The sequence below is a fragment of the Bradyrhizobium sp. AUGA SZCCT0158 genome, from assembly GCF_018130065.1.
Classification (GTDB): domain Bacteria; phylum Pseudomonadota; class Alphaproteobacteria; order Rhizobiales; family Xanthobacteraceae; genus Bradyrhizobium.
The window spans coordinates 115,344-307,026 of record NZ_JAFCME010000007.1 but is presented as its reverse complement, the minus strand read 5'-3'; the positions used below and the strand labels follow the sequence as shown (position 1 = coordinate 307,026).

Below are 191,683 nucleotides of genomic sequence, written 5' to 3'. Positions count from 1 at the left end.
TGGACGTAACAGTTGCGATTGACGGTCGCAGCTGAAGCGTACGGCGAAAGCGTGTGGTCCTGGCGCCCGTAACGGCGTCAAGTCCTGCGGGAGCTAACGCTTCCGAGGGGCGACGGTGGCAATAGAGGCCGTCTCACCGGGGAGAGCGCGTCATAAGCCGTAAAGCCATTGCGCAGGGAATGTCGGATGTTCTCCGCTGCCCTGTATGCTCGTGTGCAGCTTTCTTAGCACTATCGCACGCGAGACCGCGGGTGCAGCGCGCATCCGGCATTCCCTGCGCCCTCTGAATTGAGAGGGTGGAGAATTTTCAACAACTCGGGCGCAATGCGTCGCGAGAATGCGAACACATATTCAGTTGTCGTCACCCGCGAAAGCGGGTGACCCAGTATTCCAGAGACGCTGATGATGGAACCGAGAAGCCGCGGCGTACTGGATCCCCGTCTGCGCGGGGATGACAGCGTCGTGTGGGGCCGCACTATCCTCCGTCATTGCGAGCGCAGCGAAGCAATCCATGCATCTGTTATGCCGAGACGTGGATTGCTTCGCGGAGCCTGTCATCGGGCGCGCATTCGCGCGACCCGGTGGCTCGCAATGATGCGGATGGACCCCCGGCGGGTTGCGATGTCAGCCTTGACGCGCGCGCAACTTGCGCGACAAATGCATCTGTCATGAACGCATCTGAATTGCAGAAACTCAAGGACTGGCTGGTAGATGGCGCGCGGTCGGCGGCGAACCCGGCGCTGGCGATGGCGGAAGTTTGCGAAAGGCTGGTCAAGGCGGGCATCCCGCTGTGGCGCGCCGGTGTTTTCATCCGGACCCTGCATCCCGATATCTTCGGCCGCAATTTCATCTGGAAGGCCGGCGCCGAGGTCGAGGTCGGCACGGTCGATTTCGGCATCCAGGATACGCCGGGATTTCACACCAGCCCGCTGTCAATCGTGTTCACGCAAGGACGCGAGGTCAGGGCTCACACCAACGATCCGGAGGCCGCGGCGCGTTTTCCAATTGTCGAGGATATGCGAGCCGAAGGCGCCACCGACTATGTCGCCCTGCCGCTGCCGTTCACCGACGGCGCCATCAACGCCTCGAGCTGGACCACCAGGCAGCCGGGCGGCTTTACTGACGAACAATTGAACGCATTGCATTCGGTGCTCCCGCCGCTGACGCGTTACATCGAGATCATCAGCCTGCGCCGCACCGCCATGAGCCTGCTCGACACCTATGTCGGCAACCGCGCCGGCGAGCGGATCATGGCCGGGCAGATCCGCCGCGGCCATACCGAGTCGATGAATGCGGCGATCTGGCTGTCGGATCTGCGCGGCTTTACGGCGTTGTCCGACCGCCTGCCGTCGGAGACGGTCGTGGACATCCTCAACCAGTATTTCGACTGCCAGGTCGCCGCGATCCGCTCCCATGACGGCGAGGTCCTGAAGTATACGGGCGACGGATTGCTGGCCGTGTTTCCGATCGACGAATATGTCGGCGACGAGCAGCAGGTGTGTTCGAAGGTGCTCGAAGCCGCCCGTGAGTCCCGGGCCAGCGTGATGGCAATGCGGTATGCGATCGGGGACACGATCGAACGTTTTCGCTTCGGTCTCGCCCTGCATGTCGGACCAATTCTCTACGGCAATATCGGCGGCGGCAACCGGCTCGACTTCACCTGCATCGGTCCTGCCGTGAATCTGGCGGCGCGGCTGGAGAAGATCGCCAGCCGTCTGCAGCGCACGGTGGTGGCATCGGAAGGTTTCGCCGGCATCTGCCGGGGAGGGTGGAGCGATCTCGGCGAGTTTCCGATCGCCGGATTCTCGAAGGCGGAGCGCGTCTTTGGCCTGGCAGATGAAACGCCGGCGGCCTAGCCGCAGTCAACCTGTGCCGCTATTCCTCGGGCTCTGTGGTGAACAGCAGCGGATAGCCCTTGGCGCGGCCGGCGTCGGTGGCGCGGGTCGCCTTGGTCTCGGCGACGTCCTTGGTGAAGACGGCGACCACGCACACGCCGCGGCGGTGCGCGGTGATCATGACCTTGTGGGCCTGATCTTCGGTCATGCGGAATTCGGCCTTCAGCACCGTGACGACGAATTCGCGCGGGGTGTAATCGTCGTTGACGAGAATGACCTTGTGCAGGCGCGGCCGTTCGGTCTGGGTTTTGACCTTTGTCTTTGGCTTGGCGACGGTATCGATCATTCCTGTGGCGGCTCCAAGCAAAACAGCTCCGCGCCGTTGTCAGCCGGCGCGGCAATCCGCCAGGCGCTGCGTCATGCTCTGATCGCCGCGGCTGACGGCCGTCTCGATCAGTTTACAGGCTCCGGGCCGGTCCTGAAACTGGGCGTTCTGCGACAGTTTCAGGTCGATCAGCGCGGCCATCGCGCCGGGTTCGTCGAGTTCCGCGGCCTCGGTGGCGTAATAGAGCAGATGTCTGGGATTCTTGATCCGGACTTCGGGGTTGCCTGCGAGGATGCGCACCACGTCGATGCGCGCGTCGAGGTCCCAAACGCCGGCCTGGTCGAGCAGGTTCGCCGCCTGCTGGACGTCGCGGGGCACCACCTTGCCTTCGAGATAGAGCCGTCCCAGCACGCCCTTGACGCCTGTCGTGTCGGTGCGTGCCGTGAGCAAAGCAAGGGCGCGCCTGGGATCGGCGGGGCCGCCTTCACCGGCAATCAGCATTTCGGCCAGCGGTGGCGGCGCACCGCCGGGATCGGGCCGCAGCGACTCTTCGAGCAGCGTGCGCGCGCGAACCGGGTCGTCCTTGCGGATGGCGATCGCCAGCTCGCGCCTGGCGCCGAACGCGCCGGCCGCTGCCATTCGCTCGAGGATGTCGATGCCGCGGGCGCGTTCGTCCGGCCTGTCCGACGTCACCAGCAAGCGGCCGAGCAGCACCAGCAGGTCGGCCTTGCTCGCGTCTTTCGCCGGGTTGGCGACCGCACGCTCGGCCCAGTACCGCGCGGCAACCGGATCGCGTTTCACCGTAGAACCACGGTCCAGCAGGATCGCGAGCATCTGCGTGGAAAAGGCATGTCCGAGTTCGGCCGCCTTGCGCAGCGACTGATCGGCCTCGGCGCGCGTCACCATCGGCACCTTGTCGAGGTCGCCGCGGTCCCAGGATTTGTGATGCTCATAGAGTTCGTAATAGGCCTCGGCGTTGCCTTGTGCGGCGGCCTCGCGCAGCAGGGCCAGCGCCTCGACCTTCCTTGCGTAGGGCATCGACCGTGCCACCGCGACCTTGAAATGGGTATTTTCGGGCTCATTGACCAATGCCAGGGTGCAGCTCTCGCTCCGCAATGTCCAGCGGCGCAGCGCCTCGTCGCTCATGTAGCCCTTGGGATTTTCGGAAAGGCGCAGACAGAGCTCGCCGGCATTGGCCGAATTCAGCGCCGGTTCCGCTGGCGCAGCCTCGGGCTGCGCCGCGCCCGACAATTTCGGTGGCAACAACAGCGCCGCCGCGACGGCGAGCGTGGAAAACAGCAGGACCGACGGCACGACCGCGCGCGGCGACATTCGCCGACGCGCAATTTCGGGACGTTTCGGGGGTATGTCCATGTCCACGCCATCTGCGGCCTGGTCGCCGCACGCCCCTTCTGTCGCGGTGAATGCCGGATTTGTTCAATCGGAGATCACGGTATTGCTTCGCTCTGTGACTGATCCTCACCATCGCGAATCGAGGCGCGGCAACGCTTGCCTCGAATCGAGGCAGTGGAGAGCTAACCCAAATGTGAAGGACAGATGATATCTGCCCTTTGCGCGGCGCAATTTGCGTGTCACCATTGTCGCCAGTCGACGGGAGGGCAGCGATGCGCTGGTATGTCTCGATCGGAGCTGTGCTTGTGGCAGGCGTACTCGCCGGTGGCGATGTCGCGGGGGTCGCCGCGCCGGGCACAAGGAACCAACTTGGCCATCCGCCAGGCCTTCAATTGGCGGACAAAGCAGCCAACCCGACCGTCGATGTCGAACTGGTCCTCGCCGTCGACGTCTCCTATTCGATGGACATGGATGAGCTGGCGATCCAGCGCGAGGGGTACGCCCAGGCCATCGTCTCCAAGGAGTTCCTGCAAGCGCTGAAGACCGGCCCGCACGGCAAGATCGCGGTGACCTATTTCGAGTGGGCGGCTTCCACGGACCAGAAGATCATCATTCCGTGGCGATTGATCGATGGTCCGGAAACGGCGGATGCCGTTGCCAACGAGATCATGAAGACCCCGATCCGCCGGGCGTCGCGCACCTCGATATCGGGTGCGATCAATTTCGCCATGCCGCTGTTCGACGAGAATCCGCATCGCGGGTTGCGGCGCGTGATCGATATTTCCGGCGACGGTCCGAACAACAACGGTGGTCCGGTCGTCGTCGCCCGCGATGCCGCACTGGAGAAGGGGGTCGTCATCAATGGTCTGCCGATCATGGTGAAGGAGCCGTCCTATTCCACCATGGATATCGACAATCTCGATGCCTACTATGAGGATTGCGTGATCGGGGGGCCCGGCTCGTTCGTGGTGACGATCAAGGAGCGCGAGAAATTCAAGGAAGCGATCCGGACCAAATTATTGCTCGAAATCGCGGGCCGCACGCCGGAACGGCCGGTGGTGCCGGTTGCAGCCAAGGAGAAGGAGCCGCGGGTCAATTGCCTGATCGGTGAGAAGATCTGGCAGGACCGCTGGGGGCGGTGACGTCGTAGGATGGGTGGAGCGAAGCGATACCCATCATCGCTACTGCAACGGCGGTCGATGGGTTTTTCTTCGCTCAACCCATCCTACGATTTTTTCCGCACGAAGCGCGCCACCAGCTCGATATGCGGCGTGTGACGAAACTGGTCGACCGGCGTCACGCTCTCGATCGTGTAGCCGCCGTCGATCAGGATTCTGGCATCGCGCGCGAAGCTCGTGACGTTGCAGGACACCGCCACCACTGTCGGGATTTTGCTCGCCGCGAGCTGCGTCACCTGCGCCTGCGCGCCCTGCCGTGGCGGATCGAACACGATCGCATCGTAATCGCGCAGTTCCTGCGGCATCAGCGGCCGGCGGAACAGATCGCGCGCCTCGGCCTTGACCGGCTTCAGCCCCGACGTCGATGTCGCGGCCTTCTGCAAAGCTGCTACCGCATTTGCGTCGCTGTCGAAGGCGGTGATCCGCGATCTGGTGGCGAGGCGAAGCGCGAACGGGCCGACGCCGCAAAACAGGTCGGCGATATGCTTGGCGCGCTTGCAGTGGCCGGCGACCAATGCTGCGAGCGCTTCCTCGCCGGCCACGGTCGCCTGCAGGAACGACCCGGGCGGCAGGGCTAGCTGGGCGGCACCGATGCTGACGACCGGCGGCGTTCGCATCAGCACCAGTTCGCCATGGCGCGTCAACCGCGCCAGCTTGTGCCGCTCGGCGACATCAGACAATCTTGTGATCAGCGCTGTCGCAAGCGCGCCGGAGCCACGCACGTCGACATCGAGGCCGCTGCTGGTGGCCGTGATCTGAATGTCGAGCGGCTTTCCAACCGAGATCAGCGGTTCAGCGATCGCCCAGGCGGCCTCAAGCGCGCCGTCCAGATGCGGGTCGAGGATCGGGCAACGGTCGATCGGGATGATGTCGTGCGAACCGGCCGCCGCAAAGCCAACCTTGAGCACTTCATGCGTACCCATCCGCGCGTGCAAGGTGATGCGGCGTCGGCCAAGGCCATGGGCGTCGATCAGGGGGGCGACGTCGCAAGCAATCCCGGCTTGCGCCAGCGTCGTGACCACGATTTCCCGTTTCCAGGCGCGATAGGGCGCAGCGTCCCAATGCTGGATGGCGCAGCCGCCGCAGGCGCCGAAATGCGGACAGAAGGGTGCTATGCGCGCCGCGCTGGCGCGTTCGACCTTGATCAGGCGTCGGCGGTCCGGATGACCCGGCACGTGCTCGACCTCGACGGTTTCGGTGCCGAGCGCGTAGGGCACGTAGACGCTGATGCCGCCGGCCGTGACGACGCCGTCACCGCGGTGGCCGACATGGTCGATGACAAGTTGTTCGGCTTCAGCCACGGCGCGCACCGAGGAAGAATTCGAAGTTGCCGTCGCCGCCGGTGATCGAGGATGGAAATACCTGGATGTCGGTGCAGCCCTGCGAGGTCGCGAATGCCGCGATGTCGTCGCAAATTTCCTGATGCACCATCGCATTGCGGATGATACCGCGCTTGGAGTGCTTTCGTGCCGCCTCGAACTGCGGCTTGATCAGCGCCAGCAGATGCATGGGGGCGGCCGCCAGCGACAGCGCCACCGGCAGCACCGCCTTCAGCGAGATGAAGCTGACGTCGATCACGACGATGTCGGGTCGTGCGGGCAGGCGCTTGCCTTCGAAGGCGCGAATATCGGTCGCTTCCATCGAAACGATCCTGGGATGGCCCTGCAGCGAGGGATGCAGCTGGCCGTGGCCGACATCGATCGCGAACACGAGGCTGGCGCCGTTCGCGAGCAACACCTCGGTGAAGCCGCCGGTCGATGCGCCGACGTCGAGGCAGACATGGTCTTCGATTTCGATCGGATATTGTTCCAGCGCGCCCGCCAGCTTGACGCCGCCGCGCGAGACATAGGGATGCGCGGGTTGCCCGGCGAGATTGGCGTCGGCGGCGATCAGGTCGGACGCCTTCGCGACCGGTTTGCCGTCGGCCGTTACGCCGCCGGCCTCGATCGCGGCGCGGGCGCGAGCCCGGCTTTCGAACAGGCCGCGTTCGACCAGCAGCACGTCCGCGCGCTTGCGGGAAGCAGTCTTGTTGTCGTGCGTGTCAGCCAATTTTCAGCTCGATTTACCTTTGACGTGATCCACCGCCAATTCGACGCAGGCCTCGAACGCGGTGAGGTCGTGCCAGACATCCGCAGACAGCTGACGCGGTGTCACCAGCGGGCAACCGTGCAGATCGAGCGCATGAATCATCATGAGATTATCCGGCCAGCCGAAATCTTCCACCGTAAGCCCCTCCGGATCGACGAGCCGCCCGTCGGCAGATGTCGTCACGTCGCACATTCGCGCGACGCGATCGCGATAGACAGTCGGGTCGTTGCTGTAGGCGAGACAGAATTTGCCGCGACCCGCCGCATAGCCGAGTTCATAGACCGTACCGGCGTCGGCACTGGGGCCCCGAAATGGCGTCAAATTGGCAATAATGGCATCCGCCGCATCCATCATCGCTTCATTGGCCTTGAAGATCCTAAGCGAAGCGTCGCTGGCCGACAGGTCGACGAGATTATCGAGCGGATAAAGTCCGGTCAGGCCTTGGCGGGCGCAGATTTCGGCCTTGCGCCGTCCGATCTCGATCGCGTCTGGCAGGAATACATCGGGGCCTGCCAGATAGATCTTCATGGGATCACCGGGTATTTCAGACGCGTTTTCTTGACGCGAACCGGTTCCCACCCCGGATCAAATCCGGGGCAGGCCTTCGCCTGAAAACGCCATGCAATCTCAGGCGAGCTTGACCGTCTCGGCCTTGTAATCCTTGCCGAGCGCCTCGAACACCTTGGCCACGATGCCCTTGGCGTCGAGGCCGGCATAGGCATACATCGCGTTCGGCGAGTTATGGTCGATGAACTCGTCGGGCAGGATCATCGCGCGCATCCGCAGTCCACCGTCAAGCATACCGTTGTCGGACAACGTCTGCATGACGTGCGAGCCGAAGCCGCCGATCGAGCCTTCCTCGATCGTGAGCAGCACTTCGTGCTCGCGCGCCAGCTTCAGCACCAGATCGACATCCAGCGGCTTCATGAAGCGGGCGTCGGCAATCGTGGTGGAAAGGCCGTGCGCTGCGAGTTCGTCGGCGGCCTTTTCGCATTCGGCCATGCGCGTGCCGAACGACAACAGCGCGATCTTGCTGCCCTGGCGGACGATGCGGCCCTTGCCGATTTCGAGGGGAATGCCGACTTCGGGCATCTCGACGCCGCGGCCTTCGCCGCGCGGATAGCGCACCGCGCTCGGACGGTCATTGATCGCAACCTGCGTGGCGACCATGTGAACCAGTTCGGCTTCATCGGAAGCGGCCATGATCACGAAGTTCGGCAGACAGCCGAGATAGGCGTTGTCGAACGAGCCGGCATGGGTGGCGCCGTCGGCGCCAACGAGACCGGCGCGATCGATCGCGAAACGAACCGGCAGGCTCTGGATCGCCACGTCGTGGACCACCTGGTCATAGCCGCGCTGCAGGAACGTCGAGTAGATCGCACAGAACGGCTTGTAACCTTCGGTGGCGAGGCCGGCCGCGAACGTCACCGCGTGCTGCTCGGCGATACCGACGTCGAAAGTGCGGTTGGGGAAAGCCTTGTTGAAGATATCGACGCCGGTGCCCGACGGCATCGCCGCAGTGATAGCGACGATCTTGTCGTCCTTCTCGGCTTCCTTAACGAGGCTCTGGCCGAATACGTTCTGGTAGGCGGGCGCGTTCGGCTTGGCCTTGGCCTGCGCGCCGGTGGCAACGTCGAACTTGACGACGGCGTGGTATTTGTCGGCGGAGGCTTCGGCCGGGCCATAGCCCTTGCCTTTCTGCGTCACGACATGAACCAGGATCGGGCCGGTCTCCATGTCGCGGACGTTCTTCAGCACCGGCAGCAGATGGTCGAGGTTGTGACCGTCAATCGGACCGACATAGTAGAAGCCGAGTTCCTCGAACAGCGTGCCGCCGTCCATCATGAAGCCGCGGGAATATTCCTCGACGCGGTTGGCGCGGTTGGCGATGATCTTCGGCAGGCGCTTGTTGATCTGCTTTGCCGCCTCGCGCAGCGTGCGGTAGGTCTTGCCCGAGTAGAGTCGCGACAGATACGCGCTCATCGCCCCAACCGGGGGCGCAATCGACATGTCGTTGTCGTTGAGGATCACGATCAGGCGCGAGTTCATGGCGCCCGCATTGTTCATCGCCTCATAGGCCATGCCTGCTGACATCGAGCCGTCACCGATCACGGCGATAATGTTGTTCTTGCCGCCGGAGAGGTCGCGCGCCACGGCCATGCCAAGGCCGGCCGAAATCGAGGTCGAGGAGTGCGCGGCGCCGAATGGATCGTAGTCGCTCTCGCTGCGCTTGGTGAAGCCGGACAGACCGCCGGCGGTGCGCAGCGTGCGGATCCGATCACGGCGGCCGGTGAGGATCTTGTGCGGATAGGCCTGGTGGCCGACGTCCCAGATCAGGCGGTCACGGGGAGTATCGAAGACGTAATGGATGGCCGTGGTCAGTTCGACGACGCCGAGGCCGGCGCCGAAGTGCCCGCCGGTCACCGAAACCGCGTCGATGGTTTCCTGGCGGAGCTCGTCGGCAACCTGCTGGACCTGCTCGATCTTGAGCTTGCGAAGGTCATCGGGGGTGCGGATGGTATCGAGAAGGGGCGTCTTACTAAATTCGGTCACAGCGATATTCCAATTTTGCATGTCGGAGCGAATGGTCCGACGCGAGATGGATTGCGCGTTAACCGCGCAGCGAAAATCCAGAGCCCGGGTGCCATCTCGGCAGGCCGATTTCTGATTTGAAAGCCAAGATACACTCCGGATCGAGCCATGTGATCTACATCACGCTGGTCCGTTTAACCCTTCCCGGTCAGTTTCTTCAGCCATTTGAAGAACTTGCTTCCGTCGGAAATGACCGGCAGACCCGCTCTCCACAGCCCATAGAATTGCAAGCTTTACACCAAAGCGGCGGCCAAAGCCAACCCGCTGCTAGGTCAGGGTTCCCGGCCGTTCGGTTCAAAAACCTCGATTTTTTAACCGCTCCGGCGGGCGGAAGGTTCCATGCCGCCTAAATCGTTGGCATCCGGCGCGCCGGCCCTGGCGGTTTCGATCCGTTTCCAGGCCCATTCGCGCGCAGCCGGATCGCCGGTTGCAACCGCCAACGCGGCATCCGGAACGGCCATGCGCGCGCTCAGGGGGATCGGTCCGCAGACGATCATGAAGAAATCGTAGGCGTCGGGCTGTTCGTTGGCCATCACGAACTGGAAATGGACCCGGAAGAACTGCCAGCGGAAAGTCTCGTAATGGTCGGCCCGGACGATGTCGCGGAAACGCACCGCCACGATGGTGGGATTGCGCCTGATGGTGCCGACCTCGATGCCGTGGCTCTTGATCGGATCGAACTGGTAGAAGTTCATCACGTCCTTGCGTGCCTGGCAGTCGATCCAGTCGATCGACGGCTCGACGGCGAGCTGGCGCAGATGCTCGCGGAAATCCTTCGCCGCCGCGTGGAAGCCGATGATTGGTAAATTGCCGCCGATCGTCAGCAGTACGATGCGCGGACCGTGACGTCCCAGTGCGGGGTCGAGCTTGAGCGCGCGCGCCAGCATTTCGGTGCCCAGGAATGATCCGGAACTGTGGCCGACAACGACGATCTCTTCGGCGTCACTCGAATGCGCCACATTGACGAGGTGCTGCGCGAAGCGGTCGAGGCGCTGGTCCCAGTCGGGGCGGGCGCGGTGCGCAAAGTCCCAGGTCCAGATCCAGTCGGACAGCAGATAGAGCACGTAAGTGCTGTTTTCGGTGTATTTCAGCAGGATGCCAAGCAGTGCCACGAATATCGCGATCGAAGCGGCAATGCTGAAGGGCGCCGGGATACCCAGCGCATCGAGGCCCTTCATGAATACGAAGGCGATGCCGGCCGAGCCCAGGGCTTCCAGCAGCAGCACGAAATGCGGGTAGGTGATGAAGGCCGCGAAACGCCAGTTCGCACGTGTGAAGCGCGCGAGCGTGCCGTTGAACACCAGCCGCCAATAGATCCAGACCGCGTTGAGAACCGTGCGCCAGATCGGCGAGGCGAGGTCGCGCTGGATGAAGTCTTCGAAGCGCAGGAAGTCGTAGCTGGTACGGGTCTGCCAGTCGTCCGCCTTGGTCTCGATGGTCCAGGACGCCATCTCGTCGTCGGCTGCTACCTTGGGCCGGCTGATGGTGGCGGAAAGCTGGTACAGCCGGCCGAATTTCCGCAGTTCGGTACGGAACATGCGATAGTATTGCGCCAATCCGCGCGGATCGTACCCCTGTATGTAGATGATATGGCGGTGCTGAACGCGCACGAACTGTCCCCGGGTGCTGGCCGGACTATATCAGGCCGTTTTGCGCGCCAAGAACTAATTCGGCGGCTAATTGGGTAGCTAATTCGGCCGCTACTCGGCCCCTTGCGGGATGGCGGGTGTCACATTCGCCTAATGTTCCCGATTATTGCACGTCGAGCGGCTCGGTGCCGGTCACCTGTCCGCTGGCATCGGTGGTGATCTTGTCGACGCGGGCCTCGGCCTGCCGCAGCAACTCCTCGCAGCGCCGCTTCAGGGCCTCGCCGCGCTCGTAGATCGCAACCGATTCCTCAAGCGGGACCTTGCCGTCCTCGAGCCGCTTGACGATCGATTCAAGTTCCTCGATCGCGCGCTCGAAGCTCAGCTTTTTGACGTCCACTTGGGTGTTTTCGGCCATATTGTGTTCCCGGATGCGCAGATCAAATCGTGATGCGCAGAATCAAACGAAGTTTTTGCGGGCGTATTGTGGCGAGGTTTCAGGCGCCCATCAATGCGGTGACATGGGATGCGACCGACTCTTTCAGCCCCTGCAGATCGTAGCCGCCTTCCAGCACCGAGACCACCCGGCCACCGGCGCTTGCATCCGCGACATCCATCAGCTTGCGCGTCACCCAGCCGAAATCCTCCGCCTTCACGTTGAGCGAGGCCAGGGGATCGCGGAAATGCGCGTCGAAGCCGGCGGAGATGATGATGAGTTCGGGGCTGAATTTCTGCAGCTGCGGCAGGATCAGGTTTTCGAACGCCATGCGGAACTTGACGCTGCCGTCCTCCGACGCCAGCGGCGCGTTGACGATGGTGTCGTGCTCGCCGCGCTCGCCGGAGGCGCCGGTGCCGGGAAACAGCGGCATCTGGTGCGTCGAGCAATACATCACGGTCGGATCGGACCAGAAAATATCCTGCGTGCCGTTGCCGTGATGGACGTCGAAATCGACCACCGCCGCGCGCGCGATGCCGTATTTCCGCTGGGCATGGCGGGCGGCGATCGCGGCATTGTCGAAGAAGCAAAAGCCCATCGGCTTGCTCACTTCGGCATGATGGCCGGGCGGGCGGACCGCGACGAACGCGTTGTGATGGGCGCCGGACATGACCGCGTCGGTCGCGGCCACCGCACCGCCGACGCCGCGCATCACAGCTTCCCACGTCCCCGGCGACATCGAGGTGTCGCCGTCAATATAGATCAGGCCGCTGGTGGGCGCGATGTGGCGGAGTTCGCCGACATAATGCTCGCCATGGCACAGCGTCACGGAATCAAGACTGCCTTCCGGCGCTTCGCCGCGCACCAGCGCCTTGAAGCGGTCCTCGCCGAGCACCTCGGCGACCGCGCGCAGCCGGTCGGGACGCTCGGGATGTCCCGGCGGCGTCAGATGGTCGAGACAGGCGGAATGCGTCAGTAACAGCGTCATGCGAAATCCTGGCGTGCGGGCGGGCCGCGAACGCACAATCTAGGCGCTCGGCGGCCGCTCGGAAAGGGCCATGGTTCCTTCCCGCGGGGGAGGCGGACTGCACCTCAGTTGATCCGGGCGATGCGATTGACGGCACCGGGGGCGACCGGACTGTTGGCCAGGAAATAGCTGTTCAACGCGTCGATGTCGTAGACGCCGATTCGCGGGGCGGTTCCTTGGGTGAGGACCGTAAAGCCGTCGCCGCCGACCGCGAGGAAATTGTTGACAGTCACGCGATAGCTCCCGGCGGGGTCGATCGGCGCGCCGTTCAGCGCCATTCGCTCCGGGAGAATGCGCTCGCCGTCCGGCTTGCTGTTGTCCCAGGCGTAGCTGAAACCCTTCGAGACCTGCAGGATCCGCGGCCGTTTCGGATCGAACCATTGCTGCTCCAGCATGTCCTTGATCTGCTTTCCGGTCAGCGTCAGCGTCACCAGTTGGTTGCGGAACGGCTGGCTCGCGAACAGATCGGCATAGGTCACGGCGCCATCTTCCTTGCGCGTGATGTCGATGCGCACGCCGCCGGGATTGGTGAAGGCCATCACCGCGCCGCCGTTCGCAGGCGCACTGGTCGCGGCGAGCTGCGCGTCGGCGATGACGTCGCCGAGCGGGCTCTCGCCGGCATTGTTGGGCACGCGCGACAGCGTTTCCGTGATCGAGCCCGCCGGACGGTTGGCGATCGGCGCGGCAACCCTGTCATAGGCTTCGATCAGCGCGGTCTGCTCGGGATTCTTGGCGTAGGCCTCGGTGCGGACGATGGTGTTGTTGGCCCTGGCGCTGACGATGTCGCGGCTGGCCGGATCGAGCTTGACGTCGATGGCGGTAACGATGGTGCCGTATTTGTCGCCTGACGTGACCAGCCTGCCGTCGATCTCACAGACATAGGCCTGATGGGTGTGGCCGGAGACGACGATGTCGACCGCCTTGTCGAACTTCCTGACGATATCGACGATCGGGCCTGATATGCCCGGGCACTCATTGTAGTCGCCGGTCGGCAGGCCGCCTTCGTGAATCAGCACCACGATGGCCTCGACGCCGCGCGCCTTCAGTTCGGGGATCAGCGCGTTCACCGTCTCGGCCTCGTCGCGGAATTCGAGGCCGGCGGCGCTCTCCGGCGAGATGACGTTGGGCGTGCCCTTCAGGGTCAGGCCGATGAAGGCAACCGGAATGCCCTCGAAGGTTTTGATTTCATAGGCGGGAAGCACGGTCTTGCCGGTCGCCTTCTCGAAGGTGCTGGCGGCCAGATAGCGGAATTTCGCGCCGAGGAAGGGATGCGGCCCCTGACATTTGTCGACGGGATGGCAGCCGCCGTTCTGCATGCGCAGCAGTTCGGCCTTGCCTTCGTCGAACTCGTGATTGCCGACCGAGGAAATATCCAGTCCCATCATCGACAGCGCCTCGATGGTGGGCTCGTCGTGGAACATCGCCGACAGGAACGGGCTGGCGCCGATCAGATCGCCGGCAGCGACGAAGATCGAATTCTTGTGGCCGTCGCGAAGTTCCTTGACCAACGTTGCCATGTGCTCGGCGCCGCCGGCGGCGACGAACATCTTCTTGGTCTTGTCCTCGGGATCGGCGACCCGGATCCCGAACTGCGGCGGGCGGAGATAGCCGTGAAAATCATTGATCGCGAGAATGCGCAGATCGATGGGGGCGGGGGTTTGGGCGAGGGACGCGGCGGGAGCCAGCATGATCGCCGAAACAAGGATGTGACGAAGGAGAATTTTCATGGAGCTAACATGCGAGAGCGGTTTTCTGATTCCCCGTCATTGCGAGGAGCGTAGCGACGAAGCAATCCATTCTTCCTTTATGCGGCGCGATGGATTGCTTCGCTGCGCTCGCAATGACGGATGGGGAGGGAACGTCTTTCCCTCTACCCCTTCTTGCGGTCGAAGAATTTCTTGAACGCTGATATCGCTTCCTTGGAGCGCATCCGTTCGCCGAACAAATGGCCTTCCTGGTCGATCCGGCGGGTCATGTCCTCCGGCTGCAGTTTCAGCAGCTTGCGCGAGATCGCCACCGCTTCGGCCGGCAGCGCGCAGATTTCGCGCGCCACCTTGCGCGCTTCGGCCTCGGTATGCCCCGGCGCCACCACGACGTTGACGAAGCCGGCGGCGTGCGCATCGTCGGCGCTGAATTTGCGTCCCATCACCAGCATCGCGAACGCGCGCTGGTGTCCCATGGCGCGGGGCGCCAGCAGGCTGGAGGCGCCTTCCGGCACCAGCCCGAGATTGATGAATGGTGTCGAGAACGTCGCGGTATTGCTGGCCAGCACGTGGTCGCAATGGAACAGCATCGTGGTGCCGATGCCGATCGCGATGCCGTCGACGGCGGCGATGATCGGCTTGGTGTTGTGCGCCAGCGAATAGAGAAACTTTGCGGCGTTGGAGGCGCGGGGCAAATCGGGATTGGAGGTGCCGTCTTTGAGGAAATCCTCCAGATCGTTGCCGGCGGTGAACACGCCGGAGCCGCCGGTGATGATGAGGCAGCGGATGGCCGGATTGTCCTGCGCCTTGTTGATCGCATCGCTCATCGCGCGATACATGTCCTGGGTGATCGCGTTCTTCTTCTCGGGCCGCCGCATCGTGATCACGCGCGTTGCGTCTTCGTCGGACACTATGATGTGTTCGGTCATGAAGTTTGTCCCTGAACAGGCCGGCGACAGGGCCGCTGGCGAATAATCACACTATATCCTACATGATCATATCCTACATGATCCCGAAGACCCAAATCGCCGCGCTTGTTTTTCCTCGCGATAAGGATGATGCCATGCAGCTCACCGGAATTCACCACTTGACCGCGGTTTCGGCGAAGCCGCGCGAGAATCTGGCCTTCTACACCGGCCTGCTCGGCATGCGGCTGGTCAAGAAGACGGTCAACCAGGACGACGTCAGCGCCTACCATCTGTTCTATGCCGACGGCAAAGCCAATCCCGGCACCGACCTCACCTTCTTCGATTTTCCGGCGGCGCCGGAGCGGCGCGGCACCAATTCGATCTCGCGCACGGGCTTGCGGGTCGCGGGTGAAAAGACGCTCGGGTTCTGGCGCGACCGCCTCAAGGCGGCGGGCGGCGTGACTGGCGATGTCATCGAGGTCGACGGCCGGCTGACGCTGCCGTTCGAAGACGGCGAGGGGCAGCGCCTGGTGCTGGTCGATGACGGCGGGGCTGGCGCTTCCTCGCCCTGGGAGCGCAGTACGGTTCCGGCCGAGCATCAGATCCGCGGTCTCGGCCCGATCGTGCTCACCGTGCATGATTTGTCGCGTACCGCGTTGGTGCTGACCGAGGTCATGAACATGCGCCGCGTCCGCGACTATGCCGCGCACGGCGCGCAGATTCACGTGTTCGCGATGGGCGAGGCAAGGGACGAGAACAATCTCGCCGCCGAACTGCATGTGCTCGAGGACAAGGCATCGCCGATGGCGGGGCAGGGCGCCGGCGGCGTGCATCATGTCGCGTTCCGCACGCCCGACGAGGCGCAGTATCATGCCTGGACGCAGCGGCTGAACGAGCTGCGCGTTCGCAACAGCGGCGAGATCGACCGGTTTTACTTTCGCAGCCTCTATTTTCGCGAACCCAACGGCATCCTGTTCGAGATCGCAACCGACGGCCCCGGCTTTGCGACCGACGAGCCGATGGAAACGCTCGGCGAGAAACTGGCGCTGCCGCCGTTCCTGGAGCCGCGCCGCGCGGCGATCGAGGCGGGGCTGAAGCCGATCGGGTAAAGGCATGACCATCGCTCTTTCTGCGAATGAAGCGGCGACGTTCGCCGAGATCGGCGCGCTACGCATGCACGCGGCGCTCGGCGCGTCGGAATTGCGCGACCTTGAAGATTCGGTCGCCAATTTGCCCGCGGATCAGGCCGGCATCAGGCTTCACGGCAATGCCGAGGTGCGGCGATTTCTTGCGCCGCCGGGAGCCGTTTGGAAAGTCGCTGCCGCGGTCCTCGGTGAAAGCTGTCATCCCGTCAGAGCCATTCTTTTCGACAAGACAGTTTCGACCAACTGGGCGCTTGCCTGGCATCAGGATCGAACGATCGCCGTCGCTGGACGCGTCGAGGTCGCGGGCTTTGGTCCCTGGACCGTCAAAAGCGGATTGCTTCACGTCGCGCCGCCATTTGACCTGCTGGCCGGCATGGTGACGCTGCGCGTTCATCTCGACCCTGTACCGGCGACGAACGCGCCCCTTCTGATCGCGCCGGGATCGCACCGGCTGGGTCTGATCCCCGAACCCGAAGTAAAGAGCGTCGTTGAAAAATGCGGGGTCGCTGTTTGCCTGGCTGACGCCGGCGATATCTGGCTCTATGCGACGCCTATTTTGCACAGCTCGGAAGCGGCCAGCGATCCGGTTCATCGAAGGGTCCTGCAAGTTGATTTTGCCGTCGGCGATCTTCCGGGTGGCTTGAGCTGGCTCGGGGTGTGAAGAGCGCGTAGCCTGCTTCTTGCTCGGTGTCGTCCCGGCCTTGAGCCGGGACCCATACTCCGCGGCGGTTGTTGTTGCAGAAGGTCGCAAACGCCTGCGCTCTCACCGATGGGCCGCGGCGTATGGGTCCCGGGTCAAGCCCGGGACGACGGCTGTGTTTGTCGCTGCAGCATTATCCAAACACACCTTCGCATTCTCGCGGCCTGATAAGCCCGAGCTTTGCCAGAAATTCCTCGCCCTCTCCAATCAGAGGGCGCAGGGAATGCCGGATGCGCGCTGCACCCGCGGTCTCATGTGCGATTGTGCTAAGAAAGCTGCACATGAGCATACAGGGCAGCGGAGAACATCCGACATTCCCTGCGCAATGGCTTTACGACTTATAACGCGCTCTCCCCGGTGAGACGGCCTCTATTGCCACCGTCGCCCCTCGGAAGCGTTAGCTCCCGAAAGACTTGACGCCGTTACGGGCGCCAGGACCACACGCTTTCGCCGTACGCATCAGCCGCGACCGTCAATCGCAACGTCAGCGTCCACCGCAACCCGCCCCTCGTCGTGACGATGGCCAACGCCCCTTGTGTCCCGGGCGGTTGTTCCTGAGCAGCTCGTAGGATGGGTGGAGCGATAGCGATACCCATCAATTCCGGTTTGCGCTTGTGCGATGGGTTTCGCTTCGCTCTACCCATCCTACGCACTACGCTTACTGCGCTAACAGCCGCACGAAATCGATCACGCTGTACGCGGCCTCGCCAGAAAACGCGCGATGGCACGGCCGAGGTCGGCGCTGTCGAGGGGCTGCTCGAGCGAAGCCTTGGCCGCCGCGACCAACGGTTCGGGAGCGTTGTTCTGACCGGCTTTCTCGCAACAGAAATGCGCAAAGGCCGTGGTGAATTCGGGATGCGGCTGCACGGATAGCGTTACGCCGTTCGCATAGAGAAGGCCCGCGTGCGGCGTAAACGCCGAATGGAATATGGTTGTTGCCCCCGTGGGTGGCGCGATGACCTGGTCCTGATGCGAGGCGGGAATTGCGATTCTATCGCCCTCGATCACGCCGTTGCCGGGCGCGACGTCATAGACGTGACGCCCGATGCCCCAGCCCTTTTCCGATTTGCGCACCGTTCCGCCGAGCGCCTGCGCGATCAATTGATGGCCGAAGCAGATTCCGGCCATGGGAGTTTTTGCTTCATACGCCGCGCGGACAAAGCGCTCGAGAGGTGCGATCCAGTCGAGATCGTCGTAGACGCCGGCCGGCGATCCCGTGAGCAGAATGGCTTCGAGGCCGGCGGGATCGGGCAGCGCTTCGCCATCGGCAAGCCGGACCGTCGCAAAGCTCGCCGAGGCATCCGCCTCGCCAAGCAGCCGTTCGAACATCTGGGGGAAGGAGCCGTGCCGCGCGCGATTGGCAGGCGAAATGACGCCGGTTTCGATGATCGTGATTTTCGGCATGAAAGTTTTCCAGGGCACCAAAGCATAAAGGCACCACAACATGAAAGAGCCTCAGCTCCTTGGGGAAAGAGCTGAGGCCCGACGCGGCTTCTTGGGGTTCGCGGCCAGGATTTTGTCAGGGGGGCGATGTCCGGCAGCGTTTGAAAATGATGCCGAGATTTCGGGGTTTCCGCAACAGACATCGTGGAACGAACCCGCTTCTTTGGGGGTAGTCCGAATTGGCTTTCCCATCACATGCTTCAGCGCTTGACCAGGCAAAGATAAGGTTAATGCTTGGGGTGGGTTGCCACCGGATCCGCGCAACGCGCGGCCCGGTGATAAACTCCGCGTAACCCACCGCTGTTCGTATTCGCGTCGGCGGTGGGTTACGGCTTACGCCTTCTCTTTGCGAGCTATGGCGGACAAGTCACCTGACCCACCTACGTAGCGACGCAGCCGCCGTCAGCCGACGACGACTTCGCTGATCTGCATGACCGGCGCGATGTCGGTGTAGTTCTTGATGTCGCCCATGATCTCTTTGGCATGCGGCCCGAAGCCGGCCTGGAAGGACTCCACCGAGTCGGCGAAGATGTGACACATCCCGACATAGGTCGCAGGCGCACCGGGCGCGCCGCCGCCGAGGCCCTTGTCCACCGTGTAGGACTTGCAGGCATCGCCCATGCGCGCCTTGACCAGCGGCATGTGCTTGTCGCGATAATAATCGTGGTCGAAGCGCGCCCCCGGCGTGTTCGGATACATAACGCTTACCTTGATCATGGCGTGCTCCTCGTTTGATATTCGCCGGTTGATTTCCGGCACAGGTCCAAACTGTGCGTCAGTTTTACCGATCCCGCAACTCTGAAACACCGGGTTGCAGTTGCATCGGTCGCAAATTACTTCGGGGCGAAAATCTGGAGTATGGTACGAGCAGCCGGAGGAACAGCGATGCAATTGCGGGTTTTTGGGCGCACGGGAATGCAGCTCTCGGTGCTGGGCTTTGGGTGCGGCGCCGTAGGCGGCGTGATGGTGCGCGGCGATCCGGCCGATCAGGAGCGCGCCGTCGCGCGGGCGCTCGATGTCGGCGTGAATTATTTCGACACCGCGGTGCTGTACGGCGACGGCCAGTCGGAAAGGAACCTTGGCCGTGTCTTGCACAAGCTGAAGCCGGCCAACGCGATCGTCGGCACCAAGGTTCGAATAGCGCCCGATGCGTTCGGTCGCATTGCCGACGCCATTACCACGTCGCTCGAAGGCAGTCTGGCGCGACTGGGTCTTGAGCACGTCGACATCTTTCACCTGCACAATCCGATTACCGTTTCAGGCGGCGGATCGGCGCTGAGCGCGCGGCAGGTGCTGGACGAGGTGGTGCCGGCGTTCGAGCGGCTGCGTCAGCAGGGCAAGATTCGATATTTGGGGATTTCGGCGGTCGGCGACACCGGGGCGCTGCATCAGGTGGTCGATGCCGGCGTCTTCGACAGCGCGCAGATCGTCTACAACATGCTCAATCCATCCGCCGCCGAAGAACTGCCGAAAAATTATCCGGCGCAGGATTATGCGCGGTTGTTCGATCACACACGGGCGGCCGGCGTTGGCGTCGTCGGCATCCGCGTGCTGGCGGGCGGCGCCCTCTCGGGCTCGGCCGCGCGTCACCCGATTGCAAGCCCGGCGCCCGAGCCGATCGGCTCAGCCATGAGCTACGATGCCGATATCGAGCGCGCCCGCCGTCTGATGCCGCTGGTGGAGGAGGGGTCTGCTTCCAGCCTGACCGAAGCTGCGACGCGGTTTGCGCTGTCGCACCCGGCGATGGGCACCGTCCTGGTCGGCATGGCGACGCCGCAGGAGTTCGAGGGTGCATTCGCGGCGGTCGAAAAAGGGCCATTGCCGCAGGCGGCGCTCGACCGGCTGGCGACATTGCGGCAGGCGTTCTCCGGCGAGGCGCGGTGAATGGCGACGCGTAGGATGGGTAGAGCGCAAGCGAAACCCATCGCCTTTGTGCGTGGGTGCGATGGTGGGTTTCGCTTCGCTCTACCCACCCTACGCCACGCCGCTTGCTCACCGGCCCGGGCTGGAAATCAGCGGCGGTGCGGTTGAACCGGCGGCGAGCGAACGTTGCACCATGACGGTGTCGGCCCAGCGGCCGTAGCGGTAGGCGACGCCCGGCAGCAGGCCGGCGCGGGCAAAACCGAACCTTTCGTGCAGCGCGAGCGACGCCGTATTGTCGGAATCGATATAGCCGATCATCTGCCGGAACCCGGCTGCGGCGCAGACGTCGATCAGCTCCTGCAACAACCGCCGTCCGACGCCGCGTCCCTGATGCTCGCGATGCACATAGATCGAATGCTTGACCGCGTAGCGATAGGCCGGCCGCTTGCGAAACAGCACGACGTAAGCGTAGCCCACCACCTCGCCGCCGCAAACAGCCACCAGATGCGGCAGGCGCTGGCTGCGCAGGTTCTTGCGCCGGTCGCGCAGATCCTCGGGCTCCGGGGTGCCGCTGTCGTCGACGCTTTCCTCGACGCCGCGGCGGATATGATGCCGATAGATCGCCAGCATCGCCTCGACATCGCCGTCGCGCGAGGGTCGGACCAGCACCGGCGGCTGGTCGGTCACGGCCGGGTCTGTTGTTTCGACGGGCCGGTTCATTCGCAGACCACATAAGTATGCAGCCGGATGCGGCCGGACGGATCGACTTCCTTGTAGACGCCCTGAATCTCGACGTCGAAGCCGGGGAAGGTGTTGAAGCAGGTTTCGAACATTTTGAGGTAGTCGATCATCGGCTGCGCCCGTTCGGTCAATCGTTCGCCCGGCACGATGGTGGCGATGCCGGGGGGATAGACCACGAACGGCGTCGTGGCAATGCGGCCGGCGATGGCGTCGATCGGCAGGTAGTCGACGTCGTTGCGCACCAGATAGCGCGCGGCGTCGCGCGGCGACATTGCGATGTCGGGCAGATGCTCTGCGAGGAATTGCTTCGCCTGCAGCGCGCTGACGCCGGCTTCGCGGAAGAAGCCGTGCATGCCGGCGCAGAGATCGCGCAGGCGGACGCCGGCATAGCGCTTCGGCCGGCGCTGATGGAATTCCGGAATCACCTCTTCCAGCAGCGCGTTGTCGTCGTGCAGTTTCTTGAAGGCGACGAGGCCCGAGATCAAGGTGCCGGCCTTGCTGGCCTCGACGCCGGGGGTAAGCAGGAACAGCAGCGAATTGAGGTCGTTCTTTTCCGGCACGATGCGGTTCTCGCGCAAATATTGCGCGACGACGGGGGCGGGAATGCCGTGCTCGGCATAGCGGCCGGTGGCGTGGTCGAAGCCGGGCGTCAGAACCGTCAGCTTGTTCGGGTCGGTCATGGCAAAGCCCGCGGTCAGATCGGGAAAACCGTGCCAGCGGGCGTCCGGCGAAAGCTGCCAATAAACGGGGTCGGTGACCAGCATGTCGGTGGAGATGGTCTCCCAGGCCACATTGTGCACGGCGCCCGCGCGGGAGACGTCCGGGATTGCGACGCGGTCGGGCACGAACGGCTCGAAGAACCAGCGGCGTTCGGGCCGCGCCTCCTTTTCCTCGAATTCGCGGCGGACCGCGCGCATCTTCTTGCGCAGTTCGATGCCGAGCCGGATCGTGTCGTCCCACAGCACCTCGCCGGACCGGCCCTTCATCATCTGCGCGCCGACATCGAGGGAAGCGAAGATCGGATAGAACGGCGAGGTCGATGCGTGCTGCATGAAGCTTTCGTTGAAGCGGCGGTGTTCGATGCGGCGCTTCTGGCCGGTGATGTGGCGGTCCTTGATGTGGATTTGCGAGGCCTGCGAGAAGCTCGCCAGCTGCTTGTGGGTCGACTGGGTCGCGATAATGCCCGGCGCGTCGGGACCGAGACCGGACAGCCCCATTGCGAAACGGCCGGCATAGAGCGGATGAAATTTCATGAAGCCGGCCCAGGCCTCGTCGAACAGGATGTAGTCGCAGAGGTGGCCGATCGCTTTGAGGATCATCTCGGCGCTGTGGATGGTGCCGTCATAGGTGCACTGCTCGACCACGGCGACGCGGAACGGGCGCGGCTCGCGCCAGGCTTCCGGATCCTTGACCAGCGGATGGCTGCGGATGCGTTCGCGTAAGCTCGTCTCGTCGATGGCGTCCCAGCGCATCGGGCCGATCAGGCCCCAGGCATTGCGGACGGTGGGGATATAAACCGGAATGCCGCCGGCCATCATCAGCGCGCCATGATGCGCCGCCTTGTGGTTGTTGCGGTCGAACAGCACGAGATCGCCGTCGGTGACGAGCGCGCCCAGCACCACCTTGTTGGAGGTCGAGGTGCCGTTGAGCACGAAATAGGTCTTTTCGGCGCCGAAGATTTGCGCGGCTTCCTTTTGCGCCTTCAGCGCCGGGCCCTCGTGAGTAAGGAGATCGCCGAGGTCGAGCACGGAATTGTCGAGGTCGTCACGAAAGACAGCTTCGCCGAGATGTTCGACGAACACCCGGCCGATCGGGCTGCGGCTGTAAAACACGCCGCCATTGTGGCCCGGGCAGGTCCATAGCTGGTTGCCCTCTTCGGCATAGTCGACCAGCGCGCCGAAGAACGGCGTCTTCAGGGTTTCGGCATATTGCTTCAGCCGGCTGATCAGGTTCTTGGCGATGAAGGGCGGCGTTTCCTCGGACAGGAAGACATAGCCGTCGATGAAATCCAGCACCTCGACCGGCAGGTCCTCGAACCGCTTGCGGCGGATCAGGAGGATGATCGGAAAATCGAGGCCGCGCCGGCGCATCAGATTGATCAGGGCCATGGTCTTGCCCTCGAGGCCCTTTTTGCCCCAGTCGACCACCATGCAGCCGATCGCGGCATCGGTCTGGACCGCGATTTCCGCATCCTCCAGCCTGCGCGCCCGGACCACTTCGAAGCCGGAGCGCTCGATCTCGGTGATGATCTGATTGAAACGGAGGCCTTCGAGATCGTCGGTATCAAAGACCGGCGCGGCGAACAGAAAGGTGAAGCGTCGGAAATAGTCCATCGGGGTCCTCGAGTGTGTGTCCAGCAAGCTGTTGGCGCATTCGATGACATCTGGATGACGGATGGGTTCCGGCCCGGCCCCCAAGACTCTGCCGCTCGATCGAGGGGCTGCCCTTCAGCCCCGGTACCGCAGCGCTTCCACCAGCACCGTAAACGCCGGCGACTGCTGGCGGCGGCTCGGGTAATAGAGGTGATAGCCCGGAAACGGCGCGCACCAGTCGTCGAGCACGCGGACCAGCCGCCCGTCGGCAAGGTACGGCTGGACCTGGTCTTCCGGCAGATAGGCGAGACCGTGCCCTCCCAGCACCGCGTTCAATCGCAATGCGGTGTTGTTGAACACCAAGGGACCATCGACTCGCACCCTCAGTTCACGGCCGCGTTTCTCGAATTCCCAGGCGTAGATTCCGCCATAGGTCGGCAGGCGGATGTTGATGCAGTCGTGCGCGGTGAGATCCTGCGGTTTCTTCGGCACCGGCTTGCGTTCGAAATAGGCGGGTGCGCCGACCACCGCCATGCAGAAGTCCGGTCCGATCCGTACCGCGATCATGTCCTTGGCAACCTGCTCGCCGAGACGGACGCCGGCATCGTATCGCTCGGCGACGATATCGGTGAGGCCGTAGTCGATGATCAGTTCGACCTTGATGTCGGGATAATTCGGCAGCAGCGTCGTGAGCGCCGGCCAAAGAATGGCCTGCGCGGCATGTTCGCCGGCCGTGATCCGGATGGTGCCGGCGGGTTTTCCCCGCAATTCGGTCAACGCCGATAGTTCCGAGTCGATCTGCTCAAATTTTGGTCCGACGGTTCGGATCAGCCGCTCGCCGGCTTCGGTCGGCGCCACGCTGCGCGTGGTGCGGGTGAGCAAGCGCAAACCGAGCCGTTCCTCCAGGCCACGAATGGTGTGACTGAGCGCCGATTGCGAAACCCCGAGCTGTGCTGCCGCCCGCGTAAAACTGCGTTCTCGCGCAACCGCGAGGAACGCCATGAGATCGTGCGTGTTTTTCCCGAGCATTGTTGAGCCAGACTCATAAGTGTATGCGGATTAATAGGCCTAATCGAAACTCGCCGCACTTCCTAAATGCCCGAAGGCACGAGCTCGTTACCTGCCCGGGCGGGCGGCGCGCAACCCACGATCATGATCGGCGTTAGCAACCATGGATCATGGTCGGCGTTGGTGGGCGGGACGCAATCGAACGAAGCGGCAAAAAGGATTGATGGCATGCGAAGCCCCGGTGATTTCAGATTCTCTCGGCGCGACCTGTTGATCGTCGGCGCCGCGTCTCTCACGGCGCCGGCCCTCGGGGACACGACGTCGACCTTTGTGGCCAAGGCCGATGTCGCCCTGAAGCCTGCGGTTCCCGGAGCGCCCGTGATGTCCAAAGTTTCCTTCAATGTGAACGGCCAGGTGCGCGAGCTCGAGGTCGACACGCGGACCACGCTGCTCGATGCGTTGCGCGAGAATTTGCATTTCACCGGCACCAAGAAGGGCTGCGATCACGGCCAGTGCGGCGCGTGCACGGTGATCGTCGGCGGGCGCAGGATCAATTCATGCCTGACGCTGGCTGTGATGCACGAGGGCGAGAGCGTCACCACCATCGAGGGATTGGGTACGCCTGACAACATGCATCCGATGCAGGCGGCGTTCGTCAAGCATGACGGCTATCAATGCGGCTATTGCACGCCCGGGCAGATCTGCTCGGCGGTCGCCGTGCTCGACGAGATCAAGGCCGGCATTCCCAGCCATGTCAGCGCCGACCTGACGGCGGCGCCGCAATTTTCGGCCCTCGAGCTGCGCGAGCGGATGAGCGGTAATATCTGCCGTTGCGCGGCCTATTCCAACATCGTCGATGCGGTCACTGAAGTTGCCGGGAGCAAGGCATGAAATCCTTTACCTATCAACGCGTCACCTCGCCCACCGCGGCCGCCGCCGCTGCCGTGCACACTCCCCACGCCAAGTTCATCGCCGGCGGCACCAATCTGCTCGATCTGATGAAGCTCGAAATCGAGACGCCGTCGCATCTGATCGACGTCAACCGCCTTGGGCTCGACAAGGTCGAGCCGACGCCGGACGGCGGCCTGCGCATCGGCGCGGTGGTGCGCAACACCGATCTTGCCGCCGACGAGCGGGTACGGCGCGATTACGGTGTGCTCTCGCGCGCGTTGCTCGCCGGCGCCTCGGGCCAGCTGCGCAACAGGGCAACGACCGCGGGCAATCTGCTGCAGCGGACGCGCTGCCCCTATTTCTACGACACCAACCAGCCCTGCAACAAACGTCAGCCCGGCAGCGGCTGTTCGGCGATCGGCGGGTTCAGCCGTCAGCACGCCGTGATCGGCGCCAGCGACGCCTGCATCGCGACGCACCCGAGCGACATGGCGGTTGCGATGCGCGCGCTCGACGCCACCGTGGAAACGGTGCGTCCTGACGGCGCCGTGCGAACCATCCCGATCGCGGACTTCCACCGGCTGCCCGGCGATACGCCGCAAATCGAAACCGCACTGGCGCCGGGTGAGCTGATCACCGCCGTGACGTTGCCGAAACCGGTCGGCGGCAAGCAGATCTATCGCAAGGTGCGCGACCGCGCCTCCTATGCGTTCGCGCTGGTTTCGGTCGCCGCCATCGTGCAGCGCGACGGCTCGGGGCACGTCGCGCTCGGCGGCGTCGCGCACAAGCCATGGCGCGTCGAGGCGGCGGAAGCCGCGCTGCCGCGCGGGGCGCGGGCCACCGTTGCGCAATTGCTCGGCGACGCCAAGCCGACCCGTGAGAACGCATTCAAGCTGACGCTGGCCGAGCGCACGCTCGCCGCGGTGCTGGCAGAGGCGAGAGGCTGAGCCATGAAATTCGATTCCCCGGCCACATCAAATCCGATCGACCAGCTCAAGGTGATCGGCCAACCCGTCAGCCGTATCGACGGTCCACGCAAGACCACGGGAACCGCGACCTACGCCTATGAATGGCACGACGCGGCACCGAACCCGGCCTATGGCTACATCGTCGGTTCTGCGATCGCCAAGGGCCGCATCAAGTCGATTGATCTGACCGCGGCCAAGGCCGCGTCGGGTGTGCTCGCCATCGTCACGGCTGAGAATGCCGGCAAGCTCGAGAAGGGAAGTCTCAATACCGCTAAATTGCTGGGCGGGCCTGAGATTCAGCACTATCACCAGGCCATCGCGGTGGTGGTTGCGGAAACGTTTGAGCAGGCGCGCGCGGCCGCGCAACTGGTCCGCGTCGATTATATCAGCGACAAGGGTGCGTTCGACCTCTCGAAATTGATGGAATCAGCCAAGCCTGAGAAAATCACGGGCGGTCCCGCCGACACCGCGGTCGGCAATTTCGGCCCGGCCTTCGCTGCGGCGCCGGTCCAGCTCGACGCCACCTACACTACGCCAGACGAAGCGCATGCGATGATGGAGCCGCATGCCTCGATGGCCGCCTGGGACGGCGACAGGCTGACGCTCTGGACTTCGAACCAGATGATCGCCTGGAACGTGGCTGACATCGCCAAGACGCTCAACATCCCGAAAGAAAAGGTTCGCCTGATTTCGCCGTATATCGGCGGTGGCTTCGGCGGCAAGCTGTTTCCGCGCGCTGACGCGCTGCTCGCTGCGCTTGGTGCACGCGCGGCCGGCCGGCCCGTCAAGGTGGCGCTGCAGCGTCCCCTGATGTTCAACAACACCACGCACCGCCCTGCCACGATCCAGCGCATCCGAATTGGCGCGACCAGAGACGGCAAGATCACGGCGATCGGCCACGAGAGCTGGTCCGGCGATCTGCCCGGCGGCAAGGCCGACGGCGCGGTGAGCCAGACGCGGCTGCTCTATGCCGGCGCCGACCGTATGACCACGACGCGGCTGGCGGTACTCGATCTGCCGGAAGGCAATGCGATGCGCGCGCCGGGCGAGGCGACGGGCATGATGGCGCTGGAGATCGCCATCGACGAGCTGGCGGAGAAGCTCGGGCTCGATCCGGTCGAACTGCGCATTCTCAACGACACGCAGGTTGATCCGGAAAAGCCGGAGCGGCCGTTCTCGCAGCGCCGGCTCATCGAGTGCCTGCGCACTGGCGCCGAGCGCTTCGGCTGGAGCAAGCGCAGCGCGCAACCGGGCAGGGTGCGCGACGGCCGCTGGCTGGTTGGCACCGGTGTCGCCGCGGCGTTCCGCAACAACATGCTGACGAAATCGGCGGCGCGGGTCCGGCTCGACAACAGCGGCGTCGTCACGGTCGAGACCGACATGACCGATATCGGCACCGGCAGCTATACGATCATCGCGCAGACCGCCGCCGAGATGATGGGCGTTCCGATCGAGAAGGTGGCGGTGCATCTCGGCGATTCGAGCTTCCCGGTGTCGGCCGGGTCGGGCGGGCAATGGGGCGGCAACAATTCGACGGCCGGCGTCTATGCGGCGTGCATCAAGTTGCGCGAGGCCGTGGCGCAAAAGCTCGGCTTCAATTCCGCCGAAGCAGTATTTGCCGACGGCCAGGTCAAATCGGGCAATCGCAGCGTGCCGCTGGCGCAGGCCGTCGGTGGCGGCGCGCTCGCGGCCGAGGACGGTATCGAATATGATGGCGAGCTCGCCAAGAAGCATCAGCAATCGACCTTCGGCGCGCACTTCGTCGAGGTCGGCGTCGATACAGCGACTGCCGAGATTCGCGTGCGGCGCATGCTGGCGGTGTGCGCCGCCGGCCGCATCCTCAATCCGAAGACGGCGCGCAGCCAGGTAATCGGCGCGATGTCGATGGGAGTTGGTGCCGCGTTGATGGAAGAACTCGTGGTCGACAAGCGCCATGGCTTCTTTGTCAATCATGATCTCGCCGGCTATGAAGTGCCTGTTCATGCCGACATCCCGCACCAGGACGTGATTTTCCTCGACGAGACCGATCCGATGTCGTCGCCGATGAAGGCCAAGGGCATCGCCGAACTCGGCATTTGCGGCGTCGCCGCCGCCGTCGCCAACGCGATCTACAACGCGTCAGGCGTGCGGGTGCGTGACTATCCGATCACGCTCGACAAGCTGTTGCCGCGGCTGCCGGAAGTGGGATGAGCGTCAATCCCGCTCACAGCCTGCGATGATCACGCGCAGACATGTGCTTGCAGCCAGCAGTGGCGGCCTCGCCGTGCTGGCAGCGGGTGCTGCCGCCGCAACGACGGCAGCCACACCACGAAAGACCAGAACCATGGACATCAAACGAAGCGGCTCGCAGCCGTCCGGCAAGGGACCTCCAGATTATTTCACCGGCACCGTCCGGGTCGATCCGCTGTTCAAAGCGACCGAGCCGGCGCGCGTCGTTGGCGCCAGCGTCACCTTCGAGCCCGGCGCGCGTACCGCATGGCACACCCACCCGCTCGGACAGACCCTGATCGTCACGTCAGGCTTTGGCTTGGTGCAGCATTGGGGCGGGCGGACCGAGGAGATCCAGCCCGGCGACGTGGTCTGGTTTCCGCCCGGCGAGAAGCACTGGCACGGCGCGGGGCCCACGACAGCGATGACGCATCTGGCGATTCAGGAAGCGCTCGACGGCAAGACCGTCGACTGGATGGAAAAGGTCAGCGACGAACAGTACGCGCGATGATCTGCAGCTCCGACCGAGTTTTGCCCGTGCGCCCTGTCCGTGGAACCGCGTGGAGTTCCCGCGGCCGCAACCTCTCCACCGTGCTGCCTTGCTTTGGTCAAACCGGAATGAGGTAAGGGGAACGACGTGTGGGGAATTCTGGGGGCTGGAAGTCGTCGATCTCACGCAAATCCGCCGGTCGCTCTTGGGGAAATCTTGGGCAGGGTCTTAGGCAAAGTCTTAAGACAGGCACTTGGGGCGCAGGCGACATTGGATCGAGTACGGAGCGCCGATGCAATCGATGCAGAAACCGAAGCCAACCGACGATCCGCACGATATCCTTGTGGTCGCACCCGATGCCATCAGGGTCGCAGCCGATGCCGCCAGGGTCGTACCCGATCCCGTCAAGGTCGCACCCGATCACGTCAAAGTGGCGCCCGCGGAGGAAGAGTTTTCCAGCCTGGCGCCGGATGCCGTGCGCGCGCCTTCGGGTCCGCAGCCTCACATCGAACCGGTCTTCCCGGCCGGAGTAGCAGTGCCGCCGGTCGACGCCACGTTTCGCGCAACCGCCGTCGATGAAATCACGTTTCGCGCCGCCGCCGTCGAAGATGCGCTGATCAAGAGCCGCCGCCGGCCGAGGTCGTCGATGGCGAGGCGCGCGATGCGTGCCGTCACGGCGTTGCTGCTGGCGGGCTGTATCGGCGGCGCCGCCATGGCTTGGCATTACCATGCCGAGGCGGCTCAACGGATAATCGCGGAATGGGCGCCGCTGTTCGCGCAAAAATCATCGCCGGCGCCGGAAAAAACCGGGCTCACCGCGCAGCCGGTTCTGGCTGCCGCTGATGTCGATGCGTCGAATACTGCACCGGCTCAACCGGCGCCCCAGGCGCCAGCCGCAGCGCAAGCTGCTGCTGCGCCGGCTGCAGCGGAGGTTGCTGCGACAACAGCGCCGGCCGCTGCAGCCCCGCCGGCCGCCGCCGCGCCTGATGAGTCGCAATCGCTCGACACGATGGCGCGCGATCTGGCCAGCGCAAGCCGGGAGATCGAACAGCTCAAGGCCAGCATCGAACAGCTCAAGGCCAGCCAGCAGCAGCTCGTGGCGATGGTTGCGGAGAAATCTGCCGCGCAAAACGCGCCATCCAAAAAGCCGTCGCGGCCAGTCGCCGCGGTAGCGCCGGCGCGGACGCAGGCTCCGCCACCGGTGCCGCCACGGCCGGTCCGGCAGCAAGCCATGCCGTCGGCCGCCGCCGCGCCGTTGTCAGCGACTTCGGCACCTTACGTGCCGCGACAGCTTGAGGCGCAATCGCCAACCACCGCTGAAACGCTGAGCGATCCGGAGTTGGTGTCGGTGCCGCGGCCGCCGATGCCGCTGCGTTAGGACGGCTTCCGCAGCCTAAGCTCTGAGGTCTCGAAAGGCGTCGTCCAGCCGATCAAGCGCCTCGTTGAGAATCGGACGTGGCGTGGCAAAGTTGAAGCGCAGCCAGGTTTCACCGCCGGGCCCAAACTGCTCGCCGGGGCTGGCAAAAATGCGTGCCCGGTCCTTGACCCGCGCGGCCACGTCCGCAGCCGTCAATCCGGTTCCGGAGAAATCGACCCAAGCGAGATAGGTTGCATCGAGCCGCATCGAACGTGCGCCCGGCGCGGCATTTTCTATTCGTGCGGTGAGCGTATCGCGATTGCCGGCAAGATAGGGCAGCAGCGCATCGAGCCAGGCCTCGCCGGTTCGCCAGGCCGCCTCGGTCGCGATCATGCCGAAGGCGTTGTAGGAGGCGAGCCCGCTGGCCGCGATCCGCGCGTCGATCCGCGCCTTCAAAACCGGGTTCGACGTGACGCAGGCGCCGACATGGGCGCCGGCTAAATTGAAGGTCTTGGTCGCGGCGAGGCAGGTGATCAGGCGATCGGCGATCTCGGGTGCGGCTGACAGCGTCGGCGTGTGTTTGACGCCGCCCAGCAGCAGGTCGCAATGGATCTCGTCGGAAACCAGAATCAGATTGCGTTCGGCACAGAAGGCAGCGAGCCCCCGGATCTCCTCTGGCGACCACACGGTGCCGCCCGGATTGTGCGGGCTGCAGAAGAAGACAATCCTGGTTCGCGGCGTGAGTTGCTTTCCCAGCGCATCGAGGTCCATCTCGTAGCGGCCCTGGCGCTGGACCAGCTGCGCGTCGAGGATGCGTCGCTCATTGGCGAGAATGATCTTGCGGAAGGCATGATAGGCCGGTGGAAACACCACGACCTCATCACCCACTTCGGTGACGGCCTGCAGGATCAGACCGAGGCCCGAGACGACACCGGGCGTCGGGCTGACCCAGGCCGGGTCGATCGCGAGATCATGCCGGCGCGCCATCCATTCGGCGAGCGCTGCCGCCCAGCTGCCGGTGTCGGCATAATAGCCATGGACGCCGCGGGCAACGAGTGTGGACAGTGCTTCCGTGACGCCGGGAGGCGCCGCAAAATCCATGTCGGCGACCCACATCGGAATTCCGTCCGCTGCCGTGATCCCCGAATTCTTGGCCATCATGTCCCATTTCGACGCGTGCGTGCCGCGGCGATTAATAACGCGATCGAAATCAAACATCGGGACAGTGGCTCCTGCGTTGGTAGCTCTTGCGGCGCCTGATGCGCCTGGTTGGGTGGTGGGATGTGCTATGCCAGCAACACCGCATCTGCGCCGTTGACGGCGTCGGCGCTGTCGATGACGGTCTTCTCCAGCGAGGTGGCCTGCACCGAAATGTTTTCGGCAAAGAACCTCGCCAGCGTGACGTAGCGCTGCGGATCGCCGGCTTCGCCATTGCTCTTGGCGGCGAGCGCCTCGCCGGCCAGCATGCAGCCGCCGAGCGTCGAGCCGAACAGCCGCAAGTAGGGCGTCGCCCCCGCGAGCGCGTCGTTCGGCGCGGAGGCAACCTTCTCCAGCAACCATTTGCTGGAGCGTTCGAGCGAGCCGAGCGCGTCGCGCAATTTTGCCCCCGTGGTGCCGAAGGCCGGATCGTTCGATAGCTCGACCTGCCTGACGATCCCGGAGAGCTCGTCGATCAGGGCCCAGACCGAGGCGCCGCCATTGGCCGCGAGTTTGCGCGTCACGAGGTCGATCGACTGGATGCCGTTGGTGCCCTCATAGATCGAGGTGATGCGGGCGTCGCGATAGTGCTGGGCGGCGCCGGTCTCCTCGATGAAGCCCATGCCGCCATGAACCTGCACGCCGAGATAGGCCACCTCATTGCCGATATCGGTGGAGAAGGCTTTTGCAATCGGCGTCAGCAGCGCGCCGCGGGCGGCGGCGTCGCTGCGCACCTTGGCGTCCTTGGCGCGCACTGAGACATCGAGTGCGACCGCGGTGGCGTAGCAGATGGTGCGGGCGGCCGCCGTCATTGCGCGCATCTGCAGCAGCATGCGCTTGACGTCGGGATGCACGATGATCGTGTCCATCCCGTCGCCCTTGGAGTCGACGGCGCGGCCCTGGCGGCGCTCCTGCGCATAGGCCAGCGCCTGCTGATAGGCGCGGTCGGCGATGCCGACGCCCTCGAGGCCGACGCCGAGGCGGGCCTGGTTCATCATCGTAAACATGCAGAGCATGCCGCGGTTTTCTTCGCCGATCAAATAGCCGATCGCGCCGCCCTTGTCGCCCATCGTCATGGTGCAGGTTGGCGAAGCATGCATGCCGAGCTTGTGCTCGACGCCGCTCGGATAGATGTCGTTCTGCGCGCCGAGCGAGCCGTCGGCATTGACGAGGAATTTTGGAATCAGGAACAGGGAAATGCCCTTGGTGCCCGCGGGCGCATCGGGCAAACGGGCCAGCACGAAATGAACGATGTTATCGGTCATGTCGTGGTCGCCATAGGTGATGAAGATCTTCGTGCCCTTGATGCGATAGCTGCCGTCCGGGGCGCGCTCGGCGCGGGTGCGCAGCGCGCCGACGTCGGAGCCCGCTTGGGGTTCGGTTAGCTGCATGGTGCCGGTCCATTCACCCGACACCAGTTTTTCCAGGTAGATCTTTTTCAGCTCCTCGCTGCCATGGGCGTCGAGCGCCTCGATCGCCGACAGCGTCAGCAATGGGCAGAGGCCGAACGCGATGTTCGACGCGCTCCAGATTTCGGTGCAGGCGGCGTTGATCGCGAGCGGCAGGCCCTGGCCGCCGAACGCTTCCGGGCCCGACACCGCGTTCCATCCCGCCGCCGTCCAGCGCTGATAGGCGTCGGGCCAGCCGGGCGCGGTGGTCACCTTGTTGTCGGCGAGCTTGATGCCGTGTTCGTCGCCCACGGTGTTCAACGGCGCCAGCACGTCGGAAGCGAATTTGCCGGCTTCCTCCAGTACGGCCGCGGTAATATCGCCGTCGAAGTCGCCATAATGGCCGGCCTCTACGGCGGCCTTGAGGCCGGCGCCATGGTTGAGGGCAAGCAGGATGTCGTTGATCGGCGCGCGGTAGGTCATGTTACTCGCCTCAGTCGGGAAAGCGGGGGGCCGTCTTCCCACGAAACCGGCCTTCTCTCAACTCTCCGATAGGCGGGAGGGCCGGTCTGGCGAGGCGGGCGGTTTGAGGCCATCGCGAGCCCCCGGGGCGTCCACATCAGACGAACCGTCAGGCCCATTATAAAGGGTCGTGTTTCCGGAGCCGATTTAGGCCCGAATTCGAAGCCTATCCTTTTGTTTGAGCGTGATCTTTCCGGAAAACGGGTGCCCACCCGGCATCCGGTGCGGGGGATGCCCTTTCGGATCATGCTCTAGCCGGTTGAAATGGCTCACCTCTCCCTATAGACCCACGTTGCCGGAGGGAGTCCGCAGCAGGTTTCCTGCCGTGTTCCCTGCCTGTTGGGGCGTAGCCAAGCGGTAAGGCAGCGGATTTTGATTCCGCCATTCGGAGGTTCGATCCCTCCCGCCCCAGCCAGCCAGTCGTGCGTTCGGCCAGGCTCCCCAAGAGACGTCAGAATGGGCCGGAAATCCCGGCTGTTCGCGCATTCGCTTTCATCTCTGACTCCCGCTTTGTCGGACAAGAGGCGGAAATCGCCAAAAGTCTCCTTCCATTTCCGCGAATATTCCCGTTTTGGGGAGACTTTCGGCGGAGACGGGTTCGATCAGGACTGCCGCCCAACCACGGCACTCTGATTGGGCAAGTTTGCCTGCCCCCCACTACGCGGAAATGGGGATTTGTCGGCGGGATTCTGCACGAGGGCGACAGGTGCGATTAGATTTCGCCGCGCCGGACCCGGCGCTCATGCTTGGCCAGGTTCGACTAACGAAGAGTTATCCTGGCGGCGGCAGTGTGGGCCTCGGTCACGACCTGGCCCCGACTGCAAGGGAAACCTTTCGCCGGGACTGCCGCGTGATGAACGCAGCTGCGGACGCCTTCTTCATCTCGTTTCTTCGCCATAGCGGACCAGTTGTAAGGGGACCAAGCGGCTCTTCGGCCTTTATGTCCCTTCTTTCTTTGCTGCAATAGCCTTAGAGAACGCCCCTGGCCCAGCGAACTTATCGATTTGGGCATCCAGATAGTCGATGTGAGCAGAGTGTATGGCTTCCATCTCGTGCACCAGTGCCGCCAAATCTTTCGCCATATCTACGACGGATCTTCCAAAGTCCTGTATTTCGAGCAAGGTCAGCGGCTGATATTTCAGCGATTTAGCGCGCACGTCGTAGGGACTCGGCGCTAAGGACGGGACCTTGAATGCTGCAGCGGGGATGTCTGACTTGAACGCGCTGTGATGTGCGAGCCGGTCCCGAATTTCCTTGAGGGCCCGTAGCCTGTTTGTGAGTTTATCAAACCTAGGCTTCAAGTGAGTGTATAGCTCCTCGTGAGTAAGCAGCTCGGAGATGATGCTCAGCCAAGTACCGAAATTGATGATCGAGTACATCACCACGCCGGCCTTTTGGATCGAATTGCACATCAGCTTGGATGCGATGCAGACCATAATCTCTTCGAGCGAAGCCCAAGCCGAAAGAGCCTTCCCGACCTCTGTAAAGAGGCTCATCTCATGGATTGCGGCGGTGTTTTTCGTCGCTTCTAGATCCTCGGTCTCAAAACTGGCCTTCTCAGCAGGCTCCGCCCCATCCAGCATCTTCGTTCGAATGAACCGGAAGGTCCTGATGTAAGCGTTGAACTTCGATTCTTCGAGCTTAAGCAGTCTCAACAGAAGCTTACGTTTGATTTGTCGAAGATATGACATAGTGGTCACGTGAAATTCGCATCAATGGCGGTTTCGATCCTGCCGATAATTGCATCTTCGGCCACGAACATCAGCCCGCAGAAAATGAGGTGAAACTGCGCCGCATCAGACATGTCCTGGCCATCGTCGAACACAGCACGCTTATCGTCGAATGTATCGGCGAAATGAGAGAAGACCCCAAGCGAATTTGGGTGGCAGACTTCGGATAGCTGATCGTAAACAGCACGGATGTTGGGATGCTCCACGGTCATCTTGTCGATGGCTGTGAGGATATTGCGGGCCTTAATTTCTGCGCCAAAGAGTTCGATATCCTTCGGCCGTCGCGAGGCAAACACTTTCGGGAAGACAAGCGCATCGATTTTATCGACATCGCGAGCCTCCAGTAGCGGGAACACCGTTCGGTTAAAATCCCAGATGACCGCGGCGTCCTCTAGGAGAGCGCGAGAACACAGGGCGGCCACGAGAGGTCGCCCGTTCTTGATTTCGCGGTTACCACTTTCGAGCAGTGATAAGCCCCTTCGGATGTGTGCCTGCAGAAAGATGGTCACCCATCGGCAACAGTAACGGAGGTGCGTCGGCTCATCGTAGGGAATGATGTCGACCTTGCGCGCCGTAAGCTTTGCGACACCGCGATTGACGGCGTCCGCCCATTCTACAGGCGTATCCTTGGGTAGGTTCTCGACATCAAACATAGGCCGCATGATTCTCAACCCTGAAAAGGTGAATTATACTCCTGGTTGAGATGGCACGGAACAGCGGAGGATCTGCAGCAAGAAGAGCGGACGGTCTGCCTGTAGGGAATCCGTTTCAACCTGGGCAAAGAGGAAATCCTAGAGGGCGCGCGAAAGGATCGCTGGGTCTGAAGTCCGACCTGCGCCGTATCCTCGATACAAACCGGCCAAATGAACCAAAGGGCATGCCTTGCCGACTGAAGCAAATTACACAAAGCTTATCAGTCGGTCAGATTGTTCCATAACATTCGATGGACGAATGGTATGTCGTTGGCAAGTCGGCGTCAGGCGGTCTTTCAGAGAATCTGACTGTGAGGCCGCGCTGGTAGGGTAGGACTCGTTGCGGTCCGACCGATCTCGATGTCAACGGTCATATTACGACTCGAATCTCACATTGAAGAGCGGTTAGCACCGGGTCGAGCGCCGCCGTCCAGGGAAGCGTACAAAGTGGATAACTTGTATTTGCCGGCGATTTGCGGCACCTGAGTTGTCGAATGACGATGGAAGTTTCGTGAAGAAAAGCAGGAAGGTCAGCTCCCGCGGCGTGACCAGGAAAAGCGCGGCCAGGACAGGCGGACAATCCGCGGGTTCCGCCATCTCGACGTCCTCGCCCCTCGGCATGTTGGCGCTCCATCTTCGCGAGCAGTGGAAAAAGTCCGGTCGTGATGGGTTGGTGTTTCTCGCTGAAGACGAGAACAGGGCCGAGCGGCTCGGCGGCATCGTCCATGCACTCGATCCATCGCTCGATGTTCTCGTATTCCCCAGATTGAATACGTTGCCCTTCGATGGGCTGGAGCCATCGCGCGAGATCGCTGGCAGGCGGTGTTCGGTCTTGCGCCGTCTTGCCAGAAGAAAGAAGCCGATTCTGCTGGTCTCGACGGCAGAGGCAATCATGGAGCGGCTGCCTTTGCCGGCGAGTTGGTCGCGCATCAGCCTGAGCCTGAAAGTGCAAGCGTCGTATGCCGAGCGGGACCTCAAGGACCGCATGGAACAATTGGGCTACGATCTCGACGAAGAGGCAGAATATCCGGGCACCGTGCTGTTTCACGGCGCGACATTCGAGATCTTCCCGGCCGGTGCTCTCGGGCCGTACCGGATCGAGCATTCCGGCGGTGCGATTCGCAGAATTGTTGCCGTCGATCCGAATGAGCATGACGTCATATCCGATTTCAAGGAACTGATTATCGATCCGATGTCGGAACGCCTCGCGCTGGGCGGTAGCCGGGCGCTGCGGGCTACCTTCCCGGACTATTGCGATCGGGCACGATGGATCGTTGATGCAAAAGTACCTGTTCACGCTGACAGCTGGCTGAGTACGATCGAGGAGGCAGCTGGCCGCAGGGATTCGGAACGCGAGTATCTGGGGCGAGGGGATTGGAAGAAGCTGAAGAAGCGCATGAGTGTGCTTCCTGCTAAAAAGGCGTTTGTGGCCACGCCCGACTTCTCGAAAGTCGCGGCGCCGAGGAAAGCTCTTCGCGCGTTCGTGGCCAATGCGGAACGCGCCGGATCTCGTTTGCTCTTCGTCGCCGCGGTCGAAGACGATCTGCGCGCGATGGAGCGCATGAGTGGGGTCAGGGCGGACCGTTTCGCCAATTGGGACGAGGCGGCGGAGGCCAGAAGACGCGAGGGCGCGCTGTTGGCCGACTTCGACGCGGGTTTTTTCGCTCCCGGGAAAAAGCAGACCTTGGTTGTGACCGCGTCTGACGTGCTCGGTAGCCGTGCCCATCATCCGCAACCGATGGCCAAAGCCTGGACAGCCGCCTTCAATCACCCGGATATTCCCGAGCGCGGCGCGGCCGTCGTTCATCTCCAGCGTGGCTTGGCTTTACTTGATCGTTTGCAGACCATCGACATGGGCAACGGTACAAAGCGCGAGATGATCAGGCTCGAATTCGCCGGCGACGATGCTGCACTTGTTCCGCCTGCCGATCTCGCCTTGATCTGGCCGTACGCCGTAGAGCCCGGTAAGCTCACGTTAGACAAGGCCGATGGCAGCTCGTGGTGGAACAGACGTGGCGAGGCCGAGCAGGAAATCGAAGCAGCGGCCAAACAGCTTGCGAAACATATCGCCCAACGACGGCGCCGGCGTGCTCCCAAGCTGGTCGCTCCAGGGGCGGCCTATGAAAGATTCGTCGCGCGCTTTCCCTGGTTCACGACACCTGATCAGGCCAAGGCGATCCGGGACGTGCTGGACGATCTGGCGGCTGGTCACCCGATGGACCGGGTGGTCTGTGGTGATGTCGGCTTCGGCAAAACTGAGGTCGCCTTGCGGGCGGCGGCGGCTGTCGCGCTGTCAGGAAAACAGGTCGCTGTTGCGGTTCCGACCACCGTCCTCGCCAGACAGCATGTCGAGACGTTTCGCAAGCGGTTCGGTCCGCTCGGAATCGAAGTGGCGAATTTGTCGCGGGCAGCAACGGCAGCGGAGATACGAGATACGAAAGAAAAACTCCGCCGCGGCAAACTGAAAGTCGTTGTCGGCACACAGGCTCTCGCCTCGACCGACGTGAAATTTGCCGACCTCGGCCTCGTCATCATCGACGAGGAGCAGCATTTTGGTGCGGCGGAGAAGGCGAAACTTTCAGGCCTTGCGAAGGGCGTTCATGCCCTTTGGATGAGCGCCACGCCGATACCGCGCACGCTGGCGGCGGGTCTTGCAGGATTCCGGGACCTGAGCATTATTGCGACGCCGCCGGTTCACCGGCTGCCTATCGTCACCAGGGTTGCTCCGCTGTCGGACGCCGCGATCGCCGCGGCTTTGCTTCGTGAGCAGAGACGCCACGGGCAGAGTTTTCTGATTTGCCCCCGTATCCAGGATCTGGAGCCGATGCTGGCAAGGGTGAAGTTGACGGCTCCAGACCTTCGCATCGTATGTCTCCATGGCCGGTTGCCTGCCGAGGATATTGACGATCGAATGATGAGCTTCGTCGACGGTGAAGCGGACGTGCTCCTCGCGACCAATATCGTGGAGAGCGGCCTCGACATCCCCCGGGCGAACACCATCGTCATCTGCTGGCCGGAGAAGTTTGGTCTGTCGCAGCTTCATCAGCTAAGAGGCCGCGTCGGACGGGGCGGCACGCGTGCTTTCGCGTATTTGTTAAACGAGTCGAACTCCGAACAATCCGAGAAGCGTTTGGCCGTGCTGGAGCAGTTCAGCAAGCCCGGCGCCGGCTTTGCCATTAGCGAGCGTGATCTGGATCTGCGGGGCGCCGGAGACCTCTTCTCCGAACAGCAGTCTGGCCATCTGCAGGTATTCGGGCCAATGCTCTATAGCCATCTTCTCAAGCGGGCGTCGGAGAAGGGCGCCGACGGTGGCGCCGAACTGTGGGTGCCTGATCTGAACCTGCCGATCGCCGATATGCTGCCCACGGGCTACGTACAGTCGGACGCTGTTCGCCTGGAAATCTACGGCCGTATTGCCAGATGCCGCACCGAGGATGATCTCGACGATTTGGAGGACGAAACCGCACGTCGTTTCGGCAGGCTGCCGCCGGCCGCGCGCGAGTTTTTCGCTGCGGCGAGGCTCAGGCTAGATTGCAAGCGGCGCGGCATTATGAGGCTCGACGTCGGCCCCGAGGCTGTTGCGGCGACCTTCCTCCCTGGTCGGCTTCGCAAGTCGAGAGCGAAGTCACTGGAGCGCGATGGCGATCGCGTGATCTATATCGGCAATCGCAATGCGAAGCCGTTCGAACGAATAAGCGACTTCCTTGAGTTGCTGGACGAGTAGTTGGCTAGAACCGTTTCCATAGCATTCGATCGACGAATTCAGCCGATCACCTCCCGCTGTACGGCCCAAGGTAACGGCAGCGTTTTGGGAATGTCCTTTAGAGCCATTGTGGCCTCGCCATTCAGGACGCTCATGGTCAATTCTGGCGGCAGGAACGCTAATCGCAGGCCTTGCCGAACCACTTTTGGACTGATGTTGGCCGCCGCAGCAAGGTCTTCAACGCAGGCGTACCGACCCGCGGTTAGGTCTGCCAGCCACGCGTGAGCCCGGGCGACGGACTTCACAAGTTTTTCGTCGGTATGGCCCGGCGCGCGCGTGATGGTGGCAACGCCTTTTGGCTTAGGTGACCAAGGAATGTCGATGGTTCGCTGCTTTCGCTTGATATTTCCCGCATCCACACGGATGCAAGCTGCTGATACCATCACTTTTACGATTTGATCGATCGCTATCCCGCGCTCTTCGGCTGCCGCTTTTCGGACGCCCTGAGTTTGGCACTTTTCGGACATGGCTAATCTGGCGGGCGATGGCCGCTTCTGAGTGAAAAGCAGACATCGTTATTATTCGATTTGCGACTGGCCGCTCATGGCGCAAAGCGGCCGCTCGCAACGAGGCCTGGCCTAATCTACTAGTCTAATTAGTTGCTTCGCAACGGTTCCCAGGGCCAAGCGCAGAGGGGAAGTGATTTCAAAGGGGGCGGTGGATATCCAAGCGAGCGCAATTTCAACGGATGGCCCAGAAGGTGCGTCGGCGGGTCGGAGGCGGCGCCGATCGGCTCATCAAACAGTTCGAGCAGATTTCGCATGGCGTTTCACCAGATCATTCGAGACCGTGTCGATGATCTCATCCGATAGTGCGGGATCTGGCACCACGCGGGAGAGGACAATCGATCCGATCATCTCGGCGAGCGCCGCTATCGCCGCGCTCCGCTTCGCTTTTGCACTGCTTCCTGGCACGAGCTTGGTTAGAAGCCCGATATAGTTGCTGACGATGCTGCCGAAGCACTCCCGCAGCGCCGGATCGTCGTGACGTGCCGCGTCGGCAGCCATTGCTGCAAGGCCGCACCCTTGCCCCGGATCATCGCGGTGGTAGTCCGACACGTAATGACGCACGAGGGTCTCCAGCGGATCATCGCTCGCTGCGATACGGCCCGCGATATCCTCGCTCATATCCTCGTAGGCCCGCTTGACCGCCTGAACGATGAGGTCGTCCTTTGACTTGAACTGCCGGTAGAAGCCTCCGGGAGTGAGCCCGGCAGCCCTCGTCAAGTCGACAAGCCCGATACCGTCGATCCCACGTTCCCGGAACAGCCTTGCGGCGGTCGCGATCACCCGCTCGCGATTCTGCTCGACCGCTTCCTTGCTGACTTTCACGAGCCCTTTCCTTCCGATGGCGACGGCCGAGGCATAACGCCGGCATGACCTCTTTCAGCGGGGCCCGAACTGTCGTCCAAGAGGCCCTTGACAATGATTACATACATAATCATAAATAAGCGATGATTACGAACATAATCATTGGCGGCGCTGACAAGGGAATTCGAGATGGCACAGGCACAATCGCGCACAGCGGAAGAAAAGGTCGCTCTGATCACGGGCGCTTCCGGGGGCATCGGGCTTGCGGCCGGACTTGCCCTGATCCGCGCGGGATATCGGGTGTTCGGCACCAGTCGTCAGGCCGCGCCCGACGAGGTGCGGCAGGGCATTCATATGCTCCGCTGCGATGTCACCGATGATCAGTCGGTCAAGCAACTGATCAAGGATGTCGTTGGGCTTGCAGGCCGGATCGACGTGCTCGTGAACAATGCCGGCCGTAGCTTGATCGGCGCCGCCGAGGAATCATCTCTCGATCAAGCCCAGAGCCTGTTCGACATCAACGTCTTCGGCATCCTTCGCACCACCACTGAAGTGCTGCCCATCATGCGCAAGCAGGGCCGGGGCCGGATCATCAACATCAGTTCCGTGGCCGGCTTCCTGCCTGGACCATATACAGCGCTCTACAACGCCACCAAGCACGCCGTCGAAGGCTATTCCGAATCGCTCGATCACGAACTGCGAACATTCGGCATTCGTGTCTCGCTGGTCGAGCCAGTCTTCACCCGCACCGCGCTGGAAGAGAACGGCGACAAGCCCGATCGGATCATAAACGTCTACGACAAAGGACGCACGGCCATGAACGCGACCTGGCGCAACGGCATCGCGGCCGGCGATCCCGTGGAAGCCGTGGCGGACAAGGTAGTGCAGGCTGCCACCGAAAAACAGCCGAGCATTCGGTACACGCCCGGAAAAGTGGCGGGCCGTCTCCGCCTGATGCGGCGCTTTGTTCCCGAAAAGACTTTCGAGAAGAGTTTTCGCAAGCAGATGGGCGTGGCTGATTGATCCCTGAAATCGAGAGATCTCCAAGCAAGCAGACATGTCTCTTTCACCGAGGAGCGACCCATGAAGTACTATTTGTGCAAGTACATTCCGCCGCGCGCTGATTTTCTCGCGACCATGACCGCCGACGAGAAAGCATGGATGAAGCAGCACGGCGCGTTCCTGGATGACCTGCTCGAAAAGGGACAGATCGTCGCGCATGGCCCTGTCATGGACCCGAGTGGCGGTTACGGCGTGTCGCTCTATCAGATCGCCGATGACCAAGACATCAAGGCGATCACCTCGGAAGACCCCATCGTGAAGAACGGCGCCGGTCACTATGAGCATCACCCGATGCTTCATCTGAAGGCGCGCGGCTAACCGTGCCGCTCCGACGATTTGTCACCACCGATCCCCGGCAGGGCATCCCGATGCTCGAAATTCATTCAGGACAACATCCATGACCATCGCACTCGTTACCGGCGCTTCGAGCGGCATCGGCGTAGTTTACGCACGCCGCCTGGCCGCACGCGGCCACGATCTCGTGCTCGTCGCTCGCGCGACCGACAGGCTCAACGCCCTCGCCACCGAACTGCGCAATGCGCATGGCGTTGCGGTCGAAGTCATCACGGCCGACCTGATCGACGGCTCCCAACTCGAACCGGTTCTCCGGCGCCTCCGCTCCGACCCGCCCATCGACATCCTCGTCAACAATGCAGGCGCGGCGTTGATCGGTGATTTCGCGACCGCCGATCCAGTCAGGATGGACGATCTGCTACGGCTGAACGTGGTCGCGCCGACGTTGCTCGCGTCCGCCGTCGTCGGCGGCATGGTTGAACGCGGCAAGGGCGCGATCATCAACATCGCGTCGGTGCTGGCTCTGCTCCCCGAATACTCCCGGGGCATCTACCCGGCGACCAAGTCATACCTGATGACGCTGTCGCAAGGCCTTGCCGCCGAAGTCGCGTCGAAGGGCGTCTATGTGCAGGCCGTGCTGCCTGCGGCCACGCGCACCGAGATTTACGAACGAGCTGGTGGCGACGCCAGCAAGGTGCCCAATGTCATGGAGGTTGAAGATCTCGTGGATGCGGCCCTGGTCGGCTTCGATCGCAAGGAATTGGTGACAATTCCGCCGGTGCCCGATGTGGCGGCGTGGGACGCCTTTGAGAAGGCGCGCGGCGTTTTGGCGGCAGGCTTCGGCAACTCCAAGCCCGCCGCGCGTTATCGGGCCTGACGGCGAAGTTGGTCGTCGTCGCCCACTGATTGGCGCGAGCAAATCGGACATTTGCGCGATAAGAGTGGCCATTTCGGAGCGCGCCGCTGGAACACGAGTACTTCCCCCGCTATCCCGGGCCGATTTTGCACGACAACCAGCCTGGACGTGTTATGCGGCATCGGGTTCGGAGCTATCGGTTCTCTTTCATTGCCAACGTCGAAAGATGACGCTGGCGTTGACGCCTCCGAAGCCGAATCCATTCGAAATCGCATGCTCTATCGTCATGCGCCTGGCCTCATGGGCGACGAGGTCGACGCCTTCCGCGGCCGCGTCACCGTTTTCGAGATTGAGAGTGGGCGGCGCGACCTGGTCGCGTAACGCGAGGATCGTGAAGATCGCTTCCGCTCCCCCGGCTGCGCCGAGCAGATGACCAGTCGCCGATTTGGTAGCGCTCACGGCAATTTTACCGTCGCGGCCGAACACGGCTTTGATCGCTTCAAGTTCGGAAGCGTCGCCAACCGGCGTCGAAGTGGAATGGGCGTTGAGATGCTGGATATCACCGGGCTCGAGGCCGGCCTGCCGCAAGGCGCCTGCCATCGCACGTCGCGCGCCGTCGCCGTCCTCGGGCCCTGACGTGATGTGGTAGGCATCCGCAGTCGTGCCATAGCCGACGATTTCGGCGATCGGTTGGGCTCCGCGGCGGAGTGCGTGTTCCAGCTCTTCGATGACGAGGATACCGGCACCTTCACCCATGACGAAGCCGTCGCGGTCGCGGTCGAAGGGCCGGGACGCACACGCTGGGGTTTCGTTGAAGCCGGTCGAAAGGGCGCGGGCAGCGGCGAAGCCACCGAGGCTTACGAGATCGATGCAGGCCTCCGATCCGCCGCAAATCGCGATGTCCGCTTCGCCGGTTCGAATGAGGCGTGCGGCATCGCCGATCGCCTGCACGCTCGCGGCGCAAGCAGTAACGGGCGTACCGATGGGACCCTTGAAGCCGTAGCGGATGGAAATATGACCGGCCGCGAGGTTTGCGAGAAAGGACGGCACGGTGAAGGGCGAGAGACGCTTGATCCCGCGCTGATCGGTGGTGCGAACTGCCTCGACGATTGCCGGAAAGCCTCCGATACCCGACGCGATGATGGTCGCCGTGCGCTCGAGCGAGTGTGCGTCGGAAGGCGTCCATGCCGCTTGTGCAATGGCCTCGGCCGTGGCGACCAGTGCGAACAGGATGAAGCGATCCATCCTCCGCTGATCCTTGGGAGCAACGACCAGATCCGGATCGAAGCCGCCACCCGGATCGTCGGCTTTTATCGGCACGATTCCAGCGACCCGCGCGGGAAGGGTAGCCGCCCATTCGGGAAGGGTAGCCAGCCCTGAGCGGCCCGCAAGCAGGCGGGACCAACCCAACTCACTGCCGCAACCCAGCGGTGATACCAGTCCCAACCCCGTAACGACGACACGACGCATAATCAGTTACCTTCCAATCTTGGCCCATCGTCGCTGATGGCAGCTAAGCGGCCATTCGCAGCAGATCGATGATCTCGGCTTCGTTTCTGAAAGGCCGCGGATTGGCCTGTATGAAGCGATGATTGATTGCGATCTTGCTGATCTGATCGAATTTGTCTTCACCGATGCCGACGTCAGCGAGGCGGCCAGGTAGTCCAAGTGCTTTTGTGAATCCTGCAAATGCGTCTGCGGCGTCCCCACCCGGGGCGCCAAGAGCGGTCGCCAACCGCTTCTGCGCATCCTCGGTAAATGGTTTGTTGTAGCGGAGAAGGCTCGGCATGATGACAGGTGTGCAATAGTAGTGGGGAACGTCGAAGGTGCCTCCAAGCACATGGCCAATGCCGTGGCTTGCTCCCATAGGGACGCGTGCCTGTAGGCCGTAAGCCGCGAGCCATGAGCCATATTGAGATAGTCGACGAGCCTCCAGGTCATCAGGTTGCTGCAAAGTCTGGAGCATTCCCTCACGCAGAATGCGGATGCCCGCCAAGACGACTTCGTCAGCTAACGGGGTGCCGGCAGGTGAGCATAACGCTTCGATACCGTGATCCATCGAGCGTGTTCCCGATCCCATCCAAAGGTTCGATGGCGTTTGAAGGGTGAGGGCAGGGTCGAGGATAATCGCCAGTGGCATCATTTGGGGATGGAAGAATATCTGCTTCAACTTATGGCGCTCGTCCGTGACGAGTGCTGCTGCATTGTATTCGCCGCCATTCAGCGTGGACGGTATTGCGATCTGTCGGACTGTGGGCGAAAGGAACGGAGAGATGTTTACGCCCGGGCCCATGGGAAATGGATCGAAACCCGCTTCATCGCGGATATCATGTTCCATCGCCATGATGACTATCTTGGCGAGATCGATAGCAGAACCTCCCCCGACAGCCACGATTAGATCAGCTTCTGCGTCATTAGCTTGACGGGCCACCTCGGCAGCTTGCTTGCGCGTCGTATGCTGCGCAATTCCATCAAAGGTCGCCACATGTTTGTCGCCAAGAGCACGACGAATCTTCTCGATCTCATCGGTCTTGGTGTTCAAGGTTCGACTGACGATGAGGAAGATGCGCTTGGCATCCAGTCGCACCGCCTCGTCGTTCAAAGCGTCCGCCGCAGCTTTGCCATAAACGACACGATCGATTGCTGGAAAGGTGTGGATCCCGGATTTGCGCATTTCGTGTCCTCCATGAATTTACAGGATTAACTAGCTCTCAAGCGGCCGCGGTTTCGCGAACCTGTTTGGCCGCCGCCTTCAGAAGGGCCTGAGCCAGATCGGGGTCGTTGACGACGCGCGATAGCATCAGCGCACCGACCATCGTCGAGAGAATGGCCATCGCTTTGCCCTTGGGCTTCTCGCCGCTGGTTTCGGCAATCATTCGGCTGAGGATTTCGAGATGGTCTTTGATCCCGGTTTCGAATGACGCTTTCACGTCGCTGCCCTGTCTGGCGGCATCTGAGCCGAGCGCCACGATCGGGCAGCCGTCCATCTTTTCATCGCGATGGTCGGCGCTGAGGTAGAACGCAACCACTGCGCCGAGTGGATCCTTGGGTTTCGCCGCGGTCGCGGCCGACCATCGGAGAGTGGCGCTCTCCAACGCCCGCTTGGACGCCTGAGCCGCCAAGTCCTCCTTTGACGCGAACTGCTTGTAAAAGGCGCCTTGGGTCAGCCCGGCACCCTTCATCAGATCCTTGAGGCCGATGCCGTCAAAGCCGCACTCCCGAAAAAGGCGACTTGCGACATTGATTACAGTTTCGCGGTTTTCCGCGGCCTGGACGCGACTCACGCGCATTGCAAATCTCCAACTTTTTTAGATTGCGTTCGAAATCTATATCAGATATAGAGTTCGAGTGCAATCTATATTGGTGAGGCTGTGCCATGAAAAAAGGACCCATTATCGTGCTGGGAAGCATCCTGATCGCGGTGTTCGGGGTCGCCGGATTCGTTACGCTTTCCATCCGTACGCACGCAGCCTCTGCCGTGAGCGACCCGAGGCAGGACCCACCGATCGTCAGATTGGTGACGGCAGCACGGGTGACCGGATCCGAACGCGGCTTCACGGGCATCATAGCGGCGAGGGTGCAGAGCAACCTCGGTTTTCGCGTTGCCGGCAAGATCGTGGAACGGCTCGTGAATGCCGGTGAGCAAGTTAAGGCCGGTCAACCGCTGATGCGGATCGACGAAACCGACCTTCGCCTTGCGGTCACGGCGAAGCGCAACGCCGTTGCCGCAGCGCGCGCATCTTTCGTTCAGACCGAAGCGGATGAACAGCGATACGCCAGGTTGGTGAGCAGCGGATGGGCTTCCCGACAGCGCTACGAGCAAGCGAAGGCCGCGTTGGATACCGCCGCGGCCCAACTGGCCACCGCTGAAGCCGATGCGCGCGTCTCCGAGAATGAGGCGACCTACTCGATCCTGGTAGCGGACGCGGACGGAACGGTGGTCGATACGCTTGGCGAGCCCGGGCAGGTCGTCTCCGCCGGCCAGACAGTCGTTCGGATCGCGAAGGCCGGCCCCCGCGAAGCGGTGGTTGCGCTTCCCGAAACAATCCGGCCAGCGATCGGCTCCGTGGCGGAGGCCAGCGTGTATGGGGCCGACGGGCGGCGCGATATGGCGCATCTGCGGCAGTTGTCGGATGCCGCCGATGCTCAGACCCGCACCTATGAGGCCCGGTATGTGCTCGACGGTGAGGCTGCGGCAGCCTCTCTTGGCGCGACGGTGACCATTCGACTGGCAAGCCAGGCCAGCCAGCCGGAAGTTCAGGTGCCGCTGGGAGCCGTGCTCGACGACGGCCGGAAGACGGGTGTTTGGGTCCTGGACAGCGCCACATCAACCGTCCGCTTTCAGACCATCAAACTTGTTCGGCTGAGCGGCGAAAGCGCGGTGGTCTCTGGATTGAGTTCTGGTGATCCGATTGTTTCTCTCGGCGCTCACCTCCTGCAGGAGGGCGCTCGCGTTAGGACTGCGTCCAACTGATGAGCTTCAATCTTTCCGCGATCACCGTCGGAGACCAACAATGCTATACGGTTACATTGTCAAGAACGAAATCCGAAAGACCTTCGACCACGTCAACAACCACCGCTGGGATGAAGCGGTGAAAGCAGTCGCGCCGGATGTCCATCACCGCGTTTCCGGCGCCCACGCGCTTGGTGGTGAGCGCAACGACAAGAAAGCCATGCGCCGCTGGTTTGAGCGCCTCGGACGCGTCCTTCCCAATCTCCATCTCACAGTCAACAACATCTGGGTGAAGGGCTGGCCGTGGAATACCACCGTGTTTGTCCAGTGGGACGGCACCGCAACGCTGCCACACGGCAACGCGTCGTACGTCAACCGTGGTCTCCACGTGTTCACCCTGCGGTGGGGTAGGGTCCATGCACTCGAGGAATTTCAGGATTCACAGGAAGCGGCCCGTGGGCTTGCTGCCCAAGCGGCAGCTGGTCTCAAAGAAGCTGTCGCCGAACCCATTGTAAGTTAGCAGAAGCGCAGTCAGAGGCCCGCGCTTTTTGGGTTAGCGCGGTTCACTCGGCGCCCCACCTGCCGCAAGACGGCGAACGTCAGGACGTCGAGGAATAGGAGTCGGCAAATGCTGAATTTCAATCTTTCCGCGATCGCCGTTCGAGAACGGGCCGTAACCCTGTTTTTCATCCTCCTGATGGCGGCCGCAGGCGTCTATGCCTTCTTCATGCTCGGGCGGGCGGAGGACCCCTCCTTCACCATCAAGACGTTGACGGTCACGACGGTATGGCCAGGCGCGACGGCGCGCGAGATGCAGGACCAGGTCGCCGAACCCTTGGAAAAGCGGCTTCAGGAACTGACGTGGTACGACCGGGTGGAGACAACCACACGGCCAGGCTACGCGTACATGACGGTTACGCTGAAGGACAGCACACCGCCATCCAGCGTGCAGGAGGAGTTCTACCAGGCCCGCAAGAAGCTTGGGGATGAAGCGCGCAAGCTGCCGTCCGGTGTGCTCGGCCCCTTCGTCAACGACGAATATTCGGACGTGAGCTTCGCCCTTTATGCCCTCAAGGCGAAGGGCATGCCGATGCGGGAACTCGCCAGGCAAGCCGAAACCATTCGCCAGGACCTCCTGCACGTCTCCGGCGTCAAGAAGATCAACATCCTCGGCGAACGTCCCCAACAGATATTCATCGAGTTTTCCTACGCCAAACTGGCAACCCTCGGCGTATCGGCACAGGATATCGTTGCCGCCTTGCAGCGGCAGAACGTCGTCACACCCGCAGGCTCAATCGACACCAAGGGGCCGCAGGTTTTCATCCGGGTCGACGGCGCTTATGACAGCGTCCAGGCGATCGCCGACACCCCCATCGTCGCTGCGGGGCGGACGCTGAAGCTCGCCGACATCGCCGATGTCCGCCGCGGCTACGAGGACCCTCCCACCTACCTTATTCGACACCAGGGTGAGCCCTCCATCATGCTCGCGGCGGTTATGCAGGAGGGCTGGGATGGCCTCGCGCTCGGCAAGGCGCTTGAGCAGAGGTCCGCAGCTATCGCTCGGACGCTGCCACTCGGGATGAATCTAGCCAAGGTCAGCGACCAGGCCGTCAACATCGCCTCGGCGGTTGACGAATTCATGATGAAATTCGCGATGGCGCTCGGCGTGGTGCTGCTGGTGTGCCTGCTCAGCCTCGGCTGGCGCGTCGGCATCGTCGTGGCGGCTGTCGTCCCTCTGACGCTTGCCGTCGTGTTTCTCATCATGCTGGAAACCGGCCGGTTCTTCGACCGCATCACGCTCGGCGCCCTGATCCTGGCGCTTGGTCTTCTCGTGGACGACGCCATCATCGCCATCGAGGTGATGGTGGTGAAAATGGAAGAGGGCATGGACCGCATCAAGGCGGCGGCCTATGCGTGGAGCCACACTGCGGCGCCGATGCTGTCCGGTACACTCGTGACGGTCGCCGGATTCCTCCCGGTCGGCTTCGCGCGCTCGACGGCAGGCGAATACGCCGGCAACATCTTTTGGGTCGTGGGGTTCGCCCTCATTGTCTCCTGGATCGTCGCGGTGGTCTTCACGCCCTATCTTGGCGTCAAGATGCTTCCGACGATCAAACCGATCGAAGGCGGTCACCACGCGATCTACGGCACACCGAACTATCGACGCCTGCGAGGGATCATCACCTTCGCGGTGCGCCACAAGTTCGTTACCTGCAGCATCGTCGCTATCGCTTTCGCGCTTTCCGGCGTCGGCATGGGCGCCATCAAACAGCAGTTCTTCCCGACGTCCGACCGCCCCGAGGTGCTGGTGGAGGTTCGTTTACCAGAAGGCACCAGCATTGAGACGACGACCGCCGCAGTCGAAAAGCTCGAGCACTGGCTGGACCACCAGTCGGAGGCTAAGATCGTCACGAGCTATGTCGGCAGGGCGCTCCCCGGTTCTTCTTCGCGATGGCGCCTGAGCTGCCTGATCCGGCCTTCGCCAAGATCGTCGTGCTTACACCGGACGCGGACGCGCGCGAGGCTTTGAAGCATCGGCTCCGACAGGCGGTGTCAGATGGGCTTGCGCCTGAGGCTCGCGTGCGCGTCACTCAGCTTGTGTTCGGACCCTACACGCCGTTCCCGGTCGAGTTTCGCGTCATGGGGCCTGACCCCGCGCAATTATACGCCATCTCTGACAAAGCTCTCGATGTCATGCGTGGCGTTCCCGATGTGCGGCAAGCGAACCGCGATTGGGGTAATCGCACACCTGTGCTCCGCTTCATCCCGGATCAGGATCGACTGAACCTCATCGGCCTCTCCTCGGCGGAGGTGGGCCGGCAGCTGCAGCTCCTCCTCACTGGCATCGCTGTTACGCAGGTCCGCGAGGACATTCGCAATGTCCCCATCGTGGCACGCAGCGCCGGTGGCGAGCGGCTGGATCCAACGCGTCTGGCGAATTTCTCACTGATGAGCCGGGACGGCCGCCCGATTCCGCTCGACCAGATCGGCCATGCTCAGGTCCGTCTCGAAGAGCCGATTATGAAACGCCGCGATCGCACACCCGTCGTCACGATTCGCTCGGACATCAACGAGGCGACCCAGCCTCCAGAGGTCTCTAAGGAGATCAAGACGGCCCTTGAGCCGCTGATCGCATCCCTTCCGGCCGGATATCGCATCGAATTGGGCGGATCGATCGAAGAGGCGACCAAGGCCAATGACGCGTTGGCGACGGTCTTTCCCGCCATGATCGCCGCCATGCTGATCGTCACCATGCTTCAGGTGCGATCCTTCTCGACGATGGCGATGGTCATGCTGACGGCACCGCTTGGCCTCGTCGGCGTCGTACCGATGCTGCTCACCTTTAATCAGCCCTTCGGATTCAATGCCATTCTGGGCCTGATAGGACTGGCGGGCATCCTGATGCGCAATACCCTCATCCTGACCGAACAAATCAAGGAGAACCGGGCTGCCGGCCTTGATGACTATCACGCGGTCATCGAGGCCACGGTGCAACGTACGAGGCCCGTGATCCTGACCGCACTTGCCGCCGTGCTGGCCTTCATTCCCCTCACGCATTCCGTCTTCTGGGGGTCGATGGCCTATACGCTGATCGGCGGCACGGCGGTCGGCACGGTTCTGATCCTGCTGTTCCTTCCTGCGCTTTATGCCGCGTGGTTTCGGATCAAGCCGACTGCAAATGAGATCCATGAGGGTTCGACGGAGGAATCGGAATTGCGAACCGCAATGGCTGCCGAGTAGGGCGCTCTTGTCGGAGGAGATACTTCAAGCTCTCACCCGCGGGGTCGCTTTGATCATATGCAAGCCAGCTGCGCCATCTTACTGCTCACAGGCGATCCTCTAGATCGAGCTGCTTCTTGTCTCCAAACACATCAACGTTAGTTTTATAATGGAATTGATAAGCTGGCGCTGGAACAAGCAACGCGCGCCTTTCTCTCTTTGCTTGTATTCAGCGCGCGAGCGCGCGTGGCCCCCACGACCTAATCGCCTTCTAGGGCCGAATTGCTGTGACGGTTGAACTCGTTTCCGCTCGCGCCGCGAGGCTCGTCGCTGGCTGGCTGACCGGCGGGCGACAACGGAGATGCTTGACGAGTTCTAAAATAGAACTATAAGATGGCGCGAGCGACTTACCCCGAAGGGTGCGCGCTTGGGAGGATGATCAATGTTGACGAAATGGAAGGCTGTGGCGGCTCTGGCTTTACTGCTGAGCGGGCCTGCATTCGCGGCGGACGAGCCGGGAATCTCTGCTACCGAGATCAAGATCGGCGGCGTCTTTCCCTTCAGCGGACCGGCATCATCGATCGGTCTCGTGGGCAAGGGGGTTATCGCCTATATTCAGTCGGTCAACGATCGCGGCGGCATCAACGGACGCAAGATCAATTACATCGCGTATGACGATGCTTACAGCCCTCCCAAAGCCGTGGAGCATGTCCGCAAACTCGTTGAGAGCGACGAAGTGTCGTTCATGTTCGGCCAACTCGGCACTCCCGGTATCTCGGCTACGGCCAAATACCTGCGGTCGAAAGGAGTGCCCAGTGTCGCAATTATCAGCGGGTCCTCCAAGTTCACGGATGTCGCCAGTCATCCCCTGACCACGACAGGTCTTGTCAGCTATGACACCGAAGGAAAGATCTACGCCAAATATCTGACGAAGACATTGCCAAACGCCAAGTATGCCATCCTCTATCAGAACGACGATCTCGGCAAAGACTATGTCAGCGCCTTCAAGGCGTTTCTCGGAAAGGATTTCGACCGAAAGGTCGTGACCGCTTCCTATGAGGTCACCGAACCGACGGTTGATTCACAGGTGGTCAATCTGAAGAGCTCCGGTGCGGATGCCCTCGTGATCGCCGGCACACCGAAGTTCGCCGCTCAGGCCATCCGGCAGGCGTCGGTGATCGGCTGGAAGGCGACCGTCATCATCAATTTCCCATCCGGCTCTGTCGGAGGCACGCTCGCTCCCGCCGGTCTCGACAAATCGGTCGGCGTGATCGTCGGCACGACCAACAAGGATATCCTGGATCCGACATGGAAGGATGATCCGGGCATGCAGACCTACCGGGCATTTCTGGACAAGTATTTGCCGGGCGTCGATATCACCAATGGCAGTTACCTGACCGGCTACCAGCAAGGCGTCCTGCTCGAGCAGATTCTAAAGCAATGCGGCAATGATCTGTCCCGCAAGAATATTCTCGCGCAGGCCAAGAACCTCAGGGATTTCGTGGTGCCGACTGTGCTGCCTGGCGTCAAGGTCAACACCACCGACACGGTGAACATGATCTGGACACAGATGCGACTGCAGCGATGGACCGGTACTAGTTGGGAAGGCTTCGGGGAAGTGCTGGATGCCAAGTCCGAGTGAATTCACTGGGCGAGGCGACGGGGGCGGCAGTTGGCGGGCTGGTTGCCAACCGCCGGCTGGTCTGGCCCGAAAGCTCGATTGATCGTTCGCGCGATCCAGGCAGGTAGGTCCAGCGGACATGGCATCAGAAGCGACGAATCGTGCCCCGCGCGCTTGTCGACCATCACAGCGGTTCAGGAGATTGTTTCGATGTCGACGAAGCCACTGACGTTCGCGCCAAGGGAGCTTTCCATAGAGCGTCGAACCGACGGCACGCTCATATTGAGCTCGCCACTTGAGTTAGGAAAGTGCGACTGGCGTATAACGGATTTTCTTCCGAACTGGGCAAATTCTGTTCCCGATAGAATTTTTCTTGCGCAACGCAATGCGGAAGGGGGATGGGACGAGATCACCTATCGCGAGGCATGGTCGCAGGTTCAGGCGGTTGGCCAAAGCTTGATCGACATGGGCGCAAAGCCGGCCGACAAGCTGGCGATACTTTCAGGAAACTCGATCGAGAACGCGGTGATCTCGTTTGCCGCGATGTCGATAGGGGTAGTTCTGGCGCCGATATCCCCAAACTACACGCTGATGCCCGGCGGCCTGGCTCGGCTCAAGGATATAGCGGACGCGCTGCGCCCGAAATTTGTTTTTGTTCAGAGCGCGCGCGACTTTTCCGCGGGACGTTCTATTCCCGAACTGGCAGCATCGACCTGGATCAGTGTCGATGGGGCGCCGGATACCGTGCCTTTCGGTGCGCTGAAATCCCGAACGGGGAGCAAAGAATTCGCGGATGCATCACAGGCGGTTTCTTGCGACGCTGTCGCAAAGATTCTCTTCACATCCGGTTCGACAGGTTTTCCCAAAGGCGTGCTCAACACTCACCGCATGATGGCGAGCTCCTTGCAAATGGGGAGTCGGCTGGTGTCTCCTCCGGACGCGCCGGTGCAGGTCGAGTGGCTGCCATGGCACCATACGATGGGCAGCAACGTCATCCTTCACGGCATTCTCAAGAATGGCGGTACGCTCTACATCGACGATGGCCGGCCGCTGCCTCAGCTCTTCCACAAGACGGTCGCGAATCTCAGGGAGATTTCGCCCACCGCCATGTTCAACGTACCTGCGGGCTACAATCTCCTATGTGATGCTATCGAGAACGACCTCGAACTTGGCGCCAGCGTATTCAAGCGGATCGATAGATTGAGCTATGCCGGGGCTGCCATCTCGCAGGCCACGCTTGAGAAACTCTATCGGCTGACATCGTCGATCACTGGCCGGCGAATTCCGGTCATGTCGGGCTACGGCACCACCGAAACGGCCCCGACAATCAGTACGACCCATTGGGCGACCGACCAGCCGGGAGAGATCGGTCTTCCCGCGCCGGGTCTGCAGCTAAAACTGATCCCTGTTTCCGATACGTACGAGGCGAGGGTCAAGGGACCCAACGTTACGTCAGGTTATCTCGGAAGGCCGGATTTGACGGAACTGGCCTTCGATGAGGAAGGATTCTATCGCATCGGCGATACCGTCTCGTTTCTGGATCCTCAGAAGCCGGAGCTTGGGTTGCGCTTTACAGGCAGAATTTCCGAGAACTTCAAACTCGCGAACGGTACGTGGGTCTCGATCGGGAATATGCGAGCGGCAATTCTGGCTGCAACCCGGGGCGTATTGCTGGACCTTGTCGTCGCGGGAGAAAATCGTGAATCGTGCGCGCTGCTCTGCTGGTTGAATCCGGCCGAGGCAGCGCGAATCTCGAAGACGTCCGATTTGACCTGCGACCCTCTCGTAGTTCAATTCCTGAAAGACCGTTTTCGGGAATACAATGAAACCGTCGGAAGCAGCGAAAGAATTTGTTCGTTCTCACTGCTCAAGGATCCGCCGTCGATGGCGGCAGGCGAGATCACCGACAAGGCCTACGTCAATCAGCGGGCCGTGTTGAGCCACCGATCGTGGTGCGTCGAAAGGCTGTATGCAGAGCCGCCAAGCGAAGACGTGATAGTGATTTGAGCGTGAGCGCCCTGACGGGCAATCACGCCGCTTGTTTGCGGGTCTTTGGCTTTGCGGGCTTGTCGCGAGAAATCCGTTCTGAAGGGGCGCGGGCCCCGGGGCCGGGGTGGGTGTGTACCTCCTTGGCCAAAAGCGGCTCTCCGCATTCGGAGCACACCATGACCGGATCGAAGTTCTTGCCGCATTTGCGGTGCTGATGCAGCAACGGCCGCCCGCGTTCGTCGACCATGTGGGTGTCGCCCCAATGGACGAGCGCCATCATGATCGGATAGAGGTCGAGACCCTTCTGCGTCAGGATATACTCATGGCGCTTAGGTGACTCCTGGTATGGAACGCGGCGCAGCACGCCCTGCCGAACCAGCTTTTTCAGCCGCTCTGCGAGCAAATGGCGCGTGATTCCAAGCGCTGACTGAAAACCCTCGAAGCGGCGCGTACGCAGAAAGCATTCGCGGAGGATCAGAAGCGTCCAACGGTCACCGATCACACCGATGGTTCGAGCCATCGAACATGGCTCTTGCTCAAGTTCATCCCATTTCATTCCTGCTCTCCGGTCGGCAGGCGCCTGTTCCCCTCGAATCAATCCCGGGAACCGCAGCCGCCTCTTCCATTCTAGATAGGTACTAAATGCCAAACAATACCCCGCGACCAGTTAAAATCAGCAGAATTCAGCGCAGATTTGACAGTTCGATTTTAGAACTGTATGACCGAATGGTAGCCGGAGTTCGGCTGGACGATCACCAAACCTGACCATCACTGCGCTCTGCGGGAGGAACTGACATGCCCCTGAAAGTTGAATTCCTGTTCGATTTCGGCAGCCCGAACGCTTACCTCGCTGAACTGGTCCTGCCGGGAATTGAATGGCGCACCGGCGTGAAATTCGAATATGTCCCGGTTCTGCTCGGCGGCATCTTCAAGGGGACCGGCAACATGTCGCCGTTCGACTCGCTTCGCGGAATCAAGAACAAACCGGAATACCAGGCGCTTGAGACCCAGCGCTTTATCCGCCGCCATAACATCACGAAGTTTCGCCAGAATCCCTTCTTTCCGGTCAACACGCTGATGCTGATGCGCGGCGCCGTCGCGGCTCAGTTTGAAGGCGTGTTTGAGCCCTATTTTCGTGCGGCCTATCATCATATGTGGGAAGAGCCCAAGAAGATGGATGACCTCGAAACCTTCCGGAACGCCTTCATCTCCTCAGGCATCGATATCGACCGATTGATTGCGCGTGCGCAGCAGGATGACGTCAAGAAGGGGTTGATCGATCGGACGACCGACGCGGTTGGCCGTGGAGCATTCGGCTCACCGACTTTCTTCGTCGGAAAGGAAATGTTCTTCGGCAAGGACCAGCTCCGTGACGTCGAGGAGTCGATCGTCGAACAAACCAGTCAGCTGGTTTCGAAAACGGCCTAAGGTTGCGAATTGAGGCCTGCAGAGCCAGGCCGATGTTCCGGGCTTGCATGGGGAAAATTCAGTCGGCCCCACAACGAAGTAAACTCAGGGAGAATGCCCATGCCTGGCCCACTTAGCGGTGTTCGAGTCCTCGATTTGACAGGCGTGGTGTCCGGTCCCTACGCGACCATGTTTCTGGCGGATCAGGGCGCTGACGTCCTGAAGATCGAGCCGATTGGCGGTGATATCACGCGGCGCAGCCGCGCCACCATCGATAAGGATGGCGAGTTCTCCGCACTTTTTATCTCTTCGAACCGCGGCAAGCGCTCACTGTCGATCGACGTCAAGAGCGCGGCCGGTCGAGAGGTTCTCGCCAAGCTGGTCGCGCAGGCGGATGTCTTGGTGCAGAATTTCCGCCCCGGCACCATGGAGCGCCTCGGTCTCGGCGTCGATGAGTTGCGCCAACGCCATCCGCGCTTGATCTATGTCTCGATCAGCGGCGTCGGCGAGACCGGCCCGTATGTGAAGAAGCGCGTCTATGATCCGATCATTCAAGCGCTGTCGGGGTTTGCCGATATCCAGTCGCAGCCGGTAACCAACCGTCCGCAGATGATCCGCACGATCGTATGCGACAAGACTACCGCTGTGTTCACCGCGCAGGCGGTGGCAGCGGCGCTCTACGCCCGCGAGAAGACTGGGCAGGGCGATCATATTCAGGTCGCAATGCTGGATGCGATGATTTCATACCTGTGGCCTGAGGGCATGATGCAATACACGGTGGTAGGAGCCGAGACGACCGCCGCAGATCCCAACGACCGGCCGGATCTCGTGTTCAAGACCAGCGATGGCTACATCACGGCCGGTACCATTTCGGATTCCGAATGGCAGGGCTTTTGCCGGGCCTCCGGCGATCCCGAGCTTGCCAAGGATCCCCGCTTTGCGACTCCGGGCGCGCGCTCGGTCAATGCCACGGCCCGCATCAACAAGATGGCGGAGTATATCGGCCAGCACACCACTGCCGAATGGCTGGAGCGCCTGGACGCTGCCGACGTGCCTTGTGCGCCGATCCTGCGGCGAGGCGAAATCATTCACAATGAACAGGTAATCGCGCGCGGCATCATCGCGGAGTTCGATCAACCGAAGGTCGGACGGGTGCGGCAGCCGAAGCCGGCGGCCCGCTTTGAGATCAATGAGGCCGCGATTGGCGGGCCAGCTCCCCGCGTCGGCGAGCACTCCCGCGACGTGTTGCGCGAGCTGGGTTACGACGACGGCGCCATCGACAAGATGGTCGCCGAGCGTAGCGTGCGTGTGGCGATCTAACCTCGAACCCCTGCGCGAGGTGGTGGTCGGTCTTTAAACCTTCGCCGGCACCGGCGTGATTGGTGCCATCGGGACATTCGCCGCGACGGCTCGCTGGAAGGCCTCCCGTTTCTTGATGCGTTCGAGATAGGGCTGCGCATTGTCGCAAATGCCAACGCCATAGGCGACGGCCCACTCAAGGCAGGTCGTGAGCAGGATGTCGGCGCTGGTAAACCGGTCGCCCATCAGGAATTGCCGGCCGTCTGCAAGTGCTACTTCGACATGGCGCAACTGCTGGCGGAAATACTCGCCGGCCTGGGCAACGACCTCGGGCGCAATACCGTAGATTGGACCGAGCGCGTCGGCCCGATGGCGGCGCATCACGTAAAGGCTGGTTGAATCCAGCTCCGCGACGATAAAGAAACACCATTCCAGCCACGCGGCATACTCACGGGTGGTTTCAGGAATCAGCGAGCGCTCCGTCGTGGAGTACATTCGCGACAAGTAGGCAACGATCGCGGCGCTCTCGCCGATGGAGAAGTCGCCGTCCTGAAGCAGCGGAATTTTCTGGCGCGGATTGAGCTTGGTATATTCCGCGGTCTTGGTCTCGCCCGTCCGCGGCCCGATCGGCTTTGTCGTGTAAGCCAAGCCCAACTCGTGCATGGCCCAATGCGGACGGATGGTGCGGCTTGTCCCAACGCCCCACAGGGTCAGGTTTGGTGTAGCGCTCATGTTACCACTTCTCCACGGACGGACGGAGGTCGAGTTCGTGGGTCCAGCCATCCCTGCTTTGCTGGTGGGTGAACCAATAGGCCTCAGCAATGGAAGATGTCTTTGTCAGGCTATCTGGGGGAATTTCGCTTGCCTCGATCCCCTTCGCCGCTTTCATGCGCTGATGAATCGCCTCGCTGTCGACGCCAGCGTCGATCAGGAGATGCACGACATGAATGTTCTTCGGCCCCAACTCGCGCGCCATCGCCTGGGCCACGGCTCGAAGTCCGAACTTCGCTGATGAAAATGCCGCAAACCCCTGGCCGCCGCGCACGCTGGCCGTCGCACCCGTAAAGAAGATGGTGCCGTGTCCACGCGGAAGCATGACGCGCGCAGCCTCACGCCCGACCAGGAAGCCGCCATAGCAGGCCAGTTCCCATGCCTTGAAGAACAGCTTCTCTGTGGTGTCCAGCAAAGGCTTGTTGACGTTCGAACCGGCATTGTAGAGACAGACCTCGATCGGTCCGAGCTCTTTTTCGATCCGCGCGAATATGCCCTGGACCTCTGCTTCCTGACGGGCGTCGACGCTGAACGCGTGAATGTTATGTCCAGCTTCCCTCAGCTCGGCCACAAGTCCCTGCGATTTGGACGCATCACGCCTGCAGATGCAAACCGTATAGCCGCCCTTGGCAAAACGCCTCGCGACCGCCGCCCCGATCGCATCGCCTGCGCCCACAAGTATCGCTACGCCGCGGTTCGCCGTCATTCCGCTCCTCCCACAGAGTTCCTATTTGATACTTTTATCGTAACGGTCGGATGGCGCTCTGTAAAGGACGGCGTTCAACAATGATCCAATCATAATAGGGCAGCCTAGTTGCCCCTTCGAACCTCGTAAAGCCCGGACGATGATTTAATCATTGACGAGTTCTAAAAAAGAACGGTAGGTTCGGCCAAGCATCCGCGCGTTGCGCGAGCGGGCAATCGTTGATGGGGAGGTCAGTCGTGGCGGAGCTTTCAGAGGCGATCGATCTCAAGGAGATTGCTGTCGGCTTGCCGCGTCGCATCCATGAAGTGACGGCAAGACAGGTTGCCAAAGCCCCCGACCGGATCGCGCTGGTCGAAGACGGGGCATCCTGGAGCTACCGCGATCTGGATCAGCGTGTCAGCGAGATCGCCAGTGTCCTGTTGTCGCTGGGGATCAGAGCGGGCGACCGGATGATCATTGTCAGCGAAAACTGTATTGCGCTCGCCGCGTTGCTGCTGGCGACGAGCCGGCTCGATGCCTGGGCCATCGTCGCCAACCCGCGATTGTCCGCACGCGAACTCGATCAGATCCGCGGCCATAGCGGCGCCCGCCGGATGTTTTTCACATCAGGCATTTCGAAGGAGGCCGCGGCTCACGCTTCGCGCTATGGCGCCGAGAACGAGCGAATAGGCCCACTGCCGGAAGTTGGTGTTGGTCCGCTCAACGAAAGCGCCACCGTCGAGCCGGTGGAGGCCGATCCCGTAAAACAAGTCGCAGTGCTGATCTACACCTCGGGAACGACGGGGACCCCGAAAGGCGTGATGCTCTCCCATGACAACTTGCTGATCAGCGCAAAGACCACGGCGCATATTCGCAAAATGAACGAAGACGACAAGATCTATCTCGTCTTGCCGATCTCCCATATCGTCGGCATCTCGCTCCTGATCATGACATTGATGACCGGCGGCACGGTGCGGATGGTCAGCAAGTACGATCCTGCCGCGACCGCCAGGGCGATTGCGGAGGAGGGCGTTACCATCCTCAATGGGGTGCCGGCTACCTATCAACGGCTGCTGGAGTACAAGAGCGTGTCGGGTGTGGAGCAACTCGCCCGAGGCTCATTACGCCTGATCGGCGTCGCTGGCGCGCCCCTCGATCTGAATCTGAAGTTGCGTGTGGAAAAGGAGTTCGGCCTTCCGCTGCTTAACGGCTACGGGATCACCGAATGTTCGCCGGGGATATCGGGCGTGCGCTTCGATGCGCCACGCGCCGACCAGGCGGTAGGCACAGTACTGCCGGGAGTAGAGGCGAGGGTCAGAACGCTGGACGGAATTCCGACCGCAAGAGGTGAAGTCGGAGAGCTGCATGTCCGCGGGCGCAACGTGATGCTTGGCTACTATCGTGCCCCCGAGTTGACCGCCAAGGCAATCGACAGCGAGGGCTGGTTCAACACCGGCGATCTGGCGCGTTTCGACGGCGATTGTCTGTACATTGTCGGCCGCACCAAGGAAATGATCATCCGTTCGGGCTTCAACGTCTATCCCGCCGAGGTCGAAGCGGTCCTCAGTTCACACAAGGACGTCGTGCAATGCGCCGTGGTCGGCCGTGCTGTCGACGGCAATGAAGAGATTGTCGGGTTCGTGCAACTGCTGCCAGGGTCGCGGGCGACGCCGGAGGATCTGATGGGCTTTATCCGATTTCAGCTCACCTCATACAAGCGGCCGTCCAAGATCATCATCCTCGATGCTTTGCCGGCCACCTCAACCGGCAAGATACTCAAGCACAAGCTCGCGGAGTCCTTGCGTGGCCAAGGTGGCGAGACCCCTCCGGCGCAGACCGCCGAACCTCGCAGACAACATGTCTAACCTGACCGGGAGAATACCCTTGCAAAAGAGAAACGCGACCGTGGCCGTGATCGGTGCTGGCGACTTTATCGGCAGTGAAATTGCAAAGAAGTTCGCCTCGGAGGGCTTTACGGTGTTCGCCGGGCGCCGCAACGGCGCCAAGCTCGAACCGCTGGTCAAGGAGATCGAGAAGGCCGGCGGCGAAATTCACGCGCGCTCGCTCGACGCACGCAAGGAGGAGGAAATCATTTCCTTCCTCGGCGACGCAGACAAGCACGCACCGCTTGAGGTTTGCATCTTCAACATCGGCGCCAACGTCAACTATCCGATTCTGGATACGACCGAACGCGTATTCCGAAAGGTCTGGGAAATGGCCTGCTATTCCGGCTTTCTCGCCGGCCGCGAGGCAGCCCGCCTGATGCTTCCCCGTGGTAAAGGCAATATCTTCTTTACTGGCGCAACAGCGAGCCTTCGCGGTGGGACGGGATATGCGGCCTTCGCCAGCGCGAAGTTCGGCCTGCGGGCCGTTGCACAGGCGACCGCGCGCGAGTTGGGCCCAAAGAACATCCACGTGGCGCATCTCATTATCGACTCCGGTGTCGACACTGAGTGGGTGCGGCAGCGGCGGATCGAGGCACTTGGACCGAACGCGCTGGATGATCCTGATCTTCTAATGCCACCATCGTCGGTCGCGGAGTCCTACTGGCTGCTCTATCAGCAGCCAAAAAGCGCCTGGACTTTTGAACTGGAGATTCGCCCGTTCGGCGAGAAGTGGTAGCGGGAGCCTCTCACAATGGAACTCAATCTTTCCAGTGAGGAGGCTGCGTTTCGTGACGAGGTGCGCGCTTTCATCGCGGAGAACTATCCCGCGGAAATGCGCGTTCCCAATCCGGAAACCGACCTTTCCAAGGAGCAGATGCTGCTCTGGCACCGTATCCTCCACCGGAAGGGATGGATCGCGCCGCTATGGCCCAAGGAGCATGGCGGGCCGGGCTGGTCGATCACGCAGCGCTTTATCTTCGAGCAGGAAACGTCACGTGCCGGGACGCTGCCGCCACTCGCGTTCAGCGTGACCATGGTCGGGCCGGTCATCTACACGTTCGGCAACGACGCGCAGAAACAGAAGTATCTGCCGCGCATCCTGTCCGGTGAAGATTGGTGGTGCCAAGGTTATTCGGAGCCGGGATCCGGCTCCGACCTCGCGTCGGTCCGCACCAAGGCCGTGCGCGACGGCGATCACTACATCGTCAACGGCCACAAGACCTGGACGACGCTGGCCCAGCATGCCGACTGGATCTTCTGCCTGGTGCGGACCAATCCTTCGGCAAAACCTCAGGCCGGCATCTCCTTCCTGCTGATCGACATGAAATCGCCCGGCGTCACCGTGCGGCCGATCATCACCATCGACGGGTCGCATGAAGTGAATGACGTGTTCCTTGAGGACGTGCGCGTCCCCGCGGAAAATTTGATCGGCGAGGAAAACAAGGGTTGGACTTACGCAAAATTCCTGCTGGGCAACGAGCGTACCAGCATGGCCGGGATCGGCCGGTCGACGCGTTATCTGGGGCGTCTCAAGCACATCGTGAGAACCGAGGTCGGCGAGGATGATCCGACCTTCGGGGAATTCATCAAGGAAATCGCGCGCGTCGAGCTGGATGTACTCGCGTTGGAGGCAACGGAACTGCGAATCGTCGCGCAGATGTCGCGTGGCATCGATCCGGGGCCGGCTGCGTCGCTGTTCAAGATCAGGGGCACCGAAATATTCCAGCGCATCACGGATCTGACGCATCAGGCCATCGGTAACTACGGTCTGGCGATCCGCGAGCACCCGGTGAGTGCCAACCACTTCATGCCGGGGCCGGACTACGGGCACACCGCGACTGAGAAATATCTGAACTCCCGAAAACTCAGTATCTACGGGGGATCGAATGAAATCCAGCGCAACATCATCGCGAAAGCAGTTCTCGGTCTCTGACCACATCGCACGAGGCATCGGATGGATATCCAGTTGACGGAAGAACAGGAATTGCTCCGTTCCAGCATTCAACGCTTCCTGCGGGAGCAGTATGATTTCGACGAGCGTCGAAAAATTGTTGCGACGGATGAAGGCTGGAGCCGCAAGCACTGGAGCGCCTTTGCCGAGCTTGGGTTGTGCGCCGCACCGTTTCGGGAAAGCTCAGGTGGTCTCGGTGGCGGATCGCTTGCGACCATGATCGTGATGCAAGAGTTCGGACGTAGCCTGGTCGTCGAACCGTACCTTGAGACCGTTGTTCTCGCAGGCGGCCTGATCGAAGACGCCGGCTCGCCGGAGCAGCGCGAGGCGTTCTTGCCGAAGATCATGGATGGCAGCGCCATATGGACGCTGGCCTGGGCGGAAGGGCGATCACGCTACGATTTTGACAACGTCACGACAACGGCGCGACGTCAGGGGGACAACTTTGTCCTGAGCGGAACAAAGGCAGCGGTGATTGGTGCGCCGTGGGCCGACAAGCTAATCGTCTCGGCGCGAACGTCCGGTGGGCCCCGCGACCGTGCCGGCGTAAGCCTGTTCGTCGTTGATCGCCATTCTGCCAATCTCCACTTACAAAGCTTCAAAACCGTCGATGGTCGGCGCGCCGCCGAACTGACGCTGATGGACGTCCACGTTCCGGGCAGCCAGTTGCTTGGTGCCGAAGGCGAGGGCGTCGCCGCCCTCGAAGTGTGCCGTGACCGCGCTATCGCAGCACTCTGCGCGGAAGCCGTCGGGGCGATGTCGGTGCTGAATTCGGCGTCGCTTGAGTACAGCAAAGCGCGCAAGCAATTCGGGGCGGCAATTGGGACGTTTCAGGTGTTGCAGCACCGCATGGTCGACATGTTCATCGCGCTCGAAGAGTCGATTTCGCTCACACAGCATTTGAATCTCAGCCTTGCAGCCCGGGAGCCAAATGGATCGAAGCTGGCATCGGGCGCGAAGTCGAAGGTTGGCAACGCCGCCCGCTTCGTCGCAGAGCAGGCCGTGCAGCTACATGGCGGCATGGGCATGAGCGACGAATTGAACGTCGGGCATTACTTCAAGCGAATAAATTCCATCAACATCCAGTTTGGCGATCCCACCTACCATCTGATGCGGTACGCGCAGCAGAACTAATTGCCCCTTCCAACGCAGCAAATCGACTGCCGCACCCCGATCAGAGGTAAAGAATGACCGAAGCCGTAATCGTATCGACTGCTCGCACCCCCATTGGCAAGGCCTACAAGGGCGCCCTCAATAATACCGAAGGCGCGACGTTGCTGGGTCATGCTATTTCCGCTGCATTGTCACGGGCCAACGTCGAGGGTGCCGAAGTGGAGGACGTCGTGATGGGTTGCGCCATGCAACAGGGCACTACTGGCACCAATATCGCTCGAAAGGCGCTATTACGGGCCGGACTTCCAGTGAGCGTGGCCGGGACAACCATCGATCGCCAATGCGCGTCCGGCCTGCAGGCGATTGCCCTGGCTGCGCGGTCGGTGATTTTCGACGGCGTGGAAGTCGCTATCGGCGGCGGTGGTGAGTCGATTAGCCTGGTGCAAAACAACCAGATAAACACGTTTCATGCTGTCGACCCGGAACTGCTCGCTATGAAGGGAGACGCTTACATGGCGATGCTGGATACGGCCGAGATCGTGGCAAAGCGTTACGGCATCTCGCGCGAACGCCAGGATGAATATAGCTTGGAGAGCCAGCGCCGGACCGCGGCAGCGCAGCAGGGCGGCCGCTTCAACGACGAACTCGCACCGATCAAGACAACAATGGCAGTCGCCGACAAGGCGACCAGTGCGGTGTCATATCGGGAAGTGACTCTGTCGGCTGACGAGGGGCCGCGTCCTGATACCACCGCTGAGGCTCTCGCAGGCGTCAAGCCGGCCAAGGGACCGGGCTTCACCATCACCGGCGGCAATGCGAGCCAGCTCTCCGACGGCGCTAGTGCTGCCGTCATCATGAGCGACAAGCTGGCGGCGCAGAAGGGACTGAAGCCGCTCGGCATTTTCCGCGGGTTTGTCGCGGCAGGCTGCGAGCCGGACGAGATGGGAGTAGGGCCGGTCTACGCTGTGCCCCGGCTACTCAAGCGTCACGGTCTCAAAATCGACGATATCGATCTCTGGGAATTGAACGAGGCATTCGCGGTACAAGTAATCTATTGCCGCGACAAGCTCGGGATCGATCCGGAGAAGCTCAATGTCAATGGCGGCTCGATCGCGGTTGGCCACCCCTACGGCATGACCGGAGCCCGGCTGACCGGCCACGCCTTGATCGAGGGTCGCCGACGCAAGGCCAAATACGCCGTCGTTACGATGTGCGTGGGCGGCGGCATGGGCGCTGCGGGACTTCTCGAAATCGTTCATTGAGCAAAAAGCGCGATAGATAAACAGGAGCTCCTTGTGAAGACAGCAATTACTGAATTGTTCGGCATCGAACACCCCATCATCCAGGGCGGAATGCATTTTGTGGGCTTTGCTGAAATGGCAGCGGCCGTGTCCAATGCTGGCGGCCTCGGTCTCATCACTGGATTGACGCAAAGAACGCCTGAACTTCTCGCAAAGGAGATCGCTCGCTGTCACGAAATGACCGATAAGCCATTCGGGGTGAATCTGACCTTTCTGCCAACGTTCAGCGCACCTCCCTATCCGGAATACATTGCAGCCATCAGGGAAGGCGGCATCAGGATCGTCGAAACCGCAGGGCGTAGCCCCGAGCAGTACATGCCTGCCTTGAAGGCGGCAGGCATCAAGGTCATCCACAAATGCACTTCGGTTCGCCACTCGCTGAAAGCCGAGCAGATCGGCTGCGACGCCGTTAGCGTCGACGGGTTCGAATGTGGCGGCCATCCCGGCGAAGACGACATGCCCAACATGATCCTGCTGCCGCGTGCAGCCGAGGAACTGAAGATACCGTTCGTTGCCTCCGGCGGTATGGCGGACGCGCGCAGCCTGGTCGCGGCGCTGGCGATGGGCGCCGCCGGCATGAACATGGGAACGCGTTTTATCGCTACCAAGGAAGCGCCGGTACACCAGAACGTCAAGGATGCGCTGGTGAAGGCAACGGAACTCGACACCCGTCTGGTGATGCGCGGGCTCCGGAATACCGAGCGCGTTCTGAACAACAAGGGCGTTGAGCAGTTGCTCGAAATCGAACGAGCCAAGGGCAAGCAACTCAAGATCGAGGATATCCACGATCAGGTGGCGGGTGTTTATCCCAAGGTGATGATCGACGGCGACATGGACGCTGGCGCCTGGAGTTGCGGCATGGTCGCGGGCCTCATTCACGACATTCCCACGGTCAAAGAACTGATCGACCGCATCATGGTGGATGCCGAACGTATCATCCGTCAGCGTCTGACTGGCTTCCTCGATGATGCCGGGCAGAGGCCGGTTGCCGCTCGGGCGATCGCGTGAGCTTTCCGAGCAAAATATCACTGCCGGGGGAATTCATGCATCTGGCCGACTTCCACTACTACGAGCCTTCGAAGGGCCACGGGCTCCGACATAATCCATTCAACGCGATTGTCGCGCCGCGTCCGATTGGTTGGATTTCGTCACGCAATGCGGCTGGTCAACTGAACCTCGCTCCATACAGCTTCTTCAACGCGTTCCTCTACGACCCTCCGATAATCGGGTTCTCCTCAATTTCGTGGAAGGACACCGTCAAGAACATCAGCGAGACCCACGAATTTGTTTGGAATCTAGTTACGATGGATCTGGGCGAGCGCATGAACGTGACGGCGACGCCGCTCGATCACGGCGTGAGCGAGTTCGAAACAGCAGGGCTGACGCCAATCCCCGGGCGCCACGTAGCGGTGCCGCGGGTAGGCGAGAGCAGGGCCGCGATGGAATGCAAGGTCGTCGAGGTCTCTCAGTTGGCGAATGCGCGCGGTGAGAAGGTCGAAGGATGGTTCGTACTCGGCGAGGTCGTCGCAGTATACATCGACAAGTCTTTGATCGAGGACGGCGTCTACAACACTGCACTTGCGCGTCCCATACTGCGCGCCGGCCGTGGTGGTGATTACCTCGAGGTCAAGACGGAGAACATGTTTGAGATGCCGCGCCCGCCAGGCAGCAGCAAACCGGAGTTCCATGGCTCCTAATGGGGAGCAGGTGACCTCAGACCCCGCGCGTACAGACCAAGCGCCAGCAGTGAAAACCCGCTCAGCACGACGCCCAGCGCCAACATTGCTTCATGCGACACCGTGGCAGCAAGCCATACGCCGATTGCGGCGTTCATCATCTGCCAGAAGCCCAGCAGTGCCGAGGCCGCGCCGGCTTTCTCCCCGAATGGAGAGAGCGCGCGGGCGGTAGCCAGTGGACTGACAACGCCCATGCCGAGGAGGAAGACGCACATCGCGCCCAGAAACGGCAAGAAAGTCGGGCTGATCTTCGAGATGAGCAGGATCGCAACGCTGCTCGCGGCCGTCGCCCACAGTCCCGCCCGGATTGGGCGATCGAGCCCGTAGCGTGGCGCCAATTTCGTCGCCAGCATGCCCGCGGCGAATACGATAAAGACGGTGCCGGCGAAGAAGAGGCCGAGCTGGATAGGCGTGAAGTGCATCGCTTCAATGAACAGGCGCGGCGCAGCCGAAAACATGGAGAACAAACCGCCTAGGATCAGGCTCGAGGTTGCAGCCGGGATCGCGAAACGACGATCGCCAATCAGGCCAGCATAGGTCCTGGCGATTGCGACCAGGTTGAGCGGAGTGCGGATCGACTTGTGAGTTTCGCCGAGGACAATGCCGTAGGCAATCGCGCCAACTGCGGCAAAGGCAGCGACGAGAGCGAATTCGGAGCGCCAGCCAAAACTGTGATCGAGTGCGCCGCCAAGCAGAGGCGAGAATCCGGGGGCTGCGGACATCACGATCATGATCAGCGCCATCGCGCGCGCCAATGCCGGCCCACTGAACATGTCGCGGGCAATGGCGCGAGACAACACTGACGTCGCGCAAGCGCCAGCAGCCTGCACGATGCGGCCGGCCAGAAGATTAGGTAGATCTGTTGCCAGACCGCACCAGACGCTGCCCCCGAAGAACACGGCAAATCCGATCAGGACTGGCCAGCGTCTTCCGTAGCGATCCGAAAGCGGTCCGACCAGGAGCTGGCCTATCCCGAACACCGCAAGAAAGACGGTGATGGCGGATGTAACCGCTGCGCTGGTCACATTCAATGAGATCGCAATTTGTGGCAGCGACGGCAGCAAGATATTGGTCGCGAGCGTTCCCATGGCGGCCAGGACGGAAAGAACTGCGATCGCCAGGCCGCTGGAGACGGGAACGTCCCTCGGCACGCTTTTGGTCGTTTGGCACTGGCCAGCCATGGGAACTTTCGCGCTGATAGGGATAGGCAGGTCACAAGGCGGCGAGTGACGCGGTTCGCGCGCTCGCCGAGCCCTTTCTGGTCGGTTCGGCCGTGCTACCTGCGGACGACGCGCTCGATCGCGATGGCGGTGGCTTCACCGCCACCGATGCAAAGGGCTGCAACGCCGCGTTTGAGGTTCTGCGCCTCCAGCGCATGCAGCAGCGTCACGATCAGGCGCGCGCCGGTGGCACCGATCGGATGACCGAGCGCGCAGGCGCCGCCATTGACGTTCAGCTTCTCGCGGGGGATGCCGAGGTCCTTCTGCGCGGCCATCGCTACCACGGCGAAGGCTTCGTTGATCTCGAACAGATCGACATCGCCGACGCTCCACCCGACCTTGTCCAGCAGCTTGCGAATGGCCGGGATCGGCGCGGTGGTGAACCATTGCGGCTCCTGGCTGTGGGTGGCATGGCTCTTGATCTCGGCCAGTACGGGGAGGCCGTCGCGATCCGCGAGCGAGCGCTTTGCGAGAATGAGCGCCGCGGCGCCGTCGGCATTCGCCGAGGAGGCGGCCGGCGTGATGGTGCCGTTGGCGCGGAACGCGGCTTTCAGACCGGGGATCTTGGCGGGATCGACCTTGAGCGGGTGCTCGTCATTGGCGATGAGCCGCGGCCCGGTCTTTTCGGTCAGTGTGATCGGCGCGATCTCGGCTTTGAATGCGCCACCCTCGACCGCCTTGCGGGCGCGGGTCAAAGTCTCCATCGAGTAGGTGTCCTGATCCTTCCGGGTGAATTGATAGGCTTCCGCGGTGGCCTCACCGAAATCGCCCATCGAGCGGCCGGTCTCATAGGCGTCCTCCAGCCCGTCCATCATCATGTGATCGATGATCCGGTCATGGCCGGCGCGGTAACCGCCGCGTGCCTTGGCCAGCAGATAGGGCGCATTGCTCATGCTCTCCATGCCGCCCGACAGTACGATCGAGGCCGAGCCCGCATTGATGATGTCGTGAGCCAGCATGGTCGCCTTCATGCCGGAGCCGCAGACCTTGTTGACGGTGGTGGCGCCGGTGGCATCCGGCAGTTTGGCGCCGCGGGCGGCCTGGCGTGCCGGCGCCTGGCCTTGTCCGGCCGGCAAGACGTTGCCCATGAAAACCTCATCGATCCGCTCGGGCGCCAGCTTGGCCCGTTCCAGCGCCGCGCCGATCACGTGGGAGCCGAGCTTGTGGGCGCTGAGAGGCGACAACTCGCCCATGAAGCGGCCGAGCGGCGTGCGGGCGGCAGAAAGGATGACGACGGGGTCGGAAGCGGTGGCCATGGCGAACTCTCCTGTTGATAGGTGTTGTTATATGATGATAGTCATATAAGATAGCCAGCATTGCAATGAAATGTTGCCGTGAACTTCAAGGACGCGCGGTTCCAGAATTGCTTCGAGGGGATGGGGACGGGTTGTGCAGCCGATCACCTTAGGACCTTGCACGGAGTGGCGATGCGATACGTAGAAGACCACAGGCGTCAAACCCACGATCGAATCGTTGAAAATGCTTCCTACGGTTTGCGCCAAAAAGGCGCGGAAGGGCTCAGTGTTGTCGACTTGATGAAGCTCGCGGGTCTGACCCACGGCGGCTTCTATAACCATTTCGAGTCGCGTGCCGCGCTTGTCAGCGAGGCGATCGCCTTTGCGATGGACCAAACGACTGGACGATGGAGAAAACTGGCGAACGGGAAGGCCGACGGGGAACGTTTCGAGGCGTTGATCGCCGATTATCTTAGTCCCCGGCATCGCGACAATCCCAAACACGGTTGCGCGCTTCCAACCCTGGCCGTCGATGTCGCGCGATCGAGCCCGAGCGAGCAGCAGGCCCTGGCTTCCAAACTGGAGAGGATGATCGACGCCCTTGTCGAGTTGCTTCCCGGTGAGCCACCTGGACAGGCCCGCCAAATCGCGACAGGCGCTATCGCAACCATGGTGGGATCGATCGTGCTGTCGCGTGCCGTCGGCGCGGGGAAACTTTCCGACCGCATCCTCGATGCCGGACGCAAGACCGCAGGCGGCCGGACTCGGAAGCCGCAACGAAAAACAACAAAGGCGACGCGCTGCGAAAAATCATAACAAGGGAGGTCAAAATGACGGCCGGCAAATGGCTCAAGACGGCCTGCAACCTGTGTTACATCAATTGCGGGATCGAAGTCCTGGTCAACGAGGGGCGCCTCGAGAAAGTACGGGGCGACCGTTCGAGCCCGAAATCACAGGGCTACCTGTGCAACAAGGCGACCCGGATTCCATATTATGCGAATGACAAGGATCGGCTTACGACTCCGCTGCGTCGTCGCGCCGACGGCGGTTTCGATGCAATCGAGTGGGACGTGGCGATCGCAGAAATCGCAGATCGGCTGCGAGACATCGTCGACAGATATGGCGGCAAGACTATTGCCCTTTACGGCGGTGGCGGGCAGGGCAACCACGCCGGCGGCGCCTATGCCAGCGGATTGTTGCGCGCACTGGGTTCGCGCAGCGTCTTCAATGCCCTTTCGCAGGAAAAAACCGGCGACTTCTGGGTCAATGGCCACATGTTCGGCAGCCAGACGTGCCACACCGCCGAGGACGTCCATCATTGCGATCTCTTGCTTGTCATCGGTGCAAATCCCTGGATTGCGCACGGCTTCCCCAATGCGCGCGATCATCTCAATCAAATCCGCAAGGATCCCGCACGCAAGCTGATCGTCATTGATCCCAGGCGAACCGAAACCGCCGAAATGGCGGATCTGCATCTCGCGGTTCGTCCCGGCGCGGACTCGTTTCTCCTAGGCGCGCTGCTGGCCACGCTTGTCCGGTCCGACGGGATCGATCATGCCTTCATTGAGGAGCACACGATCGGATTCGCGGAAGTGAGGCAGGCGCTATTAGATATCCCCGTTGAAGAATGGGCTGCCGCTGCCGATATCTCGATCGCGGATCTGGAGCGCTGCGCCGCGATGATCGCAGCGGCGAGGGCCATGGTGGTGCGGGTCGAGCTCGGCATCCAGCAAGGCATCAACTCGACGCTCAACTCCTATCTCGAAAAGCTTCTGATCATGCTTTCCGGCAATTTCGGCCGTAAAGGTACTAACCAATTGCATAGCTGGCTTCAACCGCTATGGGGCAATTCTCCGAACCAGACATTCGCACCGACCGGCGACGCGATTATTGGGGGCCTGTTGCCGCCCAACATTTTCCCCGAAGCGGTGCTCACGGACCATCCCGACCGGTTGCGATGCGCCTGGATCGACAGTTCCAATCCCGCCAACACGGCCGCAAACACCCAGGCCGTGGAACGCGCGCTGCGCTCGCTGGACCTATGCGTTGTGGTCGACGTTGCGATGACCGAAACCGCACAGCTCGCGCATTACGTTCTCCCGGCGTCCTCACAGTTCGAGAAAACTGAATTCACCCTGTTCAACTTCGAATTTCCGACGAACTATTTTCATGTTCGTGCCGGTGTGTTGCCGCCGCTTGCAGGCACCCTGCCGGAGCCTGAGATCTACACGCGGCTTGCCATCGCCCTTGGGCTTCTACCAGGGGACAATGTGCTCGCGCCCCTGCGGGAGACGGCGCGGCGTTCGCGAGCAGAGTTCGCCGTCGCCTTTCGTGCTTTCATCGCGGAAAACCCCGGCGCAGTTCCTGCCCTGGTGCTCTACCATACGCTGGGACAGACGCTTCCGGACGGCACGGCGGCAGCGGCACCCTTGTGGGGGGCGGCGCTGGCTTGCGCGAAGCGATCGCCGCAAGCGGTGCGGCGGGCGATCGGCGCGTCGGACGAGGAGGCGGATCACCAGCTCGGCGATCTCCTGTTCGACACGATCGTTGCCACCCGGCAAGGCACGGCCGTTACCCGGCACGACTATGACGAGGTCTGGTCATTGATCAGCCATTCGGACCGCAAGGTTCGGCTGGTGGTCCCGCAGATGCTGGAATGGCTGGCGCGGCTCGATCCGCAAGCAGCGGGCGCGCCAAAGGAGTTTCCGTTCATGTTGGCGGCAGGTGGCCGCCGCATGTTCAATGCCAACCAGATCTTTCGCGATCCCGCGTGGCGGCGCGAGGATCCGGACGGCGCCATGTTGATCAATTCGAGCGACCTGAGCGAGTTGGGCGCAGAGGATGGTGACTGGATCGCCGTCGAGTCGGTGGTCGGACGGCTCGTTGTCCGCTGCAAGGTCGACGATGCCATGCGGAATGGCCAGCTGGCGCTGCCGCACGGTTACGGTCAGGCATACCCGACGTTGGACGGAGAGCGCCTGATCAACGGGCCACGCATCAATCTGCTCACGGAAAGCGGTAACCGCGATCCCATTGCGGGCACGCCCTACCACAAGAACGTAGCGGTCCGTCTGGCCCTGGTGTCCGCGCACGAGGCTGCCACCTATCAATCGCAATCCGAGCGAATTCACATGAGAGCGGCCGGACAATAGCTCGAAGGGAGCGCTAAAATGACCGATAAACCAGTCGCGATCGTGACCGGAGTAGGGCCGGGCACGGGAGCGGCCATCGTCAAGCGGTTCTCTGCAGGCGGATTTCGTATCATTGCGCTTGCCCGTTCAGCGGAACTCATCAACCGCCTTGCGCAAGAGCTTCCCGATGTGCACGCGGTAACCTGCGACGTGTCCGACGAGAGCCAGGTGCGGACCGTCGTTAATGACGTAAAGCGCCGTTTTGGAGCCGCCGAGGTTCTCATCCACAACGCGGTCGGAGGAGGCTGGGGAAGCTTTCGCGAGATCGATCCGAAGATGCTGAAGGGCAATTTCGAGGTCAACGTAATGGGCTTGTTGTACCTGGCCCGCGAAGTGGCTCCTGACATGATCGATCGCGGCAAGGGCGCGATCCTGGTGACCGGCAACACGTCTTCGATCCGGGGGAAGGCCAATTTCGCCGGCTTCGCTCCGACAAAGGCGGCGCAGCGTATATTGGCCGAGTCGATCGCACGTGACATGGGACCTCTCGGCGTCCACGTCGCCTATGTCCTCATCGACGCCGTGATCGATACGCCCCGGATGCGAGCGCGGATGAGCGACAAACCGGATGAATTCTTCATCAAGCCTGTCGCCATCGCCGACGAACTGTATCATCTCTACAGTCAGGACCGATCGGCCTGGTCATTCCTCGCGGAATTGCGGCCATTCCGCGAAAACTGGTGACAGAACGCGGTTACAGTCGAGTAACGCGCTTACTCATCTAAGAGCGCCGCAGACGCTGGACCTGAAAGGTCAGAACCATGACGGATGAGTCAATCTCGATTGATACAGGGACGGACGAACTGCTGTGCGCGATTCGGGATCGCGTTGCCGTAATCACCTTGAATCGGCCCGAGGCGCGAAATTCGCTGTCCGACCAGCTCACGCCGGCGTTGCGCCGAATGATCAAGCAGAATGGGGACGATCCGGACGTCGGCGCACTGCTGATTACTGGTGCAGGCACTGCTTTCTGTTCGGGTGGCGACGTCAAGGGGATGGGCGGTAGTTCGGCCGCACCGGCGATGTCAATCAGCGACAAGGTTGCGCGACTGAAGGAGCGTCAGCGGACATTGACCGGCGTGCTTGTCTCGGTGCGTAAACCCACCATCGCGGCCCTGCCGGGACCGGCGGCTGGCGCTGGGCTTGCGATCGCGCTCGCCTGCGACATTCGTATTGCAGCCGAATCCACCATCATGACGACTGGTTATGCCAGGATTGCGCTCACCGGTGATTACGGAATTTCGTGGCTATTGACCCGGGCGGCCGGGACGGCGCGTGCCCGCGAACTGATGTTTTTGTCCGAACGGATCGACGCACGCCGCTGCGAAGCGCTGGGGCTGGTAAATCGCGTGGTGCCTGATGTCAACCTGCAGAGCGAAGCATTTGAGATCGCGAGGACGTTGGCGAACGGTCCGGGGAGTGCGTTTGCCTCCATCAAGGATAATCTCGACCTTGCTTTGTCGGCTGACTTCCTGACGTCATTGGACCACGAGGCCGAGAAGATGATCCTCGCAGCGAGCACCGCGCAGCATGCCGAAGCCGTGCGGGCCTTCATCGAGAAACGCGCTCCTAATTTCAGGTGAGACCAAACGCTGAAGTCACCCCTCGGCCGATTTGTTTTCCGGGGATGGTCCGGCAATATCCGTCACCACGGCGGCCATCAGCGATTCCGCCAGAGGGGCATCCGCAATCACCCGAGACAATATGACAGCGCCGATCATTTCCGAGAGGATAGCCGCGGGATGTCTGCTGCCGATGGCCCTCGGGTTCGCGGACGACAGTTTCCCAATCTGTTCGAGATAGTTTTGAATCGCCGTGATGAAGACAGCGCGGAGCGCAGGGTCGTCGCTCCGCGCGGCGTCCACGGCCAATGCCGGCAGAATGCACCCGGACCCTGGATCGTCGCGATGGGCCGATGACACATAGCGTTCGATGAGTTCGCGAAACGGATCTTTGGGCTGTTGGGCCAGTCCATCCTTCAGCAACGCTGTCGTGTCCGCGATCGCACGTTCGCTGGCCTTGACCGCCAGATCATCCTTTGAAGCGAAGTTGCGATAGAAGCCGCCATGGGTCAGGCCGGCAGCTTTCATGATGTCGGCAACGCCGATCCCCTCGAAACCATGCTCGCGCAGCAGGCGCGCCGCAGTCCCGATGATGTGCTCGCGGTTCTCGAGCGCCTTCTCTCGCGACACCCTCATCGTTTTCTCACTCCGTTGGTCGCAGGACCTGCGCCTGTTGGTCCTGACCACGGCCGAGCGATCTCAGATTCGTAAAAACTCCGCTTGACTTTTTTCATGACGATCATCATCTAACACATAAGATGACGATCGTCATAAAAAAATGAGGAAAGTGGGCTGTTTTATAGCTGAGAGGTAAAATAATGCCGGGTTTGAGTGCGCCGGAGCGCAAGAAGACAACGGTCTTCGCCGGCTCGTCGTGTGGCAAGGCCGCGCGGCAGGTCGCCTACGCCGGGTGTCCTCGGGCCCTGTTCGACAAGATTCTGCGGTCGCAGTTCGGGCTGGCGTAATTCAGCACATGTACTGGCGCGCAAAGAGGGGAGTTGTGCCATCCGGCCGAATATCCCGTCCATCTTGGAATTTTCGGTCCGAGCCGGACACTGGAGAAAGCCATGGCTAGTTCTGTTACTAACATCGGACGGGGGACGCGCTACATAGATGCACCCACGCTCTCGATAAATGTCGGGGGGACATCTTTCGTCTACCGCGACATCGGCCCTCGGAGCGGCGTGCCGCTCATCCTTCTTAATCATTGGGGCGCTGTTCTGGACAATTTCGATCCGCGGATTGTCGATGGTCTCGCCAGCAAGCATCGCGTGATCGCGACCAATTACCGGGGTATCGGTGCATCGGGCGGAACAGCGCCTGTGACCATCGATGAAATGGCGCGGGATGCGATTGCCCTGATCCGCGCGCTGGGCTTCGAAAAAGTCGATCTGGTCGGCTTTTCCCTCGGCGGATTTGTGGCGCAGGATATCACGCTGAAGGCACCGGAGCTGGTGCGAAAGCTCATTCTGGCCGGCACGGGCCCGGCGGGCGGCACAGGTATCGACAAGGTGTGGCCGGTATCCTGGCCTTTGATGATCAAAGGATTTCTGACGCTGCGGGATCCAAAATTCTATCTGTTCTTCACGTCCACGACCAACGGCCGGCAAGCGGCGGCAGCCTTCCTGGAACGGCTGAAAGAGCGCAAGGCAGGCCGGGACAAAGGACCTACGCCCAGCGCTTTCTGGCGGCAGGTGAAGGCGATCACCGCTTGGGGCCGACAGGCGCCTCAGGATCTCGGCAGCATCCGCGTTCCGGTGCTGATCGCGAATGGCGAGAACGATATCATGGTGCCGACCGAAAACAGCATCGATATGGCGCGCCGTATCCCGGGCGCAGAACTGGTCATCTACGAAGATGCCGGGCATGGCGGGATTTTTCAGAACCACGCCGTTTTTGTGCCGAAGGCCCTGTCCTTCCTCGGCGCCTGACGCCGCGACATATTTCAGATTGGAGAAGACGCCATGAAGGCATTCGTTGTCGACAAGTACAAAAAGAAGGGCGCTCTGCGCTTGGCCAAAGTGCAAGAGCCGGAGGTGCGCGACGATGATGTCATGGTTCGAGTTCACGCAACCGGTGTGAACGTTCTGGACTCTAAGATCAGGGACGGAGAATTCAAAAGCTTCCTGTCGTATCGTCCGCCTTTCGTTCTCGGTCACGATGTGGCGGGGATCGTCACCAGGGTTGGTCCCAAGGTCAGGCGATTCAAGGCGGGCGACGAGGTCTATTCACGGCCGCGCGATCATCGGGTCGGAACATTCGCGGAATTCATTGCCATCAATGAAGCCGACGTGGCGCTGAAGCCCAAAAACATCAGCATGGAAGAAGCCGCGTCCATTCCGCTCGTGGGGCTGACCGCCTGGCAGGCTCTGGTAGAGGTGGCCAAGCTGAAGCCCGGGCAGAAGGTCTTCATTCAGGCCGGCTCCGGTGGTGTGGGGACTTTTGCCATCCAGCTTGCCAAGCATCTCGGCGCGATAGTTGCGACGACGACGAGCACGAAAAATGTCGAGCTGGTCAAGAGTCTCGGCGCGGACATTGTCATCGACTACAAGACGCAGGATTTCGAGAAGGTTTTGTCGGGCTACGATCTGGTCTTGCACAGCCAGGACGCCAAGACGCTCGAAAAATCCCTGCGCGTGCTCAAGCCGGGTGGCCTCCTCATTTCGATTTCGGGGCCGCCGGATCCCGAATTCGCCAAGGAGCTTGGGATGAACCTGTTCCTGAAGCTGGTGATACGCCTCCTGAGCCGTGGTGTGCGGAAGCACGCCAAAAGCCTGGGTGTGCGCTTCTCGTTCCTGCTCATGCGTGCGCAGGGACAGCAGCTGAGCGAAATCACGTCGCTGATCGAAGCCGGCGTGATCCGTCCGGTCGTGGATAAGGTCTTTCCGTTTGAGAAGACTGGAGATGCGCTGACCTACGTCGAGACCGGGCGCGCAAAGGGCAAGGTCGTCATTGCAGTGAAACAGTAGGTCCCCTAATGACGCGGCCTGAGTTGCGATGCCACGACGCTGGCCGTTCGCAAAACGCATCCGAGGAAGCATCATGACTGAATCCAAGCGCGACACCCAACCTTCCATACAGGACGTCGCACTCATTGTCGGCGGTGGCCCCGGCATCAGCTCGAGTTGCGCCCGGCTATTCGCGGAAAACGGCATGCGTGTCTGCGTCGCTGCCCGGAATCCGGACAAGGCGGTCCTTGAGACCCTTGAGAAGACGCATGGCGTGCGACGATATGCCAGCGATGCCAGTGAGCCGGCAGCCGTGGCGCAGCTGTTCGGAAATGTTGTTCGAGACGTCGGGACCCCAAGGCTAGTCGTGCACAACATCGATGGCCGGGTTCCCGGCATTTTTCGCAAGAGCGTTATCGAAGCCGACCCGGCCATGGCGCTCGAAACCCTTCGAAACTCGGCGTTTTCTGCGTTTCTGGTCGGTCAACAGGCAGCTCGGCTCATGCTCGGAAACGAACCCGACGCCAACGGCGCGAGAGGAACGATCGTCTTCACGAACGCCAGCGCGGCGCTCAAGGGCTTCCCGTCAAGTGGCGCCTTTGCAATGGCGTGTCACGCCAAGTCCGGACTCGCGCAAAGCATGGCAAGAGAACTGATGCCGCAGGGTATCCACGTCGCGAATGTGCCGATCGACGCCGCGATCGGCTGGACCCAGGAGGACGGGACCCGCGCTCACCGGCTGGCGGGAACAACGGTCGACGACAACATGGCCGACCCCGTCCATATCGCGAAAACCTATCTTCAGCTTCACCGGCAGCATCGGTCGACCTGGGCGTTCGAAGTCGTGCTCCGGCCGTGGGTCGAGAAATGGTGAACCGCACTTGCTTTGGTCCGGACCCTCGACGCGCGATTGACCATTGCCTTTCGAGTCGACGTGCTCTCGCCGACATCGACCGCAAAACAATGGTCTCCAGGAGGGTTTGCTGTCTTGTTGCCGCGCGGTCCGATTTTCGTCGATGCGTCGCCGAGCAAGTCCGGCCGCGACATAGCTAGGCATTGACGTCGACGACCGTGCGGCCCTGCACCTTCCCCGCGAACATTTGGCGCACGACATCGGGAACCTCCGCAAGGCCGACCACCTGCATCGTTCGGGCGAGCTTGCTCAGGTCCAGGTCGCGAGCCAAACGCGACCATGCCTCGAGTCGCGCCGCCTGAGGCGCATTCACCGAGTCGATGCCTGCCAGGGTGACATTGCGCAGGATGAACGGCAGAACCGTTCCGGGAAGATCCACACCCTGGGCCAGTCCGCAGGCCGTCACCACGCCGCGATACTGCGTCTGCGCCAGCACGTTCACCAGCGTATGACTGCCGACGGAGTCGACGGCGCCAGCCCAGCGCTCGCGCGCGATAGGCGCTCCAGGCTCCGAAAGCGTTCGTCGATCAATGACGTCGGCCGCGCCGAGACTTCGCAGATAATCGGCTTCCTCAAGCCGTCCAGTAGATGCAACGACGCGATAGCCGAGATCGGCGAGGAGGGCGATCGCGATTGACCCGACGCCGCCGTTGGCGCCGGTTACGAGGATGTCGCCACGCTGCGGTGTGATTCCGCCATGTTCGAGGGCGAGAACCGACAGCATCGCGGTGTAACCGGCTGTGCCGATCGCCATAGCGTCCTTTGTCGAAAATGGCGCCGGAATCTTGACCAACCATTCGCCTTTCAGCCGTGCCTTCTGGGCATATCCACCGTGATGGGTCTGACTTAACCCCCAGCTGTTGGCGACGACGCGGTCTCCGACTGCGATGCCGGGATAGGAGGATGCCTCCACTGTTCCAGCGAGATCGATACCGGGAATGAGGGGAAACTGGCGAATGACCTCCGTGCGCCCGCTAATGGCCAACGCATCCTTGTAGTTCACGGTCGAATAATCGACGGCGACCGTAACGTCGCCAGGCATGAGATCTTGCTCGTTCATTTCGACCACGTTGGTCGTAATCTTTCCGTCTGTCTTTCCTGCCAGCAGTGCCTTGAACGTCATCGCCATATCCTAGGTCGGTGTTGCGTTGTCCACGGACCTAGGGTCGCGCCTCTCTTTCGCAAGAAGGCACAATTAAAGCGGATACTATCATTTATGGACGTACCCGACGGCCAAAGCGGGGAGCCGGGCCTTGGCGGATATGACAGCGGGCCTGACATGGCGACGAGTGCCCCGAAGCGCGGGCAGGCTGCCGGCCATGCCGAGGCTTATCCGTGCCGTCGCACTGGCGCTCGCTGTCAGCGAGTTCCTTGCCGAGATCACGCTGCTGTCCTACGGGAGGCTGCGAGATCTATTGTATTAGGATCGTCATGTGATATAAACCTGACGTCGGTTCAATGGCATCGACGGCAACATCCAAAGACGTCAACCGAGCGAATGTGACCGGAGCCTAGGCTCGCCGATCCGAATTCGTGTCCTGCATGCCGCAGAACGCATAATAATGGCAGATGCGACCATTTTTGGAGGTGTCTATGCGTCCAAGGCGGTTTGACGCGAAAAGCGGATGTGCGGTCGGAGTGACACTGTCCGTCATTGGCGGCATGTGGAAGCCACTGATCCTGTTTCATCTCTTTGCTGGCAAGAAGCGGTTCATGGAACTGTCCCGAGCCATCCCCAACGTCACGCAGAGGATATTGACACTCCAGCTGCGCGAACTGGAGGCCGATGGCGTGATCGTGCGCCATGCCTATCCACAGATTCCTCCGAAGGTGGAATATGAAATCTCCCCCTTCGGGCAGAGCCTGGCGCCTGTACTGCTTTCGCTTCGGAGTTGGGGCAAGCAGCATGGAGGTTTAATCGAAGGCGTCTCTCAGCCTCACTACGCCGCTGAAGATCGTCAGCCAAACGCATGCTCCCTGTAACGTAGGTTGAGTGATGCGTGGGGACTTTGTGCTGTGGATGCCCGAGCAGCCGAGACGTTTCACCGTACGGCGCCCAATGAGCTGGCGTCGTACGACGAGTTGCCAGCTTCAGCCAGTGTTCACTTGGCGATCAATGCCGCAGTGGCATAGCAATGACGCGATGATTGCGAGTCGCTAGACAACGATGCCTGTGCCAAGCTTCTCCAACCTGCGCACGCGAAGCGAGCATTCGCGTGGGATTAGCTGACTCTGACGAGCGCTGATATCGCGACTGCGCGTGCCAACGGGCAACGCACTTCCCCGAGTTAGTCTTATCCCACTGATTTCTCCGAATAATCCGCGTCTCAACCGATCAATCCCAAATAGGAATTGAGCCCGTGAGATGGAAGCCGTCCTCACTTCCAGAATAGCGCTGCGCCATCCGCCTTGACAGTTCTATTTTAGAACTATTTACTTGCGGCGGCCGATGAAAGTGAAGGAGCGGACTTGCCCGTTTAAAGGGGAGGCCACGCAGCACTCTCGAAAACAAGGCGCGAGGAGGATGGCATGAGGAGCGTGGACGTTATCACTGCGGCCGAGCTGCTGGACGGCCTGCCGTCCAGGGTACACGAGGTCTACGCGCCGTTCGTGCAGGACATCCCGGATCATCCGGCCTTCGTTGAAGGGAGGCGTTCGTGGAGCTACCGACAGTTCTCGGAAGCTGTCGACGCAGCGGCGAAGGACCTTTCCAGTTTGGGGATCAGGCCCGGCGATCGCGTGATGATTGCGAGCGAGAACAGCGTGGCCCTGGGGGCGATGCTGTTCGCGGCGAGCAAGCTCGATGCTTGGGGCATTGCGGTTAATCCCCGCCTCTCAGCCAGGGAGATCGATCTGATCGGAACGCACAGCGGCGCAAGACGTGTGCTGTTCAACGCGGCGCTTTCGAAGGAAGCGGCCGATCACGCGAGCCGCGTCGGAGCTAGAATCAACGCTGTGGGGCCATTCGGTGGAATCGGGATTGGTCCGCTCAATGCGGATGCGCAAGCAGAGCCCGTCGAAAAGGATGGCGCCCGCCAGGTCGCGGGCCTTCTCTACACTTCGGGCACGACCGGTGCTCCGAAGGGAGTCATGCTGAGCCACCGCAACCTGCTCTTTACCGCAAGGACTTCAGGAGTTCTTCGCCAAAGCGGCCCCGCCGACCGCATCTACGGCGTGCTGCCGATGTCCCACATCGTCGGGTATTCGATCCTGCTGATCGCCACGCTGATGCACGGCGCTACCTTGTACGTTGTGGCCAAGGCCGATCCCGCCGCGCTGGCCCATTCCATAGCCGAGGAGGGAATTACGAGCCTGTTCGGTGTTCCCGCCACATATCAGCGTCTGCTCGAACACAAGGCGGTCAAGGGTATCCAGCGACTCGAGCGAGGCAAGCTGCGGACCATAGCCGTCGCCGGCGCGCCGCTCGACCTCGATCTGAAGAAGCGGATCGAGGACGAATTCGGAATCCCGCTATTGAACAATTACGGCATAACCGAATGTTCGCCGGGCCTGTCGGGTGTCCGTTCAGAACATCCCGTCTCGGACGAGTCGGTCGGCCCCTTTCTTCCCGGTATTGAGCACCGGATCGTGGACAGGCAGGGCAAGAAGGTGGCGACCGGCGAAGTGGGCGAGCTGCACGTCCGAGGTCCTAACGTGATGCTTGGCTACTATCGCTCTCCCGAGCAGACGGCCGCGGCGATCGATGACCAGGGATGGTTCAACACAGGGGATCTCGCCCGAGTGAACGGCGAGGGCCATCTCTACATCGCCGGCCGAACCAAAGAACTCATCATCCGCTCCGGCTTCAACGTTTATCCCGCCGAGGTGGAGGCGGTGCTGAACGCGCACGACCAAGTCGTCCAATCGGCTGTGGTGGGACGACCGGTTGATGGCAACGAGGAGGTCGTCGCGTTCGTTGCACTTCTCTCCGGCGCCAGTGTCAGCGCCGAAGACCTGAAGGCGTACGCAGCCCAACAGCTCACTTCGTACAAGCGTCCGACCGAATTGATCGTGCTCGACGCTCTGCCGTCAGCCTCCACTGGCAAGATACTCAAACACAAGCTGCGAGAGCTGGCGATCGAACGGGCGGCGCAGGCGTCCAGCGCCGCAGCCGCGGGCTGACCGATGCACTGCAAGGATTGGAACGAAGTCATACCAGGAGTCGGTCGCGAGGCCGCACGGAAATTCAACGAATGATGAGCGACGCCCGTCGCCGCACAAGGGAGAAGTCGATGTTCAGGAAGTCTATACTGGCGGCCGCGATCGGCGTGACGATTGTCGGCGCGCACGCGCGTGCGGAAACACCCGGCGTCACCAGCGCCGAAGTGAAGGTGGGAGCTACGTTTCCGTTCAGCGGTCCCGCGTCGCCGCTCAGCAATACCGGGAAGGGTCTGATCGCGTACGTCAATTCGATCAACGAGCGCGGTGGCATCAACGGCCGCAAGATCAATCTCATCACTTACGATGATGCTTACAGCCCTCCCAAAACGGTGGAGCAGACCAGGAAACTCGTCGAAAGCGATGAAGTGGCCCTCCTGTTCGGCCCGCTCGGTACGCCCGGCATCGGCGCCACCATCAAGTACGTCAACGCGAAGAAAGTGCCGCATCTGTTTGTCGTAAGCGGCGTCACCAAGTTCACGAATTTCGCTGAATTTCCGATGACCACCACGGGCCTGCCCAGCTATGACACGGAAGGGCGAATCTATGCGAAATACATCACCCAGGCCCGGCCGGACGCCAAGATTGCGATCCTGTATCAGAACGACGATTTGGGTAAGGACTTCCTCAATGCATTCAAAGGCTATCTGAAAGACGACTTCGACAAGAAAGTTGTATCGTCCTCCTATGAAGTGACCGAGCCGACGATCGATTCCCACGTGGTGAAGTTGAAATCGTCTGGCGCAGAGGCGTTCCTGGTTGCCGGCACGCCGAAGTTCGCGGCTCAGGCTATCAAGAAGGCCGATGAGGTTGGTTGGAAGCCTCTGTTCCTGATCAATTTCGTTTCGAGCTCGGTCTCTTCAACCATCGTTCCCGCGGGACCGGAAAAGGCTGTGGGCATCATCGCAGCAACGATCACCAAGGATCCGAACGACAAGAAGTGGGCCGACGACCCTGGCATCAAATGGTACCGTGAGCATTTCGCGAAATACCTGCCTGGCGCGGACATCGGTGATGCCAATTATGTGTTCGGGACGCAGCAGGGACAGATTCTGGAGCAGGTGCTCAAGCAGTGCGGTGACGATCTCTCGCGGGAGAATATCGTCAAGCAATCGCGGAGCATCCGCGGGCTGTCACTCCCCACGCTCATACCGGGTGTTACGGTCAACACCGGGCCGGAAAGCAGTATGGCGTACACGCAGCTGCAGCTGCAGCGCTGGAACGGCAGCACGTGGGATCAATTCGGGAAGGTTCTCAGCGCCGAGGAAAAGTGAGCTTGCCTTTTGAACCAGCGATGCGTGTGATCGGAGCCCGCAGAGCGACCAACTGACCAAGGAAGCGCGAATGTCCAGCGACGCACTTTTCCGGCCTTTCCAGCTGAAAGGGCTTAACTTGCCGAACCGGGTCGTAATGGCGCCGATGACGCGCTCATTCTCTCCGGGCGGAATTCCGACCGAAGACGTCGCGCGGTACTATCGGCGCCGTGCCGAAGGGGCGGTCGGGTTCATCATATCGGAGGGGACGGGCGTGGATCGTCCGGCATCCCTGAACGATCCGAATGTTCCCCGCTTTCATGGCGATAAGGAATTGGCAGCGTGGCGGCGTGTGGTTGACGAGGTGCACGCCGCGGGTGGCCTGATGGCGCCGCAGTTATGGCATGTCGGAGCCGTTCGCACGCGCGCCGAGAATTGGTCTCCTCCCGGCGCCTACGACAGTCCGTCCGGCCTGTCGCGACCGGAGAAGAAGTTCGGCGAGCCGATGAGCGAAGAGGCCATCGCTGACGTCATTCGCGCTTTTGCCGATGCGGCGCTTGCGGCGAAGCGCTTGGGATTCGATGCCGTCGAATTGCATGGCGCGCACGGCTATCTGATCGATCAGTTCTTCTGGGAGGGCACCAATCGCCGCGAGGATGCTTACGGTGGCAAGGACCTGCCCGGCCGGGCCAGGTTTGCCGCTGATATCGTCCACGCGGTGCGCAAGGCGGTCGGAACGGATTTTCCGATAGTGCTCCGCATCAGCCAATGGAAGCAGCAGAACTTTGAAGTGAAGCTGGCCGATACGCCTCGCGCATTGGAAGCCTGGCTCAAACCTCTGGTCGACGCGGGAGTCGACATTCTGCATTGCTCGCAACGGCGCTTCTGGGAGCCGGAGTTCGAGGGCTCCGATTTGAATTTCGCCGGATGGGCCAAGAAGGTGACGGGCGTGCCGACGATTTCGGTCGGGTCGGTCGGTCTGACCGGCGAATTCATCGCCGCATACGGCGGCGAGAGTTCCCGTCCGGCGTCCCTCGACGAGTTGATCCGCCGCCTCGATCGCGAGGAGTTCGATCTCGTCGCGGTGGGCCGGGCGCTGCTTCAGGATCCGCAGTGGCTACTAAAGGTGCGTGACGGCCGGACGGAAGAACTGATGGCTTTCGAGCGGACCGCGTTCGCGGCGCTGAGCTGAGTAGAGCGATGAAAGGTTCGAAGCAGGGCGCATCGCCACTGAATAAGGTCTAATCCAAATTTTCTGTAGCCAGTGCTTCGGCGACCGTTCCAAGCTGGCTGGCAGGGAATAATTAGCTGCACGCCAGTCGATCGGAGCCTGCGTGTCGTTGCACAGTCCCCTGGAAACAATTCGGAGGCAACAAATGAACGACACTAGAACCCATGTCGGCCAGATCCGCACCGAGGTGCACGGGCATGTCTTCAAGATCATCATCGACAATGTGGCGAAGAAGAACTCCTTCAGTCCGCAGATGATGGCCCAGATGTCGGACGCGATGACGCTTCTCGACCGAACGGACGATTACTGGGTCGGGGTACTCTGCGCCGAAGGCCCTGATTTCACAGCCGGGCTGGATATGCCGAAATTCTTTGGACCCAAGGCCGAGAATACCGAGATCAAGCCCGGAAACGTCGACGCGTTCGCGCTGAAAAGCCGTTGTCGCAAGCCGATTGTGACGGCAGTGCAGGGGATCTGTTTTACGATCGGCATCGAAATGATGCTGGCTGGCGACATCGTCGTCGCGGCCGACGACGCACGGTTCTGCCAGATGGAATCCAAGCGCGGGATCGCGCCCCTTGGTGGTGCGCACTTCCGGTATTTGACGCGGGCTGGCTGGGGAGATGCGATGTATCATTTTTTCCTGTGCGACGAGTTCAACGCAGCGCGGGCTTACAAGATCGGATTTGTTCAGGAAGTCGTCGCTCCCGGCCAGCAGCGCCATCGACTACGTAAACGTAGACCGAGGCTCCGATCGGCATCAGATCGAGTTTTGGCTGGTTGCGCTGATGCGCATATGCCGACAGCTTACCGGCAGTCGAGTAGCCGCGCGTAGACTGAAAGTCAGGCATGCCAGGTCCGGCTCGCCGGCGGCGTTCAAGGCCTTCTTTGGAACCGAGGTGGAATTTGACGCCGATGCGGATGAGATAATGCTTCCGGCGCTGGCCGCTTCAATGCCGATCGTCGGGCGCGACCCTCATCTGAACGACTTGCTGCGACGATATGCAGAAGAGGCGCTTGCTCACCGACCGGGATTACGCGGGAGCAATCATTCGCGCGTGGAGGGATTAATGCCGCAGCTGCTTCCGCATGGGCGCGTTGAACTTTCGGAAGTCGCCCGCCAGCTCGGCATGAGTTCGCGTACGTTATCGAGGAAGCTTCGAGACGAGGGTGTAACCTTCGCCGAAGTACTCGACAGGCTGAGATCAGCTCTTGCCCAGCGCTATCTCAGTGATCGCGAACTGCCTATCACTCAAATAGCGTGGCTGTTGGGCTATCAGGAAGTCAGCTCCTTCACCCACGCATTCAAGCGATGGACAGGAACCACGCCAAGAGAATTCCGGCTGTCCAATTGCGTTCCAGCGAGAGGCGCGCCGATAGCGTTGGAAGCTCGTGACAAGGCCGACGACGAGCGACAGGGCGGCACCTAGGGTCGGGCAGTCCAGACCGTTAACTCAAAGCCATGGGCATGGTCGAAAAGGCATCCTTGCGAGATTTTCGGCGCGGAATCCCAAATTCTTGGCGCGCGATAACAAGATTTTCATGGCAGCGCTCCGGTATATGCGCACAGGCGCCGCACCAGGCTGGAATTGCCGGAAGCTTCATGTCACGCGACGATGCATTGTTCTGGCTTTCAATTGTTTGGCTTTCTGGCCTATGCAGCGCGGCTGCATGGGTACTTCTTGCGTTTTGACCGCGAAATCTCCGACAGCAGGAAGCTGTCATCGAATTCGAGCACGATCTATCGTGCGGACAGATCGGGCGCGTTCCCGATCTTCTGGACGGCGACGTTGACCGTCATGCCCAGGTAGTCGTTCGCTTCACCAAACCACGACCCTGCCAGCGGGATTGCTTGCGCCGGATGTCGGGCTACCGCCACCGGAATCAAATCAAAACCGGCACTGATCTGGTTGGTCGGGTCGTAGTCCAGCCAGCCGGCACCTGGGAGAAAGACCTGCAGCCACGCGTGGGTGGCGCCGGATCCGCTCACGCCGACCGCGCCGCCATCCAGCGCCGCATCGTAAAGATAACCGGTGACGAAGCGCGACGCGAACCCGAGCCGGCGCAATGCCTCGATCATGAGCCAGGCATAGTCCCGGCAAGTGCCGGATTTGGCGCGCAGGGTTTCACCGGGCGACTGGGTTCCTTCGGCGTCCCTCGGACGATAGGTGAACGTGTCGCGAAAAATGTGCAGCATCCGGTGCAAGACATCGGTGGTTCGATCCTGGTCGTCGGCAACGAAACTCTTGGTCCATGCGGCCAGGCTCGCGTCTTGATCCTCGGCATGAGGGCGTAGGTAACCGGCCAGGTCGGTCCATTCGTCGGGGGTGTACTGCACCGGAATTTCTTCGGCCCGGGATTCCAGCGGAAACGCCTCGACTCCTTTAACGCCGTAATACACGCCGCGAGCCTCAAAAATGATGGTCAGCTCACTGGCAGGTTCACTGAATTCCATCACCGTTACCGTGTTGGAGCGGGCATCGGTGGTCCAGTGCATTTTGCAGGAACGCTGCTTGTTGCGGACCAGCTGACGAGACGCGCCGATGCGCCGCGCCTTGGCAAGAACATGGCGCGGTGCGTACCGAAAATAACAGGCTTTGCATACCGGTAAGTGGTGGTGTGGCTTATCTTCCCGAGAACCGCCATTGTTCGTCCTGCTGTACAACCGGTGATTCAGGGCGCGTTTGCCACAAGCGCTTGGTTGCTGGTTTACGACGCTCTCTAACATCGCGGCGGCCGGCCTTGATCTAGATCAAGTGTCGGCTTTCTCACGACCAGCGGTCTGGCTTCGATGCACATTTGATCGCGGTCAGGGGTTCTTCGGTACGACCGGGCGCGGCACATTCGAAGACCGTTCGGCGGCTTTGTTTTTCCCCTGTTTCGTCCGAGAGGTTCCCTGTTACCGGGAAATATTTCCTTGTGAACTGAAGGGGGAATTGGCCCTGAGGCGGCTGCAATGCAGCCAGCTACTGGGCTACTCTCATGTTCTCGCTGGCCCCCAAAATCGTCCGTTTCCCTGTAAAATACCCTGTCAGGAGGGAATTTGCCTGGAGACGGGTGCGATCGGCACTGCGTCGCCAGCCAGCAACAGGTGAGGGCTTTCGGCCGTGAGGACGCATCCAGCGACGACACGCTCCATTCCCTGCTTTCTGGCGGCAATCGCGGCAGTAGTGCTGCTTGCGCTCCCCGCCGTCGCCGCCGAACCCACGCCACGGCAACCGGGGCTCGCCGACGCGGTAAACGCCATTCCACCGGCAGAACTCTATCGCGGGCAAACCATCGTGACGGGGCAGGGCGAGGCAAACCGTATCCTCGGCTTCGCATCGTGCCTGGAAGACGTTCTCGTCAAGGTAAGCGGCATGCTGCGGCTCGCAGGCGATCCGCGTCTCGACCCATACAAGGCCGATGCTGCGAAACTGGTTCGGGACTTTTCCTACCGCGATGAAAAGGGCGGCAAGCCGAAGAACGACGAGCAGGGCACCCGTGATCGCTCCTTCATTCTGACGGCCGAGTTCGACGAGGCCGCCATCAACGGCATGCTTGCCGAGCTGGGCGTCAAGCCATGGCTTACCCGCCGCCCGGTGCTTGGCGTCTTCGTGGAGATGCAGCCGGGCGCGCGACGATACGTGGTTGCAGGGGATTCGAAAGAGACGGAACTGCAGCGGGCTGCCCTCCTGGCGGCCGCGGCCAAGCGGGGAATGCCCGTCGTGCTGCCCGATGCCGCAGCGCTGGCTGGCGTCGGCACCAATGAGCTTGCGCTTGCGAGCATCGCGCCCGCGAAGATCGCCGAAGCCGTGGCCGGGCGGGGCGGAGAGGTCGTGCTGATCGCCCGCCTCGTGTGGGACGATCAAAAGCTGCGGTGGAACTCGAACTGGCAGCTCGATTGGCAGGGCAGGTCGCAGCAATGGCAGCTTGCGGCTGTCACGTTCGACGAGGCCTTCCGGCAAGGCATCGGCGCTGCCGCGCAAATCATTGCCGGGCACCAATAACGAACCGGAATTCGGCCGGGCAGCGGTGTGGTGACTCGGATCGATGCGCGATAACGGATGCTGTCGACCGAGACGGTTAAACCACCCACGCCGACGACGTCGTGAGTCAGGGCGCTGTCAGCCGATGCGCCCCACCGAACGAAGCCAATCAGCGCGACGAGAACACATTCTTCAACTGCACCAGGAATGTCACCAGCCATGCGCAGGCAAACATGCCCGCGAGACCCAGCGCCGTTCTGCGATCAGTCAAAGACAGGTTTGTCCACCACCATATCCGGTAAAGCCATAACCCTGTCGTGGCGATGCCAAGCAAGCAGACCAGCATCTTGAGAAAGGACGAGTTCGCGACACCTAAAGCGCCAAACAAGAGCGTTGCTGGAATGAGAAACATCGTGCAGGCGGATATCAAGGTCTCGTTCATGGGTCCTCAAGACATCTACGAATCGCGAGATTACAGATGCAGTTTGCAGCAACCGGCATCCTTCTGGAAGTGACACCAAGCGACTGATGATTGGCTTTGCCCGCCTACGATGCAAAGCGGACATTGGCAGACGAGGGCAGCCAAGGACCACAGGAGTGCTCCACTCAGCCAACCGCGGAAACGCCCGTTTTGAGGAGACTTTCAACGGAGACAAATTTCGATCCCGCTGAGCGGTGGGCCGGCAGTGGAATCTGGCCGAAGAATTCCCCGATCATGTGACGCCTCTCAATTCGTCCTCGACCGCTGCTCAATGGACCGAGGCAATCTTCTCTTACTCACATCCGGATTCGACGCTTACCTGATCACGTGTTGCCGTCGCCTCGCATGTCCGCTGGTGAGGTCGAAGCAGACTTGCTCGTAGATTAACCGGAACGTCTGCTGGTGACCCGAGCCGACATCGGTCAGACGCGCGCGCCTGCTCACGCGCTCACCAAGTGCCTCTATTCAGTCATGCTGATGACGCAATTTCTTTCTTAGTCGGTGGGAAAGACACCTGTGGAAGGACCACCCTGGTTCCCACAACGGTTCCGTCGCCAGTGTCGGCACGAACCCGCAAAAATCGGCACAAGCTCGTCAACGCATCCGCGTTCGCTTGACCATTTTCTGCGGGATCGGGAATCGAACGATCCAGAAAATCAATCGAGGAGTTATGATGTTGTTTCGCTCGGGCGCCGCAATTTGCGGTGTCGTAGTGCTGCTTGCCATTTCTGTTACCGTTGCTCGAAGTGAAATGGCTGCAGTTCATTCAAGCGCGGTCGTCAATGCCGCTTCGGGGGACGCGATTGTTGGCGCAGCATCCACGTACAATCCGTTCCGGCCCGGATGGCGGGAGGGCGGTCCGAACACAGCTTCAGGCGAGCGCTATGAGCCCTCTGTCTGGGCAGCTGCCATCAAGACGAGTCTGCGCCAGAAATTTGGTGGGGTCCGATATGGCGCGAGGCCGAAATATGCCCTCGTTGAGGCTGTAGGCAAGAAGGTCATCGTCAAGATAAATGACGTGGGGCCACTAACGCCTGGCCGCATCATTGACCTCAATGAGCGGACGATGCGCCATTTCGATCCAAGCCTGCAGCTCGGGGTAATTTATGGCGTAAGCGTCAGGCCGCTTTTCGGCGACTATTGGATTCCCGGACCGGTTGGCTGATCATCGCAAGGCGCTGGCACGGCGCAATTTGCGTCGCTGCCGTCCTGGTCCGATCCTCAGGTTTCGATGCCCAGTACGGGGCCACCGAATTGCGCTCCGTGAGCGCCGATCGGCGACCTGTGCGGTTCGTCGGCAGAGGGCGCGCCGTCAACCAGAACGTCAATTCTTTGCCGCAGATGACCAACCAGCTGTTCAGCGCCGACAGTCAGGCAGCCATGATGTCCCCATGGTACCTCGACGACGTCGAGTTGAGAACTGAGATGCCGCCACGCCCGGCCGTCGTGTTCGGCCGCGTAGAAAGTCACAGGGACCTCAAGCGGTGCCGGAAGATATTGCGCCATGGCGGCTGAATAAGCGTGCCACAACGCCGGCGGAATCTCGAGCTCGGCGGTCGTAATCGGCGTACTCGTCGACGCCTTGAAGCGACGCTCCAGCTCCGCCATTTTTTCAAATGCCCGGCGTAGAAGGTAAAGCGGAAGCAGCGGCTTCATCAGCCCGATGATCGCCCGCGGTACCGGACGCGCACTGATGGTCGGCGGGTCGACCATCGCAACCATATCAACCTTGTGGCCGGCGGCCATCAGCAGGCGGGCTGTTTCAAACGCCACCATGGCGCCGTTGCATTTGCCACCCAGGAGGAAAGGACCGCTGCTCTGCCTCTCCAGAACAAGCGGCAGGCGGTCGGCGGCCATCTCTTCGATCGACGGCGGAATCCTTTCCCCACGAAGACCATGGGGATCGATCGAAATGATCCGGTAGTCGGGCCCGAAAAGCTCGACCATCCGCCGCATACCCGAGTGGCCGCTGACAATGTCCCCATTGAAGAAGAACAGGGGAGACCGATCGCCGCCGGCACCGAACTGGAGGAACGGCGTCGCCGGGGTGCCTGTCTGCATGGCGATTTTTGGGGCAAGTTGGCGGATCGTTTCCGCCCCGTACAGAATCGTTCCCGGTAGGCGTTGGCCGATCAGCCGCTCGATTTCGATGAGCATTTCCATCGCTAGAAGGGAGTCACCACCGCTGGCGAAAAAATCATCTTCGACCGTCACAGCCTCGGACTTCAGCAGCCTCCGCCACAGGGTCAGCAATTCAGCTTCCAGATCCAATGGCCCTTTGTTCACAACAGGCACGGGCATCGCGCCCTGATCGCCCATCAACCCGTCGAACGACTCGCGCAGCCGTCGGCGCTGCACTTTTCCCGTCGCCCCTTTTGGCAGTTGGTCGAGGATCAGAATGCGCCGCGGAATCTTGAACGAGGCCAACGCGCGTTGCAGGAACTGGCGAAGCTCCGCAGGTGTCGCCTGCGCACCAGGATGGGGAACGATGGCGGCTGCGACGTCCTCGCCAAGGCGTGGATGGGGGATTGCGAAAGCAGCGGCCTCGGCTATGGCGGGATGGCGTAGTAGGGCGGATTCAACCTCAGCAGGGGCGATCTTCTCACCGCCGCGGTTGATCAGTTCGCTCAGGCGCCCGTGCAGCGACAGGAAGCCGTCCTTGTCGAGGCTGCCGATATCGCCCGTGCGCAACCAACCCTCTTTGAAAGCAGCTTGATTGAGTTCCGGCGCATCGAGATAGCCAGAGATCACGGTGGGGCCACGAACCCAGACCTCGCCCCGCTCGCCAGCTGGTAAGGCATGTCCATCCTCACCAACAATGGCCACGGTATCGGGCCACGGTTGCCCGCAAGTCCCTGGCCGGTTTGGACCAGGCGGCGGCAGGTTGGTGGCGATTTGCGCGGCTTCGCTGGAGCCATAATGTTCCAGCACCGGCACGCCTAAAATGCGCTGCAGGTCGTTCTGCACCTCCTTCGGGAGTGGCGCGCCGCCCGATACAACGAACCGCAGAGTGTGCGCCGCCTGTGCATCCTCAAGGCTTTTTGCCTTGTCGAGCACGGCAGTGTGGAGCGTGGGACCCGCCGAGTACCAGGTCGGCCGCAGGACATCGAGCCATTCATCGAGCGCCACGACGGCAAAGTTCGCCGGCACAGCAATGCTGCCGCCCGTCAGCAGTGGTGTGAAGACCGTTACTTTGAGCCCATGGGAGTAGTGAGGCGACGACGCGCTCAGGCAGCGGTCCTCAGGCGTGAGGCCGAACCAGGCCTGAAGCCGTGCGGCCGCCGCCAGCATATTGCCATGACTGAACGGAATGAGCTTTGGCTGCGCGGTCGTGCCCGACGTCTGCAGGATGAAGGCAGGCGAGCCCGGATCGGGCTCAGCGTCGATCGCAGGGGAGTTGGAGGCCTGCACGTCGATATTTAGTCCAAGCTGACCGTGTCCGATCGGAGCGGCTTCGATCACGGCAATCCTTCTCTGCTCAGCGGCCTGACACGCTTCAGAGGCCCTGCCTTGCGGCACGAGAAGCGCGTTCAGGTGCAGCATGTCGAGACGTTGATCGAATTCCGCCTCGGACAGTCGCGGATCAAGAGGAACCGCGATGCTGCAGCAGGCCACTGCCACGATGGCGAGAGCCGCCTCCGCGCCGTTCGGCATGAGTACCCCGATCCGGGCGTTGCAATCGAATCCAGCCAAACGAAGCTGCCGGCGGATGCCGTCCAGCTGGCGCTGAAGGTCGCGGTACGTCAGCGGCGCAAAATTGGTGGAGACAATCGCAGGCTGGTCCGGGAACCGGCTGGCAGTCCGACCGATGACCTGGCCCAGCGTGCCTTGGACCTCGAGCTCTGCGCCGTCGCGGACGGACGAGGCTCCCTCGGACAAGATCACGCAAGCCGAATTCGCGTTCCCCAGGAGCAAATTCGTCACACAAGCCTCCCGTGACCACAACAATGTGACCGCTGTGTGCCGCCGCCGCTACACCAAGCCACTGCAATCGCCAGTGGCAAGATTACACCCACCTCCCCACTGACTGGACAACTGGCAATGATGGGTACCTCGGATGGGTAGGGGAATTCTGCCTATGGAATTCTGTATCCATTGGCAGCGTATCGGGCAGCCGATAGAGCTCTGGACGGCGCATGGCCTTACCTACGAAAATGGTCGCAGGCAGGCGATGCTCGTCTGTAACAGGGGGACGCCCGCCTTGTTCGCTCGCGTGCGGCGGCCAGGGTCCGATGGGCGCGGATGATTGCTATGTCTTTATTCCGGTTTCACCCGCCACCAGCAATTCGCAAGCGAGGCCTGCGAAGCGCAATACTAGCGGGTCTGGGCCGCGGCACGCATAGCTGGCCAGCCCTTCTTGTGTTGAAGGGGCTCAATGCCGCACTCACGGCGGTATCGAATTTCGTCCTGGCGTACGTGCTGGTTCGAACAGTTGGCCTGGAGTCGTATGCTTTTATTGCGGGCTTGCTGGCGGTCGCTGCTCTTGTGGTGCAATGCGATCTTGGAATTACCGTTCTGACATTTTCCGAACTGCGGTCCCACTACCTGAGTGAGGCCGACAGACGTAAGGCGAACCAGGACGACCACGACCTGGTGCGAGCAACCGTGACGATCTACACCGCGATCGCTGCCATCGCCGTCGCAATTCTGGGTGTGGCGTTCGTTTCCGGCATTATTCCTGTCGCACATCATGGCATCGGGTATTTCCTGATTTTCGCCGGGGCTGTCTGTCCTTTGCCGCGCATGCCGCTTCGCGCGGCCATCAACGCCAGGGATGGCTTTGTTTGGACTGAGGGCGTTGATCTGGTTAGACGTGTCGCGATCCTGGCGGTGACGATCGCGATGCTTTTCGGCCTTTCGTTTGTCGCATATGGCGCACTGAGCTTGTGCATATGGGTGACGTCGATATCAGCTCTGGTCTGGCTCGCCCGCCCACACGGCTTTGCATTGCAGAGTGGAGTGTTTCTCAAGGGTCTGCTTTTTCTGAGGCGCAAGTTTCGGAAGGCGAGCGCGACGGTCGTGTTGTCGTCGGCCGAGTTTGTGATCAGCATTTTTCCGTACTACCTGCTGGCTGCGACAGGGGATGGAGCGGCAATTGTCGCGTTCGATATGTTCTATAAGGTGTCGCGCTTCGCGATGGTGACCTACCTGATTGGCGCAGAGACGGCCCTCCCTCATCAAACGCGCGCGCTACATAACGCAAATGCGTTCGGATTGGGCAGAGCAACCGCGGCCGGATTCCTGTTGGGTTTATTGCCGATGACCCTGGGCATTGTCGCGGTCTCCATGTTCGGCGAAAGGATATTTGGTACTATTTTGAACGATAGCGGAATAGTCTCGCCGACTATGCGCGCGGCACTTTGTGCAATGCTCGTGTTCATGCTGATACAGACAACGTGCGCATTCGTGCTGGTCGGCGCGGGAAGATTTGAGGCGCTTGCCCGTCGCGCCAGCATCACCCTTGCGGGGATGGCGCTGATCAGCGCTCTTACGTTTCTGTTTCATTGGAGCATCGACACGTTTATCGTCGCCTATGTATGTGTCTATGGAGGAGGCGCTTTGCTTTACGCGGCGTGTCTGTATTCGCTAAGCAGATCCTTGTGGGAAAAGAGCTCTCACGCCTTCAAAATGGGAACGTAAATCGGCGATGGAAATGCGCCAATCTGCGGGCGCCGGCGGCTTCTCAAGAAAGCAGGGAGAGAAAAATTCCCGAACGCCATTGCCGGCAGCGCTCATTAGCGTCGGCGCAGCGGACGTTCGTAGGCGACGATCGCCACATCAGGAAATGTGGTCTCGATTTCAAGGATCTCATCAAGGGCGGCAGGATCCAGACGCGCCGGGACGATCCGATTGCAAAGACCCCGACCGACCTCCGCCTCTTGCCGGGTGCGATAGGCCATCAGATAGACGCCAAGCCGATCTCCGGCCTGCGCCAGGAGGCGACCCTCTTCTGCGCTTGGCACGTACCACTCCGACGCATCGATTTCGGCGAGTTCGCAATCCTCGAATTGATCGAGAATCGGCAATCGCCCGCAAGGACGCCCGACGGGATTGTCGCGCTTATCCGGCCAGGCTTCGATCACGTCACGGGTCTCCTGCGGTTTTGCGTTGACATCAAACTGTGATGCATTGGACCATGGCGCAAGCCTTCATCGCACCCGGTCGCAAACCCGGAATAACAAGAAGTTGGAACTGATGATCCTTTATTCCGCAGCGCTTAGCATGTTTGGTGCCAAGGTCCAGATCGCCCTGATCGAGAAGGCAATCGATTTCCAGCTGGTCATGGTGCCATACGATCGCGATCGCGGCTACGAGCCGAAACATCCCGAGGTGCTACGGGTCAATCCGAAGCGGCAGGTGCCGGTGCTGATCGACGGTGACGTGGAGATTTTCGACTCGACACAGATCTTCGAGTATCTGGAGGACGTGCAACCGGCGCCGCCGCTGTGGCCCCGAAAGCCCGCAGCGCGGGCCGCCGCACGCCTGCTCGAGATGAAGTCCGATGAAGTTTATTTCCCGCACGTCATCAGGTTGATGGGATTGCAGGACGAGCCTGACGACCCGGCCGCGGTCGCAGCACGTGACCGTGCGTCACGCCATTACCTGGAGATGGATGCGCTTCTGGCTGATCGCGAATGGCTCGCCGGCGATTACACCTTTGCAGACATTGCGTTCTACATGGCCGCTTTGTTCGGCGAACGCATGGGAGCGGTGCTGGGGCAGGAGACACCGAGGCTGCTTGCGTGGCGCGAGCGCATGACCTTGCGGCCCGCCGTGATGCCGGTTGTCACCGCACTCGCGCGTTACCTATCGAGCCAAGGACGACCGGTGCCGGGATGGCTCGATGCAGCCGTGAGATAGCCGGCAGGCGTTCACCCGAGGCGCCAACACGCATCATGAGCCGCGATACGGTCCAGGCGCGTTGTCGATCATCTACATCCATTCCGCCCCCTTCCTGCGGCCTGGATTGAGCGGTATCAAGGAGTCGCTCGGGCGGTGTTGCCCCCGACGCCAGCAGGGGTCGTTAAATGGCATTTGAACTGTTCCAACTGACCGGCCAACGGGCGCTCATTACCGGCTCGTCGCAGGGCATCGGCTTTGCGCTGGCGCAGGGCCTTGCCGAACACGGCGCCGAGATCGTCCTCAACGGCCGCGACGCCGGCAAGCTGGAGGCGGCCGCGGCGAAACTCAAGTCCGCCGGACACAGGGTATCGGTGGCCGGCTTCGACGTCACGAACGCGCAAGCCGCCAGGGATGGCGTCGGGGCGATCGAGCAGAACACCGGGCCGATCGATATCCTGATCAATAACGCCGGCATGCAGTTCCGCTCGCCGCTCGAAGACTTTCCCGTCGAGAGATGGGAGCAATTGCTCGCCACCAACATTTCGAGCGCGTTCTATGTCGGCCAGGCCGTCGCCCGTCACATGATCCCGCGTGGTCGGGGCAAGATCATCAACATCGCCTCGGTGCAGAGCGAACTCGCGCGCCCGGGCATTGCGCCCTACACCGCAACCAAGGGGGCGATCAAGAACCTGACCCGCGGCATGTGTACCGACTGGGCCAAATACGGCCTGCAGATCAACGCGCTGGCGCCGGGTTATTTCAAGACCCCGCTCAACCAGGCGCTAGTGGACAATCCGGAATTCTCGGGCTGGCTCGAAAAGCGAACCCCTGCCGGACGCTGGGGCAATGTCGAGGAGCTGGTCGGCGCCGCCGTGTTCCTGTCCGGAAGGGCGTCGTCCTTTGTCAACGGGCACACGCTCTATGTCGATGGCGGGATCACCACCAGTCTGTAAGCTTCGCGCCGCGGGAGTTCCACATGAAAGCCGTCGTCATCCATGCCGCCCGCGATCTGCGGGTCGAGGAACGTGAAGCCGAGGCCGCCGGCGCGGGACAGGTCGAGATCGCCGTCGAGGCCGGCGGCATCTGCGGCTCGGATCTGCATTATTTCAACCATGGCGGCTTCGGCACGGTGCGGGTGCGCGAGCCGATGATCCTCGGTCACGAAGTGGCCGGGACCATCAAGGCGCTGGGGGCGTCGGTATACGGGCTCGCGATCGGCGACCGCGTCGCCGTTTCGCCGAGCCGGCCCTGCAATGCCTGCGACTATTGTCTGAAGGGCCAGCAGAACCAGTGCCTCAACATGCGCTTCTACGGCAGCGCGATGCCGATGCCGCATATCCAGGGTGCGTTTCGCCAGCGCCTCGTCGCGGAAGCCTGGCAATGCCACAGGGTTGCCGACGGTGTCTCGATCAACGAGGCGGCCTTTGCGGAGCCGTTCGCCGTTGTCCTGCATGCGGTCAACCGCGCCGGATCGCTGCTCGGCAAGCGGGTGCTGGTGACGGGATGCGGCCCGATCGGCGCCCTGGCGATCGTGGCGGCGCGTCGGCACGGTGCGCGGGAGATCGTTGCGACCGACGTAATGGCCGCGGTTCTCCAGAAAGCGCTTGGGCTCGGCGCCGACCGGGTGATCAATGTCGCTGAAGCCCCCGATCAGCTCGGCGCCTATTCGGCCAACAAGGGCTATTTCGATGTCCAGTTCGAGGCGTCCGGCAACGAACGAGCGGTCCGCTCGGGGCTGGAGGTGCTCAAGCCGCGCGGCGTCCTGGTTCAGCTCGGCCTCGGCGGCGACGTTTCGATCCCGCAAAACATGGTGGTGGCCAAGGAGATCGAAATGCGCGGCACCTTCCGCTTCCATGAAGAATTCGGCCTCGCCGTCGACCTCATCAACCGGAAACGGGTGGATCTGGCGCCGCTGCTGACCGGGGTTTTTGGACTGGAAGAGGCGATACACGCCTTCGAGGTTGCGGGAGATCGCAGCCGATCCATGAAGGTTCAGCTAAGCTTCTGAAGATACCGGAAGATAACAGGGGGAGAAAAAAATGAAACTCGTACGTCTGTTGGGTGCGGTGGCGTGCCTGATCCTGTTTCAGGCCTCGGCAATGGCGCAGGAAGTGTCGCTGCGTCTCGTGTCGGCCTTTCCGGAAAACAGCTTTTACGTTTCCCATCTTTTGAAGTGGGTGAAATCGGTAAACGAGCGCGGCAAAGGGGTCCTGCAGATAAACTTCATCGGTGGCCCCCGTGCCATTCCCACATTTGAAGTTGGCAATGCGGTGAAGACGGGGGTCGTCGATATCGCCATGTCGACCGGGGCTTTTTACACCAACGTCATGCCCGAATCCGACATGCTGAAGCTCGCTGAAAAGCCGGTCGCCGAGCAACGAAAGAACGGAGCCTTCGACTACATCAACAAGGTGTGGAACGAGAAAGCCAACATGCAGTACCTGGCGCGGATGGTGGAGAGCCAGCCGTTCCATCTCTATCTTAACAAGAAGATCGACAAGCCGGACCTTACCGGCCTCAAGATCCGGATCACGCCGGTTTATCGCGAGTTCTTTCAGGCGCTCAATGCGAATGTCGTCACGACTGCTCCAGGTGAAGTCTATACGGCGCTGGAGCGAGGGGTTGTTGATGGCTATGGCTGGCCGATCGGTGGGTTGTTCGACCTGAACTGGCAGCAGCACACCAAATTTCGCGTCGATCCGGGCTTTTACGATGCGGAGGTTTCCATCATCGTCAATTTGGACAAATGGAAGAGCCTTACCGAGAAGCAGCGTGACTTCCTGAACAGCATGGCGTTGGAGCTGGAGGCCGGCAACAGCTTCTGGAAGCAGTATGCCGTCGATGAGGAAAAGCGGCAGGCGGATGCCGGCATCCAGACGATCAAGCTGGATGGCGACAAAGCGAAGGTCTTCGTCGATACCGCCTATAGCGTCGCTTGGGCGGCTGCGATCAAGGCGAGCCCGGCGCATGCGGAAAAGCTGAAAGCATTGTTCGGGAATCGCTGATAACTGCGACGTCCGCCAGTGGCGAGAGAGTGTGCTCTATGGATGTGCTGGATCGGTCGATTGGCAAGCTTTGCCTCGCGTTGGTATCCCTGGCATGTGCGTTGCTGTTCGGGATGATGCTGGTCATTTGCGTTGACGTATTCCTTCGCAACGTGACCGTGCCTGGGATGCCCCGCGGGTTTGCCTTGGCCAGCGACCTGTCTGAGTCTGCGATCTATCTGATGACCTTGCTGGTGGCGCCGTATCTGTTGCGAAGCGGTCGCCATATCCGGATTGATCTCCTGCTCCACATGGTGCCGGCGCGGATCGGCTGGCTGATGGAGTTGCTTGCCGCCTGCGCGATGCTCGTTTGTTGCCTGGCGATTGTCTGGTACGGCTTCATTGTTACCGCGCGCAGTGCGGGCGGCAACGCCATGCTCATCAAGACCGTCGTCTATCCGGAGTGGTGGATTCTGGTGCCGCTGCCGTGTGTGTTCGTGCTGTTGTCGCTCGAGGCAATCTTCCGGCTGCGAAGCCTCATTGACGGGCCACGGCAGCCGCGCCACGAGCAGGTGTCGGTGTCATGATGAGTTGGGAAGCTGCCGCCTGGTTACTGCTCGGCGGATCAACCGTTCTGATGTTCGCCGGATTGCCGGTCGGATTCGCGTTTCTCCTCATCAATCTGATCGGAGCCTACCTTTTTATGGCCGGTGAAGCCGGCCTGTCCCAGCTCGTGCGCAGCTCGGTCTCCTCGATCACCACGTTCTCCCTGACGCCGATTCCGCTCTTTGTCCTGATGGGCGAAGTGCTTTTTCACACCGGTTTGGCGGTCAAGGTCATCGACGGCATTGAGAGGGTTATCAAGCACGTCCCGGGCAGACTTGCGGTGGTCGCGGTCGTGGCCGGAACCGTGTTCAGCGCGATTTCGGGATCGACGATCGCAACGACGGCGATGCTCGGCAGCCTGATGGTGCCGATCATGCTGTCGAGGGGCTATCATCCCACGATGGCAACGGGCCCCATCATGGCGATCGGCGCGGTTGATATGCTGATTCCGCCGAGCGCCCTTGCCGTTTTGTTGGGAAGCCTCTCCGGCATTTCGATCTCCAAGCTCCTCATCGGGGGAGTTATGCCGGGCATCATTCTTTCGGTTCTCTTCGTGGGGTGGATTATCCTGCGCACGCTATCCAAGCCGGAATTGGCGCCCGATAGCGAATTCAAGGAATACAGCGGATGGGCGAGGTTCAGTCCGCTGGTACTCTATGTGGTGCCGCTGGTTTCGATCTTCGGGCTTGTCGTCGGTGCGATGGTGGCCGGCTGGGCAACACCGACAGAGTCTGCCGCGATCGGCGCTTTCGCGACGATCGTGCTCGCGGCAGTCTACCGAGCGTTGACGCCGAAAGTTCTGTGGCAATCCCTGCACGGCACGGTGCTTATTTCCGGGATGATTCTCTTCATCATCATTGGAGCAACGACCTTTTCTCAAATATTGTCGTTTTCCGGCTCCACGAATGGAATCGTGAACATCATCACGCAAAGCGGGCTGTCGGCCAACGCCCTGGTCATCGTCATGTTGTTGATCCTGATCGCGCTCGGCGTCTTCATCGATCAGGTCAGCATGATGCTGATCACGCTTCCCATCTTCATGCCGCTGGTGAACTCACTTGCGATCGACCCGGTGTGGTTTGGGGTGCTGTTCCTGATCTGCATGCAACTGGGAATGCTGCTGCCGCCCCACGGCCTGTTGCTGATGACGATGAAGGGGGTGACGCCGCCTCAGGTATCGATGGGGCATATCTTCCAGGCGGTCGTTCCATACCTCGTCATCAGCATTGCAGTTCTCGCGCTGGTCTATCTGGTGCCTGGAGTGGCGACCTGGATGACGAAAGCGCTGTAGCGCGGACCTGGCATGATGCTGGCAAGGGATCGTCCTGGCCGCATAGCCAGGCTCCCGGTTGAAGCGAAACGCAATATGACGGACTGGGTACTCAGGAAGGATTACTGAGCTCCCTCGATTTCGGCGGTGTGATTGTTGAGGACGGCAATGGTCCCGCTATAGCTCAGCGCCGGACAGCGGTTTCCATGAACTCCTGCACCGAGAGCGGCACCTCATCGAATTCAGGAAAGCGCCGACGCAACTCGTCGGCAATATCCACCGTGACATCGCGCGACCAGCCCTCGGCAGTATTGAAGGCGACGATCCGCACTGGATGGCTAAACTGGTCTTCCAGGAGGCGGCGGATCAAACTCTCGCGGTCGGTGCCTTCCTCGTCTGCCTCGCACCAGGCGCGTCCGAGCCTGCCAAAATCGTTTAGCACCAGATAGATGTCGTGATCGCCACGATGCGGCACGATGGACGGGGAGCGAGGCATACGGAATAATTCCCGCGCGAAAACAGGTATGGAACCTTACTCTGTTGCAATTCTTTGTGTTTGGAAAATCCGAGGTAAATCAAACGGATGATAGATGAGGGCGCGATCGGGGCCTATGCTCACGCCGCTGGGCTTTCAGCGCATCTGGTCCAGCAAGCCTTGGCCTCAGCTCGCAAGCCTCCGAGCTGGGGCTTTTTCCTTCTGCGAACAGTGGCGCCGCCCCGAGCGTTTTAGGGCCTGAGGTTCCAAACTATCTCAGTGGCTGAAGTCCTGGTGACGACAACCTCGCATCGCGATCAGCGGTGGTGTCGGCTGCCTGATCTGTTTCGGTGGTCTTCGCAGCAGAGGCCGGCATCGTCGCGGCCTGGGCCTCTAGCCGTGCCCGCTCGGCTTCGATGTTTTTTCCCGATCATCGCCATCGCAAGGCGCACAGCACTGCAAACGACGCATTGCAGTGCTTCCATTTTATGAGGGAAGAGCCGCTCCTTGTGCCTTTCGCGTAACACTCGCCCGGAAAGAAGTCTGAAGACACTTGTGCAGGGTGTCCGTTGCTCGATCGTTACCTAAATCTGCGACCTAAGATTCGAACGGTTGCGGAGCCGGGCCTGGTGAGGGCCACTCCGAAAGAGCAGGCAAGCAGATCATGAAGATATTCAACAGCACGGTTCTTGGCACGGCAGCATGTCTTGTCGCCTTGAGCGGAGCCCACGCGGCGGATCTTCCAGTCAAGGCCAAGGCGGTCGAATATGTCAGGATCTGCTCCCTTTATGGAAACGGCTTCTACTTCATCCCGGGTACCGACACCTGTATCAAGCTCGGCGGTTACATGCGCGCCGATGTCACCTTCAACGGCGGCGGTATTCAGGGCACCCCGGCGTGGAGTGGCCTGGCGGGTCAGAAAAGTCGGCTGAGCAACTATTATTTCGCTCGCGCCCGCGAAAACCTCAACGTCGACACCCGCACCGCGACCGAATACGGCGTGGTCCGTACTTACTTCGATGCGAATTTTTCCTGGACCACGGGTACCTATGCCGCTGCCGCCGCTGGTGGCGTCGGTGGCACCGCGTACTCTGCGTCGCCGCTTAACCAAGCCGACGGCGCTACCTCAGGCGGCGGGTTCGCCGTCAACTTCGCATTCATCCAGTTCGCCGGCTTCACGATCGGCAGGGCTGTATCGATGTTCGACGCCCCCTTCGCCGGCTATCCCGCCAACATCACTGACGCGCTCCTCGGCGGCCACTCCGATCAAACCGGCGTGAACCAGTTTTCCTATACGGCCGATTTCGGTCAGGGCATCAGCGGTACGGTCTCGCTGCAGGATCAGGTCACCTATTACCAGACCAATTTGTGGAACGCATCGGGCCTCACCGCAGCCGGCTTCGCGGCCGGCGCCTACGGCACCAATAATTTCGGCGGCACGCGGTCTCCCGACATCGTCGGCATGCTTCGCGTCGATCAGGCCTGGGGCATGTTCCAGGCCTCGGTAGCCGCGCACAACATCCACGCGGGCTACTACGGCGCGGCTGAAACCTCAGGTCATCCAAGCGACAAGTGGGGCTGGGCTGGTCAGCTGGCCATGACGATCAAGAACCTGCCGACTGGCAAGGGCGACGACATCGATATTTCATTCGGCTATTCGGACGGTGCCAGCCGTTACGTCTGGCAGAGCCTGGTCGCACCCACCGTCGCCATGTATGGCAGCAGCGCTCTAGCTGGCGTTTACCAGGGCCTGAGTATTGGGGGCGTTTCTGACGGCATTTTCACGACCGGCAATGGGATCGAGACGACCAAACTGTGGGGCTTTCGTACCGGTTATACGCACAACTGGAACAGCCAGTGGAATTCAGCGCTGTTCGGCTCCTACACGTCGGTCAGCTACAATGCCACGGCAAGGGGTTATATCTGCGCCACCGTCACCACCTTCCTGACGCCAGGCTCGACCTGCAATCCGAACTTCAACGTCGCGCAGATCGGCACCAACACGCGCTGGTCCCCCGTGAAGAACCTCACTTTCACGGGTGAGCTGATGTACACGCATGTGGATCAGCAATATTCCGGCGTCGCCGCCTTGCCGGCGGTCAGTGTCAAGCCGGCAGCCCTGTACGAACTCAAGGACCAGGGCACATTGTCACTCGCCTTCCGCGCCCAGCGTAACTGGTAAGACGAGCCTATGCTTGCGGCGGGTTGCTCATCGTGCTGAGCGCCTGCCGCACGGCTTCCACCAGGTCCAGGGCCACCGGCGAGGGACTGCGCTGCGGCGGAAACACGGCAGCGAATTCGAAATCGATCCGCGGCAGGAAAGGCCGCGCCACGACGCCCCGGTTCTCGAACTCCTGCGCTGTGAACGGGTCGCAGATCGCGACGCCAAGTCCGGATGACACCAGCCCGCACATGATTTCCGAGAGGCTGGTCTCGACCCGGAGAACCCGGCGGACATCGTCGCGATTGAAGGCCTGGTCGATCAGATGCCGGCCGGTGGATCCCGACGTCAGCGACACGAAGGTCTCGCCTTCGAAATCGCGCGGCTGCAACGTCGCCTTGGCCGCGAGCCGGTGTCCGGTTGGCAGCACGGCGACGCGGGCCGGCGCCGGCAACCGCACGCTCGATAATCCCGCGTGGGCGATCGGCACTTCGGCGAAGCCGATGTCACATTGGTTGTTCAACACCCAGTCGACCACAATCGGTGAGATCACGCCGAAGAACGACAGATTGAGGTTCGGCCGCTCCATCAGGAATCGCCCGGAGAGCCTCGGCAAATAGCCGTTGGACAGCGCTGGCAGCGCCGCGATCCGCAGCGTGCCGGTCCGGCGGCTGCGGATTTCTTCGGCTGCCGCCGTGATCCGTTCGAGACCGACAAAGGACCGTTCGACCTCCATGTAGAGCGCCGTCGCGGCAGCCCTCGGCACCAGCCCGGTGCCGCGCTTGTCGAACAGCTCCATTTTCAGCAGCGCCTGGAAGTCGCGCAGCAACCGGCTGACGGCTGGCTGCGTCACAGCCATCAGCTTTGCCGCTTCCGTCACGCTGCCCGTCAGCATCATCGCGCGGAAGGCTTCGACCTGCCGCGAATTGATTCGAGCCATCTTCTCTCTATCCATAATATTTCGGCATGAAGAGGGTGCCATTATTAATTGGACGACGAAAGCGTGGGTTGCGATCTTTTTCATCAAGGCTGGAGATAGCTGATTTTTTGGGCGACGCCGGTCGGGAGCGGACCGGTGATGGCCAAATCTCCACGCGGATCCGACATAGCGTCGTACCGCGATACCGAGAGCCGGACAGAACAAGGATGCGCTCGTGATGTTACCCAGCAAACGGACTATTGGAGATCGATCGATATGAAGCATCTCGCCTTTGTCGGAGCCGTCAGCATTGCCGCGATCGCCCTAGCCCCGTCGGCGGGTTTGGCGCAGCAGAAGACACTCTATGTCGCCGGTTACGGCGGCTCGTTTGAGAAGACGATCCGCGACGAAGTCATCCCGGCGTTCGAAAAGGCGAACGGCGTCAAGGTCGAATATGTCGCCGGCAACTCGACCGACACGCTTGCCAAGCTGCAAGCCCAGAAGGGCAACCAGCAGATCGATGTGGCGATCGTCGATGACGGTCCGATGTACCAGGCCATCCAGCTCGGCTTCTGCGGCAAGCTCGAAGGCCTTCCCGCCGATATTTACGAGGCCGCACGCTTCAAGGACGACCGCGCGGTTGGCATTGGTCTGGTCGCAACCGGCCTGATGTACAACACTAAAATCTTCGCGGACAAGGGCTGGGCGCCGCCGACCTCCTGGAACGATCTCAAGGATCCAAAGTACCAGAAGCAGCTCGTCATTCCGCCGATCAATAACACCTATGGCCTGCACACCTTGCTGATGCTCGCCCGGATGAACGGTGGCAGCGAGGTCAATGTCGACGCCGGCTTCAAGATCATCAAGGCCGACGTCAATCCCAACGTGCTGGCCTATGAGCCTTCGCCGGGCAAGATGACCGAGCTGTTCCAGTCCGGCCAGGCCGTGTTGGCCGTGTGGGGCACGGCCCGGGTCCAGAGCTTCGCCAACACCGGCTTCCCCGTCGACTTCGTCTATCCGAAGGAAGGTGCGGCCACGTTGCTGACGACCGCTTGTCCGATCACCAAGCCAAACGCATCGCCGCTTGCATCGGCATTCGTCAAGACGCTGCTCGAGCCGAAAGTACAGCTCGTGCTGCTGAAGGACTACGGCTACGGCCCGGTATTGAAATCGGTCGTGGTCCCGCCGGAACTCGGCAAGATGGCGCCGATCGGCGAGCGCGCCGCGAAACTCTATACGCCCGACTGGACCGTCATCAACGACAAGCGCGAGGAATGGACCAAGCGCTGGAATCGCGAGGTCGAGCGCTGAGCCGACTGCTGAGTCAAGGCTCGGCGCAGGCGGACACAATTTCGGCGATGGTCCGCGCGACGCCGCAGGCCATCGTCGCGCTTTGCCACAGCAGCACCCGGAAGCATCCATGTCCTTTCTTGAGCTCGACCGTGTCGCAAAACAGTTCGGCGCGCAGACTGTGGTCGATGACTTCAGTCTGACTGTCGGCAAGGGCGAGTTCGTCTCCTTCCTCGGCCCGTCGGGCTGTGGCAAGACCACGACGCTGCAGATGATCGCGGGTTTCCTCGATCCCTCGCGCGGCGCGATCCGGCTCGAAGGACGCGACCTGACCGCGGTGCAGCCGGCGAAGCGCGGGCTCGGCATCGTCTTTCAGAGCTACGCGCTGTTCCCGCACATGACGGCGGCCGAGAACGTCGCCTTTGGCCTCGAGATGCGGCGCGTGCCGCGGTCCGAGTGCCGCGAGCGCGTCCGCGCCACGCTCGCGATGGTCGGGCTCGCCGGCTACGAGGAACGCTATCCGCGGCGGATGTCCGGCGGTCAGCAGCAACGCGTCGCGCTTGCCCGCGCGCTCGTGATCCGGCCGAGCGTGCTGCTGCTCGACGAGCCGCTGTCGAACCTTGACGCCAAGCTGCGCGAGGAAATGCAGATCGAGCTGCGCCAGATCCAGCGAAATCTCGGCACCACCACGATTCTCGTCACCCACGACCAGAACGAGGCGATGTCGCTGTCCGACCGGATCGTGGTGATGAGCCAGGGCCGCATCGAGCAGATCGGAACGCCGCAGGAAACCTACGAGCGGCCGGCGTCCGCTTTCGTGTCCCAGTTCCTCGGCAAGACCAATGATTTCGCCGCGACCATCGACCGGACCGCCACGCCGGGACGGCTGATCGCGGGATCCTGGAGCGCGCCGGCACCGGCCGGACTCGCGGGCCCGGTGACGGTCAGCATCCGACCCGAACGGATCGGGTTCGGCGACGCCGGGCTCGCGGCGAAGATCGTCACCCGCATCTTCCAGGGCAATCACTGGCTGTTCCAGTGCGAGAGCGAATGCGGCGCGGTGATCGTGATCCGCCAGAACGACGGCCAGCCGCAGCCCGCGGAGGGCGAGGCCGTCCGGCTCGCCTGGCGGCCGGAAGACATGAGCCTGCGGCGCGCCGGAGCTGCCGCATGAGCGCGGTCGTCGATGCGGCTCCGCCGAGCGCGAAACCTGCGACGGACGGGCGCGATGCGCGCACGGCGTGGCTGCTGACCGCGCCCGCGCTGATGCTGTTCGTCGGCGTGCTGGTGATTCCGCTTGCCATGACGGTGATGCTCTCGTTCCACGACTGGGGCCAGTACAAGGGCATCGAGCCGGTCTTCATCCTGAAGAACTGGCACGAGGTCGCGACCGATCCCTATTTTGCCGAGATGTTCTGGCGGACGTTTCGCATCGCGCTGCTGACGACGCTGATCACCGCCGTGCTCGGTGCGCCGGAGGCCTACATTCTCAACCGCATGAGCGGACGCTGGAAGAGCTTCTTCCTGCTGGTGATCCTTGGCCCGTTGCTGATCTCCGTGGTGGCGCGCACGCTCGGCTGGGCGCTGCTGTTCGGCGGCAGTAACGGCCTCGTCAACAAGCTGCTGATGTCGCTCGGGCTGATCGGCTCGCCGCTGCCCTTCATGTTCACCGAGACCGGTATCGTCATCGCACTTGCGCATGTGATGATGCCGTTCATGGTGTTGTCGGTCTGGGCCGCGCTGCAGCGCGTCGACCCGCAGATCGAGAACGCCGCGCTGTCGCTCGGCGCCGGCCCGTTCACCATCATCCGCCGCATCGTGCTGCCGCAGATCATGCCGGGCGTGTTGTCGGGCGCGATCATCGTGTTCTCGCTGTCGGCCAGCGCTTTCGCGACGCCCGCCATCATCGGTGGCCGCCGGCTCAAGGTCGCGGCGACGCTCGCCTATGACGAGTTTCTCAACACGCTGAACTGGCCGCTCGGTGCGGCGGTCGCGGTGCTGCTGCTGGTGGCGCTGGTGCTGATCGTCGTCGGCAGCAATGCGCTGATCGAGCGGCGCTACGCCGAGGTGTTCCGATGAGGACCAACGGCCCGCTCGCGCTCACCTTCCATACGATCTTTGTCGTCATCATGCTGGCGCCGATCCTGGTGGTCTGCCTCGTCGCCTTCACGCCCGAGGGCTATTTGTCGCTGCCGACCCACAGTTTCTCGCTGCGCTGGTTCAGGGCGATCGCGAATTATCCCGAGTTCGTCCATGCGTTCTGGGTGAGCCTCGGGTTGGGTGCGCTGTCATCGCTGGTGGCGGTGCTGTTCGCGGTGCCGGCGGCGCTGGCCATCGCCCGTTACAGTTTTCGCGGCCGCGACACGCTCGCAGCGTTGTTCCTGTCGCCGCTGATGATCCCGCATGTCGTGCTCGGCATCGCCTTCCTGCGCTTCTTCACGGCGATCGGCATTGGCGGCAGTTTCGCAGGATTGCTGGTCGCGCATGTGGTGGTGGTATTCCCGTTCGCGTTGCGGCTGACGCTGGCCGCGGCGACCGGCATGGACCGCTCGATCGAGATGGCCGCGGTCTCGCTCGGCGCCGGCGACTGGACGCTGTTCCGCCGCGTGACGCTGCCGCTGATCCTGCCGGGCGTCATCAGCGGCTGGGCGCTGGCCTTCATTCAGTCCTTTGACGATCTGACCATGACCGTCTTCCTGGCGACGCCCGGCACCGAGACGTTGCCGGTTCGCATGTTCCTTTACATCCAGGACAACATCGATCCGCTGGTGACGTCAGTCTCAGCCAGCGTGATCGCGATCACCATGACCGCCCTGATCCTGCTCGACCGCTTCTACGGGCTCGACCGCGTGCTGGCCGGCAAGAACGACCCGGGGCGCTAGGAGTACCCATGTTGAAGGACTATGACGTCGCTGTCGTGGGCGGCGGACTGCTCGGCTCCGCTATCGCCTGGGGTCTTGGCCGGCTCGGCAAGAAGGTCGTTGTCCTCGACGAGGGCGACATCGCCAAGCGCGCGTCGCGGGCCAACTTCGCGCTGGTCTGGGTGCAGAGCAAGGGCCTCGGCATGCCGGCCTACACCGGCTGGACCATGCGGGCGTCCGAAACCTGGGGCAGGCTCGCCGCCGAACTAAAGGATCAGACCGGGCTCGACGTCGCCCTGCAGCAGAACGGCGGTTTCCACCTGACCCTCGGCGAGAACGAGTTTGCGCAGCGCGCGCAGCTTGTGACGCGGATGCACAACCAAGTCGGCGCGGCTGATTACCGGATGGAGATGCTGTCGGCTTCCGAGGTCAAGAAGATGCTGCCGCTGATCGGTCCGGAGGTCTCCGGCGGCAGCTTCTGCCCATGGGACGGGCATGTGAATTCGCTGCGCACCTTCCGCGCCTTCCACACCGGCCTGAAATTGTTCGGCATCGAGTACTTTCCCGAGCGGCCGGTCTCGGCGATCGCGCGGCGCGGCGGCGAATTCCAGCTCTCGACAGCGCAGGGCGAGATCCACGCCGGCAAGGTCGTGCTCTCCGCCGGCAACGCCAACCAGTCGCTCGCGCCGATGGTCGGCCTGTCGGCGCCGATGGGCCCGACCCGCGGCCAGATCGTGGTGACCGAGCGCACCATGCCGTTCCTGCCGCATCCCCTGACCACCATTCGCCAGACCGACGAAGGCACGGTGATGATCGGCGACAGCAAGGAAGATCAGCTCGACGATCGCACGCTGAACCATGCGGTCAGCGCCGTGATGGCGGATCGGGCGCAGCGCACGTTTCCGCATCTGGCGCGCCTGAACGTCGTGCGCACCTGGTCCGGCATCCGCGTGATGCCGCAGGATGGTTTCCCGATTTACGATCAGTCGGAGAGCGCGCCGGGCGCGTTCGTCACCTGCTGTCATTCCGGCGTGACGCTGGCCTCCAATCACGCCTTCGAGATTGCGCGGATGGTGGCGGCGGGCGCGCTCGAACCGGAACTGGTCGGGGCGTTCTCGGCCCGCCGCTTCGACGCCAACCATGCCGCGACCGGCAGCGGCTATTACTGACATCGACACGACCCGAAGGGGCGAAGAGGCAGCCAATGTTCAAACGATCCGATCAGGACAGCAGACGATCCGTGCACATCGTCGTGGACGGGGCCGCCGTCGCGGCGCGCGAGGGCGATACGGTGTCCGCAGCATTGCTCGCCTCCGGCCGTGACGTGCGCCGCGCGACTGCCGTGAGCGGCGCACCGCGTCTGCCCTATTGCATGATGGGCGTGTGCTTCGACTGCCTCGTCACCATCGACGGCGTCGGCAATCGGCAAGGCTGCCTGGTGCCCGTTGCCGAGGGCATGCAGATCGAGATCCAGAAGGGCAAGCGGGAGATCGGCCGATGAACACGACTGCCAGGCGCGACAGCTATGACGTCGTGGTGATCGGGGCAGGGCCTGCCGGACTCGCCGCCGCTGCGACCGCGGCCGAGGCTGGCCTGTCGACGCTGCTGCTCGACGAGAATGCCGGCCCTGGCGGTCAGGTCTGGCGCGCCATCGCCTCGACCCCGGTGACGAAACGCGACCACCTCGGCGCCGACTATTGGGCGGGCGCGGAACTGGTCGAGGCGGTGCGATCGAGCGGCGCCGAGATCATTCAGCGCGCGACCGTGTGGAGCCTCGACAAGCATCTCGAGATCGGCGTGTCGGTCGGCGGCGCGTCGTTCTTCGTCAAGGCGCGTCGTGTAATTCTGGCGACGGGCGCGCTGGAGCGGCCGTTTCCGATTCCCGGCTGGACCCTTCCGGGCGTGATGACCGCAGGCGCGGCGCAGACCATGCTGAAATCATCGGGCCTCGTGCCGGACGGGCCGACGGTGATCGCGGGCCAGGGGCCGCTGCTTTGGCTGCTCGCCGCGCAGATCCTGCGCCTCGGCGGCCGCATCGACCGCATCCTCGATACCACCGAGCGTCGAAATTATCTTGCCGCGCTGCCTCACGCCTTCGCCTTCATGACGTCGCCCTATTTCGCAAAGGGTTTTGCGTTGATGAGGCAGGTGCGCGCGAAAGTGCCTGTGGTGTCTGGCGTCACCGAACTCGCTGCCGCCGGTGACGGCGAGCTCGCAACCGTAACCTATCTGTCCGGCAGCCGGCGCGAGACTGTTCCGGCCGAGTTGCTGCTGCTGCACCAGGGCGTAGTGCCCAACGTCAACCTGGCGATGGCGGTCGGGATCGAGCATCGCTGGGATGAGCTGCAATTGTGCTGGTCGCCGGTGCTCGATCGCGATTGCAATACGTCGGTCGAAGGCATCGCGATCGCCGGCGACGGTGCCGGGATCGGCGGCGCGGAAGCCGCCATTGTCCGCGGCCGTATCGCTGCGCGCGCCGCGGTCGAGGCGCTGGCGCCTGCGGCTGCTTTCAAGCTCGCGCCGATGGCGACCTTCAGGGCATCGCTGGTAAAGGCCGAGCGCGGCCGCATTTTCCTCGACACGCTGTTCCGTCCGGCCCCGCAATTTCGCATCCCCTCTGACGACACCATCGTCTGTCGCTGCGAGGAGGTATCGGCCAAGGACATTCTCGACGCCGTCGCGATCGGTGCGACCGGTCCGAACCAGCTCAAGGCCTATCGCCGCACCGGCATGGGTCCCTGCCAGGGCCGGCTCTGCGGCCTGACGGTCACCGAGCTGATGGCGCAGGCCCGTGGCAAGACGCCCCAGGAGATCGGCTACTATCGGCTGCGTGCACCGGTGAAGCCGATCACGCTGGCGGAACTGGCGGCGGTGCCGAAGACAGACGCCGACGTCAATGCGGTGGTGCGCGGATGACGAAGCTTGCGGATGCCATCATCGTCGGTGGCGGCATCCACGGATGCTCGACCGCGCTTCACCTGTGCCTCGCCGGCATGAAGCCGGTGCTGGTCGAGAAGGACTATGCCGGCCGCCACGCCTCGGGCGTCAATGCCGGCGGCGTCCGCCAGCTTGCACGGCATGTCGCCGAGATCCCGCTCTCGATCCGCTCGATGGGAATTTGGGAGCGGATCGAAGCGCTGGTCGACGACAGCTGCGGCTTCGAAAGCCACGGCCAGGTGCTGGTCGCCGAGAACGACACCGAATTTGATGCCTGTCGCGCGCGTGTCGCCGAGCTGAACGCGCTCGGCTTCACCCACGAGGAACTGATCGATGGGCCGGAGCTGCGGCGGCTGGTGCCGGCGGTGGCCGACAGCTGCCCCGGCGGGGTGGTGTCGCGGCGCGACGGCGCGGCCGAACCGGCCCGAACCACCACCGCGATCCGCCGCAAGGCCGAAGCGCTCGGCGCCACCGTCGTTGAGGGCGTCGCCGCGACCAACATTCGAAAGCAGGATGGGCTGTGGCGGGTCGATGTCGGTGCCGATAGCTATGCGGCGCCGGTGCTCGTCAATGCCGCCGGTGCCTGGGCCGGTCGCATCGCTGCTGATCTCGGCGAGCCGGTGCCGGTCGAGACCGTGGCGCCGATGCTGATGATCACGTCCCGCGTGCCGCATTTCATCGATCCCGTCGTGATCCTGCGCGGGCGCAAGCTGTCCTTCAAACAGTTCGCCAACGGCACGGTGCTGATCGGCGGCGGGCATCTGGCGACGCCGGATCAGGATCGCAACGAGACGGTGCTGGACTGGCGCAGCCTCGCCATCAGCGCCCGCACCGTGTTCGAACTATTTCCCGTGATGCGCAGCGCCACCATCGTGCGGGCGTGGGCCGGCATCGAGGCTCGCACAAAAGACGAACTGCCCGTCTTCGGCCCGAGCGCCCGCCACGTGGGGCTCTATCACCAGTTCGGCTTTTCGCTGCACGGCTTCCAGCTCGGTCCCGGCGCCGGCGCCGTGATGACGGAGCTGATCGTGAGCGGCGGCACCCAGACCCGGATCGGCGATCTCGGCATCGACCGCTTTCATTCTTCCCCACCCTGAAACCAAGATGAGGACATCATGAACATCATCCGCAACATCCGTACCCCGATTATGCACCGCGCCGTCGAAGCCAACAGTTTCGTCTTTGTCGGCGGCACGATCGCCGACGACACCAGCGTCTCGATGGGCGACCAGACCCGCGACATCCTCGGCAAGATCGCGGGCTATCTGAAGGAGGCGGGCACGGATCGATCGCGCGTCGTCAGCGCCTCGATCTTTGTCACGGATCTCTCGAAGAAAAAGGAGATGGACGCGGCCTGGACCGAATTCTTCGGTGACAATTTGCCGGCGCGCGCCACCGTCGGTGTGGCCGATCTCGGTGGCGGCGCCTTGATTGAGGTCGTGGTCACCGCGCTCAAAGGCTGAGGCGCGCATTTCCCTCTCGTTTCACCGGCTGACCGGTGAAACGAAGGGGACCGTGCGCGGTGCGGTCATTCTTCCGCTGGGCCGGCAAGGCTGCGACGGAGGCGCTGGGTTTCGCGCCACGTCTCACGAGCCTGTTTGCCAAAACGAGCGAGTCTGGTTGCGACCTGCATGATGATGAGTGTGACCATGGCTATCGGCCCGCTCTGGAGAACAAGCGATCGATTTGTCGCTCGGCATCATCTGACAGTTTTTGCAGCCCGTGGTCGGTAATGTACGTCTCAACGGCGCGGGCAGCCCGTCGCTCATTGGATTCGATACGAGCGCGCAACAATCTTGCAAAAAATGAAATCTTTTCGATCGGGGCAGAAAGCCAGGCCCCAGTGGTTAATACGTTCGCCATTAGATGGCTCCTTTTCGGAGTTGTCCTTGGGGCGAATTTCCTACCTGAGCCAGAGATAAGGGTTGCTGCGTGCAATGCGAGATCAAATTGCGCGCATCATGCATGAATTTTTGCCGCATCAGCGAGTGATGACGCGGTCACGGCTGACGACGCCAATCCGGTCAGCGGCAAAGGTTAACGGCGGGCTAAATTCCGGCGGCCATGCCCAATCGGCCGATGCCCGGAAATTTCAGCGCCGGCCGGCGAATATCCACTCCCAGCACCGCGCCGAGGAAATTGATTTCGAGGCCTTCGACCCATCCGACGGTGAGGCCGAGATAACCTCCAAGCGACGCAAAAACGCCGGTGCCGGAAGCCGTCAGTCCGAATGACTTGCCCTCGTAGGGATAGTCTTTTCCGATCGCGGTGGGCGGCAGCACAGCCATCAGTTCGGGGACCGCGTTGAGGACGGCCTGCACGAAGGTGTTGGAGTTCGGACCCGGCCACGGGCTGTAGTCGCCATAGGCCCGGAATCGATAATTTTCGACGACGTGACGGATCTTAGGAATGAGGCGGCTTGCTTCCTCGCCATCGACCGCGACGATGGTTTCGGGGGACGCGCCGAACCAGCGCGCATCGGCCGCGAAGCCGTTGGTCCGAATCGGCTCGCCCCAGGCGGTGTAGTCATAGCGGGTGTAGGTCGCGGCGTTCTGCTCCTTGATAACGATCCAGGTGTGGATCGCGAAGATCGCCTTCCAACGCAGCGTGCGCGCGCCATAAATGCGAATGACCGCCTCGGGGTGACGAGACGCCTCGGGCAAAAGCCCGGCGCTGGAGCGGTCCGCTGTCTGCCAGCTTCCACGCGGGTCATCGGACCAATAGCGGGCCGCCGATACACCGATCGGGAAAAAAACCAACGACAGAAAGATGATGACTAGTTTGATCAAGGGGGCGACGGGAGTGATTGATATGGAAACAACGATCCCTGATATAGTTCGGCTTTCTGTTTGCGCCAGTTTGGTGCCGAGTCTTTATGAAGGGGGCGCCACTCGCAAGGCAGACTGGCGCGATCCATCGGGAGACATCAGCCAGCGCACCGATGATCCGGCGCGCTGGCTTGAGCGCTGCACTCCGCGGCTGCTACCCGAGCTTGGTCGACGAGCGCGACAGCAGTTTCCAGTCCGACCCCTGCTTTAGCCACGTCATCAGGATGTGGAGGTTGGTGGAGGTCTTCTTGCCGTCGGCGACGGCCTCCTGCTCACCGAGCCAGTTGAACCGGACGGTCGCGACCGGGCCGACGACGCGGATCGCGGGGTCCTTATAGACCAGCGACAGCCACTTCGATTTTCCGCTGGTCGCGCCGGCGAGGAAGGCCGCTTTGTCCTCGACGCGGCCATCCGAGTGGCTGTAGCTGAGTTCGGCTGCGCAAAGCGACGCCAGCCCCTCGGCGTTGGCGGCGGCCTGCGCGGTGCGGAAGGCCTCGAGGTTCTTGGCGACCGCATCTTCATCGGCGCCGGCGAAGGCTGGCATCACGCCGAGAAGTCCGATGGCGAGTACCGGTAACGCAAGCTGACGACGATCGATGTCCATGGATTTCCTCCGTTGTTATGGTTTTGAGACCGTGCGTTGTTTTTGCTGGCCGGGATTCGCGATCGGGACAGGAGCCGGCCTGCGCACGCACGCGGTTGCGGCTTCCGCAGGACCGATTGAAACACAGGGTTGTGTCTTCTGAAAGTATTATCAGCGGTGTGCGCTGCGAGAGAAAGCGAGGTCGCTCGCGCAGGCGCGTCAGGTTTGCAATTTTTCTGCTTGTAATCTGGCTAGCGTCAGCTTCAGGCGAGCAGAGGCTCTGGAGCAGCCGCGTGGGCGTTAAATGCTGCCGCCATGCAGATCCGAATCAGACCAGCGCCGTCGGCTTTGGCGGATGGGCGGTCCGGGGATGATGATCGTGCAGGTAGGTTGCGAGCGTATTTGCAATGACGCCGTCATCGACGGCAGCCGCAAACAACATTTCCTGGGCGTCGCGCGACAGCTCTGGCCACACCTTCAGTGCTGCGTGACCGAGCAGCGCAGCGAACTTGCTTTCGTCCATCTCAAACCTCACGCGGTGCCGGAAGCCGGGCGCGCCGAAGGCCGCAGATTTCTCTGCGGCCTCGACTTGCGAAATTGAAATCCTAGTAGCGCGGTCCGACGCCAAATCCAACACCGACGCCGCCCGGTCCGACGCCGATACCGACGCTCGGGCCGTCATTGTAATAGCCGCGGCGTTCAATGTATCGCTCGCGCGGAGCGTAATAATTGTAGCTGTCGCCGTATTCCCGCTCAACGACGACGCGACGGCCGCCACGGGTACGGTAGCATTGGCCAAATTCGTCGCAGACCATTCTGACATGTTCGATGCCGTTATCCGGCATCACGGTAATGCCATTCGAGAGCGGTGCGGCCGTTGCGCCGGTAGCGAACAGGGTGCCGGCGCCAATCGCGAGCACTACGATCAATTTCTTCATGACTGAACTCCTTCAGGTCGATGATCACCAACCCCATCACTTACCGAATGTTCCCGGTTCCTCAATATTTGGCGCTGCGGAAATCGGAACCCGGCAGCCTCGGGCTCGTTCATCCCGAACGCAACAGGAGGAGTTCCAAATGAAAACACGTCTTCTTTTAACCACCGCCGTTGGTGTTGTCTTCGCCACCGCGGCATTTGCGCAGTCGCCAAAGGAGCCGTCGACCTCGCCGAGCCCGCAAACCCAAACGCCGCAGAAGGCACCTGACAGGTCAAGCGGCCAGACGCCGTCTTCGTCGCAGGCGCAGACGACGCCTTCCACTTCTTCCCAGTCTGGTGGAACGTCTGCTCCGGCTCAGGCGCAAACCAATGCTCCGTCGCCGTCCAACAACCAGGCCCAGCAGACGCCTGCAACCGGCAGCTCGAGCAATCAGGCGCAGCAGGCGCCGGCAAGCTCCAACACAACAGCGCAGCAGCCGCCGCAGAACACAACAGCGCAACAACCGTCACAGAACACCACCGCGCAGCAGCCCTCGCAGAGCACCACTGCGCAGCAGCCTGCCCAGTCGACCAACCCGCCTTCGAATACGGCGCAATCCTCGTCGACCAACGTGAATGCGTCGGTCAATATCAACGATCAGCAGCGAACGCGGGTCACGCAATCGATCTCGCGGCTGAACGTGCAGCCGCTCACCAACGTCAACTTCTCGCTCTCGGTCGGCACAGCCGTTCCGCGTGACGTGCGGCTGCAGACACTCCCTGCGGACGTCGTGGAAATCGTTCCGCAGTATCGCGGATACAGCTTCTTTGTGGTGCGCGACGAAATCGTGATCGTCGAACCGTCCACCTACCAGATCGTGACGGTTCTGCCGCGTTCGGGCGGCTCGACGGCCGCCGCTCCGGCGCGCTCGCAGTCGAAGGCCGCGTTTACCGACAAGGATCGCGACGCGGTCCGCAAGCACGTCAAGACCAGAACTGAACGTACCGAACGTCAGGCCACCGGCAGCACGGCGCAAACCACCGGCAGTAGCGCAAGGATGGTGATCCGTCGTGGCGAGCGTTTGCCGGAAGCCGTCGAAGTGGACGAGTTTCCCGAGACGGTGTATCGGGACGCGCCCGCGCTGCGCGAGTATCGGTACATTCATCGCGAAAACCGGACCTATCTCGTCGATCCGGGCGAGCGAATGGTGATCGAGGAAATCGACTGACGGCATTCGGATTGAAAGGCGGCCTTCGGGCCGCCTTTCTCACGTCGGTGCGCTCGCCGGTCAGTCTATGCCGGCGCCCAGGCCTGCACCGCCCGACGGGCGCCCAATTCGTAGAGCTGCGCCAGGGCGCGCGTCACGGCGTCGCGCAGGCGGGGGTCGTTTCCAAATTCGCCGAAGATCGAACCAATGTCGAGCAACGCAGGCGCGAGCCGATCTGCGACGGGGCCGGCTTTCTTGGCGATCGCCGCCAGTTCCGCCGCGAGGGGATCGCGCACGTCGATCGTTTGTCCTTTCTCGTCGCTCGCCGTGACGTAGCGCATCCAGCCTGCGACCGCGAGCGCGTGCGTATTGATCGGCACGCCCTGCCGCAGCCGGTCCTGCATCGTGCCGAGCAGCCGCTGTGGCAATTTCTGCGATCCGTCCATCGCGATCTGCCAGGTGCGGTGACGCAGGGCAGGGTTGGTAAAGCGCTCGAGAAGCGAGGCGCTGTATCCCGCCAGATCGGTCCCCTCCGGCATCGAAAGCGTCACGGCGGATTCTTGCATCACACCGTGGGCGAACGCCGCAAAGCGATCGTCGGTCATGGCAGCGGCAATGGTCTCATGGCCCGCGAGATAGCCGAGATAGGCCAGCGCCGAGTGGCTGGCGTTGAGCAGCCGCAGCTTCATGTGTTCGAACGGTGTCACATCAGTGACGAGCTGCACGCCGGCGCGTGCGAAATCGGGCCGGCCGGCCGGAAAATTGTCTTCGACGATCCATTGCGTGAACGGCTCTGATATCACGGGCCATGCGTCGGTCATGCCGAGTTCGGACGAGACCGCCGCGCGATCGGCGTCGGTGGTCTCGGGGACGATGCGATCGACCATCGTCGACGGGCAGGCGACGTGATCGGCGATCCACTTTCCGAGCTCCGGCGATCGCAGGTGAGCGAACTCAGTCAGGATCCGTTTCACGGTATGGCCGTTGGCCGAAAGATTGTCGCAGGAGAGAACGGTGAAGGGCGCGATATCAGCCGCGCGGCGGCGCGCCAGCGCGGCCACGATGAATCCCGGGGCCGATCGCGGTGCATCGGGGTTTGCAAGGTCGTGGACGATATCGGGATGGTCAGCGTTAAGTTCGCCGGTCTGCGGCGTGTGGCAATAGCCCTTTTCAGTGATCGTCAGCGAGACGATGCGCGTGGCGGGATCAGCCATGCGCGCGATCAATTGCGCGGGGTTGTTCCTGGCGACCTGCGTCTGCAGCACCGAGCCGATGATCCGGTGTTCAGTGCCCGCGCCGGAGCGAACGGCAAGCGCATAGAGACAATCCTGCGGGGCGAGGGCGTCGTAGGTGTCCGAACTTCGAAGGCTGGCGCCGATGATTCCCCAGTCCGTCGCGCCGTTTGCGAGCAGGTCGTCGATCACGACCGCTTGGTGCGCACGGTGAAAGGCGCCGATTCCGAGATGGACGATGCCTGATGTGACGCCTGCCCGGTCGTAACCGGGGCGTCCGATATGGCTGGGGAGCCGGGCGAGGCTGGCGTTCGAGAGGCGCAAATCGGCCTCCTTTGGGTTGGAATGGCGGAATTTTCGCCATTCGCCTTGACATGGCGTACCCGTAAGGTCAATGTTTGGTCAATTGGTAAGGCCAATTTACCGATTGGCGGTTGGCTCAAGGCCAGCCGATTGGCCAAAGCCAGCCAGAAAAAGAACCGATCCGCGGGATCATTCGGGGGAAGCAGCGTGCCGTTAGAGGCAGTGGAAGCGCGACGCCTATACCGCCAGGTTGCCGATCAGCTGCGCGCCTTGATCGACAGCGGCGAATACGCCGTCGGCTCCAGGCTCCCCACCGAACGCGATATCGCCGAGCAATTGAAGGTCTCCCGTCCCACCGTGCGCGAAGCACTGATCGCGCTCGAAGTCGAAGGACGTGTTCGCATTCGTGTCGGCTCCGGAATCTATGTCAGCGACCCGGCCGCGCTGGCCGCGCCTTTGCCGGCCTCCGCAATGATCGAAGGGCCGTTCGAATTGCTGCGCGCCCGCGAATTCATCGAAGGCGCCATCGCCGAGCAAGCGGCGAGGGTGGCGAAGCCGGAAGATATCGCGCGCATCGACGCCTCGCTGCTGGCGATGGCAAACACCCAGCATCCCGGCGACGCCTCGATGATCCACGACCGCGCGTTCCATGTTGCGGTGGCGGGATGTCTGGATAACGCCGTGCTGGTTCGCGTCGTCGGCGAACTCTTTGACCAGCGGCTCAATCCCTATTTCGCCAAGCTCGCGCATTATTTCGAGAACCCGGAGTCCTGGGGCGCCGCGCTCGCCGAGCATCAGGCGATCCGCGACGCCATCGCCGCCCGCGATCCCGACGCTGCCCGCACCGCCATGCGCGAGCATCTGGCGCGTTCGCAGGAACGCTTTGCACAAAACTTTGGAGCCGAAGCCGCATCGCCTCACACAGAGGCAAGGAGCGGCTGATCACGCATTCGAACGGTTCGGCCAAAAAGGCTGAATCGGTTGAGTAACAAAAGCAAATGTAACAACGGAGGAGATTTCAATGTTGAAGAAATTGACGATTGTCATAGCGGCTTCCGCTGCTGCCTTGATTGGCGCCACCAGCGCCGGCATGGCGCAGACCAAGCTCAAATGGGCGCACGTCTATGAGACGTCAGAGCCGTTCCACACTGCATCGGTGTGGGCCGCACAGGAGATCGGCAAGCGCACCAACGGCCGCTATGCGATCGACGTCTATCCGGCCTCGCAGCTCGGCAAGGAGGCCGATATCAACCAGGGCCTCTCGCTGGGCTCGGTCGACATCATCATCTCCGGCTCGAGCTTCGCCGCCAAGAGCTTCCCGCCGATCGGCGTGACCTATTACCCCTACACCTTCCGCGATGCCGATCACCTTTTGGCCTACACCAAGAGCGATGTCTTCAAGGATCTCACCAAGGGCTATGAAGACAAGACCGGCCACCGTATCGTGGCGGTGACCTATTACGGCGTGCGTCACACCTCGTCGAACCGCCCGATCAAGGCCTGCGCGGACATGAAGGGCCTCAAGATCCGCGTGCCCGACGTGCCGGCCTATCTGGCGATGCCGCGCGCCTGCGGCGCCAACACCGCGCCGATCGCCTTCGCCGAGGTTTACCTGGCGCTTCAGAACGGCACCGTCGAAGCCCAGGAAAATCCGCTCACCACCATCGAGGCGAAGAAGTTCTACGAGGTACAGAAGCACATCGTGCTGACCGGTCACATCGTCGACCACCTCAACACGATCATCTCGGGCGGGCTCTGGAAGAAGCTCAGCGAAGAGGATCGCAAGATCTTCACCGACGTCGCCCAGGAAGCCGCCGCCAAGGCCACGGGCGAGATCAAGGTCAACGAGGCCAAGCTGGTCGATTTCTTCAAGCAGAAGGGTCTTACCGTCACCGAGGTCGACAAGGCCGCGTTCCGCGACACCGTGATCAAGACCACGAGCTTTGAAAGCTTCGACTACCGCAAGGCCGACTGGGAGCGCATCCAGGCGGTGAAGTAAACCGACGGGCTTTGCCCCTGCCTGCCGCGTCCTTCGGCGGGCAGGGGCAAGCTATCTCGAGCGCATTTGGAAAGAGACGCCGATGTCGGCTGAAGTGCACAAGCAGATCACGGCGGAAGAGATCGCCCATACGTTCGAGGACGAGGCGCCGAAGGGCGCCGACCTCAGTCCGTATGCGTTCGAGGACTGGCTGGCGCTGGTGATCTTCTGGATCATGGCGCTGTGCGTTTTCCTGCAGTTCTTCACCCGCTACGTCCTCAACGACAGCTACGCCTGGACCGAGGAGATCGCGACCTATTGCCTGATCGGCGTGGTGTTCATCGGCTCGTCGATGTGCGTGCGGCTGTCGCGGCACATCCAGGTCGACCTGGTGTTCCGTTATCTGCCGCATGCGGTGGGGCGCGCGCTCTCGACCGTGATCGATCTGATCCGGATCGCCTTCTTCGGCTATGCGATCAAGCTGGTCTGGGTCTACATCCAGATCATCGGCGAAGAGCGGATGACGACGATCAAGATTGAAAAAGGTTTTGTCTATTACGGCGTCCTGCTCGGCTTCGTGCTGATGTTCGGCCGTTCGATCCAGATCGCGATCGAAAACTGGCGGCGCGGCTATTCGATACTGGAGCGCCCCGGCGCCTTCGACGGAACGGAAGGGTAGGGCGATGCTGCTGCTGCTTGGGGCATTTCTGCTGTTGATGCTGGTCGGCCTTCCCGTTGCGCTCGCGATGGCGGTGTCGTCGCTGTTGTATATTCTCGTCACCGGCGTCACGCCCGACGTGACGCTGGCGCAGCGTATGATCGCGGGCGTCGAGAGTTTTCCGCTGCTCGCGGTTCCCTTCTTCATCCTCGCCGGCAATCTGATGAACATCGCCGGCGTCACCGGGCGCATCTACAGCTTTGCGGTAGCATTGGTGGGCTGGATGCGCGGCGGCCTCGGCCACGTCAACATCGTCGGCTCGGTGATCTTTTCCGGCATGTCCGGCACCGCGATCGCGGACGCCGCAGGCCTCGGCACCATCGAAATCAAGGCGATGAAGGACCACGGCTATTCGACCGAGTTTTCGGTCGGCGTGACCGCGGCGTCCGCGACGCTTGGCCCGATCATCCCGCCGTCGCTGCCGTTCGTGATCTACGGCATGATGGCGAACGTCTCGATCGGCGCGCTGTTCCTCGGCGGCCTCATTCCGGGCGTCGTCATGACCTTGATGATGATGGCGACCGTGGCCTATTTCGCCCACAAGAACGGCTGGGGCAGCGATACGCCGTTCTCCTGGCGGCAGATCGGCTCGGCCGGGCTCGAGATCGTGGTCGTGCTGTGCTTTCCGCTCGCGGTCTGGCTGCTGGTGCTCGCCGGGCTCTCGGTCAACATGGCTGTTGGCATCGGGCTCGTGGCGCTGCTGGCGCTCGACTGGTATTTCGATTTCTCCGCCGTGATGGCGCTGATGGCGCCGGTCATCCTGATCGGCGGCATGACGCTGGGCTGGTTCACGCCGACGGAGGCTGCGGTCGCCGCCGTGATCTGGTCGCTGTTCCTGGGGCTGGTGCGCTATCGCTCGATGACGTTGCAGACGGTGGCGAAGGCGACGTTCGACACCATCGAGACCACGGCATCGGTGCTGTTCATCGTGACGGCGGCCTCGATCTTCGCCTGGCTCTTGACGGTGTCGCAGGCGGCGCAGATCCTCACCGACGCGATACTCGGGATCACCCAGAACAAATGGGTGTTCCTGCTGCTGGCGAACATCCTGATCCTGTTTGTCGGCTGCTTCATCGACACCATCGCCGCGATCACCATCCTGGTGCCGATCCTGCTGCCGATCGTTCTGAAGCTGGGCATCGACCCGATCCATTTCGGGCTGATCATGACGCTCAACCTGATGATCGGCCTGTTGCACCCGCCGCTTGGCATGGTGCTGTTCGTGCTCGCCCGCGTCGCAAAGCTCTCGGTCGAGCGCACGACGATGGCGATCCTCCCCTGGCTGGTGCCGCTGCTGCTGGCGCTCGTCGCCATCACCTACATCCCGGAGCTGACGCTCTGGCTGCCGAAATATATGGGACTTGCTAAGTGATAGGACTCGCAAAATGACATCGAAGGCTTTGGCTGCAACACTGTTTGGCCCCGAGGATTTGCGCATGGTCGAGCGGCCGCTCGATCCGTTGGCGTCAGGCATGGTGCGGATCCGTTTCGGCGCCGGCGGCATTTGCGGCTCGGACATGCATTACTACCGCCATGCCCGCACCGGTGATTTCGTCGTCACCTCGCCATTGGTGCTCGGCCATGAGATCGCGGGCGAGGTCGTCGAGATCTCGGGCAGCGCGCCCGGCCTGAAGACCGGCGATCGCGTCGCCGTCAATCCATCGCGCTGGTGCGGCCATTGCACACCGTGCCGCGAGGGCCGTCTGAACCTGTGCGAGAACATCTTCTTCATGGGCTCGGCTTCCAAGACGCCGCACATGCAGGGCGGATTTTCCAGCCTGTTCGACGCCGTTCCCGCGCAGTGCGTCAAAATTCCGGACCATGTGACGTACCAGGCGGCGGCGCTGGCCGAGCCGCTCGCAGTCTGCCTGCACGCGGTCGCCCGCGCCGGCGACGTCAAGGGAAAACGCGCGGTGCTGTTCGGCTCGGGCCCCATTGGCCTGCTGACGATGCTGGCCGCGCGTCGCGCCGGCATTGCCGAAGTGACCGTCGTCGATATCGCCGCCGCGCCGTTGGCGTTTGCCACGCGGCTCGGCGCCAACCATGTCATCGACATCTCCAAAGGCGATGAAGCCCTGAAGGCTGTCGCGCCCTACGACGTCGCATTTGAAGTTTCCGGCACGGCGGCCGGCCTTGCCAGCGCGATCGGCGCGGTCAGGCGCGGCGGCGTCGTCGTCCAGATCGGCAATCTGCCGGGCGGGCAATTTCCAACGCCGGCGAACGCTGTCATGGCCAAGGAGATCGATCTGCGCGGCTCGTTCCGCTTCGGGCCGGAATTCATGACCGCGGTCGAACTGATTTCCGACGGCAGCGTCGATGTGCTGTCGCTGGTGACCGCCGAGCGTCCGCTCTCGGTCGCACCCGATGCGGTTCGTCTCGCGCTGGACCGCTCGCAAAGCGTCAAGGTCGTGCTGACGGCGCAGTGACCGGAAGATATTCAGGAGATTTTCATGATGCTGCAGGGATGGCGGTGGTACGGGCCTGATGATCCGGTGTCGCTCGACGATATCCGCCAGGCCGGCGCCACCGATGTGGTCACCGCGCTGCATCAGGTGCCGATCGGCGAAGCCTGGACGCGATCAGGCGTCCAGGAACGCAAGCACATCATCGAGAAAAGCCAGCCCGGCCGTTCGCAGCTGACCTGGTCGGTGGTGGAATCGATTCCGATCCCCGACGACGTCAAGCGCCTCGGCGGCAAGGCGACACGCTCGATCGAGGCCTGGATCGCCAGCCTGGAGGCGGTGGCATCGGCCGGCATCAAGATCATCTGCTACAATTTCATGCCTGTCGTGGACTGGTGCCGCACCGATCTGGAATGGGAGCTGCCGAACGGCGCCAAGGCGATGCGCTTCGACCAGGAGCGGTTCGCGGCGTTCGATCTGCACATTTTGCAGCGCCCGGAAGCGGCGGCGGAATATTCGGAAGCCGCCCGCGCCCGTGCCAAGCAGCTTCACGCCGGGATGACGCAGGCCGATATCGACGTCCTCGTCACCAACATCGCCAGCGCCTTGCCGGGGTCGACCACCGATCCCCTGACCATTCCGCAGTTCCGCGACCGCCTGCAGCAATATAGTGGCATCAATTCCGCCGTCCTGCGCCAGCATCTGATCGAGTTTCTCGCGCGCGTCACGCCCGTTGCCGAGCAGCTCGGCGTGACGCTGACGCTGCATCCCGACGATCCGCCGCGGCCGCTGTTCGGCCTGCCGCGCATCGCCTCGTCGGCGGAAGACTACCAGGTGCTGTTCGACGCGGTGCCGTCCAAGGCGAACGGCATCTGCTTCTGCACCGGCTCGCTCGGCGTACGTGCGCAGAACGATCTGCCGGCGATCGCAAAGCAATTCGCGCCGCGGATCGGCTTTGCGCATCTGCGCGCGACCAAGCGCGAAGCCGACGGCCTGTCGTTCTTCGAATCCGATCATCTCGACGGCGACGTCGATATGATCGCGGTTCTCAAGGCGCTGCTGACCGAAAACCGCAAACGTTCGGCAGGTGAAAAAATCATATTCCGGCCGGACCACGGCCATCGCATGCTCGACGATCTCGCCGAGACCAAGCGCACCAATCCCGGCTACACCGCGATCGGCCGGCTGCGTGGGCTGGCGGAACTGCGCGGCGCCATCCGCGCCATCGAGCACGCCGGCTGATCGCCCGGAATCATCGCGCGATCAAGCGGTTCCCGCCTGACCGATCTCAACTCCTGATTGGCCTGACACAAACCCTCTATCCCGGCTCGACGGTTGCGGCGATCGTTCTCCGCAAGCCGTGGCCTGCTTTTGGCCGGCGTACGGGCTGGCGCCGTGCGACGGGTCAGGCCATGTTAGGCGGGATGGACCGGAGCGCGTGACGGGGATGGAAGCTTTGCGGTGCGGTAGCCTGTATGCTCGGCCCGCCATCGGGCGTGGCAGATGAAGGGCGCTGGCAAAACCAAAATCGGCCTGCGCAAGGCCGCTGCGGCGACGCAGTTCGATTGCGCGACGGCGTTCCAGAAAATCGCACAGGACTGTGTCGGCAAGGTCAGGCTGCATCACAGCAGCGCCTGCGCAGGCGATGCCGAAGCCGTGCATCAGATTCGTGTCGCCATTACCCAGCTGCGGTCCGCCGTGTTCTTCTTTGCTTCGATTGTGGTCGATGCGGAATGGCGGCGCCTGAAGAAGGAGCTTGCATGGCTGAACGGCTCGCTCGGCGCCGCGCGCGACAGCGACGTGGTCGTGGAATATGCACGCCGCAAACGGTACCGGGACTGGGCGCAACGCATGATCGGCGAGGATCTCGAGGCGCATCAGACGCGCGATCATCGCCGGATGGTTCACTGCCTGCGTTCGGCGCGATTTCATGACCTGATCGAGGCGATGTCCAGCTGGATCGGGAGTGGGTCATGGCTGCCGCGTTGGGAGCGGATGCTGCGCCGCAAGTCCGCAAGGCCGCTGAAGGCCTATTGCAAGCGCGAGCTCAATCGCTGGCGCCGGCAACTGATCCGAAAAGGCCGGCGGCTCAAAGCCCTCGGCGCATCGGCTCGTCACCGGCTGCGGATCAGGGCGAAGCGCTTTCGCTACATGCTGGAGGCGCTGACGGGCATAGTCCCGGTGTTCGGCCATGGCGAATTCCGTCACGTCCACAAGCCGGCGAAACAGCTGCAACGCACGCTCGGCGATCTTCGCGATCTCAAGCGCTTCGCCAGGCCCGGACTGTCGGCTGAAGGCGATAATCCAGGCCAACGCCGGCCACCGGGCTATCGCCGGCAACGGCAAAAGTTGCGAAGCGCCGCGATATCGGCCTATCGCGGTCTCAAGGAAGCAGGGGCATGCTGACGCACGCTTGATCGTCGGCTATGATGCCTTAAGTCCCAATCGGTTTACCCGCGATGCCCGACGGCTCCGCCTCCGCTCATCTTTATCGTCCGAAACTCGCTACCGTGCTGGCCGAGGGATACCATCTTGGCCACTTCCGCCGGGATATGCTGGCGGCGCTGACGGTTGCGATCGTGGCGCTGCCGCTGTCGATGGCGATCGCCGTCGCCTCGGGGGTTTCGCCCGAGCGGGGATTATATGCCGCCGTCATCGGCGGCTTTCTAGTCTCGGCGCTGGGGGGCAGCCGCTTTCAGATTGGCGGCCCGGCCGGCGCGTTCATCGTGCTGGTCGCGGCCACCGTCAGCAAATTCGGCCTGGAAGGCCTGTTGCTGACCGTCTTCCTCTCCGGGTTCATGCTGACCCTGATCGGCCTGCTGCGGCTTGGCGTGCTCATTCGCTACATTCCGCACGCCGTGACCGTCGGCTTCACCTGCGGCATCGCGGTGACGATCTTTGCCAGCCAGCTGCTCGATCTCGGCGGCCTGAAATTAGCCGGTGTAGAACCCGGACCGTTGCTGCCCAAGCTTGCGGCACTGGGTCAGGCGCTGCCGACCATCAGCCCGGCCGCACTTGCGGTCGGCATCGGCTCGATCGCCTTGATTTTCCTGCTGCGGCTGATAGCGCCGAACTGGCCGGGCATGCTGATCGCGGTGACGCTGGCCTCGGTGGCGGCATGGCTGTTCGGCTTGCCGGTCGAGACCATCGGCAGCCGCTTTGGCCAACTGCCGGACGGATTGCCGGGACCCCGGTTGCCATCGATCTCGTATGCGTCCGTGGTCGAGGTGTTGCCGGCCGCGCTCTCCTTCACGCTGCTCGGCGCGGTCGAGAGCCTGCTCTCGGCCAAGGTCGCCGATGGCATGACGGGGCGCAAGCACCGCTACAATATGGAAGTCGTGGCACAGGGTGTCGCCAACGTCGCCTCCGCACTGTTCGGCGGCATCAGCGTCACCGGGACGATCGCGCGCACGGCCACCAATATTCGCGCCGGTGCGGTCAGCCCGGTGTCCGGCATGATGCATGCGCTGTTCGTGCTTGTGTTCATGGTGGTCGCGGCGCCGCTGGCCAGCTTCATCCCGCTGTCGGCGCTGGCGGGCGTGCTTGTCGTGGTGTGCTGGAACATGGCGGAGAAGGAAGAATTCCTTGATCTGCTGCACGACTGGCGCGGCGCCGGCGTGCTGCTCGCCACTTTCGGACTCACGCTGATCGAGGATCTTACGGTCGGCATCATCGCCGGCTGTGCGCTGGCGGCGGCGTTCGCCATTTTCGACCGCGCCAGGCGGCAAGACCCGTCCTCCTGAGTAAAGCAAGGAAGCTGCCGTGCACATCCTTCGTCCAATGTTTGCCTGGGACCGCGACGGCGCGCTGGAGTTTGCCGCCTCGCGTGGATTTGGTGCGATGGTTGCGAGCGGCGGCGCCGGCCCGATCAGTTCGCATGTGCCGTTCAGGATCGACCGGACGGGCGATGCCGTGACGGTGCAGTTTCACCTCACCGCACGAAACAAGCTGGCCGAACTCGCCGATGGAAAGACCCCGTTCCTTCTGATTGTCTGGGGCCCGGACGCCTATGTTTCCAACGACTGGTATGCGGCGCCGGATCACGTCTCGACCTGGCTCTATGAGGCCGTGCATCTTTCCGGTCCGGTGCGTCGGCTTTCGATGGAAAGCAATCGCGGCCATGGCGACGTGCTACTGTCGACCTTCGAGGAGCGGTTGACACCGAAGCAGCCATGGTCGCTGTCGACCATGGAGGCGACCAAGCGCGAGTCCATGCTGCAATCGATCGTCGTGCTCGAAATGGACGTGAAGCAGGTGGAAGGGCAGCGCAAGCTGAACCAGCACAAGTCAGATGAGGACTACGCCTCGATCACGCGGCATCTTTCGCAGTCGGAGGACGCCGACGCCCGCGAACTTGCGGCCAAGCTGAAGGCGCTTCGTCCCCATCTCGAATATTAGCCGTCCGGCCACGGCTGGCGGCTGCGCTGGATCGGCGTTAATGTCTCCCGAGAAAAAAGGGAGCAGGCCGATGTGGCAGCGGGCGTTCTATCACGAGGGCATGAGCGAACTGCAGGACCGGTTCGACGGGCGGCGTGTGGCCGAGGCGATCGAGCGGCACCGCAAGCATTACGAATTCTGGGACGACGAGAAGGCGCTGATCGAGAGTTCGCCGTTCTTCTTCATCGGCACTTCCTTTGCGGATTATGTCGACTGCAGCATCAAGTCGGGCGATCCCGGCTTCGTGAAAGTCGTTGGCCCGAACATCATCGAATACCCGGAGTATGACGGCAATTCGATGTACCGCACGCTCGGCAACCTGTCGAAGAATCCGAATGTCGGGCTGTTGTTCGTGCGCTTCGACGGCAAGAGCCGGCGCATGCGCATCAACGGCCGCGCCGAGATCCTCGATGACGCGGCGGCGATCGGCCGGCATTACGGCGCGCAGCTCGTGGTGCGGATCGAGTGCGAGATCTATCCGAACTGCCCGCGCTATGTGCCCGACCTCGCCGGCGCCAGTCCGTCGCCCGGCAATACGTCGCCCTATGTTCCCCGCGAAGGCGAGGGGCCACCGCCGCCGCCGGAGTGGAAGGGCCGCGATTACATCCGCGACATCCTGCCCGCCGGCGATCCGCATGCGGAGGTCGTCAAGACGGGTCCGCGTGAGAGCTGAACGTTTGCCCTAAGGCCGCGGCTGGTCGGCGGCCGACACCGTCACGTCAGGGCCAGGCTTGATGGGCCCGCTGATATACTTGTGGGAGTCGAGCGGATCGCACGTGACCGTGCGTGTCTTGTCGATTTCCTCGCCGACTGTTTTCGTCATCGGCGCGAAGCTGCCGTCTTCTGTCTTCAGGATGATCGGTTCCCCCTGCAGGCAGAAATCGGGGAATGCAATGCCGTGTCCGTCCTGACCTGCGAATTTTCCGACCAGTAGTTGGGATGCCTGCATTCTGGCGGCCGCCGATGCCCGCATCGGGCGTTTCGGATCGAACGGGCGATAGCAGGGGTAATCAGGAAGCGATTGGAACTTGTACTTTACCGTGCAGGCCGCCCCGCCGGTCTTCACGAATGGCGCGTCGGAGGGGCCGTCCGCAGCGCGCTCGAATACCAGCGTTTCCAGACTCAATGATTCGGCATTGGGACTGGCAGATTCGCCCGCAATTTCTGCTCGCGAAAAAACAAGTTGGGTTTTTGGGAGCCCCTCGCGCGTTTCGAGCACTAGGACAGGTCGCGAGGCCCAGGACCGGTGCAGGTTTACGTCACTTCCATTCATCATGAGCTTCACATCGCCGACGGCAGGGCTTTCTTTCTCAAAATCAATCATGCGGACACCGACCCCTTCCATCGAAGACTCCAGACTGAGGAAGCGGAGATCGTCTCGTTTACGCGTGATCGGCATCATCGGATCAAAACGGTCGTCGATGTCAAACTTCACCGTCTTCCTGATTCTTGATCCCGAAGCCTTTTTTTCCTGGGAGTGCGCGGTGACATCGATTACCAGCATGGTTCCTTTAGACGAGTATTTGACGCCCAGTGCATTCTGGAGAAGCCTGACCGGCAGCAATGCCGGTGATGGTGCAATATCACGCGCGAACAGGATTTGCTGCCCTGGACGGATGACTGCAAAGTTCTGAAAGGCGCCGAGGCCGGCGCCGCCGGAAACTTCCGGTCCGGAGAGGAGAATGCAATCGGCCTGGTCGTCGTTCTTTACCGTTTCTCGCTCGACCTTCCTGGACGCGGACCGCAGACAGAAGCTCAGGCTGCGATCATCTTCCCGCTTCGCGCTGATTGCGGCTGCAAAAATGCCATTTGCACTTGGTATCTCCATTGGAAGTGGTGAGCTCGCATACATATCGACCTCAACCATGGTAAGTTGGGAACCCGCCTCCTCGGAGCAGAGGTCACGCTTTGGCAATGTGTGGGTCAACAACTTCGCGGCATCCGCCAGGACCAGGCAGGAGATGGTGTCTCCCGGATTGTTCCGCGTCACCCAGATGAGATGATTCTTGCCCGCACCATCGACCAGCAGATGCGGTGCGGCGTGATGACGTCGCGGCGGCAGCCAAACCGGATTGGTGTTGGATAGGATTTGATCTTCGCGCTTGAGCAAGGCGTCGGGAAGCCGCTCGATCCCGACCGATCGGAGTTCCGCGCTGACGTCGCTGCGTCGTTCGGTGGTTTGAAAGACCGGTACGTCCTTGCAGGTGACGCAGGTCACCGTAAGGTTTGATCGCTTGTTCTCGAATGTCAGAATGACTTGATCGGGCTCGTCGTGGTACTTCTCCCGATCGATGGATTTAAAGGGATGATCGACCACCCGGCTGACCAGGAATCCGCTGGACCGCCAGGGATCCGAATCGAATTCGAAGTAGGTCGACCGGTCCCAGGCGCGATAGGCGTCGGCGCCGCCAATGCTCACGCCCGCCAGAACCATTTTTGAATCGGTCTCGCAGCGTGCCGCCTGATCCGCATCGTCGCCGTTCCGGATATAGAGGCAGAGCCGGAAAGCCGCATTCTGCATGATGCGATCGCAGTCGTTCTGGTTATAGCCGTAGGTAGCCAGGCCATGGCGATAGCAAAGATCGTGAAACACGCACGCCTGCCGGAACCGTTGCAACACGAGATGGCGTCTGCCTTTATCGTCTGCGCGATGGTCGAAGAAAATGTTGGTCAGGGCAGGGAGGCTGCAGTTCAATCCTTCGCCGCTGCCGCCGATGGTGCTGACGACGTCAGGGCCGGATTGGAAGGAAGCAACGGTGGGTGGCATCTCGCTGTCGGAAACGTCATCGACGTTCTTGTAGATGGAGTTGACCATCGTCTGGTGAAGGAAAATCATGTCAACGAGGACGACCAGCACCGGAAGCAGAAGTGCCGCAACGCAGGCGAGCAATAATCCAACTCCAAAACGCTTCGACACAAAACGCTTCGACATGAGATCCCCCGCGCGCAAGGAGCGAGAAACGGCCGGACAGGCGTTTGGCTTCAAGCGCGATGTCCGTTCAGAACGCCGTTCGCGACTTCGCAAAATAAGAGACGTATATCGGTGGAGAGATGACAACCATAGGTTAGTGGATTGTCAAGCGCGTGGCTTCACAAGGTATCGCAGCCCGGCGGTTGCAATTTCGTGATCAGGGCCCGCGCTGGATCGTTGCGCCCTAGAGCTTTGGTTCTGATTGAATCAGAACCAAAGCTCTAGATTCTTGTCTTGACGCGTTTTCTTCACGCGAACCGGTATCCACTGCGCTTGAAAACGCTCTAATCCCGCGCGGCCGGCTTGGTCGCAAATTGAGGAAACTTGTCGGCGACGATGGGGCCGTCGGTGCGCCAGGAATAGCAGCCGCCGATGAAGAACGGCCGCTTGCCGGAGTTCTGCTGGGTTTCCAGCGAGCCGCGCCCTTCCGGAGCGTCGCCGTGCGACATGGTCTGAAACAGCGTGGTCACCGCCGGGCCCAATAGCTCCGACAGATGGGTGCAGCCCTCGAGCCGGCCGATCTTGCGGCGGACCAGCTCGCGCCAGCCCTTGCCGATGCTCTCGCCGACCAGCCGCTGCAGGATCGGCTCGACGTCGATGCAGGTGGGATAGGGTGTCGCCTGCATGGTGGCTTCGGCCTCGTGGATTCTCATGGTGTCGTCGATCGCCAGCCGCAGGCGGATATCGTGCACGGGATCGCCGGGCTTCAGTTCCTCGCGATAGCGGTCGGCCGCTTGCGTGAACGGCTTTGTGTCGACCAGCCGCGCCTCGACTTCCCAGAGCCCGTCGTCCCTGATGTAGCCGTTGCATTCGACCGTTCGCGTATGCATCAGGCGACGCCCGGTTCCGTCGGCGGCCTTGTCTTGGGGCATGTTGCTGTCCTCAGGCGAATTTGACGATCATCTTACCGAGTGCGGATCGCGACTGCATGGTCTTGAACGCCTCGCGGAAATTCTCGAACGGCACGACCTTGCCGACCACGGGGCTCAATTGGCCCGAGGCGAGCCAGTCGAACAACTGCGCGATCAGGCGGGTATGCGTTTCCGGCTCGCGCTTCTGGATCTGCGCGAGGTCGACGCCGAGCAGGGCGCCGCCCTTGAGCAGCGGAAGGTTGAAGGCCAGCGCCGGAATGGTGCCGGAGGCGAACCCGACCACGAGGTGCCGCCCGCGCCAGGCGATCGAGCGAAACGCCTGCAGCGCCACCTCGCCTCCAACCGGGTCGAAAATAACATCCGGGCCGTTGCCGCCGGTCAGCGTCTTCAGGGTCTCGCGCCAGTCCGCCTTGGTGTAGTCGATGGTTTCATCGGCGCCGTAACCTTTGGCGAATTGGCGTTTCTCCGGTGTCGAGGCCGCGGCGATGACCTTCGCGCCCATCAGCTTGCCGAGTTGTACCGCCGCGATGCCGACGCCGCCCGCGGCGCCCAGCACCAGCAGCGTTTCGCCCTTGCGCAGTTCGGCGCGCGCATCCAGCGCGTAAAGTCCGGTCAGGTAATTCGCCTGAAAAGACGCTCCGGCCTCGAAGGCAATTTTTGGCGGCAAATGCTTCAGCGCCGCTGACGGCACGCAGATGTATTCGGCGAGCGCGCCGGATCTGACCATGCCGACCACGGGCATGCCCGGCTTGAACGCGGCGACGTCGCCTGCGGCACCATCGACCACACCGGCGAATTCCGTGCCCGGCACGAACGGCAGCGGGTCCTTGGTCTGATACAGCCCTTGCACCTTCAAGCCGTCGACGAAGCCGATGGCGGCCGCGCCGATCCTGACGCGGACACCGCCGGGCGGGATATCCGGCATCGCCATCTCCTTGATGGAGATGCCGTCAATCGAATCGTAATTCTCGACCACCACGGCTTTCATGCAATTGGTCCCAAGGTCTTTCCTGGCGCCGTGCTGTGACCCGGCCTGTTGATGTGTTTGCAGATTCTGGGGGCCAACGCTACTCGGCCGCCTCGGCCTGCCGGTCGATCGCTTCTGAACCGGCCTTGATCAATGGAATGAGGTCGCGGCCGATCGCCATCGTGTCGTGCGGATTTTCGAATCCGCGCAGCAGGAACGAATGGATGCCGAGCCGGTAATATTCCAGCACCGCAGCCGCGATCTGTTCCGGCGTTCCCACCAGGCAGGACGTATTGCCGGGCGCACCGGTGGCGCGCGCGATCCCCATCCATAACCGTTCGTCATGAACGTCGGCCCGTGCGGCGTAGCCCAGCAAGCGTTCGGCGGAATGGTTGGTTGCTTGCGGCGCTTCGCCGGTCTTGCGCTCGACGTCCGCCAGCAGCGCGTGCGCCTTGTCCCAGGCTGCGCCCTCGGTGTCCGCCATGATCGGACGCAACGACATGTTGAAGCCGACCCGGCGCCCGAACGCGGCGGCGCGACGGCGGAAATCGTCGACGCGGGCGCGGGTCTCGGCGAGCGGCTCGCCGAAGATCGCGAACACGTCGCAATGTTCGGCGCCCATTTTCAGCGCGCCGTCGGACGAGCCGCCGAAGAATAGCTGCGGGTAGGGCTGCTGAAACGGTTTGATGTCGCTGAACGCGCCCTCGACCCGATAGAACTCGCCCTTGTGGTCGAGCGGGCTGTCGCTGGTCCAGATCCGGCGCATCACATCGAGATATTCGCCGGCGCGGCGGTAGCGGTCGTTCTTGGGCAGGAAGTCGCCCTCGCTGGCCTGGTCCTGGTCGCTGGTGCCGGCGATGACGTGCAGCGACATCCGTCCCTGCGTCAGCTGGTCGAAGGTCGCGATCTGCCGTGCCGCCAGCGCCGGTGCCACCGAACCCGGGCGATGCGCGATCAGGAATTTTATTCGCTCGGTATGATCAGCGGCATACAGCGCGATTGCAAAACCTTCGGCGGCCGAGGCGTAATATCCGACCAGCACGGAATCATAGTTCCACTGCTCATGCAGGCGGGTGAAATCGATCACCCATTGGCGCGATATCTGGCCCTTGATCAGGTGAACTGCGACGCCCTCCTGCTGGGTGCCGATCATACCGATGATTTTTGCTGGCATGGTTGTTTCCCCGGGGTATTCGTTCGTTGTCTGAATGAAACGCGCAACAACAGGGGAAATCAAGCGCTTCACAGGCCGGAAGCTGTGTCAGCCTTGCAACCATGCCATCAGGAAATGACGCCGCCAGGGCATCTCCGTTGCTGGGGGCAATGCCATGACTTATGAGAGGGGCAGGGGCACTTCGCGTGGTGAAGTATGAGCATGGACAAGCATACGCTTCGCTGCGGCGCGATTGAGGCGACCATCAAGGCCGATGGCGCTGAATTGTGCTCGCTCCGAAATGAAGGGATCGAGCTGCTTTGGCAGGCGGGGCCGGCATGGCCGCGCCACTCGCCGTTGCTGTTTCCGATCGTCGGCCGCCTCAAGAGCGATCAACTGCGCCACCGTGGCAAAACCTATCCGATGACCCAGCATGGCTTTGCGCGGGATGTCAGGTTCGGGTGGCTGGAACAGGGGGCCTCGTCGTGCAGGCTGGTGCTTGTCGATAGCGAGGCGACGCGCGCCCGCTATCCCTTTGCGTTCCGGCTCGAGGTTACCTACAGCGTTGAAAATGCCGGCCTGAAAGTGGCGTTCGACATCATCAATACCGGCGACGAGACCTTGCCGGCTTCGATCGGCGCGCATCCGGCGTTCAACTGGCCGTTGCTGCCGGGGCTGGAAAAGGAAGCCTACGCGCTCACCTTCTCGGACGAAGAGCCGGCGCCGATCCGCAGGCTGGCAGGTGGCCTGATGCGCGCCGAGTCGGAGCCGTCGCCGGTTCGCGGCAACAGCCTCTCCCTCTCGGAGCGGCTGTTCGAAGACGATGCGGTTATCATCGATCGGCTCGCGAGCAGTTCGGTTCGCTATGCAGCCGATCGTGGGCCTTCGATCGAGATGTCCTGGGAAGGATTTTCCGAACTCGGCGTCTGGTCGAAACCATCAGGCGCGGCGTTTCTCTGCATCGAGCCCTGGCATGGATTCGCCAGCCCGTCGGAGTTCGACGGCGAATTCACCGGCAAGCCCGGATTGATGCAGATTGCGCCGGGCGAGAAGCGGAGCCTTTGCTATCGGATACGCGCGGGTTGAGGACGGCATTTTCGGCTGATTTTGTCGGCAGGCGCCCCACAAACCGCATTTTCTGGCTTGAATGGTCCTTGCTTCCGCTTTTGGCGGCTGCAATGGATATGGCTGAACCCTCCTAGCCACCCAAGAGAAGAGATCGATGAGCCAACTAATTGTCCGCGCCGGCGACTTCACCTTTGAGGCCCGTTTTGAAGAGCAACTGGCGCCCAAGACGGTTGCCGCCTTTCGCAAGGCGATGCCGTTCGAGAGCCAGGCGATCCATGTCCGCTGGAGCGGCGAGGGGGTCTGGATGCCGCTCGGCGATCTCGATTTCGGCGTTTCCTACGAGAACCACACCAGCTATCCCGCGCCGGGCCAGATCATCCTCTATCCCGGCGGCATCAGCGAGACCGAAATCCTGCTCGCCTATGGCGGCGTGCATTTCGCCAGCAAGATGGGCCAGCTCGCCGGCAACCACTTCATCACCCTGACCTCGGGGCTGGAGAACCTCACCGCGTTCGGCAAGACCGTGCTGTGGAAGGGCGCACAGAAGATCCGCTTCGAGGAAATCTAGGTGACGGGCTACCCCCGCGACCTCCGCGGCTATGGCCGCAATCCGCCCGATCCGCGCTGGCCGGGCAATGCGCGCCTCGCCGTGCAGTTCGTGGTGAATTTCGAAGAGGGCGGCGAGAACAACATCCTGCACGGCGACCGCGCCTCCGAGGCGTTCCTGTCGGATGTGCTGGGCGCGCAGCCCTGGCCCGGCAAACGCCACGCCAACATCGAATCAATGTTCGAATATGGCTCGCGCGCCGGCTTCTGGCGGCTGTGGCGGATGTTCACCGAGCGCAAGATGCCGGCCACCGTGTTCGGCGTCGCGACTGCGCTAAAGCGCAATCCCGACGTGGTCGCTGCCATGAAGGAGGCCGGCTGGGACATCGCCAGCCACAGCCTGAAATGGATCGATCACAAGGACATGTCGGAGGCCGAAGAGCGGGCCGAGATTGCCGAGGCGATCCGCGTTCATACCGAGGCGACGGGAGAACGTCCGCTCGGCTGGTACACCGGGCGTTCCTCGATCAATACGCTGCGGCTTCTGATGGAGGCTGGCGGCCTGCTCTACCTCAGCGATTCCTATGCCGATGACCTGCCATACTGGATCAAGGCAGGCGGATTGCAGCCGCATCTGGTGATCCCCTACACGCTCGACGCCAACGACATGCGCTTTGTGAACCCGCAAGGCTTTGGCGGCGGCGATGAATTCTTCACCTACCTGAAGGACAGTTTCGACGTGCTCTATGCCGAGGGCGCGACCTCGCCGAAGATGATGTCGGTCGGCCTGCATTGCCGTGTCGTCGGCCGCCCCGGCCGCGCCGCATCGCTGATGCGCTTTCTCGATTACGTCATGAAGCATGACGCCGTCTGGGTGCCGACGCGGTTGCAGATCGCGCAGCATTTTCACGCCAATCTCAGTCATCTCGCCGAAAGCGCAGCTGATATCGGATAGGCCAGCGGTCCTGGCCGCGACCGGCAGTCGCATATGGGATATGCCGTCTTCAATCGCGTCGCGCGCGAATGTGAATTGACTGCCGGCGGTATGGCTTGTCTGGTTCGACGGGTTGATGCTGTGACGTCAATCCCGAAGGAGGTCCCGATGCGCACTCCGGCTTTGATGATATTGACGGTGGTCACCGTTTTGACGTCTGCGCCGGCTTCGGCCCAGACCTATGGCGGCAATTATCCGGTCTGCATCCAGAACTACCGCTGGGGAGGAAGCGACATCGATTGCCGCTTTACCTCGATGGGGCAGTGCGCCGCGTCGGCATCGGGCCGCGCCGCCCAGTGCCTCGTCAATCCATATTATGCGAATGCGCAAATGCCCCGTGGGTCGTCGCGTCGCGCGTATTGATTGATCGCGCCGCTGTTTACTGCAACGGACGGCGCCGATTGCTTTGGGCGCTGGCTGAAGGCACGGCGCCTCCCAGTCCGGCGTTGGCCCTGTTTATCGCATAGAGCGCGGCGGCAGCGTCGCCGGGCTGCTCCCGCGCCAGTCTGCCTGCAGGCGTGAGCACGCCGCCATTCAGCACATCCCGGTCCGGATTCTGTGCAGCATAAGCCGCCGGCTCCTGCGCAAGCGCGGACGTGGCAAGTATGGCCGAGACCAGCACGCTCGCGACGAGCGCCTTGAGCCGTGTCATGATCGTTCTCCTGCGGAGTTGCCTTCGCGGCGCTCTCTTCCGGACTTTTCCGGGTAAGGCCCATCTAGGCATTGCCGCGGGGAATGCGTGGTGCAGGTAGATCACACTTCCGCGAATGCGGTCGGGCGGTTAATGCCCAGCCATATGCCGCCCGATCTCGGTGAGATCGGCCTCGCTGGCGCGGGCTTCATGGACGAACTGGCCGTGGAACATCACCACCAGACGATCCGACAGTTCCAAGAGTTCGTCGAGGTCCTCGCTGACCAGGAGCACCGCGGCGCCGCGGTTACGCGCCGCCATGATCTCGGCATGGATCTGGGCGACCGCGGCGAAATCGAGCCCGAAGCAGGGATTGGCGGCGATCAGCACCTCGACCTCGCCGCCGAGTTCGCGCGCCAGCACCGCGCGCTGCACATTGCCGCCCGACAGCGCCGAAATCGGCGTATCCGGCGAGCGGGTCTTGATCTTGTAGAGCCCGATCTTGCGCTCGGCATCCTTGCGGAACGCGGAGCGATTGAGCCACCAGCCTTTGCTGGCGAACGGCGCGCGGTCGAATTCGCGGAACGCGAGGTTGTCGGCGACGCTCATGCCGCCGACGCAGGCGTTCCTCAAGGGCTCTTCCGGGAGCAGTGACATCTTGTGCCGGCGCATCTCCTCGCGGCTCGCCGAATAGAGATCGCCGCGAACGCGAACCTCGCCGCTTTCCGCCTCGCGCTGGCCGGCCAGCACCTCGACCAGCTGCCGCTGGCCGTTACCGGAGACGCCGGCGATGCCGACGATCTCGCCGCCGCGCACGGTGAGCGAGACATTTTCGACCGCGACCGCGCCGGCATCGTCGATCGCACAAAGCTTGCTCAGTTCCAGCCGTGCCTCGCCCAATTGTCCGACGCGCGGCGGCTGCACCGTCAGTTCTTCGGCGCCGATCATCATCCGCGCCATGCTATCAGGCGTGAGATCGGCGACCTTGCCGTTGCCGGCGAGCTTGCCGCGGCGCAGGATCGTGACCTCGTCGGCGAACGCCATCACCTCGCGGAATTTATGCGTGATCATCAGGATGGTCAGGCCGCCATTCACGACCATGTCGCGCAGCATGCCCAGCACCTCGTCGGCCTCGCCCGGCGTCAGCACCGAGGTCGGCTCGTCGAGAATGAGAAAGCGGCGCCTCAGATAAAGCTGTTTCAGGATCTCGCATTTCTGCCGTTCGCCCGCGGAAATGTCGGAAACCCTGGCGTTAAGCGGCACCTTGAACGGCATCCGCGCCAGAAACGCTTCCAGCTCCTGCTTTTCCTTCGCCCAGTTGACGATGGCCGGAACGTCATCGCGCGCCAGCACGAGGTTTTCCGCCACCGTCATCGCCGGCACCAGCGTAAAGTGCTGGTAGACCATGCCGAGCCCGAGCGCATGCGCATCCTTCGGGTTGGCGATCGCCTGTTCGCGGCCGCCGACCATGATGTCGCCTTCGGTCGCGTGATAGTAACCCATGATGCATTTCACGAGCGTGCTTTTTCCTGCGCCGTTCTCGCCGAGCAGCGCGTGGAACGAGCCCGGCCGCACCTTGAGTGCGACATTGTCGAGCGCAAGAAAGTCGCCGAACTTCATCGTCACCGCGACCGCGTCGACGCCGAGCGGGCCTTCGGGAAGCGGCGTTTCGCCGATGATCATGAGACGGCCTTGATGAACGCGCCCGAGGTCGCGACCGCGCCGAACACGCCGCCCTGCATCTTGATCATCTTCAGCGCGTGGTCGTGGTTGCTCTTGTCGGTGGCCGCGCAGCAATCCTCGATCAGCACGCATTCGAAACCGCGGTCGTTGGCTTCGCGCATCGTGGTGTGGACGCAGACGTCGGTGGTGATGCCTGTCAGCACGAGGTTCTCGATGCCGCGCAGCCGCAGCATCAGCTCGAGATCGGTGGCGCAGAACGAACCCTTGCCGGGCTTGTCGATGATCGGCTCGCCAGGCAGCGGCGCCAGATCGGGAATGATCTCCCAGCCAGCCTCGCCGCGCACCAGCACGCGGCCGCACGGGCCGGGATCGCCGATCCCGGCGCCGATCTGCCGCGAGCGCCACTGCTTGTTGGCGGGCAGGTCGGTCAGGTCAGGGCGGTGGCCCTCGCGGGTATGGATGATGTGAAAGCCCTGCGCGCGCATCACGGCGAGCAGCTTCTTGATCGGCTCGATCGGCGCGCGGGTCAGCGAGAGATCATAGCCCATCTTGTCGACATAGCCGCCGACGCCGCAGAAATCGGTCTGCATGTCGATGATGACGAGCGCGGTGTTTTGCGGGCGCAGGTCGCCATTATAGGGCCACGCATAGGGTTCGGATGAGATATAGCGCTCGGGCATGGCACGTTCTCGCTTATCGGGTGATGGACAATTCGGCCGGCGCGCCGGTCAGCGTGCGCTTCGGCGAGCAGGTGATGATCATGATCGCGAGCGTCAGGATGTAGGGCGCTGCGTTGAACAGATGATAGCCCGAGGTGACGCCGACCGATTGCAGCGCCGGTCCGAGCGCCGCGGCGCCGCCGAACGCGAGCGACGCCCACAGGCACAGCATCGGATCCCAGCGCGCGAAGATCACCAGCGCCACGGCCGTGATGCCCTGGCCGGAGGACAGGCCCTCGTTCCAGCTGCCGGGATAGAACAGCGACAGGAACGAGCCGCCGATCCCGGACAGAAAGCCGCCGACCATCGTGGCGCGCAGCCGGATCGCCAGCACTGAATAGCCCATGGCGCGGGCGGCGTCCGAACTCTCGCCGGCGGTGCGGATGAGCAAGCCCCAGCGCGTGGTCTTGAAGGCCCAGTATAATATCGGCGCCAGCGCAAGGCCGATCAGGAACAGCACGTTGATCCGCAGTGCGGCGCGCACCTGCGGAACGTCGCTCCACCAACCGAAATCGATCGCCGGTAATCGTGCCGCGGTCGGTTCGATCAGCGGCTTGCCGAGATAGAACGCCAGCCCCGTTCCGAACAGCATCAGCGCGATGCCGACCGCGATGTCGTTGACCCGCGGCAGCGAGCAGATGCCGGCATGCAGCGCGCCCAGCATCGCGCCGGCGATGCCGGCGGCGAGCACGCCGAGCCAGGGCGAGCCTGAGAGATAGGAAATGCCGTAAGCGCTCATCGCGCCCATGACCAGCGTGCCTTCGAGGCCGAGGTTGATACGGCCGGAACGCTCGGTGATGCATTCGCCAAGACTCACGAACAGAAACGGCGTCGAGACGCGGATGGCGCCGCCGAACACGGCGAGCGGAACGGTCCAGAGTCCGAGCGATCCGTCCGACATGTCAGGATTTTCCTTTCAGGAAGCCGATCCGTCCGTACAGCGCGTCACTCGCCAGCACGAAGACGAAGATGATGCCTTGCAGAACCAGCACCGAGGCATCAGGCAATCCGAGCCGCCGCTGTAATAGCCCGCCGCTGGCGCTGATGCCGCCGAGCAGGATCGCCACGGGAATGATCGCCAGCGGATTATGCCGCGCCAGGAAGGCGACGAGGATGCCGGTGAAGCCGTAGCCGGCGGCGAGATTGGCGTTGGTGCGGCCCTGCACGGCGGCGACTTCGACCATGCCGGCAATGCCGGCGGCGCCGCCGGCGAGAAAGCAGATCATCAGGATCAGTTTGTTGACGCCGAGGCCTACGATTTTTGCCGCGCGGATGTTGCCGCCGGCCACCCGCGCCGAGAAGCCGAATACGGTATGATAGATCAGGATGTAGGACGCGAACGCCGCGACCAGGCCGAACGCCAGCCCCCAATGCACGTCGGTGCCGGGAATGCTGCCGATCATGTTGGCCGCGCCGATTTCGCGGGTCGAGGGCTTGTTGAGGCTGGCGGGATCGCGCATCGCGCCTTCGACCAGATGGTTGAGCACCGCAAGCCCGATATAGACCAGCAGCAAACTCGAGATCGTCTCGTTGACGCCACGGTATTGCCGGAGCGCGCCCGCCAGCGTGATCCAGAGACCGCCGCCGATCACGCCGGCGCACACCATCGCGGTCTGCACCACCAGCGGCGAGGCCCACGGCATCGCCAGCGCGACCGAGGTCGCCGACAGCGCGCCAATGAGCAGCGCGCCTTCGCCGCCGATAATGACCATACCCAGTTGCGCCGGCAGCGCCGTGCACAACGCGGTCAGGATCAGCGGCGCGGCACGCGTCAGCGTGTTCTGCCAGGAGAACCAGGTGCCGAACGCGCCCTGGTACATGTAGAAATAGAGATCGAGCGGGTTCTTGCCGAACAGCGCCACGAACAGCCCGAAGGTTGCGAGCGCGCCGACCAGCGCCGCGCCCGGGATCAGGATGTATTCGATGGTGGCGCCGTAGCGTTGGAGGAAGCCGGGATCAGCGGCCGGCGCAACGCCGACCGCCTCCACCGGATCCGCCGAACCTGTTGTCACGAAGTCGCTCCGAGCACGCCTTCCACCAGATAGTTCATCTTCTCGAGCTCGGGATCGGTCTGGCCCCGATCGGTGCCTGCGGTAATGACCGCGTTGCCCTTGTTGTCCATGATCGGGCCCTTGAAGATGGTGTAGGTGCCGGCGACCAGCTTGGCCTTGATGTCGTCGGCGTGCTTGCGCGCCTCGGCCGAGACCGCCTCGCCATAGGGCGAGCATTTGACGATCTCTTCCTTGAGGCCGCCGCGATAGAAGTTCGGAATGGATTCGCCGGCCGCGATCATCTTGACGAATTTCGGGTAGAGCGCTTCCCAGTTCCACTCCGCGCCGGTGAGATACGCCTTCGGCGCCAGCGGCGACTGGTTGACGTGATAGCCGCACACCATCGCACCGCGGCGCGCGGCGTTCTCGACCATGGTCTTGGGACCGTCGACGTGACAGGTGAGGACGTCGACGCCCTGGTCGATCAGGCTGTTGGTGGCCTCGGCTTCCTTGACCGGCATCGACCAGTCACCGGTGAAGATCACCTGCGTGGTTGCCTTCGGGTTGGCAAGCTTGGCGCCGAGCGTGAAGGCGTTGATGTTGCGCAGCACCTGCGGGATCGGTTTCGCCGCGACGAACCCGAGCTTGCCGCTCTTGGTCGAGTAGCCGGCGACGATGCCGGAAATGTACTGCGCCTCGTCGATATAGCCGAAATAGCTGCCGGCATTGGTCGGGTCTTTCTCGCTCCACAGGCCGCCGCAATGCTCGAAGCGCAGTTTTGGAAATTTCTTCGCCATCTTGATGACGTGCGGGTTGTAGTAGCCGAACGAGGTCGGAAACAGCAGGGACGCGCCGTCGAGGTTGATCATGGACTCGATGGTCTTTTCGACCGCATCGGTCTCAGGCACCTTTTCTTCCTCGATCACCTTGAGGCCGGGCATCTTCTTCAGCGCCGCGGCGCCCTGCGCGTGCGCCTGATTGTAACCGTAGTCGTCGCGCGACCCGACATAGACGAAGCCGATGGTGGTGCCGGCCGCGCGCGCGGCGCCCGCGCCGAAAGCGGTGCCGAGTGTCAGCGCCGCACCGCCCTGCAACAGATGCCGTCGTGAAATCCTGCCAAATTCCATGTGCCTGCTCCCTCTGGCGGCTGGACCGCCCCCTATTTCGTGGGCCGCGCCGGTGCGGCGGGCTCGGGGAGGGATGTCGCAATCTTCATGCCAGAGCGCGAGTGGCGGGCAGCCATCAGTAAGCCAATGAGTACATTGAGGTATCCCGTTGGCTTGCCTGCTCGGGGAAAATTGTGTGCGGCAGAATTGACTAATTTTTAGGCGGCATTCCACGATTGTATGCAAGGTCGTTAAGCAGTTGTTAGATCCTGCAGAACCGTCGGCGGGCCAAATTGGCGGCGGATTTCTTGCGAGGCCGGCTGGTCAGGTGAATTGAGCCTGCTACCAGTCAGGGGTCCGCGGCAGCGTGGGTCGAAACCGCCGGCATTGAACCTATCGATCGGCCGGCGCTGCGGCGCCGTACAGGAAAAGCATGAGCAAGACAGAAATGGCCAGCAGCGGATCGAGCCGGGCGACGCTCGGCGATGAGATCGTCAGCCGGATCAACCAGCTCGCGGCGATCTCCGAGACGCCGGAGCATCTGGCGCGAATCTTCCTTTCGCCCGAGCATCGCGCCGCTGCCGATCTCATTCTTTCCTGGATGCGCGAGGCCGGCATGACCGCGCATCTCGACGCCATCGGGAATGTCTGCGGCCGCTATGAAGGCGACCGGCCGGGCCTGCCGTGCCTGATGCTAGGCTCGCATTACGACACCGTACGCGACGCCGGCAAATGGGACGGCCCGCTCGGCTTGATCACGGCAATCTCCTGCGTCGCCGATCTGAACCGGCGCGGGCGGCGGCTGCCGTTCGCGGTCGAAGTCGTCGGATTTGCGGACGAGGAGGGCGTGCGGTTTGCGTCCACGCTGCTCGGCAGCCGCGCGGTCGCGGGCACCTTTGTCGAGAGCGCGCTCAATTCACGCGACCATGCCGGGATTTCGATGCGCGATGCGATGGTCACATTCGGCCTCGACCCCGAGCACATCGGCGCGGCCGCGCGCACCCGCCGCGAACTCCACGCCTATGTCGAGCTGCACATCGAGCAGGGCCCGGTGCTGGAAGAGAACAATCTGCCGGTCGGCGTCGTCACCGCGATCGCGGGCGCGACGCGGCTGGCGGCAAAACTGACCGGCATGGCGGGTCATGCCGGCACGGTGCCGATGGCGTTCCGGCGCGACGCGCTGGCGGGCGCCGCCGAATGCATCTGCATGGTGGAGGAGTTCTGCAAGACCGATGCGGCCGGCCTCGTCGGCACCGTCGGCTATATCGACGCGATGCCCGGCGCCACCAACGTGATCCCCGGCCTGGTGTCGTTCACACTCGACATCCGCGCACCATCAGATCCGCACCGCAAGATGGCGGTCGCCGACATCGTGCGGCGCATCGAAGCCATCGCCAAACGCCGCAATCTCGTCCTGCAGCTCGACGTCACCCACGAAAACCGCACCGTGCCCTGCGCGCCGTGGCTGAAGGCGCAGGTCGCGGACGCCGTCGCCGCCGAAGGTTTTGGTGTGTTCGACCTGCCGAGCGGGGCAGGGCATGACGGCATGGCGATGATCGATATATCAGACGTCGCCATGCTCTTCGTCCGCTGCCGCGGCGGCATCAGCCACAATCCGGCGGAGCATGTCGAGCTTGCGGATGCCGATGCCGGAGCGCGGGTATTGTTGCGGCTGGTGGAGAATTTCAGGCCGAACACGTAGGTTCGTAGGATGGGTTGAGCCCTTGCGAAACCCATCAGCTCCGTCGCTTTCATCGATGGGTTTCGCGAAGAGCTCAACCCATCCTACGCCTACATGACAATTCGATGACATCTTTCCCCACGCTGTTGCGGAGAGACGAATCAATGATGTCTGGAGTACCAACGCGTGATACCAGACACGCCGGACATTGCTCTCATCCTTGCCTATGAACAGCCAGATCACATTTTCATCGCATCGCGAATACCGCTTTCATCAGGGCATGTTGTCCAGCCTTGTCGCCAACGGCATTCAGGCCGTCAATTTTCTCGGTGATCGTTTCCTGCGAAGATATCATTTGTCGGCAGGCATCGAGGAGCTGTACCGGCATTCGATGAATGCGGCGTTTGCCGAGAAGGAAGCCTTTCTCGTTACCGGGGCGCCGCACGCCTCCGCCTATTATCCGCGCGACTTTGCCTGGTTCTATCCTGATGTCCTCGATCCCGAGACCATCATGGATGCGCAGGATGCCGTGCGCAGGGTTCGGCTGCTGGAGAAAAGCGTCCGCCTGATGCTTGAAGCCGTTCGCGCCGGCGTCGTCACCACGACGATCGTGCCTGCGGGGCGCAACCGCTACATCGGCATCAACTATTTTTCGAGGCCGTCGGACACGCTGCTGGGCATCCTCGCAGGCCTTGAGCAACTGCTCTCCGCCGAGCAAAGGTCGGCTTCGTATTTGGCGATGTCGCAAGGTGCGCATGCCGGCCGCCTGTTGCTGTCCGAATATCGCGAGAACCTGAAGCGGGAGATAGTTGAGCTCGCCAGGGCGTTGCAACGGTTCGATGACAACGGGCTTTCGGCGCTTTTGTGCGACGTCAGCGCGCCCCGTTCTGCGGCGACCGATACCCGTGCCGAACGCCGGCGGTTCGTCACCAATGCCTGCGTCTACGCGACGTTCCTGCGCGGTATCAAGCTTGGTGTCATCGAGCGGACTGAGCTGGAGCAGCTGCTTGGACGCGCGCTTTCACAGTACAAGCAGGAGCTGCTGCTGCTGTTCGGCAGGCACGGCTATATCAGCCATTCCCTGGACTCCCGGCAGCAGGCGCCGGTCTATTCCATCGCGCTCGATTTCGTGAACGTGCATCAGGGCTTTTGGGATTTGAACGACGCGGAAGAACGCGCGCTGTTCGCGGCCACGACCGACTTCATCCTTGCCGAGCCGCGGTTTCGGGTCCCGGATACATCGCACTTCCTGGTGTCGGCGGATAATCCGCTGAACAAGCTCATTCACAAGATCGCGGCGCCGGCCTATCAGGGCCGTTCGTCCTGGCCGACGTTCAACGTCGAATTCGCCGATCGCATGCTGGACTACGATGAATGCTCCGGCACCGAGACCTATCGGGCCCATGCCTGCGCTATCTTGCGCGATATCCGTACCGTGACCGAAACCCACGGCGGATATCAGGAACTGATTTCCGAAAAAGGCCTCAAATATCGCACCTGGGCCTATCAGAGCGCCGTCGCGCACTCCTGGTTTCCGCGCTTCCTGACGGTCTGGCGGCGGGCATTCGGGACGTCGCTGCTGGGGAGCCTGTAGACCGTAGGATGGGTAGAGCGCAGCGAAACCCATCGCCAGCGGATGGTGGGTTTCGCTGCGCTCTACCCACCCTACGGACCTCCTCGTCATTGCGAGCGGAGCGAAGCAATCCATGTTGCTCCAAGCCGTGCCATGGATTGCTTCGCGGAGCCTGTCATCGGGCGCGCATTCGCGCGACCCGTTGGCTCGCAATGACGGTTAGGTGCGACAAATCAACCCGACGGGCAAATCAGTTCGGAGTTTCAGAAATCGTGTCAAGTAGAAAATTTCCGTAAATCAAAAATATTTCTGTTGTCGGCCGACCCAAATCAGTGCGCATCTATCGCCATCCCGTCCTACTCAGAAGGGCGTCGGCCGTCGTCACGGACGTTGGGCGGGTTGCGGTGGACGCTGGTTTGCGCTGAGACGACGGCGTGGACTCAAGCGTACGGCAAAACCGTGTGGTCCTGGCGCCCGTTGCAGGCGTCAAGCTGTCGGAGAAGCGCAAGCGGGAACGGCAGCGACGGAGTCAACTAAGAACTCGTCTCCGGGGAGAGCACGGCATAAGCCGTAAAGCCATTGCGCAGGGAAGGCCGGGTGTTCTCCGCTGCCCTGTATGCTCGTGTGCAACTTTTTCAGTGCTAACCGCACACGAGACCGCGGGTGCAGCGCGCACCCGGTCTTCCCTGCGCCCTCTTGATGAGAGGGCGGGAAGTTTTTGGCAAACCTCGGGCGCAATGCGTCGCGAGAATGTCGAAGTGTGTGTCACACCCACAATTGTCGTCCCCGCGAAGGCGGGGACCCAGTATCCCAGAGACGCCAATGCCAGAACCGAGAGGCCGCGGCGTACTGGATCCCCGCATGCGCGGGGATGACAACCGGAAAGATTGGCGCGACGCGCTACTCCGCCGCCTTCGCCGTTTTCCCGAACATCCGTGTCGGCGCCGGAAAACCGCACGACGTTCCGTCCGTCACCTTGACCTGATCCTCCCACGGCAGCCGGAACGTGCCCGCCACCATGTCCTGCATGAACGTATACGGGCAATCCATCGCGCCGCCTTTCACCGCGACGTAGCCGCGGTGCCAGAGCTGGTAGATGTTGTTCTCGACGCCCCAGTGGATCCGCGCCTCACGCACCAGGTCAGGGCGGACTTCGGCGGTGATGATTTCGTCGGCGCGGCCGGTGGTGCCGTGGGCGATGATGCTACCATCGAAATTCACGATCATGCCTTCGCCCATGGAATCGAACGAACCGTCGGAGCCGCACATGCAGACATTCGCGGTCACCATCAAATTCTGGAACGCGTTCGCTTGATTTGTAAAACGCCAGCTTTCGCGGATCGGCGCGGTGTAGCCGGCCGTGCGGATCATAATCTCGGCGCCCTTGTAGGCGCATTCGCGCGCCATCTCCGGGAACATGCCGTCATGGCAGATGATCAGCGCGAGCTTGGCGCCTTTCGGTCCCTCGATCACGGGAATGCCGATATCGCCGGGCTCCCACGGCTCGACCGGAATCCACGGATGGAATTTCCGGTAATAGAGCTTGATCTCGCCGTTGTTATCGATGATCAGGCCGGAATTGTAGGGATTGCCGTTCGGGTTGAACTCCATGATGGAGAAGCAGCCCCAGATCTTGTGGTCGATGCAGGCCTGCTTGAAGGCGGCGACCTCAGGGCCGTCGAGCCGGCACATGATCTCCGGGTTGGTGTCCATCGACAGGCCATGCAGCGAATATTCCGGAAATACGACGAGATCCATGGTGCCGAGATTGCGCCGCGCCTTGCCGACCATGGTGACGATGCGCTCGGTCTGCCGCGCGAGGTCCGCCTTGGTCACGACAACAGGCAATTGCAGCTGAACCAGCCCGATCACGACGCCCTCCGGCGATTTGTTGAGGCCTCCGAGTCCGTTCATGTGTTCCTCCCGAATTTGTGGCGCTGCGCCAGACCGCCAGCGGTCGACGTTGCGATACCGCGATATTTTGCAACAAGCGTGCCAACTCATTCCCGGCTTGCGCAAGAATTGTACAATGGCATGCGCCTTGCTTAATCTCTTCGAAAATTACTCTCGGTCGGGCGCTTGCATCATGACGAACTCAAAGAGGCCATCCATCGGCAAGGTCGCCGCCGAGCCGGAGCCGATCGCGCTTGAGTGGGCGGCCACCGCGCTCCTCATCATCGACATGCAGCGCGACTTCATGGAACCCGGCGGCTTCGGCGAGACGCTGGGCAATGACGTGTCGCAGCTGGCGCGCGCGGTGAAGCCGATCGCTTCGGTGCTGTCAGCGGCGCGCGAAACCGGCATGCTGGTCATCCACACCCGCGAGGGACATCTGCCCGACCTGTCCGACGCGCCGCCGGCCAAGGTCGAACGCGGCGCGCCCTCCTTGCGGATCGGCGATCCCGGACCGATGGGGCGCATTCTCATTCGCGGCGAGGCCGGCCACGACATCATTTCCGAACTCTATCCGCTCGACTCCGAGATCGTGATCGACAAGCCGGGCAAGGGCGCGTTCTACGCCACCGAGCTTGGCGATGTGCTGGAAAAATATGGCATCGAGAATCTGCTGGTATGCGGCGTCACCACCGAAGTCTGCGTCAACACGACCGTGCGCGAGGCCAACGACCGCGGTTATCGCTGCGTGGTGCTGGCCGATGGTTGCGCATCCTATTTTCCCGAATTTCACGAGATGGGCCTCAAGATGATCAAGGCCCAGGGCGGAATCTTCGGCTGGGTCACGGACTCAGCCGCGGTATTGGAGGCGCTTGCACCGGAGATTTTAGCTAACCGCCCTTGACGGCGCCTGCGGTCAGTCCGGCCACGATCTGCCGCTGCGCAAGCACCGTCAGCAACAGAACGGGGAAGGTCACGATGAGCGCGGCCGCCGCAAGCGGTCCCCAGCTCAGCTGGTCGAACGAAATCATGTTGTAGACGGCGACGGGCAAAGTGCGCGTCTCCCGTCCCGCCAGCACGATGCCGAACACGAAATTGTTCCAGGAGAAGATCACCGCGAGAATGAAGGCCACCGCAAGCCCCGGACGCGCAATCGGCAGCGCCACGTGAAGGAACACCTGCCAGCGCGTGGCGCCGTCGATCAAAGCGGCTTCCTCGAGCTCCAGCGGCGTGGTCTCGAAATAGCCGATCATGATCCAGATCACGATCGGCACCGTCACCACGAGGTGGATGATGATCTGCGGCACCAGCGTGCCGAGCAATCCGAGCCACTGGAACAGCAGGAACAGCGGGATGAGATACGACAATCCCGGCGTGATGCGGGCGATCAGGATCACGATCGCGGATTTATGCGCGGCCATCCGCGCGATGCCGTAGCCGGCGGGCACGCCGACCAGCATGGCAAGGCCGGTCGCGGTGCCGGTCACCACGAGGCTGTTGATGAAGTAGGTCAGGAAGCGGTTGGAGGCGAGCACGTCGGCATAATTCTTCCAGGCAAAACGCTCGGGGAAAAACACCGGCGGGTAGGCCGCGTTGTCGACCTCGAACTTGACCGACAGCGAGGCCATCCAGAGAAAGAACAGGATCGCGGGTGACACGACCACGAAGACCGCAAACCACAGCCCGATCTTGCCGAGGATCTGACGCAGACTCATGCGCCGCTCCCGATCTCGGTCCACATCGTGCGCTGGCGCAGATGCAGCATCAGCGCCGCCATGGCGACGATCAAGAGGAAGAAGATCACCGCGATCGCCGAACCATAGCCGAGGTCGTAATAGATGAAGGCGACGCTGTAGAGATAGAGGTTGATGGTCTCGGACGCCGAGCCGGGCCCGCCTTGCGTGATGGCGAAGATGATGTCGAAGCTCTTGACGGCATCGATCATGCGGATCATGCCGGCGATAAACAGGAACGGCGTGATCAGCGGCAGCGTGATGTAGCGGAACACCTGCCAGACGCTGGCGCCGTCGATCTGCGCACTCTCATAGGGCTCGGTCGGGATCGCGGCGAGGCCGCCGAGCACGATCAGCATCACCAAGGGGGTCCATTGCCAGGTCTCGACCAGCACCAGCGAGGGGATCACGGTGCCGGGATGGAACACCCACAATTGCGGCGGCAGGCCGACCAGCGAGAGCAGGTAATTCAAAATGCCGAGCTGCGGGTGGAACATCATGGTCCAGACCAACGCGATCGCCACCGGCGTCGCCATCATCGGCATGATGAAGACCCCGCGCAGAAAACCGCGGCCGGGAAATTTGGCGTGAAACACCACGGCGGCAAAGGTGCCGAGGATCAGCGGCAGCAGCACCGACAAGGCGGTGTAAAGCAGGGTGTGTCCGACCGCTTCGACGAAGCGTGGATCGTTCGGCATTCGAAGATAATTGGCGAAGCCGACAAAGGTGGTCGGCGAGCCGACCTTCCACTCGTTGAGGCTCATCCAGATCGTGAACACCCATGGGAACACGATTACGGCGAGCACGACGACCAGCGCCGGCACCACGAACGGCCAGTAGGACGGCGGCCGCCATTCCTGCTCCGGCGCGGCATCAGCCGCGGCCGGAGTGACTTCTGCTATGGCCTTCACGCTTTTTCGCTGCGCTCCAGGATCGGGCGGAACTGCTCATGAGCCTTCTTCAGCTCCGTTGCCGGATCAGCGCCCGCAAGGGTGGAGGTGAGGGCCGCACCGACGAGATCGCGGAATTCGGCGACCGGAATGATCACGGGCAGGCCGAGCTTGCTGATCTTGGCGGAATCGATCACCGACTGCAGCCATTCCTTCGGCATCTTTACGCCGGCCTGGATCTCCGGGTCGTTGAGCACGGAGTTGCGGAACGGCACGCCGCCGCCGGCCTGCAGCAGCCGCGCGCCTTGCTTCTTCGAGACCGCCCATTGGCAGAGCAGATAGGCGGCTTCCTTGTTCTTGCTGGCGGCCGCGATGCCGATGCCGTCGCCATAGGTTGCCGAATATTGTCCCTTGGATCCCTTGGGCACGACGGTGTAGCCGACCTTGCCGACGACGCGCGAGGCGGCCGGGTCTTCCAGCGGGGGGGCCCAGCCGACGCCGTCGATCCACATCGCCGAACGGCCTTGGGTGAACGAGGCCATCGACTCCATCCAGTTGAAGCCGGCGACGCCGGGAGGCGCGACCTTGGTCAGCAGCGTCTGGTAAAGCTTGGTGGCTTCGATCGCCTCCGGGCCGTCGGTCAGGATGCCGCCCTTGGCATCAAGGAATTCGCCGCCGGCGTTAAGGAAGAAGTTGGTCCACAGCGTCATGTTGGCGTTGCGCAGGCCGCGCCCGACGAAGCCGAAGGTGCCTTCCTTGGCGTCGGTGAGCTTTTCGGCCGCGGCGACCATCTCGTCGAAGGTCTTCGGCACCGCGACGCCCTTCTTCTGGAACAGCTCCTTGTTGTAATAGAGGATGAAATAGTCGACCGACCACGGCAGGGAGTGCATCTGCCCCTTGTCGTTCTTGGCGTATTGCAGGCCGCCGGCCGAGAAATCGCTTTCGACGAGGTCGGGCGCGGTGAGGTTCGGGTCCTTCATGTAGCCGGAGATGTCGGCGAGCCAGCCGGCCTTCTCGAACTGGCGCTTCTGCACGTGGTAGCTCAGATGAACCACGTCGAAGCTCGGCTTGCCCGAAGCGAGTTCGATCACGGCCTTCTGGCGCTGTTGCTGTTCGGGGATCTGCTCCGACTCGACCTGGATGCCGGTGAGTTCGGTAAATTCCTTGATGTTCTTTTGAAAATTGTCGCCGCGCGGACCCTTGGCGAGGATCACCTCAAGCTTGGTGCCGGCGTACTTCTTCCACTGCGGTTCGGCCGCGCGGGCCGGGAAGCCGGTCAGGCTCAGCGCCCCTGCGGCGGCGGTGCCGGCCAGAACGGAACGGCGCGAGATCAGATGATTCTTCATTATTTTTCTCTCCCTGGGTCGGCTTGTTTTGCGGCGATAGTAACGTCCGTGCGTGGCCTGCCTAGCCCCCTTCGTGCGGTATTATGGCGGAGCGCAGGCGATGCCATTGGTTGATCGCGCTTGCAATCGAACTAATATAGTGTACAAACAGTACAATTAATGTCGGAGCCGGGCGAATGACGACGAGCGGCGACTATCAGGTCTTCGAGGCGGGCGACGTTCCGCTTCAGTCGGGCGTCATGTTCCCTTCCATGCGTCTCGCCTACAAGACCTATGGCAGCCTGAATGCGCGGAAGGACAATGTGATTGTCTATCCGACATCGTTCAGCGCGCAGCACTTCGACACCGAGTGGCTGATCCAGCCCGGCGGCATTCTCGATCCCGAGCGCTACTTCATCATCATTCCGAATCTGTTCGGCAACGGCCTGTCTTCCTCGCCGTCGAATTCCGGGATCACACCGTTTCCGGCGATCAGCTATCACGACGCGGTCGCGGTGCAGCGCCGCCTGCTGGTAGAGCAATTCGGCATAGCGAAGATCGCGCTGGTCTATGGCTGGTCGATGGGCGGCATGCAGGCCTATCACTGGGCGGCCTGCCATCCTGACATGGTGGAGCGCGCCGCCATCGTCTGCGGCAGCGCGCGGTGCTCGCCCTACAACCACGTATTCCTGGAGGGCGTGAAGGCGGCGCTGACCACGGATCCGAATTTCCGGGATGGCCGCTTCATCGCCAAACCTTCCGCCGGCCTTCGCGCCATGGGTCGCATCTATGCGGGATGGGCGATGTCGCACGCCTTCTACCGGGATGAGGTCTGGCGCGAGGCAGGATTCAAATCGCTGGAAGACTATCTGGCAGGCTCGTGGGATGTCGCCTTCGCACGGCGCGACGCCAACGATCTGCTGGCGCAGATCGGCATCTGGCAGCGTGGCGACATCAGCCAGTGCCCGGAATTTGGCGGCGACATTACCCGCGCGCTCACGGCGATCAGGGCGCATGTGGTGCTGATGCCGGGGCAGACCGACCGTTACTTCGACGTGTGCGACAACGAGGCCGAGATCGGCAAGCTCGTCAATGCGAAGTCGGCCGAGCTCCATCCGATTCCGTCGATCCACGGTCACCGCGCCGGAAATCCGATCAACTATCCCGCGGATCGCGCATTCATCAACGCCGAGATATCGGCCCTTCTGCAGCGTTGAAAATCATCCTGGAGGCAGTGCGACCATGAGCACAGCGATTACCGCAACAGGAGAGAAGCTCTTAAGTTCGGCTGATCTCCGCAAGCTATCGGTGCGATCGAACCTTCCGGGCATCATCCGCGCGGTCAGTCACTACGGCGCTATCGTCGTTTTCGGCACGCTGATCTGGCAGGTCGCCTCGATCCATGGCCTACTCTGGGCGATACCGCTGATCGTTGCGCAGGGGTACTTCGTTGCCTTCCTGTTCATGGTGGTGCACGAGACCGCTCACAAGACGGCGTTCCGGAGCCGCGCACTCAATCTCGTGTTCGGCCATCTGTCTTCGTTCGCGATCGGGCTGCCTTACGAATATTATTGCCTGTTCCACTGGGACCACCATCGCTACACGCAGGATCCGGCGAGGGATCCCGAACTGCTGGTCGGCCCGATGCCCGCTACCGATACGCAGCTTGCAATCGCCTATAGCGGTCTTCGGCAGGTCGGCTTCCGGCTAGGTCTGATGCTTCGCCATGGCCTGACGGGCAACGCCTCCGCGCCCTGGATACCGGAAGCCAAGCGCCACATCGTGGTGAGGGAGGCGCGCCTCTATTTGCTCGGCTATGCGGTGCTGCTGCTCGCCTCACTCGCATCGCAGACCACGATCCTGCTCTGGGTATGGGTCGCGCCGCTGGTGGTAGGGCAGCTATTCCTGCGTCCTTATCTCTATGCCGAACATACCGGCTGCGATCGGACGCGCAGCGCTTTCCAGAACACCCGTACGACCTATACCGGCATATTCACGAAGTGGTTTGCCTGGAATATGCCCTACCATGTCGAGCACCATGCCTATCCTTCGATTCCGTTTCATGCGCTGCCGAAGCTGAACGGTATCGTCGACGAACAGATCGTATACCGGGGCCGGGGTTATCTCGCGGTGACGCGGGAAACGTGGAACTGGTTCCGACGCGAGCGACGTAAGGGAGCCGTCACCGAACCTTGATCATCAGCAGCGTGTCGACGAGGTTACGCGCTTGCGCCGGCGAGATCGGCTTGATGCCGAAGATGTAGCGATAGAACAGGCTGCCGTAGATCGCGTCATAGAGGTCTTCGGGCGTCCCGGCGGCGCCAACGCTGCCGTCCTGCTGGCCGGCCGCAATCAGTTCGACCAGCGCTGTCCTTCGATACCGGAGATAGCGCTCGTAGAAAATCTCCGCGGAACCGGTGTTCGAAATGCATTCGGAGATCACGGCGAGCTGCACCTTGCCGAACTCACCCTGCAGCGCCTTCGCATAGGCGGCCGCGTGGCTTCTCAGGCGGTCTGCCGGCGTGCCGGTGCTCGGCAGCGGCAGCATCAACGAAGCATGGTGCAGGAACGCATCGATCAGCAGCGCCTCGCGCGACGGCCACCATTTGTAGATGGTCATCTTCGAGACGTTCGAATCCCGCGCCACCGCATCGATGCTGGTGGCGGCAAGGCCCGTGGTGGCCATCAGGGTGTAGGCGCTCTGCAGAATGGCGTTGGTCGTCTCGGCGGAACGGGGACGACCACGGCGGGTCGTTGCCGTGTCGCCGTCCGGTTCGATCTTGCCCTTCGCCATGATCCGGCTGTCCCTCGATACAGCGACAAGCGCGGTCGGCTACGCCTTGACGAAGGCGAGCAGGGTGCCGTTGCCTGCTGCCGGTGGCACGATCACGCCGCCACCGCTGTGAACACCAGTGCCACCGAGCGCCTTCTCGGCTGCAGCGACGTCGGCCTCAATCACCAATCCCGCGCCGCCACGCTCGGGCAGACCGGTCAGCGATACCTCGGGATAGCGCTTGCTCAGTTGATCCCTGGTCAGGAACATGAAGTCGGCGCGATCGGAGCCCGAGGGCACGGCGATGGCGCCGTCCTGCTCGCTCCTCACGTCGCGATCGATCATGCGCGACATATGCGCGGCGTCGTTGGCGGGCTCGGGCGAAACGATCAGCACCTGCCGCAGGCGCTTGGCGCCATTGGCGTGCTTCATCAGTTCGGGAATCCATACCGTCTCGCGGGTCTTGTGCTGGCAGGCGAAGATGCGCACGCCGCCCGGCGCTTCCGCGGTCGGCCACTGGAACGTTCGGAATTTTGCTGCCGAGACGGTGCCATCGGGCATCGTCACCGGTCGTTCGAAATCGGTCGGTCCAACCGGCGGATAGCCGCGCGCGCGAATCTCTTCGGCGCCGTCGGCGGAATCCACTGCAGTGAAGGCGATGCGCTCGATGCCTTCGCCGCGCTTCTCCAGAAACGCCCGCGCCGGAGCATTATGTTCTGTCGGCGTCAGCACGCCGAGCAATTCCATATAGTCAGGGTCGAACATGATGGTGTAATTGCCCGACCCCATATGCGCGCTATGGGTGCCTCGCGGCGACACAGTAAAGCCGAGCCGCCTGTAATTTTCAGCTGATTTGTCGAGGTCCTTCACCATGACCACGGCGTGATCTATTCCGACGACGTTCTCGAGTGCCACTCTGCTATTTCCCCGGGCTGATGATGCGTACTAAGCTAACCATTCGATCTGCCGCCCGCAAGAAAGGATCATGATGAATAGCGCTGAAGTCCGCTGGCCGCCTTCGCTGTGGGCCGCGGTGACGCCATCAGGGCCTGAGCTTCCGGAATTGATCGGGACGCAGCAGGCCGATGTGATCGTGATCGGTGCGGGCTTTACGGGACTATCGACGGCGCTGCATCTGCGCGAGGCCGGCGTCGATGTCGCGATCGTGGAAGCCGCGGAGCCTGGGTGGGGCGCGTCGGGTCGTAACAACGGCCAGGTCATTCCGACCCTGTCGCGGCCCGATCCGGAGGACATCATTGCCAAACACGGCGCGGTGGGCGAGCGCTTCGTCGGCATGCTGCGCGACAGCGCCTCCACGCTGTTCGAGGTGGCGCGGCGCTACAAGATCGAGGCCGAGCAGGAGCAGACCGGATGGGTGCAGCCGGTACATTCGCCTGGCCGCATCAAGGTCGCGGAAAGGCGTGTGAGCCAATGGTCGAAGTTCGGCGCGCCGGTTGAACTGCTGTCGCGCGAACAGACGCGCGACATGACCGGGTCGGATGCCTGGTACGGCGGCTTCTGGAACAAAACCGGCGGCCACGTCAATCCGCTGGCGCTGGCGCGCGGGCTGGCGCACACCGTGCTCGGCCTTGGCGCACGCATCTACGCCCGTTCGCCGGCAATCAGTTTCGAGCGTCGCGGCGATCGCTGGGTGGTGAAGGCCGAAAAGGGCGCGATCAGCGGCCGTGCGCTGGTGGTTGCGAGCAACGCCTATAGCGGCGAATTTTCGAAATCGCTGGTGCCTGATATCGCACACGAGGTGATGCCGGTGCTGTCTTGGCAGATGTCGACGCAGCCGCTGTCCGACAACGTGCGCAAGACCATCATCCCCGGTCGCCAGGCGCTGTCCGATACCCATGGCGAACTGTATTTTGCGCGTTACGACGTGCGCAATCGGCTGGTCACCGGCGGTGCGGTGCTCGGCCCCGGCAACAAGGTCGAACGGATCAAGGCTGTCGTGACGGAGCGCTTGCAGCGGCTGTGGCCACAGATCGGCGAGGTCTCGTTCGACTATGTCTGGAACGGCTATGTCGGGATGACGGCGGACTTCTTGCCGCGCATCCACAAACTCGGGCCCAACGCTTATGGCTGGACCGGCTGCAACGGCCGCGCGGTCGCGCTGACGATCCCGCTTGGCAACGAACTGGCGAAAGCGGTCCGCGGCGTGCCCGAAAGCGAACTGGCGTTGCCGTTTACCGAACCTGTGCCGTTCGTGGCGCACGGATTGCTGCGCAAGATCGCGCCCTGGATGCTGCTGCTCTATCGGCGCCGCGATGCGCGGGAACTGATCAAGGGCGACCGTTTCGAGTTGCTGCGATGGGCGGAGTATTTTCTCGCCTCGCGGCGTCCGCAGTGATATCGCCACACAGATTCTCTACGGCGCGCGAACTCTCGGCGAGTACGCCGACGGGCCTGCCGTTGGCGTCGAGGTCAACCAGAATTTCCTGAATCTTGCCGCTGATGATGTAGACGCCGGTGGACGCATGAAGGCTTGGATTGAGCTGGCGCTGCTCGGCGCCGTATGAACGTTGAGCATGCCGCCCTTCTTCGGGGGGCCTGCGCGAAGGCCCGCATCGGAACTGGAGTCATTTTCTAATCGCCGCCCGGTTCGGAAAATCCTTCCGAAAATCCGGACATGCGCATCAGCGTTGCGATCGCCGCCGTTTTATTCGGCATCGCTCGCCATGGCGCGATCAGGCGCGGGGAGTGGTCGGAGATCGTCGAAAAAGGCTGTCTGGCAAGGCATTTCGCCGCATTCAGCTGGTTTAATGCACCGCCAAAGCCTTAAAAACTAGCCTATTTCCCGCGAATCAGTGCAAGTCAAATAGCGATATAGTTGTGCAGAATGTCGAAAAGCCTGTTTTTTTAGGCAATTTCCGCCATATCGTGCCTCTTCCAGAATCAAATGGAGCAACCATGGCTACCCAAATGTCTAAGTCGCAGCTGATCGAGAAGATCGCGACGTCCACCGAAGTTTCGAAGAAGGAAGTCAAGGGCGTGATGGACGCGCTCGTTGACGTTGGTCACAAGGAGCTGAAGAAGAACGGGGTGTTCCTCGTCCCCGGCTTCGCCAAGTTCGTCGTGGTCAAGAAGCCCGCGACCAAGGCTCGCAAGGGCACCAACCCCTTCACGGGCGAAGAAATGATGTTCAAGGCCAAGCCGGCGCGCAAGATCGTCCGCGCCCGCCCGGTCAAGGCCGCCAAAGACGCGGTGTGATAGCGAAAAGGCCTCCGGCGACGGAGGCCTTTTTTGCCCGGGGCCATGGCGCTTTCGAGCGAAGTGGTCACCGGTTCGCGCAAGCGAAACGCGAAGGATAAAGCGGGTTCCGGTTCTGAGCCCATCAGAGCCGGGGTGCCGCTAGACCACCGGCGACCGGCCGCCATCGACATTGATGGCTGTCCCGGTGATGTAAGAGCCCTGCTCCGAGGCGAGGAAGCAGGCGAGGTTGGCGAATTCCTCCGCCGTGCCCATCCGCCCGAGCGGGACGCCCTTGGCGAGGTCGCGGGTAAAATCGTCGAAATCCGTATCCGGCGCCTTCTCGGCGTGCCGCTTGACCCATTGATCGCTCACGATCAGCCCGACCAGCATCGCATTGACCAGGACGTTGTGCGGGCCGCCTTCGTTCGCCATGGCCTTGGTCAGCGCCATGCCGGCTGCCCGGGAGACCGAGGTCGGGGTTGACGCGGCAGCCGGCGCCTTGGCTCCGATGTTCAGCACGTTGATGATGCGGCCCCATTTGCGCGCCTTCATGCCCGGCCAGACCAGCCGGCTGAAACGGATCGCGGCGAACAGTTTCAGGTCAAGGTCGTCCTGCCACATTTCGTCGGTCACGGTCTCGAACGCCATCGCGCGCGAGGTGCCGGCATTGTTGACGAGGACGTCGACCGGGCCGAGATCGGCGGCGATCGACTCATGCGCCTTGGCGATATCCGCCGCCTTCGAGACGTCGCAGACATAGTCGCGGACCTCGACGCCTTCCTTGGCGAGTGCCTCGCGCGCGGCCTGCAAGTCCTGTGCGCCGCGCGCCAGGATCGCGACCTTGGCGCCTGACTCGGCAAAGCGCCGCGCGACGGCAAGCCCGATGCCCTTGCTGCCGCCGGTGACGGCGGCAACGCGGCCCTTCATGGTGACGTTCATTTTTTCCTCCCTGGGTGCGGCGGTTCTGCGACCGTTCAGTGCTGTAACGCTGGACGGGCGGGGAGAGTAGATCAAGCCGGACATGGCAAGGCGTGCGTTTTGCGGGCTAACGAACCCGTGAAGTGCAGAAATATCCATCCGGGAGAACCGGTGCGCGCGACAAGGATCTTTCCCGCACCGCACCTGCGGGAACGGCAATTTTGCTATTTCCAATGCGGTCTTGTGGGGGAGGGCCGGCCTGCCAAAATCAAATCGAACCAACAATAGAGTCCAGGAGAATGCCATGGGCCTGCAACAAGCAAAACTCGAGTCGCTCCCCTTCGTCACCGGCGAGCTCAACTACCTCGCGCCCACCCCCGGAAAGCCGCGCACCTACGCCTTCGATCCGCCGCCGGGCGAGCCCAGATCGACGGCGCTGCCCGAACCCCATCAAGTTCCGATCTTCGACGCCCGCCTGATCGCTGGCAGTCTTTCGCTGGACCGCGAGGGTTTTGCCCTGGTCCGCCACCCGACCAGCGTCCGGAATTTCTACGACGATAAGGAGGTGCGGAACGTCTACTATCCCGCCGCCGAAGCTTTTCTCCGCGCTACGCTGAAAGCCGATCGCGTCGTGATATTCGACCATACCGTTCGCAAGCGCGTCGACGGTGCGGCCGATGTGCGGGGCGCCGGCCCGCGCCAGCCGGCCACGCGGGTCCATGTCGACCAGACCGATCTATCAGGCGCCAATCGCGTTCGTGAGCATCTGCCTGACGAAGCGGACGAACTGCTGAAGGGGCGGGTCCAGGTGATCAATCTGTGGCGGCCGATTCGCGGACCGCTGCGCGATACGCCGCTCGCGATGCTGGACGGCCAAACCGTCGCGCCCGGCGATCTCATAGCCTCCGACCTGATCTATCCGAACCGGCAGGGCGAAACCTATTCCGTGAAGTACAACGCCGACCATCGCTGGTACTACATTCCGGAGATGACCGCGGACGAGGCGCTGCTGCTGAAGTGCTACGATTCAGCCACCGACGGCCGCACGCGATTCGGGCCGCACACCGCCTTCATCGATCCAACGACGCCGGCTGATGCGCCCCCGCGCGAAAGCATCGAGTTGCGGACGCTGGTGTTCCACAAGCACTGATCGCGTCGCCGGGAATACCATTTGGTATTCCCGGCGTATTGGTGTTACCCCGGCTGCAACAAGGCCGGGAAGAAACGAAACATGGACGGCGGCAAGGCCGACGACGCGGATGTCAACATTCGCGCACTGATTTTTGCGCTTCTGGCGCTGGCCTGCGGTCACATGCTGTCGACCTTGCTGCGCACGATCCCGGCCGTCAGCCTCGACGTGATGGCCGCCGATTTCAAGACGTCGCCGCAGGCGCTGGCGAGCCTGACCTCGATCTATCATTTTTCGTTCGCGGCATCGCAGATACCGGTCGGCGCCGCGATGGATCGTTTCGGCGTGCGGCCGGTTTCGCTTAGTCTGCTGATTGGAACGATTGTCGGCGCGTTGGCGTCCGGCCTGGCAACCGGGCCGGAGAGTTTTCTGTTCGGACAATTCCTGCTCGGGGTTGCGAACTCGGGCATGTTGATGTGCCCGATGACGCTGGCCGCAAAGCAATTATCTCCGGCGCGGTTCGGCCTGTGGTCCGGACTGATCCTGTCGATCGGCAATATCGGTATGCTGCTGTCGTCGAGCCCGCTCGCCTTCGTCGTCGAACTCTGGGGATGGCGGGTAGGGTTTTGGATTTCCGCCGGCTTCGGCCTGATGGTTGCACTGGCCGTCTACGCCCTGGTGCCGAACCAGCGGGCTGAACATGCCGATCGCTCGTCGCCGCTGTCGCAGATGGCAAGCGTCCTGCGCATCGGCGTGTCGTATCGGCTGCGCGGCCTGATTGCCATTGCGCTGGTCTCGCTGGCGGCCGTGCTGGTGCTTCGGGGATTGTGGGGCGGGCCGTGGCTGATGGAGGTCAAGGGGCTCAGCCGGATCGGCGCCGGCAACGCGCTCGGCCTGTTCACGATCGCGCTGATCGTTGGGCCGGCTCTGATCGGTCTTTTCGACCGAAGCTTTGGTCATCGCCGCGAGGTGCTCGCGGCCACGCATTTCCTGGCGGCGCTGCTGCTCGCCTTGATGGCGGCGGGCGCGTCTCATTTTCCGGTCTCGGACCTGTTCGGCGTAGCGGCGATGCCGGCTCAGTATGACATTGTCCTGCTGGTGTTGATCGGTTTTGCCATGTCGGCCCAGCCACTGGTGTTCGGCATGACGCGGCAACTGGTGGACCAGCAGAACACCGGCAAGGCGCTGTCAGCGGTCAATCTGGCGTTCTTCCTGGGAGCGGCGCTGATGCAATCGGCAACCGGCGTGGTCGCGGCGCTCCTCGGTTTGCCGGCGGTATTGCTGTTCATGGCCGCGGCGCTGATCATCGGGACAATCGTATTTTTGCTGTATACCTAGATCAGGTTGAGTTCGAGCACTGGTGGAAGATCGCATGTATCCGGATCCAAATTCCTCGTCGCAAAAAATGTACAACCGCGCACTGGCGAGTCTACCCGGTGGCAATACGCGCACCACCGTCTTCATGAAACCGTATCCGATCTACGCCGCGCGCGGCGAGGGATGTCGGGTGTGGGACCTCGATGGCAACGAGTACATCGATTGCATCAACAATTTCACCTCGCAGATTCACGGCCATGCACACCCGGTGTTGATCAAGGCCGCGACCGCGCAACTTGCGCTGGGATCGGCATTCGGGATGCCGACCGAATCCGAGGTCGACCTTGCCGAACTGCTCGCTGCGCGATTGCCGTCGGTCGACCAGGTGCGCTTTTGCAATTCGGGTACTGAAGCTGTCATGATGGCGTTGAAGGCCGCCCGCGCCCATACCGGCCGCCCCAAAATTGCAAAGTGCGAGGGCGCGTATCATGGCTCCTATGACTACGCCGAGGTCAGCCTCGATCCGACGCCGGAAGCCTGGGGCCGCAACGCACCGGTGTCCGTCGCTTACGCCAAAGGCACGCCCGACAATGTGCTGGCCGATGTCCTGACCATTCCGTTCAACGACACCGAGGCCGCGGTCAGCCTGATCCGCGAGCACGGTCCCGAACTCGCCTGCGTCCTGGTCGATCCCATGCCCAATCGCGCCGGTCTGGCGCCGGCCGATCAGGCCTATCTGGAGGCGCTGCGCAAGGTGACGCGCGAGGTCGGCGCGCTGCTCGTGTTCGATGAAGTGATCACGTTCCGGCTCGGCTATCGCGGCGCGCAGGGTCTGTTCAATATCGACCCCGATCTGACCACGCTCGCAAAAATCATCGGCGGCGGGTTTCCGGTTGGCGCGGTGTGCGGTCACAAGGAATTCATGGCGGTGTTCGACCCCCGGCCGGGCAAGCCTGCGCTGCCGCATGGCGGCACGTTCTCCGCCAATCCGGTGACGATGCGCGCCGGTATCGCCGCGATGGAACTGCTGGACGAGGCGGCGTTCGCGCGGCTCGATGCGATGGGGGAGGCGGTCCGATCAGGGATCGACGCAGCGTTCCGCCGCCACAATGTTCCCGGCCGCACGGTCGGGCTCGGGTCGCTGCTGAAGATACATCTCGTCGATCGTCCGGTGCGCGACTATCGCTCGGCCTATCCGACCGAAGCGGAAGCCAGGCGTCAGGTGGTTTTCAATCAGGCGCTGCTCAATCGTGGCGTGCTGGCGGCGGGCAATGGATTGATGGCATTGTCGACCCCGATGACGGATGCCGATATTCATGCGATCATCGATGCCGTATCGGCCGCGATATCGGAAGTGTCGGCCTCGCTCTAGGTTCAAGAACAACAAGGCAAGCAAGAACAACAAGGCAAGAATGTCCGCCAAGATCGATCCCATCACACGGTCCGTCGTCCAGCATCGGCTCAGTTCGATCGTAAAAGAGATGGGCGAGGCCATGCTTCGCACCTCCTATTCGCAGATCCTCAATTCCAGCCGCGATTTTTCGTTAGGGATTTGCGATACGCAGGCCCGCCTGATCGCCCAGGCCGATCATCTGCCGGTGCATGTCGGCGCGTTGCCATGGGCGACGATCGCGGTGGAGGAGCGCTTCAAGGACGTCAAGCCGGGCGACGTCTTCCTGCTCAACGATCCCTATTATGGCGGCAGCCACCTGCCTGATCTCACCGTCTTCGTGCCGGTGTTCGACGGCGACAAGCGGTTGCTCTGGACCATCGTGCGCGCCCACCAAAGCGATATCGGCGGCGCCACGCATGGCGCCTACAATCCCGGGGCAACGGAAATCTGGCAGGAGGGCCTGCGCATTCCGCCGATCAGACTGTCCGAGGCGGGGCGGCCGCGCGAAGACCTGCTCGAGATGCTGGCGCTGAATGTGCGAAACCCGCGCGAGTTTCGCGGCGACCTTGCTGCGATGCTGGGCGCGGCGCATCTCGGCGAACGTCGCGTCGCAAAACTGTTCAGCGAATTCGGCGCGCCGGTCGTCGAAGCGGCGATCGAAGCGATCCTGGATGCAACTGAACAGCAGACCCGCGCCGTGGTCTCGACCTGGAAGGACGGCGTCTTCCGCGGCGAGGCGTTTCTCGACGATGACGGCCATGGCCGCACGGATATCAGGATCGCGGCCAAGGTTACCAAGAAGGGCAGCGATGTCGAGGTCGATCTGACGCAGTCCGATCCGCAGTCGACCAGCTTTGTGAATTCCTCGCATGCCAACATGCAGGCCGCGGTCGCGATGGCCTTTGCCTATCTGATCGACGCTGACATCCCCAAGAACACCGGCGCGCTGCGCCCGTTAAAGGTGATCGCCAAGCAGGGGACGATCGTCTGGGCCGATCCGGGCCGGCCGGTGACGTTGTGCACCAGCCATCCCTCCAACGAGATCGTTGAAGCGATCGTGAAGGCCATGTCCGCCTCCTGTCCGCAGCGCGCGATGGCCGGATGGAGCCGCAGATTCCGGATCGCGATTCAGGGCGAGGATCCGCGCACCGGAAAGCAGTTCATCTGGCATTTGTTTCAGGCTCGACCGGGCGGCGGTGCTTCGTCCGGCGGCGATGGTTACTCGTCGATCGGCGAATGGCACAGCGTCGGTGGATTGAAGTTCGGAAGTATCGAGGTCGCCGAGGCGCGCTTTCCGTTGCACTTCCGCCAGCATGAATTCCGACCGGGCTCCGGCGGCGACGGCCAGTTCCGCGGCGGTCTCGGCGTTGCCCTCGATCTGGTGCTGGAAACCGAAAAGCCGTCGCGCGGCAACACCGCGGGCGATGGCGCACGCCATGGTCCCTGCGGCATGCTCGGCGGCGAGGACGGCGAACCGCATCATTATCGCCTGCTGTCCGAAGGCCGCGAGCCGCGCGTGTTGCGCACCAAGGAAGTCGGCATCGAACTCCATCCCGGCGATTGCCTCGAGATCCGCTCATCCGGCGGCGGTGGCTGGGGGCCACCGTCGAAGCGATCGGCGGAGGCGCGGCGGCGCGATGCCGAGCAGGGATTGACCAGTGTTTCCGCGGAGCGACGTGGCTGACGATGTACACAATCGGGGTTGACGTCGGCGGAACCTATACCGACCTGGTGGCCACGGATGCGTCCGGGCGCACGATGTTCGCAAAATCACCATCCACGCCGGCCGACCAGTCGATCGGCGTCATGACCGGGCTGGAAGAACTGGCGCGGCGATTGAACACGACGCGTGCGGATATGCTAGCCGCCACAGATCGGCTGGTGCACGGAACCACGGTTGCGACCAACGCGTTGCTGGAGCGCAAGGGCGCCAAGGTCGCGCTCTTGACCACCGAGGGCCATCGCGACGTCATCGAAATGCGCGAAGGCCTCAAGCCCGATCGCTACGATCTGCGCTCGCCGCCGCCGGAGCCCCTGGTGCCGCGCGAACTGCGTTTTGGCGTTCGCGAGCGGCTCAAGGCGAATGGCGAGGTCTTGATTGCACTGGACCAGCCCTCGCTTGATGAGGCCATCGCTGGCATCCGGAAATCCGGTGCAACTTCGGTCGCGATCTGCTTCCTGCATTCCTATCTCAACCCGGTCCATGAACTCGCCGTGGTCGAACGGCTCGCCAGGGAACTGCCTGACGTCAGCGTGTCGCGCTCCAGCGACGTGCTGCCGCAGATCAAGGAATATGAGCGCGTCTCGACCACGATCGTGAACGCCTATGTCGAACCGATCGTGCGGCGTTATCTCACCAATCTCGAACGGCGGCTGAAGGAGGCCGGCCTCAAGGGCAGCCTGTTCGTCATCCTGTCGCATGGCGGCATGGCGCCGGTCGAGGAAGCCTCACGCCTCGCCGCGGGCACGGTGCTGTCAGGGCCGGCGGGCGGGATGTCAGGCGGCCGACGCTGTGCTGAGCTGCTCGGCATTCCCGATCTGGTGCCGTTCGACATGGGCGGAACCAGCACGGACATCTCTCTCATTTCGGACGGGCAGGCCTCGCTCTCCGCTGATGGCCTGCTCGCGGGTCAGCGCATTGCGTTGCGCAGCCTCGACATTGCGAGCATTGCGGCTGGCGGGGGCTCGATCGCCAGCGTCGATGGCAGCCGCACGCTGCGGGTTGGTCCGGAAAGCGCCGGCTCGATTCCGGGCCCAGCCTGTTACGGCAATGGCGGGCAGGCGGCTGCTGTCACCGACGCCAATGTCATGCTCGGCTATCTCGATGCGGCGGCCTTCATGGGCGGGCAGCGCCCACTCGACCGCGCGGCGTCGGAAGCGGCTGTCGATCGTGTCGCCGCAGCCATGGAGCTCTCGCGCGTCGAGGCCGCGGCCGGCATTTACCGCATGATCAATTTGAACATGGCCGACGGCATCCGGTTGATGACGTTGCGCCGCGGCGTCGATCCCAGGAAATTCGCGCTGCTGAGTTTCGGCGGCGCGGCGGGTCTGCACGCGGCCGAAGTCGCGCGCGAACTGGAGATCAAGCGCATCATCGTGCCGACGGTAGCCTCCGTGCTGTCGGCATGGGGAATGCTGACCAGCGATCTGCGCTATGAGATGAGCCGCACGCATTATGGCAAGGCAGCGCGCATTTCAGCCGGCGAAGTGCGTGAGCTGTTCGCCGAACTGGAACAATCGGCTACCGGTCGGCTGCGCTCATGGTTCAACGGTCCGCTGTCGATCGAACGCTCCGCTGAAATGCGTTACGGCGAGCAGATTTTCGAGATCGACGTATCGCTGGACGGTCTCGACTGGAATGCGCCCGATCTCGTCGACCGGATCGAGCAGCGCTTCCATCGCAAGCACGAGGAACTCTATACCTACGCATCGCCCGGCCAGGAGGTCGTGTTCGTCAATGCGCGGGTCGCGGCGGTCGGTGCGGTGGCGCCGAACGATCAGAACACGCGGCCGGCGGCGTCCGCCAGCGCTTGCGTGCCACGCGGCAAACGTCAGGCGTTCTTTGGCGGCTGGCGCGAGGTGCCGGTCTACGCGCTCGATGCGCTGCAGCCCGGGCATTCGCTGACCGGCCCTGCCATTATTGAGGCGGAAACCACCACAGTGCTGGTCGATACCGGCGACCGTGTCAGCGTCAATGCGCTGGGGTGGCTGGATATTACGCTGCGCTGAACACAAAAATTGATTTCAACAGCGCCGGACTGGGCAGTATGGTCGCAAGCGCTGGGTTAGGCGTCACAAGCTTGAGTTAGCGTGAGGCCATGCTGATGAAAACAATAAATGCAACTGGAACTATCCTGGCCCTGTTAGCCGCCGCGCTGTTTGCCGGCATGCCGATATCAGCGCGGCAAGCCCATGGCGGCGGCGTCACCGATACCGAAATCCGCATCGGCAACATCATGCCCTATAGCGGGCCGCTGGCTGCATTCGCGGCGATCGGCAGAGCCGAAGCCGCCTATTTCGACATGATCAACGACCGCGGCGGCATCAACGGCCGCAAGATCAAATTCATCTCCCGCGACGACAGTTCCAATCCAAGGATGGCAGCCGAGCATACAAGTCAACTGGTGGAGCAGGAGAACGTGTTGCTGATGTTCGGCTCGTTCGGGACGCCGGGCAATCTGGCGACGCGGACCTATCTCAACGAGAAGAAGGTGCCGCAACTCTTTGTCGCGTCCGGCGACGAGGAGTGGGCGCATCCCAAGCGATTTCCTTGGTCCATGGGCTGGCAGCCGACGTTTCGCGCCGAGGGACGGATCTACGCCAACTACATTCAGGCCTCCTATCCGGATCGCAAGATCGCGGTGCTCTGGCAGAACGATCAGTTCGGACGCGATCTGTTCAGGGGATTGCAGGAAGGGCTCGGCGTCACGGCCCGCATGATCGTGGCTGATATCGCCATCGAGGCCGATATGTCGATCGATGCCCAGGTCGACATTCTCAAGAATTCCGGGGCTGAAGTGCTCGTGCTCAATTGCGCGCCGCCAATCTCGGCGCGTGCCATCCGAAGAGCGGCCGAACTGGGTTGGTATCCGGTGGTGGTGCTGGTCAATGCGGCGGCTTCGATCGCGAATGCACTGAGACCTGCCGGGCTTGCGAACGCCACGGGCGTGATCTCGACCTCGTTCCTCAAGGACGCTGGCGACACCACCTGGACGGAAGATCCTTCGATCAAGGCGTGGCTGTCATTCATGGACAAGTATTATCCCGACGGCGACAGGGAGGACAGTTACGCCATCTTCGGCTATGCCGTGGCCGAAACCCTGGTCCAGGTATTGACCCAGTGCGGCGACGACCTGTCACGCGAGAACATCATGCGGCAGGCCGCGTCGCTGAAGAATTATCAGAGCCCGATCATTCTGCCGGGCATTGCCATCAACACGGGACCTGCGGATTTTCACCCCATCAAGCAGATGCGGCTGGTGCAATTCGACGGCAACGCCTGGCAGCCGATCGGCGACGTGATCGAGAGCGCGTTTGCGAGCAAGCCGGGCGATAATTGAACTATCCCTCCGTCGTCCCGGCGAACGCCGGGACCCATACCGCGTGATCTCTCGATGAAGCGATATGGTCGATGCCTTCCGCAAAATGAAGGCCGGTGGTTATGGGTCCCGGCTCAAGGCCGGGACGACGTAAGCTAAGGCTGCCGCTACCCATCCTACACCAGCGCCTACTTCTTCTGCCCGTAACTCAACAGCCCGCCCTTGCTCTTTGCCGGATGGGCGCGCAGGCCTTCCTCGTTGGGTTCGGTGCCCCAGCCCGGCCGGTCCGAAATCACGAGGTGGCCGTCGACGATCTCGGGCAGATGGGTGAACAGTTCGTGGTCCCACGCCAGCCGGTCGATATCGGTTTCCATGATCCGCAAATTCGGCACCGCGGCGCAGAAGTGCGCGTTCATCATGGTGCAGAGATGGCCGTAGAAATTATGCGGGGCGACGTTGACCTCGAAATGCTCGGCGGCGGCCGCAATCTTCATCGACTGCCACACCCCGTTCCAGGGCGTGTCGATGATCGCGACATCCATGGCCTGTTCGTTGAAGTAGGGCAGGAATTCGCGGAGGCCCAGCAGCGTCTCGCAGGATGAGATCGGGTGCGGGCTCTGGCGGCGGATATAGCCCAGCGCCTGCGGATTGAAGGTGTCGATCTCGACCCAGAACATGTCCATATCCTTGATCGCGCGCAGGATCTTCAGATAGCCCTCGGTCTTGGCGTTGAAGTTGAGGTCGAGCAGCAGGTCGACATCGGGCCCGGCGCCGTCTCTGATAGCCTCGAGATGCATACAGAGATTGCGGATCACTGTGCGATCGACGTTGATCTCGGGCTCGAACGGCGAGCCGAAGCCGGGCCGCCAGCCCTGCGGCTTGCCGTCGGTGTAGACGAAGATGTTGGTCTTCATCGCGGTGAAGCGCTTTTCGCGGACTTCGCGGCCCATCGACTTGACGCCGTCGAGATCTGATATCGCCGGCTTGTACCAGTCCGGATGATTGATGCGCCAGGTCGCGCAATGCGACCAGTAGACCCGGACGCGGTCGCGGATCTTTCCTCCCAGCAGCTCATAGCAGGGCACGCCGAGCGCCTTCGCCTTGACGTCGAGCAGCGCGTTCTCGATGGCGCCAAGCGCCAGCGCCACCACGCCGCCGGCGGCCGGCCGCGTTGCGGCAAACAGCTCTGCGTAAATCCGCTCATGCTGAAAGGCATTCTTGCCGACCACCCGCGCCGACAGCCGTTCGATTGCCGCCGTGACGCCGGGCGCGCCAAAACCCTCGTCGTACTCGCTCCAGCCGACGATGCCGTCTTCGGTCATGATCTTGACGAAGTGATAGTTGCGCCAACCGGCGTCGCAGGAGAGCGTTTCAACGCTTCTGATCTTGGATGATTTAGTCATAATTTCCTGCCCGGCTGTTGTTTTCGTTGACCGATAACAACAACGGATTGGCAGGGGCGTCAATCGCGCGTAGCGCGATGCCCGTATGCGGCGGATGCGCTGCCTAAGCCTGCGGTGGAAACAGCGTCGGTTGGCGTCGCTCGAATACCTGACGCCCGTTCTTGAAGCCCATCAGCACATCGGGCAGTTCCGCGATCGCGTTCGGGCCGGTGTCGGTGTCGAGGATGACAAGATCGGCGGGATTGCCCGGCGCGATGCCGTAATCCCGCAGGTTCATCAGGCGCGCCGGCAAGTCCGTCACCAGATCGAGGCAGGCGTTGAATTCGCTGATCCCGGCGTGGGCGACATTGGCGTAGAAATTGGCCATGCGAAGCAGCGACGCATCGCCGAACGGCGTGAAGGGATTGAGCACGTTGTTGGTTGCGACCGAACACAGCACGCCGTTTTCCACCAGCCGATGCGCCGCGGTGAGGCCGCGTGGTGCATTGTGAGTGGCGTCGCGCCCCATCAAATAGAGATCGGTTGCCGGCAGCACGGTGACGGCGACGCCAGCCTTCGCCAGCCGTTCGGTCGCGGCTTTCAGACGATCCGGCGGCAACGCCGAGAGTTTGGTGGCGTGCCCGATCGCGACACGGCCGTGATAGTTGCGCCGCTCGGTTTGCCGGCAGACTTCCTCCAGATGCCACCAGGACGGATCGAGATCGAAGTCGAGATGCAGGTCGACATCGACGTCGAATTCCTGGGCGAGATCGAACAGTCTTTCGAGGTGCGCGTTCGGGTCGGTGTCCATATAGGGACAGCCGCCGATCGCTTCGCCGCCGTCGCGCAGCGCCGCGACCAGGAGTTCATCTGCGCCGGGATCGTTGGTCAGGCCTTCTTGCGGGAACACGCAGATCGACAGATCGATCGCCCAGGCATAGTCGCGCTTCAGCGCCTTGATCGCCTCGAAACCGCGCAGCGCGATGCGCGGGTCGATCTCGACATGCGTACGCATCCGCGTGGTGCCGTGCACGATGGCGCGCTCGAGCACCCGCGCACCGCGGGCATAGACGTCCTCGACGGTGAAATCCCGTTTCATGGCGGCGACCGCAGCGATGGCCTCGCTGACGGTGGCATGGTCGTGCCCGCAGCGGCCGAGGAGGCAGGCCTTGTCGAGATGGATGTGGGTGTCGACGAAGCCGGCGAGGGCGAGCTTGCCGCCGACATCGATCTCGGGCGCGTTGCAGGCAAGCCGCGGCTCGATGGCGGCGATCCGCCCCTCGGATACGCCGATATCGACCGGGAGGGCCGAGGCCCGGGTCCGGGCGTTGCGGAAGATCAGGTCGAAGGCGGCGCGCGCGGTCATCAGGACTTTAGGTGTTTCTTGGCTGGTTCGAGGTGAGGGAGCCTAGCGGAAGAGAGGTTTAGAGGCAGCTCCAGATTGTGTGCAGTTTATAGACCAAACTGTTCAAAATATGTGCATGCAATTCGGGGCCCCGATTGTAGTATTCCGGGGATCAGGAGCAGCCAGCCATGACCATTGCCGCCAAAGCCGAAAGCAAACCGATGTCGGACGCCGAGGTGGTCGAAGCCTATCTCACGGCCTCGATGATCCCGGATCCGGATGCGGCGGCGGCGTATATGAGGCCGGGCACCATCATTACCTTCACCGGCGGGCGCGAGTTCGATCATCCGCGCGGACCGACCGGCTTCAACGCCGCGCGCTATCGCTGGGTCAAGAAGAAGATGGATCGCTTCGACGTCTGTCCGGGGGCCGACGAGACCGTGGTCTACAGCATCGGCACGCTGTACGGCGAATGGATCGACGGCACGCCGTTCGAGGGCAACCGCTACGTCGATCGCTTCGTCGTCCAGAGCGGCCAGATCGTGAAGATGGACGTCTGGAACGACAGCGCCGAGAGAATTCTGGTGCAGCGGGGGATCGAGGCGTGAGGTCGTCATTGCGAGGAGCGAAGCAACGAAGCAATCCATCTATCCGTTATGCCGCGCTATGGATTGCTTCGATGCGCTCGCAATGACGGTCATAGACCGCGCTACCTAACCCTCACCACCTTCGGCATTTTCACCACGCGGTCGCTCTCGCCCTCATCGGCATAGGGTGCCAGAATATCCAGCAAATCGCGGCCGCGTTGCGGGGCCGGCGCGACCAAAGCCCGGTTCGCCACGGAATCCAGATGGCTGTGCATCAGGCTCATCACCTTGGCCTCGTCGCCCTTGACCAAGGCTGCGATAATTCCGCGGTGCTCATTGATGGCGCATTCCGACGAATGCGGGCGGCTGTACAGAGATAGCGTCAGACAGCAGCGATAGGCGACTTCGCTGACGTAACGCACCAGGATCGGGCTGTTCGTCATGTGCGCGAGCAGGATGTGGAACTCGGTCGCAAGACGAATGGATACCGCATCGGTGCCGTCGCGCGCACCATCCTCGGCGTCGACGTGGGCGTTCAGCGTCGCGATTTGGGCTTTGGTCAGTTTGCCGGCGAGCTGGCGCACCACGAGGCGTTCGAGTTCGATCCGGATATCAAAGGCGTCGCGGGCTTCCTGCCAGCTTGGCGTTGCCACGACAGCGATGCGGTTGCGGCGAAGTTCGACGAGGCCTTCCGCAGCGAGTTGTCCCAGCGCGTGGCGCGCAATGGTGCGGCTGACGCCGAAGCGCTCGCCCAAGGAATCCTCCGGCAGTTTCGCGCCGGGCTCCAGCGCCTGCTCGATGATGGCGCGGCGCAGCGCGCGGCAGATCACCCCGACCTTGTCGGATGATTCCGCATTCTTGCCGGCCGAACGAGGCGCCATGGACGAATCCTGAAGGAGTGCTTCGAATGCGCCCTCATAGCACAAATGGACGACAATTGAGCGCCTGAATTGCATGCAGTTTGGCGGCCGGATTGCCTAAAAGGAATCCGCTGGTTTGGGCGGCCTTTGCGATGCCATTGATTTCAAACGCGAGTTCTGCTGGCATCCGGCTTGCATGCACTTGTAGCCATGATGCGCATGCAACCACATTCCGAATTCTCCGGCGCGCCGGTTTCGGCCTCCGCCGCCCCCGCCGCCCCCATCGCCATTGAGCTCTCTGACGCCTCCGTCACCTTCGGCCGCGGCGAGCGGGCGGTGCCGGCGCTGTCGAAAACCACGCTTCGGATTGCCGACGGCGAGTTCGTCGCGCTGGTCGGCCCGTCCGGCTGCGGCAAGTCCACTATCCTGCGCCTGGCCAGCGGGCTCGTCCAGCCGACCACCGGCGTCGTGATCGTCGGCGGCCGGGAAGTCGCGGCGCGGGCGCTGCGCGTCGGCATGGCGTTCCAGAATCCGACCATGCTGCCCTGGATGACGATCGAGCGGAACATCATGCTGCCGCTCAAGATCGTCGAGCCGTTTCGCTCGCAATTCCGCAAGCTTCGCAAGACCGAATTCCGGGACAAGGCCAACGCGCTGCTGGAGCAGGTCGGCCTCAAGGGCTTTGGCAGCCGTTATCCCTGGCAGCTCTCCGGCGGCATGCTTCAGCGCGCCAATCTGTGCCGCGCGCTGATCCACGAGCCGCGCATGCTGCTGCTCGACGAGCCCTTCGGCGCGCTGGACCAGTTCACCCGCGAGGAACTTTGGTCGATCCTGCAGGACCTCTGGATGACCCACAAGGCGACCGTGCTGCTGGTGACGCATGATCTGCGTGAAGCCGCTTTTCTCGCCAGCCGCATCTGCGTGATGAGCGCGCGCCCCGGCCGCATCGTCGATGACAGCCCGGTCACCTTCAGCCGCCCGCGCACGGTGGCGATGACGTTCGAGCCCGATTTCGTAGCCCTGAACCAGAAGCTGCGCACCTTCATCGTCGATGCGCGCAGCGCGCCAGCCGAGGGAGCGGCATCATGACCGCAAGGGATATCAGACAAAAGGCCTGGTCGGCGGCACTGATCGTGCTGTTCTTTGTCGCCTGGGAACTGTTTTGCGTGATGACCGGGATGTCCGACCTGGTGCTGCCGCGGCCGTCGGAAGTCTTCGTGACGCTGTACCAGAAATTCCCGCTGCTGTGGCCGCATATCCTGCAGACGCTGGCGACGACGATGATCGGCTTCGTTCTCGGTGTCGGTCTTGGCGTCGTGCTCGGCGCGGTCATCGGCGTTTCCAAGACGGCTTACGACACGGCGTATCCGCTGCTGGTCGGATTCTCCTCGATCCCGAAAGTCGCTGTCGTTCCGATCTTCGTGCTGTGGTTTGGCTCCGGCTCGGTGCCGGCGGTGCTGACCGCGCTGTCGATCTGCTTCTTTCCGATCGTCGTCAACATCGCGACGGGGCTTGCGACCACCGAACCCGAACTCGAAGACGTGTTGAAAGCGCTCGGGGCCAGCAAGCTCGACATCCTCTGGAATGTCGGCCTGCCCCGCACCATGCCGTTCTTCTTCGCGTCATTGAAGGTTGCGATCAGCTACGCCTTTGTCGGCGCCGTTCTCTCCGAAACCGTGGCGTCGAACCGCGGCATCGGCAACGTGATGATGACCGCGTCCTCGAATTTCAACGTGCCGCTGGTGTTCGCCGGCCTGTTCGTGCTCGCCGGTCTCGGCGTCGCGCTCTACGTGATCTTCTCGCTGATCGAGGGCCGCGTCACCGGCTGGGCCACCCGAAAGAACGACATGATCGCGACATGACGATTTCACCAAACGCCATCCAACCCAGTCGAGGAGGTTCATGATGTTAACGAGAATAAGCGCCGCGCTGTTGGGACTATCTTTGTTCGCGGGTGCCGCGAACGCCCAGGAAACCACCATCAAGCTGACGCTGGGCTGGAAAACCCAGGGCAGCGACGCTGCGTTCTTCTATGCCAAGGACAATGGCTACTTCAAGGAAGAGGGTCTCAACGTCGTGATCGACCAGGGCGAGGGCTCCGGCGCGACGGTGACGCGGATCATGTCGGGCGCCTATGACGCCGGTTTCGGCGACGTCAACGCCATCATCCAGAACGCCTCGACCAAGCCGCAGGACGCGCCTGTGATGGTCTACCAGATCTGGAACCAGCCGCCCTTTGCGATCGTGACGAAGAAGACCAGCGGCATCAACACCATCAAGGATTTCGAAGGCCGCACCCTCGGCGGCGCGCAGGGCACGCCAACCACGCGGCTGCTGCCGGTGTTCGCGCAGAAGAACAAGCTCGAGGGCGAGAAGATCAAGATCTCCAACATGGCGCCGAACCTGCAGGAGCCGATGCTGATCAAGGGCGATATCGATGCTGCCCTGGTGTTCAACATCACCAGCTATTTCAACCTGGTGCTGAACCGCCAGGATCCCGACAAGGACTATAAGTGGTTCTCGTTCGGTGATTACGGCCTCGATCTCTATTCCAACGGCCTGATGGTCTCCCGGAAGCTGATCGCGTCCAATCCAAAGGCGGTCGCCGGGCTCGTTCGCGCCGTCAACAAGGGCATGATCGCGGTCGCAAAAGACCAGAACGCCGGCATGAAGGCCGCGCTCAACTACGACAATCTGATCAATGTCGACGTCGAAAAGCGCCGGCTGCAATATTCCTTCGACAAGCTGATCGTCTCGGCCGAGATGAAGGAAATCGGCGTCGGCGACGTCAAGGACGACCGCATGACCCGCGCCATCGGCATCATCGTCGAAGGCTATCAGCTTGCCCGGGCGCCGGCGGCATCGGAAATATTCTCGCGCGAATTCCTGCCGCCACGCGCGGAACGTGAATTGAAGTATACCGCGAACTAACCACGTCATTGCGAGCGCAGCGAAGCAATCCATGCTACCACGCGGAGAAAGATGGATTGCTTCGTCGCTTCGCTCCTTTGCACAAACGCCTTGCGTTTGTTGCAGGCAATGACGGAGTGCTATAATGCCAATAGCCGTTGCCGCACACAGCCTATTCTCTGGCCCTGACGCCGGTCTAATCGAAAACGCCGTGCTGCGGCACGATGATGGCCTGATCACATCCATCACCGAGGGCGCGCCGCCCGCCGCCGGCCCGCGCTCCCTCATCCTTCCCGCCTTCGTCAACGCGCACGACCACGCACGGCCGACCGCGTCGTCTTTCGGCGCGATCGGGATGCCACTGGAAAGCTGGATCCTGCGATCCGCGCTCGGCACGCCGGTCGATCCCTATCTCACCGCGGCCTCCGCGCTGGCGCGTTCGGCGCGGGCGGGGTGCGCCTCGATGATGGTGCATTACACGCGGCCGAGCGGGACCATGCCGCTGGTCGACGAAGCCAAGGCGATCGCGCGAGCGGCCTCCGATGTCGGCATCCGCATCGCGTTCGCCCTTGCGGTGCGCAACCAGAATCCAATCGTCTATGGCGATAGTGAATCGGTGCTGTCAGAGTTACCCGGTGATGACCGGAAGACGATCGAGGAACTGTTCGTTCGTGCGCCGATGTCGCCCAAAGCCTTTATCGAACTGACCGACGCGATTGCGGCAGCAATTGCGAGTCCCAAGGTCGATGTGCAGCTGGGTCCCGCAGGCGTGCAGTGGTGTTCGAAGCCGCTGCTTGAGGCGGTGGCGGAGAATTCCGCGCTGACCGGCCGCCGGATCCACATGCACCTGCTGGAAACGGTCTATCAACGCGCCTGGGCGGATGAGCATTTCCCTGATGGTATCGTTCGCTACCTCCGCGACATCGGCTTCCTGTCGGAGCGGCTGACACTGGCGCACTGCATTCATGCGCGGCCGAATGAAATCGAGATGATCGCCGCGTCAGGAACACGCATCGTGACCAATTTCAGTTCCAACATGCATTTGCGCTCGGGCCTAGCGCCGATCGCGGCCGCGCATCAATGCGGCTGCGCCATCGCCGTCGGCGTCGACGGTCTGGCGCTGGACGAGGATGACGATGTGCTGCGCGAGATGCGGCTGGTGCAGATGTTCCACGGCGGTCTCGGCTTCAAGCGAACCTGGACGCCCGCGGAGTTTTTCGGTCTTGCCGTCGCCAATGGCCGCAAGGCGACCGGCGCGCCGGGTACGGGCGCGTTGACGCCCGGCGCGCCGGCAGACTTTGTGACGATCGATCTCGATCGCCTCGATCGCGACGAGATCATGCCGGTCGATCCGATTGAACTGCTGTTCGCGAGAGGCAACGCGTCGCTGTTGCGCGAGGTGGTTGTCGACGGACGCACGATCGTCAGCGAAGGCCGTTGCACCGGCGTCGATCTTCCCGCGATCGAGAAGGAGTTGCGCGGCATCTACCGGGTCAATGCCGGCAAACTCGGAAATTTCCAGCGCGCGTGGCCGCTGCTTTCGACTTCGCTTCAAAACTGGTTCGAAGCGCAACTGGATTGCAGTTAAGCGCATCGCATCGTTCGCCAATTCCGTATCACGGAAGAAAATTCCGCTTGCATCGACAGGCGGGCAAGGTTTCATGGTCAGCAACAAAAAACTGAACCGGCGCGCGCATGACGTCGGTCGTTTGACCATGAGGAAGCGTGATGGGCGCGTTGGCGCATCTGCGGATTGTCGAGATCGGAAGCGCTGCGGCGACGAGCTATTGCGCGCGGCTGTTCGCCGATTTCGGTGCGACCGTGCAGAAGATCGAACCGCCCACGGGTGATCCGCTTCGCCGCGCCGCGCCGTTGACGCCAAAAGGTCACAGTGCCTGGTTTGCGTTTCTTAATTTCAACAAGTCGAGCGTGGCGCTCGATTCCAGCAACGTCGACGCTTCATCGCGCCTGACCGAACTGATCGCGGCGTGCGACATTTTGCTCGATGGCCGCGACATCGATGTGGCGGATTGTCCGGCCTTCGATCTTGCGGCGATCAAGCAGCGCAATCCCGGCCTCATTCATCTCGACGTAAGCTGGTTCGGCCGTGAGGGGCCGTATGCAGAATTCGAAGCGACGGACTCGACGATACGTGCACTAACCGGACTGGTAAAATTGGTCGGGCCGGTTGAGGGACCGCCGATGCATGCGCCGGACTTCCAGACGGGCATCTTCGCCGGCCTCTGGGGGTTCATCGCGGCGGCTTCCTCGGTGCTGGGCCGGATGCAGGACGGTCGGGGACGGTCGAACTCCCTGAGCATTTTCGAATCCAGTATCGCGGTGACCGAATACATCATGTTCGAATCGTTCGTGCGCGGCGACATCATGCGGCGCATCGGCGTCAACCGCTTCTGGCCGACGTTCCCGGTCGGCATCTACGAGACGAGGCAAGGCTGGCTCGGCGTTACCACGGTGACACCGGCGCAATGGCGCGCCTTCTGCGACATGCTGGGGCTGCCGGAATTGCGCGACGATGCGGCGCTGTTCATGGGCGTCGATCGCCTGCAGCATATCGACTTGATCGAGGGCAAGATCATTCCGAGACTGAAACAGCGCACCGCGCAGGAGTGGTTTGCCGAGGGCATGCAGCGCAAAATACCGATCGTGCCGGTGCCCGACATCCGCGACCTCATCGCCGACGAGGAGAAGAAGGCGCGTGGCGCGATCGTGCCGGTTATGATCGGCAGCGAAACCGGCTTTACGGCAGGCTCGATGCATCGCTTGACCGGAACACCGCCACGCCGCGGCGGCGCGGTTCCCGATATCGGCGAGCAAATGCTCGGCTGCGCGCATGTCAGCGAGGCCGCGAAACGGGTGCCGGTGCCTGCAGAGCAGGGATCAGGCCGCCTGCCGCTGGAAGGCATCCGCGTGATCGATTTCTCGATGGGCTGGGCCGGGCCGATCTGCACGCGCACGCTGGCCGATCTCGGCGCCGACGTCATCAAGATCGAGGCCACGCAATATCCGGATTGGTGGCGCGGGGTGGACCGGCGGCCGGCCTATGTTCTCGAACAGATGTACGAGAAATCGGTGCGCTACTGCATCATGAACCGCAACAAGCGCGGCATCACGCTCGACCTGACTCGCCAGCAGGGCCTCAATCTCGCAAAACGACTGTTGGCGGATGCCGACGTCGTCGTCGACAATTACTCCGTCGAGGTATTGCCGAAGCTCGGGCTCGGCTATGAGGTGCTGAGCAAGCTCAATCCCAAGCTGGTCATGATGTCGATGTCGGCGTTCGGCGCCGGCAGCGTGCACCGCGATTGCCGCGCCTATGGCTCGACGCTCGAGCAAGGCTCGGGCCTGCCGAGCGTGGTCGGCGATCCCGATGGCCCGCCTGTAATGAGCCACACCGCGTTCGGCGATGCCGTCGGCGGCTTGAATGGCTGCGCCGCGGTGCTCACGGCACTGATCCACGCCAAGCTCACCGGCAAGGGGCAGTTCATCGATCTGGCGCAGATCGAATGCATGATGCCGTTTGCAGCGCCCTGGATCGTGGCGCATTCGATCGACGGCAAAGAACCGGTCAGATACGGCAACCGCCATCCGGATTTCGTGCCGCATGGCTGCTTTCCCTGCGCCGGCGTCGATAACTGGATCCTAGTCGCGGTTTCCAGCGACGCGATGTGGCCAAGGCTTGCAAAATTGCTCGGCCGGGCCGATTGGGCCACTGACGCCTGGCTGAAGAGGGCGGTGGGACGGCGCGCCATCGAGCGTGAGATCGAGGCCGCTATCACCGCATGGACGTCAACGCGCGACCCCGAAGAGGCGATGAACGCATTGCAAGCCGCGGGCATCGCATCAGGCGTGGCGCGATTGCCGATCGAACTGTTGCAGGATCCGCAACTGCATGCGCGCGGCTTCATTCAGGAGGTCGACCGCGCCTTTATCGGAAAACATCCGCAACCCTCGATGCCGTTCCGTGAGGGCGCAAAGCCGTTTCCGATCCGAACTGCGCCGCCGACGCTCGGCGAACACAATCAGGAAATTCTCGGCGCGCTGCTCGGGCTTTCCGATGCCGAGATCGATCAGCTGGTCCGCGATGGCATCATCGGAACCGAGATGCTGATGGAGGAACAGCTTGTGAAGAAGCGGGCGGCGGGTTGATGGCAACGGCTCAGCCGGCACAGCGCGGATCGGAAGCGGTTGCGGGCGGCCCGCAGGCGCTGATGTCGGTGCGCGGCCTCGGCATCCGCTTCAAGACCTCGCTCGGTGTCTGGCAGGCGACCCGCAAGATCGATTTCGACATCGCCCCTGGCGAGCGCGTCGGCATTGTCGGCGAAAGCGGCTGCGGCAAGACCATCACCGGGCTGTCGATCCTGCGGTTGTTGCCGAACAATCTGGCCGGGCTCGACGGCTCGATCCATTTCGATGGCACCGATCTGGCGTCCTGCAGCACACGGGAGATGCGTGCGATCCGCGGTCGGCGCATCGCGATGATCTTTCAGGAGCCGATGAGCGCGCTCGATCCGGTATTCACGGTCGGCCATCAGATCGCCGAGACGCTACGCGTTCATACCAACGTCACCAGGGAAGAGGCGAGGGAGCGCACGCTCGAGATGCTGCGCCGAGTCGGCATCGCCTCGCCGGAGCGCCGCATCGACGATTATCCACACCAGCTTTCCGGTGGCATGCGCCAGCGCGTGATGATCGCAGCAAGTCTGATCTGCGGACCGCAGCTGTTGATCGCGGACGAGCCGACCACGGCGCTCGACGTCACGGTGCAGGCCCAGATCCTGGAATTGCTGCGCGACCTCAGCGAAACCTCCAATACGGCGCTGATGCTGATCACGCATGATCTCGGCGTCGTCGCCGAGACCTGCACGCGCATGATCACGATGTATGCGGGCGAGGTGATCGAGGACGCCGCTGTCGATGACGCGCTGGTGCGGCCGCTGCATCCCTACACGTCCGGCCTGCTGCGCTCGCTGCCGCATCTGAGCCCGCGGCACGGCAAGCTGCCGTCGATCCCGGGCCGGGTACCGTCGATCATGGACATGCCCAACGGCTGCCGCTTCAAGGCGCGCTGCGCGCATGCGGTCGCCGGCTGCGAGAAAGAGCAAGCGCTGCTCGATGCCGGCAACGGCCGCAAGGTGCGTTGCTGGCGTTTTCGCGAGCTCGAGCTGCCCGGCGCCTTGCAGCACGCAGCGACGTCGCCAATCGCGGCGATGGTGGCCAGCCCATGACGCCGCAGACCGCCGATAATGCCATCGTCTCGGTGCGCGATCTGCAGGTGGGCTTTCAAACCACCGATCGCCGCGCCGTCGTGAAGGCGGTGGACGGCGTGAGCTTCGACGTTCGCCGCGGCGAAACCTTCGGCATCATCGGCGAGTCCGGATCGGGCAAGACCACGATCGGCCGCGCGCTGGTGTTTCTGCTGAAACCGAGCGGCGGCGCGATCCTGCATAATGGCGTCGATCCGCTGGCGATGCCGCGGCAACAGTTCCAGAACCATCGCCGCGACTACCAGATCATCTTCCAGGATCCGAATGCCGCGCTAAATCCGCGCATGACGATCCTCTCGTCGGTGCTGGAGCCGCTCGAGCTGGCGCGCGCCGGATCGAAGGCCGAGCGGCTGCAGCGGGCGCATGAGGCGATGGATCGGGTCGGGTTGCCGCTGGACCTTGGCGAGCGCTATCCGCACCAGTTGTCCGGCGGCCAGAAGCAGCGCGTGGTGATCGCCCGGGCGCTCACGCTACGCCCGAAGATGATCGTTTGCGACGAGGTAGTGGCGGCGCTCGATATGTCGATCCGCGGCGACGTGCTCAATCTGTTCGCCGAACTGCAGCGCGACCTCGGTCTCACTTACGTCTTCATCACCCACGATCTCGCCGTGGTATCCCACATCAGTGAACGCATCGCCGTGATGTATCTCGGCCGCTTTGTCGAATTGGGACCGACGGAGAAAGTCTCGGAACATCCGCTGCATCCCTATACCCGGGCGCTGCTGTCGGCCGAGCCACGGCCGCTGCCGTCGACCATGCGCGGCAACAATCGCATCGTCCTGCAGGGCGAAATCCCAAGCCCGATCGATCCGCCGTCGGGATGCCGCTTCCGCACCCGCTGCCAGTATGCGCAAGCCGTCTGCGCCGAAAAGACGCCGGACTGGCGCGAGCTGATGCCCGATCACTGGGTCGCCTGCCATTTCGCCCACCGCCCGAATTTTTCACCGAACTAACAAAAACCGCCGGAGGAATTGCCATGACACAGACGACGCGACGCGAGGTAATGGCGCTGATATCGGGCGCGCTGGCCGGTGCAACCCTCGGCGGCCCTGCATTTGCGCAAGGCGCGCCGAAGCGCGGCGGTATCCTGCGCATTTCGGCGCCGGCGAACCCATCGAGCCTTGACCCCGCGACCGGCGGCGCCGGTTCGGACCATGCCTTCCTGTTCACGATGTACGACACGCTGACCGAATGGGATTTCGAGACGCTCAAGCCCAAGCCCGGCCTCGCCGAGAGCTGGAGCTTTTCGGACCCGACCACCCTGGTGCTCAACATCCGCTCCGGCGTGACCTTCCACGACGGCACGCCGCTCGATGCCGAGGCCGTCAAGTTCAACCTGGAACGCAACAAAAGCGATCCGAAATCCAACATCAAGGCTGATCTCGCCGCGATGGAATCGGCTGCGGTGACCGGTCCGTTGCAGGTCACGGTGAAGCTGAGCACACCCGACGCAGCATTGCCCGGCATTCTCTCCGACCGGGCCGGCATGATGGTGTCGCCGGCCGCGGTCAAGGCCAGTGCGGCCGGCAATGTCGCGCGCACGCCGGTCGGCGCCGGCGCCTATACCTTCGTCAGCTGGGCGGACGGCGAGAAGATCGTCATCAAGCGCAACGAGAAATACTGGAAGCCGAACCGTCCCTATCCAGATGGAATCGAGTTCTCGATCATTCCGGAATTGACGACCGGATCACGCTCGGTGACCGCCGGCCAGAACGATCTTATGTATCAGCTGCCGCCGCGGCAGAAGGCGATCGTGGAGCGCGCCAGCAACATCAAGATCTTCAACGGCCCGACGCTCTACGTGTTCCAGATTTTCCTGAACTGGGCAAAACCGCCGTTCGACAACATCAAGGTGCGTCAGGCCTTCAATTTTGCGATCGATCGCGAAACCTTCGTCAAGGCGGCGCTCGCAAGCCTTGCCGAGCCGGCCTACATGAACCTGCCGAAAGCGCATTGGGCCTACGACAAGTCGGTCGCCGGGCTTTATCCTCACGATCCCGACAAGGCGAAGAAGCTGCTTGCCGAGGCCGGATTCAAGGACGGCTTGCCGATCGAACTGGTCGGCTATCCCGATCAGGATTCGGTGCAGCGCCAGGAAATCCTGATCGAACAGTTCCGCAAAGCCGGCATGAATGTGCGGTTCCTGAATGCGCCGATCGCGGAAGCCTCTGCTGCGTTCTTCGGCGCCGAGAAGCGTGGCTCCGGCATTCTCGCGGCATGGACCGGGCGGCCCGATCCGAGCCTGACCTATTCGCTGATGTTCACCAAGGACGCCTATTACAATGGCGGCCGGGGCGCGGTTCCGCCGGAGCTCGAAGCCGCGATCAAGGAATCGCGCGCGTCGGAAGACATCGAGCTGCGGCGCAAGGCGTTCGCGACCGTGCAGCGGCTGGTGATGGAAAACGCTCTTGTGGCGCCGCTCGCGTTCCAGTTCGAACTGGTCGCCATGAACAAGAAAGTGCAGGGCTACAGGCCGAACCTGCTGGGCAAGCCGAAATACGACGACGTCTGGCTGGAGAGCTGACCGAATGGCGCGACGAAGTCCGACAAGGGTCATCGGCGGCCGCCTGCTGCAGGCGCTGCCCGTGATCCTGCTCGCGACCTTCATGGTGTTCGCGCTGCTCAAACTGGTGCCCGGCGACATCGCGGTGACGCTGGCCGGCGACAACGCCACCGACGCGCGCATTACCGAAATCCGGAAGATCTACGGCCTCGATCGGCCGTTCCTGGTGCAGTACGGCGCGTGGCTGGCGAATGTCGTGCAAGGCGATCTGTCGCAATCGCTGCTGACGGGCGAGAAGGTCGCGACCTCGATCTCGCGGGCCTTTCCCAATACGCTCTTGATCGTGGCGATCGCGCTGGTGCTGGCGCTGGTCACGGGAATTCCAATGGGGGTGATCGCCGCGATCAAACCCGATGGCTGGGTCGACAAGACCGTGAGCCTGATCGCGTCGCTCGGTGTCGCTATACCCGGCTTTTGGCTGGCGATGATTCTGGTCGCCGAAATTTCCCTCAAGCTGAACTGGCTGCCGGCGACCGGTGCGAAATCCTTCAGCGTTTCGCCCATCGAGGCGATCCGGCATGCGCTGCTGCCGGGCATTGCGATTGCCGCCTACGGCATGGCCGAGGTGGCGCGGCAGTTGCGGGGATCGCTGCTGGAAGTGCTGTCGTCGCAATATGTGCGCACCCTGCACGCCAAGGGCCTCTCGATGACGCGCATCCTGTGGCAGCACGGGCTGAAGAATGTCAGCGTCAATCTGTTCACGATCATCAGCATCCTGGTCAACCGCATGCTGGCGGCGACCGTCGTGATCGAAGCCGTATTTGCGATTCCCGGCCTCGGTAGCCTGATCGTGCGCGGCGCCATCCAGCGTGATTTTCCGATCGTGCAGGGCGTGGTCTTTACGATGGTGATCGTAGTCATTCTGGTGAACCTGATCGCGGATTTGCTGTGCGCGGCCGTTGATCCCCGGATCGAACAATGACCGACATGGCGCTCGAAACCCCCAAGCGACTGGTCCAGCCGAGCCGGCTGCGGCGGTTTTTCCGCTGGCTGGCGGGCGATCTGCGCGCCGCGCTGGCGATCCTGGTGCTGCTGGTGCTGGTGGTTGTCGCGATCGGCGCGCCCTGGATCGCGCCCTATCTGCCGACCGCGCAGGACGCCAACAACATGCTGGCGGCGCCGGGCCCCGGGCATCTGCTCGGCACCGACGATCTCGGCCGCGACATCTTCAGCCGGCTGATCTATGGCGCGCCGGCAACTGTCTATGCCAGCCTGCTCGCGGTCAGCGTCGCGGTTGCGATCGGCCTGCCGGTCGGCCTGGCCGCCGGGTTCTTCGGCGGCTGGACCGACGACATCATCAGCCGTGTCATCGACACGTTCCTGTCGTTCCCGGCGATCGTGCTGGCGATCGCGGTCACCGGCGCGCTCGGCATCGGCCTCACCAACGGCATGATCGCGGTCGGGATCGTGATGTTTCCGGCGCTGGCGCGAATCGTCCGGGCGCGGACGCTGATCGTGCGGCAGGAGCTCTACGTCGACGCCTCCAGGTGCTTTGGGGCGCCGGCCTGGCATATCCTGTGGAAACACGTGCTGCCGAACGCCCTGCAGCCTGTGATCGTGCAGGTCACGCTGCTGCTGGCGGCAGCCCTGCTGGCGGAGGCCAGCCTCAGCTTCCTCGGGCTCGGCATCCAGCCGCCAAACCCGAGCTGGGGGGCGATGCTGGCCCGTGCCTACCAGTATATGGAGATCGCGCCGGAGCAGATGTATGCCCCGGGGCTTGCCATTCTGGTGGTCTCGTTGGCATTCAATGCGCTGGGAGAGTCCTTGCGTATCGTGCTCGATCCGACCATGAAGGATCGATAGGGCATGACCCGGAAAAGTGGGCACCGGTTTTCCGATAAGGTCATGCTCAAATGAAAAGTCTTTTGCGGAAGTTCTTATGCCTTTCAATAGACTCCTGATCGCCAACCGCGGCGAGATTGCCATTCGAATCGCGCGGGCTGCGGGCGAGACCGGCCTTGCCACCGTTGCGATCTATCCCGCCGATGACGCCCTGTCGCTGCACGTTCGCTCCGCCGACGTGGCGCATGAAATCCCGGGGCGGGGCGCACGCGCCTATCTCGACATCGAAGCCGTCGTCGCCACCGCCAAGGCCACCGGCTGCGATGCACTGCATCCCGGTTACGGTTTTCTCAGCGAAAACACCCTGCTGGCCCGGCGTTGCGCGGAAGAGGGCATCACCTTCGTCGGCCCGTCGCCGGAGGCGCTGGATCTGTTCGGCGACAAGGCCAAGGCCAAGGCGCTGGCAAAAGAGACTGGCGTGCCCATCATCGAGGGCACCAGCGGCCCGACCTCGCTCGACCAGGCCAGGGATTTCTTCGCGTCGCTCGGCGCCGGCGCCGCCGTCATGATCAAGGCCATCGCCGGCGGCGGCGGCCGCGGCATGCGGATCGTGGACGATGCGGCAAAGCTGGAAGAGGCCTATGCGCGCTGCCAGTCCGAGGCCAAGGCGGCCTTCGGCAGCGACGGCGTCTATGTCGAGCGCCTGATCCGAAACGCCCGCCACATCGAAGTGCAGATCATCGGCGACCACCATGGCGCGATCAGCCATTTGTGGGAACGCGAATGCACGATCCAGCGCCGGAACCAGAAGCTGATCGAGGTGGCGCCAAGCCCGTCGCTGAGCAACAGTCTGCGCACGCGGATCATTGACGCCGCCCGGGAACTCGCGGGCGCCGCAAACTACGACAATCTCGGCACCTTCGAATTCCTTGTCGATGGCGATGCCAAAGGCGATGCGCAGGCCTTCGCCTTCATCGAGGCCAATCCGCGGCTGCAGGTCGAGCACACCGTGACCGAGGAGGTGCTCGGCGTCGATCTGGTGCAGGCGCAGCTCGCCGTCGCCGGCGGCGCCACGCTGGGCTCGCTCGGCCTCGCACAGGCCTACATCCCAAGACCGCGCGGCTACGCGATGCAGCTCCGCGTCAACATGGAGGTGATGGACGAGCACGGCGTCACCAAGCCGACCGGCGGCACGCTCTCCATGTTCGATCTGCCGGCCGGCCCCGGTGTCCGCGTCGATACGTTCGGCTATTCCGGCTACAGGACCAGCGCCGCCTTTGACTCGCTGCTCGCCAAGGTCATCGTGCACGCGACCGGCCCGAACTGGGCCGATGTGGTGCAGAAGGCCACCCGCACGTTGCGCGAATTCCGCATCGGCGGCGTCGCTACCAATATTCCGTTCCTCGGGGCGGTGCTGGCGCATCCGGATTTCGTCGCCAACCGGATCAATACCGGCTTTATCGATACCCATGTCGCTGCATTGGTGCACGCGGCGAACGATCTTTCGGCGCCCGAGCTGCTGGAAGCGGGCGCGGCCGTGTCGATTCCCGAGGCCCCCGAAGCCTCGGCCGGGTCGGCCGGTCCGGCCGGCTCCGTCCCGGTACCGGCGCCGCTGCAGGGTACGATCGTTGCGATCGAGGTGCGGGAAGGCGATCTCGTCCGGCCCGGCCAGCAGATTGCGGTGCTCGAATCCATGAAGATGGAGCATCTGGTGACCGCGCCGCATGGCGGCAAGGTGACGAAGATTGCTGCCGACGCCGGCGTCACCCTGATGCAGGACGAAGCCATCCTGTTTCTCGAACCGGCCGAGATCGATGCCCACAATGTGGCGGAGGAAGAGGATGTCGATCTCGACCACATCCGCCCTGACCTCGCCGAACTGATCGCGCGTCACGCCATCACGCTGGACGAGAACCGGCCGGCCTCGGTCGAGCGCCGTCGCAAGACCAACCAGCGCACGGCGCGCGAAAACCTCGCGCAGCTCGTCGATGAAGGATCGTTCGTCGAATATGGCTCGCTGGCGATCGCGGCGCAGCGGCGGCGGCGCAAGGTCGACGACCTCATTCAGAACACGCCGGCTGACGGCCTGATCTCCGGCGTCGCCACCGTGAATGCGGAAAAATTCGGCGCGGAAGGCGCGCGCTGCATGGTGATCTCCTATGACTACACCGTGCTGGCGGGCACCCAGGGTCATATGAACCACAAGAAGATCGACCGCATGCTGGGGCTCGCCGAACAATGGCGGATGCCGCTGGTGTTTTATGCCGAGGGCGGCGGCGGCCGTCCCGGCGATACCGACCGGCTCGGCATGACCGGCCTCGACGGGCCGTCCTTTGTGCAATTTGCAAAACTGTCGGGGTTGGTGCCTGTCATCGGCGTCGTCTCCGGCTATTGCTTCGCCGGCAATGCCGCGATGCTCGGCTGCTGCGACGTGATCATTGCCACCAAAAATGCGTCGATCGGCATGGGCGGTCCGGCCATGATCGAGGGTGGCGGTCTTGGCGTCTATCATCCGGCCGAAGTCGGCCCGGTGTCGTTTCAGTCGCCGAACGGCGTCATTGACATCCTGGTCGAGGACGAAGCGGAAGCAACCTCCGCCGCGCAAAAATATCTGTCGTATTTCCAGGGCACAGTGACGGATTGGAAGGCGCCGGACCAGCGGCTGCTGCGGCGCGCGATCCCGGAGAATCGCTTGCGGGTCTATGACATCCGGGCCGTGATCGACCTTATCGCCGACGAGGGATCGGTGCTGGAAATTCGCCGCGATTTCGGCGTCGGCATGATTACGGCGTTCATCCGCATCGAGGGAAAACCGTTCGGGCTGATCGCCAACAATCCAAAACACCTTGGCGGCGCGATCGATGCCGCGGCCGGCGACAAGGCCGCGCGCTTCCTGCAGCTCTGCGATGCCTTCGACATTCCGATCGTGTCGCTGTGCGATACGCCGGGCTTCATGGTCGGGCCCGAAGCGGAAAAGACCGCCATTGTGCGCCACGTGGCGCGGATGTTCGTGACCGGCGCCAGCCTCACGGTGCCGTTGTTCGGCATCGTGCTGCGCAAGGGCTATGGCCTCGGCGCGCAAGCCATGATCGGCGGCGGCTTTCATGCCTCGTTCTTCACGGTGGCGTGGCCGACCGGCGAATTCGGCGGCATGGGCCTGGAAGGCTATGTCCGGCTCGGCTTCCGCAAGGAAATGGAAGCGATCGCCGATCCCGAGGAGCGCGAGAAATACTACAAGGCCAAGGTCGCCGAACTCTATGCCAACGGCAAGGCGGTCTCGATCGCTTCGGTGCTGGAGATCGACGAGGTCATCGATCCCGCTGATACCAGACATTGGATCATGTCGGGGCTGCGCTCGGTGCCGAAGCCGGAGCCGCGGAATGGACGGAAGCGGCCGTGTATTGATGCGTGGTGAGAGAGCCGAAAATCCGTCCACGTCGTCCCGGCCTTGAGCCGGGACCCATAACCCCGGTCATCTATTGTTAGGCAAGGCGTCTGCCACATCGCGATCTCGATAGATCACGCGGTATGGGTCCCGGCTCAAGGCCGGGACGACATTAGAAAGCTACCCCAATTGCAACTCATCATACCCCTTCGCCGCGACCTCATCGCATCGCGCGCGATAGGCCGGGGCGCTGCCGCTGTAGCGGGCGATGATGCGGGTCTGCTTGCCTTCGACGTTGGAGTTGATGCCGGTCATCCAGGAATCGATCTCGTTGGACAACAGCCCGACGCCGAGCGCCTTGACGTGATCGGTCCATGACTGCACACCGGCGGTGGTCGCTTCCAGTCGTGTCAGTTTGTTGTCGTACGCAAAGCGCACCAGCCCGGTCACCCAATCGACGCTGTATTCGATGCTGCGCGGAATGTTGCCGAGCGCGGTGTGCGGCCCCATCAGCATCATCATGTTGGGGAATTCGTGGACCATGATGCCCAAGTAGGTCTGCGGCCCGTGCTTCCATTTCTCCTTCAGCCGCGCGTCATTGACGCCGCGGAAGTCGATCTTGTCGAAGCTGCCGGTGAGCGCGTCGAACCCGGTCGCATAGATGATGATGTCGAACTCGAATTCCCTTGCGCTGGTCTTGATGCCCTTGGTTGTGATCCGCTCGATCGGCGTCTCCTTGATGTCGACCAGCTCGACATTGTCCTGGTTGTAGACCTCGAAGTAAAACGTCTCCAGCGGCAGCCGCCGCGTGCCGAATCCGTGGTTCTTCGGGATCAGTTTCTCGGCGACCTCGGGGTTTTTAACCCGCTGGCGGATTTTCCGCGCGACGAAATCGCTGATCGTCGCATTGGCTTTGCGGTCGATCAGGATGTCCTTGAAATTGCCTTGCCAGATGCCAAAACCACGCTCGCCGTAGAGCCGCTCGTAATTGGCTTCGCGCTCCTCGTCGGATACCTCGAAGGCGCCGCGCGTATCAGGCGTGTGAACGAAGCAGGCAAATGTCTCCTGGCAGCGGGCAAATATCTCGGGATAGCCGGCCTTGATTTTCTTCTGCGTCTCGGCGTCGATCTTGCCGTTGTGCAGCGGCGCTGCCCAATTCGCCGTTCGCTGGAACACCGTCAGATGTCCGACCTCTTTGGCGATGGTCTGGATGGTCTGGATGCCGGTTGCACCGGTGCCGATGACCGCGACGCGCTTGCCGGTAAAATCCACCGGCTCCTTGGGCCAGCGGGCGGTGTGGAACGATGCGCCCTTGAAATCGCCAAGACCTTCGATTCGCGGCAGCGTGGGCGTCGAGAGCGGCCCGATCGCCGTAATCAGGAAGCGGGCGTTGAAGCGGCTGCCGTCTTCCAGCGTAATCGTCCAGCTCCGGCTTTCTTCCTCGTAATGGGCGGCCTTGACGCGGCTTTCAAACTGGATGTCCCGGCGCAGATCGAACTTGTCAGCGACGTAGTTGCAGTAGCGCAATGTTTCCGGCTGGCCTGCAAAATGCTCGGACCAGTCCCACTCCTGCAGCAACTCCTTGGAGAAAGAATAGCCATAGGAATAACTCTCTGAATCGAAGCGGGCGCCGGGATAGCGATTCCAGTACCAGGTACCGCCGACATCGGTGCCCGCCTCGAATACGCGCACGCGCAAACCCAGTTCACGCAGCCGGTAGAGTTGGTACATGCCGGAAAGGCCGGCGCCGATGATGATGACGTCAAGATTCGGAATCGGCGTTGCTCCCAAGTATGCACTTTATGTATGTCCTTGGACCTAAAACTATCCGTTCTTGCGCCGGTGGACAAACCCCGCCTGGACGCGTGGCAGGGTTGCAGGTTTGCCGCCGGGCGGCCTCTCGCGCCTTTACTCCTGGCCATATCTGCCCCTATCGTCGGAGGCAGGAGCGCCCGGCAAGCGGCGACGGAAACAGGGGGACACGATGGTGCAGGCGCTGCGCAAGCTGGCCTCGATCGACGTCAGCGATCCCCATTTGTACCAGGACGACAATTGGCGACCGCTGTTCGCGCGGCTGCGCCGCGACGATCCCGTGCATTATTGCGAGGCCTCGCCGTTCGGGCCGTTTTGGTCGGTAACGCGCTACGACGATATTTTTACCGTCGAGCTCGACCACGAGAATTATTCGTCGAGTTCTGAACTCGGCGGTATCCAGATCACCGACCAGCCCCTCGGCCAGGAGTTTGCCAACTTCATCCGGATGGACCCGCCGGGCCATACCGCGCATCGACGCACCGTCGCGCCCATCGTTGCGCCGTCGAACCTCGCCAACCTTGAGGCGCTGATCCGCAAGCGGACGTCGGAAGTGCTGGACGCGCTTCCGCGCAACGAGACGTTCGATTGGGTCGCACGGGTCTCGACCGATCTCACCAACATGATGCTGGCGACGCTGTTCGACTTTCCCTGGGCCGATCGCGAGAAACTGACCTGGTGGTCCGATGTGGCGATCGCCAATATCGAAGCGCCCGACGCCGTCGTGCATTCGGCGGAAGAACGTATCGCCGAACTCACCAAAATGGGTGAATATTTCCGAAGGTTGTGGGATGCCCGCGCGAATGCCGCGCCAACCGTCGATTTGATCTCGATGCTGGCGCATTCGGAAGCGACGCGTAATCTGCAGGCGCGCGAATTCATCGGAACGATCGCGCTTTTGATCGTCGGCGGCAACGATACCACGCGCAATTCCATGACCGGCGGGCTGATGGCACTGGTCGAAAACCCCGAGCAGTTCGAACTGGTGCGCAGCAGGCGCGAGTTGGTTCCAAATCTCGTTTCCGAAACCATCCGCTACCACACGCCGGTGCTGCATATGCGCCGCACTGCGCGCAACGATGTCGAATTGGCCGGGCGCCGAATCGCAAAGGGTGACAAGGTCGTGATGTGGTACATCTCCGGCAATCGCGACGAGGATAAGATCGATCGCGCCGACGAGTTCATCGTCGGTCGCGCCAAACCCCGGCAGCATCTCGCCTTCGGCGCCGGCATCCATCGCTGCGTCGGCGACCGGCTCGCCGAACAGCAAATCCGCATTCTCTGGGAGGAAGTGTTGGCAAGGGAGCTTCGTTTTGAGATGGTCGGTCCGCCGCAGCGGCTCTATTCGAATTTCATACGCGGCGTTCGTTCGCTACCGGTAAGGATTGTGAGTTAAGCCGTCATTGCGAGCGCAGCGACTTGTCCGCCGTAGCTCAACGAGCGAAGGCGGAAGCAACCATCCTACCGCGCAAAAAGTATGGATTGCTATGCTGCGCTCGCAATGACGAAAGAGAGACCTTCAAGGAAATAGAATGAAGAACGATCCCGTTGACGTCCTGATCATTGGCGCCGGTGCTTCCGGTGCAGCCGTGGCCTGGAGCCTTGCCGATACCAAGATGCATATTCTCTGCCTCGACCAGGGCGGCTGGATGAATTCGTCGGAATATCCGAGCACCGGGCGTGACTGGGAAGCAAAATTCTACGGCGACTGGTCGACCAGCCCGAATATCCGTGGCCGGCCCCAGGACTACCCGATCAACGACGACAACTCGCCGATCAAGGTTGTGAACTTCAACGGCGTCGGTGGCTCGACGGTCATGTACACGGCGCATTGGCCGCGGCTGCATCCGTCGGATTTCAAGGTGAAGACACTCGACGGCGTCGCTGATGACTGGCCAATCGATTACGACACGCTGACGCCGTTCTTCGAAGAGAACGACCGGATGATGGGCGTCTCGGGCCTATCGGGCGACCCGCGTTCGCCGCTGACGCGCCCGCCGATGCCGCCGCAGCCGCTTGGGCTCTCCGGCCCGCTGATCGGCAAGGCCATGAACAAGCTTGGCTGGCACTGGTGGCCGTCGGACACCACGGTCGCGACGATGGACTATGAGGGCAGAGCGCGCTGCATCAATCTCGGCCATTGCACGCCGGCCTGCGCGCAAGGTGCCAAGGCTTCGACCGACATCACCTATTGG

At 62.3% G+C, this 191,683-nt stretch carries 168 protein-coding genes, 1 tRNA gene and 4 pseudogenes (1 of these 173 running past the window's edge); 106 read left to right on the top strand and 67 right to left on the bottom strand.

Translation table 11 applies throughout. The features are described from left to right. Nucleotides 1-668: 668 nt before the first annotated feature. Entirely contained in the window at nucleotides 669-1,856 is a 1,188-nt protein-coding gene (locus JQ574_RS13080) for an adenylate/guanylate cyclase domain-containing protein (RefSeq protein ID WP_212208997.1), read from the top strand. 19 nt (nucleotides 1,857-1,875) lie between these two features. Here the strand turns inward: JQ574_RS13080 and clpS are convergent, their stop codons facing one another. Both clpS and JQ574_RS13070 read right to left on the bottom strand, forming a co-directional pair. Next, the gene (gene clpS / locus JQ574_RS13075; RefSeq protein WP_212208998.1) at nucleotides 1,876-2,181 is read right to left on the bottom strand and encodes an ATP-dependent Clp protease adapter ClpS; all 306 of its coding nucleotides are present in this window, start codon (nucleotides 2,179-2,181) and stop codon (nucleotides 1,876-1,878) included. A gap of 39 nt (nucleotides 2,182-2,220) precedes the next feature. Next, on the bottom strand, nucleotides 2,221-3,492 hold the full coding sequence (locus JQ574_RS13070) for an SEL1-like repeat protein (protein WP_212208999.1): 1,272 nt from the start codon (nucleotides 3,490-3,492) through the stop codon (nucleotides 2,221-2,223). A gap of 293 nt (nucleotides 3,493-3,785) precedes the next feature. Here JQ574_RS13070 and JQ574_RS13065 point away from each other — a divergent pair, with 293 nt between their 5' ends. Continuing rightward, nucleotides 3,786-4,655, top strand: coding sequence for a DUF1194 domain-containing protein (locus JQ574_RS13065; RefSeq protein WP_212209000.1), 870 nt, complete (start codon nucleotides 3,786-3,788; stop codon nucleotides 4,653-4,655). An 83-nt stretch (nucleotides 4,656-4,738) separates the two neighbouring features. Here the strand turns inward: JQ574_RS13065 and JQ574_RS13060 are convergent, their stop codons facing one another. From JQ574_RS13060 to JQ574_RS13020, 9 genes are all read right to left on the bottom strand, one after another. After that, a complete protein-coding gene (locus tag JQ574_RS13060; RefSeq protein ID WP_212383575.1) occupies nucleotides 4,739-5,992 on the bottom strand; it encodes a methyltransferase in 1,254 nt (417 codons plus the stop codon). Next, nucleotides 5,985-6,740: a TlyA family RNA methyltransferase gene (locus JQ574_RS13055; protein ID WP_212209002.1), complete on the bottom strand. Its 756-nt coding sequence runs from the start codon at nucleotides 6,738-6,740 to the stop codon at nucleotides 5,985-5,987. The genes JQ574_RS13060 and JQ574_RS13055 overlap by 8 nt, the downstream gene beginning before the upstream one ends. A gap of 3 nt (nucleotides 6,741-6,743) precedes the next feature. Next, a complete protein-coding gene (locus tag JQ574_RS13050) occupies nucleotides 6,744-7,307 on the bottom strand; it encodes a nucleoside 2-deoxyribosyltransferase (RefSeq protein WP_212383573.1) in 564 nt (187 codons plus the stop codon). Between the two features lie 99 nt (nucleotides 7,308-7,406). Further along, nucleotides 7,407-9,353 carry a 1-deoxy-D-xylulose-5-phosphate synthase gene (gene dxs / locus JQ574_RS13045; RefSeq protein ID WP_212209004.1) on the bottom strand — a complete coding sequence of 649 codons (1,947 nt, stop codon included), beginning with the start codon at nucleotides 9,351-9,353 and terminating at the stop codon, nucleotides 7,407-7,409. Between the two features lie 329 nt (nucleotides 9,354-9,682). Continuing rightward, complete coding sequence (locus JQ574_RS13040; RefSeq protein WP_212209005.1) at nucleotides 9,683-10,981, bottom strand: hypothetical protein; 1,299 nt, start codon at nucleotides 10,979-10,981, stop codon at nucleotides 9,683-9,685. Nucleotides 10,982-11,123: 142 nt separating this feature from the next. Continuing rightward, nucleotides 11,124-11,375, bottom strand: coding sequence for an exodeoxyribonuclease VII small subunit (locus tag JQ574_RS13035; protein WP_065730974.1), 252 nt, complete (start codon nucleotides 11,373-11,375; stop codon nucleotides 11,124-11,126). 79 nt (nucleotides 11,376-11,454) lie between these two features. Further along, on the bottom strand, nucleotides 11,455-12,381 hold the full coding sequence (locus JQ574_RS13030; RefSeq protein ID WP_212209006.1) for a histone deacetylase family protein: 927 nt from the start codon (nucleotides 12,379-12,381) through the stop codon (nucleotides 11,455-11,457). A 104-nt stretch (nucleotides 12,382-12,485) separates the two neighbouring features. Beyond that, the gene (locus JQ574_RS13025; protein ID WP_212209007.1) at nucleotides 12,486-14,147 is read right to left on the bottom strand and encodes a bifunctional UDP-sugar hydrolase/5'-nucleotidase; all 1,662 of its coding nucleotides are present in this window, start codon (nucleotides 14,145-14,147) and stop codon (nucleotides 12,486-12,488) included. 143 nt (nucleotides 14,148-14,290) lie between these two features. Next, nucleotides 14,291-15,052: a crotonase/enoyl-CoA hydratase family protein gene (locus tag JQ574_RS13020; RefSeq protein ID WP_212209008.1), complete on the bottom strand. Its 762-nt coding sequence runs from the start codon at nucleotides 15,050-15,052 to the stop codon at nucleotides 14,291-14,293. Nucleotides 15,053-15,186: 134 nt separating this feature from the next. On the opposite strand from JQ574_RS13020, the gene JQ574_RS13015 reads away from it, so the two are divergent. Both JQ574_RS13015 and JQ574_RS13010 read left to right on the top strand, forming a co-directional pair. Further along, nucleotides 15,187-16,140 carry a ring-cleaving dioxygenase gene (locus tag JQ574_RS13015; RefSeq protein WP_212209009.1) on the top strand — a complete coding sequence of 318 codons (954 nt, stop codon included), beginning with the start codon at nucleotides 15,187-15,189 and terminating at the stop codon, nucleotides 16,138-16,140. Nucleotides 16,141-16,144: 4 nt separating this feature from the next. After that, nucleotides 16,145-16,837, top strand: a complete 693-nt coding sequence (locus JQ574_RS13010) for a phytanoyl-CoA dioxygenase family protein (protein WP_212209010.1) — start codon at nucleotides 16,145-16,147, stop codon at nucleotides 16,835-16,837. Nucleotides 16,838-17,563: 726 nt separating this feature from the next. On the opposite strand, the gene JQ574_RS13005 is transcribed toward JQ574_RS13010, so the two are convergent. Together JQ574_RS13005 and JQ574_RS13000 are read right to left on the bottom strand one after the other, a co-directional pair. Then, the gene (locus JQ574_RS13005; protein WP_212209011.1) at nucleotides 17,564-18,280 is read right to left on the bottom strand and encodes a type 1 glutamine amidotransferase; all 717 of its coding nucleotides are present in this window, start codon (nucleotides 18,278-18,280) and stop codon (nucleotides 17,564-17,566) included. Nucleotides 18,281-18,721: 441 nt separating this feature from the next. Beyond that, on the bottom strand, nucleotides 18,722-19,036 hold the full coding sequence (locus tag JQ574_RS13000) for an EthD family reductase (protein WP_212209012.1): 315 nt from the start codon (nucleotides 19,034-19,036) through the stop codon (nucleotides 18,722-18,724). 168 nt (nucleotides 19,037-19,204) lie between these two features. On the opposite strand from JQ574_RS13000, the gene JQ574_RS12995 reads away from it, so the two are divergent. Continuing rightward, a complete protein-coding gene (locus JQ574_RS12995) occupies nucleotides 19,205-20,203 on the top strand; it encodes an aldo/keto reductase (RefSeq protein ID WP_212209013.1) in 999 nt (332 codons plus the stop codon). A 108-nt stretch (nucleotides 20,204-20,311) separates the two neighbouring features. On the opposite strand, the gene JQ574_RS12990 is transcribed toward JQ574_RS12995, so the two are convergent. The 3 genes from JQ574_RS12990 to JQ574_RS12980 all read right to left on the bottom strand — a co-directional run bounded on the left by JQ574_RS12990 (nucleotide 20,312) and on the right by JQ574_RS12980 (nucleotide 24,264). After that, the gene (locus JQ574_RS12990) at nucleotides 20,312-20,902 is read right to left on the bottom strand and encodes a GNAT family N-acetyltransferase (RefSeq protein WP_212209014.1); all 591 of its coding nucleotides are present in this window, start codon (nucleotides 20,900-20,902) and stop codon (nucleotides 20,312-20,314) included. Further along, nucleotides 20,899-23,256, bottom strand: a complete 2,358-nt coding sequence (locus JQ574_RS12985) for an Orn/Lys/Arg decarboxylase N-terminal domain-containing protein (RefSeq protein ID WP_212209015.1) — start codon at nucleotides 23,254-23,256, stop codon at nucleotides 20,899-20,901. The genes JQ574_RS12990 and JQ574_RS12985 overlap by 4 nt, the downstream gene beginning before the upstream one ends. A 114-nt stretch (nucleotides 23,257-23,370) precedes the next feature. Next, nucleotides 23,371-24,264: a LysR family transcriptional regulator gene (locus JQ574_RS12980; protein ID WP_212209016.1), complete on the bottom strand. Its 894-nt coding sequence runs from the start codon at nucleotides 24,262-24,264 to the stop codon at nucleotides 23,371-23,373. 207 nt (nucleotides 24,265-24,471) lie between these two features. On the opposite strand from JQ574_RS12980, the gene paoA reads away from it, so the two are divergent. The 5 genes from paoA to JQ574_RS12955 all read left to right on the top strand — a co-directional run bounded on the left by paoA (nucleotide 24,472) and on the right by JQ574_RS12955 (nucleotide 30,178). Further along, nucleotides 24,472-25,134 (top strand): aldehyde dehydrogenase iron-sulfur subunit PaoA, encoded by a 663-nt coding sequence (gene paoA / locus JQ574_RS12975; protein WP_212383571.1) that lies wholly within the window; start codon nucleotides 24,472-24,474, stop codon nucleotides 25,132-25,134. Continuing rightward, on the top strand, nucleotides 25,131-26,081 hold the full coding sequence (locus tag JQ574_RS12970; protein WP_212209018.1) for a xanthine dehydrogenase family protein subunit M: 951 nt from the start codon (nucleotides 25,131-25,133) through the stop codon (nucleotides 26,079-26,081). The genes paoA and JQ574_RS12970 overlap by 4 nt, the downstream gene beginning before the upstream one ends. 3 nt (nucleotides 26,082-26,084) lie before the next feature. Then, entirely contained in the window at nucleotides 26,085-28,292 is a 2,208-nt protein-coding gene (paoC, locus tag JQ574_RS12965; RefSeq protein ID WP_212209019.1) for an aldehyde oxidoreductase molybdenum-binding subunit PaoC, read from the top strand. A 133-nt stretch (nucleotides 28,293-28,425) separates the two neighbouring features. Beyond that, nucleotides 28,426-28,821, top strand: coding sequence for a cupin domain-containing protein (locus tag JQ574_RS12960; RefSeq protein ID WP_212383584.1), 396 nt, complete (start codon nucleotides 28,426-28,428; stop codon nucleotides 28,819-28,821). Between the two features lie 271 nt (nucleotides 28,822-29,092). Then, on the top strand, nucleotides 29,093-30,178 hold the full coding sequence (locus tag JQ574_RS12955; RefSeq protein ID WP_212209020.1) for a hypothetical protein: 1,086 nt from the start codon (nucleotides 29,093-29,095) through the stop codon (nucleotides 30,176-30,178). A gap of 15 nt (nucleotides 30,179-30,193) precedes the next feature. On the opposite strand, the gene JQ574_RS12950 is transcribed toward JQ574_RS12955, so the two are convergent. After that, the gene (locus JQ574_RS12950) at nucleotides 30,194-31,375 is read right to left on the bottom strand and encodes a MalY/PatB family protein (RefSeq protein ID WP_212209021.1); all 1,182 of its coding nucleotides are present in this window, start codon (nucleotides 31,373-31,375) and stop codon (nucleotides 30,194-30,196) included. Nucleotides 31,376-31,443: 68 nt separating this feature from the next. Next, on the bottom strand, nucleotides 31,444-33,225 hold the full coding sequence (locus tag JQ574_RS12945) for an acyl-CoA dehydrogenase (protein ID WP_212209022.1): 1,782 nt from the start codon (nucleotides 33,223-33,225) through the stop codon (nucleotides 31,444-31,446). Between the two features lie 379 nt (nucleotides 33,226-33,604). Here JQ574_RS12945 and JQ574_RS12940 point away from each other — a divergent pair. Continuing rightward, nucleotides 33,605-33,679 (top strand) — tRNA-Gln (locus JQ574_RS12940). Nucleotides 33,680-34,202: 523 nt separating this feature from the next. On the opposite strand, the gene JQ574_RS12935 is transcribed toward JQ574_RS12940, so the two are convergent. Continuing rightward, nucleotides 34,203-34,919 (bottom strand): hypothetical protein, encoded by a 717-nt coding sequence (locus JQ574_RS12935; RefSeq protein ID WP_212209023.1) that lies wholly within the window; start codon nucleotides 34,917-34,919, stop codon nucleotides 34,203-34,205. Between the two features lie 41 nt (nucleotides 34,920-34,960). Beyond that, complete coding sequence (locus tag JQ574_RS12930) at nucleotides 34,961-35,647, bottom strand: hypothetical protein (protein ID WP_212209024.1); 687 nt, start codon at nucleotides 35,645-35,647, stop codon at nucleotides 34,961-34,963. Nucleotides 35,648-36,305: 658 nt separating this feature from the next. On the opposite strand from JQ574_RS12930, the gene JQ574_RS12925 reads away from it, so the two are divergent. Further along, nucleotides 36,306-39,410 (top strand): helicase-related protein, encoded by a 3,105-nt coding sequence (locus tag JQ574_RS12925; RefSeq protein ID WP_212209124.1) that lies wholly within the window; start codon nucleotides 36,306-36,308, stop codon nucleotides 39,408-39,410. A gap of 38 nt (nucleotides 39,411-39,448) precedes the next feature. Here JQ574_RS12925 and JQ574_RS12920 read toward each other — a convergent pair whose 3' ends face one another. Together JQ574_RS12920 and JQ574_RS12915 are read right to left on the bottom strand one after the other, a co-directional pair. Beyond that, nucleotides 39,449-39,916 (bottom strand): hypothetical protein, encoded by a 468-nt coding sequence (locus JQ574_RS12920; RefSeq protein WP_212209025.1) that lies wholly within the window; start codon nucleotides 39,914-39,916, stop codon nucleotides 39,449-39,451. A 270-nt stretch (nucleotides 39,917-40,186) separates the two neighbouring features. Then, entirely contained in the window at nucleotides 40,187-40,780 is a 594-nt protein-coding gene (locus JQ574_RS12915; RefSeq protein ID WP_212383569.1) for a TetR/AcrR family transcriptional regulator, read from the bottom strand. A gap of 168 nt (nucleotides 40,781-40,948) precedes the next feature. Between JQ574_RS12915 and JQ574_RS12910 the strand changes: the two genes are divergently transcribed. From JQ574_RS12910 to JQ574_RS12900, 3 genes are all read left to right on the top strand, one after another. Then, on the top strand, nucleotides 40,949-41,782 hold the full coding sequence (locus tag JQ574_RS12910; protein ID WP_212209125.1) for an oxidoreductase: 834 nt from the start codon (nucleotides 40,949-40,951) through the stop codon (nucleotides 41,780-41,782). A gap of 60 nt (nucleotides 41,783-41,842) precedes the next feature. Then, a complete protein-coding gene (locus JQ574_RS12905) occupies nucleotides 41,843-42,139 on the top strand; it encodes a YciI family protein (protein ID WP_212209027.1) in 297 nt (98 codons plus the stop codon). A gap of 79 nt (nucleotides 42,140-42,218) precedes the next feature. Next, nucleotides 42,219-42,992: an SDR family oxidoreductase gene (locus JQ574_RS12900; protein WP_212209028.1), complete on the top strand. Its 774-nt coding sequence runs from the start codon at nucleotides 42,219-42,221 to the stop codon at nucleotides 42,990-42,992. A 186-nt stretch (nucleotides 42,993-43,178) separates the two neighbouring features. Here JQ574_RS12900 and fabF read toward each other — a convergent pair whose 3' ends face one another. From fabF to JQ574_RS12885, 3 genes are read right to left on the bottom strand one after another with little or no spacing between them, the layout of a single operon-like run. Continuing rightward, the gene (gene fabF / locus JQ574_RS12895; RefSeq protein WP_212209029.1) at nucleotides 43,179-44,441 is read right to left on the bottom strand and encodes a beta-ketoacyl-ACP synthase II; all 1,263 of its coding nucleotides are present in this window, start codon (nucleotides 44,439-44,441) and stop codon (nucleotides 43,179-43,181) included. A 43-nt stretch (nucleotides 44,442-44,484) separates the two neighbouring features. Next, nucleotides 44,485-45,645: an iron-containing alcohol dehydrogenase gene (locus JQ574_RS12890; protein ID WP_212209030.1), complete on the bottom strand. Its 1,161-nt coding sequence runs from the start codon at nucleotides 45,643-45,645 to the stop codon at nucleotides 44,485-44,487. Nucleotides 45,646-45,682: 37 nt separating this feature from the next. Continuing rightward, nucleotides 45,683-46,261, bottom strand: coding sequence for a TetR/AcrR family transcriptional regulator (locus JQ574_RS12885; protein ID WP_212209031.1), 579 nt, complete (start codon nucleotides 46,259-46,261; stop codon nucleotides 45,683-45,685). An 86-nt stretch (nucleotides 46,262-46,347) separates the two neighbouring features. Between JQ574_RS12885 and JQ574_RS12880 the strand changes: the two genes are divergently transcribed. The 5 genes and pseudogenes from JQ574_RS12880 to JQ574_RS12860 all read left to right on the top strand — a co-directional run bounded on the left by JQ574_RS12880 (nucleotide 46,348) and on the right by JQ574_RS12860 (nucleotide 54,772). Continuing rightward, nucleotides 46,348-47,445, top strand: a complete 1,098-nt coding sequence (locus tag JQ574_RS12880; protein WP_212209032.1) for an efflux RND transporter periplasmic adaptor subunit — start codon at nucleotides 46,348-46,350, stop codon at nucleotides 47,443-47,445. A gap of 40 nt (nucleotides 47,446-47,485) precedes the next feature. Beyond that, nucleotides 47,486-47,944: a nuclear transport factor 2 family protein gene (locus tag JQ574_RS12875; protein WP_212209033.1), complete on the top strand. Its 459-nt coding sequence runs from the start codon at nucleotides 47,486-47,488 to the stop codon at nucleotides 47,942-47,944. A gap of 111 nt (nucleotides 47,945-48,055) precedes the next feature. Further along, nucleotides 48,056-51,165, top strand: a pseudogene (locus tag JQ574_RS12870) (efflux RND transporter permease subunit). Nucleotides 51,166-51,586: 421 nt separating this feature from the next. Further along, nucleotides 51,587-52,786: an ABC transporter substrate-binding protein gene (locus JQ574_RS12865; RefSeq protein ID WP_212209034.1), complete on the top strand. Its 1,200-nt coding sequence runs from the start codon at nucleotides 51,587-51,589 to the stop codon at nucleotides 52,784-52,786. Nucleotides 52,787-52,939: 153 nt separating this feature from the next. Further along, nucleotides 52,940-54,772 carry an AMP-binding protein gene (locus JQ574_RS12860; RefSeq protein WP_283813716.1) on the top strand — a complete coding sequence of 611 codons (1,833 nt, stop codon included), beginning with the start codon at nucleotides 52,940-52,942 and terminating at the stop codon, nucleotides 54,770-54,772. A 22-nt stretch (nucleotides 54,773-54,794) separates the two neighbouring features. On the opposite strand, the gene JQ574_RS12855 is transcribed toward JQ574_RS12860, so the two are convergent. Then, on the bottom strand, nucleotides 54,795-55,310 hold the full coding sequence (locus tag JQ574_RS12855) for a helix-turn-helix domain-containing protein (RefSeq protein ID WP_212209036.1): 516 nt from the start codon (nucleotides 55,308-55,310) through the stop codon (nucleotides 54,795-54,797). Between the two features lie 239 nt (nucleotides 55,311-55,549). On the opposite strand from JQ574_RS12855, the gene JQ574_RS12850 reads away from it, so the two are divergent. Together JQ574_RS12850 and JQ574_RS12845 are read left to right on the top strand one after the other, a co-directional pair. Next, nucleotides 55,550-56,182 (top strand): 2-hydroxychromene-2-carboxylate isomerase, encoded by a 633-nt coding sequence (locus tag JQ574_RS12850; protein ID WP_212209037.1) that lies wholly within the window; start codon nucleotides 55,550-55,552, stop codon nucleotides 56,180-56,182. A gap of 99 nt (nucleotides 56,183-56,281) precedes the next feature. Further along, nucleotides 56,282-57,481, top strand: a complete 1,200-nt coding sequence (locus JQ574_RS12845; protein WP_212209038.1) for a CaiB/BaiF CoA-transferase family protein — start codon at nucleotides 56,282-56,284, stop codon at nucleotides 57,479-57,481. Nucleotides 57,482-57,514: 33 nt separating this feature from the next. On the opposite strand, the gene JQ574_RS12840 is transcribed toward JQ574_RS12845, so the two are convergent. Both JQ574_RS12840 and JQ574_RS12835 read right to left on the bottom strand, forming a co-directional pair. Further along, nucleotides 57,515-58,192, bottom strand: a complete 678-nt coding sequence (locus JQ574_RS12840) for a glutathione S-transferase family protein (protein WP_212209039.1) — start codon at nucleotides 58,190-58,192, stop codon at nucleotides 57,515-57,517. A 1-nt stretch (nucleotide 58,193) separates the two neighbouring features. After that, the gene (locus JQ574_RS12835) at nucleotides 58,194-58,937 is read right to left on the bottom strand and encodes an SDR family NAD(P)-dependent oxidoreductase (protein ID WP_212209040.1); all 744 of its coding nucleotides are present in this window, start codon (nucleotides 58,935-58,937) and stop codon (nucleotides 58,194-58,196) included. 236 nt (nucleotides 58,938-59,173) lie between these two features. Between JQ574_RS12835 and JQ574_RS12830 the strand changes: the two genes are divergently transcribed. From JQ574_RS12830 to JQ574_RS12800, 7 genes are read left to right on the top strand one after another with little or no spacing between them, the layout of a single operon-like run. Beyond that, complete coding sequence (locus tag JQ574_RS12830) at nucleotides 59,174-60,781, top strand: AMP-binding protein (RefSeq protein ID WP_312014588.1); 1,608 nt, start codon at nucleotides 59,174-59,176, stop codon at nucleotides 60,779-60,781. Nucleotides 60,782-60,800: 19 nt separating this feature from the next. Further along, nucleotides 60,801-61,538, top strand: a complete 738-nt coding sequence (locus JQ574_RS12825; RefSeq protein WP_192735242.1) for an SDR family oxidoreductase — start codon at nucleotides 60,801-60,803, stop codon at nucleotides 61,536-61,538. A gap of 15 nt (nucleotides 61,539-61,553) precedes the next feature. After that, the gene (locus JQ574_RS12820; RefSeq protein ID WP_212209042.1) at nucleotides 61,554-62,735 is read left to right on the top strand and encodes an acyl-CoA dehydrogenase family protein; all 1,182 of its coding nucleotides are present in this window, start codon (nucleotides 61,554-61,556) and stop codon (nucleotides 62,733-62,735) included. Between the two features lie 21 nt (nucleotides 62,736-62,756). Further along, nucleotides 62,757-63,887, top strand: coding sequence for an acyl-CoA dehydrogenase family protein (locus JQ574_RS12815; protein WP_212209043.1), 1,131 nt, complete (start codon nucleotides 62,757-62,759; stop codon nucleotides 63,885-63,887). 53 nt (nucleotides 63,888-63,940) lie between these two features. Then, complete coding sequence (locus tag JQ574_RS12810; RefSeq protein ID WP_212209044.1) at nucleotides 63,941-65,128, top strand: acetyl-CoA C-acyltransferase; 1,188 nt, start codon at nucleotides 63,941-63,943, stop codon at nucleotides 65,126-65,128. 33 nt (nucleotides 65,129-65,161) lie between these two features. After that, complete coding sequence (locus JQ574_RS12805) at nucleotides 65,162-66,175, top strand: nitronate monooxygenase family protein (RefSeq protein WP_212209045.1); 1,014 nt, start codon at nucleotides 65,162-65,164, stop codon at nucleotides 66,173-66,175. A gap of 35 nt (nucleotides 66,176-66,210) precedes the next feature. Further along, nucleotides 66,211-66,864 (top strand): flavin reductase family protein, encoded by a 654-nt coding sequence (locus JQ574_RS12800; RefSeq protein ID WP_212209046.1) that lies wholly within the window; start codon nucleotides 66,211-66,213, stop codon nucleotides 66,862-66,864. Here the strand turns inward: JQ574_RS12800 and JQ574_RS12795 are convergent. Then, complete coding sequence (locus JQ574_RS12795; RefSeq protein WP_212209047.1) at nucleotides 66,861-68,084, bottom strand: multidrug effflux MFS transporter; 1,224 nt, start codon at nucleotides 68,082-68,084, stop codon at nucleotides 66,861-66,863. The two genes, JQ574_RS12800 and JQ574_RS12795, sit on opposite strands and share 4 nt — an antisense overlap. A gap of 95 nt (nucleotides 68,085-68,179) precedes the next feature. After that, nucleotides 68,180-69,379 (bottom strand): acetyl-CoA C-acyltransferase, encoded by a 1,200-nt coding sequence (locus tag JQ574_RS12790; RefSeq protein WP_212383567.1) that lies wholly within the window; start codon nucleotides 69,377-69,379, stop codon nucleotides 68,180-68,182. A gap of 78 nt (nucleotides 69,380-69,457) precedes the next feature. On the opposite strand from JQ574_RS12790, the gene JQ574_RS12785 reads away from it, so the two are divergent. The 4 genes from JQ574_RS12785 to JQ574_RS12770 all read left to right on the top strand — a co-directional run bounded on the left by JQ574_RS12785 (nucleotide 69,458) and on the right by JQ574_RS12770 (nucleotide 74,132). Next, nucleotides 69,458-70,174, top strand: a complete 717-nt coding sequence (locus JQ574_RS12785) for a TetR/AcrR family transcriptional regulator (RefSeq protein WP_312014589.1) — start codon at nucleotides 69,458-69,460, stop codon at nucleotides 70,172-70,174. 14 nt (nucleotides 70,175-70,188) lie between these two features. Then, nucleotides 70,189-72,510, top strand: coding sequence for a molybdopterin-dependent oxidoreductase (locus tag JQ574_RS12780; RefSeq protein WP_212209049.1), 2,322 nt, complete (start codon nucleotides 70,189-70,191; stop codon nucleotides 72,508-72,510). Between the two features lie 18 nt (nucleotides 72,511-72,528). After that, nucleotides 72,529-73,233 (top strand): SDR family NAD(P)-dependent oxidoreductase, encoded by a 705-nt coding sequence (locus tag JQ574_RS12775; protein WP_212209050.1) that lies wholly within the window; start codon nucleotides 72,529-72,531, stop codon nucleotides 73,231-73,233. A gap of 77 nt (nucleotides 73,234-73,310) precedes the next feature. Further along, nucleotides 73,311-74,132 (top strand): enoyl-CoA hydratase-related protein, encoded by an 822-nt coding sequence (locus tag JQ574_RS12770; protein ID WP_212209051.1) that lies wholly within the window; start codon nucleotides 73,311-73,313, stop codon nucleotides 74,130-74,132. Nucleotides 74,133-74,147: 15 nt separating this feature from the next. On the opposite strand, the gene JQ574_RS12765 is transcribed toward JQ574_RS12770, so the two are convergent. Beyond that, a complete protein-coding gene (locus tag JQ574_RS12765; RefSeq protein WP_212209052.1) occupies nucleotides 74,148-74,747 on the bottom strand; it encodes a TetR/AcrR family transcriptional regulator in 600 nt (199 codons plus the stop codon). A 182-nt stretch (nucleotides 74,748-74,929) separates the two neighbouring features. On the opposite strand from JQ574_RS12765, the gene JQ574_RS12760 reads away from it, so the two are divergent. The 4 genes from JQ574_RS12760 (at nucleotide 74,930) to JQ574_RS12745 (ending at nucleotide 77,933) form a co-directional block, all read left to right on the top strand. Continuing rightward, nucleotides 74,930-75,076 (top strand): hypothetical protein, encoded by a 147-nt coding sequence (locus JQ574_RS12760; protein WP_212209053.1) that lies wholly within the window; start codon nucleotides 74,930-74,932, stop codon nucleotides 75,074-75,076. A 102-nt stretch (nucleotides 75,077-75,178) separates the two neighbouring features. Then, nucleotides 75,179-76,042, top strand: coding sequence for an alpha/beta fold hydrolase (locus JQ574_RS12755; protein ID WP_212209127.1), 864 nt, complete (start codon nucleotides 75,179-75,181; stop codon nucleotides 76,040-76,042). Between the two features lie 33 nt (nucleotides 76,043-76,075). After that, on the top strand, nucleotides 76,076-77,080 hold the full coding sequence (locus JQ574_RS12750) for an NADP-dependent oxidoreductase (RefSeq protein WP_212209054.1): 1,005 nt from the start codon (nucleotides 76,076-76,078) through the stop codon (nucleotides 77,078-77,080). Between the two features lie 73 nt (nucleotides 77,081-77,153). Continuing rightward, nucleotides 77,154-77,933 (top strand): SDR family oxidoreductase, encoded by a 780-nt coding sequence (locus tag JQ574_RS12745; RefSeq protein WP_212209055.1) that lies wholly within the window; start codon nucleotides 77,154-77,156, stop codon nucleotides 77,931-77,933. Nucleotides 77,934-78,108: 175 nt separating this feature from the next. Here JQ574_RS12745 and JQ574_RS12740 read toward each other — a convergent pair whose 3' ends face one another. Next, nucleotides 78,109-79,095 (bottom strand): MDR family oxidoreductase, encoded by a 987-nt coding sequence (locus tag JQ574_RS12740; protein WP_212209056.1) that lies wholly within the window; start codon nucleotides 79,093-79,095, stop codon nucleotides 78,109-78,111. Between the two features lie 515 nt (nucleotides 79,096-79,610). On the opposite strand from JQ574_RS12740, the gene JQ574_RS12735 reads away from it, so the two are divergent. The 7 genes and pseudogenes from JQ574_RS12735 to JQ574_RS12710 all read left to right on the top strand — a co-directional run bounded on the left by JQ574_RS12735 (nucleotide 79,611) and on the right by JQ574_RS12710 (nucleotide 86,044). After that, nucleotides 79,611-79,955 carry a helix-turn-helix domain-containing protein gene (locus JQ574_RS12735; RefSeq protein WP_312014590.1) on the top strand — a complete coding sequence of 115 codons (345 nt, stop codon included), beginning with the start codon at nucleotides 79,611-79,613 and terminating at the stop codon, nucleotides 79,953-79,955. 546 nt (nucleotides 79,956-80,501) lie between these two features. Next, nucleotides 80,502-82,094 (top strand): class I adenylate-forming enzyme family protein, encoded by a 1,593-nt coding sequence (locus JQ574_RS12730; protein WP_212209058.1) that lies wholly within the window; start codon nucleotides 80,502-80,504, stop codon nucleotides 82,092-82,094. 110 nt (nucleotides 82,095-82,204) lie between these two features. Further along, on the top strand, nucleotides 82,205-83,404 hold the full coding sequence (locus JQ574_RS12725; protein WP_212209128.1) for an ABC transporter substrate-binding protein: 1,200 nt from the start codon (nucleotides 82,205-82,207) through the stop codon (nucleotides 83,402-83,404). A gap of 70 nt (nucleotides 83,405-83,474) precedes the next feature. Then, nucleotides 83,475-84,575 (top strand): NADH:flavin oxidoreductase, encoded by a 1,101-nt coding sequence (locus JQ574_RS12720; RefSeq protein WP_212209059.1) that lies wholly within the window; start codon nucleotides 83,475-83,477, stop codon nucleotides 84,573-84,575. A gap of 184 nt (nucleotides 84,576-84,759) precedes the next feature. After that, entirely contained in the window at nucleotides 84,760-85,449 is a 690-nt protein-coding gene (locus tag JQ574_RS12715) for an enoyl-CoA hydratase-related protein (protein WP_249119309.1), read from the top strand. After that, nucleotides 85,403-85,513 (top strand): annotated as a pseudogene (locus JQ574_RS35685) (AraC family transcriptional regulator); the annotation flags it as partial. The gene JQ574_RS12715 and the pseudogene JQ574_RS35685, both read left to right, overlap by 47 nt. Then, the gene (locus JQ574_RS12710) at nucleotides 85,514-86,044 is read left to right on the top strand and encodes a helix-turn-helix transcriptional regulator (RefSeq protein ID WP_312018265.1); all 531 of its coding nucleotides are present in this window, start codon (nucleotides 85,514-85,516) and stop codon (nucleotides 86,042-86,044) included. It begins immediately after the preceding pseudogene. Between the two features lie 311 nt (nucleotides 86,045-86,355). On the opposite strand, the gene JQ574_RS12705 is transcribed toward JQ574_RS12710, so the two are convergent. Then, on the bottom strand, nucleotides 86,356-87,111 hold the full coding sequence (locus tag JQ574_RS12705) for a transglutaminase-like domain-containing protein (protein ID WP_249119296.1): 756 nt from the start codon (nucleotides 87,109-87,111) through the stop codon (nucleotides 86,356-86,358). Next, entirely contained in the window at nucleotides 87,075-87,260 is a 186-nt protein-coding gene (locus JQ574_RS35060; protein ID WP_249119295.1) for a transglutaminase N-terminal domain-containing protein, read from the bottom strand. The genes JQ574_RS12705 and JQ574_RS35060 overlap by 37 nt, the downstream gene beginning before the upstream one ends. 524 nt (nucleotides 87,261-87,784) lie before the next feature. Between JQ574_RS35060 and JQ574_RS12700 the strand changes: the two genes are divergently transcribed. After that, the gene (locus JQ574_RS12700; protein WP_212209072.1) at nucleotides 87,785-88,603 is read left to right on the top strand and encodes a DUF2066 domain-containing protein; all 819 of its coding nucleotides are present in this window, start codon (nucleotides 87,785-87,787) and stop codon (nucleotides 88,601-88,603) included. A gap of 148 nt (nucleotides 88,604-88,751) precedes the next feature. Here JQ574_RS12700 and JQ574_RS12695 read toward each other — a convergent pair whose 3' ends face one another. Continuing rightward, nucleotides 88,752-89,024 (bottom strand): hypothetical protein, encoded by a 273-nt coding sequence (locus JQ574_RS12695; protein ID WP_212209073.1) that lies wholly within the window; start codon nucleotides 89,022-89,024, stop codon nucleotides 88,752-88,754. A gap of 709 nt (nucleotides 89,025-89,733) precedes the next feature. On the opposite strand from JQ574_RS12695, the gene JQ574_RS12690 reads away from it, so the two are divergent. Further along, on the top strand, nucleotides 89,734-90,228 hold the full coding sequence (locus JQ574_RS12690; protein WP_212209074.1) for a septal ring lytic transglycosylase RlpA family protein: 495 nt from the start codon (nucleotides 89,734-89,736) through the stop codon (nucleotides 90,226-90,228). A gap of 56 nt (nucleotides 90,229-90,284) precedes the next feature. On the opposite strand, the gene JQ574_RS12685 is transcribed toward JQ574_RS12690, so the two are convergent. Further along, nucleotides 90,285-92,987 carry an AMP-binding protein gene (locus JQ574_RS12685; RefSeq protein ID WP_312018263.1) on the bottom strand — a complete coding sequence of 901 codons (2,703 nt, stop codon included), beginning with the start codon at nucleotides 92,985-92,987 and terminating at the stop codon, nucleotides 90,285-90,287. 327 nt (nucleotides 92,988-93,314) lie between these two features. Here JQ574_RS12685 and JQ574_RS12680 point away from each other — a divergent pair, with 327 nt between their 5' ends. Further along, nucleotides 93,315-94,703 (top strand): hypothetical protein, encoded by a 1,389-nt coding sequence (locus tag JQ574_RS12680; RefSeq protein WP_212209075.1) that lies wholly within the window; start codon nucleotides 93,315-93,317, stop codon nucleotides 94,701-94,703. 95 nt (nucleotides 94,704-94,798) lie between these two features. Here the strand turns inward: JQ574_RS12680 and JQ574_RS12675 are convergent, their stop codons facing one another. Then, nucleotides 94,799-95,146 (bottom strand): hypothetical protein, encoded by a 348-nt coding sequence (locus JQ574_RS12675; RefSeq protein ID WP_212209076.1) that lies wholly within the window; start codon nucleotides 95,144-95,146, stop codon nucleotides 94,799-94,801. A gap of 112 nt (nucleotides 95,147-95,258) precedes the next feature. Between JQ574_RS12675 and JQ574_RS12670 the strand changes: the two genes are divergently transcribed. From JQ574_RS12670 to JQ574_RS12645, 6 genes are all read left to right on the top strand, one after another. Next, nucleotides 95,259-95,924, top strand: a complete 666-nt coding sequence (locus tag JQ574_RS12670) for a glutathione S-transferase family protein (RefSeq protein WP_212209077.1) — start codon at nucleotides 95,259-95,261, stop codon at nucleotides 95,922-95,924. A 167-nt stretch (nucleotides 95,925-96,091) separates the two neighbouring features. Then, nucleotides 96,092-96,859: an SDR family oxidoreductase gene (locus tag JQ574_RS12665; RefSeq protein WP_212209078.1), complete on the top strand. Its 768-nt coding sequence runs from the start codon at nucleotides 96,092-96,094 to the stop codon at nucleotides 96,857-96,859. Between the two features lie 23 nt (nucleotides 96,860-96,882). Then, entirely contained in the window at nucleotides 96,883-97,914 is a 1,032-nt protein-coding gene (locus JQ574_RS12660; RefSeq protein ID WP_212209079.1) for an L-idonate 5-dehydrogenase, read from the top strand. 91 nt (nucleotides 97,915-98,005) lie between these two features. Next, nucleotides 98,006-98,911: a TRAP transporter substrate-binding protein DctP gene (gene dctP / locus JQ574_RS12655; protein WP_212209080.1), complete on the top strand. Its 906-nt coding sequence runs from the start codon at nucleotides 98,006-98,008 to the stop codon at nucleotides 98,909-98,911. Nucleotides 98,912-98,949: 38 nt separating this feature from the next. Further along, nucleotides 98,950-99,477: a TRAP transporter small permease gene (locus JQ574_RS12650; protein ID WP_212383563.1), complete on the top strand. Its 528-nt coding sequence runs from the start codon at nucleotides 98,950-98,952 to the stop codon at nucleotides 99,475-99,477. Continuing rightward, a complete protein-coding gene (locus JQ574_RS12645) occupies nucleotides 99,474-100,787 on the top strand; it encodes a TRAP transporter large permease subunit (RefSeq protein ID WP_249119294.1) in 1,314 nt (437 codons plus the stop codon). Before JQ574_RS12650 ends, JQ574_RS12645 begins: the two co-directional genes overlap by 4 nt. 163 nt (nucleotides 100,788-100,950) lie before the next feature. Here the strand turns inward: JQ574_RS12645 and JQ574_RS12640 are convergent, their stop codons facing one another. Next, the gene (locus JQ574_RS12640; RefSeq protein ID WP_212209082.1) at nucleotides 100,951-101,262 is read right to left on the bottom strand and encodes a hypothetical protein; all 312 of its coding nucleotides are present in this window, start codon (nucleotides 101,260-101,262) and stop codon (nucleotides 100,951-100,953) included. A 643-nt stretch (nucleotides 101,263-101,905) separates the two neighbouring features. Here JQ574_RS12640 and JQ574_RS12635 point away from each other — a divergent pair. Next, the gene (locus JQ574_RS12635) at nucleotides 101,906-103,423 is read left to right on the top strand and encodes a porin (RefSeq protein ID WP_212209083.1); all 1,518 of its coding nucleotides are present in this window, start codon (nucleotides 101,906-101,908) and stop codon (nucleotides 103,421-103,423) included. Between the two features lie 7 nt (nucleotides 103,424-103,430). On the opposite strand, the gene JQ574_RS12630 is transcribed toward JQ574_RS12635, so the two are convergent. Further along, nucleotides 103,431-104,342: a LysR substrate-binding domain-containing protein gene (locus JQ574_RS12630; RefSeq protein ID WP_212209084.1), complete on the bottom strand. Its 912-nt coding sequence runs from the start codon at nucleotides 104,340-104,342 to the stop codon at nucleotides 103,431-103,433. 255 nt (nucleotides 104,343-104,597) lie between these two features. Between JQ574_RS12630 and JQ574_RS12625 the strand changes: the two genes are divergently transcribed. From JQ574_RS12625 to JQ574_RS12585, 9 genes are all read left to right on the top strand, one after another. Continuing rightward, nucleotides 104,598-105,632 (top strand): ABC transporter substrate-binding protein, encoded by a 1,035-nt coding sequence (locus tag JQ574_RS12625; RefSeq protein WP_212209085.1) that lies wholly within the window; start codon nucleotides 104,598-104,600, stop codon nucleotides 105,630-105,632. Between the two features lie 109 nt (nucleotides 105,633-105,741). Next, nucleotides 105,742-106,785: an ABC transporter ATP-binding protein gene (locus tag JQ574_RS12620; RefSeq protein ID WP_212209086.1), complete on the top strand. Its 1,044-nt coding sequence runs from the start codon at nucleotides 105,742-105,744 to the stop codon at nucleotides 106,783-106,785. Then, complete coding sequence (locus tag JQ574_RS12615) at nucleotides 106,782-107,690, top strand: ABC transporter permease (RefSeq protein WP_212276632.1); 909 nt, start codon at nucleotides 106,782-106,784, stop codon at nucleotides 107,688-107,690. The genes JQ574_RS12620 and JQ574_RS12615 overlap by 4 nt, the downstream gene beginning before the upstream one ends. Next, the gene (locus JQ574_RS12610; RefSeq protein ID WP_212209088.1) at nucleotides 107,687-108,493 is read left to right on the top strand and encodes an ABC transporter permease; all 807 of its coding nucleotides are present in this window, start codon (nucleotides 107,687-107,689) and stop codon (nucleotides 108,491-108,493) included. The genes JQ574_RS12615 and JQ574_RS12610 overlap by 4 nt, the downstream gene beginning before the upstream one ends. An 8-nt stretch (nucleotides 108,494-108,501) precedes the next feature. Beyond that, complete coding sequence (locus JQ574_RS12605) at nucleotides 108,502-109,641, top strand: FAD-binding oxidoreductase (protein ID WP_212209089.1); 1,140 nt, start codon at nucleotides 108,502-108,504, stop codon at nucleotides 109,639-109,641. 35 nt (nucleotides 109,642-109,676) lie between these two features. Further along, nucleotides 109,677-109,973, top strand: coding sequence for a (2Fe-2S)-binding protein (locus JQ574_RS12600; RefSeq protein ID WP_212001941.1), 297 nt, complete (start codon nucleotides 109,677-109,679; stop codon nucleotides 109,971-109,973). After that, nucleotides 109,970-111,388 carry an NAD(P)/FAD-dependent oxidoreductase gene (locus tag JQ574_RS12595; protein WP_212209090.1) on the top strand — a complete coding sequence of 473 codons (1,419 nt, stop codon included), beginning with the start codon at nucleotides 109,970-109,972 and terminating at the stop codon, nucleotides 111,386-111,388. Before JQ574_RS12600 ends, JQ574_RS12595 begins: the two co-directional genes overlap by 4 nt. Next, nucleotides 111,385-112,506: an FAD-binding oxidoreductase gene (locus JQ574_RS12590; protein ID WP_212209091.1), complete on the top strand. Its 1,122-nt coding sequence runs from the start codon at nucleotides 111,385-111,387 to the stop codon at nucleotides 112,504-112,506. The genes JQ574_RS12595 and JQ574_RS12590 overlap by 4 nt, the downstream gene beginning before the upstream one ends. An 18-nt stretch (nucleotides 112,507-112,524) precedes the next feature. Continuing rightward, a complete protein-coding gene (locus JQ574_RS12585) occupies nucleotides 112,525-112,872 on the top strand; it encodes a RidA family protein (RefSeq protein WP_212209092.1) in 348 nt (115 codons plus the stop codon). A gap of 190 nt (nucleotides 112,873-113,062) precedes the next feature. Here JQ574_RS12585 and JQ574_RS12580 read toward each other — a convergent pair whose 3' ends face one another. From JQ574_RS12580 to JQ574_RS12560, 5 genes are all read right to left on the bottom strand, one after another. After that, nucleotides 113,063-113,272, bottom strand: coding sequence for a hypothetical protein (locus JQ574_RS12580; RefSeq protein ID WP_212209093.1), 210 nt, complete (start codon nucleotides 113,270-113,272; stop codon nucleotides 113,063-113,065). Between the two features lie 185 nt (nucleotides 113,273-113,457). After that, nucleotides 113,458-114,198 (bottom strand): DUF3750 domain-containing protein, encoded by a 741-nt coding sequence (locus tag JQ574_RS12575; RefSeq protein WP_249119293.1) that lies wholly within the window; start codon nucleotides 114,196-114,198, stop codon nucleotides 113,458-113,460. Nucleotides 114,199-114,391: 193 nt separating this feature from the next. Next, nucleotides 114,392-114,841: a nuclear transport factor 2 family protein gene (locus tag JQ574_RS12570; RefSeq protein WP_212209094.1), complete on the bottom strand. Its 450-nt coding sequence runs from the start codon at nucleotides 114,839-114,841 to the stop codon at nucleotides 114,392-114,394. Between the two features lie 307 nt (nucleotides 114,842-115,148). Next, complete coding sequence (locus JQ574_RS12565) at nucleotides 115,149-115,343, bottom strand: hypothetical protein (protein ID WP_212209095.1); 195 nt, start codon at nucleotides 115,341-115,343, stop codon at nucleotides 115,149-115,151. A gap of 82 nt (nucleotides 115,344-115,425) precedes the next feature. Beyond that, nucleotides 115,426-115,758, bottom strand: coding sequence for a hypothetical protein (locus JQ574_RS12560; RefSeq protein WP_212209096.1), 333 nt, complete (start codon nucleotides 115,756-115,758; stop codon nucleotides 115,426-115,428). On the opposite strand from JQ574_RS12560, the gene JQ574_RS12555 reads away from it, so the two are divergent. Beyond that, on the top strand, nucleotides 115,757-116,965 hold the full coding sequence (locus JQ574_RS12555) for a DUF1236 domain-containing protein (protein ID WP_312014593.1): 1,209 nt from the start codon (nucleotides 115,757-115,759) through the stop codon (nucleotides 116,963-116,965). The two genes, JQ574_RS12560 and JQ574_RS12555, sit on opposite strands and share 2 nt — an antisense overlap. 65 nt (nucleotides 116,966-117,030) lie before the next feature. Here JQ574_RS12555 and JQ574_RS12550 read toward each other — a convergent pair whose 3' ends face one another. Then, nucleotides 117,031-118,500: a mannitol dehydrogenase family protein gene (locus JQ574_RS12550; RefSeq protein WP_212209098.1), complete on the bottom strand. Its 1,470-nt coding sequence runs from the start codon at nucleotides 118,498-118,500 to the stop codon at nucleotides 117,031-117,033. 186 nt (nucleotides 118,501-118,686) lie between these two features. On the opposite strand from JQ574_RS12550, the gene JQ574_RS12545 reads away from it, so the two are divergent. The 10 genes and pseudogenes from JQ574_RS12545 (at nucleotide 118,687) to JQ574_RS12500 (ending at nucleotide 128,687) form a co-directional block, all read left to right on the top strand. Then, entirely contained in the window at nucleotides 118,687-119,421 is a 735-nt protein-coding gene (locus JQ574_RS12545) for a FadR/GntR family transcriptional regulator (protein WP_212209099.1), read from the top strand. A 79-nt stretch (nucleotides 119,422-119,500) separates the two neighbouring features. Further along, nucleotides 119,501-120,478 (top strand): sialic acid TRAP transporter substrate-binding protein SiaP, encoded by a 978-nt coding sequence (locus tag JQ574_RS12540; protein WP_212209100.1) that lies wholly within the window; start codon nucleotides 119,501-119,503, stop codon nucleotides 120,476-120,478. An 82-nt stretch (nucleotides 120,479-120,560) separates the two neighbouring features. Further along, on the top strand, nucleotides 120,561-121,136 hold the full coding sequence (locus tag JQ574_RS12535; RefSeq protein ID WP_212209101.1) for a TRAP transporter small permease: 576 nt from the start codon (nucleotides 120,561-120,563) through the stop codon (nucleotides 121,134-121,136). Nucleotides 121,137-121,140: 4 nt separating this feature from the next. After that, the gene (locus tag JQ574_RS12530; protein ID WP_212209102.1) at nucleotides 121,141-122,547 is read left to right on the top strand and encodes a TRAP transporter large permease; all 1,407 of its coding nucleotides are present in this window, start codon (nucleotides 121,141-121,143) and stop codon (nucleotides 122,545-122,547) included. 13 nt (nucleotides 122,548-122,560) lie between these two features. Continuing rightward, nucleotides 122,561-123,601: an L-idonate 5-dehydrogenase gene (locus tag JQ574_RS12525; protein ID WP_212209103.1), complete on the top strand. Its 1,041-nt coding sequence runs from the start codon at nucleotides 122,561-122,563 to the stop codon at nucleotides 123,599-123,601. Nucleotides 123,602-123,625: 24 nt separating this feature from the next. Further along, entirely contained in the window at nucleotides 123,626-124,819 is a 1,194-nt protein-coding gene (uxuA, locus tag JQ574_RS12520; RefSeq protein WP_212209104.1) for a mannonate dehydratase, read from the top strand. A 261-nt stretch (nucleotides 124,820-125,080) separates the two neighbouring features. Next, on the top strand, nucleotides 125,081-125,983 hold the full coding sequence (locus tag JQ574_RS12515) for a CHAD domain-containing protein (RefSeq protein ID WP_212209105.1): 903 nt from the start codon (nucleotides 125,081-125,083) through the stop codon (nucleotides 125,981-125,983). A gap of 53 nt (nucleotides 125,984-126,036) precedes the next feature. Next, nucleotides 126,037-127,284, top strand: a pseudogene (locus tag JQ574_RS12510) (SulP family inorganic anion transporter); the annotation flags it as partial. A 55-nt stretch (nucleotides 127,285-127,339) separates the two neighbouring features. Further along, nucleotides 127,340-127,975, top strand: a complete 636-nt coding sequence (locus JQ574_RS12505) for an FMN-binding negative transcriptional regulator (protein WP_212209107.1) — start codon at nucleotides 127,340-127,342, stop codon at nucleotides 127,973-127,975. A 70-nt stretch (nucleotides 127,976-128,045) separates the two neighbouring features. Then, nucleotides 128,046-128,687 carry a pyridoxamine 5'-phosphate oxidase family protein gene (locus tag JQ574_RS12500; RefSeq protein ID WP_212209108.1) on the top strand — a complete coding sequence of 214 codons (642 nt, stop codon included), beginning with the start codon at nucleotides 128,046-128,048 and terminating at the stop codon, nucleotides 128,685-128,687. Between the two features lie 9 nt (nucleotides 128,688-128,696). Here the strand turns inward: JQ574_RS12500 and JQ574_RS12495 are convergent, their stop codons facing one another. The 4 genes from JQ574_RS12495 to JQ574_RS12480 all read right to left on the bottom strand — a co-directional run bounded on the left by JQ574_RS12495 (nucleotide 128,697) and on the right by JQ574_RS12480 (nucleotide 133,998). Then, nucleotides 128,697-130,946, bottom strand: a complete 2,250-nt coding sequence (locus tag JQ574_RS12495) for a hypothetical protein (RefSeq protein ID WP_212209109.1) — start codon at nucleotides 130,944-130,946, stop codon at nucleotides 128,697-128,699. Nucleotides 130,947-131,269: 323 nt separating this feature from the next. Beyond that, nucleotides 131,270-131,857, bottom strand: coding sequence for a DUF2889 domain-containing protein (locus JQ574_RS12490; protein WP_212383559.1), 588 nt, complete (start codon nucleotides 131,855-131,857; stop codon nucleotides 131,270-131,272). Between the two features lie 10 nt (nucleotides 131,858-131,867). Then, on the bottom strand, nucleotides 131,868-132,845 hold the full coding sequence (locus tag JQ574_RS12485; RefSeq protein WP_212209111.1) for an NADPH:quinone oxidoreductase family protein: 978 nt from the start codon (nucleotides 132,843-132,845) through the stop codon (nucleotides 131,868-131,870). Between the two features lie 79 nt (nucleotides 132,846-132,924). Further along, nucleotides 132,925-133,998, bottom strand: a complete 1,074-nt coding sequence (locus tag JQ574_RS12480; RefSeq protein WP_212209112.1) for an LLM class flavin-dependent oxidoreductase — start codon at nucleotides 133,996-133,998, stop codon at nucleotides 132,925-132,927. Nucleotides 133,999-134,193: 195 nt separating this feature from the next. Between JQ574_RS12480 and JQ574_RS12475 the strand changes: the two genes are divergently transcribed. From JQ574_RS12475 to JQ574_RS12460, 4 genes are all read left to right on the top strand, one after another. Beyond that, complete coding sequence (locus JQ574_RS12475) at nucleotides 134,194-135,063, top strand: aldose 1-epimerase family protein (protein WP_212209113.1); 870 nt, start codon at nucleotides 134,194-134,196, stop codon at nucleotides 135,061-135,063. Nucleotides 135,064-135,199: 136 nt separating this feature from the next. Then, nucleotides 135,200-135,613, top strand: coding sequence for a DUF3830 family protein (locus JQ574_RS12470; RefSeq protein WP_192734938.1), 414 nt, complete (start codon nucleotides 135,200-135,202; stop codon nucleotides 135,611-135,613). After that, on the top strand, nucleotides 135,614-136,546 hold the full coding sequence (puuE, locus tag JQ574_RS12465; protein WP_212209114.1) for an allantoinase PuuE: 933 nt from the start codon (nucleotides 135,614-135,616) through the stop codon (nucleotides 136,544-136,546). It begins immediately after the preceding gene. A gap of 147 nt (nucleotides 136,547-136,693) precedes the next feature. Beyond that, nucleotides 136,694-136,948 (top strand): DUF3551 domain-containing protein, encoded by a 255-nt coding sequence (locus tag JQ574_RS12460; protein ID WP_212209115.1) that lies wholly within the window; start codon nucleotides 136,694-136,696, stop codon nucleotides 136,946-136,948. Nucleotides 136,949-136,964: 16 nt separating this feature from the next. Here JQ574_RS12460 and JQ574_RS12455 read toward each other — a convergent pair whose 3' ends face one another. From JQ574_RS12455 to JQ574_RS12430, 6 genes are all read right to left on the bottom strand, one after another. Continuing rightward, nucleotides 136,965-137,237 (bottom strand): hypothetical protein, encoded by a 273-nt coding sequence (locus tag JQ574_RS12455; protein WP_212209116.1) that lies wholly within the window; start codon nucleotides 137,235-137,237, stop codon nucleotides 136,965-136,967. 129 nt (nucleotides 137,238-137,366) lie between these two features. Further along, nucleotides 137,367-138,899, bottom strand: a complete 1,533-nt coding sequence (locus tag JQ574_RS12450; protein ID WP_212209117.1) for an ABC transporter ATP-binding protein — start codon at nucleotides 138,897-138,899, stop codon at nucleotides 137,367-137,369. Then, nucleotides 138,896-139,579 (bottom strand): cysteine hydrolase family protein, encoded by a 684-nt coding sequence (locus tag JQ574_RS12445; RefSeq protein WP_212209118.1) that lies wholly within the window; start codon nucleotides 139,577-139,579, stop codon nucleotides 138,896-138,898. Before JQ574_RS12445 ends, JQ574_RS12450 begins: the two co-directional genes overlap by 4 nt. Nucleotides 139,580-139,592: 13 nt before the next feature. Next, nucleotides 139,593-140,519 (bottom strand): ABC transporter permease, encoded by a 927-nt coding sequence (locus tag JQ574_RS12440; RefSeq protein ID WP_212209119.1) that lies wholly within the window; start codon nucleotides 140,517-140,519, stop codon nucleotides 139,593-139,595. Between the two features lies 1 nt (nucleotide 140,520). Beyond that, a complete protein-coding gene (locus JQ574_RS12435; protein ID WP_212209120.1) occupies nucleotides 140,521-141,630 on the bottom strand; it encodes an ABC transporter permease in 1,110 nt (369 codons plus the stop codon). Beyond that, nucleotides 141,627-142,736 carry a BMP family ABC transporter substrate-binding protein gene (locus tag JQ574_RS12430; RefSeq protein ID WP_212209121.1) on the bottom strand — a complete coding sequence of 370 codons (1,110 nt, stop codon included), beginning with the start codon at nucleotides 142,734-142,736 and terminating at the stop codon, nucleotides 141,627-141,629. The genes JQ574_RS12435 and JQ574_RS12430 overlap by 4 nt, the downstream gene beginning before the upstream one ends. A 412-nt stretch (nucleotides 142,737-143,148) precedes the next feature. Here JQ574_RS12430 and JQ574_RS12425 point away from each other — a divergent pair, with 412 nt between their 5' ends. After that, nucleotides 143,149-144,417, top strand: coding sequence for an allantoate amidohydrolase (locus tag JQ574_RS12425; protein ID WP_249119291.1), 1,269 nt, complete (start codon nucleotides 143,149-143,151; stop codon nucleotides 144,415-144,417). A 205-nt stretch (nucleotides 144,418-144,622) separates the two neighbouring features. Next, the gene (locus tag JQ574_RS12420; RefSeq protein ID WP_212209122.1) at nucleotides 144,623-145,990 is read left to right on the top strand and encodes a hypothetical protein; all 1,368 of its coding nucleotides are present in this window, start codon (nucleotides 144,623-144,625) and stop codon (nucleotides 145,988-145,990) included. A gap of 879 nt (nucleotides 145,991-146,869) precedes the next feature. Here JQ574_RS12420 and JQ574_RS12415 read toward each other — a convergent pair. Then, entirely contained in the window at nucleotides 146,870-147,883 is a 1,014-nt protein-coding gene (locus JQ574_RS12415) for a formamidase (RefSeq protein WP_212208552.1), read from the bottom strand. 172 nt (nucleotides 147,884-148,055) lie between these two features. Between JQ574_RS12415 and JQ574_RS12410 the strand changes: the two genes are divergently transcribed. Next, nucleotides 148,056-148,766, top strand: coding sequence for a cysteine hydrolase family protein (locus tag JQ574_RS12410; protein ID WP_212208551.1), 711 nt, complete (start codon nucleotides 148,056-148,058; stop codon nucleotides 148,764-148,766). On the opposite strand, the gene JQ574_RS12405 is transcribed toward JQ574_RS12410, so the two are convergent. Genes JQ574_RS12405 through JQ574_RS12395 form a run of 3 tightly spaced genes read right to left on the bottom strand, consistent with a single transcriptional unit; the run spans nucleotide 148,753 to nucleotide 151,831 of the window. Further along, complete coding sequence (locus tag JQ574_RS12405) at nucleotides 148,753-149,577, bottom strand: carbohydrate ABC transporter permease (protein WP_212208550.1); 825 nt, start codon at nucleotides 149,575-149,577, stop codon at nucleotides 148,753-148,755. The genes JQ574_RS12410 and JQ574_RS12405 overlap by 14 nt on opposite strands. Beyond that, nucleotides 149,574-150,497 (bottom strand): carbohydrate ABC transporter permease, encoded by a 924-nt coding sequence (locus tag JQ574_RS12400; RefSeq protein ID WP_409363396.1) that lies wholly within the window; start codon nucleotides 150,495-150,497, stop codon nucleotides 149,574-149,576. The genes JQ574_RS12405 and JQ574_RS12400 overlap by 4 nt, the downstream gene beginning before the upstream one ends. A 5-nt stretch (nucleotides 150,498-150,502) precedes the next feature. Next, a complete protein-coding gene (locus JQ574_RS12395) occupies nucleotides 150,503-151,831 on the bottom strand; it encodes a sugar ABC transporter substrate-binding protein (RefSeq protein ID WP_212208548.1) in 1,329 nt (442 codons plus the stop codon). A gap of 176 nt (nucleotides 151,832-152,007) precedes the next feature. Here JQ574_RS12395 and JQ574_RS12390 point away from each other — a divergent pair, with 176 nt between their 5' ends. Both JQ574_RS12390 and JQ574_RS12385 read left to right on the top strand, forming a co-directional pair. Beyond that, nucleotides 152,008-153,027 carry an alpha/beta fold hydrolase gene (locus JQ574_RS12390; protein WP_212208547.1) on the top strand — a complete coding sequence of 340 codons (1,020 nt, stop codon included), beginning with the start codon at nucleotides 152,008-152,010 and terminating at the stop codon, nucleotides 153,025-153,027. A 25-nt stretch (nucleotides 153,028-153,052) separates the two neighbouring features. After that, a complete protein-coding gene (locus JQ574_RS12385) occupies nucleotides 153,053-154,006 on the top strand; it encodes a fatty acid desaturase (protein ID WP_212208546.1) in 954 nt (317 codons plus the stop codon). On the opposite strand, the gene JQ574_RS12380 is transcribed toward JQ574_RS12385, so the two are convergent. Continuing rightward, nucleotides 153,993-154,604 carry a TetR/AcrR family transcriptional regulator C-terminal ligand-binding domain-containing protein gene (locus tag JQ574_RS12380; RefSeq protein WP_212208545.1) on the bottom strand — a complete coding sequence of 204 codons (612 nt, stop codon included), beginning with the start codon at nucleotides 154,602-154,604 and terminating at the stop codon, nucleotides 153,993-153,995. The two genes, JQ574_RS12385 and JQ574_RS12380, sit on opposite strands and share 14 nt — an antisense overlap. Before the next feature lie 39 nt (nucleotides 154,605-154,643). Further along, nucleotides 154,644-155,498: a VOC family protein gene (locus JQ574_RS12375; protein ID WP_212208544.1), complete on the bottom strand. Its 855-nt coding sequence runs from the start codon at nucleotides 155,496-155,498 to the stop codon at nucleotides 154,644-154,646. Between the two features lie 73 nt (nucleotides 155,499-155,571). Between JQ574_RS12375 and JQ574_RS12370 the strand changes: the two genes are divergently transcribed. Then, on the top strand, nucleotides 155,572-156,939 hold the full coding sequence (locus JQ574_RS12370; RefSeq protein WP_212208601.1) for an FAD-binding oxidoreductase: 1,368 nt from the start codon (nucleotides 155,572-155,574) through the stop codon (nucleotides 156,937-156,939). 22 nt (nucleotides 156,940-156,961) lie between these two features. Here JQ574_RS12370 and JQ574_RS35055 read toward each other — a convergent pair. Further along, nucleotides 156,962-157,160 (bottom strand): annotated as a pseudogene (locus tag JQ574_RS35055) (ABC transporter substrate-binding protein); the annotation flags it as partial. Nucleotides 157,161-157,218: 58 nt separating this feature from the next. On the opposite strand from JQ574_RS35055, the gene JQ574_RS12365 reads away from it, so the two are divergent. Together JQ574_RS12365 and JQ574_RS12360 are read left to right on the top strand one after the other, a co-directional pair. Next, nucleotides 157,219-157,371: a hypothetical protein gene (locus tag JQ574_RS12365; RefSeq protein WP_212208543.1), complete on the top strand. Its 153-nt coding sequence runs from the start codon at nucleotides 157,219-157,221 to the stop codon at nucleotides 157,369-157,371. A 128-nt stretch (nucleotides 157,372-157,499) separates the two neighbouring features. Further along, nucleotides 157,500-157,799 carry an HU family DNA-binding protein gene (locus tag JQ574_RS12360; RefSeq protein ID WP_192734913.1) on the top strand — a complete coding sequence of 100 codons (300 nt, stop codon included), beginning with the start codon at nucleotides 157,500-157,502 and terminating at the stop codon, nucleotides 157,797-157,799. Between the two features lie 141 nt (nucleotides 157,800-157,940). On the opposite strand, the gene JQ574_RS12355 is transcribed toward JQ574_RS12360, so the two are convergent. Then, nucleotides 157,941-158,720, bottom strand: coding sequence for an SDR family oxidoreductase (locus tag JQ574_RS12355; protein ID WP_212208542.1), 780 nt, complete (start codon nucleotides 158,718-158,720; stop codon nucleotides 157,941-157,943). Between the two features lie 283 nt (nucleotides 158,721-159,003). Here JQ574_RS12355 and JQ574_RS12350 point away from each other — a divergent pair, with 283 nt between their 5' ends. The 6 genes from JQ574_RS12350 to JQ574_RS12325 all read left to right on the top strand — a co-directional run bounded on the left by JQ574_RS12350 (nucleotide 159,004) and on the right by JQ574_RS12325 (nucleotide 167,598). Continuing rightward, on the top strand, nucleotides 159,004-159,849 hold the full coding sequence (locus JQ574_RS12350; RefSeq protein WP_212208541.1) for a CmcJ/NvfI family oxidoreductase: 846 nt from the start codon (nucleotides 159,004-159,006) through the stop codon (nucleotides 159,847-159,849). An 81-nt stretch (nucleotides 159,850-159,930) separates the two neighbouring features. Beyond that, nucleotides 159,931-161,166, top strand: a complete 1,236-nt coding sequence (locus JQ574_RS12345) for an MFS transporter (RefSeq protein ID WP_212208540.1) — start codon at nucleotides 159,931-159,933, stop codon at nucleotides 161,164-161,166. 34 nt (nucleotides 161,167-161,200) lie between these two features. Next, a complete protein-coding gene (locus tag JQ574_RS12340) occupies nucleotides 161,201-162,517 on the top strand; it encodes an aspartate aminotransferase family protein (protein ID WP_212208539.1) in 1,317 nt (438 codons plus the stop codon). Nucleotides 162,518-162,557: 40 nt separating this feature from the next. Then, nucleotides 162,558-164,222, top strand: coding sequence for a hydantoinase B/oxoprolinase family protein (locus JQ574_RS12335; RefSeq protein ID WP_212208538.1), 1,665 nt, complete (start codon nucleotides 162,558-162,560; stop codon nucleotides 164,220-164,222). A gap of 2 nt (nucleotides 164,223-164,224) precedes the next feature. Then, nucleotides 164,225-166,267, top strand: a complete 2,043-nt coding sequence (locus tag JQ574_RS12330) for a hydantoinase/oxoprolinase family protein (protein WP_212383558.1) — start codon at nucleotides 164,225-164,227, stop codon at nucleotides 166,265-166,267. Between the two features lie 95 nt (nucleotides 166,268-166,362). Further along, a complete protein-coding gene (locus JQ574_RS12325) occupies nucleotides 166,363-167,598 on the top strand; it encodes an ABC transporter substrate-binding protein (RefSeq protein ID WP_212208536.1) in 1,236 nt (411 codons plus the stop codon). A gap of 167 nt (nucleotides 167,599-167,765) precedes the next feature. Here JQ574_RS12325 and JQ574_RS12320 read toward each other — a convergent pair whose 3' ends face one another. Together JQ574_RS12320 and JQ574_RS12315 are read right to left on the bottom strand one after the other, a co-directional pair. Further along, a complete protein-coding gene (locus JQ574_RS12320; protein WP_212208534.1) occupies nucleotides 167,766-168,980 on the bottom strand; it encodes a mandelate racemase/muconate lactonizing enzyme family protein in 1,215 nt (404 codons plus the stop codon). 103 nt (nucleotides 168,981-169,083) lie between these two features. Then, nucleotides 169,084-170,325 (bottom strand): amidohydrolase family protein, encoded by a 1,242-nt coding sequence (locus tag JQ574_RS12315; RefSeq protein WP_212208532.1) that lies wholly within the window; start codon nucleotides 170,323-170,325, stop codon nucleotides 169,084-169,086. Nucleotides 170,326-170,492: 167 nt separating this feature from the next. Here JQ574_RS12315 and JQ574_RS12310 point away from each other — a divergent pair, with 167 nt between their 5' ends. Next, on the top strand, nucleotides 170,493-170,912 hold the full coding sequence (locus tag JQ574_RS12310; protein WP_212208531.1) for a nuclear transport factor 2 family protein: 420 nt from the start codon (nucleotides 170,493-170,495) through the stop codon (nucleotides 170,910-170,912). A gap of 101 nt (nucleotides 170,913-171,013) precedes the next feature. Here JQ574_RS12310 and JQ574_RS12305 read toward each other — a convergent pair whose 3' ends face one another. Then, on the bottom strand, nucleotides 171,014-171,772 hold the full coding sequence (locus JQ574_RS12305) for a GntR family transcriptional regulator (protein ID WP_212208530.1): 759 nt from the start codon (nucleotides 171,770-171,772) through the stop codon (nucleotides 171,014-171,016). Nucleotides 171,773-171,964: 192 nt separating this feature from the next. Between JQ574_RS12305 and JQ574_RS12300 the strand changes: the two genes are divergently transcribed. The 11 genes from JQ574_RS12300 to JQ574_RS12250 all read left to right on the top strand — a co-directional run bounded on the left by JQ574_RS12300 (nucleotide 171,965) and on the right by JQ574_RS12250 (nucleotide 187,706). Then, nucleotides 171,965-172,840: an ABC transporter ATP-binding protein gene (locus JQ574_RS12300; protein ID WP_212208600.1), complete on the top strand. Its 876-nt coding sequence runs from the start codon at nucleotides 171,965-171,967 to the stop codon at nucleotides 172,838-172,840. Then, nucleotides 172,837-173,613, top strand: a complete 777-nt coding sequence (locus JQ574_RS12295) for an ABC transporter permease (protein WP_212208528.1) — start codon at nucleotides 172,837-172,839, stop codon at nucleotides 173,611-173,613. Before JQ574_RS12300 ends, JQ574_RS12295 begins: the two co-directional genes overlap by 4 nt. 43 nt (nucleotides 173,614-173,656) lie before the next feature. After that, the gene (locus tag JQ574_RS12290; protein ID WP_212208599.1) at nucleotides 173,657-174,682 is read left to right on the top strand and encodes an ABC transporter substrate-binding protein; all 1,026 of its coding nucleotides are present in this window, start codon (nucleotides 173,657-173,659) and stop codon (nucleotides 174,680-174,682) included. 124 nt (nucleotides 174,683-174,806) lie between these two features. Then, entirely contained in the window at nucleotides 174,807-176,249 is a 1,443-nt protein-coding gene (locus tag JQ574_RS12285; protein ID WP_212208526.1) for an amidohydrolase family protein, read from the top strand. Nucleotides 176,250-176,389: 140 nt separating this feature from the next. Further along, complete coding sequence (locus JQ574_RS12280; protein WP_212208525.1) at nucleotides 176,390-178,828, top strand: CaiB/BaiF CoA-transferase family protein; 2,439 nt, start codon at nucleotides 176,390-176,392, stop codon at nucleotides 178,826-178,828. Then, nucleotides 178,828-179,907, top strand: a complete 1,080-nt coding sequence (locus JQ574_RS12275; protein WP_212208524.1) for an ABC transporter ATP-binding protein — start codon at nucleotides 178,828-178,830, stop codon at nucleotides 179,905-179,907. The genes JQ574_RS12280 and JQ574_RS12275 overlap by 1 nt, the downstream gene beginning before the upstream one ends. Continuing rightward, nucleotides 179,904-180,899: an ABC transporter ATP-binding protein gene (locus tag JQ574_RS12270; RefSeq protein ID WP_212208523.1), complete on the top strand. Its 996-nt coding sequence runs from the start codon at nucleotides 179,904-179,906 to the stop codon at nucleotides 180,897-180,899. The genes JQ574_RS12275 and JQ574_RS12270 overlap by 4 nt, the downstream gene beginning before the upstream one ends. Nucleotides 180,900-180,922: 23 nt before the next feature. Further along, nucleotides 180,923-182,470, top strand: a complete 1,548-nt coding sequence (locus JQ574_RS12265; RefSeq protein ID WP_212208522.1) for an ABC transporter substrate-binding protein — start codon at nucleotides 180,923-180,925, stop codon at nucleotides 182,468-182,470. 4 nt (nucleotides 182,471-182,474) lie between these two features. Then, nucleotides 182,475-183,431 carry an ABC transporter permease gene (locus JQ574_RS12260; RefSeq protein ID WP_212208521.1) on the top strand — a complete coding sequence of 319 codons (957 nt, stop codon included), beginning with the start codon at nucleotides 182,475-182,477 and terminating at the stop codon, nucleotides 183,429-183,431. After that, complete coding sequence (locus JQ574_RS12255) at nucleotides 183,428-184,312, top strand: ABC transporter permease (protein ID WP_212208520.1); 885 nt, start codon at nucleotides 183,428-183,430, stop codon at nucleotides 184,310-184,312. Before JQ574_RS12260 ends, JQ574_RS12255 begins: the two co-directional genes overlap by 4 nt. Before the next feature lie 76 nt (nucleotides 184,313-184,388). Further along, the gene (locus JQ574_RS12250) at nucleotides 184,389-187,706 is read left to right on the top strand and encodes a carboxyl transferase domain-containing protein (protein ID WP_212208519.1); all 3,318 of its coding nucleotides are present in this window, start codon (nucleotides 184,389-184,391) and stop codon (nucleotides 187,704-187,706) included. 150 nt (nucleotides 187,707-187,856) lie between these two features. On the opposite strand, the gene JQ574_RS12245 is transcribed toward JQ574_RS12250, so the two are convergent. After that, entirely contained in the window at nucleotides 187,857-189,467 is a 1,611-nt protein-coding gene (locus JQ574_RS12245; protein ID WP_249119289.1) for an NAD(P)/FAD-dependent oxidoreductase, read from the bottom strand. A gap of 193 nt (nucleotides 189,468-189,660) precedes the next feature. Between JQ574_RS12245 and JQ574_RS12240 the strand changes: the two genes are divergently transcribed. Together JQ574_RS12240 and JQ574_RS12235 are read left to right on the top strand one after the other, a co-directional pair. Then, nucleotides 189,661-190,884, top strand: coding sequence for a cytochrome P450 (locus tag JQ574_RS12240; RefSeq protein ID WP_212208518.1), 1,224 nt, complete (start codon nucleotides 189,661-189,663; stop codon nucleotides 190,882-190,884). Nucleotides 190,885-191,020: 136 nt separating this feature from the next. Continuing rightward, nucleotides 191,021-191,683, top strand: partial view of a GMC family oxidoreductase gene (locus JQ574_RS12235; RefSeq protein ID WP_212208517.1) — the 5' portion only. The gene runs 939 nt beyond the window's last position; only the first 663 of its 1,602 coding nucleotides appear in the window; it begins with the start codon at nucleotides 191,021-191,023; the stop codon falls past the right edge of the window.

Bases quoted from the DNA above. Each gene is read 5' to 3' on its own strand.
- JQ574_RS12595 (WP_212209090.1), top strand. From the start codon at position 109,970: ATGAACACGACTGCCAGGCGCGACAGCTATGACGTCGTGGTGATCGGG.
- JQ574_RS12990 (WP_212209014.1), bottom strand. From the start codon at position 20,902: ATGAACCGGCCCGTCGAAACAACAGACCCGGCCGTGACCGACCAGCCG.
- JQ574_RS12920 (WP_212209025.1), bottom strand. From the start codon at position 39,916: ATGTCCGAAAAGTGCCAAACTCAGGGCGTCCGAAAAGCGGCAGCCGAA.
- JQ574_RS12250 (WP_212208519.1), top strand. From the start codon at position 184,389: ATGCCTTTCAATAGACTCCTGATCGCCAACCGCGGCGAGATTGCCATT.
- JQ574_RS12480 (WP_212209112.1), bottom strand. From the start codon at position 133,998: ATGCCAGCAAAAATCATCGGTATGATCGGCACCCAGCAGGAGGGCGTC.
- JQ574_RS12725 (WP_212209128.1), top strand. From the start codon at position 82,205: ATGTTCAGGAAGTCTATACTGGCGGCCGCGATCGGCGTGACGATTGTC.
- JQ574_RS13000 (WP_212209012.1), bottom strand. From the start codon at position 19,036: ATGATCAAGGTAAGCGTTATGTATCCGAACACGCCGGGGGCGCGCTTC.
- JQ574_RS12285 (WP_212208526.1), top strand. From the start codon at position 174,807: ATGCCAATAGCCGTTGCCGCACACAGCCTATTCTCTGGCCCTGACGCC.
- JQ574_RS12610 (WP_212209088.1), top strand. From the start codon at position 107,687: ATGAGGACCAACGGCCCGCTCGCGCTCACCTTCCATACGATCTTTGTC.
- JQ574_RS12850 (WP_212209037.1), top strand. From the start codon at position 55,550: ATGCCCCTGAAAGTTGAATTCCTGTTCGATTTCGGCAGCCCGAACGCT.
- JQ574_RS12555 (WP_312014593.1), top strand. From the start codon at position 115,757: ATGACTGAACTCCTTCAGGTCGATGATCACCAACCCCATCACTTACCG.
- JQ574_RS12840 (WP_212209039.1), bottom strand. From the start codon at position 58,192: ATGAGCGCTACACCAAACCTGACCCTGTGGGGCGTTGGGACAAGCCGC.
- JQ574_RS12560 (WP_212209096.1), bottom strand. From the start codon at position 115,758: ATGAAGAAATTGATCGTAGTGCTCGCGATTGGCGCCGGCACCCTGTTC.
- JQ574_RS12440 (WP_212209119.1), bottom strand. From the start codon at position 140,519: ATGTCGGACGGATCGCTCGGACTCTGGACCGTTCCGCTCGCCGTGTTC.
- JQ574_RS12765 (WP_212209052.1), bottom strand. From the start codon at position 74,747: ATGAGGGTGTCGCGAGAGAAGGCGCTCGAGAACCGCGAGCACATCATC.
- JQ574_RS12410 (WP_212208551.1), top strand. From the start codon at position 148,056: ATGACGAACTCAAAGAGGCCATCCATCGGCAAGGTCGCCGCCGAGCCG.
- JQ574_RS13070 (WP_212208999.1), bottom strand. From the start codon at position 3,492: ATGTCGCCGCGCGCGGTCGTGCCGTCGGTCCTGCTGTTTTCCACGCTC.
- JQ574_RS12470 (WP_192734938.1), top strand. From the start codon at position 135,200: ATGAGCCAACTAATTGTCCGCGCCGGCGACTTCACCTTTGAGGCCCGT.
- JQ574_RS12280 (WP_212208525.1), top strand. From the start codon at position 176,390: ATGGGCGCGTTGGCGCATCTGCGGATTGTCGAGATCGGAAGCGCTGCG.
- JQ574_RS12335 (WP_212208538.1), top strand. From the start codon at position 162,558: ATGTCCGCCAAGATCGATCCCATCACACGGTCCGTCGTCCAGCATCGG.
- JQ574_RS12365 (WP_212208543.1), top strand. From the start codon at position 157,219: ATGCGCATCAGCGTTGCGATCGCCGCCGTTTTATTCGGCATCGCTCGC.
- JQ574_RS13080 (WP_212208997.1), top strand. From the start codon at position 669: ATGAACGCATCTGAATTGCAGAAACTCAAGGACTGGCTGGTAGATGGC.
- JQ574_RS12690 (WP_212209074.1), top strand. From the start codon at position 89,734: ATGATGTTGTTTCGCTCGGGCGCCGCAATTTGCGGTGTCGTAGTGCTG.
- JQ574_RS12345 (WP_212208540.1), top strand. From the start codon at position 159,931: ATGGACGGCGGCAAGGCCGACGACGCGGATGTCAACATTCGCGCACTG.
- JQ574_RS12330 (WP_212383558.1), top strand. From the start codon at position 164,225: ATGTACACAATCGGGGTTGACGTCGGCGGAACCTATACCGACCTGGTG.
- JQ574_RS12425 (WP_249119291.1), top strand. From the start codon at position 143,149: ATGAGCAAGACAGAAATGGCCAGCAGCGGATCGAGCCGGGCGACGCTC.
- JQ574_RS13030 (WP_212209006.1), bottom strand. From the start codon at position 12,381: ATGACGCTGTTACTGACGCATTCCGCCTGTCTCGACCATCTGACGCCG.
- JQ574_RS12705 (WP_249119296.1), bottom strand. From the start codon at position 87,111: ATGCACTGGACCACCGATGCCCGCTCCAACACGGTAACGGTGATGGAA.
- JQ574_RS12960 (WP_212383584.1), top strand. From the start codon at position 28,426: ATGGACATCAAACGAAGCGGCTCGCAGCCGTCCGGCAAGGGACCTCCA.
- JQ574_RS12635 (WP_212209083.1), top strand. From the start codon at position 101,906: ATGAAGATATTCAACAGCACGGTTCTTGGCACGGCAGCATGTCTTGTC.
- JQ574_RS12300 (WP_212208600.1), top strand. From the start codon at position 171,965: ATGCGCATGCAACCACATTCCGAATTCTCCGGCGCGCCGGTTTCGGCC.
- JQ574_RS13020 (WP_212209008.1), bottom strand. From the start codon at position 15,052: ATGACCGAACACATCATAGTGTCCGACGAAGACGCAACGCGCGTGATC.
- JQ574_RS12950 (WP_212209021.1), bottom strand. From the start codon at position 31,375: ATGTTTGATTTCGATCGCGTTATTAATCGCCGCGGCACGCACGCGTCG.
- JQ574_RS12370 (WP_212208601.1), top strand. From the start codon at position 155,572: ATGAATAGCGCTGAAGTCCGCTGGCCGCCTTCGCTGTGGGCCGCGGTG.
- JQ574_RS12570 (WP_212209094.1), bottom strand. From the start codon at position 114,841: ATGGACATCGATCGTCGTCAGCTTGCGTTACCGGTACTCGCCATCGGA.
- JQ574_RS12415 (WP_212208552.1), bottom strand. From the start codon at position 147,883: ATGAACGGACTCGGAGGCCTCAACAAATCGCCGGAGGGCGTCGTGATC.
- JQ574_RS12715 (WP_249119309.1), top strand. From the start codon at position 84,760: ATGAACGACACTAGAACCCATGTCGGCCAGATCCGCACCGAGGTGCAC.
- JQ574_RS12445 (WP_212209118.1), bottom strand. From the start codon at position 139,579: ATGCCCGAGCGCTATATCTCATCCGAACCCTATGCGTGGCCCTATAAT.
- JQ574_RS12395 (WP_212208548.1), bottom strand. From the start codon at position 151,831: ATGAAGAATCATCTGATCTCGCGCCGTTCCGTTCTGGCCGGCACCGCC.
- JQ574_RS12790 (WP_212383567.1), bottom strand. From the start codon at position 69,379: ATGGCCACCGCTTCCGACCCCGTCGTCATCCTTTCTGCCGCCCGCACG.
- JQ574_RS12640 (WP_212209082.1), bottom strand. From the start codon at position 101,262: ATGCCTCGCTCCCCGTCCATCGTGCCGCATCGTGGCGATCACGACATC.
- JQ574_RS12270 (WP_212208523.1), top strand. From the start codon at position 179,904: ATGACGCCGCAGACCGCCGATAATGCCATCGTCTCGGTGCGCGATCTG.
- JQ574_RS12535 (WP_212209101.1), top strand. From the start codon at position 120,561: ATGTCGGCTGAAGTGCACAAGCAGATCACGGCGGAAGAGATCGCCCAT.
- JQ574_RS12745 (WP_212209055.1), top strand. From the start codon at position 77,154: ATGACTGAATCCAAGCGCGACACCCAACCTTCCATACAGGACGTCGCA.
- JQ574_RS12360 (WP_192734913.1), top strand. From the start codon at position 157,500: ATGGCTACCCAAATGTCTAAGTCGCAGCTGATCGAGAAGATCGCGACG.
- JQ574_RS12315 (WP_212208532.1), bottom strand. From the start codon at position 170,325: ATGACCGCGCGCGCCGCCTTCGACCTGATCTTCCGCAACGCCCGGACC.
- JQ574_RS12865 (WP_212209034.1), top strand. From the start codon at position 51,587: ATGTTGACGAAATGGAAGGCTGTGGCGGCTCTGGCTTTACTGCTGAGC.
- JQ574_RS12820 (WP_212209042.1), top strand. From the start codon at position 61,554: ATGGAACTCAATCTTTCCAGTGAGGAGGCTGCGTTTCGTGACGAGGTG.
- JQ574_RS12670 (WP_212209077.1), top strand. From the start codon at position 95,259: ATGATCCTTTATTCCGCAGCGCTTAGCATGTTTGGTGCCAAGGTCCAG.
- JQ574_RS12740 (WP_212209056.1), bottom strand. From the start codon at position 79,095: ATGACGTTCAAGGCACTGCTGGCAGGAAAGACAGACGGAAAGATTACG.
- JQ574_RS12755 (WP_212209127.1), top strand. From the start codon at position 75,179: ATGGCTAGTTCTGTTACTAACATCGGACGGGGGACGCGCTACATAGAT.
- JQ574_RS12995 (WP_212209013.1), top strand. From the start codon at position 19,205: ATGCAATTGCGGGTTTTTGGGCGCACGGGAATGCAGCTCTCGGTGCTG.
- JQ574_RS35060 (WP_249119295.1), bottom strand. From the start codon at position 87,260: ATGGCGGTTCTCGGGAAGATAAGCCACACCACCACTTACCGGTATGCA.
- JQ574_RS12620 (WP_212209086.1), top strand. From the start codon at position 105,742: ATGTCCTTTCTTGAGCTCGACCGTGTCGCAAAACAGTTCGGCGCGCAG.
- JQ574_RS12540 (WP_212209100.1), top strand. From the start codon at position 119,501: ATGTTGAAGAAATTGACGATTGTCATAGCGGCTTCCGCTGCTGCCTTG.
- fabF (WP_212209029.1), bottom strand. From the start codon at position 44,441: ATGCGTCGTGTCGTCGTTACGGGGTTGGGACTGGTATCACCGCTGGGT.
- JQ574_RS12320 (WP_212208534.1), bottom strand. From the start codon at position 168,980: ATGACTAAATCATCCAAGATCAGAAGCGTTGAAACGCTCTCCTGCGAC.
- JQ574_RS12340 (WP_212208539.1), top strand. From the start codon at position 161,201: ATGTATCCGGATCCAAATTCCTCGTCGCAAAAAATGTACAACCGCGCA.
- JQ574_RS12875 (WP_212209033.1), top strand. From the start codon at position 47,486: ATGCTATACGGTTACATTGTCAAGAACGAAATCCGAAAGACCTTCGAC.
- JQ574_RS12985 (WP_212209015.1), bottom strand. From the start codon at position 23,256: ATGGACTATTTCCGACGCTTCACCTTTCTGTTCGCCGCGCCGGTCTTT.
- JQ574_RS12355 (WP_212208542.1), bottom strand. From the start codon at position 158,720: ATGAACGTCACCATGAAGGGCCGCGTTGCCGCCGTCACCGGCGGCAGC.
- JQ574_RS12580 (WP_212209093.1), bottom strand. From the start codon at position 113,272: ATGGCGAACGTATTAACCACTGGGGCCTGGCTTTCTGCCCCGATCGAA.
- JQ574_RS12885 (WP_212209031.1), bottom strand. From the start codon at position 46,261: ATGCGCGTGAGTCGCGTCCAGGCCGCGGAAAACCGCGAAACTGTAATC.
- JQ574_RS12565 (WP_212209095.1), bottom strand. From the start codon at position 115,343: ATGGACGAAAGCAAGTTCGCTGCGCTGCTCGGTCACGCAGCACTGAAG.
- JQ574_RS12530 (WP_212209102.1), top strand. From the start codon at position 121,141: ATGCTGCTGCTGCTTGGGGCATTTCTGCTGTTGATGCTGGTCGGCCTT.
- JQ574_RS12405 (WP_212208550.1), bottom strand. From the start codon at position 149,577: ATGAGTCTGCGTCAGATCCTCGGCAAGATCGGGCTGTGGTTTGCGGTC.
- JQ574_RS12260 (WP_212208521.1), top strand. From the start codon at position 182,475: ATGGCGCGACGAAGTCCGACAAGGGTCATCGGCGGCCGCCTGCTGCAG.
- JQ574_RS12390 (WP_212208547.1), top strand. From the start codon at position 152,008: ATGACGACGAGCGGCGACTATCAGGTCTTCGAGGCGGGCGACGTTCCG.
- JQ574_RS12350 (WP_212208541.1), top strand. From the start codon at position 159,004: ATGGGCCTGCAACAAGCAAAACTCGAGTCGCTCCCCTTCGTCACCGGC.
- JQ574_RS12770 (WP_212209051.1), top strand. From the start codon at position 73,311: ATGACGGATGAGTCAATCTCGATTGATACAGGGACGGACGAACTGCTG.
- dctP (WP_212209080.1), top strand. From the start codon at position 98,006: ATGGCGCAGGAAGTGTCGCTGCGTCTCGTGTCGGCCTTTCCGGAAAAC.
- JQ574_RS13010 (WP_212209010.1), top strand. From the start codon at position 16,145: ATGACCATCGCTCTTTCTGCGAATGAAGCGGCGACGTTCGCCGAGATC.
- JQ574_RS12255 (WP_212208520.1), top strand. From the start codon at position 183,428: ATGACCGACATGGCGCTCGAAACCCCCAAGCGACTGGTCCAGCCGAGC.
- JQ574_RS12900 (WP_212209028.1), top strand. From the start codon at position 42,219: ATGACCATCGCACTCGTTACCGGCGCTTCGAGCGGCATCGGCGTAGTT.
- JQ574_RS12275 (WP_212208524.1), top strand. From the start codon at position 178,828: ATGGCAACGGCTCAGCCGGCACAGCGCGGATCGGAAGCGGTTGCGGGC.
- JQ574_RS12645 (WP_249119294.1), top strand. From the start codon at position 99,474: ATGATGAGTTGGGAAGCTGCCGCCTGGTTACTGCTCGGCGGATCAACC.
- JQ574_RS12800 (WP_212209046.1), top strand. From the start codon at position 66,211: ATGCATCTGGCCGACTTCCACTACTACGAGCCTTCGAAGGGCCACGGG.
- JQ574_RS13035 (WP_065730974.1), bottom strand. From the start codon at position 11,375: ATGGCCGAAAACACCCAAGTGGACGTCAAAAAGCTGAGCTTCGAGCGC.
- JQ574_RS12780 (WP_212209049.1), top strand. From the start codon at position 70,189: ATGACGGCCGGCAAATGGCTCAAGACGGCCTGCAACCTGTGTTACATC.
- JQ574_RS12855 (WP_212209036.1), bottom strand. From the start codon at position 55,310: ATGAAATGGGATGAACTTGAGCAAGAGCCATGTTCGATGGCTCGAACC.
- JQ574_RS12495 (WP_212209109.1), bottom strand. From the start codon at position 130,946: ATGTCGAAGCGTTTTGTGTCGAAGCGTTTTGGAGTTGGATTATTGCTC.
- JQ574_RS12810 (WP_212209044.1), top strand. From the start codon at position 63,941: ATGACCGAAGCCGTAATCGTATCGACTGCTCGCACCCCCATTGGCAAG.
- clpS (WP_212208998.1), bottom strand. From the start codon at position 2,181: ATGATCGATACCGTCGCCAAGCCAAAGACAAAGGTCAAAACCCAGACC.
- JQ574_RS12295 (WP_212208528.1), top strand. From the start codon at position 172,837: ATGACCGCAAGGGATATCAGACAAAAGGCCTGGTCGGCGGCACTGATC.
- JQ574_RS12290 (WP_212208599.1), top strand. From the start codon at position 173,657: ATGTTAACGAGAATAAGCGCCGCGCTGTTGGGACTATCTTTGTTCGCG.
- JQ574_RS12310 (WP_212208531.1), top strand. From the start codon at position 170,493: ATGACCATTGCCGCCAAAGCCGAAAGCAAACCGATGTCGGACGCCGAG.
- paoC (WP_212209019.1), top strand. From the start codon at position 26,085: ATGAAATTCGATTCCCCGGCCACATCAAATCCGATCGACCAGCTCAAG.
- JQ574_RS12475 (WP_212209113.1), top strand. From the start codon at position 134,194: ATGAGCATGGACAAGCATACGCTTCGCTGCGGCGCGATTGAGGCGACC.
- JQ574_RS12650 (WP_212383563.1), top strand. From the start codon at position 98,950: ATGGATGTGCTGGATCGGTCGATTGGCAAGCTTTGCCTCGCGTTGGTA.
- JQ574_RS12945 (WP_212209022.1), bottom strand. From the start codon at position 33,225: ATGACCTACCGCGCGCCGATCAACGACATCCTGCTTGCCCTCAACCAT.
- JQ574_RS12385 (WP_212208546.1), top strand. From the start codon at position 153,053: ATGAGCACAGCGATTACCGCAACAGGAGAGAAGCTCTTAAGTTCGGCT.
- dxs (WP_212209004.1), bottom strand. From the start codon at position 9,353: ATGCAAAATTGGAATATCGCTGTGACCGAATTTAGTAAGACGCCCCTT.
- JQ574_RS12525 (WP_212209103.1), top strand. From the start codon at position 122,561: ATGACATCGAAGGCTTTGGCTGCAACACTGTTTGGCCCCGAGGATTTG.
- JQ574_RS12750 (WP_212209054.1), top strand. From the start codon at position 76,076: ATGAAGGCATTCGTTGTCGACAAGTACAAAAAGAAGGGCGCTCTGCGC.
- JQ574_RS12485 (WP_212209111.1), bottom strand. From the start codon at position 132,845: ATGAAAGCCGTGGTGGTCGAGAATTACGATTCGATTGACGGCATCTCC.
- JQ574_RS12455 (WP_212209116.1), bottom strand. From the start codon at position 137,237: ATGACACGGCTCAAGGCGCTCGTCGCGAGCGTGCTGGTCTCGGCCATA.
- JQ574_RS12815 (WP_212209043.1), top strand. From the start codon at position 62,757: ATGGATATCCAGTTGACGGAAGAACAGGAATTGCTCCGTTCCAGCATT.
- JQ574_RS12430 (WP_212209121.1), bottom strand. From the start codon at position 142,736: ATGGAATTTGGCAGGATTTCACGACGGCATCTGTTGCAGGGCGGTGCG.
- JQ574_RS13050 (WP_212383573.1), bottom strand. From the start codon at position 7,307: ATGAAGATCTATCTGGCAGGCCCCGATGTATTCCTGCCAGACGCGATC.
- JQ574_RS12450 (WP_212209117.1), bottom strand. From the start codon at position 138,899: ATGATCATCGGCGAAACGCCGCTTCCCGAAGGCCCGCTCGGCGTCGAC.
- JQ574_RS12910 (WP_212209125.1), top strand. From the start codon at position 40,949: ATGGCACAGGCACAATCGCGCACAGCGGAAGAAAAGGTCGCTCTGATC.
- JQ574_RS13065 (WP_212209000.1), top strand. From the start codon at position 3,786: ATGCGCTGGTATGTCTCGATCGGAGCTGTGCTTGTGGCAGGCGTACTC.
- JQ574_RS12925 (WP_212209124.1), top strand. From the start codon at position 36,306: ATGTTGGCGCTCCATCTTCGCGAGCAGTGGAAAAAGTCCGGTCGTGAT.
- JQ574_RS12600 (WP_212001941.1), top strand. From the start codon at position 109,677: ATGTTCAAACGATCCGATCAGGACAGCAGACGATCCGTGCACATCGTC.
- JQ574_RS12835 (WP_212209040.1), bottom strand. From the start codon at position 58,937: ATGACGGCGAACCGCGGCGTAGCGATACTTGTGGGCGCAGGCGATGCG.
- JQ574_RS12660 (WP_212209079.1), top strand. From the start codon at position 96,883: ATGAAAGCCGTCGTCATCCATGCCGCCCGCGATCTGCGGGTCGAGGAA.
- JQ574_RS12630 (WP_212209084.1), bottom strand. From the start codon at position 104,342: ATGGCTCGAATCAATTCGCGGCAGGTCGAAGCCTTCCGCGCGATGATG.
- JQ574_RS12460 (WP_212209115.1), top strand. From the start codon at position 136,694: ATGCGCACTCCGGCTTTGATGATATTGACGGTGGTCACCGTTTTGACG.
- JQ574_RS12845 (WP_212209038.1), top strand. From the start codon at position 56,282: ATGCCTGGCCCACTTAGCGGTGTTCGAGTCCTCGATTTGACAGGCGTG.
- JQ574_RS12665 (WP_212209078.1), top strand. From the start codon at position 96,092: ATGGCATTTGAACTGTTCCAACTGACCGGCCAACGGGCGCTCATTACC.
- JQ574_RS12515 (WP_212209105.1), top strand. From the start codon at position 125,081: ATGAAGGGCGCTGGCAAAACCAAAATCGGCCTGCGCAAGGCCGCTGCG.
- JQ574_RS12585 (WP_212209092.1), top strand. From the start codon at position 112,525: ATGAACATCATCCGCAACATCCGTACCCCGATTATGCACCGCGCCGTC.
- JQ574_RS12775 (WP_212209050.1), top strand. From the start codon at position 72,529: ATGACCGATAAACCAGTCGCGATCGTGACCGGAGTAGGGCCGGGCACG.
- JQ574_RS12490 (WP_212383559.1), bottom strand. From the start codon at position 131,857: ATGCCCCAAGACAAGGCCGCCGACGGAACCGGGCGTCGCCTGATGCAT.
- JQ574_RS12680 (WP_212209075.1), top strand. From the start codon at position 93,315: ATGTCTTTATTCCGGTTTCACCCGCCACCAGCAATTCGCAAGCGAGGC.
- JQ574_RS12970 (WP_212209018.1), top strand. From the start codon at position 25,131: ATGAAATCCTTTACCTATCAACGCGTCACCTCGCCCACCGCGGCCGCC.
- JQ574_RS12730 (WP_212209058.1), top strand. From the start codon at position 80,502: ATGAGGAGCGTGGACGTTATCACTGCGGCCGAGCTGCTGGACGGCCTG.
- JQ574_RS12980 (WP_212209016.1), bottom strand. From the start codon at position 24,264: ATGCTCGGGAAAAACACGCACGATCTCATGGCGTTCCTCGCGGTTGCG.
- JQ574_RS12625 (WP_212209085.1), top strand. From the start codon at position 104,598: ATGAAGCATCTCGCCTTTGTCGGAGCCGTCAGCATTGCCGCGATCGCC.
- JQ574_RS12760 (WP_212209053.1), top strand. From the start codon at position 74,930: ATGCCGGGTTTGAGTGCGCCGGAGCGCAAGAAGACAACGGTCTTCGCC.
- uxuA (WP_212209104.1), top strand. From the start codon at position 123,626: ATGATGCTGCAGGGATGGCGGTGGTACGGGCCTGATGATCCGGTGTCG.
- JQ574_RS12605 (WP_212209089.1), top strand. From the start codon at position 108,502: ATGTTGAAGGACTATGACGTCGCTGTCGTGGGCGGCGGACTGCTCGGC.
- JQ574_RS12420 (WP_212209122.1), top strand. From the start codon at position 144,623: ATGAACAGCCAGATCACATTTTCATCGCATCGCGAATACCGCTTTCAT.
- JQ574_RS12905 (WP_212209027.1), top strand. From the start codon at position 41,843: ATGAAGTACTATTTGTGCAAGTACATTCCGCCGCGCGCTGATTTTCTC.
- JQ574_RS13025 (WP_212209007.1), bottom strand. From the start codon at position 14,147: ATGAAAATTCTCCTTCGTCACATCCTTGTTTCGGCGATCATGCTGGCT.
- JQ574_RS12720 (WP_212209059.1), top strand. From the start codon at position 83,475: ATGTCCAGCGACGCACTTTTCCGGCCTTTCCAGCTGAAAGGGCTTAAC.
- JQ574_RS12305 (WP_212208530.1), bottom strand. From the start codon at position 171,772: ATGGCGCCTCGTTCGGCCGGCAAGAATGCGGAATCATCCGACAAGGTC.
- JQ574_RS12930 (WP_212209024.1), bottom strand. From the start codon at position 35,647: ATGTTTGATGTCGAGAACCTACCCAAGGATACGCCTGTAGAATGGGCG.
- JQ574_RS12880 (WP_212209032.1), top strand. From the start codon at position 46,348: ATGAAAAAAGGACCCATTATCGTGCTGGGAAGCATCCTGATCGCGGTG.
- JQ574_RS13015 (WP_212209009.1), top strand. From the start codon at position 15,187: ATGCAGCTCACCGGAATTCACCACTTGACCGCGGTTTCGGCGAAGCCG.
- JQ574_RS12500 (WP_212209108.1), top strand. From the start codon at position 128,046: ATGTGGCAGCGGGCGTTCTATCACGAGGGCATGAGCGAACTGCAGGAC.
- JQ574_RS12695 (WP_212209073.1), bottom strand. From the start codon at position 89,024: ATGAACGAGACCTTGATATCCGCCTGCACGATGTTTCTCATTCCAGCA.
- JQ574_RS12890 (WP_212209030.1), bottom strand. From the start codon at position 45,645: ATGCGCAAATCCGGGATCCACACCTTTCCAGCAATCGATCGTGTCGTT.
- JQ574_RS12240 (WP_212208518.1), top strand. From the start codon at position 189,661: ATGGTGCAGGCGCTGCGCAAGCTGGCCTCGATCGACGTCAGCGATCCC.
- JQ574_RS12590 (WP_212209091.1), top strand. From the start codon at position 111,385: ATGACGAAGCTTGCGGATGCCATCATCGTCGGTGGCGGCATCCACGGA.
- paoA (WP_212383571.1), top strand. From the start codon at position 24,472: ATGCGAAGCCCCGGTGATTTCAGATTCTCTCGGCGCGACCTGTTGATC.
- JQ574_RS12795 (WP_212209047.1), bottom strand. From the start codon at position 68,084: ATGGCTGGCCAGTGCCAAACGACCAAAAGCGTGCCGAGGGACGTTCCC.
- JQ574_RS12325 (WP_212208536.1), top strand. From the start codon at position 166,363: ATGAAAACAATAAATGCAACTGGAACTATCCTGGCCCTGTTAGCCGCC.
- JQ574_RS12615 (WP_212276632.1), top strand. From the start codon at position 106,782: ATGAGCGCGGTCGTCGATGCGGCTCCGCCGAGCGCGAAACCTGCGACG.
- JQ574_RS12380 (WP_212208545.1), bottom strand. From the start codon at position 154,604: ATGGCGAAGGGCAAGATCGAACCGGACGGCGACACGGCAACGACCCGC.
- JQ574_RS12265 (WP_212208522.1), top strand. From the start codon at position 180,923: ATGACACAGACGACGCGACGCGAGGTAATGGCGCTGATATCGGGCGCG.
- JQ574_RS12955 (WP_212209020.1), top strand. From the start codon at position 29,093: ATGCAATCGATGCAGAAACCGAAGCCAACCGACGATCCGCACGATATC.
- JQ574_RS13005 (WP_212209011.1), bottom strand. From the start codon at position 18,280: ATGCCGAAAATCACGATCATCGAAACCGGCGTCATTTCGCCTGCCAAT.